This is a genomic window from Georgenia soli (assembly GCF_002563695.1).
GTDB lineage: Bacteria > Actinomycetota > Actinomycetes > Actinomycetales > Actinomycetaceae > Georgenia > Georgenia soli.
The window spans coordinates 3,751,277-3,974,700 of sequence record NZ_PDJI01000004.1 but is presented as its reverse complement, the minus strand read 5'-3'; the positions used below and the strand labels follow the sequence as shown (position 1 = coordinate 3,974,700).

Below are 223,424 nucleotides of genomic sequence, written 5' to 3'. Positions count from 1 at the left end.
CCGTTGACGAGGTTGACCTTGCGGGAGGAGACGAGCCCCTGCAGGCCCTTGTAGAGGCGGTTGACGATGCCCTCCTTGAAGGAGTTCACCGCGCTGACGTCGATGCCCTCGAGGGAGCTCTTGACGCCCACGCCCGCGCTCTCGCGGATGGTGTCGGCCACCTCGGCGGAGTGGAGCAGCGCCTTGGTCGGGATGCAGCCGCGGTGCAGGCAGGTGCCGCCGAGCTTGTCGGCCTCGATCAGGGCGACCGTCAGGTCGAGCTCGGCCGCCCGGAGCGCCGCCGCGTAGCCGCCGCTACCCGCCCCCAGGATGACGATGTCGTACTCCTGCGTATCAGCCACGTACCTCTCCTTGAGCGCACAAATGACCCTGACTGGGTCCGGTTCGCGGCCATTCTTCCACCCAAACCTCGTCCAGGCCCATTCGTCCCATGCCGCGAGCGTCACACCGCAGGGGTGCGGTGCGTCACATGCGGGCCGCGAGGACAGGAGCGAGCGGGCGGGCGCACGACGTCGAGCGCCCGCCTTCGCCCTCGGGGCACCGTCAGGCCCGGGCGGCGGCCTCGAGCACGCCGAGCAGGGTGCGCAGGCCCATGCCGGTGCCGCCCTTGGGGGTGTAGCCGTAGGGGCCGCCCTCGTTGTAGGCGGGACCGGCCACGTCGAGGTGGGCCCAGGGAGGTCGCCGACGAACTCCTTCAGGAACAGCCCGGCCACGAGCATGCCGCCGTACCGGTCGCCCATGTTGGCGATGTCGGCGACCGGCGACTTCAGCGACTCGCGCAGCTCCTCGGGCAGCGGCATCGGCCAGAACTGCTCGCCGACCCCCTGCGCGGCCGCCACGACCTCCTCACGGGTGGCGTCGGTGCCCATGACGGCCCCCACGCGGGCGCCGAGCGCCACCATCTGCGCGCCGGTGAGGGTCGCGATGTCGATGATCGCGTCGGGGTTCTCCTCGCGGGCCGCGGCGAGTGCGTCGGCCATGACGAGACGACCCTCGGCGTCGGTTGAGCACCTCGACGGTGGTGCCGTCACGCATGGTGACGACGTCGGAGGGCCGCTGCGCGCCGCCGCCGGGCATGTTCTCCGCGAGGGCGAGCCAGCCGGTCACTTTGACCGGCAGGTCCAGCGCCGCGGCCGCGAGCACGGTGTGCAGGACGGTGGCGGCGCCCGCCATGTCGTCCTTCATGTTCTCCATGCCCTTGGCGGGCTTGAGGGACAGGCCGCCGGAGTCGAAGGTGATGCCCTTGCCGACGAGGGAGTAGTGCGCACGGGCACGGGCGGGGGAGTGGACGACCTTGACCAGGCGCGGCGGGCGGGCGGAGCCCTGGCCGACACCGAGGATGCCGCCGTAGCCGCCCGCGGCGAGCTGCTTCTCGTCGAGCACCGTGACCTTCACGCGCGAACCCTTGGCCGCGGCGAGCGCCTCCTCGGCGAAGGACTGCGGGTACAGGTGCTTCGGGGAGGCGTTGACCAGGTCCCGGACGCCGCGCACGCCGTCGGCCACGGCCTGCGCGCGGGCCAGGGCGGCACGGGTCTCCTTCTGCCGGGCCGGGGTCGCGAGCTCGATGCGGGCCACGGGCGCGGGGTCGCTCGTGCGGTAGTGGTCGAAGCGGTAGGCACCCAGCAGCGCACCCTCGGCGACGGCACCCACCTGTGCGGCGTCGTCGGCGGGCAGGGCGAGGACGACGTCGGCGGAGCCGGCGAGCGAGCGCACGGCGGCGCCGGCCGCGCGGCGCAGCGCCTCCGGACCCACCTGACCGTCGGTGACCTTGCCCACGCCGGTGAGGACCACGACGGTAGCGGCCAGCTCCTCGCCGGCGGGGAGCCGGACGACCTCGTCGCCCTTGCCCGTCACGCCGAGCGCAGGCAGCAGAGCGCCAAGGGGCGCAAGGACCTTCGGCGGCAGGCCGGCCGCCAGGAGGCGGGGGCCGTCGTCGTCCTGGGCGACGGCGAGGACGATCGCGTCGGCGCTCGTGCGGGCGGGGTCCTTGGTGCTGAGCTTGAGGTCGGTCACGATCCCGAATGCTAGCCCGGCCGCCGCCGGGCGGTAATCTCCCGGGGTGCTCCCCACCGTCCTGATCACCTCGGTCCTCGCCGCCGCGCTCGGCCTGTGGGCGGCGTGGTACGCGGTGCGGGACCGCCCCGTGCTCTTCAAGCAGCTGGTCGGCGCGGGGGCCGTCGAGGCCGCCCTGCTCGCCCAGGTCGTCGTCGCCCTCGTGGCCGGGGCCGGCGGGCACGTCCCCAGCGAGCCGTGGACGTTCTGGGGCTACCTCGTCACCGCGCTGTTCCTGCTGCCGGTGGCGGCGGTGTGGGCGATGGCGGACCGTACCCGTACGAGCTCGGTGGCGCTGCTGGTCGTCTGCGTCGCCATCCTGGCGATGCAGGCGCGGGTGTGGCAGGTGTGGACGGCGTGAGCGGAGACGAGATGAGCACCAACGACGAGGCCGCCGTGCGGTCGCGGCCCGAACGCGAGGAGGTCGTCACGACCTCCGCCGTGGACACCCGGCGCCCGGCCTTCGGCCTGGGGCGCGTCCTGATCCTGGTGTACGGCATCTTCGCCGTCGCGGCCACGGCCCGGGCGGGCGTGCAGCTGATCACCAAGGCGGACGAGGCGCCGCTCGCCTACGGGCTGTCCGCCCTCGCCGGCGTCGTGTACGTGGTCGCCACCGTCGCGCTCGCCCACAACGGCCGCCGCATGCGGCGCGTCGGCTGGACCGCCGTGGTCTTCGAGCTGGTCGGGGTGCTGACGGTGGGCACGCTGAGCGTGGTCAGCCCCGAGCTGTTCCCCGACGACACGGTCTGGTCCGGCTTCGGCAGCGGCTACGGGTACGTGCCGGCGGTCCTGCCGCTGCTCGGCATCGCCTGGTTGTGGCACTCCAGCCCGGCCCGGATCGCCGCACGCGCCGACCGCGGCTGACCAGCCCTGGTCCGCGGCGCCGGGCGGTGCCGCAGGACCCGCCGGGGTCGCGGGTAGGCTCGCGCGACGTGTACCGGCTCCTCTTCCGCACCCTGGCCGTCCGTGTCGACCCTGAGCGTGCGCACCTGCTCGCGCTCGGGCTGATTCGCACCGTCTCCCGTGTCCCGGTGCTCTCCGACGCCGTCCGTGCGACCCTCGGCCGTCGCCCCGACGTCCCGGTGCCCGCGGCCGCCGACGGCGGTCCCCTCGCACGCCCCGTCCCCGGGGTCCTCGGCCTGGCGGCCGGGATGGACAAGGACGCGGACACGGTGCTGGGCATGGACATGATCGGGTTCGGCTTCGTCGAGGTCGGCACGGTCACCGCCCGGCCCCAGCCGGGCAACGAGCGGCCGCGCCTGTGGCGTCACGTCGAGCTCGGCGCCCTGCGCAACCGCATGGGGTTCAACAACCGCGGGGCCACCGCCGCCGGCGAGCAGCTGCGGCGCCTGCGCCGCTCCCGGCGGGGCCGTTCCGTCGTCGTCGGGGCGAACATCGGCAAGAGCAAGGTCACCCCGCTCGACGGCGCCGTCGCCGACTACGAGACGAGCGCCCGGGAGGTCGCCCGGTGGGCCGACTACCTCGTCGTCAACGTCTCCTCACCGAACACGCCCGGCCTGCGCGACCTGCAGGCCGTGGACTCGCTGCGCCCGATCCTCGCCGCCGTGCGCCGGGCCGCCGACGAGTCCGCCGGGCGCGCGGTCCCGCTGTTCGTCAAGATCGCGCCGGACCTCTCCGACGACGACGTCGACGCGGTCGCGGACCTGGCGCTGGAGCTCGGGCTCGCCGGCGTGGTGGCGACCAACACCACCGTGAACCACGACCTCGGGCCCGGCGGGCTGTCCGGCTCGCCGCTGCGGGAGCGCTCGCTCGCCGTCGTCTCGCGGCTGCGCGGGCGGCTGGGGGAGCGGGGCACCATCATCGGCGTCGGGGGCATCTCGACCGAGGCCGACGCCCGCGCGATGATCGCCGCCGGCGCCGACCTGCTGCAGGCCTACTCCGCGTTCGTCTACGAGGGCCCGGCGTGGCCGGGCCGGATCAACCGGGCCCTCGGGCGACGCTGAGCCGCGCGGCTCAGGCGGGGTGCTCGCCCCGCGCCCACCTGGGGCTTCGTCAGGCGGGGTACTCGCCCCGCCCCACCTGGGGCTTGGGCTGACGCATGCGGCGGAAGTAGAAGCTGCGCCCGAACGCGTAGAACCCGGTCCACGGCTGGATCTGGTCGGCGCCGAACTTCTTGCGCAGCCGGCGCTTGAGCAGCTGGACCATGATCAGGGAGTCGACGATCGCGACGAGCAGGACCCCGTACATGCCCAGCACCAGGGCGTTGGCGAGCTGCGGGAACTGCCCGGCGAACATCATCGCCACGATCATCACCAGCGCGAGCGGCATGAAGAACTCGGCGATCGACCAGCGTGCGTCGACGTAGTCGCGGGCGTACCGGCGCACCGGTCCCTTGTCGCGCAGCGGGAGGTAGCGCTCGTCGCCGGTGACCATCGCCTGGCGCTGCTTCATGTAGGCCTCGTTGCGCTGCTCGCGCGCGATCCGACGGGCCTCCTTGCGGTCGTCCGGCACGAGCGGGCGCCGGTTGCGGGCCTCGGCCTCCCTGCGCGTGGGCGTGGGGCGGCCCTTCCCGCCGGCGGTCTCGACGGGCTGCGGCTCAGGCTCGACGGGGGTCTTCTTGCGTCCGATCACCCCAGCAGGGTAGTCGAGCCGTGGAACCGGACGGGCGACTACCCTCGCTCGGGTGACCACCGTCGACGAACTCGCCCGCCGCACCCACGAGGCCTTCGGCCGCGTCCGTTCCGACCTCGAGGACCTCGTGCGCATCCCCAGCGTCTCCTCGCCGGCCTTCGACCAGGCGCACGTGCGTGCCAGCGCGGAGGCGGTCGCCGCCCTGCTGCGCGACGCCGGCATGCCGCAGGTCGACGTCCTGGAGGTGGAGCTGCCCGACGGCGGGAAGGGACGTCCCGCCGTCGTCGCCCACCGGCCGGGTCCCGACGGCGCACCCACCGTCCTCCTCTACGCGCACCACGACGTCCAGCCCCCGGGCGACCCCGCCGGCTGGACCTCGGACCCGTTCGAGCCGACGCAGCGGGGCGAGCGGCTCTACGGCCGCGGCGCGGCGGACGACAAGGCCGGGATCATGGCGCACGTCGGGGCCCTGCGGGTCCTCGGCGACGAGCTCGCCGTGGGCGTGACCGTCTTCGTCGAGGGTGAGGAGGAGATCGGCTCCCCGACCTTCACCCCGTTCCTGCAGGCCTACCGCGACCGCCTGGAGGCGGACGTCATCGTCGTCGCGGACTCCAGCAACTGGAAGGTGGGCGTGCCCGCCCTGACCACGTCGCTGCGGGGCCTCGTCGACTGTGAGGTCGAGGTGCGGGTGCTCGGGCACGCCGTCCACTCCGGGATGTTCGGCGGCCCTGTGCTCGACGCCGTCACGCTGATGTCCCGCCTGGTCGCGACGCTGCACGACGACAACGGCGACGTGGCCGTGGCCGGGCTCGCCTCCCGCGACGAGGCCGACGTCGACTACCCCGAGGACCAGTTCCGCTCCGACGCGGCGGGGTGGACGGCTACCGCCTCGCCGGCACCGGCCCGTTCGCCGCCCGCATGTGGACGAAAGCCGGCATTCTCGGTCATTCGGCCTCGACGTCGGCCTCGTCGCGGGAGGCGAGCCCCGGCCACGGCCACGTCGCCGTTGTTCGTCGTGCAGCGTCGCGACCAGGCGGGACATTCAGCGGTGACGGCGTCGAGCACAGGGCCGCCGAACATCCCGGAGTGGACGGCGTGCCCGAGCACCCGCACCTCGACCTCACAGTCGACGAGGCCCCGCAGCGACGTGGTCAGGGCGGGCACGCCCACCTTCCAGTTGCTGGAGTCCGCGACGACGATGACGTCCGCCTCCAGGCGGTCGCGGTAGGCCTGCAGGAACGGGGTGAAGGTCGGGGAGCCGATCTCCTCCTCACCCTCGACGAAGACGGTCACGCCCACGGCGAGCTCGTCGCCGAGGACCCGCAGGGCCCCGACGTGCGCCATGATCCCGGCCTTGTCGTCCGCCGCGCCGCGGCCGTAGAGCCGCTCGCCCCGCTGCGTCGGCTCGAACGGGTCCGAGGTCCAGCCGGCGGGGTCGCCCGGGGGCTGGACGTCGTGGTGCGCGTAGAGGAGGACGGTGGGTGCGCCGTCGGGACCCGGCCGGTGGGCGACGACGGCGGGACGTCCCTTCCCGCCGTCGGGCAGCTCCACCTCCAGGACGTCGACCTGCGGCATGCCGGCGTCGCGCAGCAGGGCGGCGACCGCCTCCGCGCTGGCACGCACGTGCGCCTGGTCGAAGGCCGGCGAGGAGACGCTGGGGATGCGCACGAGGTCCTCGAGGTCGGAACGGACGCGGCCGAAGGCCTCGTGGGTGCGGCGGGCGAGTTCGTCGACGGTGGTCACCCGAGCGAGGGTAGTCGCCCGTCCGGTTCCACGGCTCGACTACCCTGCTGGGGTGATCGGACGCAAGAAGACCCCCGTCGAGCCTGAGCCGCAGCCCGTCGAGACCGCCGGCGGGAAGGGCCGCCCCACGCCCACGCGCAGGGAGGCCGAGGCCCGCAACCGGCGCCCGCTCGTGCCGGACGACCGCAAGGAGGCCCGTCGGATCGCGCGCGAGCAGCGCAACGAGGCCTACATGAAGCAGCGCCAGGCGATGGTCACCGGCGACGAGCGCTACCTCCCGCTGCGCGACAAGGGACCGGTGCGCCGGTACGCCCGCGACTACGTCGACGCACGCTGGTCGATCGCCGAGTTCTTCATGCCGCTCGCGCTGGTGATGATCGTGGCGATGATGTTCGCCGGGCAGTTCCCGCAGCTCGCCAACGCCCTGGTGCTGGGCATGTACGGGGTCCTGCTCGTCGCGATCGTCGACTCCCTGATCATGGTCCAGCTGCTCAAGCGCCGGCTGCGCAAGAAGTTCGGCGCCGACCAGATCCAGCCGTGGACCGGGTTCTACGCGTTCGGGCGCAGCTTCTACTTCCGCCGCATGCGTCAGCCCAAGCCCCAGGTGGGGCGGGGCGAGTACCCCGCCTGACGAAGCCCCAGGTGGGCGCGGGGCGAGCACCCCGCCTGAGCCGCGCGGCTCAGCGTCGCCCGAGGGCCCGGTTGATCCGGCCCGGCCACGCCGGGCCCTCGTAGACGAACGCGGAGTAGGCCTGCAGCAGGTCGGCGCCGGCGGCGATCATCGCGCGGGCGTCGGCCTCGGTCGAGATGCCCCCGACGCCGATGATGGTGCCCCGCTCCCCCAGCCGCCCGCGCAGCCGCGAGACGACGGCGAGCGAGCGCTCCCGCAGCGGCGAGCCGGACAGCCCGCCGGGCCCGAGGTCGTGGTTCACGGTGGTGTTGGTCGCCACCACGCCGGCGAGCCCGAGCTCCAGCGCCAGGTCCGCGACCGCGTCGACGTCGTCGTCGGAGAGGTCCGGCGCGATCTTGACGAACAGCGGGACCGCGCGCCCGGCGGACTCGTCGGCGGCCCGGCGCACGGCGGCGAGGATCGGGCGCAGCGAGTCCACGGCCTGCAGGTCGCGCAGGCCGGGCGTGTTCGGTGAGGAGACGTTGACGACGAGGTAGTCGGCCCACCGGGCGACCTCCCGGGCGCTCGTCTCGTAGTCGGCGACGGCGCCGTCGAGCGGGGTGACCTTGCTCTTGCCGATGTTCGCCCCGACGACGACGGAACGGCCCCGCCGGGAGCGGCGCAGGCGCCGCAGCTGCTCGCCGGCGGCGGTGGCCCCGCGGTTGTTGAACCCCATGCGGTTGCGCAGGGCGCCGAGCTCGACGTGACGCCACAGGCGCGGCCGCTCGTTGCCCGGCTGGGGCCGGGCGGTGACCGTGCCGACCTCGACGAAGCCGAACCCGATCATGTCCATGCCCAGCACCGTGTCCGCGTCCTTGTCCATCCCGGCCGCCAGGCCGAGGACCCCGGGGACGGGGCGTGCGAGGGGACCGCCGTCGGCGGCCGCGGGCACCGGGACGTCGGGGCGACGGCCGAGGGTCGCACGGACGGCGTCGGAGAGCACCGGGACACGGGAGACGGTGCGAATCAGCCCGAGCGCGAGCAGGTGCGCACGCTCAGGGTCGACACGGACGGCCAGGGTGCGGAAGAGGAGCCGGTACACGTCGCGCGAGCCTACCCGCGACCCCGGCGGGTCCTGCGGCACCGCCCGGCGCCGCGGACCAGGGCTGGTCAGCCGCGGTCGGCGCGTGCGGCGATCCGGGCCGGGCTGGAGTGCCACAACCAGGCGATGCCGAGCAGCGGCAGGACCGCCGGCACGTACCCGTAGCCGCTGCCGAAGCCGGACCAGACCGTGTCGTCGGGGAACAGCTCGGGGCTGACCACGCTCAGCGTGCCCACCGTCAGCACCCCGACCAGCTCGAAGACCACGGCGGTCCAGCCGACGCGCCGCATGCGGCGGCCGTTGTGGGCGAGCGCGACGGTGGCGACCACGTACACGACGCCGGCGAGGGCGGACAGCCCGTAGGCGAGCGGCGCCTCGTCCGCCTTGGTGATCAGCTGCACGCCCGCCCGGGCCGTGGCCGCGACGGCGAAGATGCCGTACACCAGGATCAGGACGCGCCCCAGGCCGAAGGCCGGGCGCCGGGTGTCCACGGCGGAGGTCGTGACGACCTCCTCGCGTTCGGGCCGCGACCGCACGGCGGCCTCGTCGTTGGTGCTCATCTCGTCTCCGCTCACGCCGTCCACACCTGCCACACCCGCGCCTGCATCGCCAGGATGGCGACGCAGACGACCAGCAGCGCCACCGAGCTCGTACGGGTACGGTCCGCCATCGCCCACACCGCCGCCACCGGCAGCAGGAACAGCGCGGTGACGAGGTAGCCCCAGAACGTCCACGGCTCGCTGGGGACGTGCCCGCCGGCCCCGGCCACGAGGGCGACGACGACCTGGGCGAGCAGGGCGGCCTCGACGGCCCCCGCGCCGACCAGCTGCTTGAAGAGCACGGGGCGGTCCCGCACCGCGTACCACGCCGCCCACAGGCCGAGCGCGGCGGCGAGGACCGAGGTGATCAGGACGGTGGGGAGCACCCCGGGAGATTACCGCCCGGCGGCGGCCGGGCTAGCATTCGGGATCGTGACCGACCTCAAGCTCAGCACCAAGGACCCCGCCCGCACGAGCGCCGACGCGATCGTCCTCGCCGTCGCCCAGGACGACGACGGCCCCCGCCTCCTGGCGGCCGGCCTGCCGCCGAAGGTCCTTGCGCCCCTTGGCGCTCTGCTGCCTGCGCTCGGCGTGACGGGCAAGGGCGACGAGGTCGTCCGGCTCCCCGCCGGCGAGGAGCTGGCCGCTACCGTCGTGGTCCTCACCGGCGTGGGCAAGGTCACCGACGGTCAGGTGGGTCCGGAGGCGCTGCGCCGCGCGGCCGGCGCCGCCGTGCGCTCGCTCGCCGGCTCCGCCGACGTCGTCCTCGCCCTGCCCGCCGACGACGCCGCACAGGTGGGTGCCGTCGCCGAGGGTGCGCTGCTGGGTGCCTACCGCTTCGACCACTACCGCACGAGCGACCCCGCGCCCGTGGCCCGCATCGAGCTCGCGACCCCGGCGGCCCGGCAGAAGGAGACCCGTGCCGCCCTGGCCCGCGCGCAGGCCGTGGCCGACGGCGTGCGCGGCGTCCGGGACCTGGTCAACGCCTCCCCGAAGCACCTGTACCCGCAGTCCTTCGCCGAGGAGGCGCTCGCCGCGGCCAAGGGTTCGCGCGTGAAGGTCACGGTGCTCGACGAGAAGCAGCTCGCCGCGGGCGGCTACGGCGGCATCCTCGGTGTCGGCCAGGGCTCCGCCCGCCCGCCGCGCCTGGTCAAGGTCGTCCACTCCCCCGCCCGTGCCCGTGCGCACTACTCCCTCGTCGGCAAGGGCATCACCTTCGACTCCGGCGGCCTGTCCCTCAAGCCCGCCAAGGGCATGGAGAACATGAAGGACGACATGGCGGGCGCCGCCACCGTCCTGCACACCGTGCTCGCGGCCGCGGCGCTGGACCTGCCGGTCAAAGTGACCGGCTGGCTCGCCCTCGCGGAGAACATGCCCGGCGGCGGCGCGCAGCGGCCCTCCGACGTCGTCACCATGCGTGACGGCACCACCGTCGAGGTGCTCAACACCGACGCCGAGGGTCGTCTCGTCATGGCCGACGCACTCGCCGCGGCCCGCGAGGAGAACCCCGACGCGATCATCGACATCGCGACCCTCACCGGCGCGCAGATGGTGGCGCTCGGCGCCCGCGTGGGGGCCGTCATGGGCACCGACGCCACCCGTGAGGAGGTCGTGGCGGCCGCGCAGGGGGTCGGCGAGCAGTTCTGGCCGATGCCGCTGCCCGAGGAGCTGCGCGAGTCGCTGAAGTCGCCGGTCGCCGACATCGCCAACATGGGCGACCGGTACGGCGGCATGCTCGTGGCCGGGCTGTTCCTGAAGGAGTTCGTCGGCGACCTCCCCTGGGCCCACCTCGACGTGGCCGGTCCCGCCTACAACGAGGGCGGCCCCTACGGCTACACCCCCAAGGGCGGCACCGGCATGGGCCTGCGCACCCTGCTCGGCGTGCTCGAGGCCGCCGCCCGGGCCTGACGGTGCCCCGAGGGCGAAGGCGGGCGCTCGACGTCGTGCGCCCGCCCGCTCGCTCCTGTCCTCGCGGCCCGCATGTGACGCACCGCACCCCTGCGGTGTGACGCTCGCGGCATGGGACGAATGGGCCTGGACGAGGTTTGGGTGGAAGAATGGCCGCGAACCGGACCCAGTCAGGGTCATTTGTGCGCTCAAGGAGAGGTACGTGGCTGATACGCAGGAGTACGACATCGTCATCCTGGGGGCGGGTAGCGGCGGCTACGCGGCGGCGCTCCGGGCGGCCGAGCTCGACCTGACGGTCGCCCTGATCGAGGCCGACAAGCTCGGCGGCACCTGCCTGCACCGCGGCTGCATCCCGACCAAGGCGCTGCTCCACTCCGCCGAGGTGGCCGACACCATCCGCGAGAGCGCGGGCGTGGGCGTCAAGAGCTCCCTCGAGGGCATCGACGTCAGCGCGGTGAACTCCTTCAAGGAGGGCATCGTCAACCGCCTCTACAAGGGCCTGCAGGGGCTCGTCTCCTCCCGCAAGGTCAACCTCGTCAACGGGTGGGGCAAGCTCGTCTCGCAGGACACGGTCGAGGTCGACGGCACCCGGTACAAGGGCAAGCACGTCATCCTGGCCTCCGGCTCCTACTCCAAGTCGCTGCCCGGCCTCGAGATCGGCGGCCGCGTGCTGACCTCCGAGCAGGCCCTGGAGCTGGACTTCGTCCCGAAGAGCGCGATCGTCCTCGGCGGCGGCGTCATCGGCGTCGAGTTCGCCTCCGTCTGGAACTCCTTCGGCACCGACGTCACCATCATCGAGGGCCTGCCGAACCTGGTCCCGAACGAGGACGTGGCCCTGTCCAAGGGGCTGGAGCGCGCGTTCCGCAAGCGCAAGATCGCCTTCCACACCAAGACCATGTTCTCCGGCGTCGAGCAGACCGACGACGGCGTGAAGGTCACCACCCAGGACGGGAAGACCTTCGAGGCCGAGATCCTCCTCGTCGCCGTCGGCCGCGGCCCCGCCACCGCCAACCTCGGGTACGAGGAGAACGGCATCCCCATGGAGCGCGGCTTCGTGCTCACGAACGAGCGCCTGCACACGGGCGTGGGCAACGTCTACGCAGTCGGCGACATCGTCCCCGGTCTCCAGCTCGCCCACCGTGGCTTCCAGCAGGGCATCTTCGTCGCCGAGGAGATCGCGGGCCTCAACCCCGCGCCCATCGTCGAGTCCGGCATCCCCCGGGTCACGTACTGCGAGCCGAACGTCGCCTCCGTCGGCCTCACCGAGGCCGAGGCCAAGGAGGCCTACGGCGCGGACAACGTCCTCGCCCTCGAGTACAACCTCGGCGGCAACGGCAAGTCCCAGATCCTCCAGACGCAGGGCTTCGTCAAGCTCGTGCGCGAGAAGGACGGCCCGATCGTCGGGGTGCACATGCTCGGCGCCCGTGTCGGCGAGCTCATCGGCGAGGGCCAGCTGATCGTGAACTGGGAGGCCTACCCGGAGGACGTCGCCGCCCTCGTCCACGCCCACCCGACGCAGGACGAGGCGCTGGGCGAGGCCGCCCTGGCCCTCGCCGGCAAGCCGCTGCACGCGCACAACTGACCCGATCGAAGGAGATTCCAGGACATGTCTGAGTCCGTGAAGATGCCCGCGCTGGGCGAGTCCGTCACCGAGGGCACCGTCACGCGGTGGCTCAAGGCGGTCGGGGAGACGGTCGAGGTCGACGAGCCGCTGCTCGAGGTCTCCACCGACAAGGTCGACACCGAGGTGCCCTCCCCCGTCGCCGGCGTGGTCGAGAAGATCCTCGTGGAGGAGGACGAGACGGTCGAGGTCGGCACGGACCTCGCCGTGATCGGTGACGGGTCCGGCTCCTCCGACGGCGAGCAGGCTCCCGCGGAGCAGGGCACGAGCGGCGAGCCGGACACGGCGCCGGCGGCCGGCGGCCAGCCCGCCGCCGAGGCCGTCGAGGCCGCGCAGCCGGCCGCCGAGGAGGCCAGGCCGGCCGAGCAGGCGAAGGAGGAGGCGACCGCCTCCGCCCCCGCCGCCGGCGGCGAGGCCTCGGGCGAGGCCGTGAAGATGCCGGCGCTCGGCGAGTCCGTCACCGAGGGCACCGTCACCCGCTGGCTCAAGGCCGAGGGCGACACGGTCGAGGTCGACGAGCCGCTTCTGGAGGTCTCCACCGACAAGGTCGACACCGAGGTGCCCTCCCCCGTGGCCGGCACCGTGGTGAAGATCCTCGTCCAGGAGGACGAGACCGTCGAGGTCGGCACCGACCTCGCGATCGTGGGCGCGGCCGGATCCGCCGCCCCGCAGGCCGAGGCTCCGAAGGCGGAGGCCCCCAAGGCTGAGGCGGCACCCGCCGCTGAGGCCCCCAAGGAGGAGCCGGCCCCCGCGGCCGAGGCGCCCAAGGAGGAGCCGGCCCCCGCCGCCGAGGCACCCAAGCAGCAGCCGCGGAGCGGCGCCGCGCAGCCGGCCGAGCCGCAGGCGCCGAAGGCCGAGACGCGTCGTGAGGCGCCGAGGGCCGCGGCCGCCGCCGGCACCGCCTACATCACCCCGCTCGTGCGCAAGCTCGCCGCGGACCTCGACGTGGACCTGTCCACGGTGGAGGGCACCGGCGTGGGGGGCCGTATCCGCAAGCAGGACGTCGAGGCAGCGGCCGAGCAGGCCGCCGCCGAGAAGGCCGCCGCAGCGGCACCGGCCCAGGCGCCCGCGGCGTCTGCCCCTGCCAGGACGCCGGCTCCCGTCGAGGTCTCCCCGCTGCGCGGCACGACCGAGAAGATGTCGCGCCTGCGCAAGGTCATCTCCAAGCGCATGCGCGAGTCGCTGGACACCTCCGCCCAGCTGACCTCCGTGGTGGAGGTGGACGTCACCCGCATCGCGACCCTGAGGGCCCGGGCGAAGTCCGCGTTCCAGGCCGCAGAGGGCACGAAGCTGACCTTCCTGCCGTTCTTCGTCAAGGCGGCGACGGAGGCCCTCAAGGCGCACCCGAAGCTCAACGCGACGATCGACGACGAGCAGGTGATCTACCACGGCGCCGAGCACATCGGCATCGCGGTCGACACCCCGCGCGGCCTGCTGGTCCCGGTCATCAAGGACGCCGGTGACCTGACGATCGGCGGCATCGCCAAGAAGATCAACGACCTCGCCGCCCGCACCCGGGACAGCAAGGTCACCCCGGACGAGCTGTCCGGCTCGACCTTCACGATCACCAACACCGGGTCGGCCGGGCTCCTGCTGGACACGCCGATCATCAACCAGCCCGAGGTCGCCATCCTCGGTGTGGGGACGATCGTCAAGCGTCCGATGGTCGTCACGGACGCCGACGGCAACGACACCATCGGCATCCGCTCGATGATCTACCTGTCGCTGACGTACGACCACCGCCTGGTCGACGGCGCCGACGCCGGCCGCTTCCTCTCGACCGTCAAGGCCCGCCTGGAGGAGGGCGCCTTCGACGCCGAGGTCGGTCTGTGACGCGCTGACGCGTGCCCGGCACGGGGCCCCGCACCATCACGGTGCGGGGCCCCGTGGCATCTGCCCGGGGGCGCCGTTAGCGTGAGGCCATGGCCACCACCGCGGTGAACGCCGCCGGAACCGCACCGGCCGTCGCCGGCACCCGCACCGTGCTCGTCGCGGGGGCCTCCGGCTTCCTGGGCCACCACCTGGTCCGCCACCTCCGGCACCGCGGCGACGTCGTCCGGCGTCTGGTGCGCCGCGGCCCCAGGGCACCCGACGAGGTCGGCTGGGACCCGGCCTCCGGAGCGCTCGACCGCGCCGCGCTCGACGGCGTGGACGTCGTCGTGAACCTGGGCGGCGCCTCCCTGGGCCGGCTGCCGTGGACGGCCGCCTACAAGGAGGAGATCCTCCGGTCCCGGGTCGACGGCACACGGATCCTCGCCGAGGCCGTCGCCCGGGCGATCGACCACGACGGCCGGCGGGTGCGTCTCCTGCAGGCGAGCGGCACCGACGTCTACGGCGACCGCGGCGACGAGGTGCTCACCGAGACGTCCGACCCCGGCGACGGCTTCCTGGCCGACGTCTGCCGGCAGTGGGAGGCCGCCACCGCCCCGGCCGCCGACGCCGGCGCGCAGGTGGTCCTCCTGCGCACCGCCCCCGCCCTGGCGCCGTCCGGCGGGGCCATCGCCCCGCTCACCACGCTCATCCGGCTGGGGCTCGGCGGGCCGATCGCCGGCGGACGGCAGTGGTTCCCGTGGATCACGCTGGCCGACCACGTGCGTGCCCAGCTGCACCTCATCGACTCGTCGGTGACCGGACCGGTCAACCTCGCCGCCCCCGGTGCCGCCAGGCAGGGCGAGGTCGTGGCCGCCCTGGCCGCGGCCATGCACCGGCCCGCAGTCGTGCGGGCCCCCCGGGCGGCGCTGGCCCTCGCCGGGCGCGATTTCGCCGACTTCCTCGCCGCCTCCCGCCGGGTGGCGCCCCGGGTGCTCCTCGACGACGGCCTGGTCTACCTGCACCCGGACCTCGCGGCCGCCGCACCGTGGGTGGCCGACCGCGGTTCGGCGCGCTCGGAGTGAGGTGGTCGAGGGTCCGGGTGGCCCCTTTCCCGGAGCCGTTCATCCTGCCGAGCCGCCGCAGGTCGACGCCTCGCTGAGCCGCCACGGCGCGGGGCCGCTGAGCGCCATGCGCAGGCAGCGCGGCGCCCGCGCCTCCACGGGCTGCCCGCCCTCCTCGCCGGACCCGTCGGCCGGCACCAGTCGGTACCCCTCCTGACGCAGCACCGCCTCCACGACGGCGCTCGGCGAGGGGCCGCCGTCGGCCGAGACGAGCCGGACCTCGTCGACGGTGGTGCTCAGCCCCTCCGCCCGCACGCCCGCGGTGCGCAGCCGCTCCACCAGGAGCTCGTCCTCCGCCGCGGCGGGAGACCCCGGGACCGTCAGCTCCGCCAGGACCTCCGTGCGGCCGTCGCGCAGCGCCTCGTCCCGCGCTGCCACGAGGTCGCGCACCAGCGCGGACGCCTCCGCGGGCGTGACCGGCGCCGGTGGCGCGGAGGTCGCGCCGAGGACAGGAAGTACGGCGCCCGCCACCAGTGCGAGGGCCGTCACGGCGAGGGCGGCACGACGTCGACCCAGCCGGCGCGGCCGTCGGTGCCTGCCGCGCGGCCGACGGGACGGGGCGACCTCGGTGGCCGCCTGGCCGGACCGGAGCCGTGCCTGCGCGAGGTCGGCGCCGGACGGCAGCTCGATCGCCGCCGCGGCCGGCATGGTGGCCGCGAACCGGGCGAGCTCCTGCGCGGACGGCCGGAGCGCCGGGTCCGGTGAGAGCGCGGCGGTGAGCGGGCCCGCGGCGGGCGACGCTGCGACACCGGGTCCGCCGGGGGCTCCCGAGGCGCTGGGGCCTACCGGGTCGCCGGGGCCCCTCCGGTCGCCCGCCGCCCAGCTGACCACGCGGGCGAGTGCCCACACGTCGGCGGCGGTGCTGGCCGGAGAGCCGCTGCGACGCTCGGGCGCGACGAACCCCGGTGTGCCGCGCTCGTGGGAGGCCTCACCGGCGAGGTCGACGAGCACGGGGACCCCGGCCGCGGTCAGCACCACGTTCGTCGGGGCGACGTCACCGTGGACGACTCCGTGGTCGTGCAGGTGGGCCAGCGCGGAGGCGAGCGCGCCCAGCAAGGTCGCCGACGCCTCCGGTGGCAGGTCTCCGCGCGCAGCACGGACGGTCGCCAGCGTGGGCCCGTCGACGATCTCGGCGACCAGGGCGCACCTGGCCGGGTCGAGTCCCACGACGTCCAGCACCCGCGGCAGGTGCGGGTGCGCCGCCGCCCTGAGGGCACCGAGCCGGCGCAGCGCGGCGGTCCCACGCTCCCCCGGCGGCAGCGTCACGAACGAGACGGCGACGGGTCGGCCCGCCGCGTCGCGGGCGCCCCACACCGCCCCACCCGCCCCGAAGCCCACCGGCGTCTCGAGTCGGTACCCGGGCACCTCGGTGACCGGGGTGGGGCGGGACCGGCGGATGACGGACATGCACCGACCCAAGCAGGGTCGCGTGCGCCGTCGCCCGCGCCCTCCACAGGGACGGCCGGGCGGCCCCGCCTGTGGATCAGTCCTGCGGGACCCGCCGCTGCCACGGCCACCAGGCGACCCGGCCGAGATCGTGGATGGCGCCGGGCACCAGGAGCGTGCGGACCACGAAGGTGTCGACGAGCACACCGGCGGCCACGATGAACGCCAGCTGCACCAGGAACAGCAGCGGGATCACCGCGAGGGCGCTGAACGTGGCGGCGAGCACCAGCCCGGCGGAGGTGATCACGCCGCCGGTCACGGCCAGTCCCCGCCCCACCCCGTTCCGGGTGCCGTGCTGCAGGGACTCCTCCCGCACCCGGGTCATGAGGAAGATCGAGTAGTCGATGCCGAGCGCGACCAGGAAGACGAACCCGTACAGCGGGACGGTCGCGTCAGCGCCGGGGAAGCCGAGGACGTGGTTGAACACCAGGGCGCTCAGCCCCATGGTGGCGCCGAAGGAGAGCACGTTCGCAGCGAGCAGCACGAGCGGTGCCACGACGGAGCGCAGCAGCAGCACGAGCATGAGGAAGATGGCGACCAGGACCACCGGGATGATCGTGCGCAGATCCTGGGCGGCCGTCTCCTGGGTGTCGAGGCGCTGGGCCGCGGCACCGCCGACGAGAGCGTCGGGGTCGGCCTCGTGGACGGCGGCGCGCAGGTCGGCGACGGTGACGAGGGCCTGCTGCGTCTCGGCCGCGTCCGCGGTGACGACCCGGATCTGCACGTTGCCGTCGACGACCAGCGGCTCCCCGGTCGCGCTCGCGCCGGGCTGACCACCCGTAACGCCGGCCGGGGCCTCGACCTCACCGCCGCCGGGCTGACCACCCGTCGCGCCGGCCGGAGCCTCGGCGTCACCCCCGGGCTGACCACCCGCGGCACCGCCAGGGGCGCCGGCGGGGTCCGCGACGAGCTGGGCCGAGAGCACCCCGTCGACCCCCTCGGCCGCCTTGAGCACCTCGGCGGCGTTCTCCTCCGCGGTGATGACGACGGCGGGCTGGACCGTCCCCTCGTCGAAGTGCTCGGCAAGGACCTCCTCGCCCGCGACCGACTCGACCTCCTTGAGGTAGATGTCGGTGTCGCTGGTGCCGTCGGCGCGCAGGGTCGGCACGAACGCCGCGCCGGCGAGCAGGACCAGCGCGGTCACCACCCAGACGGGACGCGCGTGCGAGCCGACGAAGCCGGCCACGCGCTCCCAGATGCCCGGGCGTGCGACCGTTCCGTCGCCGCTCGCGGCCCGGACGCCGTCGTCACCGACGTAGTGCGGCATGCGGGGCCAGAAGACGAACCTCGACCGTCGGCCCGCCACGAGGAGGAGGGCCGGCAGCAGGGTGAGCGCCGCGAGCACGGCCGAGGCGATCCCGATGGCCGCCACCGGCCCGAGGCTCGCGTTGGAGCCCAGGTCGGAGAGCAGGAGGCACAGGAGCCCGACGATGACCGTGCCGGCGCTGGCGGCGATCGGCTCGAGGGACGCGCGCCAGGCGGCCCGCATGGCGTCGGCCGGGTGCTCGTGCCGCGTGAGCTCCTCGCGGTAGCGGGCCACCAGCAGGAGGGAGTAGTCCGTGGCGGCCCCGATGACCAGGATCGAGAGGATGCCCTGGCTCTGCCCGTTGAGAAGCAGCACCCCGCCGCCCGCCAGGGGCTTGATCACCAGGGCCGCGGCGCACAGCGCGAAGACGGCCGTCAGCAGCACCGTGAACGGCAGGCTGGGTGAGCGGTAGACGACGAACAGGATGACCAGGACGACGACGAGCGCGACGCCGAGCAGGATGCCGTCGATCCCGCCGAAGGCGGCGACCAGGTCCGCGACGAACCCGGCCGGCCCGGTCACCCAGGCCTCGAGCCCGGTACCGCCGAGCTGGTCGTCGACCAGGACGCGCAGCTGGTCCACCACGACGTTGACGAGTCGTTCCTCGTTCTCGCCGACGAAGGTGTTCGCGCTGTCCCCGTCCAGCGACACGGGGATGAGCAGCGCCTCGCCGTCCTCGGACGGGACCGCGACCACCGGTCCGGTCAGGTGGTCCTCGAGGGGCCCCGCGCCGGGCAGCTCGACGCGGGGCACGGCGGCCGCGAGCTCCTGCCCCGCGGCGAGGTCCTCCGGGCTGAGCTTGCCCCCGTCGGTGGGCCGCAGCACGACGAGGGCCGGCAACGACTCGGTTCCGGAGAACTCCCGGGCGAGCTGGTCCGCGCGCGTGGACTCGGCGCCCGCGGGCAGGAACGCGGCGCTGTCGTTCTCCTGGACCTCGGAGAGGGACCCCTGGGCCATGCCGCCGAACGCCCCGACGGCGAGCCAGGCGACGAGCACCGCGAGGACGACGAGGCCCCGCACCACGCCGGAGCGCGCCGAGCGGTGCCGGGCCCCGGAGGTGGTCTCGGGGAGGTCGGTACGGGTCACGGAGTCCTCCGGGTTGTGCGGACGATCGTTACTCAGCAGGCTGATCAATAGTGAGGCTAACGATCACCGCTCGGCAAGTCGGGCCGGGCACCGACCACCTGAAAGGATGAGGCGTGACCACCCCCCCGCAGGCCGCGGCCGGACCGAGAGCCGGCGCCTCGACCGCCGACGGCACGTCGGCTGCCGGGCCGGGCCCCCGCGGCCCTGGCGGCGCAGGAGCCGGCCCCGGGGTCGGCGTCGCCCCCGACCAGTGGCCCACCGGGCGGCTCCTCTCGGCGGCCGCACGCCGGGTCGAACGCACGTGGGACGCCTACCTCGAGCGGTGGTCCCTCAGCCACGCCTCCCTGCCCGTGCTGGCCGTGCTGGCGGGCGGCCCGCGCTCCCAGCGCGAGATCGCCGCCTTCCTCGGCGTGACGGAGCAGACCACGAGCCGGATGCTCACGGGCCTCGAGCGGTCCGGCTACGTCGACCGCCGCAGGCATGCCACCGACCGGCGCCGGCAGGTCGTGGCCATCACCGAGGCGGGCAGGTCCGCCCTGGCCGCGCTGGACGACCCGACCACCGTCGAGAGCCTCCTCGGCGACGCCCTCTCCCCCGTTCAGCTCGCCACCCTCCGCGACCTCCTCGTGCGGCTGGTCGAGCACGGCCGTCCTGACCCGACACCGGACTAGCTCGAACGCGTGGTCCTCGGCACCGGACTGGTCGACTGCCGATGGGCCTGGAGCCCCGACGTCTCATCCATGCGGAGGTCGTGGCCGGCGAGCGTCCGGACACCGACCTGCTCCCCGACCGTCCCGGCGCACCGGCCCTCGCCCACCTGTCCGAGCCGACGACGTCGCGCCAGGAGGCCGCAGCCCTCGAGCGGTGACCCGCCGGTCCGGACGGCCGCGGCGGGCCGGTATCGTTGGGCATCATGGCCCGCAAGAAGAAGGACGGCGAGAACGTCTCCGCCGCACCCACGGAGAAGAAGCAGCGCTGGTACCACAACATCCGTGACGCCTACCGCCTCACGCGGCAGGTCAACCCGTCGATCACCTGGATGCTCGTCGGCGTCTTCGTGCTCGTGATGGGTATTGCGCTCGGCATCGGCTTCGCCTGGGGCCACCCGGTCTACATGTCCTTCTTCGGGCTGCTGCTGGCCCTGATGGCGATGATGATCGTCCTGGCCACGCAGACCCGGAGGGCCAGCTACTCCCAGATCGACGGACGGCCCGGGGCGGCCGGTGCCGTGCTCGGGCAGATCCGCCGCGGGTGGAACATCGAGGAGCAGCCCGTCGCCGTCAACCCGCGCCACCAGGACCTGGTGTACCGGATGGTGGGACGCCCCGGCATCGTGCTCGTCTCCGAGGGGCCTTCGCACCGTGTGACCCGCATGCTCGAGGACGAGCGCCGGAAGGTCGCCCGGGTCGCGCCGAACGTTCCCGTGCACCTCGTGCAGTACGGCAACGACCAGGGCCAGGTGCCCATCGGCAAGCTCACGAAGACGGTGCAGGGCCTCAAGAAGACGCTCACGACCGCCGAGGTGGCCCAGGTGGCCAAGCGGCTCCAGGCGCTGGGCAGCACCAAGATGCCCATCCCCAAGGGCATCGACCCGATGAAGGCGCGCCCTGACCGCAAGGGCATGCGCGGCCGCTGAGCCTCGACCTCGCCCCACGACGGCACCGACCCCGCCGGCACCAAGCAGCCCGGGACCAGTGCCGTCGGCGTCTGCCGGTGACGCGCCGCCGGCGTACGCGGGGTGAGCCGCCCGTCAGCGTATGCGGGTGACGACCGTCCCGGCGGCGACGTCGTGCAGCCCCCGGCCGTCGCCGCCCCACACGACAGCGGGGATGACGAGGCAGAGCAGCACGGTGCGCACCAGCGCGCGCACCGGTCCCGCCGGACCGCGTCCGGCCGTGCGGACGGCCAGGCCCGCGGCGACGTGACCGATCGTGGCGCTGAGGGTACCGACCATGAGCCACGTCATGAGGGCGAAGATGCCCAGCGTAGCGAGGGAGTCGAATCCGAAGAACCCCGCGCTGATCACGGAGGCGATCGCCCAGTCGACGGCGAGGGCGAGAAGGCGCCGGCCCAGGCCGGCGACGGGCGGGAACACGGGATCAGGCACCGTTCGAGCCTAACGGGACGGCCCGCCCGTACCGCACCGGCCCCACGGTCCGGCTTCACGGTCCGGCCCCGTGTGACGAGCGTCATCGCGCTGCCGGTGCGCGTAACACGCCCGACACATTCGGGTGACACACGGGAAACTGCCACGGGCTACTTTTCAGACGTTCCTCAGGTCGCGCCGCCCCGCCCGGGCACGGCACGATCGCCGGGGAACCCACCCGCCCTACTCCGAGGAGCCAACGGATGTTCTCAAACGCCGACGAGGCAATCGCCTACACGAAGGAGCAGGACGTCAAGTTCGTCGACGTCCGCTTCTGCGACCTGCCGGGCGTCATGCAGCACTTCAACATCCCCGTCGAGGCGTTCAACGAGGACGCGTTCACCGACGGTCTGATGTTCGACGGGTCCTCCATCCGGGGCTTCCAGGCGATCCACGAGTCCGACATGAAGCTGGTGCCCGACGTGACGTCGGCGTTCGTGGACCCCTACCGCAAGCAGAAGACCCTCGTGGTCAACTTCTCGATCGTCGACCCGTTCACCGACGAGGCGTACTCGCGCGACCCGCGCAACATCGCGGCCAAGGCCGAGGCGTACCTGCGGAGCACCGGCATCGCCGACACGGTCTACTTCGGCGCCGAGGCGGAGTTCTACATCTTCGACGACGTGCGCTTCCAGACCACCCAGCACTCGAGCTTCTACTACCTCGACTCCAAGGAGGCGGCCTGGAACACGGGCCGTGACGAGGAGGGGGCCAACCTCGGCTACAAGACCCGCTACAAGGGCGGTTACTTCCCCGTCTCCCCGAACGACCAGATGGCCGACCTGCGCGACGAGATGGTCCGCGTCCTGCACGAGGTCGGCCTCCAGGTCGAGCGCGCGCACCACGAGGTCGGCACCGCCGGTCAGCAGGAGATCAACTACCGCTTCGACACGCTCCGGGCCGCCGCGGACGACGTGATGAAGTTCAAGTACATCATCAAGAACACGGCCTGGCAGGCCGGGAAGTCGGCCACCTTCATGCCGAAGCCGCTGTTCGGCGACAACGGCTCGGGCATGCACTCCCACCAGTCGCTGTGGAAGGACGGCAAGCCGCTGTTCTTCGACGAGCGCGGCTACGGCGGCCTCTCGGACATGGCCCGCTGGTACATCGGCGGCCTCCTGCGCCACGCCCCCTCGCTGCTGGCGTTCACGAACCCGACGGTGAACTCCTACCACCGCCTCGTCCCGGGCTTCGAGGCGCCGGTGAACCTCGTGTACTCGGCCCGCAACCGCTCCGCCTGCATCCGCATCCCCGTGACCGGCTCCTCGCCCAAGGCCAAGCGCGTCGAGTACCGCGTCCCGGACCCGTCGTCGAACCCCTACCTGGCGTTCTCGGCCATGCTCATGGCGGGCATCGACGGCATCCGGAACCGGATCGAGCCGCCGGAGCCGATCGACAAGGACCTCTACGAGCTGCCGCCCGAGGAACACGCCCAGATCGAGCAGCTGCCCGACTCCCTGCCCAAGGCCCTCGAGGCGCTCGAGGCGGACCACGACTACCTGACCGAGGGGGACGTCTTCACGCGGGACCTCATCGAGACGTGGATCGACTACAAGCGCACGAACGAGATCGACCCGCTGCGCCTGCGGCCGCACCCGCACGAGTTCGAGCTGTACTACGACCTGTGAGTTCACGCTGAGCACCGTGGGCTCTTGCTGAGCACCGCCTGAGGAGGCCGGCGCCATGCGCCGGCCTCCTCGCGTGTGTGCGAGCCCACAGCTCGCCGATGCATAGTCATGCACGGGCGTGGATATATGGTGGAGGCGTCTTGTCGTCCTCCACCGGAGCTCATCATGCGTCGCCTTCCCGTCCTCGCCCTCGCCGCCACCGCGGGGGCTCTCGTCCTCAGCTCGTGCACCAACGCGTCGGAGGCCTCCGCGCCCGCGTCCGGTGACTCCGCGGCCGCCGCGGAGCCCAGCTACGACGTGACCGGCATCGACAAGGTCGACGAGATCGCGGGGATGCTGCCCGAGGACTTCGACGGCACCCTGACGGTCGGCGACAACCTCCAGTACGCGCCCGCCGAGTTCCTCGGCGGGCCGGACGGCCAGACCCCGACCGGCTACGACGTCGACCTCGCCAAGGCGCTGGGCCGGGTGCTGGGAGTCGAGGTGGACGTCCAGCACGCCGAGTTCGCCTCGATCATCCCCGCCATCGGCACGCAGTACGACGCGGGCATCGCCTCCTTCTCGATCAACCCGGAGCGGATCGAGCAGGTCGACATGATCGCCTACATCTCGGCCGGCTCCACGTTCTCCGTCCAGCAGGGCAACCCGAAGGACCTCGACCCCGCCGACCTGTGCGGGACGACCATGGGCGTGCAGACCGGCACGATCCAGGACGAGGACGCCGACCGCCTCGCCGCGGAGTGCACCGACGCGGGAGCCGAGCCGATCGAGGTGCTGCGCTACACCTCCCAGGCCGACGTCACCACCAACCTCGTCGGCGGCAAGATCGACGTCATGTACGCCGACTCCCCCGTCGGCCAGTACGCCGCGCTGCAGACCGGGGGCCAGGTGGAGCAGCTCGGTGACGTCACCGACGCCGCGCCGCAGGGTATCGCCGTGTCCAAGGACGACCCCGAGCTCACCGCCGCCCTGCAGGCCGCGATGCAGCACCTGATGGACGAGGGCGTCTGGGAGGACATCCTCGGCACCTGGGGCGTGACCGGCGCGCTGACGACCGCCGAGCTCAACCCGGCGGTCTGACGTGGGCGCTGCTCCGGAGCTGATCCAGGCCCACCCGGTCCGCCGCCCCGGCCGGCTCGTCTCCGCCGTGGTGGTCGCCGTCCTCGCGGCGATGGTGGTCAACACCCTGATCACGAACCCCAACTTCCGCTGGGACGTGGTCTGGCTCTACCTCCGTGACGTCAACGTCGTCCGGGGCGTGGGGTGGACGCTGCTGCTCACCGCCGGCTCGATGGTCGTCGCCGTCGCGCTCGCGCTGACGCTGGCGATCATGCGCCGGTCGGACAACCCCGTCATGCGCTGGGTGTCCTGGGTGTACATCTGGTTCTTCCGGGGCACGCCGATCTACACCCAGCTGGTCTTCTGGGGCCTGCTCGGGGTGCTGTACCCGCGGCTGAGCCTGGGCATCCCGTTCGGTCCGGAGTTCGTCGTCATCGACACCAACGACGTCTTCTCCGCCGCCTGGGCCGCGCTGATCGGACTGGCCCTGAACGAGGCGGCGTACCTGTCGGAGATCTTCCGCTCGGGCCTGAACGGCGTGGACCCCGGTCAGGCCGAGGCGGCCCGCGCGCTGGGCATGAAGGAGTCGAAGATCCTGCGCCGCGTGGTCCTCCCCCAGGCGATGCGGGTGATCGTGCCCCCGACCGGCAACGAGACCATCTCGATGCTGAAGACCACCTCGCTGGTGCTCGCGGTGCCGTTCACGCTCGACCTGACGTTCGCGACCAACGCGATCGGCAACCGGCTCTTCCTCCCCATCCCCCTGCTCATGGTCGCGGCCATCTGGTACCTCGTCATCACCTCGGTGCTCATGGTGGGCCAGCACTACCTCGAGCGGTACTACGGTCGCGGCTTCGACGGCGCCACCCGCGGCGGAGCAAGCACCTCCACCCGCCGGAACAGGGCGACCGGCCGCAAGCAGCAGGCCATCCTCGCGGCCGGCACGACCAAGGACGACCCCTTCCTGGAGTACACACCGTGAACGAGCTGACGACGGCGACCACACCCATGGTCCGGGTGCGTGGGGTGCACAAGTTCTTCGGCGACCTCCACGTCCTGCGCGGCGTGGACCTGACGGTTCCGCGCGGCTCCGTCTGCGTCGTCGTGGGTCCGTCCGGGTCGGGCAAGTCGACGCTGCTGCGTTGCGTGAACGAGCTGGAGCAGATCGACGCCGGCCGGATCGAGGTCGACGGCGAGCTGATGGGCTACCGGGAGGAGGTCCGACGCGGGCGCCCGGAGCTCTTCCGGCTGCACCCGCGCGACATCGCCCGCCAGCGCTCCCGCATCGGGATGGTCTTCCAGCGCTTCAACCTCTTCCCCCACATGACGGCGGTGCAGAACGTCATGGAGGCGCCGGTCCAGGTCCGAGGGACCGGCCGGGCCCAGGCCCGCGAGCGCGCCCTCGAGCTGCTCGGTCGGGTGGGCCTGTCCGACCGGGTGGACCACTACCCCGCCCAGCTCTCCGGCGGGCAGCAGCAGCGCGTCGCAATCGCCCGGGCGCTCGCCATGGACCCGGAGCTGATGCTCTTCGACGAGCCGACCTCGGCCCTCGACCCCGAGCTGGTCGGCGAGGTCCTGGGCGTGATGAAGGACCTCGCCGCGGAGGGCATGACGATGATCGTGGTGACCCACGAGATCGGCTTCGCCCGCGAGGTCGGTGACCACCTCGTCCTCATGGACGAGGGCGTCGTCGTCGAGCAGGGCGCCCCGCGCGCCGTCCTGGACCGGCCCGCCCAGGAGCGCACCAGGAAGTTCCTCGCCCGCGTGCTCTGACCCCGGCTCACGCCCCTTCCCTCTGGCCCTTCCGGCCCGGCACCGGCACTATGGGCCCCGAGGAGACGCGCCGCCCGGGCGCGCGAACTGTCGCAACGACGCGAGGGGAAGTCCGATGAGCCTCACCACACCGCAAAGACCTCTGCTGCCGCTCGTGCCCGCGCACGCGGGCGGCAGGTCGGCGATGACCTGCCGGTACCGCTGCGGGAACGCCTGCTTCCACGACGTGCCCAACACCTCGTCCAACGAGTACTTCGGGGACGTGATGACGCACGTCGTCTCCCGCCGGGCGGTGCTGCAGGCGGGCGCCGTGCTCGGCCTCGCCGGTGCTGCCGGCGCCGTCGGGGCGGCCGGCGCGCCGTCGGCGGCCGCGGCGCCCCCGGGCGCCGCCGGCGCCCCGGGCCTGCGCTTCAGCGCCGTGGCGCCGAACACGACCGACGCGGTGGTCGTGCCTCCGGGGTACCTGCACGAGGTGGTGCTGCGCTGGGGAGACCCGCTGTTCGACGACTCCCCAGAGTTCGACCCCTACCACCAGACGGCCGAGGCGCAGGAGCGCCAGTTCGGCTACAACTGCGACTACCTGGGGCTGTTCCGCCGCCGCGGCAACGGCAACTTCCTCCTGGTGGCCAACCACGAGTACACGAACGAGGAGCTCATGTTCCCCGGCTACGACCCGGAGAACCCCACCCGTGAGCAGGTCGAGATCGCCTGGGCCGCGCACAGCCTCAGCGTCGTCGCCCTGACCGCCGAGGGCCGCGGCAGACGCTCCGGAGGGCTCGACCCCGTCGTCGGGCACCCCCTGAACCGGCGCTTCACGATGCGCTCGGAGTTCGAGCTCTCCGGACCGGTGGCCGGGGACGCGCTCGTCCGCACCCCCGACGACCCCGACGGGCGGACCGTCCTGGGCACCCTGAACAACTGCGCCGGCGGCCTCACCCCGTGGGGCACGTGGCTGACCGGCGAGGAGAACTTCAACCAGTACTTCGCGAACGCGGGGACCGTCACGGACCCGAAGGCCGCGGAGCGGCTGCGCCGCTACGGCGTCAACAAGGGTCCCAGCGGCCGGAAGTGGGAGCGTTTCGACGACCGCTTCGACATCTCGGTCCAGCCGAACGAGCCGAACCGGTTCGGCTGGGTGTGCGAGATCGACCCGTTCGACCCGGAGTCGACGCCCCGCAAGCGCACTGCGCTCGGACGCTTCAAGCACGAGGGGGCGACGATCAGCCTGACCCCGGACGGCCGCGCGGCGGCGTACATGGGCGACGACGAACGGTTCGACTACGTCTACAAGTTCGTCTCCCGGGACCGGTACCGCGAGGGCGACCACGAGCACAACGCCACCCTGCTGGACAACGGCACCCTCTACGTCGCCCGGTTCACGGGCGACTCGCCGGGCGAGATCACCGGTGACGGGAAGCTGCCGGCCGACGGTGAGTTCGACGGCTCGGGCGAGTGGCTCCCGCTCGTGACCTCCGCGGACGGCGAGGCACACTCCCACGTGCCCGGCATGAGCGGGGTCGAGGCGCTGGTCTTCGCCCGCCAGGCGGGGGACGCCGTCGGCGCGACGAAGATGGACCGGCCCGAGGACGTCGAGCCGCACCCGGACACCGGCCGCGTCTACATGGCGCTGACCAACAACACCAACCGCGGCCTGCCCGGGTACGCGGGCCCGGACGAGGCCAACCCCCGCCGCGCGAACAAGCACGGCCACGTCATCGAGCTGCGGGAGAGCGACGACGACGCCGCCTCGACCACCTTCTCCTGGCGGATCCTGCTCGTGTGCGGCGACCCGAAGGACCCGAGCACGTACTTCGCCGGGTACGACAAGGACCAGGTCTCCCCCATCTCCTGCCCGGACAACGTCACGTTCGACAAGTACGGCAACCTCTGGATCTCGACCGACGGCAACCAGCTCGGCTCGAACGACGGCCTGTTCGGCGTCGCCCTGGAGGGCCCGTACCGCGGCCAGGTCAAGCAGTTCCTCACCGTGCCCGTCGGCGCCGAGACGTGCGGGCCGTGGGTGACCGACGACCGGGTGCTCGTCCACGTCCAGCACCCGGGCGAGGCGGACGGGTCGACCTTCGAGAATCCCCTCTCCCACTGGCCCGACGGCGGTGTTCCCCGGCCGTCGTGCGTCGTGGTGTGGCGGGCGGACGGACGGAAGATCGGCACCGCGTGACCGCGTGACCGCGTCCGGGCCGGCGCGCCGCGGTGGCGGCGCCCGGCCCGGTCGCGGTCAGTCGTAGAAGAGCTCCTCCGCGACGGTCCGGGCGCGCCGGGCGGCGCGCAGCCACAGCTCCTCCAGGTCCTGCCGCTGCCCCGGCGCCATGCCGACCAGGCGGGCGACGACCTCCAGCTCCGCCGGCTCGTGCGGCAGGACGTCCGCACGGTCGGCACTGGCCCGGCCCGTGCCGAGCACGATCGCGTCCCGGATGCGCGAGGCCAGCAGCCAGGCCTCGGCCAGGCGGTCGGCCTTGCCCGCCGGGACGATGCCCGCCTCGCGCAGCGCCTGCAGGGCGTCGAGGGTGCCGGTGGTGCGCAGCCCGGGCACGTCGCCGGCGTGCTGGAGCTGCAGCAGCTGCACGGTCCACTCGACGTCGCTCAGGCCACCCCGTCCCAGCTTCAGGTGCCGGGTGGCGGGCACCCCGCGGGGCAGCCGTTCGGACTCCACGCGGGCCTTGATGCGGCGCAGCTCGCGCACGTCGTGCTCGGCGAGCCCGCCCGCGGGGTGGCGCAGCGGGTCCACGAGCGCCTCGAACTCTCGGCCCAGCCCGGGGTCGCCCGCGACGGGCCGTGCCCGCAGCAGCGCCTGCCGCTCCCAGGGCTCCACCCAGCGTTCGTAGTACTCGGCGTAGGAGGCGAGCGTGCGCGTCAGGGGCCCGTTGCGACCCTCCGGGCGCAGCGCCGCGTCGACAGGCAGGGCCGGCTCCGGCCCGGTGCGCCCCAGCAGCTCGCGCACCCCGGTGGCGACCGCGAGGGCCGTGCGGGTGGCCAGCTGAGGGTCGGCGCCCGGCAGGGGGTCGTGGACGAAGAGGACGTCGGCGTCGGAGGCGTAGCTCATCTCCCGTCCCCCGAGGCGGCCCATCGCCACCACGAGGTAGCGCGACGGCGGCCCGCCCAGCCCCGCCTCGGCCACGGCACGCTCGACGGCGACGCGCAGCGCCCCCTGCAGGGCGATGTCGGCGGCGTTGCTGATCATGGCGGCGGAGCGGGCGTGGTCCCCGAGGCCGAGGACGTCGCCGATCGCCGCGCGCAGCAGTCCGCGGCGGCGCAGGTAGCGGGCCGCCATGACACGGTCGACCGTGTCGGTGCGCCGGTCCTGCAGCGCGACGAGCTCGGCCGAGAGCGCCGCGAGCGTGCGGGGCGCGAGCTCGTCGTCGTCGTCGAGCCAGGCGACGGCCTCCGGCAGCCGGCCGATCGCGTCGGCCACGTAGCGGCTGGTGGAGAGCAGGCGGGCGAGCCGCTGGGCCGCGCCGCCGGAGTCGCGCAGGAGCTTGAGGTACCAGTGCGTGGTGCCCATGGTCTCGGAGAGCTTGCGGAAGGCGAGGAGCCCGTGGTCGGGGAGCGGCCCCTGCGCGAACCAGCCGAGCATGACGGGCAGGAGGTGGCGCTGGATCGCGGCGGCCCGGGAGATGCCCTCGGTGAGGGCCGCGATGTGCCGGATGGCGCCGTCGGGGTCGTGGTACCCGATCGCCGCCAGCCGGGCCCGCGCGGCGTCCGGAGCGAGGGAGACGTCGTCGGCGCTGAGGCGAGCGGTGGCGGGGAGCAGCGGGCGGAAGAAGATCTCCTCGTGCAGGTGGCGGACCTCGCGGCGGACCTGCCGCAGCCGCTTCTCCAGCGCCCCCGGGCCGTCGACGCCGTCCAGGCGCATCGCGCGGCCGAGCCGGCGCAGGCTCTCCTCGTCGGTGGGGACGAGCTGGGTGCGCCGGAGGCGGTGCAGCTGTAGGCGGTGCTCGAGCAGGCGGAGGAACCGGTAGTGCCGGTCCAGGAGCGCGGCGGCGTCGCGTGAGACGTACCCGCCGGCGGCGAGCTGGGCGAGGCCCTCGAGGGTCGTGCGTGACCGGATCGACTCGTCGGTGCGTCCGTGGACGAGCTGGAGGAGCTGGACGGTGAACTCGACGTCGCGCAGGCCGCCCCTGCCGAGCTTGAGCTGCCGGTCCGCCTCGGCGGCCGGCACGTTCTCCTCGACCCGCCGCCGCATCGCCTGGGAGTCCTCGACGAAGTTCTGCCGCTCCACGGCGGTCCACACCATCGGCGAGAGCGCGTCGCAGTACGCCTGGCCGAGGGCGAGGTCGCCGGCCACGGGCCGTGCCTTGAGCAGCGCCTGGAACTCCCAGGTCTTCGCCCACCGCTCGTAGTACGCGACGTGCGAGGCGAGCGTGCGCACCAGCGGGCCGTCCTTGCCCTCCGGGCGCAGGTTGGCGTCCAGCGGCCACAGGGCCGGCTCCGGGCCGACGGCGGAGACGGCCCGGGCGAGCGCCGTCGCGAGCTTCGTGCCGAGCCTGATCGCCTCGGCCTCCGTGACGCCGTCGACCGGCTCGACGACGTGGACGACGTCGACGTCGGAGATGTAGTTGAGCTCGCGGCCCCCGGTCTTGCCCATGCCCAGCACGGCCAGGCGCACCCCGGCGGCCTCCGGCAGGTCCGCGCGGGCGACGGCGACCGCCGCGTCGAGCGCGCCGGCCACGATGTCGGCGATCGAGGCGGCGACCCTCGGGAAGTCGGCCAGGGGGTCGGGACTGGTGAGGTCGGCGGCGGCGATCTCGAGGAGGCGGCGCCGGTACGTGCGCCGGAGCGTGGCGACGCCCTCCTCACCGGTCAGGGTGGCGACCGGCACGGCGGCCCCGGGGTCGGCCCCGACGGCCCGCAGCGCGTGCTCCCGCTCGTCCTCGGGCGCGAGGTCGAGCACGGACGGTTCCCCGGGGCGCTCGACGAGCAGCGAGACGGACCCCGGGTGCGCCACGAGCGCGTCGCCGAGGGCGGCGGAGGCGCCGAGCACGGCGAGGAGCCGGCGTCGGGCGGGTCCGTCGTCGGCCAGGACCTCGGCCAGCACCGGCTCGTCCCCGGTGCCGGCGGCGGCCTCGGCGAGCCGGAGCAGCGTCAGGAGGGCGTGGTCCGGGTCCGCGACCTGCCCGAGCGCCTCGGGCAGCGGCGCCCCGGCCTCCTCGGCGGCGGCGACGTAACGGCCGAGCGCGTGGTCGTCGAGGCGCGCGGCCGCGGTGGCCGGCTCGGCGAACCCGAGCCGGCGCAGCGTCGTGGTGCGGGAGACCGCACGGGTCATGCGGCCACGCTCACAGCGCGGGGATGAACCGCTGAAGCTCGTACGGGGTGACCTGGGCCCGGTACTCCTGCCACTCGGTGCGCTTGTTGCGCAGGAAGAACTCGAACGTGTCCTCCCCGAGGGTCTCGGCCACGAGCTCGGAGGACTCCATGAGCTCGACGGCCTCGCGCAGGGACGCGGGCAGGGAGCGGATGCCGAGCGCCTTGCGCTCCTCGCGCGTCATCGCGGCGACGTCCTCCGCCGCACCCTCGGGCAGCTCGTACCCCTCCTCGATGCCCTTGAGGCCGGCGTTGAGCAGCACCGCGAACGCCAGGTAGGGGTTGGCGGCCGAGTCCAGGGCCCGGTACTCCACGCGTGCCGACCCGCCCTTCTCCGGCTTGTACATGGGCACGCGCACCAGGGCGGAGCGGTTGTTGTGCCCCCACGAGACGTACGCGGGTGCCTCGTCACCGCCCCACAGACGCTTGTAGGAGTTGACGTGCTGGTTGCACACCGCGGTGATCTCCGCGGCGTGGTGGAGCAGACCGGCGATGAAGGACCGGGCGGTGGCGGAGAGCTGGTACTCCCCCGACGGGTCGTGGAAGGCGTTCTGGTCGCCCTCGAACAGCGACATGTGCGTGTGCATGCCCGAGCCGGGCGCGTCCGGCAGCGGCTTGGGCATGAAGGTGGCGAGGACGTCCTGCTGCAGCGCCACCTCCTTGATGACGGTGCGGAACGTCTGGATGTTGTCGGCCATGCTCAGCGCGTCGGCGTAGCGCAGGTCGATCTCGTTCTGGCCGGGGCCGGCCTCGTGGTGGGAGAACTCCACCGAGATGCCCATGGACTCCAGGGTGGTGATCGCGTCCCGCCGGAAGTCGTGGGCCGTGCCGCGGGCGACGTGGTCGAAGTAGCCGCCGGTGTCGATGGGGACCAGCGGGTCCTGGGGCGAGGAGACGTTCTGGAAGAGGTAGAACTCGATCTCGGGGTGGGTGTAGAAGGTGAAGCCGGCGTCCGCGGCCTTGTTCATCGCCCGCTTGAGCACGCTGCGCGGGTCCGAGCGCGCCGGCTCGCCGGTGGGGGTCAGCACGTCGCAGAACATGCGGGCGACCCCGTTCTCGTCCCCCCGCCACGGGAGCACCTGGAACGTGGAGGGGTCGGGCTTGGCCAGCATGTCCGACTCGTAGACGCGGGAGAGTCCCTCGATCGAGGAGCCGTCGAAGCCGATGCCCTCGGCGAAGGCGCCCTCGAGCTCGGCGGGCGCGATGGCCACGGACTTCAGCACGCCGAGGACGTCGGTGAACCAGAGCCGGATGAAGCGGACGTCCCGCTCCTCGATCGCCCTGAGGACGTACTCCTGCTGCTTGTCCATGTGTCGGCTCCTGGTTCGGCGTGGCGGACCGCCTGCGACGGCGGCGTGCGGCCGGTCCCCGCACCGTCCCATCATGGCGCAACTGACCGGCAGGTCCGCGACGCCTCTAGGGTGAGTGCTTGTCACGGACCACCGACGGCGCCGTCCACCGGCCGCCGCGGGCGTCCCCGCCGCCGAGCAGGAGTTCAGATGAGCAGCAGCGTCCCCCCGGAGCAGCGGGCAGCGAGCACCGCCGCCACAGGCACCCCGTCGGGGGGTGACCCGAGCGTCGCGGCCGGCCCGGCCTCCGAGCAGGCGCGAGGCCCGCGCAAGGTCCGGGTCCACCACCTCAGGCAGGCCAAGGAGCGCGGCGAGCCGCTGACGATGCTGACCGCGTACGACGCCGTCACCGCCCGGATCTTCGACGAGGCGGGGATCGACATCCTCCTGGTGGGCGACTCCATCGGCGACAACATGCACGCCCATCCGACGACCATCCCCGTCACCGTGGACGACATGATCCCGGCGGTGCGCGCGGTGGCCCGGACCGCGCAGCGCGCCCTGGTGGTGGCCGACCTGCCCTTCGGCTCCTACGAGGCCTCGCCGGCCCAGTGCCACGCCTCCGCGGTGCGGATGCTCAAGGAGGCCGGGGCGCACGCCGTGAAGTTCGAGGGCGGGGAGCACCTGGCCGAGCACGTGCGGCTGCTCACGCGCTCGGGCATCCCCGTGGTCGGGCACCTCGGGTTCACCCCCCAGGCCGAGAACCTCCTCGGCGGCAAGCGGGTCCAGGGCCGGGGCCACGAGGCCGCGGACAGGCTCGTCGCGGACGCGCTGGCGCTGGCGGACGCGGGCGCGGTCGCCGTCGTCCTCGAGATGGTCCCCGGCCCCGTGGCCGCCCGGGTCACCGAGGTGCTCCCCATCCCGACCATCGGGATCGGCGCGGGCCCGGAGGTGGACGGCCAGGTGCTCGTCTGGACCGACATGGCCGGCATGACGTCCTGGTCGCCGCGGTTCGCCCGGCGCTTCGGCGAGGTCGGGGCCGAGCTGGCCTCGGCGACCCGCGCCTACGCCCGGGCGGTGCGCGACCGCAGCTTCCCGGCGGCCGAGCACGTGTACGAGTCCTGAGCGCCGGCGGCGCCTACTGCTCGTCCTCCCAGGCCTCGTCCTCCTCGGCCCACCTCTCGTTGCGGTCCTGGGCACGGGCGAGGGCCTGGGCCGCCGCCTCGGCGCTCGGGTACGGACCCATGCGGTTGGTCGCCCCGTGCACCTTCCCCTCCTCCACCTGGCCGGTGGCGAGGTTGTAGTAGAACTCCTGCTGCTCGCTCATCGCTCCTCCAAGGCCGCCGACGACGGTCCGTAGACTGCCACCATGCTCGCCGACCGCGCCCCCCGGGGCACCTTGACCAAGGGAACCGTCTCCCCCCTCCGCACCGTCCCGGCGTCGATCCCGCGGCCCGAGTACGTCGGGCGCACCGGTCCCGAGCGGGTCACGGCCTCCGACGTGAAGAGCCCGGAGACCGTCGAGCGCATCCGGCGCGCCTCCCGCCTCGCGGCCCAGGCCCTGGAGGAGGTCGGCCGGCACGTCGCCCCCGGGGTGACCACGGACGAGCTCGACCGGGTCGGGCACGAGTTCCTCGTCGACCACGGCGCCTACCCCTCCACGCTGGAGTACATGGGTTTCCCCAAGTCGCTGTGCACCTCCGTCAACGAGGTCATCTGCCACGGCATCCCCGACTCCACCGTGCTGCAGGAGGGCGACATCCTCAACGTCGACGTCACCGCCTACCTCGACGGCGTGCACGGCGACCTCAACGCCATGTTCGAGGTGGGTGAGGTCGACGAGGAGTCGCACCTGCTCGTCGAGCGGACCCGCACCGCGATGGAGCGCGGCATCAGGGCCGTGCGCCCGGGGCGCGAGGTCAACGTCATCGGCCGGGTGATCGAGGCCTACGCGCGCCGCTTCGACTACGGCGTGGTCCGGGACTTCACCGGTCACGGCGTGGGCGAGGCGTTCCACTCCGGCCTCGTGATCCCCCACTACGACTCGGCGCCCCGCTACGACGACGTCATGGTCCCCGGCATGGTCTTCACCATCGAGCCGATGCTCACGCTGGGCGACATCGACTGGGAGCAGTGGGACGACGGCTGGACCGTCCTCACCAGGGACCGCTCCCGCACCGCGCAGTGGGAGCACACCATCGTCGTCACCGAGGACGGCGCCGAGATCCTCACACTGCCCTGACCCGGCGGCGCCGCCGGCCCCGCCGTCCGGGCCCACCGGCCCGTCTCATCCATCTCATCGAGGAGAACCATGACCCACCCCGCCGCGCCCGCCGTCGGTTTCGGCATCGACATCGGAGGCTCGGGCATCAAGGGAGCGCCCGTGGACCTGGCCACCGGCGAGCTCACCGCCGAGCGGGTGCGCATCCCCACCCCGAGCCCCTCGCTGCCGCGCGCCGTGGCCGAGACCGTCGCGGAGCTGGTGGCCCGGTTCGACCTCCCGGACCCGGCGCCGATCGGCCTCACCTTCCCCGCCCCCATCAAGCACGGGGTGGTGCCCTTCATCGCGAACCTCGACAAGTCGTGGACGGGCATCGACGTCCCCGCCCTCATGTCCGAGGCGATCGGGCGCGAGGTGGTCGCCGTCAACGACGCCGACGCGGCCGGCGTCGCCGAGGTCGCGTTCGGGGCCGCACGCGGCGTGCCCGGCGTCGTCCTCGTGACCACCCTCGGCACCGGTATCGGCTCGGCCCTGATCGTCGACGGCACGCTCGTGCCCAACACCGAGCTCGGCCACCTCGAGATCGACGGTCACGACGCCGAGGACCGCGCCGCCTCCTCCGTGAAGGAGAGCGAGGGGCTCAGCTGGGAGGACTGGGCCCAGCGGCTCCAGCGGTTCTACGAGACCGTCGAGATGCTCTTCTCCCCCGAGCTCATCGTGGTGGGCGGCGGGGTGAGCAAGAAGCACGAGAAGTTCCTGCCCCTGCTGCGCACGACCGCCCCCGTCGTGCCCGCCGCGCTGCGCAACACCGCGGGCATCGTGGGCGCCGCCCACCTCGCCGCGCACGGCCACCGGTGACCAGCCGCGCGCCGCGTGCCCTCGTGGAGGTGGCGCCCGGTGTGCTCGTCGCGACCGCCCGTCGGTACACGACGACGTCGACGGCGGTGGTCGGCGACGACGCCGGGTGCCTGCTCGTCGACCCGGCGCTGACCGAGGCGGAGCTCCGTGGCCTCGCGGCCGCGCTGCAGGGGCGCGGGCTGCGCGTCGTCGCCGCCTTCTCCACGCACCCGCACTGGGACCACCTGCTCTGGCACCCCGCCCTCGGCCAGGTCCCCCGCTGGGCCACCGCCCGCGCCGCCGCCGTCGCGCGGGCGCACGCCGCCGAGCTGCGCGAGCAGGCCGCGGACGAGGCCCCGGGTCTGGCCCTCGAGGGTCTTCTCGCCCTTCCCGACGGCGCTGGGCACGTGCCCTGGACCGGTCCGCCCACCGCCGTGGTGGCGCACGACGCGCACGCGCCGGGGCACGCCGCCGTCCTGGCCCGCGGCGTCCTCGTGGCGGGCGACATGCTCTCCGACCTGGAGGTGCCGCTGCTGGACCTGTCCGCCGCGGACCCGCTGGGCGAGTACTCGACCGGCCTGGACCGGCTCGCCGCGGCCCTCCGCCGGAACGACCTGCGGGTGGTCGTTCCGGGCCACGGGCGCCCCACGGACCGGGACGGCGCCCTCGCGCGCCTGGACGCGGACCGCCGCTACCTCGACGCGCTCGCCGCCGGCCGTCCCCTCGACGCGAACCAGGACGCGCGGCTCGCCGACCCCTGGACCCGCGGCGAGCACGAGCGTCAGGTCCGAGCGCTGCGCCCGCTCGGGTCAGGGTGAGAATCAGGGTCCGACCCCGATGCGCGGGGCCGGCCGGTGCGGCACCGTTGAGGTACCGAACCGAAAGGACCCCGTCATGACCGACATCCGCCAGTCCGTGGGCCGCACCGGGCTCGTCCGACCCCGCGACACCCGCGTCGTCGCCGGTGTGTGCGCCGGGCTCGGCCGCCGCTTCGGACTCAGTCCCTGGGTGGCCAGGCTGCTGTTCGTGCTGCTGCTGATGGTGCTGCCCGGCAGCCAGTTCCTCGTCTACTTCATCCTCTGGATCCTCATGCCGAACGAGTACTGAGGCAGGCGTCGGTGGCGCGTCGAGCACGGCGCGCCGTCGCGAGGATCACAGCGGGGAGAACCGTCCGCTCCGATATCATCGACCAGGGGCAGAGACGTGGGCGAGGAGGGGCGATGACCAGCGGAAAAGCCATGCGTTGGGGCGCGATCTCCTTGATCGCCGCAGCCGGTATCGCGGTGCTCGCGACCACCGCGATGCCACGTGCACCCGAGCGGCCGGAGTCCCTCGAGGTCGTCCTCTCGGACGCGTCGACGCGCAAGGGCGCCGAGTGCGACCCGGCGGTCTACGCGGAGACGTTCTTCGACGGCACGCAGGTCGAGATCTCCGACGGCGCCGGCACCGTCCTGACGTCGGCGACCGTGAGCGAGCCGGTCACCTCCGGCCAGCGTGGCTGCGCGTGGACGGTCACCTTCGACTCGCTGCCGCAGTCCGAGACGTACGTGCTGACGCTGCGCAACGAGAACTCGCCGAACCGCGAGCACGCCTACACCTACACGGCGGCCGAGCTCGCCGAGGACTCCTCGCTCTGGGTGGCCGTCGTCCGCTGAGCAGGCCGCCCGGCGCAGTCGGCCGGGGCGGATGAGTCGGCCGGTACGCCGGGTTCTGTCCCACGGTGCCGTTGCCGGCGCCGCGGTGGCGGCCATCCATCTAGGACGTGCGTTGCCGCACGCCTCGAGCGACCTACCCGCAGGCTCGGGCGGACAACCCTCGAACGCCTGCTGTCTGGTCTTGCTCCGGGTGGGGTTTACCGAGCCACGACGGTCACCCGCCGTGCTGGTGGTCTCTTACACCACCGTTTCACCCTTACCTCCCTGGCGGACCAGGGAGGCGGTCTGCTCTCTGTGGCACTTTCCCGCGGGTCACCCCGGGTGGGCGTTACCCACCACCCTGTCCTGCGGAGCCCGGACGTTCCTCGGCACACCGGCCGGAACCGGCGTGACGCGACCGCCTGGCCGACTCATCCGCGCGTCCATCGTAGCGGGCCTCCGCCCCCGCCGTACCACCCGGGGATCTGGTCGGTCCCACCGGGCGGGCGGTCCACCTCGGTCGGCCGGCGACCCGACTACGATCCCGGGGTGCTCGTGCTGCTCCCGCCCTCCGAGGGCAAGTCGGCGCCCACCCGCGGCGCCCCCGTCGACCTCTCTGCCCTGTCCGCCTCACAGCTCACGCAGGCCCGGGAGCGGGTCCTCGACGAGCTCGCCACCGTCTCGGCACGCCCGGACGGGCCGACCGTGCTCGGCGTCGGTGCCAAGGTGGCCGAGGAGGTGCGCCGCAACACCACCCTGCGCAGCGCGCACGCCGCGCCCGCCGCGCAGGTCTACACCGGCGTGCTCTACGCCGCGGCGAGGCTCCCCGAGCTGGCGGGCGGGGCCCGCCGGCGCGCCGGCCAGAGCGTGCGGATCTTCTCCGGACTCTGGGGCGTCCTCGCCCCGGGCGACCGGGTGCCGGCCTACCGGCTCTCGATGGGCGCTGCGCTGCCGGGTACGGGCAAGCTCGCGCCGTACTGGCGGGACCACCTCGCCGACGTGCTCGACGAGCAGGCGGCCGGCGACGTCGTCGTGGACTGCCGCTCCGCCGCGTACGCCGCCGCCTGGCGCCCGCCGCGCACCGCGGAGCACGTCGTCGTCCAGGTCGTGCGCGAGCAGGACGGGCGGCGGCAGGTCGTCTCCCACAACGCCAAGCACGCCCGCGGACTGCTCACGCACCACCTGCTCACCCGGCCGGGGAGGCCGCCGCGGACCGCCGACCAGCTCGCCGAGGACGCCGAGGAGCTGGCGACCGACGGCGTCGTCCACGCCGTGGAGCTCGGCGACGCGGCGGCCGGACGGCGCACGCTCACCCTCGTCGAGCGCGCCTGACGAGGTCCCGGGCGCCCGCGCAGAGCCGTCAGTCCTCCAGGAGGCGTTCGAGGAGCACGTGGTCCTGCCACGTGCCGGCGATGCGCAGGTACCTGCGCGCGACGCCGATCCGCTCGAACCCGTTGCGGCGCAGCACGGTCTGCGAGGCGGCGTTGTGCAGCAGGGTCCCGGCCTGCAGGCGGTGCAGGCCTTCCCGGGCGCACGCGGCCACCACGTGCGCCACCGCGGCCGTGGCCACGCCACGGCCGGTGCACGCACCGTCCACCCAGTACCCGAGGTTGCCGCTGAGGCACGGTCCACGCACGATGCCGCTGACCGTCATGGTGCCGACCACGCGGTCGCCGTCGACCAGCACCCACGGCAGGGTGACTCCCTGCCTCTGCTCCACCAGCCGGCGGGTGACGTTGTGCTCCTGGCCCTGCTCGGTGAACCAGCCCTCCGGCCGCAGCGGCTCCCAGGGCGCGAGGTGGTCGCGGTTGCGGGCGTACGCACGGGCGAGGGCCGGGCCGTCGCCCGCCCGGAGCGGACGGATCCCGACCGTGCCGACCAGCCGCGCCGGGTCGGCCGTCCGCGCCGCGCCGGCGAGCCCCGCCGGGTCGGCGAGCCCCGCCGGGTCGGCGGGGCCGGCCGGGTCGCTCACGCGCGGCCGGAGGTGGCGTCGGCCTCGAGGCGGACGAGGACGTAGCCGTGCTCCTCGGAGACGAGCACCTCGTCCGGGGCGGCGGCGTCGATGGCGGCGAGCTCGCTGAGCGAGAAGTCGATCTGGGCCCCCTCGGTGCGGTGCCCGCGCAGGGCGACGACGCCGAGCCCGCCGGTGCGCGAGCGCGCGTACTCGTACAGGTCCAGCAGCTCGGCGTCGAGCCGTGCGGCGAGCTCGTCACGCTCCGCGCGGATGCGCCCGGTCTCGGCGTCGATCTCGGCGAAGGCGGCGTCCCGCTCCGCGGTGTGCCGCTCGACGTCCGCGGCCACGGCACGCTCCTGCGCGTCCAGCTCCGCCACGCGCGCCTCGGCCGCCTCGAGCCGTTCCATGACCTCGAGCTGGATCTCCTCCAGCACCGCCTGGCGGTCGGCCAGCTGCCCCAGCTCGCTCTGCAGGGCCACGAGCTCGCGCGAGAGGCCCTTGCCGGAGTCGAGCGTGGCCTGGTGGCGGGCAGCCCGGGCCCGGACCTGCTCGACGTCGCTCTCGGCCTTGGTCAGCTCCCGGCGGGTGTCGGCGGCGAGAGTCTTGGCCTCGACCTGGGCGCGGTGCAGGTCCTCGCCGCGGCCCTCCAGCTCCGCCAGCGTGGCGAGGACGGGGAGGGTGCGACGCTGGTGCGCGAGCCTGGCCAGGGAGGTGTCCAGGGCCTGGAGGTCGAGCAGCCGTCGCTGCTCCTGCGGCGGGGCTGTGGTCACGGGCGTTCTCCTGAGGTCGTCGAGCCTGGCTCGCTCACACGCTGCGGTGCCAGGTGCAGGTCCCACGGGTCGGTCACGAGCGTGGAGACGTGCACGTCCAACCTAGCGCCGCGAGCGGCGGCGGCGCTGCGAAGCACCTCGGCCGCGCGTGGCAGCCAGGGCCACTCGCTCGCCCAGTGCGTCGTGTCGATCAGGTAGGGACGGCCGCCCGCGAGGTGCTCGGAGGCGGGGTGGTGGCGCAGGTCGGCCGTGACGTAGACGTCGGCGCCGAGGGCGCGCACCCTGCCCAGCAGCGAGTCGCCGGCCCCGCCGCACACCGCGACGGTCGACACCTCCGCGTCCAGGTCGCCGCCCACCCGCACGCCCTGCGGGGTCGCGGGCAGCGCCGCGGCGACGCGGTCCGCGAGGTCGCGCAGCGTGGTCGGCGCGGGCAGCCGGCCGATGCGGCCGGTGCCGGTGCTGGTCCCGGACGCGGCCTGGGCGACGAGCGTGAACGCGGGCTCCTCGTAGGGGTGCGCACGCCGCAGCGCCGCCAGCACGGCCGGGCGCCGGTGCCGGGGCAGCACGATCTCGATGCGGTCCTCGGCCACCTCCTCCACGTCACCGACAGACCCGATCGTGGGGCTGGCGCCCTCGAGCGGGCGGAAGGTGCCGGTGCCCGGCGAGGTGAACGCGGCCCGCTCGTAGTCCCCCAGCCGCCCCGCTCCGGCGTCGGCCAGGGCGTCGAGCAGCGCCGCCGTCGACTCTCGCGGCACGAACGTGACGAGGGTGTCGAGCGTCTCCCCCGGCAGCGGGTCCACGGGCACCGTGTCGATCAGCCCGAGCAGGTCGGCCAGCGCCTGCGCCACCCCGTCCTGGGCGGCGTCGGCGTTGGTGTGCGCGGTGTAGAGCCCGCACCCGCCGGTGACCAGCGAGTGGACCACGCGACCCTTCGGGTTCGTGGCGGCCACCGTGGAGGTCCCGCGCAGGTAGAGGGGGTGGTGGGTCACCAGGAGGTCGGCGCCGCGCTCGAGCGCCTCGGCCGCCACCTCCTCGGTCGGGTCGACGGCCAGCAGGACCGACCGGACCGGCGCAGCGGGGTCGCCGGCCACCAGCCCGACGGCGTCCCAGTCCTCCGCCGTCGCCGGCGGGTAGTGCTGCTCGAGGAGGGTCACGACGTCAACGAGAGTCAGGTCCGGCATGCTCCGGAGCCTACCGACGACGGCGCCGCCCGCCGTGCCCGGCCCGCGCTCCCTGTGCCAGGCCCCGACAGGCGCGGCGCCGGGCGGGCGAGGACGTCGGGCGTGGCCACGTTCGCGGCGCGCCGACGCCTCCGGGAAAGGACCTCGGTGCGAGGTGGTGGGCCCGGCCGGTCTCGAACCGACGACCTCCGCGGTGTAAGCGCGGCGCTCTGACCAACTGAGCTACAGGCCCGTGGCGCCCTCGGCGCCCGCCACAGCCTAGGGCAGAGCGGGCACGTCCGGGCGCAGCCGCCCGCGGGCGGCGGATCTCAGCGCGCCGCCGCCAGGGAGGCGAGGGCGCTGCGGTAGCCGTCGAGGTCGCGGGCCTGGCCGCGGGGGTTCACGACCGCCCACCGCACCACGCCGCCGGCGTCGACGAGGAAGCTGCCGCGCAGCGCGTGCCCGTTCGTCTCGTCCAGGACGCCGTAGGCCCGTGCCGCGGCGCCGTGCGGCCAGAAGTCGGAGAGCAGGTCGAAGCCGAAGCCCTCGGACTCGCCCCACGCCCGCTGGGCGAACATCGCGTCGGTGGAGACGGCCAGCAGTCGCGCACCGTGGTCGGCGAACTCGGCGATGTTGTCGCGGAGCTCGCACAGCTCCGAGGTGCAGATCCCGGAGAAGACGAACGGGAAGAAGACGACCACCACGGGGTTGCCGCGCAGCGCGCTCAGCCGCACGGGCGTGCCGTGGGTGTCGGGCAGCTCGAAGTCGGGCGCGAGGTCACCCACGCCCACCGCCGGCGTCACTCAGTGACCCCGGCGACGCGTCGCGATGCGGATGCCGGACCAGCCGGGCGCCGCGGCCGTGGCCGAGGTGGCCTGCATGCCGGCGGTGCGTGCCGCGTCCTCGATGTCGGCCGGCCGCACGTGCCCCTCGCGCCCCGGCTTGGGGGTCAGGACCCAGATGAGCCCGCCGCCGTCGTCGAGGTTGGACTGGGCGTCGACGAGCAGGTCGGTCAGCTCCTCCTGGCCGCCGTCGTCGGCGCGCCACCAGATGAGGGTGCCGTCGCAGACGTCGTCGTAGTCCTCGTCGACCAGCTCGTTCCCGGTGGCTTCCTCCACGGCCTCGCGCACCCCAGGATCGACGTCGTCGTCGTAGAGGAACTCCTGGATCACCTGCCCGGTGGTGAAGCCGAACCGGCTGCCGGCTCCCGCGCCCGCGCTGACTGCCACGTGTGTCCTTACCTTTCCCGGCCGCCGTGGCGGCCCGTGCTCCGTCATTCCCCCGCGTGCGCAGGGGCTGTGGTCAAGCCCACCGTAGTGCGACCCGCGCGCGCAAGCCCGCAGGACGGCGCGACGACCCTACGGGCTGCGTGTCAGCAGTGTCACACGTCCGCGTCGTCCCAAGGTTGGCCAGCAGCCGGGTCAAGGTAAGACAATGGTCCTACCCTGAACGAAGGTGTGGCACCGCCTGCGTCGTCACCGTCGACGCCCAACGAAAGAGGGAACGCGTGAGTTCACGAGACGAGTCCTCGCCGCTGATCAAGGGACTCCTCAGCCAGGTGAAGGACATCGACACCGAGGAGACCCAGGAGTGGCTGGAGTCGCTGGACGGACTGATCGACGAGCGCGGCGGCCCCCGTGCGCGGTACATCCTGCTCAACCTGCTCCAGCGGGCGCGCGAGCGGTCCGTCGCCGTCCCGAACCCGATCAACACCCCGTACGTCAACACCATCGGCGTCCACGAGGAGCCCTACTTCCCCGGTGACGAGGCGGTCGAGCGCAAGTACCGCGGCTGGATCCGCTGGAACGCCGCGGTCATGGTCACGCGCGCGCAGCGCCCGAGCGTGTCGGTCGGCGGGCACATCTCGTCCTACGCGTCGGTCGCGACGCTGTACGAGGTGGGCATGAACCACTTCTTCCGTGGCAAGCAGCACCCCGGCGGCGGCGACCAGGTCTTCTTCCAGGGGCACGCCTCCCCCGGCAACTACGCCCGCGCCTTCCTCGAGGGCCGGCTCTCCGAGGCGGACTTGGACGGCTTCCGCCAGGAGTACTCCCACCCCGAGGGCAGCCGCGGGCTGCCGTCCTACCCGCACCCGCGCCGCATGCCGGACTTCTGGGAGTTCCCCACGGTCTCCATGGGGCTGGGCCCCGCGCAGGCGATCTACCAGGCGTGGGTCAACCGCTACCTGCACGAGCGCGGCATCAAGGACACCTCCCAGCAGCACGTCTGGGCCTTCCTCGGCGACGGCGAGATGGACGAGCCGGAGTCGCGCGGCATGCTGCAGCTCGCCGCCCAGCAGAACCTGGACAACCTCACGTTCGTCGTCAACTGCAACCTGCAGCGCCTCGACGGCCCGGTCCGCGGCAACGGCAAGATCATCCAGGAGCTGGAGGCCCAGTTCCGCGGCGCCGGCTGGAACGTCATCAAGGTCATATGGGGTCGCGAGTGGGACGCCCTGCTCAACGCGGACAAGGACCGCGCCCTCGTCAACCTGATGAACAACACCCTCGACGGGGACTACCAGACCTACAAGGCCAACGACGGCGCCTACGTGCGTGAGCACTTCTTCGGTCGCGACCCGCGCACCAAGGAGCTCGTCAAGAACATGACGGACGACGAGATCTGGGCGCTCAAGCGCGGCGGGCACGACTACCGCAAGATCTACGCCGCCTACAAGGCCGCCACGGAGCACACCGGGCAGCCGACCGTCGTCCTGGCGCACACCGTCAAGGGCTACGGTCTCGGGCCGAGCTTCGCGGGCCGCAACTCGACCCACCAGATGAAGAAGATGAAGACCACGGACCTGAAGATGCTCCGTGACGCTCTTCGCATCCCCATCTCCGACGAGGAGCTGGAGGACCCGTACAACGCGCCGTACTACCGGCCGGACGAGTCCGACGAGACCCTGCAGTACATGCTCGAGCGCCGCAGGGCGCTCGGCGGGTTCGTGCCCGAGCGGATCACCGAGTCCAAGGCCCTGACGCTGCCGGACTCCAAGCCCTACGAGATCCTCGCGAGGGGGTCGGGCCACCAGGAGATCGCCACCACGATGGCCTTCGTCCGGCTCCTGAAGGAACTGATGAAGGACAAGGAGATCGGCCGCCGGATCGTGCCGATCATCCCGGACGAGGCCCGCACCTTCGGCCTCGACTCCATCTTCCCGACGGCGAAGATCTTCAACACCCACGGCCAGAACTACACGGCCGTGGACCAGGACCTCATGCTCAGCTACAAGGAGTCCGAGCAGGGGCAGATCCTCCACACCGGCATCAACGAGGCCGGCTCGGCCGCGGCGATGCAGGTGGTCGGGACGAGCTACGCCGTGCACGGCGAGCCGATGATCCCCGTCTACATCTTCTACTCGATGTTCGGGTTCCAGCGGACGGGCGACCAGTTCTGGGCGGCCGGCGACCAGCTGGCGCGCGGCTTCGTCATCGGCGCGACCGCCGGCAAGACGACGCTCGCCGGTGAGGGCACCCAGCACATGGACGGCCACTCCCCCGTGCTGGCCTCGACGAACCCCGCGTTCGTGCACTACGACCCGGCGTACGCGTACGAGATCCGCCACATCGTCCGGGACGGCCTGCAGCGCATGTACGGCGAGGACCCCCGCGACCCGAACGTCATGTACTACCTGACCGTGTACAACGAGCCGATGGTCCAGCCTGCCGAGCCGGAGAACGTCGACGTCGAGGGGATCATCCGGGGCATCTACCGCATCGCCGAGCCCGAGGGTGACGGGCCGCGCGCCCAGCTGCTCGCCTCCGGCGTCGGGGTGCCGTGGGCCCTGCACGCCCGCGAGCTCCTCACGAACGACTGGGGCGTCCGGGCCGGCGTGTGGTCGGTGACCAGCTGGTACGAGCTGCGCCGCGACGGCCTCGAGGCCGACAAGCACAACTTCCTGCACCCGGAGGAGGAGCGCCGCGAGGCCTACCTCACCACCAAGCTCCGCGACGCCGGCGGCCCCTACGTCGCCACCAGCGACTACGAGCACCAGGTGCAGGACTCCATCCAGCGCTGGGTCCCGGGCGACTACTACACGCTCGGCGCCGACGGGTTCGGGTACTCCGACACCCGCCCGGCGGCCCGGCGTCAGCTGTTCATCGACGCCCACTCGATGACGGTGCGTGCCCTGCAGGCCCTCGCGGACCGCGGCGAGATCGACCGTGACATCCCGCGCCAGGCCATCGAGAAGTACGACCTGTTCAACGTCCACGCCGGCGAGTCCGGCACCGCGGGCGGCGACGCCTGAGCCAGGAGCTCACGGGCGCCGAGCAACCAGGAAGGGCCCCGTCGACCACCAGGTCGACGGGGCCCTTGCCCGTTGACACCCGTCCCCCACGCGCGCGAGTCGTCAAGTGCTCGGTGACACGTCAAGTTCTCCCCGAGAGGTCAACTTCTCCCCGAGACGTCGAATCCTCCCCGAGACGTCGAATCCTCCCCGAGAGGTCAAGTCCTCCCTGCGAAGTCGTTCCCCAGACGAGGTCGAGGGCTCCGTGACGTCTTCGCGCACGAGCCCAGGCACGTGCCGAGCCGGCAAGTCCTCGGTGAGACGTCATGGAAGAGATGACGTCTCACCGAGAACTTGACCTCTCAGCGGGAGGGGGGTCAGGCGTTGGACGCGGCCTCCGCCGCGGAGACCTCCGGCTCGAGCGTGGCGATCGCGCGTGCGGCCGCCTCGGCGTCCGGCGCCTGGGCCAGCGCGTCGAGATGCCGGCGCGCCTCCGCGGGCCGGCCCGCCTCGAGGGCGGCGCGGACCACCTGCACCCCGGCGTCGACGACGTGCTCGCGCGGCGACCAGTGCCCCACGCCGAGCCCCAGCGCGTCCCCGGGCAGATCCGCCTCGCGGAGCATGCGCACCGACTCGGCCACGGCCACCCCGGTGTGCTCGCGGTCGCACGCCCCGCCGAGCCGGCGCATGGCGCCCTCGTGGTCGTCGGCCAGCGAGAGCCGTGCCAGCTCCACCAGGGCGTACCAGGCTCGCGGGTTGCCGGCGATCTCCTCGGCGAGCGCCCACACGGCGAGGTCGGCGGCGCGGTCGCGGTCGGCGGGCTGGTGGTCCGCGGTCAGCGGGTCGGCGGGTGCAGCCCCGGCGGCGCGCCCGCGCACCAGCTCGGCGAGCCCCTTGAACGCCTCGATGTCGTTCGGGTCCTCGATCAGCTTGGCCCGCAGCGTGTCCTCCCGGGGGGCGTCGGCGGAACGGGCGACGGCGGAGGGCCGGCGAGCGCCGACCCTGTTGGCCGGCGTCTTCCGCTTGAGCATTGCGCGCAGGCGTGAGATCAGCGACATGTCTCCGACCCTATCCGGTGGGCCCCGCACCCGCCGGTCGATCACCCCGGCAAGCCCTTTGTAGGCATCCGACAAGATACGACCCCTTCTGCCCTATGCTCCCCCACATGATCACCAGCGAGGGCCGATGACGACGAGCGAGCGGGCGGGGCGCGAGGTCGGCAGCTCCGACGTCGTCCGGCGGCTGCGCGGCGGGAGCGACATGCTCACCTCCGCGGCCCTGAAACGCCTCGACGCCGAGCTCGACTGGTACCGCGCCCTCGCCGCCGAGGACCGCTCCTGGATCGGCCTGGTGGCCCAGGCCGGCATCGCCGCGTTCATCACCTGGTACGAGGAGCCGCGGGCGGGCACGTACAACGCCCAGGAGATCTTCCGGGCCGCCCCGCCGGAGCTCACGCGTTCCATCTCGCTGCAGCACACGCTCCAGCTGGTGCGCATCGTCGTCGAGGTCGTCGAGGACAACGCCGTCCAGCTCGCCGAGCCGGGACAGCAGCGCGACCTGCGCGAGGCGGTGCTGGTCTACTCGCGGGAGGTGGCGTTCTCCGCCGCCGAGGTCTACGCCCGCGCCGCCGAGACCCGCGGTGCCTGGGACGCGCGCCTCGAGGCCCTGGTGGTGGACTCCCTCGTGCGCGGCGGCGACGAGTCGCTGCGCTCGCGCATCTCCGCGCTCGGCTGGTCGGGGCGCGGCAGCACGTTGGTGATGGTCGGGCAGGCGCCGGCCGAGATGGACGAACGGCGCACCGCCGACCTGCGGCGCGCGTGCCGCCGGGCGGCCCAGGACGCACTCGTGGGCATCCAGGGTGACCGCGTGGTGGTCGTGCTCGGCGGCGAGGGCGACCTCCGCGGCGCCGCACAGTCCCTCCTGCCCCGCTTCGGCCCCGGGCCGGTGGTCCTCGGGCCGGAGGTGCGGGAGGTCGGGGAGGCCGGCCGGTCGGCCCGCGCCGCTCTCGCCGGCGTGCTGGCCGTCTCCGCCTGGCCCGGCGCGCCCCGCCCGGTGCCCGCCGACGAGCTGCTCCCCGAGCGCATGCTCAACGGCGACCCCCTCGCCCGCCGCACCCTGGTGGAGGACCTCTACAAACCTCTCGTGGCCGCCGGCGGGCCGCTGGTGCAGACCCTCGAGGAGTACCTCGCCCAGGGCCGCTCCCTCGAGGGGGCCGCCCGCGCGCTGTACGTCCACCCCAACACCGTGCGGTACCGGCTGCGCCGGATCGGTCAGGTCGTGGGCTGGGACCCCACGGACGCGCGCGAGGGCTTCGTGCTGCAGGTCGCGCTCGCCGTCGGCCGCCTCGCGGGGAACGGCTCGCGCCACAGCGGTCTCTGAGCCCCCGCCCGGGCTGCCCGGCGGCGGCCCCGCGCACAAGAACGGCGCCGTGACATGGCGCACACGTTTGTAGGGAAGTGACAAGGGGTCGTGAACGAGTTGGTAGGCGTCGTAGGCGGGGCCGGGCGGGGCCCGGTTGGCATGGTGGGACGGTGCTAGCCCTCCTCTGCCCTGGTCAGGGCGCCCAGACCCCCGGCATGCTCGCTCCCTGGCTCGAGGAGCCGGAGCTGCGCGAACGCCTCGGGCGTTACGCCGAGGTCACCGAGCTCGACCTCGTCTCGCTGGGCACGACCGCCGACGCGGACACCATCCGGGACACGCGCGTGGCCCAGCCGCTCATCGTCGCGGCCTCGCTGCTCAGCCGCCACGCGCTGGGCCTGGAGGACGTCCCCGAGCCCGACGCCACCGCCGGCCACTCGGTCGGCGAGCTGGCCGCGGCGGCCGTCGCGGGTGTGCTGACGGACGAGCAGGCCCTCATGCTCGTACGCGAGCGCGGCCGGGCGATGGCCGACGCCGCGGGCGCCCGCCCCACCGGCATGACCGCCGTCGTCGGCGGGAAGCCGGACGAGGTGGCGGAGGTGCTCGCCCGGCACGGCCTCACGGCGGCCAACGTCAACGGCGGCGGCCAGGTGGTGGCCGCCGGCACGGCGGAGCAGCTCCAGGCGCTCGCCGCCGACCCGCCCGCCCGGGCGCGCGTGATCCCGCTGCAGGTGGCCGGCGCGTTCCACACCGAGCACATGGCCCCCGCCGTCGAGCGGGTCCGCACGGCCGCGTCCTCGCTCGCCCCCGCCGACCCGCACCTGACGCTGCTGTCCAACGCCGACGGCGCCGTCGTCACCACGGGCGCCGAGACGCTCGAGCGGCTGGTGACCCAGGTGGCCAACCCCGTGCGCTGGGACCTGTGCTGCGAGCAGCTGCTCGCGCTCGGGGTCACCGGTGTCGTCGAGCTCTGCCCCGGCGGCGTCCTCACCGGCCTCGCCCGACGTACGCTTCCCGGGGTGGAGACCGTGGCCGTCAAGAGCCCCGAGGACCTGCCCGCAGCCCGCGACCTGATGACCCGCCACGGAGGAACCCGATGACCCGACCGACCCTGCGCGCCCCGCAGCCCGTCCAGCACGCCCGCATCCTCGGGGTGGGCGGCGTGCGGGGCGAGAACGTCGTCGTCAACGACGACATCGTCGGTCCCATCAACTCCTCGGACGAGTGGATCCGCCAGCGCACCGGCATCGTGTCCCGGCGCCGCGCCGGCGAGGACGTCACGGTCGCCGACCTGGCCGAGCAGGCCGCACGCGAGGCGCTCGACGCCGCGGGCCTGCAGGGCTCCGACATCGACACCGTCCTGGTCTCCACCGTCACCTGGTTCGAGCAGACCCCGTCCCTGGCCGCGGTCGTCGCCGACCGCATCGGCGCCACGCCGGCGCCGGCCTACGACATCTCCGCCGCCTGCGCCGGGTACGCGTACGGCATCGCGCAGGCCGACGCCCTCGTGCGCGCCGGCACCGCCCGCCACGTGCTCGTGATCGGCGTGGAGAAGATGTCCGACTTCATCGACCCGACCGACCGCTCCATCAGCTTCCTGCTGGGGGACGGGGCCGGGGCCGCCGTCGTCGGGCCGTCGGAGGAGCCGGGCATCGGCCGCACGGTGTGGGGCTCCGACGGGTCCGCCGCCACGATGATCCGTCAGACCCACTCCTGGCTCGACTACCGCAACGCGGAGCCGGGCGACGACGTGGAGTGGCCGACCCTGCGCCAGGAGGGCCCGTCCGTCTACAAGTGGGCCGTGTTCCAGATGACCCCGGTGGCCGAGCAGGCCATCGAGGCGGCCGGGCTGCGCCCGGAGGACATCGACGTGTTCCTCCCGCACCAGGCGAACATGCGGATCATCGACCACATGGTCAAGAAGCTCGGGCTGCGCGAGGACGTCGTGGTGGCCCGGGACATCGCCGAGACCGGCAACACCTCGGCGGCGTCCATCCCGCTCGCCACGGAGCGCCTGCTCCGTGAGGGGCAGGCGAAGAGCGGGGACATCGCCCTGCAGATCGGCTTCGGGGCCGGTCTGGCGTACGCCGCGCAGGTCGTGGTGCTGCCCTGACCTGCCGCGCGCCTGCGCGTCAGGGCGGCGGCAGCCCCCAGACTGTCAACCGACAACCAGCAACACCCACGGAAACGGAGCAACCACATGGCTTTCAGCGAGCAGGAGATCCTTGCCGGCCTGGCCGAGATCGTCAACGAGGAGACCGGCCTGCCGGCCGAGTCGGTCACCCCGGAGAAGTCCTTCACGGACGACCTCGACGTCGACTCGCTGTCGATGATGACCATCGCGACCCTCGCCGAGGAGAAGTTCGACGTGCGCATCCCGGACGAGGAGGTCGGCAACCTCAAGACCGTCCAGGACGCCGTCAGCTACATCAACGGCGCCCAGCAGGCCTGACCGGCCCGCGGGGGTGCGCCCACCGGTGCGCCCCCGCGCCGCCTCCTGCCGAACCACCTGACGTCCCGCCGCCCGCCGGGCGGCCCCCGAACCCCCCTGGAGCACCGCATGGCACAGCCCACCGTCGTCATCACCGGTCTGGGCACCACGAACCCCCTGGGCGGGGACGTGGCCACCACCTGGGACATGGTCCTGGCCGGCAAGTCGGGCGTGCGCACGCTGGAGAACGACTGGGCCGAGCAGTACGAGATCCCCGTCAACTTCGCGGGCACCCTCGCCGTCCCCACCGACACCGTCCTGGCCCGCAACGAGATCCGCCGGATGGACCCCTCCGCGCAGTACGCCCTCGTGGCGGCGCGCGAGGCCTGGGAGGACGCCGGCAGCCCCGAGGTCGACGGCGAACGCCTGGGCGCCGTCGTCGGCTCCGGCATCGGCGGCGTCTGGACGATCCTGGAGGCCTGGGACACGGTGAAGGAGAAGGGCGCGCGCCGCGTCATGCCCCTGACCGTGCCCATGCTCATGGCGAACTCCCCCGCCGCCAACATCTCGGTGAAGTTCGGCGCGAAGGCCGGCGCCCACGCCCCGATCTCCGCCTGCGCCTCGGGTGCGGAGGCGATCGCCTACGGCGTGGAGATGATCCGTGACGGACGCGCCGACGTCGTCATCGCCGGCGGCACCGAGGCGGCCATCCACCCCCTCCCGCTGGCGGCCTTCGCGAAGATGCAGGCCCTGTCCACCCGCAACGACGACCCCGCCGGCGCCTCCCGCCCCTACGACGTCGACCGTGACGGCTTCGTCATGGGCGAGGGCGCGGGGATCGTGGTCCTGGAGTCGGCCGAGCACGCCGCCGCCCGCGGCGCCCGCGTGCACGCCGTCGTGGCGGGCCTGGGCATGACCGCCGACGCCTTCGACATCGCCCCGCCGGACCCGACCGGCGCCGGCCAGGAGCGCGCGATGCGCATCGCCCTCGCCGACGCCGACCTGGCGGGCGAGGACATCGTGCACGTCAACGCCCACGCGACCTCCACCCCCGCCGGCGACGGCGTCGAGGCGGCCGCGATCAGCCGCGTGGTCGGCGACGACACCGCCGTCTCCGCCACCAAGTCGATGACCGGGCACCTGCTCGGCGGCGCCGGCGCCCTGGAGACCGTGCTGACGGTGCTGGCCGTGCGCGAGCGCCAGGCCCCGCCCACGATCAACGTGGCGAACCTGCAGGAGGACATCACGATCGACCTCGTGCGCGACACCCCGCGCGCCCTGCCCTCCGGGCAGATCGCGGCCGTGAACAACGCGTTCGGCTTCGGCGGCCACAACGTGGCCCTGGTGGTCGCCTCCGCCTGACCCGGCCGGCCCCACGGCCCGCCCCACGACGACGACGGCGCCCCTCCCCTCGGAGGCGGCGCCGTCGTCGTCGTACCCGGGCACCGGGCCGGCGGCGAGGTCACGAACCTTCACACAACCTCCACGCGGCGCACCCAGGACCGACCGGGCCCCGCTCCTAGGCTCGGGTCCATGACCACCACCCCGGCCGCCACCGAGCCGGCCACGCTCCTCGTCGTCGAGGACGACGCCACGATCAACCAGGCCCTCGCGGACCGCCTGACGGCCGAGGGCTTCGCCGTCGTCCAGGCCTACGACGGGCCCGGCGCCGTCGCGGCGCACGCCCAGCACCGGCCCGACCTCGTGGTCCTCGACGTCATGCTCCCGGGTTTCGACGGGATCGAGGTGTGCCGGCGGATCCAGGCGTCCCGCCCGGTGCCGGTGCTCATGCTGACCGCCCGGGTCGAGGAGACCGACGTCCTCGTCGGCCTCGCGGTCGGCGCGGACGACTACGTCACCAAGCCGTTCCGCTCCCGCGAGGTCGTCGCCCGCATCCGTGCGCTGCTGCGCCGCGTGGAGCGGGCGCGTGAGCTCGCCGCGTCCGCCCCGCCCCGCCTCGAGGTCGGCGCGCTCGCCGTCGACCGGGCCGCCCGGCGTGTCACCGTCTCCGGCGAGGTCGTCCACCTCACGCCGCTGGAGTTCGACCTGCTCGTCGAGCTGGCGGACGCCGCGGGCACCGTGCGCACGCGCGAGGACCTGATGCGCGAGGTCTGGGGCTGGGCCGACGCCCGCGGCACCCGGACGCTCGACAGCCACGTCAAGTCGCTGCGGGCGAAGATCGGGGCGTCCCGCGTGCGCACCGTCCACGGCGTCGGCTACGCGCTGGAGGCCTGATGGACCGCGACCGCCCCCTGGACGGCGTCGGCTCCGTCAAGCTGAAGTTCGGGCTCCTCGTCGGGCTCAGCGTGGTCGCGGCCACCCTCGTCGCCGAGATCGGGGGCCGGGCCGGCGTGCCGGCGTGGCTGAGCGTGCCGGTGACCGTGGCCGCAGCGCTGGCCGTGACCCAGTGGCTGGCCCGCGGCATGACCTCCCCCCTGCGCGAGATGACCCACGCCGCCTCGCGCATGGCGCGAGGGGACTACTCGGCGCGGGTGCGGGCCACCTCGGCCGACGAGGTGGGCCGGCTCGCGCGGGCGTTCAACACCATGGCGCAGGACCTCCACGACGCCGACGACCAGCGCCGCCAGCTCCTCGCCACCGTCTCCCACGAGCTGCGCACCCCGCTGGCCGCGCAGCGGGCGCTGCTGGAGAACCTGGTCGACGGCGTGGTCCGGCCCGACGACGACGCCCTCCAGACGGCCCTGACCCAGTCCGAGCGGCTGAGCGACCTGGTGGGCGACCTCCTCGACCTCAGCCGTGTCGACGCCGGCGCGGCCCCGCTCGACGTCGGCCCCCTCGCGGTGTCCGACCTGATCGACCGGGCGGTCGCCGAGGCCGGCTCGCACGGACGCGACGTGACGATCACCGCGGAGGTCTGTCCCCCGGACCTCACGGTCCACGCGGACGCCGCGCGCCTGCACCAGGTGGTCGCCAACCTCCTCGACAACGCCACCCGGCACACGCCCGCCGGCGGCACGGTGACCGTCCGTGCAGAGACGCTGCCCGGCGGCAGCTGGGCCCTCGAGGTGACCGACACCGGCGACGGCATCCCGCCCGAGCACGCCGAGGAGGTCTTCACCCGCTTCTGGTCCGACCAGCACGCGGGCGGAGGGACCGGCCTGGGCCTGGCCATCGCGCGCTGGGTCTGCGAGCTCCACGGCGGCACGATCACCGCGCTGCCCCCGGACGACGGCGGAGGTGGTCGCGTCCGCGCCGTCCTGCCCCGTCTCGCCCGGCCCCGGGCGGCCGCACCGTCGGCCCCGCCGCCGGAGGACCACGCCCCCCTGCCCGCACCCCTGCCCACCGGGCGGCAGCACGCCGCCGGAGAAGAGGTCCACGTGTCCACCACCGCGTCCGTTCCCGACGTCCCCGCGCAGGGGGGTGCCCGGACCGCCGCCGCGCCGTCGTTCGCCGAGACTCTCTTCGGCGGCCTCTGGCCGGAGGGCGGCCCCCGGACCGCCCAGGGCGCCCTGCTCGCCTCTCTCGGCATCGGGGCCCTCGCCGCCGTCGTCCTGCCCGGACGGAGCACCGGGGTCGCGCTGCTGCTGGTGCTCCTGCTCGCCGGCGTCCTCGTGCTGCGGCTCTCCCCGCGTCGGTCCCGCGCGTGGACGCTCGCGTCGGCGGCGCTCTGCCTCGGCCTCGGCTCGCTCACGGTGCTCCGCGCCGCGGAGTGGGTCACGGTCCTGGCGCTGCTCGCCGCGGGCCTCCTCGTCACGACGGCGCTGACGGACGCACGCCGCACCCTCGCCGTGCTCGCCGGCCCCGCCGCGTGGGTCCTCTCGGCCGTGCGGGGCCTGCCGCTGCTCGGGCGGACCATCACCGCCACCAGCGACCAGCGGCTGCTGTGGCCGGTGCTGCGCACGGCGGCCGTCTCGCTCGTCGCGCTCGTGGTCTTCGGCGGGCTCTTCGCCTCCGGGGACGCCGTCTTCGGCTCCTGGGTCTCCGCCCTGGTGCCCGACCTGGCCTGGGACTCGGCGATCCAGCGCACCTTCGTCCTCGTCGCGGTCGCGGGCGTCGTCCTGGCGGCGTGCTACCTGGCCCTCAACCCGCCGCGGGTCGACCGGCTCGCCCTGCCCGCCGCCCAGCCGGTGACGCGGGCGTGGGAGTGGCTCGTCCCGGTGGGGATGGTCGTGGCCGTGCTGGCCGGGTTCGTGCTGGCCCAGGCGACCGCGATGTGGGGCGGGCACGACTACGTCCGCCGCCAGACCGGCATGAGCTACGCCGACTACGTCCACCAGGGCTTCGGCCAGCTCACCGTGGCGACGACGCTGACCCTGGTGACGGTCGCCCTCGCGGTGCACAAGGCGCCCCGCGCGACGGCGCGGGACCGGTTGGTGCTGCGGGTCGCCCTGGGCGTGCTGTGCGTGCTGACGCTGGTGGTCGTCGCCTCCGCGCTCTTCCGGATGGCGGTTTACCAGCAGGCGTTCGGGTTCACCGTGCTGCGGGTGCTGGTCGACGTCTTCGAGGCGTGGCTCGGCCTCCTCGTGCTCCTGGTGATGGTCGCGGGTGTGCGCTGGTCCGCCTGGTGGCTGCCCCGCGCCGCCCTGGCGTCGGGGGCGGCCCTGCTCCTCGCCGTCGGCCTGGCGAACCCGGAGGGGTGGGTCGCGAGGCAGAACATCGAGCGCTACCAGGAGACCGGCAAGATCGACACCTGGTACCTCGCCTCGCTGGGGCCGGACGCGGTGCCTGCCGTCGTGGACGGCCTGCCCGAGGAGCTGCAGAGGTGCGCCCTGCCCGCCGCGGAGGACGCGCGCCCGGACGACCTCCTCGAGTGGAACCTGGGCCGGTCACGGGCGGCCGAGCTCGTTCCGTCCGGCGCCCCCGCCGACCGCAGCGACTGCCCCTGAGAGCCGCTGCCCCGTGAGCATGCGCGACGGCGCCGCCTCCCATCCCCGTGGAGGCGGCGCCGTCGTCGGGCACCCCGGTCAGCCGACCCGGTGCAGCCAGCGGACCGGCGCCCCGGCGCCGGCGTAGCGGAACGGCTCGAGCTCGTCGTCCCAGGCCTGCCCGAGCGCGAGATCGAGCTCGTGGCGCAGGCGCGCCGGGTCGGCGGCGTGAACCAGGGCCGCCCGGACACGGTCCTCCGGCACGACGACGTTGCCGTGGGCGTCGGTCTGGGCGTGGAAGATCCCGAGCTCGGGCGTGTGCGACCAGCGTCCGCCGTCGCAGCCGGGGCTCGCCTCCTCCGTGATCTCGTAGCGCAGGTGCGTCCAGCCGCGCAGCGCCGACGCGAGACGCGCCCCGGTCCCGACCGGCCCGACCCAGGAGTGCTCCGACCGGAACATCCCGGGCGCAGCCGGCTGGGGCGTCCACTCGAGGGTCACACGGGTGTCGAGCACCGTGCCCGCGGCCCACTCGATGTGCGGGCACAGCGCACGGGGCGCAGAGTGCACGAAGATGACGCCGCGGGTGAAGGCACCATTCATGTCGACTCCTCCTGGTCTGTAGCTCGAGGTGCGTCTTCCCCTACGACCTCTTGCCTGACCAGGTACGACACGTTCGCGCGGCGAACTGGTCCCATGATGCCCGAAACCTGTGCGGCGCGCCAGGGTATGGGCCTGGCGCGCCGGGCAGATGTCAGAGCTGCTCGCGGACCGCCTTCATGGCCTTCTTGCGCACGCTGCGCTCGAGCCGGTCGAGGTAGAGCATCCCGTCGAGATGGTCGACCTCGTGCTGCAGGCAGCGGGCCATGAGCTCCTCCCCCTCGACGACGACCTTCTTGCCGTCGAGGTCGATGCCCTCGACGCGCGCGTACCAGGACCGCTTCGTCGGGAACCACAGTCCGGGCACCGAGAGGCAGCCCTCGTCGCCGTCCTGGTACTCGTCCTCGGAGAGCTCGACGATGCGCGGGTTGAGCACGTACCCGATCTCGTCGTCGATGTTCCAGGAGAACGCGCGCAGGCTGACGCCTATCTGGTTCGCGGCCAGGCCGGCACGCCCGTCCTCGTCGACGGTCTCGAGCAGGTCCTCCACGAGGGAACGGACTCGGGCATCGATGTCGGTGACCGGCTCGCACGGGGTGCGCAGCACGGGGTCGCCGACGATTCGGATCTCACGCATCGCCATGCCCCGTATCGTTTCACGGCCCGGGCGCGGTCCCTAACCACCGGCCGTGCCGGACCGGCCGCCCGCCGCGGGGGTCGGGGCCGCGGCGGCGAGCACCGTCTCGCGGATCGCCTCACCGAGGACTCGGGCGCCCTCCCGGGTCGGGTGCAGCCCGTCCGAGGCCATCCCCTCGGCGAACTGCTCCCCGTCGCGCAGCCCCGCGGGCGCGTCGACCCAGCGCCAGCCCTCCTGCCGCGCGAGGTTCTCGAGGGCGGCGTTAAGGTCGGTGGCGAGCTCGGGCGCCGCGTCGATCGGGGGGACGGCGGAGATCACGACCTCCGGGGCGCCGACGGTGCCGGCGATCCTGCGGAGGTTCGAGAGGGTGCTCTCGTGGGTGGCACCGGAGCCGACGTCGTTCGTGCCGGCCAGGATCACCAGCACGTCCGCGTCGACCGGCTCGACCGCGGCCGCCATCTGCGAGGTCGTCGCGCCCCACCGGGCCCAGCCACCGACGAGGAGGAGGTCCTCGCCGACGGCGTGACGGACCCAGGACTCCGCCCCGAGCTCCCCGCCGTCGAAGTCGGGGCTGTCGGCCTCGGTGATGGAGTCGCCGACGACGGCGAGGCGGGTGGCGTCCGGGTTCGGAGGTGCGGCGGTGCTCGCGGCCGGGGCGGGCTGGCCGCCGCAGCCGCCCAGCAGCACGGCGACGGAGAGGGCGAGCGCCACGGTCGGGATCCGCACGGTCTCCACCTCCCTCCCCGCCATGGTCACACGCCGGCCGCGCTCCGCCGGGCGGATCAGGGCCAGAGGACTCCGGCGAGCGCGAGCCCCAGCCAGGCCGCGGCCAGTCCGGCGGCGAGGTTGAGCGCCACGTTGAGCAGGGCGAGGAGCCGCGAGCCGCTCTCCGTCAGGCGCACGGTCTCGTAACTGAACGTGGAGTACGTGGTCAGCGCCCCGCAGAAACCCGTCCCTGCCGCCGCGAGCACGGCCTGAGGCACGCCTCCGGCGGCGGCGCCGCCCGCCAGGACGCCGAGGATGAGGGAGCCGGCGACGTTGACCGTGAGGGTGCCCCAGGGGAAGACCGAGTCGTGGCGCGCCTGCACCGCCCGGTCGGTCCAGTACCGCAGCGGCGCACCGACCATGGCTCCGAGCGCCACGAGGAGGACGGTCACGTCGGCTCCTGCGCGACGTCGCCGAAGTGGCGCACCACCTCGACCTCGTCGACGACGGCGACGCCCTCGCTGACGACCTCGTCGAGCAGGGGCAGGAAGGCGCGGATCTTCTCCTCCTCGTCGATGATGACGATGCTCAGCGGCAGCTCCTCGCTGAGGCTGAGGATCCGGCTCGTGTGGATCTTGTGGAACCGCCCGAAGCCCTCCAGGCCCCGGAACACGGACGCACCGGCGAGGCCGGCGTCGCGCGCCCGCCGGACGATCTCGGCATAGACGGGTCGGTGGCGGAACTGGTCCGACTCCCCGACCAGGACGGTCAGCCGCAGCGCCCTGCTTCCTTCTCTCATGCTCTCGGTCCTCTCCGGGGACGGCGGGCACGGCCGGCCCACCGGGTCAGGAACATGCCGACCTCCACCGCGAGCAGTGCGGCGGCGAGGGTGCCGAACAGGTACGCCAGCGCCGTGGCCGGCGCCTGCGCGGCGCCGAGCTGGTGGGCCTGGACGGCGTACGTGGAGAACGTGGTGAAGCCGCCGAGGAACCCCACCCCGACGAACGGGCGGAGCAGCCGGTGGGGACGTCCGGCCACCTCGGTGACGAGGACCATCAGCACGCCGATGAGCAGGCAGCCGGCCACGTTGGTCCAGAACGTCGACCAGGGGAACGACGCCGGGCCCGCCGGTACCCAGACCGCGAGGCCGTGGCGCGCGACGGCACCGAGCGCCCCGCCCGCCGCGATCACCATGGTCACGTCGTGCGACCGCCCGGACCGCCGCCGGCCGCGCGCCGCCGCATGGGCCGGGGGCTCCCGCGTCGTCCCGGGCTGCGGCGTCGTCCCGGGCTGCGACGTCCTCCCGGGTTCCGGCGTCGTCCCGGCACGCTCGCCTGCCGAGGAGCCCGGGTTCCCCGCCCTCGGCGCGCGCGTTCCCCTCACCCGGCTCACAACCAGCGGTGCCGCTTGAAGACGATGTACAGGACCACGCCCATCGCCACCATGGCGAGCAGCGCGAACGGGTACCCGAACCTCCAGCCGAGCTCGGGCATGTGCCGGAAGTTCATGCCGTAGATGGTGCCGACCAGCGTCGGGGCGAAGAGGATCGCCGCCCAGGAGGAGATGCGCTTGACCTGCTCGCTCTGGAGGTAGCTGGCCTCGGTGACGCGCCGCATCTCCTCGTTCTGCTCCTGGGCCACGAGCGTCGCGTTGACCGTCAGGGCGTTCTGGAGCAGCGCCCGGAAGGCGCCGACCCGCTCGACCACGCGGATGGTGTGGTCGTGGACGTCGCGCAGCCGGTGCCGCAGCTCGATGTCGACGCCGTAGCGGTCGAAACCCTGCTCGAGGTGCTCGAGCATGCTCAGCAGCGGGTGGGTGGCCCGCTGGAAGGCCATGACCTCGCGGGAGAGCTCGTAGATGCGGCGCGAGACGTTCGGGTCACTCTCGAAGAGCTGGTCCTCGATCTCGTCGATGTCGTTCTCCAGGCCAGCGACGACCGGACCGTACTGGTCCACGACCTCGTCGAGGATCGCGTAGAGCACCGCCTCCGGGCCGTGGCGGAGGGTGTCCGGCTCCCTCTCGAGGCGGCGCCGGACCCGCGCGAGGTTCGGGGACTCCGCGTGCCGGACGGTCACCACGAAGCCCGGGCCGGTGAACACGTGCAGCTCGCCGAACTCGACCTTCTCCACGTCCTCGAGGTACCGGGCCGGGCGCAGCACCGTGAACAGCGTGTTCCCGTACCGCTCCAGTTTCGGCCGCTGGTGCGCCTTGTTGGTGTCCTCCTGGGCCAGCTCGTGCAGGCCGAACTCCCGGGCGATGGTCCCGACCTCCGCCGGCGTCGGCCGGTACAGCCCCACCCACGCCATGCCGCCGTGCTCGCGCAGGAGGTCGAACGTCCGCTCGAGGCTCTCCGGCGCTGCGACCCGGGTGCCGTCCACGTAGATGACGTTGTCGACCACGCTCATCCGTGCCTCCTCGCTCCTGGCCGTCCGGCCACCGCGGCGGCGCCCACGACGACGATGGTGCCACCGCAGACGGCAAGAGGCGCACGGGGTGCCCCCGGCGGGGCTTGAACCCGCGACCGACGGATTATGAGTCCGCTGCTCTGACCGGCTGAGCTACAGGGGCGCGCGGCGGCATGGCGCCACGACGGCGTCCAGCGTACCCGGGTACGGACGGTTACCGTGTCCAACATGATCTTCGGCCGCCGCTCCCCCAAGCTGCCCCCGGACGTCGGCGCCCGCCTGGACCGCCGCGACTCCCCGCTCGCCCATGCGGAGCTCACGGACGGCCGCTGGGCGGTCGCAGCCGCGGGCGCGCTCGTCGTCGCCGACGCGGACGGCGTCGTCGGCCGCTACCCCTGGCACACCGTCGAGCACGGACGCTGGGACGGCGACGCAGGCGAGCTCACGGTCGCCTGGGTCGACGGCGCGGTCACTCCGCTCGTGCTCCGGCCCGTGGAGCACGACCCGGCGCGGTTCACCTCGACGCTGCGCGAGCGGGTCCAGTCCTCGGTGGTCCACACCGAGAGCCTCGACACCCCGGGCGGGGCCTTCGTGCGGGTGAACATCCGCCGAGACGAGAACGGCGGCCTGCTCTCGCAGGTCACCGTCCAGGGCCAGCTTCGGGGTGACGACGCCGAGCGCAAGCTCATCGACGACCTCGAGCGACGAGCCCGCTCCGCTGTGGGACTTGCCACATGAGGCCTCCAGCGGCCGACGCGGTGGTCTGAGCCCTCTCAATCTTTGCTAGAGTCACATCTCGCGATCCCGCGTAGCTCAATAGGCAGAGCATCCGACTGTTAATCGGACGGTTATTGGTTCGAGTCCAATCGCGGGAGCAAGCAGGCCCGGAACCTCAACGGTTCCGGGCCTTTGTCGTCAGTGCTCCGCCGCGATCAGGTACGACCCGGTGAGAGGCTGTCCGATCGACGGAAGGATCACCCCAGACATGAGCGACGCCGCAGCAGCGAGCACCGGCCCCCGGGCGGACGAGCAGGGCCTGGTCTCCGTGCTGACCTCACCCGCGCGGGTACGCATCGTCCTCGCCGGGCCGGTCGACGCCAGCCTGAGCGACGAGCTCGCGACCGCCGCACGAGAGGCCGCGGACGCAGGGGTTCCCGTCGACGTCGACACACGGACCGTCACGTTCATGGACTCCACGGTCATCGCGGCGATCGCCCACCTCGCCCACCGCATCTCCCACCGGGTACGGTTCATCGAGCCGCCCGATCTCGTCCGCTTCCTCCTCGAGGTCACCCATATCGGCGAGGTGGTCGACGTCGTGGACCACGACCCCGGCTTCCCGGGCGCACTGTCCCCCACCTCGGCCCGATGAACCAGCCCCTCCGGGGCAGAGGTTCGCCGGGCGGGGTGAGCGCACGCGGCCAAGGTCGACTCAGCCGGCCGCTCCGGCTCACTCCCCGCTGAGCGAGCGGCGCCGGTTCTCCAGCTCCATCAGCTGAGCGAAGATCTGCGCGTAGGTCGGGTCGCCCGGGTCGGTGCGCTGCAGCGTGCCCTTCACGTCCGCGATCTCACGGGTCAGGCCCATCCGGATCAGCGCCACCAGCACCCCGCGCGCGTACCCGGCCAGCGCGTCGGGCCGGTCCTCCGGGAGCGGCGCGACGGCGAGCTCGGTGATGACGCCGGCCACCGGGCCGACGGCGTTCTCCCGGACCTGCTCGGCCCACCGCGCGGCGGCGTGCCCGGCGACGTCGCCTCCCCCGCCCTGTGCCGAGAGCCGTTCGACCTCCTGACCGAAGGCCGTCGTCCCGCCGGCGGCACGGATGGCGTCGTGGACGCCGCGGTAGGCGGGGACCGTGAAGGTGTCCGGCGCCAGTGCGTCGAAGCCGGCGGCAAGGGCGTGCTGCGGCAGCTGGAGGACCACCTCCAGCACCTGCCGCTCCAGCTGGGCGACCGGGTCCTCGCGGAACGGCCGGGCGGCTGCGCCGCCGCCGTCGTACCCGCCCGGGACCGGTGCGGGCGGGCGGCCGTCGGACCGGCCACCGCCGTTGCGGCCGCCAGGCCCCCCGCCGTACCGAGAGGCGGGTCCTCCGCCGCCCTGCTGCTCCGGGTGCCCCGGGCCCCCTCCGACCGGCCCGGACCGTTCCGCCGCCTGCACGGCCCGTCGCACCGCCACCTGGTCCATGCCGAGCCACCCCGAGAGCGAGCGCGAGTACTCCCAGCGCAGCGCCCGGTCCCGGATCCCGGCGACCACGGGCGCGGCGGCCCGCAGCGCGGCGACCCGCCCCTCCGCCGTCGACAGGTCGAGCTGCGCCAGCACGGAGCGGATCGCGAACGCGAAGAGCGGCTGCCGGGAGGCCACCAGGTCGCGCACCGCGGCGTCCCCGCGCTCCAGGCGCAGGTCGCACGGGTCGAGACCGTCCGGGCTGACGGCGACGAAGGTCTGCGCCGCGAACCGCTGGTCCTCCTCGAAGGCGCGCAGGGCCGCCTTCTGGCCGGCCGCGTCGCCGTCGAAGGTGAAGATGACCTCGCCGCCGTGGGTGGCGCCGGAGGAGAAGATCACGCCGGTGGCGGCGTCGGCCGTGTCGCCGAGCAGGCGGCGCACGATACGGATGTGGTCGGTGCCGAACGCCGTGCCGCAGGTGGCCACCGCGGTGGTGACACCGGACAGGTGCGCCGCCATGACGTCCGTGTACCCCTCGACGACGACGACCTTGCGCTCCTTGGCGATGGTCCGCTTGGCGAGGTCGAGGCCGTAGAGCACCTGGGACTTCTTGTAGATCGGGGTCTCGGGCGTGTTGAGGTACTTCGGGCCCTGGTCCTCCTCGAGGAGCCGGCGGGCGCCGAAGCCCACGGTCTCGCCGGTGATGTCCCGGATCGGCCACACGAGGCGCCCGCGGAACCGGTCGTAGATCCCGCGGTTGCCCTGGGAGACGAGGCCGGAGGCGGTGAGCTCGGCCTCGGTGAACCCGCGCCCGCGCAGGTGGCGCAGGAGGTTGTCCCAGCCCTGCGGGGCGAAGCCCACGCCGAACGTCGCCGCCGCCTGCCGGTCGAACCCGCGGTCCGCGAGGAACTGCCGGCCGGGCGCGGCGCCCGGGGAGTCGAGCTGGGCGACGAAGTACTCCTCCGCCACGCGGTGCGCCTCGATGAGACGCTGCCGCCTGCCGACCTCCTCGCGCGGGCGGGTGGTGCCGCCGTCCTCGTAGCGCAGCTGGATGCCGGTCCTGGCGGCGAGGTGCTCGACGGCCTCGGTGAAGGGCAGGTGGTCGATCTTCTGGACGAACGAGATGACGTCGCCGCCCTCGTCGCAGCCGAAGCAGTGCCACAGGCCCAGCTGGGGGCGGACGTGGAAGGAGGGGGTGCGCTCGTCGTGGAAGGGGCACAGGCCCTTCATCGACCCCACGCCGGCCGGCTTGAGGGTGACGTAGGTGCCGACGACCTCGTCGATCCGTGCGCGTTCGCGGACTGCCGCGATGTCCTCGCGCCGGATGAGGCTTGCCATGACGACAGTCTAGGCGTGGGACGTCCGGTTCCCGGCGCGGCCGTCCCCAGCACGACGCCGGAGCGGTCGCACCGGCGGGAACCCTCAGTAGACCTCGGAGAGCATCCCGCACAGCCGGGCGTGCCACTGCTGGGCGGAGGTGTCCGTCAGTGACGCGACCTGGTCGATGACCACGCGCAGCCGGGCGCCGTCGTCCCCGGCCTCCCGCCAGTCCGCCGCGAAGGGCTCCTCGAGGTGGCGCGCACCGGACTCCGCGAGGGCGTCCACCAGGTCGAAGAGGATCGTCCGCTGGGCCAGGTACAGCGGCTCGTGCTCGCGCGGCGCCATGACGTACAGGGCCGCGACGCCCTTGAGGACGAAGATCTCGGCCAGCGTCTCGTCCGGAACGATGAGGTCGGCCTCGTACCGGGTCAGCGGACCGGTGCCGTAGGCGGCCCGGGTGGCGTCCTCCGCGGCGGCGCAGAACCGGCCGATGAGCTGGCTCGTGAGGTCCTTCAGCCGCGCGAGGTCGCGGCGCGAGCCGTCGTAGGAGGACACCCAGATGGGGTGGCTGACGAGCCGGTCGAGGGCGGCGCCGAGGGTGTCGTCGTCCACCGCCGGGTCGTACCAGTCCCGCACCTGCGCCACGACCCGCTCCTGCTCGGCGGTGACCCGCAGCCTCTCCAGGTCCACCCGCCCGCCCACGATCGCGTCCTCGACGTCGTGGACGGAGTAGGAGATGTCGTCCGCCAGGTCCATCACCTGCGCCTCGAGGCACTTGCGCCGCTCGGGCGCCCCCTGGCGCAACCATGCGAAGACGGGCTCGTCGTCCGGGTACACGCCGAACTTCCGGGTGCTCGTCCCGTCCGCCCGGCGCGGGCCGTCGCCGGCCTGCCACGGGTACTTCGTCGCGGCGTCCAGGCTCGCCCGGGTGAGGTTGAGGCCGACGCACGTGCCGTCGTCGGCGAAGACCTTCGGCTCCAGGCGGGAGAGCAGCCGGAGCGTCTGGGCGTTGCCCTCGAACCCGCCGATGCCGAGGGCCACCTCGTGCAGGGCGCGCTCGCCGTTGTGCCCGAAGGGCGGGTGCCCGAGGTCGTGGGAGAGGCACGCTGTGTCGACGACGTCCGGGTCGCAGCCGAGGACCTTGCCCAGCTCGCGGCCCACCTGCGCCACCTCGAGGGAGTGCGTCAGCCGCGTGCGGACGAAGTCGTCGCTCGAGGGGCCGAGCACCTGCGTCTTGGCGCCCAGGCGCCGCAGCGCCGAGGAGTGCAGCACGCGCGCCCGGTCCCGCTCGAAGGCGGTGCGCCGGGGGTTCTTCGGCGCCTCGCTCCACCACCGCTCGCGGTCGCGGTCGGTGTACACGTCGGCCTGGCGCACGCCCGCGTCCGGCGCGCCGGACCCCCAGGCGCGGTCGGGGACGAAGGGATCGGTGGGCACGGCGCGAGCCTACGGGACGGCGGGTGCAGGCCGCGCCGGTGAGCCACAATGGGCGGGTGACGGACACCCGAACCGACGACGAGGGCCGGACCGAGCGCACCTCCCCGGACCCGGGTGAGGGCCGCGGTCGCGTCCGATCGCGCCTCGGCGGGGTCACGACCACCACCCTGGTGCACCGCGGCCCGCGCGGCCCGCAGGCCTGGTGGCGGCAGGCGGTGGTCTACCAGGTGGTCGGGGCGGCCGACCTCGGGGCGCTCGCGGCCCTGTCGGCTGAGATCTCCCACGTCTCCCGGCTCGGCGCGAGCGCGGTCCAGGTGCGCGTGCCGGCGGTGGACCCGGACGCCCCCGACGCCCGCGAGACCGTCGACACGCTCGTCCGGCGCGCGCACCAGCGCAGCATCCGGGTCATCGTCTCGCTCGCCGGCACGGACGTCGGCCCGCGCGACGGCGCCGCGGCCCGGCACCGCGCCCGCGTGGCGGCGTGGCTGGCCCGCGACGTCGACGGGGTGGATCTCGGGGTCACGAGCTCGACGGACAGCCACGAGCACGAGGGCGTGGACCTCGGCGCGCTGCACGCGCTGGCCGCCGAGGCCGACTCGGTGCTCACGGGCGGCATCTCCGCCCGCACGCCCGACGCCCTGGCCGAGCACCTGCACGAGGACTGGCTGCACGTCACCCGGGACGACCGGCTGGCGGTGACGACCTGGGACGCCCCCCAGCTGCGGGCGACCGTCTCCGACTCCTACCTCCAGCGGGACGCGGTCGGCGCGCCCGCGGGATGGACGCTGACCGACCTGACGACCGGTTCCGCGCCGTCATGGGGGCTCGACGAGGAGGCGGCACGCCGTCGTCGCCGGGCCGCGACCCTGCTCATGACCGCTCTTCCGGGCACTGCCTACGTCAGCCAGGGAGAGCCCGTCGGCATCGCGCCGCGGCCCGACGACCCGGCCGCCACGATCACCGAGGTGGCCCGGCTCGCGGCGGAGCAGCGCGGCACCCCTGGGAGCACGTTCGAGCGCTACCGCCACGCCTTCCGCCTGCGCCAGGAGCTGAGCCTGGGCACCGGCCACGTCGCGTGGGTGGACGACCTGCCGTACGCCGGGACGCTGGGCTTCGTCAACCGGGACGTGCTCGTCCTGACGAACCTCTCCGACCGGGACGTGCGGGTGCCGGCGGAGCGGGAGATCCTGCAGGCCAGCGACGACCTGTCGAACCCGCTGGACGGGATGGTCAGCGTGCCGCCGGACACCACGGTGTGGATCGCCCTGAGCTGAGGCCCTGGCGAGGATCCCCGGCCGGTCAGCCCTTGACCGCCCCCGACGTGAGCCCGCCCACGATGTAGCGCTGCAGGAACAGGAAGAGCACCAGCACCGGCAGCGCACTGATCACGGCGCCGGCGGCGAAGAGCCCCCAGTTGGCCTCGAGCAGTGACGACACCCAGCCGTAGAGGCCCACCGCGAGCGTCCAGTTCTGCTCCGACTGGAGGATGACGCGGGCGATGACGAAGTCGGAGAACGTGGAGATGAAGGACAGCAGCCCGACGACGGCGAGGATCGGGGCGACCAGGCGCAGGATGATCGTCCAGTAGATCTGGGCGTGGGAGGCGCCGTCGATCTTCGCGGCCTCGTCCAGCTCGCGCGGCACGGTGTTGAAGAACCCGTACATGAGGAACGTGTTCACGCCGAGCGCCCCGCCCAGGTACACGCAGATCAGGCCGATCTGGCTGTTCAGACCGAGCACCGGCACCACGTTCCGCAGTCCCAGCAGCAGCAGGAAGATCGCGACGAAGGCCAGGATCTGCGGGAACATCTGGATGACCAGCAGGGCCATGAGCCCGACGCGCCGGCCGGTGAACCGGAACCGCGAGAACGCGTACGCCGCGGCCGCTCCCATCAGGACGGTGCCGACGGCGGTGACCGTGCCGATGAACAGGGTGTTGCGCACCCACGTCCAGAAGTAGGTGCCGTTCAGCTCGGTGTAGTTGGCGCCGCTGACCTCGCTGAAGAGGGAGTTGGAGCCGGTCAGCGTGCCGCCGGGGTTGAGCGAGGCGGAGATGACGTAGACGATCGGGAACGCCGCGTAGACGACGGCGACCACGCCGACGACATGCCGCCAGCCGACCTCGCTGAACCAGCGACGGCGGCTCACCCTGTTGGCCGGGGCGGCCGTGACGGTGGGTGCGGTGGCCATGTCAGTTGATCTCCTCGAGCGAGCGGGTGCGGCGGAAGCTGATCACGGAGATGGTCGCGACGATCAGGAAGATGACGATCGACAGGGCGCTGGCCAGGCCGTAGTTCTTGTCCGCCGTGCCGTCGAGACCGGAGATGGAGTACACCATCGAGATGAGGATGTCGGTGTGCCCGATGGGCACCGACGCGTCCGCCATGCGCGGTCCCCCGCCGGTGAGCATGTAGATGAGGTTGAAGTTGTTGAAGTTGAAGGCGAAGGAGGAGATCAGCAGCGGCGCGGTGGAGACCATGAGCAACGGCAGGACCACGGAGCGCCACGTGCGGAACCGGCTGGCGCCGTCGATCTTGGCCGCCTCCAGGACGTCCTTCGGGATCGACTGCAGGGCGCCGGTGCAGATGAGGAACATGTAGGGGAAGCCCAGCCACAGGTTCACGCCGAGCACCGAGAGCTTGGCCAGCCAGGGGTCGGTGAGCCAGGGGATCTCCGCGCCGCCGAGGAGGACCGAGTTGATGAAGCCGAAGCGGCGGTTGAGGAGGCCGGACCACAGCAGCGCGGCCAGGAAGCCGGGGAAGGCGTAGGGCAGGATCAGCAGCGTGCGGTAGATCTTTCGGCCGCGGACGCGCTCGTCGTTGAAGACCATCGCCAGGAAGAGACCGAGCAGGAACGTGGTGACCACGGACAGCACGGCGAACGCGAGCGTCCACAGCAGCACCTGCAGGAACGGGCCGGAGTAGCGGGCGTCGCCGAAGGCGGTGGCGAAGTTCTCCAGCCCGACGAACACCTTCCAGCCCACGGGCAGCGTGGTGCCGTCGGGGGCCTCGAACATGCCCTCGTCGTTCGGCGTGTAGACCGTCCCGGTGAGGGTGTCCGTCATCGTGTCGGCGGCCTCGTCGTACGCCAGCGTGGAGACGAACACGTACCCGTTGCGCGCGTCCTGCGTGCGGATCGACCCGTCGGCGGGGTCGTCCGAGACCGGCACGCGCAGCGCCGTGACCTCGGCCTGGCGCTCGAGCACCGCCTGCCGCGGGAGCACCTCGTAGCCGGGGACCTCGGTGATGACGCCGTCGGAGACGACGGCTTCCTCCGCCGTCTCCAGCGGGGTCTCGGCCCGGCCGACCCGGACCTCGCCGTCGTCGGCGATCGCGAAGGCGAGCTCGCCGCCGTCGTCCAGGACCACCAGCGGGTAGGCGGCCGAGCCCTCGACGCGGCGCTCGTTCTGGATGAGGAGCGCCTCGACGGCGTCCTCCTTGGTGGAGTTGTGGCCGTCCCCGTAGTTGGTCAGCGCCACGTACCCCGTGTAGGCGACGACGAAGACCTGGTAGACCAGCAGGAAGGCCAGCCCGGGGAGCAGGTACTTCAGCGGGAGCGTGCGCCGCGAGAAGTAGACGTAGTCGGCCGCGACGACGAGGGCGACCATGGCCGCCAGCACGCCGTAGGACTCGGCGGCCCAGGCGGCCAGGATCACGTACACGCCGAGGGCGTTGACCAGAGCCATCAGCACGACCTTGGCCGCGAAGCCGCGGCTGAAGGTGCGGGCGTGGGAGCTGCGGGAGACAGGCGGCGTCGGCCGGCCGGCCTCGGTCCGTCGCTCCACCTCGGTGCGGGCGCTCATGTGGGACCTCCGTCGGGCGCGTCGTCGCCCGACCGTCGTGGGGTTCGTCGTCGACCCCGAGTTCGGTCCGCCGGCGGTGCCGGCGGCCGGCGCACCGGGCGCCGGTCCGGCGGGTGCGCGGCCGTGGCCACGCACCCGCCGGGGGTGGGTCAGGCGGCGTCGAGCGCGCCCTGGATGTCCGAGACCATCTTCTCCCAGGCCGCGACGGGCTCCTGCGAGCCGCTGACGATCGCGGCCTCCGTCACGCCCCAGAAGTTCCACACCGCGCCCATCTCCGGGATGGAGGGCATCGGCACGGCGTCGGTACCGACCTCGCGGAACCCGGCGGTGACCGGGTCGGAGGAGGCGGTGTCGGCCGCGGCGACCAGGGCCGGCGGACGGTCACCCGCCTCGTACAGGGCGAGCTGCGCCTCCTCGGTGGACATGAAGTTCACGAGGAAGTCGTTGGCGAGCAGGGCGTTCTCGCTCTTGGCGTTGACGTAGAAGCCCTGGACACCCGCGAACGGCTGCGCGGGCTCGCCGCCGGCGCTCGGGATCGGGTCGACGGCGAGGTCGAGGCCCTCGAAGCTGGCGATCATCCACGGCCCGCCGATGATGAAGGGGGACTCGCCGTTGGCGAAGGCCTCCACCGCGATGTCGTAGGTGATGGCGGTGTCCAGCGTGCCCGCCTGGCCCTGCTCCGCCAGCCACTGCGCGAACGCGTTGCCGGGCTCGCCGCCGAGCGCGAGCTCGGGGCTGTAGGAGCCGTCCTCGTTCTGGACGAACACCGGGGCGCCGAACGAGGTCTGCAGCGGGTACATCGTGTAGGGGTCGCCCTCCTCGCTCACCTGGATGAGGAGGGGGTACTTCGTGCCCGCGGCCTGGCCCGCGGCGACGGCGTCGTCCCAGGTGGCCGGGGCCTCCGCGGCGAGCGCCGTGTTGCGGATGAGGCCGATGTTCTCGACCGCGTAGGGCAGGCCGTAGACCTGGCCGTCCTGGGTGAAGGCCTCGATCGCGACGGTCTCGAACTCGGAGGCCTTGTCGCCGAGCTCGATGGGGGCCACGACGCCGTTGGCCGTCATCTCGCCGAGCCAGTCGTGCGCACCGACGGTGATGTCCGGGCCCTCGCCGGTGGGGACCTGGGCGAGGAAGTCGGCGCGGATGTCCTCGAAGTTCTTCAGAACGGTCGCGACGGTGGCGCCGGTCTCCTCCTCGAACGCCGTGGCGGCCGCCTCGACGGCCTCCTGCCGGGTCTCGTCGGTCCAGATGGTCAGCGTCCCGCCGTCGCCGGCGGGCGCAGAGGTCGCCCCGGCGGCGGGCTCCGCCGTCGTGTCCGCCTCGGGGGTCTCGCCCCCGCACGCGGCGAGCGCCATCGTCATACCGACGGCGGCCGCAAGGGTGATGCTCCGTCGCATCTCGAATCTCCTGTGGGATAGGTGGGATATTCAGTCGCGGCTCGCCCCGTCGTCGCCGACGGAACCGGTCCGGATGTCTCGACAGTAACTGCGGTGCTGGCAAAGTTGCAACTACTTGCAGTAACTTTCAGGCAACGGTTTCACGTGCCGCGCGGACCGGTCGCGCGCACCTAGGAGAAAGCACAGGTCTGCCATGCAAGGGCGCACCAGACTCACCGACGTCGCGGAGCAGGCCGGCGTCAGCACGGCGACCGTCTCCCGGGTGCTGAACGACAAGCCGGGGGTCGCCGGGGAGACCCGGCGGGCGGTGCTGGCGGCCCTCGACATGCTCGGCTACGAGCGCCCGGACAAGCTGAGCTCCCGCTCGGCGGGGCTGGTCGGGCTGATCGTGCCGGAGCTCACCAACCCCGTGTTCCCCGCCTTCGCGCAGTCCGTCGAGTCCGTCCTCGCCACGATGGGCCTGACGCCGCTGCTGTGCACCCAGTCCCCCGGCGGCACCACCGAGGACCAGTACGTCGAGATGCTGCTCGAGCACGGCGTGGACGGCATCGTCTTCGTCTCCGGGCTGCACGCCGACACCAACGCCGACCCGGCGCGCTACCAGCGCCTGCGCGAGCGCGGCCTGCCGTTCGTGCTGCTCAACGGCCACAACCCCGCGATCGACGCCCCGTGCTTCTCCACGGACGACCGCGGCAGCATGGAGCTCGCCGTGCGGCACCTGGTGTCCCAGGGGCACCGCCGGATCGGCCTGGCCATCGGCCCCGAGCGCTTCGTGCCCGCGCACCGCAAGCGCGTGGGCTTCGAGGAGGCCATCGCGCAGTACGTGGAGGGCGAGGAGCCGCGGGTGGTCCGCACGCTGTTCACCGTCGAGGGCGGCGTGGCGGCGGGCACGGAGCTGCTGGAGCAGGGGTGCACGGCGGTCATCTGCGGGTCCGACCTCATGGCGCTGGGCGTGGTGCGGGCGGCGCGCACGAACGGACGGCGGGTCCCCGAGGACCTCTCCGTCATCGGGTACGACGACTCCCCGCTCATCCCCTTCACGCACCCGCCCCTGACCACGATCCGTCAGCCCGTCGCCGCGATGTGCCAGGCCGCGGTGACCACCCTGGTGGCGGAGATCGGCGGCTCGCAGGTGCCGCGCGGCGAGCTGATCTTCGTGCCCGAGCTCATCGTCCGCGGGTCCACCGACGCCGCGCCGACCGCGTACTGAACCTGCGGCGCCCGTGCCGCACCGGGCGCCGAGGGGGCACGCGGCCTCCCGGCCCCCACCGATGTGCGCCCGGCACGCCGCACGTGCCACGCTGGCTGCCGGCGTTCGCACGGAGGCCGTCCCCGGCGCACGGCCGCTCCCGCCGCGCGGGGCCCCTTCCCGCTGACGCGACCCGAAGACCGACGTAGGAGAGAAGTGACAGTTCGCACCGAGCCCCGATCCCTGACCGTCCACGCCCCGGCGCACGACCGCGACGAGGCGTGGTGGCGGCACGCGGTGATCTACCAGGTCTACCCGCGCTCGTTCGCCGACGGGAACGGTGACGGCATGGGCGACCTGCCGGGAATCACCTCGCGGCTGGACCACCTCGCCGCGCTCGGGGTCGACGCGCTGTGGCTCTCGCCGTTCTACCGCTCGCCGCAGCACGACGGCGGCTACGACGTCTCGGACTACCGCGACGTCGACCCGCGCTTCGGCACCCTCGCGGACGCGGACGCCCTGCTCGAGCGTGCCCACGCCCTCGGCCTGCGGGTGATCGTGGACCTCGTGCCCAACCACACCTCGGACGAGCACGTCTGGTTCCGCGAGGCGCTGGCCGCCGGCCCGACCAGCCCGGAGCGCGCCCGGTACCTCTTCCGCGAGGGCGGCGGGGAGGTCGGCGAGGAGCCGCCGAACAACTGGGAGTCCATCTTCGGCGGCCCTGCCTGGACCAGGGTCTGCGACCGCGACGACGCCCCCGGCAGCCCGTGGGAGAACGACGGGCAGTGGTACCTGCACCTGTTCGACTCCACCCAGCCGGACCTGAACTGGGAGAACCCCGAGGTGCGGGCGGAGATGGAGTCGGTCCTGCGCTTCTGGCTCGACCGTGGCGTCGACGGCTTCCGCGTCGACGTCGCGCACGGCCTCGTCAAGGCCGCCGGCCTGCCGGACTGGACCGGCCACGTCGAGATGGTCGCCGGCACGGAGGACGAGCCGGGCGGCACCGCGCGCCCGCACCCGCCCATGTTCGACCAGGACGGCGTCCACGAGATCTACCGCTCGTGGCGCCGGGTGGTCGACGAGTACCCCGGCGAGCGTGTCCTCGTCGCCGAGGCGTGGGTGGACCCGCTCGAGCGCCTCGCCCGGTACGTCCGGGCGGACGAGATGCACCAGGCCTTCAACTTCGCCTTCCTCGTCTCGCCCTGGTCCGCGCCGCGCCTGCGCGAGTGCGTCGAGGAGTCCTACCGGGTCAACGACGCCGTCGGCGCCCCCACGACCTGGGTGCTCTCGAACCACGACGTCGTCCGCCACGCCTCGCGCCTCGGCCTGCCCGAGACCGGCAAGGGACCGAACGGCATCGGAGCCGAGGACGTCCAGCCCGACGCCGAGCTCGGCCTGCGCCGCGCCCGGGCCGCCACCCTGCTCATGCTGGGACTGCCCGGCTCGGCGTACCTCTACCAGGGCGAGGAGCTGGGTCTGCCCGAGCACACCGCCCTGCCTGACGACGCCCGCGAGGACCCGGCCTTCTTCCGGACCGACGGCGCCGAGAAGGGGCGCGACGGCTGCCGGGTGCCGCTGCCGTGGGAGGCGGGTGCGCCGTCGTTCGGGTTCTCCGAGCAGGGGCGCTCCTGGCTGCCCCAGCCCGACGGCTGGCACGCGCACGCCGCTGACGTGCAGGACGGCGACCCGCGCTCCACGCTCGAGCTCTACCGCACGGTGCTCCGGCTGCGTCGCGAGCTCGGGCTCGGTCTCGGCTCGCTGGCCTGGGACGGCGAGCACGCCGGCTCCGGCTCGGTCGTGTCCTTCGTCAACGGGGCCCCGGGCCGCGAGGACGTGGTCGTCCTGACGAACCTGGGGGCGGAGCCCGTGCGCCTGCCCGCCGGCTGTGAGGTGCTCGTCTCCAGCGGGCCGACCACGGACGACGGCGCAGCCGTGGCGGTCCCGCAGGACACCACGGTGTGGGCGCACCGCTGAGGCCGGTCAGGCCCTGAGCGCCGCGCGGGTGCGCCCGCCCGCGCGGGCTCAGCCGCCGGAGACGGACAGCTCGGCCTGGGCGAGGATGGCGCGCAGCTCCTCGTCGACGTCCCGGCTGGTCAGCCAGCCGTCGGGCAGGTGAGGCTGCTTCGGCGTGCCGGCGCGCCCCCGCTGCCCCTCGGCGGCCTCGCCCGGGTAGGGCTGGTCGAGGTCGAGCGCGGCCAGTCGCTCGTCGAGCTCGGCGAGGCTGGAGACGAGCCCGAGGTCGTGCCGGGCCTCCCCGCCGACGACGTAGCCCTTGAGGTACCAGGACATGTGCTTGCGCATCTCGCGCAGGGCGCGCGGCTCCTCGCCGAAGTGCTCGACCATCAGCTCCGCGTGCCGTCGGACGACGGCGGCGACCTCGCGCAGCCCCGGGGTGACGCGCCGGTCGGAGCCGTGCGCGGCCGCGACCAGGTCCGTGAACAGCCACGGCCGGCCCTGGCACCCGCGCCCGACGACCACGCCGTCGCAGCCGGTCTGTCGCATCATCTCCGTGGCGTCCTCGGCCGACCAGATGTCGCCGTTGCCGAGCACGGGGATGGTCGTGACGGCCTCCTTGAGCCGGGCGATCGACTCCCACCGGGCCTGCCCCGAGTAGTGCTGGGCCACGGTCCGCGCGTGCAGGGCCACCGAGGCGACACCGGCCCGTTCGGCGATCCGGCCGGCGTCGAGGTAGGTGAGGTGCTCGTCGTCGATGCCCATCCGCATCTTGACGGTCACGGGGACCTCCCGCTCGCGCCCGGTCGAGGCCTCCCGCGCCGCCCGGACGGCGCCGGTGACGATGGCGTCGAAGAGGTCCCGCTTCCAGGGCAGCGCCCCTCCCCCGCCCTTGCGCGTGACCTTCGGCACGGGGCACCCGAAGTTGAGGTCGACGTGGTCGGCGCGGTCCTCGGCGACGAGGATGCGCACGGCGGCCGCGATGGTGGCCGGGTCCACGCCGTAGAGCTGCACCGAGCGGACGGGTTCGTCGGGGTCCGGGGTGATCATGCGCATGGTCTCCGGCGTGCGCTCGACGAGCGCGCGCGAGGTGATCATCTCGGTCACGTACAGCCCGGCAGGCGCGTGCGACCCGGGCACCGCCGCCGCGGCACCCTCCGGCAGCCCGTCGACGCCCGCCTCGCGGCACAGCTTGCGGAAAGGTGGGTTCGTCACGCCGGCCATGGGGGCCAGGACCACGGGGGTCCCCACGGTGACGGGTCCGATCTGCAGTGCGCTCACCGCGCCATTGTCGCCGGTGTCGGCGTGCCTGACAGCCGGAGAGCCTGTGACGTGGCCCGCTCAGCGCACCCCGGCGGCGACCTCGAGCGACGGTTCCGGTGCGGGGTCGTCACCGCCGCGCCGCCGGCTCGTGCGGACCAGGGCGGCCGCGATGCCCGTGGTGACGGGGATGGCGAGCACGAGCCCGATCGAGGAGACGAGCGTGCGCACGACCTCCTCGGCGATCTCGCCGGCCATGAGGGTGTCGAGCGCGGCGCGGTCCATCAGCGCGGCGGCCATGAGCATCGGCAGGGCCGTACCGACGTAGGCGAAGGCGAGCGTGTAGACCGTCGAGGCGATGTGGTCGCGGCCGATGCGCATGCCGCGCGTGAACAGCCGCCGCCTCGGCACGGACGGGTTGGCGGCGTGCAGCTCCCACACCGCCGACGCCTGGGTGATGGTGACGTCGTTGAGCGCACCGAGGCCGGCGATCACCATGCCGCAGAGCAGCAGGTCCGTCAGCGACAGGTTCGGGAAGGTCCCCAGCAGGATGAGGGACTGCTCGGAGCTGGTCCCGGTGAGGTTGGCGGACCGCGTGCCCCACGCCGCCAGCGCCACGGTGATCGCGAGGCCGACGAAGGTGCCGAGCAGCGCCGTCGTCGTCCGGATCGAGATGCCGTGGGCGAGGTAGAGGGAGAGGAACATCATCGCGGACGAGCCGACCAGCGCCACGAGCAGCGGCGGCTGCCCCAGCATGATCGCGGGGATCGCGAACACCACGATGACGGCGAGCGACCCGGCGAGGCCGACCATCGCGGCGAGCCCCCGCCAGCGCGCGACGGCCAGGACGACGACGGCGTAGAGGACGGCCAGCCAGCCCACCGGGGCGGTGCGCTCGAAGTCCCAGAACACGTACGGGCTGCCGGTCCCCATCGCCGAGGGGCTGAACATCAGGCGCACCCGGTCCCCGGCCTCCATGCCGTTCGCCATGATCTCCGGCGGCACCTGGACGGGCGCGACCTGGCCGGCGTGCTCGCCGGTGGACAGCTCGACGCGGACCTGCCCGTCCACGGGGGCGCCCGGCGCGGCCGGGTCGACCACCTCGACGACGGTGCCCGCCTCGATCGTCATCCCGGTGCCGGCCAGCGGCACCGACCCGATCGGCGTCTCCCCGCGCGGCCACATCGCGACCAGGGCGAGCACGGTGGCGGCCAGCAGGGGCACGACGAGGGCGGTGAGGATCCAGCGGGCGCGGCGCGCGTCGGCCGGGGCCAGGGCGGCGGCCTCACCGGCGGGCAGGTGCGAGTGGGAGTGCGAGTGCGATCGGGAGCGGGAACGGGAGCGGGAGCGGGGCACGCTCCATGCTCACCGGTCGGTCAGTCGCCGCCGCGGAGGACGCGCCGAGTTCCACCCGGTCCGACGGCGGAGACGGCGACGAGGTCGAGGTTCCGGTTCGTTCTCGAACCAGAACCTCGACCTCGTCCGCGTGGGTGGTGCCGGGACGTGGCGCCGGCGGCCGGCTCAGCAGCCGGGCAGGTGCTCCGCGAGGTAGCTGCGGACCTTGTCGAGCGAGATGCGCTCCTGGCTCATCGTGTCGCGCTCGCGCACCGTGACGGCCTGGTCCTCGAGGGAGTCGAAGTCCACCGTGATGCAGAAGGGCGTGCCGACCTCGTCCTGGCGCCGGTAGCGGCGGCCGACGGCGCCGGCGTCGTCGAACTCGACGTTCCAGTACTTCCGCAGCTCCGCGGCGAGGTCCCGCGCGACCGGCGAGAGCCTCTCGTTGCGGGACAGCGGGAGCACCGCGGCCTTGACCGGGGCCAGGCGCGGGTCGAGCTTGAGGACCGTCCGCTTGTCCACCCCGCCCTTGGTGTTGGGGGCCTCGTCCTCGGTGTAGGCCTCGACGAGGAAGGCCATGAGCGAGCGGGTCAGGCCCGCGGCGGGCTCGATGACGTAGGGCACCCAGCGGGTGTTCTTGCCCTGGTCGAAGTAGCTGAGGTCCTGCCCGGAGTGCTCGGTGTGGGTCGACAGGTCGAAGTCGGTGCGGTTGGCGATGCCCTCGAGCTCGCCCCACTCGCTGCCCTGGAACCCGAAGCGGTACTCGATGTCCACCGTGCGCTTGGAGTAGTGGGAGAGCTTCTCCTGCGGGTGCTCGTAGTGGCGCAGGTTGTCCCGGGCGATGCCCAGGTCCGTGTACCAGTCGGTACGGGTGTCGATCCAGTACTGGTGCCAGTCCTCGTCCGTGCCCGGCTCGACGAAGAACTCCATCTCCATCTGCTCGAACTCACGGGTGCGGAAGATGAAGTTGCCCGGTGTGATCTCGTTGCGGAAGGACTTGCCGATCTGGCCGATGCCGAACGGCGGCTTCTTCCGGGCCGAGGTCATGACGTTGTTGAAGTTGACGAAGATGCCCTGCGCGGTCTCGGGCCGCAGGTAGTGCAGGCCGGACTCGTCCTCGACCGGGCCGAGGTAGGTCTTGAGCATCATGTTGAAGTCGCGCGGCTCGGTCCACTGCCCGCGGGTGCCGCAGTTGGGGCAGGGGATGTCCGCCAGGCCGTTCTCCGGCGCGCGCCCCTTCTTCTCCTCGTACTCCTCCTCCATCTGGTCGGCGCGGAAGCGCTTGTGGCAGCTGAGGCACTCGGTGAGCGGGTCGGTGAAGACGCCGACGTGGCCGGAGGCCACCCAGACCTGACGGGGCAGGATGACGGAGGAGTCGAGCCCGACGACGTCGTCGCGGGAGGTGACCATCGCGCGCCACCACTGGCGCTTGATGTTCTCCTTCAGCTCCACGCCGAGCGGACCGTAGTCCCACGCGGATCGGGTGCCGCCGTAGATCTCCCCGGAGGGGTAGACGAAGCCGCGCCGCTTGGCGAGGTTGATGACGTTGTCCAGGCGCGAGGGTGTGGCCACGGGTGAACTCTCCTGCTGGTCGGTGACCCGCACCTGGCTGGCGCGGGCGGTTGGGGCGGGAGCAGAGTCGCTCCCGGCTGCTGCGGTGACCAACCTACCCATGCGGGCGGCCCGTGTGCGCCGCCCGACCGCTCCGGCTGTCAGGTGAGGGGGCTCACCACTCTCCTAGTTGACACTGATTCTCACCAGGATTGAGAATCATCCTCATGACGAACCTGCGCCACCGCGCCGCGGCCGCCCTGGCAGTGCTGGCCCTCCCGCTCGCCGCGTGCTCGGACCTGGGCAGCGCCGGCGCCGCCACCGACGGTCGCACCCACGTCCTCACGGCGCTCTACCCGCTCGAGTACGTGACCAAGCAGGTGGGCGGGGAGCACGTCACCGTCTCCTCCGTCACGCCTGCGGGCGTCGACCCGCACGACCTCGAGCTCGCACCCGCCACCGTCGCCAAGCTCGACGGCGCGACGGTCGTCTACCTCTCCGGTTTCCAGGCGGCCCTCGACGACGCCCTCGCGGTCACCTCCCCCGCGCACGTGCTCGACGTGGCCGGGCCCGCCGGCGTCCACACCGACGGCGACGGGCACGCGGCGGACGAGGACGGGCACGCGGACGAGCCCGCCGGCACCGACGACGGCCACGGGCACACCGACGGCGACCCCCACTTCTGGCTCGACCCGTCCCGCCTGGCCGACGTCGCGACCGCCGTCGCGGGCGAGCTCGCCGACGCCGACCCGGAGCACGCCGCCGACTACGCCGCGAACGCCGAGCGGCTCGGGACCGAGCTGGCCGCCCTCGACCAGGAGTACGCGGACCGGCTCGCGCGGTGCGAGACCCGCACGATCGTCGTCGCGCACGAGGCCTACGGGTACCTCGCCGAGGCCTACGGCCTGAAGCAGGTCGGCATCTCCGGGGTGGACCCGGAGTCCGAGCCCTCCCCCGCCCGGCTCGCCCAGATCGGCGACGTCGTGAAGGACCAGGGCGTCACGACGATCTTCACCGAGAGCCTCGTCAACCCCGCCGTCGCCGAGTCCCTCGCCTCCGACCTGGGTGTCGACGTCGCGGTCCTCGACCCGCTGGAGACCCAGGTGGACCAGGGACGGGAGTACCCGGACGTCATGCGCGCCAACCTCGACGCCCTCACCACGGCGATGAGGTGCTCGTGAGCGAGCCCGTGCTGCCGGTGCGCACCGAGGACCTCACGGTGGTCCTCGGCCGCTCGACGGTGCTGCGCGGCATCGACCTGACCGTCCGTGACGGCGAGACCGTCGCCCTGCTGGGCGCGAACGGCTCGGGGAAGTCGACGCTGGTCAGGGCCCTCGTCGGTGTCCTGCCCGTCACCCGCGGCCGGGCACGCATCTACGGGCGCGACGTCATGGCCGAGCAGCGCACCGTCCCGTGGGGGCGCGTGGGGTACGTGCCGCAGCGGGTCACCGCGTCGGCGGGCGTGCCGGCCACCGCCCTGGAGGTCGTGACCTCCGGACTCCTCGATCGTCGGCGACTCCGGCCCGGACGGGCCGGACGGGCCCGCGCGCTGGCCGCGCTGGAGCAGGTCGGCCTCGCCCACCGCGCCCGGGACAGCGTCCAGGTCTTCTCGGGCGGGCAGCAGCAGCGGGTGCTCATCGCCCGGGCCCTCGTGCGGGAGCCGGACCTGCTGGTGCTCGACGAGCCGCTCGCGGGCATCGACGCGGCGTCCAAGGAGGCGCTCGCCCGCACGATCGCCGAGCTGCACGAGCGCGGCACCACCGTGCTCGTCGTCCTGCACGAGCTGGGCGAGCTCGGCCCGCTGGTGGAGCGCGCCGTGGTGCTGCGCCACGGCCGGGTGGTCCACGACGGCGCGCCGCCCCGGCCCAGCGCCGGCCACGACGCACCGGGCCACGAGCACGAGCACGCGCACGAGGGAGCCGTGGGGCCCGTGCACCACGCCCCGGACCTGACGGTGGAGCTGTGATGGACCTTCTGACGACTCTCGGCCAGCTGATCACCACACCGCTCATGCAGCGGGCGCTCGTCGTCGCCGTGCTCGTCGGCGTGGCGGCCCCCGTCATGGGCACCTACCTCGTCCAGCGTCGCCTCGCGCTCCTGGGCGACGGGATCGGGCACGTGGCGCTCACGGGCGTGGCGATGGGCTGGCTCGCCGGCAGCGCCGCGGGACTCGCGGACAAGGACGCGCTCGCCGTCCCGGGCGCCGTCGTCGCCTCCGTCGTGGGGGCGGTCCTCATCGAGGTCGTGCGCGAACGCGGCAAGACGAGCGGCGACGTCGCTCTGGCGCTGCTGTTCTACGGCGGGATCGCCGCGGGCGTGCTGCTCATCGGGCTCGCCGGCGGCACCACCGCGAATCTCAACGGCTACCTGTTCGGGTCCATCGCGTCGGTGAGCACGCTCGACGTGTGGCTGACGGTGGTCCTCGCCGCCGTGCTGCTCGGCTTCGGGCTCGGCCTGCGGCCCGCCCTGTTCACGCTGTGCCACGACGAGGAGTTCGCCCGGGCGGCGGGCCTTCCTGTCCGCGCCCTCAACATCCTCGTGGCCGTGATGGCGGCCCTCACCGTCTCCGTCTCCATGCGGGTGGTCGGGGTGCTGCTCGTGTCGGCGCTGATGATCGTGCCCGTCGCTGTCGCCCAGCTCTTCGCCCGCTCCTTCCGCTCCACGATGACCACCGCGATGGTCATCGGCGTGGTGGTGTGCGTCGTCGGCCTGACGATCACGTTCGTGTACCCGCTCTCCCCGGGCGCGACGATCGTCGTGCTGGCCATCGGGCTCTACGCCGTGGTGTCGGTCGTGCGTCCGTTGCTCGGGCGTCCCACGCACACCGACCCGCACCTCGACGTCGCCGACGACGTCGAGGTCCGAGAGGTGGTGTGACCGATGCTGCGCATGACCAGGCAACGCTCCGCCGTCAGCGATCTCCTCGGCCGCACCGAGGACTTCCGCAGCGCCCAGCAGCTGCACGAGATGCTCCGCTCCAGCGGCAGCACGGTCGGCCTGGCCACCGTCTACCGGACGCTCCAGTCGCTCGCGGAGGCCGGTCAGGTCGACGTGCTGCGGACCGGCGACGGCGAGGCGCTCTACCGCCGCTGCGCCCGGCAGACCCACCACCACCACCTCGTGTGCCGTGAGTGCGGGCGCACGGTCGAGATCGAGGGCGAGACGGTCGAGCGGTGGGCCGCCAAGGTGGCCCAGGACAACGGCTTCGTCGACGTCGACCACACCGCCGAGCTCTTCGGCACCTGCTCCGTCTGCGCCACCGAGCGGTACGCGGAGGGCACCCGTGCCTGACTTCCTGGCGTCCTGGCCCTTCTGGCTGACCTTCGTGTTCCTCTACCTCGGGGCCACGGTGCGCGGTCAGGCCATGTACTGGGCCGGCCGGGTGGCCACCGAGCAGACCCTGCGCCGCACCCGGCCGACCGCCGGCTGGCGCCGACGGGTCCACGCGTGGCTCGAGGGCGGGGGCGCCGACAGAGGCATCGCCACCATCCGCCGGTGGGGCCTGCCGGCCGTGCCGCTGTCCTACCTCACCGTCGGCTTCCAGTCGATGATCCAGGTCGCCGCCGGGGTGCTGCGCATCACATGGCCGCGGTACACCGTCGCCCAGGTGCCCGGGGCGCTGGCGTGGGCGGCGATCTACTCCACCATCGGCTGGGCCGTGTGGGAGGCGGCGCTCGCCGCGGCGGCGGGCTCCCCGCTCGCGCTCGGGGCCCTCGTCGCCGTCGTCGTCGTCCTCGTCGCCACCTTCGCGATGCACCGCCGCAAGGAGCGGCGCGCGGCGAGCGTCGTGCTGGTCGCCGCCGGCGTGGAGGACCCCGACGACGAGGACCGCCCGACCGGCTGAGCGCCGGGCGTGACGACGGCGGCGCCCGTCAGGCGGTCACCGGGCGGTCCACCGCCCCGCCGTAGCGGCGGTCGCGGCGGGCGTAGGTCTCCACCGCTCGCCACAGGGTGCGGCGGTCGACGTCGGGCCACGCGTCGTCGATGAACACCATCTCGGCGTACGCGGACTGCCAGAGCAGGAAGTTGGACGTGCGCTGCTCGCCGCCGGTGCGCAGGAACATGTCGACGTCGGGCAGGTCCGGCTCGTCGAGGTAGCGGGCGACCGTCCGCTCCGTGATGCGGGAGGGGTCCAGCCGGCCGTCGGCGACCTCGCGGGCGATGGCCGCGGCGGCGTCGGCGATCTCGGCCCGGCCGCCGTAGTTCACGCACATCGTCAGCGTGCACACGGTGTTGCCGCGGGTCTGCTCCTCGGCGCGCTCGAGCTCGGAGATGACGGAGCGCCACAGCCGCGGCCGGCGCCCCGCCCAGCGCACCCGGACGCCCCAGGCGTCCATCTGGTCCCGGCGCCGGTGCAGGACCTCCCGGTTGAACCCCATGAGGAAGCGCACCTCCTCGGGCGAGCGCTTCCAGTTCTCGGTGGAGAACGCGTACGCCGAGACGTGCGTGATCCCGAGCTCGATGGCGCCCGCGACCACCTCGAGCAGGGCCGCCTCGCCGGCCCGGTGACCCTCCACACGGGGCAGGCCACGCGCGTTGGCCCACCGGCCGTTGCCGTCCATGACGACGGCGACGTGCCGGGGCACGAACCGCGGGTCCATCCGTGGGGCGACCTCGCCGGACGGGTGCGGCGGGGGCGGGACCGGCGTCCTCGTCGTCATGCGCGCTCCACCAGACGGAGGGAGCGGAGCTGCCGCTCGAGGTGCCACTGCAGGTAAGAAGCCACGAGGCCGGAGGCCTCCTTCCGGTGCCGGGGGTCGGACGCGTCGGCCTGGGGCCACTCCCCCGAGAGCAGCGCCCCGAGCAGGGACATGGTCTCGGGTGCCGGCGAGGCGGAGCCGGGCGGCCGGCAACGGTCGCACACCGCGCCGCCGATCGAGGCGTTGAAGGCCCGGTGCGGGCCGTCGGCGCCGCAACGCGCGCAGTCGTAGCAGCTCGGCGCCCAGCCGGCGACGGAGAGCGAGCGCAGCAGGTAGGAGTCGAGGACCAGCGAGGGCGCGTGGCGCCGCGTCGCCAGGGCGTGCAGGGCCCCCACCAGGAGCAGGTACTGCTGCGGCGCCGGCTCGCGCTCGATCTCGGTCAGCCGCCCGGCCGCCTCGGCCATCGCGGTGGCGGTCGTGTACAGGGAGTAGTCGCCGGCGAGGGAGCGCCCGTACGGTGCGATCGTCTCGACCTGGGTGATCGTGTCGAGGTTGCGGCCCAGGTGCAGCTGGACGTCGATCACGCCGAACGGCTCCAGGCGCGCACCGAACTTGCTGGAGGTGCGCCGCACCCCCTTGGCGACGGCGCGGACCTGGCCGTGCGCGCGGGTGAGCAGGGTGATGATGCGGTCGGCCTCACCGAGCTTGTGGGTGCGCAGCACCACAGCCTCGTCCCGGTAGAGCTTCACCACCCCATCATCTCAGCCGTGGGGCCCCGGCCGCCGCAGCGCGCCCGGCGGCCGTGTCGGCGGGTCACCCAGGCTGCCGGGCGTCCCACCGTGCCCGCAGGCGCAGCGCCGGGCCGCGTCCGCACTCGAGCACGAGCAGCACGGCGTGGGCGAGGACGTCCACCCAGGCCGCCAGCACGAGGTGCCACGGCGCGGCCCCGGTGCCGACGGTCGGCCCAAGGACGATCGCACCGAGCAGGAGCGCGACGGGCAGGTACTGCACGAGGTCGCGCGGCTCGTCGCTGTCCGGCAGCGGGGCGCTCCAGCCCCGTCCGTCCGTCAGCAGGCCGTGGACGACGGTCCAGGCCCGCCACGCGAGCAGGACGGGCAGCAGGACGACGGCGGCGACCACCGGGAGCAGCGCGACCTGCAGGAGCCGCCCCTCGGTGAGCATCAGGGCCCCGACGGTCACCCCGAACGCGACCCACGTGAACCGGGTCGCCCGCCGGAACGACCGCGGGCCGAAGAGTCTGCGGACCGCCCGGGTCAGCCAGGCCGCCGCATCCCCTGGGCGTCCGCCCAGCCGGGTGCCGACCCAGTCGGGCGGCGGGTACACCGCGCCGACCCGGGGCCGGGCACCGCTCCGCCGTCGCCGGGCCGAGCTCTTCGCGGGCTTCCGGGGAGTCTCGGCGACCTCCTCGGTGACGATCTGCAGCTCCTCGACGACCCGCTCCGCCAGCCGTTCCAGCTCGGCCATCCCGGCCTCGTCGTCCCAGGTGAGCGTGAGCACCACGGCGTCCCTGGACCACTTCGGGACGACGACGGCGACCACGCGGACGTCGGGCCCGGTCCCGGCGTCCCAGGGCCGGGTGGAGAGCATCGCCACCTGCCCGTGGCCGCTCGTCACGGTGCGGTGACCCGGCCGCACCGGCAGGCCGGGGGCGACCGGCGGCGCGGTCCGCAGCAGCTTGCGGACCTTGCCCGGCGTCTGGGTCAGCGCCCGCCGCTCCAGCAGCAGGGTGGGCGGACGCCGCTCCCCGGGCCGCCGGCCGTGCGGGAGGGCGGGGGCGAGCGCCTCCGGCTCGAGCACCGCGACGGAGACCTCGCCGCCCGGCGGGTCGAGGACGTCCCACGGGTCGTCGAACAGCGGAGCGCCGCCGTCGCCGAAGACGCTGGTGTCCCGCTGCGCGCGCCACCCTGGCGGCAGCCGCCAGTCGCGGACGTACCTCGGCCTGGCCATCAGCCCTGCGACACCTCGAGGCTGTGGGCCATGAGGCTGAGCTCCGCCATGAGGGCGGGCTGCAGCTCGGCGTAGCGGGAGGTGACCTCCAGCTCGAAGATGCTCTCCGTGCCGCCGGGGAAGACCGTGGCGGACAGGCGCGCCAGGCTGCGCACCCCCCACTTCTTCCGCCAGATCTCGTTGGTCAGCACCAGCTGGCCGGCGGGCACCGTGGCCAGCGAGACCTCCCGGTGCTGGTACAGGCGGCCGGGGTCGGGCCCGAGCTTCTCGACCTGGTCGAGATAGCGCCGGGCGTTGAGCACCTTGCCGTCCTCGGTGGGCCGGGGCCAGTGCGACAGCCGAAGGCTCCCGGAGACGAGGCCGGTGCGCGGGTCGGTGACCCGCACGCCCGCCTGGACCGCCGTCGACGTGCGACCCTCGAGCTCCTTCTCCAGCACGCCGACGCCCTGGGTCAGCGACAGCGCCGCCCGTCTCGAGGTGGTGGCGGCGGCGCGGAGGGCCTGGACGTCCGGGTGGCCGGGCTCCCACACGAACCAGCCCTCGGGCAGGTCCATGCGCCAGGTGACCTCCGCGCCCACGCCGCCGACCTCAGCGCCCGGCGCGGTTGACGGCCGAGACGATCGCCTTGAAGGACGCGGTCATCGTCGAGGGGTCGATGCCGACGCCCCACAGGATCTGACCGTCCACCTGGCACTCGACGTACGAGGCCGCCGTCGCGTCCCCGCCCTCCGAGAGCGCGTGCTCGGCGTAGTCGAGGACGTGGACCTCCACGCCGATCTCGCCGAGCGCGTTGACGAACGCGTCGATCGGGCCGTTGCCGGTGGCGGCGACGACCTTCTTCTCGCCGCGGTCCACCAGCGTCACGGTCAGGACGGCGTCCTCGCCCTCGCCGGCCGTCGTGACCGTGGTGCCCTCGAGGGAGAACCGGCCCCAGGGCGTGAGCCCCATCGCGGCGGTGTGCGGCAGGTACTCGTCTGCGAAGATGGACCACAGCTTCTCGGCGTCGATCTCCCCGCCGTAGGCGTCGGTGTGCCGCTGGACGATGCCCGACAGCTCGATCTGCAGCCGGCGCGGCAGGTCCAGGTGGCGGGTGGAGGAGAGCAGGTAGGCCACGCCGCCCTTGCCGGACTGCGAGTTGACCCGCACCACGGCCTCGTAGCTGCGGCCCACGTCCTTGGGGTCGATCGGCAGGTACGGCAGCTCCCAGACGACGGCGCTCTCTTCGCCGCCCGCGTCCGCGACCTTCGCCGCGCGCACCTCGAAGCCCTTCTTGATGGCGTCCTGGTGGGAGCCGGAGAAGGAGGTGTAGACGAGGTCGCCGCCGTAGGGGTGACGGGGGTGGACGTCCATCTGCGTGCAGGCCTCGACGGTGCGGCGCACGGTGTCGATGTCGGAGAAGTCGATCATCGGGTCGATGCCCTGGCTGAAGAGGTTGAGGCCCAGGGTGACGAGGTCGACGTTGCCCGTGCGCTCCCCCTGACCGAACAGGCAGCCCTCGACGCGGTCGGCACCGGCGAGCAGGCCGAGCTCGGCCGCCGCCACCCCGGTCCCGCGGTCGTTGTGCGGGTGGAGGGAGAGCGCGATGTGCTCCCGGCGGCTGAGGTTCCGGCTCATCCACTCGATCTGGTCGGCGTAGACGTTCGGGGTGGCCCGCTCGACCGTGGCCGGCAGGTTGAGGATGATCTCGCGACCGTCCTCCGGCTGCCAGACGTCCATGACGGCCTCGCAGACCTCGAGGGCGTAGTCCAGCTCGGTGTCGACGAAGATCTCCGGGGAGTACTGGAACCCGAAGACGGTGTCGTCGCCCAGCACCTTCTCTGCGTGGGCCATGATCTCGCGGGTGCCGGAGGTGGCCAGCTCCCGGGTGGCCTCCTTGTCGTTGCGGAAGACGACGTCGCGGAAGACCGGTGCGGTGGCGTTGTACAGGTGCACGTTGGCGCGGGGGAAGCCGACCAGCGAGTCGATCGTGCGGTGGATCAGCTCGGGCCGGGACTGGGTCAGCACGGAGACGGTCACGTCCTCCGGCACGGCGCCGGACTCGACCAGGGACCGGACGAAGTCGAAGTCGGTCTGCGAGGCGGCCGGGAAGCCGATCTCGATCTCCTTGTAGCCCATCCGCACCAGCAGGTCGAACATCTGGCGCTTGCGCTGGGGGTTCATCGGCTCGATGAGCGCCTGGTTGCCGTCCCGCAGGTCGGTGGAGAGCCACCGGGGGGCCCTGGTGGTGCGCCTGGTCGGCCAGGTGCGGTCGGGCAGGTCGACCGGGTTGGTCTCCACGAACGGCCGGTACTTCGAGACCGGCATGGCCGAGGGCCGCTGGGCGTCGATGTGGTGCTGCGTCTTCATCTGTCTTCCTCGTCGCTGTGCGTGATGGCCGGGGCACGACGACCGCCGCGACGAGGAGCCGGCCTTAGAGGGCCTCGTCGCGGCACGGAAGGAGCAGCAGGTGCTGCCCGCGGTGAGCCATACGCACGCAGCGAGACTAGCGCGCGGGCGGGACCGTCGTCACTTTCCGCCGGGCGGCGTCTCAGGATGCGGGGCGACGGCGCTGCCCTCAGCGGTGGTCGCGCAGCACGGTGCTCTCGACGTCCTGGCTGCTCTCACCCCCGGCGACGGCGAGGACCGTGGCACCGGCGCGGACGAGGGCGCCGGGCGGCACCTTCGTCTCCCGCCAGGCCTCGAGCCGTTGCTCGCCGCCGTCGGTGACCACGGTGGTGCCGTTCGTGGACGCCCGGTCGGTCACCCAGACGCCGGCCGGGGTCACCCGCACCGCAAGGTGGGTCTTGGACATCGTCGGGTCCTCGACGGCGAGCGCGCGGTCGACGCGCTCGCCCGGGCGTGCCGCCGGGGCACGGCCGAGAAGGGTCGTGCCCGGGTCGAGGAGGCGGCCGCCGACGCGCACCTGCGCCACCTCGGAACGGTGGGGCGTGGGCTTGGAGCGGTGGGGCGTGGGCTCGGCCGCCACGGGCGCGACCGCCCACCCGGGCGGCGCTGCGACGGGCGCCGCGCCCGAGGCCGCCCCGGGCCCGGCCACGCCGGACGAGGCCCGGTGGGCACCGTCGACCCCCCGGGGCGCCGCGCCGTGCACCTCACGCAGCGCCGCCGCCTCCTGCGACGTCCCCAGGCGTCCGGCGAGGGCGGCTCGCACACGGCGCCAGCCGCTGAAGGTCGCGGCCGCCGTCGTCCACGAGATCGCCGCACCCAGGACGGACGCGAGGAGGACACCGAGGTCGCCCGCTGTCGAGTAGGGCGCGAGGACCACGAGTCCGTCCCGCACGACGTCGACGGCCCAGACCACGCCGGCGGCGGCGACGACCACCGCGGCGAGCAGGCGCGGTGCAAGGCTCCCCGCGGGGTCGTCGGAACGTCTGACGGACGTTCCCGCCGCGGACCCGGCTGCACGCCTGGACCCGTCCCCGTGAACCAGGAGCGGCATCAGCGCCCACAGCGCCAGACCGCGGGCGAGCCGGGAACCTGCGAGGACGACGACGACTCCGAGAGCGACGCCGAGCACCACCAGCACCGTGCCGGCGACGGCGGCCGCGCTCCCGGTGAGCCCCAGGGCCACCGCGCCGCCGGCTCCTGCCCGCAACAGCGTCGCACCGACGAGGGAAGCCACCCACGCGAGCGTCCCGAGCCCGAGGCGGCCCAGGTCGGTGAAGGCGGGCAGCAACGTCCGCATGGCCACCTGGCGGCGGATCATCATCGAGCCGTAGGTGGTCCAGTCCCGCCGGTAGTCGGCCGGGTCGAGGAAGTTCCTGGCCGGCGCGGGGACGAGGAGCATGACCACAGTGTGCCGCGTTCCGGCCGGACCGTCCCCGTTGGCCCGCGGGCGCGGCGGTGCCGGCGCGGGCTGCCAGGCCGCCGCGTGGATCCGGTTGGCGCCCGAGAGGAGACTCACCGCCGCCGTCGCGGTCACGAGTGCGGCGGCCGCCAGCCCGACGACGATGCGCAGGTCCCCGGTGGACGCGGGCCCTGCATCGAACGCTGCGGCGGGAGCGAGGGAGGCGTGGGCCGCACCGGCCGCCGTCCCGTCGAGGAGCTCCCGCACGAGCAGACCGGCCAGGCCGAGCACCGCGACGGCGGCGAGGATGCCCAGCGCCGCCCGCGTGGCGATCGCGCGATGGGGCCGGGCGGCGTCGCGGGTGCGGGCGCTGCGGCTCGGCGTCGCGAGCCAGGCGGCGACCGCTCGGGACAGGACGCTGCCGGAGTGCACCACGGCGACGCCGAGCCCGGCGGCGCACAGACCCGCCAGCAGGGCCGCGCCGGCGAACCACGCACTCGTGCCGTCCGCCGTCGGCCAGCGTCCCGCAGCGGCGGCGGTGAGGGCGGAGGCGACCAGCCCGAGCGCCCACGCGAGAGCGCCGGCACCGAGGCGGGCACGGGAGCCGTAGGCCCGCCCGAGGACGTCGAGCGCCTCGCGCCGCAGCGGGGCGATGGTGTCGTTCGGGGACAGGGGGTCGGCGACCTGCGCAGTCGAGAGGTAGGTGCGCGCGGCCTGCGGGACGAAAGGCACCGGCCCTCTCCTTCTCCATGTCCTTCGCTCCGCGACCGCCTGCGGCCCGGGAACGGCTGCGGGCACGGACGGTGCGTCCGTGCCCGCGTGCGGCCGGGCGGTCCCGGCCGGTCGGTCAGATGCCGGCGGCGAGCTGGGAGTCGGTGTCGGCCAGCGCCTGGGCCGCGTTGACGAGGTACTGCGAGAGGTCCTGCAGCCCCTCGATCGTCGACTGCGCACCCGTGGTGAACTGCTGGTAGGACTCGTTGAACCGCACCGAGGCCTGGTCCGTGACGAACCCGGACTCCACCAGCCCCTGGATCTGCGCCTGCAACCGGTTCAGGTCCGCGACGATCTGGTCCTTGGCGGTGACCAGGTTGTTGGCCTCACGCTGCATCTCGTCGTAGGAGACGTTGATGTTCGACATCTGGCGTCACTCCCCCTCGTGGGATCGAGGACCCGCCGCCTGCCGGCGAGATCCGCTGGGACCATTCCTACCGGTCCGAAATGCCCCCTGTCGCCCACCGACCATGGGGACAACTCCCCTCCGGGCCGTCGTCGGCGGGGACATCTCCCCATGCCGTCGCACCTTCTCGGGGCTCGACGACTTGACGACCCTGCGGCAGCGGACGCTAGGTGAGCGCGGCGAAGGCAAGAGCACCGACGATGATCGCGGTGCTGGTCGCGCACAGGAGCAGGCCGAGCCACCCGATCCAGGAGGCCGTCCCGCCGCGGCGTACGGCGCGGACCGCCGGGACGAGACCGATCGGGCCCAGCCCGAAGATCCCGAGGAGCAGCGCGGCGATCGCGGCCCCTCCGGCTCCGACGCCGGCCATGTCGCGTTCCTGCTCCGTCAGCTCGTCGCCGCGGCCGGAGCGTGCCAGTGCCGCCACCTCGCGGTACGGACGCTGCTGCGGAACTGCTGGGTCGTCGCGGGTCATGGCCCTCCTGTCGCGTCGTGGCCGCCGGACGAGTCCTCGAGCCAGAGGTTGTCGGCGAACTCGTCCAGCTCCTCGAGCATGCCCACGGCCTGGCCCGGGTCGAGCGTGGAGAGGGTGAGCAGGACGCTGGTCCCGCCCTCGAGGTCCCAGCGGTACGTGACCGTCACGAGCAGGTCGTCGGAGCTCGGGTGCGCCAGGCCCGCGGAGAGCGTTCGCGTCACGGGACCGAGATACGCCGACTCGAGGACGTCGGCCGCCGGCGCGAGCGGCGAGGCGGGCGCCTCCAGGTCCGCGAGGCCCGCCGTCGGCCCGGTCAGCAGCCGGACCTTGGCCATGCGGCCGAGGTCGTTCGGCAGGTAGAGGTAGACGGCGCCGTCGTGACCTGTCTCGCCCTCGGCGAGATCCGCCATGAGTCGTTCGAAGACCTCACGGGAGGAGTCGTCCGGCGGCCCGTAGTCCACCGCGACGGACCGCGCCCACGCCCCGGGGTCGTCACCGCGTCGGTCGGGATAGGTGGCCGGGACGTGGACCCACACCGCCGGGTCCGGGCTCGCCACCAGCGACGGCATCACGAGGCCTCCTCCCTCACCGTCGCAGGCTCGCTCCGCTCCGCCGCCCGCGTAGGCCCGAGCCACCGGAAGGTGGTGAGCATCGCGTCGACGAGCTCCGTGATCGCGTCCGCCACGGCGGAACCTCCGCTCCCGGGGCCCTCGAGGATGCTGGCCGTCACGACGGCGTACCTGGCACCCGGCCCCTCCTCCGCGATGAAGAAGGTGAGCTGCCGGCGCGCCGGGGCACCGTCCTCCCCCACCCCGGCGGTGCCTGTGGCGTCCTGCTGGTCCAAGGTCCGCACCGCAGGTGCACCGCCGATCTCGACAACCTCGGCGCCCGGGCGGCGGGCGACCACGGCCAGGAGCACCTCACCGGGATCTTCTCCCGGGTCGAGGCGGGGCATGCTGACGACGACGGACGCGGGCACCGTGACGCCGTGCACCCGTTCGACCGGCAGGTACAGCTCCACGCCGCCGCGCGCCGCGGCAGCGCGGATCTGGCGCGTGAGCGCGGTGTGCAGCTGCCGGCGCAGACCCGCCGCCCGCGGGTCCTGCACCCCCGCGAACGTGCGGTCCAGGACCGCGGTGACAGCCTCGCGCGACCCCTTGCCGACCGGGATCCGCGCCCAGCCGGGCGGGACGACGATCGTGAAGCCGCTGCTCATGGGTTCTCGCGGCGTCGCTGCGCCGCCATGACTCGGGCGGCCCGCGTGTGCCGGACGTCGGCCGCGTCGGGTGAGGGGATGCCGCGAGCCGCACGCACGCCGGCGGTCGTGACCGCGGCCAGGGCGATGCCGGCCCAGACCCAGAACGCGCCGAACGAGACCCCGTAGTACGGGCTGTCGAGGAATCTGTGCGGCCCCGCCGTCGTGCCGGAGATCGACCTGATCATCGCCGCGATCGCGAACGAGCCCCAGAACAGCAGGACCGTCGGCACCCGTCCGGGGTCGTACCCCTCGCCGGGGCGCGGTCCGCGGAGCGAGCCGAGAGCGAGGACGACTCCCCAGACGGCGAGCAGGTACACCACGGGGACGTGCCCCCACACGAGCACCGCCACGACTGCCGCGTAGAACCGGTCACCGAACCCGCCCGCGGTGACGTCGAGGAGCACCCTCTCGATCCCGTCGGTGTAGTTGCGAGGGGCGTAGAGATAGAACCCGGTCCACGCGAACAGCGCCCCGTGGACCAGCCCGACCACCTGGAACTGCCGCACAGGGGTCATGCGGCGACGTTTCGTCCCGGTCTGCGGGGTGGTCACTTCACGACCCCGCCGACGTCGTCCTGGAGGCGGCGGTCCGGCAGGTACGGGTCGAGGAGGTTCCCGCCCCAGGTTGCCACGCCGTCCTTGAAGGGCGTCGCGGCCACCACCGCGAGGCCGCCCTCGAAGTTCGTCATGGCCCCGGTGACGTTGTCGATCGCGATGATCTCCCGAGCGGCACGGCCACCTCCCTCGCCCTGGGCGGCGACCATGCGGTAGTAGCTCATCTGGTACGCGTCGGAGCCGCCCCCGGAGCGCAGGAGGTTGCCCCACCCGTTGTCCGTGACGTTCTCCCTCGCGGCGTCGTACCAGGACCGCGGGTCGCGGAGCACTGCCGTCCGGTCCGGCGTCGTAGCACGCAGGTACTCCGCCCGCTGTGCCTCCTGACCCTGCCGGGCGCGGCGTGCACGGGCCCGGTTGCCGGCGCGGCCGCGGCGCGGCGTGCCGGCGGGCCGGCGCGGCGCGAGCACGCCGGCACGGTTCCGGGCCACCTGTGCCGCCCGGGAGGCCCGGGCCCCCTTGAGCGCCAGTACGCCGATCTTGCCGACCCCGAGCGTCGCCAGGCCGACGACATCCATGAAGAAGTCGCTCCAGTCCTTGTTCCCGTTCTCCGCCAGGGCGAAGTTGATCGCCGCGGCACCGAGGCCGATGGCGAGCCCGATGGCCAGGAGGTTCACGCCGGGGATGAAGAGTGTCACCACGGCGAGGAGGGCGGCGACGTAGCCCAGGACCGTGGCCACCCCGTCGAGGAACTCGGCGTTCTTGTTGAGGAACTGCCGCCAGGCCGAGTCGTCCAGGTCGTTGATCTTCAGCGCGTGGTCGATCAGGCCCATCGCCGTCTCGGCGGCGTCGTCGCGTTTCCCGGTGGCCTCGCGCAGCTTGGCGAACGCGGCGTCAAGGTCCCCCTGCGCGCGCGCCTGACGCGCCCAGGTGCCCTCGAGCTTCTCGTCGACCTTGGCCAGCGCCACCTCGTCGGCCGCGCCCTGGCGCTGGTAGCTGAGGTCGGAGACGTCGGCCTCGGCGGCGTTGAGCGCCGCGCGAGCCGTGCGGGCCTCGTCCAGCGCGTCGACCGAGAGCTTCTGGGCAGCCCGGAGCGGCTCGACGTACCCGGCAAGTGCCGTGCCGGTGTTCGCGTAGCGCTCCTGGGCGAGCTCGATCTCGGCCGCGACCTCGAGGGCACGCGCCCGGAACTTCTCGACGGCCTGGCTCCTCATCCCGTCGTCGGCGCCGAGCGCCCGCAGGTTCTCGGCGGCCTCGCTGATGGTGGCGGCCACGCGGGCCATGGCCTCCGCCCCGGCGGAGACCTCGTCCGGGTCCCCCGGGACCGGGTCCTCCCACTGCTGGAGGGGCGACCAGTCGGTGGGGCGGCTCATCGGTTCCCTCCTGCGTGCTCGGCGTCGACCGTGATCGCCCTGGCGAGCTCGCTGTCCCACTCCTCGAACGCGATGCCGACCCCCTCGGAGACCTCGCCGAGGCCACCGATCGTCTCGAGCATCTCCTGCCGCCGGCTCTGCCAATTGTCGGCGAAGTCCCGGACCTTGCCGGCCAGCCCGCCGTGGCCCACGTGCCCGGCCAGGGTGGCGGCGTCGTCCTTGGCCCCCTTCAGCGCGTCGACGATGTCCCTCAGCTGGGCACCGGTGCTCCTCAGCACCTCGGTGTCCACCCTGAAGTCGCTGTCACCCATCGGCTCCCCCGTGCTCGTCAAGTCGGTCCTGTCCTGATTTGTACCCCAGCCGTCCGTCGCGGCGCACGCACCCGGCATGGGGACAACTACCCTGCCCGCGCACGTGGCGCTCATCCCAGCAGCGGCACCTGGACCTTGCGGACCTTGCCCTTGGCCACGTACATCCCGCGCCCGGGCGGGAACTCCTTGCGCTGCACGCGCGGGAAGGAGGTGCGGAACAGCGAGTCGCCCTCGACGGCCTCCGGCTGCAGCGCCAGGCCGCGACGACCGTTGCGGACCTCCGCGAGCAGCGGCCAGGACGACCCCCAGGTCGACGTCTCGCCGTCGGCGATCACCAGGTGCTCGTTCCGCTTGGCCTGCTGGATCAGCTCCGTGAGGCCGCGCTCGGCCGGGCTGGAGAGGAAGTCCGCCAGGTTCTCGACGACGAGCACGACCCCGGGCTGGCCCCGGTCCGGCGGCGCGGCGAAGAGCGGCAGCACCTCCTTGGTCAGCTCGGTGACGTCCGCCGCACCGGTGGCGGTCCGCTCCCAGAGGTCCTGCCCGGCCAGCACGGAGCGCCGTGCCCCGAGGTAGACGAAGCGGGTGGCCGGCTCCGCCTCGGCGAGCGCGTGCGTGAGCCAGCGCAGCGCGTTCGTCCGCCCGGACTCTGCCGGCCCGGCGAGCAGGAACGTCCCCACGGGCTCGAACCCGATCGGGGCGAGGGTGTCGTCGGCGACGCCGAGCACGGGCAGCCCGTCGACGTGGGCGGGCATCTCCTCGGACGGCACGACCTCGGGCAGCCGCCGCACGGGGGGCGCCTCCTGGGTGCCGGTGCGCCGCAGCGTGCCCGCGAGCTTCTCGACCGCCCGGACCTGCTCGGCCAGGTTGGAGGTCCCGCCCAGCACCGCTATCTGCATCTCCAGGCCCGACGGCGTGATCGCCCGGCCGGGCACCGACGTCGCGTCGAGGACGTCCTTGGGCGCGCCGAGCTGCTGGTAGGCGGCCTCGTCCGCCATCCGCATGATGACGCGCCGCGGCAGCGAGCCGGTGACCGAGGTGGGGATCGCGCCCGGGCGGTCCGCCGTCACGGCCACGTGCACGCCGACGGAGCGGCCGTCGACGAGGAGCTGGAGGAACAGCTGGTACCAGGACGCCCGGCCGAGCAGGGTCTCCCACTCGGCGCGGAACGCCGCGAAGCCGTCGAGCAGGAGCAGGATGCGCGGCTCGTCGGCGCGGCCGGTGATGTCGCGGTACTCCGCGATGCTCCCCGCCCGTGCCTCGGCGTAGCGCACGGACCGTTCCTCGACCAGGTCGCGCAGCATGCCCAGCAGTCGCTGGATGCGCTCGGCGTCGTCGCCGTCGATGACGGCGCCCACGTGCGGGAGCCCCTCGAGCGGCGCGAGGCCGCCGGAGGAGAAGTCGAGGCCGTAGACGTGGACCGGTCCGCCCTTGGGGGTGATGCCCGCGCCGACGGCGAGGGTGCGCAGCGCCGTCGACTTCCCCGATCCGCCGGCACCGTAGAAGACGATGTTGCCGTCGGTGTCTGGCCGGTAGAACGTGGTGACCTGCCGCTGGTGCGCCGGGTCGTCGACGACGCCGAGGACCAGCGCCGAGTCGGTGCGCGGACGCAGGGCCGAGAGGTCCTGCACGTCGCCCAGGGTGGGCAGCCACGGCTTGCGGGGCGCGGGGACGCCCGCCGCGTCGGCGGCCGCGCGCACCGAGGCGACGATGCGCGCGATGTCGGTGGGCCCCTCGTCGCCGCGCTCGGCCCGGTCCTCCTCGGGCCGCTCCGGCTTCTCCCACCGCACCCCGGCACCCATGGCGAGGGTCTCGACGTCGACCTGCGCCGTCGGGGCCGCGTCGGTGGTGCGCCCGCCGGCGTAGCCGGCCTGGAACATGGTGATGCGGCCGGGCCCGGTGCGGGCGGCGCCGCGACCCGGCGTGGCCGGGTCGAAGTGGGCCGCCATGGGCAGGCCGAGCACGTCGGTGGAGTCGTTCTCGTCCGCCATCCGCAGGGCGACGCGCAGGTTCGTGTTGGCGCGCAGGTTGTCCTTGATGACGCCGGCGGGGCGCTGCGTGGCCAGCACCAGGTGCAGCCCGAGGGACCGCCCGCGCTGGGCCACGTCCACCACGCCGTCGACGAACTCGGGGACCTCGGTCGCCAGGGCAGCGAACTCGTCGACGACGATGATGAGGCTCGGGGGCGCCTCGGGGTCCCCCGTGCGCTCGAGGGTGACGAGGTCCTTGGCGCCCTTGCGGTTGAGCAGGTGCTCGCGGTGGTGGAGCTCGGCCCGCAGCGAGGTCAGCGCCCGGCGTACGAGGTGCGGCGAGAGGTCGGTGACCAGGCCGACCGTGTGCGGCAGGTGGACGCAGTCGGCGAAGGCGGAGCCGCCCTTGTAGTCCACGAACAGGAACGTCACCCGGTCGGGGCTGTGCGCCGTCGCCATGCCGAGCACCCAGGACTGCAGGAACTCGGACTTGCCGGCGCCGGTGGTGCCCCCGACGAGGGCGTGCGGACCCTGGCTGCGCAGGTCGAGCGTGAACGGCTCGGTGGCGCCCTGCCCGATCAGGGCGCGCAGGTTCGCATCGTGGCGGCGCCGCTGCGGCGGTCGCCCGTCGCGCGGGGTGAGGGAGCCGTTCTCCTGCCAGCGCTCGAGGATGCCCTGGGCGCCCTGCGCGACCTCGGGCCCGACGAGCGCCAGGTAGGACACGCGGCCGGGCAGGTCGGAGGCGTCGTCGACGGGGGCGCCGGCGTCGTTGACGGCGGCGAGGTGGGTGGCCAGGGCGGCGACCTCGGTCTCGCCGAGCGTCTCGCACGCCATGGGCGTGACCGCGGTGCCGTTCCTGACGTAGCCGGCGGCGCCGGTCTCGGTGGAGCTGGTGACCGTGACGAACGTGCGGCAGACGGCCGGCAGCCGCTCGACGGCGCCGGCGCACCAGATCACGTGGACGCCTGCCGCGGGGCCCTCCTCGGCGAGGCGGACGAGGCGCCCGCGCTCGATCGGGGCGTCGTCCTCGACCAGGAGCACGACGACGGGCAGGTGCTGTGCCTCGGCCGACCGTCGGGCGGCGAGGCGTTCGTCGACGAGCCCCTCGAGACGGGAGACCAGCTGGAGGACGCCGGCCTGGTGGGAGCCGATGTGGGGGCCGTCCAGGGGCGAGTGGACGGAGCCGACGTGCGGCAGCCACTTGGTCCAGTCCCACCGCGCGGCGCTGGCCGCCGACGTCGCCACGGTTAGCACGAGCTCGGCGGGCGAGTGCACGGCGACGAGCTGGGCGACGACGGCGCGGGCGGCGTCGTCGAGGACGTGCCAGGGGCCGGCGAGGCCGACGGCGCCGCACTCGCGCAGGTCCGCGGTGACGGGGACGCCGTCGACCATGAGCGTGTCCCGCTTGAGCGCGGTGACCTGGTCCCAGAACTCGTCGAGGGTGTTGCCCCGGTTGGGGACCTTGACCTCCGTGCGCGAGGGCATGGTGCCCACCCCCAGGCGCAGGGTGAGGAAGAGGTCGTGCTCCGGCCGGCGGGTCCACAGCAGCGGCTCGAGGTTCATCGCGGCCCGGTGGAGCTCCCCGGCGGCGGGGTGCTCGGCCAGGCGCATGGTCCGCTCGGTCTCGCGCCGCGCGTCGAGGTCCGCGCGCACCGAGGCCATGGTCCTCTCGAACTGCTCGACCTCGGCGCGGAAGTTGCGCCGGTTGGTGATGCGCTGGTCGATGTAGGTGCCGATGACCATGAGCGGCATCATCGCCATGAAGGCCAGCATCATCGGGCTGCGCCCCATCATGAGGAAGATCGGCACCATGATGAGCGGGACGAGGAGGATGACGACCGGGAACTTCGCCGGCTTCTGCGGCGCGGGCGGCTTGGGCGCCTCCACCTCCTCCCCCACGAACGCCGGCGCGAGGCGCGGGGAGCGGTTGAACTCCACGACGGCGGCGTCGGGGCGCGCGTGCCGCGACGCGGCGATGCGCTCGACCCGGATCGTGGTGTCACCGAGCGTCACCTCGTCCTGCGGGAGCAGCACGGCGCGCTGAACCTGGCCGTCGCCCATGAGCAGGCCGTTCGCGGAGCGCAGGTCGGCGATCTCGACAACGTCGGTGACGGAGAGCCGGGCGTGCTCCTTGGAGACCGTGGGGTCCGCGAGGCGCACGTCGCAGCCCTTGCCGCGGCCGATGATGGTGGTGCCCTCGGGCACGTCGACGACGCGGCCGGTCTCGGGCCCCTCCGTGACGGTGATCCGGGCGACCGGCGGGGCCTGCGGGTCGCGGCGCTCGAACCGCTGCGTCGCCTGGGCGAGGGAGACGACCGTGCCGGGGCGGACGGTCTGGGCGGCGGGGGCGTCCGGGTCGAGCAGACGCGTCTGCTCCGGGTCGCCGCCGCGGCCGTGCCGACGCAGCGTGAGGTTGGCGATCTCCGGCTCGCTCAGCGCCACCGGCACGGGGTCCGTCTCGTACAGGTTGCGGGCGACGTCGGCGACCGTGGCGGTGCCGTCCACGGTCACCGCCAGGTCGACCGGCTCGGCGCTGGTGCGCAGGAGCGTCAGCTTGATCCGCACGCTCAGTCCTTCCCGCGCGGCCCGCGGCCGGCGCTGTGGCTGCTTCGGGGACGCACGTCGCGACGCCTGCCGCGGCGCAGGGACCTGGTGGAGACCCGGGAGCGCCACCAGCGGCGCCTGCCGACGGCGGCACGCAGGCGGGCGAGGGTGGCCTCCACCTCGTCCCAGTAGGTGCCGACGTGGTGCTCGTCGGGCTCGGCCGGCCCGAACGTGCCGGCGTCGGCCCGGGCGGCGAGGTCCGCGGCGCGGGCGCCCGAGGCGTCGACGGGCGCGGGTCGGCGCCGGCGCCCGGCCGCCTCCGCCGGTGCGGCCAGGGCACCGACGATCTCCCCCGCCGCCTGGGACCGGGTGGCGGTGCGTGAGACGTCCACGCCGAGGTCCGTGGCGGCGTCGACGATCTCGGCCCATCCGCCGGCCACCCTGGTCGAGGGTGTGCCCCGGGTGCGGCGCCTCCGGCGGCGGCGCAGCTTGACGGCCAGGATCACGAGCAGCGGGGCGAGCAGGAGCAGCAGCACCCCCGCCGCGGCGGCCGCCACGAGCAGCGCCACCGGCAGCTCGGCCTCGTCCTTGTCCTTCTCGTCGTCGATCTCGACGTCCTGGCGGTCCGACGGCGGTGCGTCGGGCGGCTCCTGGGCCGGCGGCGGGGGCTGCAGCACCTGCGGCTGGGGCCGGTTCTGGGGCAGCGGCGACTCCTCCTGCCAGATCCGGTCCTCGTCCGGCGTCGGGAAGAACGGCACCCAGCCGTGGCCCTCGAACGGCACCTCGACCCAGGCGGTGACGTCGTCGCCGGTCAGCTCGACCGGTCCGTCGGCGCCGGCCGGCGCCTCGAAGCCCATGACCACGCGGGCGGGGATCGACATGGAGCGCAGGATCAGCCCCATGGCCGCGGCGTACTGCTCCTCGTCGCCGACCATGGGGTCCTCGCCGCCGAGGAGGGAGTCCAGCCGGGCCGCGCCGTGACCGGGCAGCGACGGCGTCTCGCCCTCCAGGCCGTGGGAGAAGTAGCCGGCCTGCAGCCCCTGCTCGACGGCCTGGATGCGGGCGATCGAGGTCGACGCGTCGGCGGTCAGGGCCGCCGCGACGGTGGTGACGACGTCGGGGTAGACGACCTCGGGGAGCGGGACGTCCGCGAGCGGGGCGCCCTCGAGCTCGGTGTTGGTGGGCCGTTCCGGCACCTGGGCGAGCACCTCGTAGGTGTCGCCCGCGCCGAGGCCGGCGGTGGTCAGGCCGGTCCCGGTGGAGCGGTTGAAGAAGAAGGAGCGCGAGAGCTCCTCGGCGCCGTCCCCGGTGAAGTCGACGTCGTAGGGCGTGCCGACCACGGGGACCCACACCCCGGCGTACGCGCCCACGGTGACGCGCACCTCGTGCAGGCCGTCGGCGAGCACGGGCTCGATGCGCTCCCCGATGCGCATGTACTCGCCGGAGCCCGACACCTGCGGGTCGGAGACGGCCCACGCGGTCCCGTCGTAGGCGTCCAGGGTCGCCAGGCGCACGCGCGCCTCCGCGGGGAGTCCCTCGACGGTGAGGACGGGCTCCTCGCGGTGGTCCTTGACGTACTCGCGGAAGCCGGCGAGGGGGCTGGAGTAGTCGTGGATGTCCGGCGGCGGCTCGACGTGCTCGCGCAGCACGAACCGGTTCTGCGGAGGCGCCAGCACGCCCACGCCGGTGCCGACGAGCGCGCCGACCAGCACGAGCGCGCCCACGCCCGCCCAGCGGTTCGCGTGCATCCGCCCGGTGCGCCAGCTGGCCCAGACGAGTCCGGCCGTCGCGAGCAGGAGGCCGAGCGGGACGGAGGTGGTCACGTCGGTGGTGCCGAGCAGGACGGACACGGCCAGCACCACCGCGGGCGGCACGAGCGCCCAGGCGGGGCGACGGGTGCGCAGCGCGACCGTCACCGAGACGAGGGCCGCGACGACGGCGAGCAGGAACGGGGCCGTCAGGAGGTTCCCGCCGGCGCCGAGCGGCGGCAGCACGGTGACGACGTCCTTCCAGGACGTCACCACCCCGCGGCCGACGGCGCCGAGCGTCTCCGGCGTGGGGACGACGCCGCCCAGGGCGGTCGTCGGCGCGCCGAGCGCGGAGAAGACCAGCAGGACGACGGCGAGGGCGGCGAGCACCGGCAGGACGCCCCAGCGCAGGGCGGCCCCGACGACGGCGACCGCGGCGCCCAGCACGACGCCGCCGACCGCGGCGGCCACGAGGTGCGCGGTGCCGAAGACGGGCACGAACGGCACGAGGGCGAGGAGCACGAGCGCGGAGAGGACGGCGACATCGACCCGGCGCCGTGCCAGGACCCGTCTGACCGCGGCGATCATCGCATCGCCTTCCGCAGCGTGCGGGGCAGCTCGTCCAGCTGGTTGACCGTCAGGACGGTGACCACGCCGACCGTCGACAGCCCGGCCTCCGCGTCCCGGTCCACCCGGATCGCCAGGGCCCGCACGCCGACGGGCAGCACGGCACCGGCGGCGCGCAGGTCGCGCGGGGTGACGGTGGAGCCGCAGACGAGGATGGCCATGGAGGCGTGCTCGACGTCGCGGGCGATCGTCCGGGCCATCGTCACCACGCCCACGGGGCCGGTGCCGGTCTGCAGCCGGGTGAGGTTGTCGAGGAGCTGGCGGCGGGAGAGCGCGGGCAGCACCTCGTGGCTCGTGAGGACGGTGAGGTCCTTCTCCTCCTCGAGCGCCTGCAGCCCCAGCGAGCCGGCGCTCGAGACGGCGATCTCCAGCTCGTCCTCGTCGTAGTAGTCGACCTCGTTGCGGCTCAGCGCCACGACGACGTGCGAGCGCCTGGTCTCCTCGAACTGGCGGACCATGAGCTTCCCGGTGCGGGCGGTCGAGCGCCAGTGCACGTGACGGCGGTCGTCGCCCGGGATGTACTCGCGCAGGGCGTGGAAGGCGAGGTCGGAGCTGGTGATGTCCCGGGTGGTCGCACCCTCGAGGTCGTGGAGGAAGCCGGCGGCCGTGGAGGCCAGCCGCACGGTCCGGGGGTGGACGTAGAGCTCCTCCACGTCGGTCCACGTCATCGAGCGGCGGACGAGGCCCAGCGGGTCGCCGCGCACGGACCGCACGGGGCCGACGGCGATGACGGCCCGCCGGGCGGTCGGGATGGCGAAGAGCTCCTCGTGCTCCCCGCCCCGCGGGAGGCCGGGCAGGGCGAAGGACACCTCGGCCTGGCCGACCGGCATCTCGATCCGCGCCGGCAGCACCGGGTGGGCCGCCGTGTTGCGCACGACGACGCCGGCCATGGCCCGCTCCCCCACGACCACGCGGGACTCGGACAGGCGCAGGCTCACCGCGTAGGGCTGCCGGCCGAGCGTGAACGCGAGGGCGGCGAGGAAGATGGCCACCAGCACCGCGCCGACGACGACGAGCTCGACCCACCCGAGCCGCCGTCCGACCGCCCAGGCCACCGCGCCGGCGGCGACGGTGACCCAGCCGAGGGCGCCGACCCAGCGCAGCACCCGGGCGGTGGCGAGGCGCTGGGCGCGGGTGCGCTCCAGAGCCCCCTGCACCCCGGGGATGGTGCTCAGCCGCTGGGTCAGCGAGGTGCGTGCGGTGGTGCCGACCCGGGCGGTGGTCGAGCTTCCCGCCGTCCGGGTGCTGCGCTCGGTGCTCACTGCCGGGGAGCCTGCTCCTGCGCCTGGGCGCGCACGGCCGGCGGCACGACGTCGGAGAGGACGACCGCGAGGGCGTCGGCGGCGGTGGCGCCCTCGAACTCGGCCTCCGCCTCGAGGACGAGGCGGTGGGCGAGCACCGGCTCGGCGAGCTCCTTGACGTCGTCCGGGACGACGAAGTTGCGTCCGTGCGCGGCCGCCCAGGTCTTGGCCGCCCGCACGAGGCCGAGGGCCCCGCGGACCGAGACGCCGACGACGACGCCCGGGGCGCGCCGGGTCTCCTCGACGATGCGCGAGACGTACTCCAGCACGGCCGGGTCCACGTGCACGGTGTCGGCGAGGGCCACCATGTCGGAGACGGCCTGGCCGGTGATGACGGGGGCCAGCGCACCGGCCCGGTCGCGCTGGGCGGCGCCGTGGAGGATCTGGACGGTGGCGGCGTGGTCCGGGTAGCCGACCGAGGTCTTCATCAGGAAACGGTCGAGCTGGGCCTCGGGCAGGCGGTAGGTGCCGGCCTGCTCGATCGGGTTCTGCGTGGCGAGCACGATGAACGGCCGGCCGACGTCGTAGGGGACGCCGTCCACGGTCACGCGACCCTCCTCCATGACCTCCAGCAGGGCGGACTGCGTCTTGGGCGAGGCGCGGTTGATCTCGTCGGCGAGGACGACGTTGGCGAAGATCGGGCCCTCGTGGAACTCGAAGGTCTGGGTCTTCGGGTCGAAGATCGACACGCCGGTGACGTCGGAGGGCAGCAGGTCCGGGGTGAACTGGATGCGGCTGCTCCTCGCCTGGAGGGTCTGGCCCAGCGCGCGGGCGAGCTGGGTCTTGCCCGTCCCCGGGTAGTCCTCGAGGAGCAGGTGCCCGCCGGAGAGGAGCGTGGTGACCACCAGGCGCACCACGTTCTGCTTGCCGATCACGGCCCCGGAGACGTTCTCGACGATGCGGTCGAACGTCCCGGCGAACCAGGTGGCCTGCTCCTGGGTCATGACGGGCGCGGAGGTGCTGGTGGCGGTCACGGGTGGTCCTTCGGTGTGGGTGGGGGCGTTGGGGGTGTCAGGGTGCCGGGGCGCGGGCCGGGACCGGCGGGCTACCAGGTGTACACGGGGCTCATGAGGTTGTAGCCGTTGCCCTGGACGATGACCCGGGTCCGGTAGCCCGGCCAGCCGTAGTACATGGTCGTCTGGAGGGTGCCGCTCCCGGCCTTGAAGGTGTAGGCGCGGCCGTTGGTGCTGGCCTCCATGTTGCGCCAGCCGCCGTCGTCGACCTGGAAGGTGACGTTGTAGCTGCCGCCGGGCAGGTCGGTGTAGGCCACGGACACGTACCGGCACGCAGCGCCCGAGCAGTCGGACGCGTTCACCCGGTCGCCCTTGGCGACGCGCACCGTGGGATCCGGCTTCGGCTCGTCGGCCGTGCGGGCGCTGTCGCTGGCCGACGTCGTCTGCCCGTCGGAGCGGACCACCCGGAACTCCGCCGAGTAGTCCGTCGACCACTGGCCGCCGCGGGTGGTGGAACCGGACGCCGCGACGTTCTGCCAGCCGCTCCAGCTGCCGCCCCCGTCCTTGAACCGGATCTGGGTTGCGTCGATCGGCCGGCCGTTGCCGTCCGGGCTCGACCAGCGGAAGGTGATCTCGCGGTCCGCCGTCCTGCTTGCCGAGAGCGTCGGGCTGCCGAGCGGCCCGTAGGGCACGGCCGCGTTCGACGCGCCGGACGCGTCACCGGCGTAGGTGTTCGTCGCCCGGACGCGGAACGAGTAGCTCTGGCCGTCGTTGAGCCCCCGGACGGTCCGGTCGGCGCGCAGGCTCTGCCACCCGCCGCCGTTGACGGACACCTGGTAGCCGGTGATCGGGTCGCCGTTGGGCTGGGCGTTGCTGAACTCCAGCTGCACCACGCCGTCGGAGCCGGTGGCTGTCGCGGTCGGGGTACCGGGTGCGGAGGGCCGGGCGAAGGAGCGCACCGGCTGGGACCGCGCGGACCAGCCGGACCAGCCGGCCTTGTTCTGGGCGCGCACGCTGACGGTGTAGTCGGACCCGGCTGGGGCGTCCTCCTGGAACGACGTGCCGGAGGTCGTGAAGTCCCGGAAGAGCCCGCCGTCGCGGAAGATCTGGACCTGGTACTGCGACACGGCGTCGCCGTTCGCGTACGGGGCGGTCCAGGACGCGGTGATCTGCTGGGCCACCGGGTCGTCGACGCGCTGGACGCGCGGCGCGGCGGGCGCGTCGGGCACGCCGGCCGGCACCTCGCCGGCGGACCAGCCGGACCACTCCGAGGGGTCGGGGGCCTGGTTCCGGGCGCGCACCTGGACCCGGTACTCCTGGCCGTTGGTCAGCCCGGACCAGGTGTAGCTGGTGCCGCTGACGCTGACCTGGCCGCTGCCCGCGGCCGGGGAGATCATCAGGTCGTACGACTCCACCGGCGACCCGGCGGTCGGCGGCGCGGTCCACTCGACAGCGAGCTCGCCGTCGCCGAAGGTGAGCCGCGGCGGCATGGGCCGCTCGGGCCTGACGTCGGGCCGGGCGACGGCGGACGCACCGGACGGCTCGGAGTCGCCGACCGCGTTGGTCGCCGTCACCGTGAACGTGTACTCGACGTTGTTGGTCAGCCCCGAGATGGTGCAGGTGGTGGTGCCGCACTGCGTGGTCGAGCCGGAGGACTCGACCGTGTAGCCCGTGATCGGCGAGCCGTTGCTGGCCGGCGCCGTCCAGGAGAGCACCACGGTCCGGTCGCGCACGTCCTCCACGCGCGGCGGCGCGGGGCGCTCGGGGACCCCGACGACGTTCATCGTCAGGCGTCCCTCGACGTGCCGGCGGGCGTCGCCGGTCGCGTCCTCGACGACGAACACCACGACGGCGCGCCCGACGAAGTCGCCGGCCGGGGTCACCGTGACCTGCCCGCCGCTGAAGCCGACGTCGACGGTGCCGGTCTCGGTGTAGGCGTCGACCACCCGGAGCGGCTCGCCGGGGAAGGGGTTGTAGGCGCCCGCCAGCACGTCGACGGACCGCCGCTCGCCCTGGTCGACGGTGCCGAGGTCCCGGTCCTGCACGCCGGCCTGGGGCCGGGTCGACGGCACCACGGTGGCGGTCACGGTCCCGAGGACGGGCTCGTTGACCGGGTCCGCCACGGAGATGACGATCTCGTGCTCGCTGCCCGCCGGGGTGTCGGCGGGCGCCGAGACGGACAGGAACGTCCCCTCCATGCTCGCCGAGACCCCGGGCGGGATCTCCACGAGGCGGTAGGTGAGCTGGTTGAAGTCGGCGGTGTCGGGGTCCTGGACGAGGTTGCGCAGGTTGAGCGTCACCGGCTCCTCGGCGGGCGAGACCTCCACGGAGCCGCCGGCGAAGGTCGGCGGGGTGTTGCCGCCGTCGGGCAGGACCGTGATCGGCAGCGTCAGGACGGAACGGAGCCCGTCCTCGGCGCTGGCGCCGTCGGTGACCTCGAAGGTGATCGCGGCCGGCCCGGCGTAGCCCTGCGCCGAGGTGTAGCTCAGGGTCGTCGCGTCCACGACGGGCTCGGCGCCGTTGGAGTTCGTCGCCGTCACGGACGCGCCGTCGGTCAGCCGCACGTCCTTCCCGCTCGGGGAGACGACGTAGTCCTCGATCGCGATCTCGCGGGTCTCGCCGGTGAGCACCTCGATCGGGTCGGCGTCGGTGCGCAGCACGGGGCCGGTGTCCTCGACGCCGGGGATGTCGACGAAGGCGTAGCCGACGTTCCCGTCGACGTCCTGGACCTGGTAGGTGATGACCTGCCGGTTCGGCAGCACCGGCGCCTGGACCTGGTTGTCGACGACGGAGACGCCCTCCGGCCCGTCGGTGACGGAGACCCGCAGCGCCTCGGCGGTGCCGTCGGGGTCCTCGTCGTTCTCCAGGACGGGGACGGTGACGGTGTCGTGGTCGATGATGTCCGCGGCCTGCACCAGGTCGTCGCGCGCGAGCGGGGGCAGCAGCGGGGCGTCCGGGGAGACCTTGACCTCGAGCAGCCCGGTGTCCTGCCCGCCGCGGTTGTCGGTGACGCGGTAGGCGACGGTGAAGACCGTCGGCTCCTCCGGGCTGAGGATCTTCAGCATGCCGTTCTCGACGGAGATGTCGACGCCCTCGACCGGGTCGAAGGGCTCGCCCAGCTCGCCCGTGGGCAGGTAGAGCGGGTCGCCGTCGGGGTCGGTGTCGTTCGCCAGGACGTCGACGGTGATCTCCCGGCCGGGCCGCACCTCGATCGCGTCGTCCTGGGCGTCCGGGGACCGGTTGGACTGCGGCGGCGGCACGACGCCGACGCGCACGGGGGCGGAGGCGACCATGCCGAGCCGGTCGCGCACCGTGTAGGTGAACTCGTCGGTGCCGTCGAGGTGGCCGTAGGCCTCGTAGTCGAGGTAGCCCGGGCCCACCTCGACGATGCGCCCGAGCTGCGGCGCCTCGCCGGCGCCCAGGAGCTGGACCGAGTCCCCGTCGGGGTCGATGCCGAACAGCGGCACCTGGATGCGGATCCGCTCGCCGCTGAAGGCGCGGGTCTCGATGGGGGCCGGCAGCGGGGCGGAGTTGCGGTCGGCGTCCGCCTGGACGTGCACCGTCACCTGGGCGGAGGCCTCGTTGCCGGCGGAGTCGACGACGCGGTAGACGGCGTTGACGGTCTGCGGCTGCGCGGGCGCGCGGAACCGCAGGGTCTCGCCGGAGACGAAGAAGTGGCCCTTCTCCGCGTCCGGCGCCTCGGCGAGCTCGTGGTCGAGCTCGAACTCCAGACCCGCGGGGTGGGAGTCGTTCTGCAGCACCGGGATCGTCACGAAGTCGCCGGCGCGCACCGTCGCGGTGTCGGCCTCGGCGACGGGCGGCTGGAGCGCCGAGTCGGTGGCCACCGGCATCACGACGACCTCGCCCTCGGCCGAGGAGTCGCCGTTGGACACGGTGTAGCCGAAGCGCACGGGCCCCCCGGGCACCTGCTTGGCGCTGATCTTGAGGATGCGGTGCTCGAGGACGGAGACGACCAGTCCCGACTCGGGCGGCACGGTGACCTGCTGGACGGCGAGGAGACGGCCGGAGGGGTCCTCGTCGTTGGCGAGGACGTCGACGAGCACGGAGCCGCCCGCGGGGAGCAGCGCCGTGTCCTGGACCGCCACGGGCGCGCCGTCGGCCGGCTCCGTCACCTCCACCCGCACCAGCCCGGTCGCGTCCTTGCCGGAGTCGTCGACGACGACATACGTCAGGTAGTGGGCGCCGACGGTCTCGGCGGTGAGGCGGAACGTCCCGGCGTCGTAGTCGGGGACGATCGTCGCGTCGCCCTGCGTCCGCACGTCCGCGAGGCGCAGCGGCTCGCCGTCGGGGTCGGTGTCGTTCGCGATCGGGTCGATCACCACCTCCTCCCCGGCGGTGGCGCGGAAGTAGTCGAAGACCGGCACCGGCGGGAGGTTGCCCTCCTCGCGGACGTCGACCTCGACGCTCACCTCGGTGGTCTCGCGGCCGTCGGAGACCGTCACCGGCACGGACTTCACGCCCGTCGTGACGCCGGAGTCGACGAACTCCAGGGCGCCGTCGGGGGTGAACCGCACGACGTCGTCGGCCGGGGCGGTGGCTCCCGTCAGGAGCATCTCGTCGCCGTCGGCGTCCCGCATGTGGGTGAGGACGTTGATCTTGCCGGTCGCGCCGGAGGTGACGGTGAGCCGGGCGGGTCGCAGCTGCTCGGGCGGGGTGTTCTCGGCCTCGGGGACGACGCGCAGGGCCACGGAGGCCGTCGCCTCGCCGCCGCGTCCGTCGTTGACCGTGTAGCTGAAGCTGCCGCTGCCGGTGGCGCCCTCGGGCGCCGACACCTGCAGCGCACGGCCCCCGAGGACGGGCCGGATCTCCCCGAGCCCGCCCGGGAAGCCCTCGACGCCGCCGACGGCGAGGAGGTCGCCGTCGGGGTCGGTGTCGTTGGCGAGGACCTCCAGGACGGTGGTCGTCCCGGCGCGGACGCCGAAGCTGTCGTCCTCGGCCACCGGCGGGCGGTTCTCGGCGTCGCGGTCCAGCGGGATCTCGTCGGTGATGTCCTGCTGGGACTCCTCCTCCAGCTCGTCCGTCGCGTCCGGGGGCGTGACGTCGTCCCAGTTCTCGACGATCGTCATGGACTCGTTGACGAGGTAGACGGTCCCGGAGAGGGTGTCGTTGAGCACGACGAGGCCGTGGTTGGTGCGGAACTCCAGCGTCGCGTCGGCGGCGGTGGTGGGGACGGGCGCCTCGACGGCCTCGCTCTTGCCGCACTGCTGGAGGTAGTGACTCTCGGCCCCGGCCCAGGCGGCGTGCACGCAGCCGTTGACGACCACGGGCGCGGCCGGGCGGCCGGCCGCGGGCGCGCGGAGGGTGACGGGGTCGCCGCCGCGGAGCGGGACCCGCACGAGCGCGTCGGCGCTGGCGAGGACGACGTCGGTGCCGCTGGCGCCCGGGTGCTGGAGCCGGACCTGGCTGGTGTCCAGCCCGAGGTCGGTGAGGTCGACGACGTCGGCGCCGGGCCGGGCGAGCAGCAGCCGCTCGTCGACGGTGCGCGTGAGCACCACGGGCTGGTCGCCCACGACCGTCAGCTGGGTCTCGGCGTCCGTGAAGTCGTCCGCAGCGATGCCGGTCTCGGTCTCGTCGAGCTCGACGGGGTCCGCGCTCTCCCCCGCCTCCGCGGCGGCGGCGGCCTCCGCCTGCAGCTTCTCGGTGCCCTTCGGCACGGTGACGACGGTGGAGTCGGCCGTGGACAGGCCGTAGGCGGTGCCGTCCTTGCCGACCACCATCTCCGCGTTCGCGCCGAGGGACGCCTGCGGCGGCGCCTCCTCGTCGGCGAGGAGGCCGGTCTGCTCCGCCGGTGCGGTGCGCAGGTTGCCCGAGCCGACGTCGAGGACGCCGACCACCCCGCCGCCGAGCCCGACCTGGTGGTCGGCGGGCAGCGTGACGCCGCCGGCGTCGGTGGAGACCGTCGCCGGGTCGAGGGTGCTGAGCAGGTCCACGCCGGAGTCGGCCACCAGGACGGTGGCCCCCTCCTGGAGGACGTCGATCTCGTTGCTGGCGGAGGTGACGGAGCCGTCGAGCTGCTGGACCGGGTAGTTCACCCGGCCGACGAGCAGCTCGGACCCGTTCGTGACCCACACGCCGCCGTCGTTCAGCTCGACGTCGGCGGTGGCGACGCCGTCGTGCAGGAGGCTCGCGGCGACCACCGTGCCCGCGACCAGGCTCAGGACGGTGCCGGACGCGACCCGACGCCGGTTGCGGGTCCGGCGCTCGGCGGCGCGGGTGGGGCGTCCGGTCGCCGTCGCGTCCGCCGTCGTGCCGCGGCGGCCCGAGGCCCTCTTCCCTGGCACGCGGTCCTCCCCCGGGAGCAGTCACAAAAGGTCTTTGGTCCTGAGCAACGGACCCGGATGGATGCTAACTCAGGACGGTGACGGACCGGTCCCACTATTTCGGGGAGAACTCCCCCGCCCCGACGTGGGGAGAACTCCCCGCCGCGTGGGCGGGAAGAACTCCCCCGCCGCGGCCGCGGAGGTCTCGCCTCCTGACTCAGTCGGCGTCGGCGAGCGCCTGCGCGTCGTCGAGCAGGGGCAGCTGCTCGGGCACGACGAGCCGCGAGGCGACGGCGTGCTCGACCAGCCGGGCGCGGCGGTTCACCGCGAGCTTGCCGGGTCCTCCCCGCAGGCCGCGCACCCCGTGGCGGTGCAGCTTCTCGCAGACGTTGTCAAGCTTGCGGTTGAACCGGGTCAGCGCCCAGCCCAGGCGGTTGGCGGCCTCCGCGGAGGTGGGGATGCTCGCCGTAGAGCCGCGGCCGTTGAGCACGGGCTCCGAGAGGGCGAGGACGAGCAGGTGCTGGCTCTCGGTCAGGGTCACCGGGCCGATGGTGGTCTCACCGATCTCGAGCTCCTCGGCCGGGCGGGTCGGCAGGAAGGTCGGCTCGTCGTTGACCAGGGTGAGCTCGTAGGTCGTGGGGCCCGCGGTGAAGAGCACGACCGTGCGCGCGTAGACGACCGGCAGGCGGGCGCCGGGGGCGAGCCAGGCCTGGGTGTTGCCCTCCGGGTCCGCGATCGTGGCAGACAGCCGCGAGCCGACGTTCTCCAGCCACCACAGGCCCTCGTGCTGCGTGACCTGGAGGAAGCGGCGGTGGAGGTAAGGGTTGTCGTCGATCTCGAGGGGGCCCTCGCGGCCGATCACGAAGGGGTCCTCCGGGTCCGCCGTGAACCACTCTCCGCAGAACTCCACCTGCATCGCCATGTCATCTCCTCGCTTCCGCGCCGCCTGGGTCCGTGCGTGCTCAGGGCACGCACGACCGGGCAGGCTCGCTCGACGTCGTTCCGTTGGGCAGGCGCACCTTCACCGCGAGGCACACCTGGTCGGGCGCCTCCTCGAGGACGGCCTGCGGCTCGTCGGCCGGGTGGACCTGGGGGTCGGCGCCGGGCTCGGTGCGCTGCCACGTGAAGGTGAGGCCCTCCTCGCCGGCCAGCTCCTCGGGGACGCCCCAGGTGAAGGTCACGGTGCTGCCGTCCCGGGTGCCCGCGAGGTCGACCGGTGAAGGCACGCGCTCGGGGATCGGGATGCCCGTGCCGGCGGTGGCGGTCGGCTCGACGTCCGGCTCGCCGCGCAGGGCGCCGGCGCCCAGGATGGTGCCGGCCACGGCGAGGACGAGCACGGCGGCGCCGCCGGCCGCCACGAGCCTGCGCCGTCGGGGCCGCTCAGGGCTCTCCGGCTCCGCCGGCTCGGGTTCTGCGGTGCGGGCGCCCCGCAGCTGGGTGGCGCCCTCGGTCCCCTCGTCCCAACCACCGGCCGCGACGGCGACGGGCGACGCGCCGCGCAGCGCGGTGACCGCGTCCTCCGGCTCCGCCGCGGCGTGCGGCGGCGAGCCGCCGGCGCGGTGCGGGTCGATCTCGACGACCTGGCGCACGACGGTGCGGTTGTCGCCGCCGTCGGGCGCGGGAGCGGCACCGGGTCCGCCGCCGAGCCACGAGGTGTCGGGCACCTCGATGTCCGTCATCGGCAGGCGCAGCTCCTGCTCGACCACCTGCAGCGCGCGCCCGAGGTCGAGCGCGGAGGCGTAGCGGTGCGCCGGCAGCTTCGCCATGCCCCGGGCGAGGACCTTCTCCAGCGACGCCGGGACGTCCCCGCGGCCGATGGGCGGCACGGGGTCGCGGCGGATCCGCATGGTGTAGTCGAGCCGGGTGTTCGGCCCCCCGGGCCGGGTGAAGGGCGAGCGGCCCGCCAGGAGGGTGTAGATCGTCGCCGCGAGCGAGTACACGTCACCCGTGACCCCGACAGCGGCGTGGCCCTCGACGGACTCGGGCGGGGCCCACGGCACCGAGACGCCGGCCGTCTCGTCCGCGCTCGCCGTCGTCATCCCGGCGATGCCGAAGTCGGTCAGGGCGGGGCGGCCGTACTCGGTGGTCAGGACGTTCGCGGGCTTGATGTCGCGGTGGACGATGCCGGCGCGGTGCGCCGTCTCCACGGCACCCGCGAGGCGCACGCCGATGCCGACCGCCTCGGCCACGCCCAGCGGCCGGACCTTGAGGCGCTCGGCGAGGTTGGGCAGCGGGCAGTACTGCATCACCAGGTACGGCCGTCCGTCGGCGGCCTCGCCGGCGTGGTAGATCGCCACGATCGAGGAGTGCCCGGACAGGCGGGCCATGAGGTTGGCCTCGGCGATGAACTGCTCGCGCGGCTGCCCCTCGGTGGCCTCGCGGGTGAGAACCTTGACGGCCACCTTCCGGTGGGGCATGTGCTGCGTGTACAGGTAGACGTCGGCGAAGCCGCCCGAGCCGAGCAGCTTCTCGAACGTGTACCCGGGCAGGTCCGGGTGCCTGGCGGGCGCGCGGCGGCTCACTCGGCGTCCTCGCCGGCCCGCACGACGGTGATGCTCACGCCCGTCCCGAGCTCGACCACCCCGCCCGGCGGCACGGGCACCCCCGTGCCCGGGTGCAGGCGGAAGGACGGCTGCCCCGGCAGGACGAGCACCGTGCCGTTCGTGGAGTTCATGTCCGTGACGACGACGTGGTCGCCGGCCGGCCGGATCTCGACGTGGGTGCCCGAGACGTCGCGCTGCGGGTTGGCGACGGTGACCAGCCGCGGCACCTCGCCGCCGCGGAAGCGCGAGGACTCGGGTGCGCGGCCGAGGAGGACCGGCCGGGTCACCTCGATGCGCGGGCCGGTCGAGAGCACGAGCTCCAGGACGGGAGCCTCCTCCCACGCCTGCGCGTCGTCGCCCGTCGCGGCGGGCGCGTCGTCGTGCGGGAGCGCGGGGAGCTGGGAGGGCAGGACCGTGTGGCCGTCGTGGTCGCCCTCGTCCGCCGGGCGCGCCCACGGGACCTCCGAGATGAGCCCGCCGCCGGTCGCGGGGGCCGGCGGCTCCCAGCGCACCGGGTGCACGGGGGCACCGGGGACGTGGTCCGCGACCGGTGGCGCGAACGAGGAGCTGACGTCCTCGCGGGCGTCCTCGGACGTCGGGGCGGGAAAGTCGTCCTCGTCCTCCGGGACCTGGGTGGCCTCCAGCCCGAGCGTCGGCGTGGCCGGGCGCTCGCCGTCGCCGGACGACGGCGCGTCCACGGGCTGCGAGGACGGTGCGGCCTGCGACGGCGTGGCGGGGTCGGCCGCGAGCTCGGCGCTCCGGCGCTCGGCCTCCTCGGCGTCGAGCTGCTCCGTCGACCAGAACAGGTGGTCGTACTCCGCGTCCTCGGACGGGTCGACCTCCTCAGCGACCTCGGGGTCGATCCGCTCCGCCGCCTCGGGGTCGATCCGCTCCGCCACCTCGGGGTCGATCCGCTCGGCCACCTCGGGGTCGATGCGCTCCGCCGTCTCCGGGTCGACCTTCTCGGCGACCGCCGGCTCCACCTGGTCCCCGACCTCGGGGGCGATGCGCCCGGCGACGGTCGCCGGACCGCCCGCGAGCGGCGCCGTCGGAGAGCCGGGCGGAACCTGCGCCGCCCCGGCGGGCCGCCCGATGACCGCGGCGAGCGCGGGCGCCTGCATGAGGGTGATCTCGAGGTCCTCGTCCTCGTCGGTGTCCTGCGCCAGGTGCAGGCCGGCGTGGTTGTCCCGGGCGGCGTCGAGCTGCTCGACCGGGCTCCGCACCGCGGACGCCAGCACGATGCCGCCGGCCACCGGCAGCCACTCCTGCGCCGTCGGGCCGACGTCGTGCGAGGCGGTGATGGTGAACCCCTCGGCGCCGGGCAGGACCGCCTCGCGCCACGTCGTGTAGCCGGCCCCGCTGACCTGCTGGTCGCCCACCTGGACGGTGAGCTCGCCGCGCACCAGCACGCTCAGCCCCGAGGGGTGCGCCTCGACCATGGCGAAGGACGGCAGCGTCCGGATCCCCCGGCCCGCGAGGTGCTCCACCCAGGTGCCGAGACGCGAGCCGGAACGGGTCAGACGCCACAGGTCCCGCGCCGCGGCGGCGCCGATCTCGGGGTGCAGCAGCGCGACGGCGCCCTCGCCCACGATCGCGATCCAGCGCCCGGCGCGGTACTCGTGCACGTTCATCGGCTGTTCCCCCCGGGCAGCGTGGTCCCGGCCTCGTCCTCGTCGTCGGCGGCGGCGCCCGGCGTGCGCGCGGTCGTGCCGGCGACGCTCGCCTCGTCGGGGGCGTCGACGACGACGACCGTCACGTTGTCGTTCGCCCCGCCGGCGACAGCGTGGCACACCAGGGTCTGGGCCGCCTGCGCGGCGCCCGCCACCGTGGCGAGGATGTCGGTGATGCGGGCGTCGTCGAGCTCGCCGACGAGGCCGTCCGTGCACAGCAGGATCCGCTCGCCGGGCTGGACCCGGAGCATCCAGAAGTCCACCTCGGCGTCGGCGCCGGTGCCGATCGCCCGGGTGATGACGTTGCGGCGCGGGTGCGTGCGCGCCTGGGCGGCGTCGATGGTGCCGGCGTCGACCATCTCCTGGACGAGGGAGTGGTCCACGCTCACCTGCTGCAGCCGCCCGGCGGAGAAGCGGTACACGCGGGAGTCGCCGACGTTGAGGACCAGCCAGTACGGCTCGCCGTCCTGCTCGGTCAGCACCACCCCGGCGACGGTCGTGCCGGCCACGGCGTCGCGGCCGTCTGTCTCGGCCCGGCCGGCGACGCTCTCCTCCTCCATGGTGCGGCGGATCTCCGCGGCGGCGCGGCGGACCGCCTCGTCGACGTCGTCGGCCGTGATCGGACCTGCGCCGCGGGTCGCGAGCGCGCGGAACGCGTCGACCACCGTCTGGCTCGCCATCTCACCGCGGGCGTGCCCGCCCATCCCGTCGGCGACGACGAAGACCGGCTCCTGCGCGAAAGCGGCGTCCTCGTTGACGCTCCGCCGGCCACCTGCGTCGGTGGCCATCCCCCACTGCGTCAACGTGCGCTCCCTCGTGCGTGCGGTCTGCCACCCCATAGGGTGCCACGGCCTCGCGGCGCGTCCGGACGGCATCCACGCCGGCGCCCGGTCACAGCACCGCCGGGTAGACGCCCCAGTAGGCGGCGGAGACGAGGAGCACCAGGCTCCCCGCGACGACGCACGCCACGCAGGCCTTCCCCATCGCCCCGGTGCTGCGCGCCCCGCGGGTCCGGACCTGCCGCAGCGCCGCCGCGACGGTCATGACCACCATGACGGCGGCGAGGATGCCGGCGACCTGGACGGCGAGCCAGCCGCCCTGGACGAGGAACGAGTCGTGCTGGTAGTTGAGCGCCAGGTTCGTCACGCCCATGAGGTAGGAGGCGTAGAGGGTCCAGGTGGCGAGCGTCGCCATCGCCAGCCCGGCGGTGTACCGCCCCAGCGGGGCGGCCGTGCCGCTCGCCGGCCGGCGGACCAGGCGCGGCGCCTGCCCGACGACGGCGAGGAGTCCGCCGAGCGCGAGCAGCCCGAGGCCGGCGACGAAGACGATCACGATCATGTCGCCGGTCGCGTACCAGCGGGGCCGGTCGACGTCGTCGGCCCGGAACGCCTGGACGGGCTCTGCGCCGGCGATGCGGGGCGGCGCGCCCGCGGTCTCCGGGAGGCCGAGCGTCCACCTGGCGAGGTCGCGGACGAACGCGGGCACCAGGGTGCCGTCGACCCGGATGCCGTGGTTCGCGCCGGCGTAGTAGCGGAGCGTGAGGTCGTCGTTGCCGGCCCGCTCGAGGTCCTGCATGAGGATCTGCGCGCCCTGCACGATCGGCATGGACGCGTCCCCGGTGCCGTAGACCATGAGGACCGGCTGGGTCATCCGCTCCTGGTAGGGCCGCACGTCGAAGTCGAAGTACTCGAAGCCGCCGCCCGGGAACGCTCCCCCGACCAGACGCGGGATCGCGCGGAGCAGGCGGTCGGGCACGCCGACCTCGCGCAGGTAGGAGTCGGCGGCGAAGGCTCCCTGCTGCCGGATCGGCAGCACGGGCGCCGAGACGAGGACGACGAAGCCGACACGGTCGTCGAGCGCGGCGGCGATGGGCGCCGACATCGCGCCCTCGCTCTCCCCGTACACGCCTACCCGGGCGGGGTCGACGTCGGGCCGCTCGCGCAGCACGTCGAACGAGGCGAGGTAGTCCTCCGCCATCCCGACGTAGTCCCGGGAGCGGGTGGAGTAGGTGTCGGTGCGCTTGTCCGGCACCATCGTCACGACGCCGGCGCTGGCCAGCGCGGTGGTGATGTCCGCGAAGTTCCGGTGGGTGGCGGTGCCGGCCCCGTGCATGAACAGCATGCCGGGACGGCCGCCGGGCGCGCCGACCGGGGAGGCGATCGTGGCCTGCACGGTGACGTCGTCGTCGACCCGGACGTCGACGACCTCCCGGGTCACCTCGTACGTCCCGACGGGCGCCGTGACGGCGTCGGAGCCGATGGTCGTGTCGGGGGTCTCGGGGACCAGGGTGTGCTCGAGCGGCTGGGGGTTCCACCCCGGGCCTGCCACGGAGCCGATCAGACCGAGGAGGAGCACCAGCACGATGCTGGCGGCCAGCCTGCGGTATCTCACCGGGTCAGGGTAGTTCCTCGCCTGTGCGCGGCCCGGGAGCGCCGCCGTGGCACGGCGCACACGGCGCCGGCGCGCTCAGCGCCGCGTGCGGCGCCCCGTCCCCGGACCGCCGCGTCAGAACCCGAGCCGCTGGAGGAGCTTCGGGTCTCGTTGCCAGTCCTTGGCCACGCGCACGTGCAGGTCGAGGTACACGCGGGCGCCGAGGAGCGCCTCGATGCCCTTGCGGGCCCGGGTGCCCACCTCGCGCAGCCGGGAGCCGCCCCTGCCGATGATGATGGCCTTCTGGGACGGGCGCTCGACGTACAGGTTGACGTGGACGTCGAGCATCGGGGGCCGCTGGTCGCCCTTCTCCCGGGGCCGCTCGGTGATCTCCTCGACCAGCACCGCGAGGGAGTGGGGCAGCTCGTCGCGCACGCCCTCCAGGGCGGCCTCGCGCACGAGCTCGGCGATCATGACGTTCTCCGGCTCGTCCGTGAGCTCGCCCTCGGGGTAGAGCGGGGGGCCGACCGGCATGTGCTCGAGGAGGACGTCGGTGAGGACGTCGACCTGCTCGTCCTTCACGGCCGAGACCGGCACGATCGCGGACCACTCGCCCAGCTTGTCGATGGCGAGGAGGTGCTCGGCGAGCCGCTCGCGGGAGACCTTGTCCGCCTTCGTGGCGACGGCCACCACGGGGGTGCGCTGCTGCGACAGCTCGCGCGCGATGAAGGTGTCGCCGGGGCCGATCTTCTCGTCGGCGGGCAGGCAGAAGACGATCGCGTCCACCTCGGAGAGGGTCTCGCGGACGAGGTCGTTGAGCCGCTGACCGAGCAGCGTGCGCGGGCGGTGCAGGCCGGGGGTGTCGACGAGCACCAGCTGGCCCTCGGCGCGGTGGACGATCCCCCGCACCACGTGGCGGGTGGTCTGAGGCCGGCCGGAGGTAATGGCGATCTTCTCGCCGACCAGCGCGTTGGTCAGCGTGGACTTGCCGGCGTTGGGCCTGCCGACCAGGCACGCGAAGCCCGCCCGGAAGTCCTCGGGCCACCCGCCCGCCGGGATGAGGCCCTCGAGGGCGTTCGGACCGGCGGTGAGCTCGTCGTCGGACGGAAAGGTCATGGCTGCTCCTGCGTCTCGTCGTCCTCGGGCACCCGGGAGGCCAGCAGGGTGGAGACCCGGCGACGCCGGCCCTCTGCCCGTTCGGCGACCAGGTGGATGCCGAGGACGTCCACGGCCGCCCCGGGCAGGGGGACCTTGCCCAGGGCCTTGGCGAGCAGGCCCCCGGCGGAGTCGACGTCGTCGTCGTCGATCTCCAGCCCGAAGAGGTCCCCGAGCTCGTCGATGGGGAGGCGGGCGGGCACCCGCACCGTGCCGTCGCCGAGGTGCTCGACCTCCGGCTCGGCCCGGTCGTGCTCGTCGACCATCTCGCCGACGAGCTCCTCGAGGAGGTCCTCGATGGTCACGAGCCCGGCGATGCCGCCGTACTCGTCGACCACCATCGCGATGTGCACGCTCTCGGCCTGCATCTCGCGCATGAGGTCGTCCACGAGCTTGGTCTCGGGCACGAAGGTCGGCTCGCGCATGACGTCCGCGACCGTGAGGCCCTCGGTGTCGTTGCGGCGGTGGACGCGGCGCATGACGTCCTTGAGGTAGAGGATGCCCCGCAGGTCGTCGGTGGACTCCCCCACCACCGGGACGCGGGAGTAGCCCGACCGGGTGAACAGGGTGATCGCGCGGCCGAGGGGCTCGTCGACGTCGATGGTGACCATGTCGGTGCGGGGCACCATGACCTCACGGGTCAGCGTGCGGCCGAGCTCGAAGACGGACTGGAGCAGCTCGCGCTCCTCGTCCTCGATCTGCTCGGACTCGCTGACGCGGTGGACCATGTCGCGCAGGTCCTCCTCGCGCTCCTCGCGCACCTCCAGCGCGGTCCGGGCGGGCCGCGGCGAGACGGCGCGCCAGAGGCGGGCGGCGGCGCCGCCGAGCACCGCGAGCAGGTTGAGCACGGGGGCGAGCGCCGCGAGGACGCGGGCCGGGTTGCGGCGCCCGAGCCGGCGGGGGCTGACGCCCACGACGATGGCGACGACGAACGCCGTCAGGGCGACGGCGACCAGCAGCACCTGCCACCACACGCCGAGGACGTCGGCGACGGCCAGCGTGAGGCAGACGGCCGCGGTCATGTCGGCGAGCACCCGGACGAACGCGACGGCGCCCAGGGCGTCGTGGCGCCGGTCGAGGAGACGCCCGAGGGCGTCGGCCCGGCCCCGTCCCTCGGCCGCCAGGTCGGCGACGGCGGCCCTGGTCACCCGCTGCAGGGCGGCCTCGCCCGCGCTCAGGGTGGCGCCGACGGCGAGGCTCAGCACGGCGAGGACCACCAGCCACCACTCGGGGACCGGGTCGATCATGCCCTCCACGCGGCCCCCTAGCGCCCGGCGAGGAAGGTCAGAAGAAGCCGGCGCTGCAGGTCGAACATCTCCTTCTCCTCCTCGGGCTCGGCGTGGTCGTAGCCGAGCAGGTGCAGGATGCCGTGGGTGGTGAGCAGGAGGAGCTCCTCGACCGTGGAGTGCCCGGCCGCGCGGGCCTGCTCGGCCGCGACCTCCGGGCACAGCACGATGTCGCCCAGCGTGCCCTCGACGGGCTCCTCCCCGGCGCGGCCGGGGCGCAGCTCGTCCATGGGGAAGGACAGCACGTCGGTGGGGCCGGGCTCGTCCATCCACCGCTCGTGCAGCTCGGACATGACGTCCGTGGTGACGAACATGATGGACAGCTCCGCCTGGGGGTGGACGCGCATCTCCTCGAGCACGTAGCGCGCGAGGGCGGCGAACTCCTCGCCGTCGACCTCGTAGCCGGACTCGTTGGCGACCTCGGTGCTCATCGGTTCTCTCCCCGGCTCTCCCGCCGGCCACCGGGGTGACGGGGCTTGTTCTCGTGCGGGCGCACGGCGGCGTCCCAGCGCTCGTACGCGTCGATGATCTCGCCCACCAGCTGGTGGCGCACGACGTCGGCGCTGGTCAGGCGGCAGAACGTCACGTCGTCGATGTCGGCCAGGATCTCCTGGACCACCCGCAGCCCGGACCTGGTGCCCGAGGGCAGGTCGACCTGGGTGACGTCACCCGTGACGACCACCTTGGAGTTGAAGCCGAGCCGGGTGAGGAACATCTTCATCTGCTCGGGCGAGGTGTTCTGCGCCTCGTCGAGGATGATGAAGGCGTCGTTGAGGGTGCGGCCACGCATGTACGCGAGCGGGGCGACCTCGATGGTGCCCGCGGCCATGAGCTTCGGGATCGACTCCGGGTCGAGCATGTCGTGCAGCGCGTCGTAGAGCGGGCGCAGGTAGGGGTCGATCTTGTCGTTGAGGGTGCCGGGGAGGTAGCCGAGCCGCTCCCCCGCCTCCACGGCCGGCCGGGTCAGGACGATCCGGTTGACCTGCTTGGACTGCAGGGCGTTGACCGCCTTCGCCATGGCCAGGTACGTCTTGCCGGTGCCGGCGGGGCCGATGCCGAAGACGACGGTCGACTCGTCGATGGCGTCGACGTAGCGCTTCTGGCCGATGGTCTTGGGCCGGATGGTCCGCCCCCGCGAGGAGAGGATGTTGGTGGTCATCACCTCGGCGGGCCGCTCGAGGGCCTGCCCGCGGAGCATGGTGATGGCGCGACCGACGGCGTCCGCGGTCAGCGGCTGCCCGACGCCCGCGACGGTGGCGAGCTCCTCGACGAGGCGTTCGGCCAGGTTGACGTCGCCCGTCGGGCCGGTGAGGGTCACGACGTTGCCGCGCACGTGCACGTCGAGGTCCGGGAAGCCGCCCTCCACCGCGCGGAGAACCTCGTCGCGCTGGCCGAGCAGGACGACCATCGGCACGGAGTCGGGGACGGTGACCTGGCGCTGGACCTGGCCGATCGGGAGGTCGTTGTCGTCCGGTTCAGGGATCTGCGACATGGTGGCGGGCGCTCGGCCCTGGCTCTCCTCGTTGGATCGGTCGCGGTGCGGCACTGGACGCGCCGCTCTCGGGTTGCAGGATATCGAGACCCCGCCGTGCGCGCTCAGCCCCAGCGGCCGAGCCGCTGCGACAGCACGGCCAGGGCCGCGGGACCGGCGGTCGAGGTGCGCAGCACGTGGGGCCCGACGAGGACCGGCTGGGCGCCTGCCGCCGTCAGGGCGGCGACCTCGTCGTCGGTGATGCCGCCCTCCGGCCCGACGACGACCGCGACGTCCGTGGGCCGGGCCAGCCCGGCCTCGCCGCCCGGGGCGACGTGCCCGGTCCCGGGGAGCACGGCACCCGCGAGCGGGGTCGCGGCCTGCTCGTGCAGGACGAGGACGGCCCCGCCGGCGGCGACGGCGGAGGCGACGCCCGCGACGAGGGCGCGTGTGTCGACGAGCTCGTGCACGCTCGGCACCCAGGCGCGGCGGGACTGCTTGGCGGCGGCCAGCGTGACCGCCTCCCAGCGCCGCCGGCCCTTGTCGACCTTCGGGCCGGACCACACCGAGACGGACCGGGACGCCTGCCACGGGACGACGGCGTCGACGCCGAGCTCGGTGGCCGTCTCCACCGCCTGCTCGTCGCGCCCGCCCTTGGCCAGGGCCTGGACGAGCACCAGACGGACGGCCGGCGGCGGCTCGCGGGTGACGTCCGTGACGGCGACGGTGAGCTCGTCCCGGGCGGTGGCGGTGACCGTCCCGGCCACGCGCACCCCCGCGCCGTCGACGAGCTCGATCGCCTCGCCCGCCCGCATGCGCCGCACGGTGGTGGCGTGGCGCGCCTCCTCGCCGCGCACCGTGACGACGGCGCCCGGGGTCGCCGTCGCCAGGGTCCGGGCGTCGGCGTGGAAGACGGCGGTGGTCACGAGGGCGGTCCGGTCAGCGGCCGGAGAGCCGGTCGCGCAGCTTGGAGAAGACGCCGCTGCCGGAGGTCGCCAGGCGCGGCTCGGGCTGGACCTCGCCGCGCAGCTCCGCCAGCTCGGCGAGGAGCTCGCGCTGGCGGTCGTCCAGACGCGTGGGCACGTGGACGTCGACGTGGACGTGCAGGTCCCCGCGCCCGCCGCGGTGCAGGTGGCCGACGCCGAGGTCGCGCAGCGTGTACACCTGCTCCGGCTGCGTGCCCGGCTCGATGTCGATCTCGCGCGGGCCGTCGAAGGTGTCCAGCGTGGTGACGGTCCCGAGGGCCGCGGCCGTCATGGGCAGGGGAAGCGTGCAGTGCAGGTCGTCGCCGCGACGGACGAACACGGGGTGCGGCTTCTCGCGGATCTCGACGTAGAGGTCACCGGCGGGTCCGCCCCCGGGGCCCACCTCGCCCTGGCCGGTCATGCGGATGCGGGTGCCGGAGTCCACCCCCGCGGGAACCTCGACGCGCAGCGTCTGGCGCGTGCGCACACGACCTTCGCCGGAGCAGTCCTGGCACGGGTCCGGGATGACGGTGCCGTGGCCCTGGCAGGCCGAGCAGGCGGAGGTGGCCATGACCTGGCCGAGGAAGGAACGGGTGACGCGCTGGACCGAGCCGCGCCCGTGGCAGACCTCGCAGGTCCGCGGCGACGTGCCGGGCCGGCAGCAGGAGCCGTGGCAGGTGGGGCAGATGATGGCCGTGTCCACCTGGAGCTCGCGGGTGGCGCCGAAGACGGCCTCGGAGAGCTCGATGTCGAGCCGGACCAGCGCGTCCTGCCCGCGGCGCCCGCGGGGGACGGGACCGCGCGGCGCCCCGCCGGTCGCCGCCCCGAAGAAGGTCTCGAAGATGTCCTGGAAGCCGCCGAACCCGGCGGCGCCGGCGCCGCCGCCACCGAGGGCGGACTCCCCGCCGAGGTCGTACATCTGGCGCTTCTCCGGGTTGGAGAGCACCTCGTACGCGCGCGTGACGTCCTTGAACTTGTCCGCCGCCTCCGGGCCCGCGACGTCCGGGTGGAGCTTGCGGGCGAGCTTGCGGTAGGCCTTCTTGATCTCCTCCGCGCTCGCCTGGCGGGAGACACCGAGGATCTCGTAGTAGTCGTTCACCACGTCACTCTCTGCTGGGGTGGGTCAGTCTGCTTGCGCCGGACGGTGCCGGTGGTGCTACCCGGCGAGGATCCGGGAGAGGTAGCGGGCCACGGCGCGCACGGCGCCCATGGTTCCGGGGTAGTCCATCCTGGTGGGGCCGAGCACTCCCAGCCGGGCCACGCCGTCGGAGGGAGCCTCACCACCGTAGACGCTCGCGACGATCGACGCTTCCGCCAGACCCTCGTGGTGGTTCTCGGACCCGATCCGAACGGCGACCGTCTCCTCGTCCATCTCGGAGAAGAGCTTGAGCAGGACGACCTGCTCCTCGAGCGCCTCCAGGACCGGGCCGATCGTGCGGCTGAAGTCGAGGTCGGACCGGGCCAGGTTGGCCGTGCCGGCCAGCACGATGCGCTCCTCCGCGTCCTGCCGCAGCGCGTCGAGCAGCTGCTCGCTGACCGCATTGACGAGCGGACGGTGCTCGGGCGCGAACTGCTGGGGCAGAGCCTCCAGCTCGGTGGTCATGGCCTGGAGCCGGCGGCCCGCGCCGATGACGTTGAGCCGGGCCCGCAGCTCCGCGGTGACGCCGGGATCGATCTCGGCGGCGGTCTCGATGGTGCGCTGCTCCACGCGGCCCGTGTCGGTGATGATGACGACGAGGAGCCGCTGCGGGCTGAGCGGGACCAGCTCGAGGTGGCGAAGGGTGGAGCGCCGGAGGGAGGGGTACTGCACGACGGCGACCTGGTGGGTGAGCTGGGCGAGCAGCCGGACAGTCCGCTCCACCACGTCGTCGAGGTCGACGGCGTCGTCGAGCAGCACCTGGATCGCGCGCTTCTCCGCAGCGGAGAGCGGCTTGATGGTGCCGATCTGGTCGACGAAGAGCCGGTAGCCCTTGTCGGTGGGGACCCGCCCGGCCGAGGTGTGCGGCTGGGCGATGAGCCCGTGCTCCTCCAGCGCGGCCATGTCGTTGCGGATCGTGGCCGGCGAGACACCGAGGGCGTGACGCTCGACGAGCATGCGGGACCCGACAGGTTCCCGCGTGGCGACGTAGTCCTGGACGATGGCGCGGAGCACCTCGAGGCGACGGTCCTCGCTCATTCCAACCTCCTCCCGGGTCAGCACTCTCAACCCCTGAGTGCTAATTCTACGCATCACGCGCGTCCCTGCCGCGGTGGCGGTGCCCACACTGCTTACCCTGCCCGGGTGAACGACCGCTACGGCTCCGACGTGCTCTCCGCCGACCCGCACCGAACCGGGTCCTACGCCCACCGTCCCATCACCCGCGACCTGGCGGCCGAGCCAGGCCTCGTGGTCGAGGAGGTGGCCTCGGGTTTCGTGGGCGCTGTGGTCCGCGTCGAGAAGTCGGGCGGGATGCGCGTCGTCGTTCTCGAGGACCGCCGCGGGGGCCGTCGGACGTTCCCGTTGGGACCGGGCTTCTGGGTGGACGGCAAGCCGGTCAACCTGGTCCCGGCGGCGGCGCGGCAGCGGAGCCAGGGGCCGACGACGGCCGGCGGGCGCCGGCTCACCGCCTCCGGCTCCCTCGCCGTCGAGGGACAGCGGGCCCGGGTGGCCCGGGCCTCGCGGATCTGGGTGGAGGGCCGCCACGACGCCGAGCTGGTGGAGCGTGTGTGGGGTGACGACCTGCGGGTGGAGGGCGTCGTCGTCGAGATGCTCGACGGCGTCGACAACCTCGAGGCGGTGCTCCGCGACTTCCGCCCCGGGCCGACCCGGCGGGCCGGCGTGCTCGTGGACCACCTCGTGCCGGGGTCGAAGGAGTCGCGCATCGCCGCGAAGGTGACCGCCGGCACGGCCGGCGAGCACGTGCTGGTGCTGGGTCACCCCTACGTCGACGTCTGGCAGGCCGTCCGGCCGGAGCGGGTGGGGCTCCGGGCGTGGCCCGACATCCCGCGCGGGACGGACATCAAGGTGGGCACGCTGAGGGCGCTCGGATGGCCGCACGCCGACCAGGCTGACATCGCGCAGGGCTGGAAGCGGATCCTGGGGCGCGTGCGGGACTACAAGGACCTCTCCCCCGCGCTGCTGGGGCGGATGGAGGAGCTCATCGACTTCGTCACGGCGGTGCCGGAGCACGGCTGAACCCGACCGTCACGATCGCGGCACCGTGCACGACTGAACCCGACCGTCACGATCGCGGCACCGTGCACGACTGACCCCGACCGTCACGATCGCGGCACCGTTCGCTCAGGCGCTGCCGGGAACCATCACCGGCCCGTCGGTGAGCCGCCGGTACACGAACACGGTGGCGATCCCGACCATCGGGATGGCCACGAGCAGCCCGACCCCGAGAGCGATCGCCCCGAGGATGAGCACCCCGAGCGACGCGAGGATCAGCACGAGTGCGACGCCGAGGTTGTCGACCACCAGGCGGAAGCTCGCCTTGATCGCGTCGATCGCCTGCAGCCGGCGGTCGATCGCGAACTGCAGGTAGAACATGCCGAGGACGAGCACGACCAGGCCCGGGATGATCAGCAAGATGAATCCCACCACCGTGAGGATCGCCATGATCACCGCGGCGAGGAGGGCCTGGGCGAAGTTCGGCACGCGGAAGAAGTCGCCGAAGGCCAGTCTTCGACCGTCGACCGTCTGGAGAGCGGCCGAGACCAGACCGGTGGTGATCGCGAAGTTGATCACCGTGAAGATCAGGTTGACCGCCGTCGCGGCCGGGTCGAAGGCGAAGGTCGCGGTCGGGTTGAGCCGGTTCGCGTCGAGGTTCTGGTTGCGGATCGTCTGTTCGATGCTCGAGCCGATCCCGCTCACCACGAGGAGCACCAGAGCGGCCACGATCCACGGCCCGGCGTTGGCCTTGAAGCCCTGCCAGGCGTAGCGGAACGCCTCCCCGACCGACACGGTGCGCTTGGCGTACGTCTGCTGGACCGGGGGCGCCGCCGGTGGTCCGCCGTAGCCGTAGGCGGGCGGGGGCTGCTGGCCGTAACCCTGCTGCGGCTGGCCGTAACCGGGCGGCTGCTGCTGGCCGTAACCGGGCGGCTGCTGCTGGCCGTAACCGCGCGGGGGCTGCTGGCCGTACCCCGGCTGCGACGGCTGGCCGTAGCTCGCCGTGTGCCCCTGGCTCGGCTGCTGGCCGTAGCCCTGCTGCGGCTGGCCGTAGGTGGGCGGCTGCTGGCCGTAACCCTGCTGCTGGCCGTAACCGGGCGGCTGCTGCTGGCCGTAACCGGGCGGGGGCTGCTGGCCGTACCCCGGCTGCGACGGCTGGCCGTAGGCCGCCGTGTGCCCCTGGCTCGGCTGCTGGCCGTAGCCCTGCTGCGGCTGACCGTAGGCGGGCGGCGGTTGGCCGTGGTCAGCTGAGGGCTGCCCCTGGGCGTCATGGTGCTCGTCGGACGGATTGGAACTCCGGGGGCCCTCGGGGCGCTCCGGAGGCGGGCTCTGGGTCATGGGAGCGCTCCCTCCCCGGTCGCGGGCGACGCTGCCATGGACCGGCGGTACCTACACAACCGCGGTCGCCGGGCTACGTCAACGGATTCGACGGTCGAACGTCGGGCGGGCCTGCTCCACGCAAGTCCCTCAGTCGGTCAGCGCCCGCACCACGGCGTCGGCGAGCAGACGGCCACGGAGAGTCAGCTGCACCCGTCCCTGCCGTGCCGGCCCGAACTCGACGAGCCCTTCGCGCAGCAGGTCGGCGACCGCGCCGCGGAGCCGTTCGGGCACCCGTCCCGTGCCCGGCTCGAGCTCGAGGCCGTCCGCGAGGCGGACGCCGAGCATCACCCTCTCGAGCTCGCGGGTCGGACCGTCGAGGATCTCCCTGCCGGCGGCGGGACTCAGGCCCTGCTCAAGGCGGAACGCGTAGGTGCGCGGGTGCTTGACGTTCCACCACCGAGTGTCACCCACGTGGCTGTGAGCGCCGGGGCCGATGCCCCACCAGTCCTGGTCGCGCCAGTACGAGAGGTTGTGGCGGCTCGCATGGCGGGGCGGTCGCCCCGGCTCGTCGGACGGGTCCCTCCTGGCGAAGTTGCTGACCTCGTACCAGCGGAATCCCGCACGCGAGAGCACCTCGTCGGCCAGCTCGTACTTGTTGGCAGCGTCGTCGTCGTCGGGGAGCGGAAGCTCGCCCCGGCGGACCTGGGCCCCCATCTTGGTCCCCGGCTCGACCACCAGGGCGTAGGCCGAGACGTGGTCCGCCTCGAGCGCGACGGCGGCGTCGAGGCTCGTGCGCCAGTCGTCCAGGCTCTCCCCCGGAGTGCCGTAGATGAGGTCCACGGACACCTCGAGGCCCGCCTCCCGCGCCCACCGGACCACGTCGGGGAGACGCTCGGGGTCGTGCGTGCGGTCCAGAGTGCGGAGGACCGACGGCACGGCCGACTGCATCCCGAAGGAGACCCGGGTGAAGCCGGCGGCCGCGAGCGCGTCGAGTGCGGCGGCGTCGACGGAGTCGGGGTTGGCCTCCGTCGTCACCTCGGCCCCCGGCGCGAGCCCCCAGGTGTCCCGGACGGTGCCGAGCATCGTCGCGAGGTCCGCGACGGGCAGCATGGTGGGCGTGCCGCCGCCGACGAAGACGGTCGAGACCGGACGCGAGGGCAGACCGGCGTCCGTGAGCGCCGGGTCGGCGAGCACGCGGCCGGCCAGCTCGATCTCGCGGAGGGCGGTGCTGGCGTAGCTCGAGGCGCTCGCGCCGCCGCCCAGCTCTGCGTTGGTGTAGGTGTTGAAGTCGCAGTAGCCGCAACGGACGCGGCAGAAGGGCACGTGGAGGTAGACGCCGAGGTCACGATCGACCGCACCGCGCGCGCTGGACAGAGGCAGGGCGCCGTCGTCGGGCGGCGTCTCACCGTCAGGCAGAGCAGGGGGCATGGCTTCAATGATCACCCACCGAGAGGGCAGGCGTTCGCACGCCCCATCGTCGCCGCACCCGCCCGGGACGTCCGACGGGAGGCACGGCGGCGCATCCCGCCCAGAGGCCCCGGCAGGTGTGCCGGTCAGAATGGTGGTGGCTCGTCGTCCGGCGGCACTGGTGGCGCGGGCCCGGGGTCGGGAGGAGGTCCGGGTGGTCGCACCGGCGGGCGTCTGTAGGTGTGGCCGGTCAGCGCCTTCCACGTCGTCACCCCGGTGCCGGGATCCCGGAACACCTTCCAGATGCCGTGAGACTTGCCGTCATGATGGGTGTGGCACGCGGTGTGCAGGTCCTCCAGCCGGGTCTGGACCACCACCTCGGCCAGTGCCGCGTCATAACCGGGAATGTGGTCGATCTCGCACCGCGGGGCCGGCATCCGGCAGCCCGGGAACGTGCACGTGACGTCCCGGGCCATCACCGTGCGCGTCAGCTCCGCCCCCGGCCGGTACGCCTTGGTGCCCAGCGCCACGAACTCTCCCGTGCCGGCATCGGTGAACAACGCCCGCCAGGTGCCGTCTTGCGCGATCTCCCGGGCCAGCCAGGCCGGGATCGGGCCGTACCCGCCGAGCACCGCCGGCTCCTCGTCCAGCCCCAGCAACGTTCCCGACGCCACCGTGACCTGGACGTGTGCCCGCTGACCGTGCCGACGTGGCAGCGGGCTCCCGGCCGGGCCGGTGCCGCGCTCGAGCATCGTGGTGAACACGTCCGCGAACGCGTCGGCCCGGCGCTGGTCCAGCGTGCGGGTCTCCCCCGGGGCCTTGGAGCCGTCGGCCAGGGCGTCGACGACCGCGCGCACCGCCTCGGCGTGGTCGGCCCGCAGGTACGCACTGACCCATGACATCGACTCTCCGGCTGCCTCGACCACGACGCGGCGCCCCGCATGCTCCCGCACGTGCCGGCGCCGCGCGGCCGCCACACCCGCCCGCTGCGCGGCGCGGCGCATCCGCTCGCGCAGTTGCGGCACCGTCAGCCACTCCGCCTCCGGCACGAGGTCAGCCAGTACGCCCCGCCGCTCGTCCGCCGTCAGTCCCGGCTCCTCGAAGCACAGGACGTCCGCCTTCCGTACGTCGACCCGCCCGGCCGCCAGGGCGTCCGCCACCACGGGCAACTCCTCCAGCGCGGCCGCCAGCGCCACCTTGCGCTCTGCGGCGTGCAGCGTGGTGCCCAGCCGGGCCTCGACCTCCACCACCGCTCCCCGGGACGTGAACACACCGTTACGCGGGCGTCGACGTCGGGCCGCCAGCTCGGACAGCGCCCGCGCCTGCTGTGCCGCTGCCCAGGCTGCCACCCGCTCCCAGCCGGCGACCATCTCGACGACCGCCGCGTCGTCCGCGTCCGCCACCGAGGATCCGGCGAGCTTGGCAGCCAGGGCCGGACCCGGGCGAGCCGTCTCCAGCGCGCGGGCCGCCGGTGAGGTCAGCGCCGACTCTGCCGCCACCGCCGCTGAGGCCACCCACGGGTCCTCCGGAGCCCTGGCCGAGAGCCCCGGCGCCTCGTCCCACCACGGCAACGACTGCGCCACCCGCACCATCTCGACCGCCGCCGCCAGCGCCGCGGAAGGCCCGCCCGGCATCGCAGAGCCCGCCGCGGCCTCTCGCTCCATCGCACCGAACGACACCCGGGGCAGGAGTGACACCGTGCTGCCGGCCTGCCGCACCTCCACGGACACCGGCGCCGGCCCGTGCCGCCACGCCCCCGGAGCCTCCGTCTCGCCGTCTCCCTCGAACATGCGTACAACACTAGAGGTGACCTACGACATTGGACCCGGCGCTCACATCGCCGCAGGTCAGAGCGGTGCAACCGTTCGGGCACACCGGACGAAGGCAGCATTGGAATGCTCACCGGACGAGCGGAAAGCAGTCAGCGCGCGGGAACGGGGAGCGCGGGAAGAAGGGGTCAGCGCTCGTTGAGAACGGGAAAGCCGGAAGGGCGCGTCAGGGCGCCGGCACGGCCGCCCGGGAGGCGGCCCGCAGGACGTGCTCGCGCAGGTATCGGGCGAGCACGGTCGCGCCGTCGGCCTCCGCCTCAAGCAGCGTGCGAGCGTCTCCGGCAGAGGGCCGGGCGAACCAGCCGGCCACCGTGATGCCGTGGCCAGGCCGGTGCGTCACGGTGATGGAGTCGCCGGCGCACACCTCCCCGGGAGTGAGGACGCTGAGGTAGGCGCCCGGTCTGCCGCGCCCGGTGAAGCGGCGGACCCACCCGTCCTGACCGAGCCAGCGCCCGAACGTCGCGCACGGGGTGCGCGGGCCGGTCACCTCGAGCTCGAGGCTCTCGCCGATGCGCCAGCGCTCACCGATCTCCGCGTCGTCCACGCGCAGCCCGGACACCCGCAGGTTCTCGCCGAACCGGCCGGCGGGCACGTCCTCGCCAAGCTCACCGGCCCAGTGGTCGGCCTCGGCCTGGTCGTAGGCGTACACGGCCTTCTCGAGCCCGCCGTGGTCCTTGCGGTCGGCCTGCACGTCACCACGCAGGCCGTAGCGGCCGACCCGCACCGGTCCGTCGACCGGCCTCTTGTCGATGGCCGTCACGCCGACGGTGCCGCGGTCCGGGCGCAGCTGCGCCACCCGGCACACGTGCGTGACCGTGCCGACGTCCCCCTGGCCCACTACTTCTTGCCGGTCGGCGCGTCGGAGGTCAGCGCGGCGATGAAGGCCTCCTGCGGGACCTCGACCCGGCCGATGTTCTTCATGCGCTTCTTGCCCTCCTTCTGCTTCTCGAGGAGCTTGCGCTTGCGGCTGATGTCACCGCCGTAGCACTTGGCGAGCATGTCCTTGCGCAGCGCGCGGATCGTCTCCCGGGCGATCACGCGCGAACCGATGGCCGCCTGGATCGGCACCTCGAACTGCTGGCGCGGGATGAGCTCCTTGAGCTTGCCGGCCATCGTCACGCCGTAGGCGTACGCCTTGTCCCGGTGCACGATCGCGGAGAACGCGTCGACGTGCTCGTGGTTGAGCAGGATGTCGACCTTGACGAGGTCGGCCTCCTGGTCGCCGGAGGGCTCGTAGTCGAGCGAGGCGTAGCCGCGCGTCTTCGACTTCAGCTGGTCGAAGAAGTCACCGACGATCTCCTGCAGCGGCAGCGTGTACCGCAGCTCGACCCGGGTCTCCGACAGGTAGTCCATCCCGAGGAGCGTGCCGCGCCGCCCCTGGCACAGCTCCATGATCGCGCCGACGAACTCGCTCGGGGCGAGGATCGTCGAGCGCACCACGGGCTCGCGGATGGAGGAGATCTTCCCCTCCGGGAACTCGCTCGGGTTGGTCACGTGGACCTCGGTGCCGTCCTCGGTGACCACGTCGTAGGAGACGTTGGGCGCCGTCGAGATCAGCGAGAGGTCGAACTCGCGCTCCAGACGCTCCCGGACGATCTCCAGGTGCAGCAGGCCGAGGAAGCCGCAGCGGAAACCGAAGCCGAGCGCGACCGAGGTCTCCGGCTCGTAGACGAGGGCGGCGTCGTTGAGCTTGAGCTTGTCGAGGGCGTCGCGCAGCACGGGGTAGTCGGAGCCGTCCACCGGGTACAGCCCGGAGAACACCATCGGCTTGGGCTCGCGGTAGCCGCCCAGCGCCTCTGCCGCCGGCTTCGTCTGGTTGGTGACCGTGTCACCGACCTTGGACTGGCGCACGTCCTTCACGCCGGTGATGAGGTAGCCCACCTCACCGACGCCGAGCCCCTCCGAGGGGAGCGGGTCGGGCGAGATGACGCCGATCTCCAGCAGCTCGTGGGTGGCGCGCGTGGACATCATCTGGATGCGCTCGCGGGGGCTCAGCTGGCCGTCCATGACGCGCACGTACGTCACGACGCCGCGGTAGGTGTCGTAGACAGAGTCGAAGATCATCGCCCGCGACGGGGCGTCGGCGTCGCCGACCGGCGCGGGGACCTCCTGCACGATGCGGTCGAGCAGCTCGACGACGCCGGCCCCGGTCTTGCCGGAGACGCGCAGGCAGTCCTCGGGGTCGCCGCCGATGAGGTTGGCCAGCTCCTCCGCGTACCGCTCCGGCTGGGCGGCGGGCAGGTCGATCTTGTTCAGCACCGGGATGATCGTGAGGTCGTTCTCCATGGCCATGTAGAGGTTGGCCAGGGTCTGCGCCTCGATCCCCTGGGCCGCGTCCACCAGGAGGATCGCCCCCTCGCAGGCGGCGAGCGAGCGGTTGACCTCGTAGGAGAAGTCGACGTGGCCCGGGGTGTCGATCATGTTGAGCGCGTAGGCCTGCCCGTCGACCTCCCACGGCATGCGCACCGCCTGGGACTTGATCGTGATGCCGCGCTCGCGCTCGATGTCCATCCTGTCGAGGTACTGCGCCCGCATCGCGCGGTCGTCCACCACCCCGGTCAGCTGCAGCATGCGGTCCGCCAGCGTCGACTTGCCGTGGTCGATGTGGGCGATGATGCAGAAGTTCCGCAGCAGCGCGGGCGGGGTCGCCGCCGGCCGGATCTGAGCGGCCTGCGCCGGGGTGGGGATGGGTGACACGCAAGTACCTCGGGAGACGGACGGTGCGCGTGGGCGCGCGGGACTGGACCAGACCATATGGTCCCACGGCGCCGCCCGATACGACCAAGCGGCCCGTCTCCCGACGACGCGGCCCGCCTCCCGACGACGCCTCCCGCCTCCCGACGGCGCCGCCGCCTCCGCCGGGGGCCCTCGTGTCCCGGGACCGGCGTGGGAGAACCCACGCCAGCAAAAAGGAACCCCCCGGAAAGCCCCCGGCCGACGGAAGTTCCCGATGTTCGCCCAGGGATGAGTCCTCGCCGACCCGCTCCGCCGTCGTGCGAGGCTTTTCGCATGACGGCGGCCGGCGACATGCTCAACCAGGTGGTTCCCACGCTCGTGCGCGTGGCGCGCCGTCCCGGAGGGCTCCTGCTCGCCGCCGCCGGCGGGGCGGTCGGGATCTTCGCCCTCCTCGCCTTCCTGCTCGGCACCCGCGGCACGACATGGACCTCCTGGATCCCGCTGGCGCTGGCTCTCGTCCTCGCGGTCCCCGTGGTCGTGCTGGCCGTCCGCCGCGCGCGTCTCCAGACGCAGACTCAGGATCTCCACCTGCGTCACACGGTCGTGGGGACCACCGGGAGCGAGGTGGTCGTCGTCGACTCCCACGGACAGGACCCCTCCCGCTACGCGCTGCAGGACGAGGTGGACACGCTCAACGCGGCGATGGCGGAGGGCGCCGTCCGTACCGCGCGGTTCCTCCCGCGCGTCGAGGCCGCGCAGCGGGCCGCCCTGGTCGCCGCGGGCGGCAAGGTCCGGGCGCCCTACCTCGCCGACGATCTTCGGGTGACGATCGTGGCGCTGCTGGGCACGCTGGCGGCGATCCCGCTGGGGACCCTCGGCGCGATCGTCACGGCCGTGCTCCTGGTCGTGGGCTGACGGATCACGCCGACCGACGCCCTGCACCGCACTCGTCGACCGTCGCCCCCCGGACGGTCCCCGCGGCACAGGGGAGGTGAGGCCCGCGGCCACGCGACCATCCTCCCGGCGGCGCACCGGCGGGACAGGAGGCGCTCCGGCCGTGGCTCGGTAGCCTTGGCCGCCATGACCTCGTTCTTCCGCCGCGCCCTGCGGGTCGCCGGCCGTGCGGCCGAGGGCGCCGCCCAGCAGTACCTGCGCCGCCGCACCGACGACCCCTCGAACGACCAGCCGCGGCGGCCACGGCGCGACGCCGGCCCGCGAGGGACGTCATCGCCCCGGGACACCAGAGGTGAGCAGCAGGTCGAGGCGAGCTCGCGCGAGACGGTGGAGTACGACGTCGCACGCCTGGGCCTGCCGGACCTCGACTACACCCCGCGCCACGACGACCAGCCGGACCCCGGTGAGGTGGTGTGGACGTGGGTGCCCTACGACGACGACCCGCAGCAGGGCAAGGACCGGCCCGTCCTGGTGCTCGCCCGGGAAGGCGCGGGTCTTGTGGTCGCGCAGATGACCTCGAAGGACCACGACCGCGACGCGGCGGACGAGGCCCGGTACGGGCGCCACTGGATCGACGTCGGTTCGGGCGCCTGGGACTCCCGCGGCCGCCAGAGCGAGGTCCGCCTCGACCGACTGCTGCTCGTGGAGCCGATGGCCGTGCGGCGCAACGGCGGCGCGCTCGACAAGGTCCGGTTCGACGAGGTCGCGACCGCCTTGCGCGCCCACCACCGCTGACCGCTCCGCCGCCGCCCCGCCCGCGCCGGGGCTCCACGGGGCCGCTACACCGCATCAGGCGGCGTGTCCGCGACCGCCCCGGGAGACGTCAGTCACCCGGCGTGACCTCGCCCACCGCGACACCCGGCTGGTAAGGTGTCCGCTTGGGTCGCCGCCCGGTCGGCTGCGGCCCGGCCACCGACCAACCACGAGGTACCCCACGCCCCAGTCCCGGTCGCGGCGAATCCCTCACGACCGTTGACAGATCGCTCCGGCGAAAGCAGAGAGAGTCCCACACGTGGCGAACATCAAGTCCCAGAAGAAGCGCATCCTCACCAACGAGAAGGCGCGGCTGCGCAACAAGGCCGTCAAGTCCGAGCTCAAGACGCACGTGCGCAAGGTCCGCGAGGCCCTCGCCGCCGGCGACAAGGAGGCTGCAGAGACGGCGCTCAAGACCGCCGGCCGCAAGCTCGACAAGGCCGCCAGCAAGGGCGTCATCCACGCCAACCAGGCGGCCAACCGCAAGTCGAAGCTGGCCAAGCAGATCTCCGCGCTCTGAGCTTCGCAGCTCGCTGAGCCGTCGACGAAGGCGCCGTCCCACGGGACGGCGCCTTCGTCGTCCCCGTGCAGGGTGCAGCCGCGTCGTCACCGTCGGGTGCACCGGGGCCGTTCCCGTCACGGGTGCGGCTGCCTGGCCCCGGTCAGGCGGAGCTGCCGCTCAAAGCCGGCGACCTGCCGTGCGACGCGCTCCTCCGCCCGGTCGATCACCGCGGCGTAGTGCCCGAGGAGCGCCTCGCCCAACGCCTCCCACGAGCGAGGCAGCACGCGCCGTCGTCCCGCCTCCCCCATCCGGGCCCGCATGGCCGGGTCGCCGGCGAGCGCCCGGACCGCGCCGACCAGCGCGCCGTCGTCCTCCGGGGCGTAGAGATACCCGGTCTCGCCCTGCGCGACCACGTCGAGCGGCCCTCCGGCCGCCGGGGCGACGACGGTGACGCCGCTGGCCATGGCTTCCTGGAGCGTCTGACCGAAGGTCTCGTGGGTGCCGGTGTGGACGAACACGTCCAGGGCGGCGTACGCGCGCGCGAGGTCGGCGCCGTCGAGCCGTCCCAGGAACCGGGCACCGGGCAGCTGCCGCTCGAGGACCGCCCGCGAGGGCCCGTCCCCCACGACGACGAGCCGCACCCGTGGGTCGCCGGCCAGGGCGGCGAGCCGCTCCACCCGCTTCTCCGGGGCCAGGCGCCCGACGTAGCCCACGAGCACGGCCCCCTCAGGCGCCCCGTCCAGCAGGAACTGGCGTAAGGCGCCTCCCTCTGGCGTCCCCCGGTGCCGGGGGTGATAGGTGTCCGCGTCGACGCCACGGCCCCACCAGCCGGTGCGCTCGATCCCCGCGGCCGCAAGGTCTGCGAGCGACGCGGTGGACGGGGCGAGGGTGAGGTCGGCGCAGGAGTGCACGCGACGGAGCCATCGCCAGATGCCGGGGGCGCTGGCGCTGAGCCCGTGCTTGCGGGCGAACCCGGCCACGTCCGTCTGGAAGATGGCCACGGTCGGGATGCCCCGCCGCCGTGCGAGGAGCAGGGCCTGGGCGCCGAGCCCGAACGGGGACGCCGCGTGCAGGACGTCCGGTGCGAAGGCGTCGAGCACCCGAGACAGCTGCAGCCCCGGGACGGCGGCGCGGAAGCCCCGGTAGCTGAACGAGGGGGCCTCGATCACCCGGAAGCCGGCGTACTTCCGCGGCGCGGGTCCCGGACAGACGACGACGGCGTCGTGCCCGCGGGCGGCGAGGTGGTCGAGGACCCGCAGCACCGAGGTGGTCACCCCGTTGGCGGCGGGCAGGAACGACTCGGTCACGATCGCTACGCGCACGTGCACACCGTGGCTGCCGCCGGTGTCGGACCGGCGACGGCGGGAGGAGTGTCGGGTGGCGGCCCGGTGAACGGTGGGGGCCCGGAGGCTCAGTCGTCCAGGGCGAGCCCGCGTCGCTCGGCGAGCAGGAGCGCTCCGCCGGCGGCGACGACGAACGACGCCGCGAAGGCGGTGAACACGAGCCAGAGATCGCCCGCCCGGTTCAGCAGCGGCACAGCGAGCGGAGCCAGGATGGAGGCGATGCGACCAAAGCCGGCGGCCCAGCCGGCACCGCCCGCACGAACCGCCGTCGGGTACATCTCGGGCGTGACCGCGTACAGCGCTCCCCAGGCGCCGAGGGCGAAGAAGGAGAGCAGGCACCCCGCCGTGATCACGGCCGACGGCGTCCCGGCGACGGCGAAGAGGTAGGAGGCCGCCGCCGCGCCGACGAGGAAGCTCGCCAGAGTGGGTCGGCGTCCCCACCGCTCGATCAGGTAGGCCGCCGTGGCGTAGCCCGGGAGCTGGGCAGCGGTGATGATCACCGTGTAGCCGAAGGAACGGACGAGGTCGAGGCCGGAGGCGAGAAGCAGGGTGGGGAGCCAGGTGAAGGCCCCGTAGTAGGCGAAGTTCAGGAAGAACCACACCAGCCACAGCCCCGTGGTGCGGGTGCGCAGGGCTGGCGCCCAGATCGCGAGCAGCCCGCGGCGTCCCGGCGCGGCTTCCCGGGCCGGGGCCGAGTCCGCGCGGCCACCATCCTCGGGGCCGTCCTCCTCGCGGCCGTCCTCCTCGGGGCCGTCCTCCTCGCGGCCGTCGGCGGGCGGTGCCACCGAGGTTCCACCCGCTGTCCGGGCAGTGACGAACACCGGCGCCGACTCCTCGAAGCGGCGCACCGCGGCCTCGGCCTCGGCGTGCCGGCCCTGGGACTCCAGGAACCGCACCGACTCGGGCAGCCCACGGCGCACGTAGATGGCGTACAACGCCGGGACGGCACCGAGGGCGAGGGCCCACCGCCACCCGTTCGCGGTGTCGGAGACCACGAAGTAGCCGATCAGGGCTGCGGCGAGCCACCCCACCGCCCAGAACGCCTCTAGGATGACCACCAGCCGGCCACGGATGCGCGCCGGCGCGTACTCGCTCACGAGCGTCGAGGCGACGGGCAGCTCCGACCCCAGGCCCAGGCCCACCACGAACCGGAGCGCCAGCAGCGCCCCGACAGAGGTCGCGAGCGCGGAGGCCCCCGTGGCGAGGCCGTAGACGAGAAGGGTGACGGCAAAGACGTTCCGGCGGCCGACCCGGTCCGCCAGGAGGCCGCCGAGCGAGGCGCCGAGGGCCATGCCGACGAACCCGATCGAGCCGATGAGGCTGAGCTCGGTGTCCCCCAGCTCCCACTGCACGGCCAGGGCCGCCATGACGAAGGAGATGAGGCCGACGTCCATGGCGTCCAGCGCCCACCCCACGCCCGAGCCGACCAGCAGCCGGCGGTGCTCCCGGGTGAACGGCAGCCGGTCGAGCCGCTCGTTCCGCGTCGGTCGAGTGGTCCTCACGGTGCCTCCGGGTGGTCGGGGCGCACCGTGGTGAGGGCGCCGTGCCGGTTCAGCGCCGTCCCCTCGCGGCGGCGACCTTGAGCACGGCCCGTTCGACGGCGAAGACCGGGTCGCGCCCGAGACCCTTCACCTCCGCGTCCGCCGCCGCCACGGCCGTGATGGCCGTGGCGAGCCCCTCCGGCGTCCAGTCCCCCAGCTCCCGGCGCGCCCGGTCGACCTGCCAGGGGGCGAGCCCGAGCTCACCGACGGAGACCCCGGACCGGCCCCGCGTGGCAGCCACCTTCGCGAGCGTGCGCAGCTTCATCGCCAGCGCGGCGACGATCGGCACGGGCCCGGTGCCGGTCGCGACGGCGTGGCGCAGCAGCGCGACCGCCTCCCCCGCCTGGCCGGCGACGGCGGCGTCGGCGACCCGGAACCCGCTCGCCTCGACCCGGCCCCCGTAGTAGCGCAGCACGACGTCGGTGCTCACGGTGCCGGTCGTGTCGGCGATGAGCTGGCTCGTGGCGGCGCCGAGCTCGCGCAGGTCGGCACCCGTGGCCTCGACGAGCGCCTGGACGGCGTCCGGGTCGATGCGCCGCCGGGCGCGGCGGAAGTCGGCCCGCACGAAGTCGGCCTTGTCGCTGTCGCGCTTGACGGGGTCGCACATGACGACGGGGTGGCCCCCCGAGGCCACCGTGTCGAGGAGCTTCTTCCCGCGCGTCCCGCCGTTGTGCCGCAGGATGAGCCACACGTCCTCGGGCACCGCACGGAGGTACGTGAGCGCGTCGTCGAGGAAGGCGTCCGTCATCGCCTCGGCCCCCTCCACGATGACGCACCGTCGTTCACCGAACAGGGACGGGCTGGCCACCATCTCCAGCTGGCCCGACTCGTACGCGGCGGCCTCGAGGTGCGTGACCTCGACCTGCGGGTCGGCCTCCCGCGCCTGGTCGAGGAGACGGTCGACGGCACGGTCTGCCAGCAGACCCTCGGTACCTCGGACGAGCACCACGGGGGCGATCTCGACCTGGTCCCAGGTCAGGGACGGGGTGCTTTTTCTGCGGGCTGGTGGCACGCCCCCAAGCCTGCCACGCGCCGCCGACACGACGGTCTCCGGTCCACCCGGCCGCGCGACCGCTCTCGCCGCTCGCAGGCCCGCGAGTCGGTTGTGGCTCGCCCACGCGCGGCTCGATCACGCTCACCCGCTGCCGGCCGGGCACCCCGCAAGTGTCGCGAGCCCCGCCGCCTCGTCCGTGCGGAGCACGGCCACCTGCCCGCACAGGTCGGTGCGCAGCACCGGTCCCGAGGCGGCGTAGAGGTCGACGGCGGACGTCGAGGGGTGCCCGTAGTCGTTGTCCTGCCCCACGCTCACCAGGGTCAGCCGCGGCGCGAGCAGCGCCGCCAGCCGCTCGTCCTGCCGGGCGGAGCCGTGGTGCGCCATGACCACCACGTCGTACGGCGCCACCGGGGCCGCCCGCAGACGACGGGCGAGACGGGCCTGGCCGTCGAGCTCGACGTCGCCGAGCGCCAGGGCACGCAGCCCGGGAGCCTCGAGGCTCACCACGAGCGACAGGTCGTTCACCGCCGCATCGCCCGCCGCGACGCCGACAGCGTCCGCACCCGGCCCGAGCACCTCCCACGCGACGTCCCCGGCGCGGCCCCGGACCGTGGTGTCTCCCACGACCGGGCGGTCGACCGGGACCCGGGCCGCCGCGAGCTGCCCGAGCACCGCCTCGACCGCACCCCCCGGCTCGGGCCCGGGACCGAGAAGGACTCTTCGTACCTCGACGGACGCGAGCACCTCGGGCAGGGCTCCCACGTGGTCGGCATGGCCGTGCGTGAGCACGAGCAGGTCGACGCTCGCCACGCCGGCGTCCCGCAGGCAGACGTCCGCGCCCGCCCCGGCCGGCCCGACGTCGACCATCACCGCGGCCGCCGGTCCGGAGCGGACGAGGAACGCCGCACCCTGGCCGACGTCGCACTGGATCGCCACCCACTCCCGCGGTGGCCAGCCGTCCGGCAGCATCCCGGTGACGGCCTGGCGCGGCCCGGGCAGGACGAGAAGGACGACGGCGACCGCGGCCACCGGCAGGACGTGACCGGTGCGGCGTGGCCCGGCGCGCGCGAGCAGCGCGATCCCGACCGCGGTGACGGCCGCCAGGGCGAGCGCGCCGCCGGTGCCGCCCGGCCACGCGAGCTGCGCGCCCGGTGCGCCGGCCAGGGCCCGGGCGACGAGGGCGATCCAAGCGGTGAACCACGACGCGGCGGTCGCGAGGGCCTTCGCGGCGTCCGGCCACCAGGGCGCGACCACGGTCGCGCCCACGCCGAGCACCGTGGCCGGCGGCACGGCCGGGGCCGCGAGAAGGTTCGCCGGCACGGCGTACAGCGACAGGGCGGGAGTCAGCAGGACGACCACCGGCCCGCAGGCCGCCTGGGCCGCGGCCGGCACGGCGATCGCCGTCGCGAGCCACCGCGGCAGCACGCCGGAGAGCCAGCGCGCCCACGGCCGCGCCAGCAGCACCAGGCCGGCGGTCGCCAGGACCGACAGCGCGAAGCCGTACGAGCGCGCCAGCCAGGGGTCGACGAGCAGGAGGGCCACCACGGCGGCGCACAAGGCCGGCAGGGCGCGGGCCGGGCGCCCGAGGACGAGCGCGAGCAGGACGACGGCCCCCATGACCGCGGAGCGCAGCACGCTGGGCTCGGGCCGGACCAGCGCGACGAACGCCACGAGCGCCACCGCGCCGACCGCGGTGCGCGCACGTCGCGGGAGCCAGACGGCCGCGCCGAGCACCGCCCCGAGCAGGATCGCCACGTGCGCACCGGAGACGGCGGTCAGGTGGGTGAGAGACACCGCCCGCATGTCGGTGCGCAGATCCTCGGGCAGGTCACGGTCGTCGCCGACAGCGATCCCGGGCACCAGGCCCCTGGCCTGCGGCGAGAGGTCCGCGGTGACCGCTCGGAGGGCGCCGCGCAGCAGGTTGACGGCACGCAGGTGCCACGGCGGCGGGCCGACCACCCGCGGGTCCCGGGAGGTGAGGAGCAGGCCGACCGCCTCGTCACCGGGGTCGGTCGCGACGAGGGATCCCCGGACCTCCACCTGATCGCCGAGCGTCAGCTCGCCCCAGGAGGCGGGGCCCAGGACGACGACCGGCGCGCGCGCCGCCGAGCGGGCACCGCGCCCCGTCACCTCGGCGGCGTCGACGACGACCCGGTACCGCTCCGTGGTGTCCCACTCCCGGCTCGCCATCGCGCGCGGCTCCGCCGCCACGCGGCCGGTCACCATGGCGCTCGCGCCGTGCGCGACCAGGTCGCCGAGCACACCTTCCGTACGGGCGTGGACCTGCGCCGCCGTGGAGCTCAGCACCGCCGCGACCACCATGACCGTCAGCAGTGCCGCGGCCGCCGGCGAGCGGTGCGCGACGTCGCGGTGTCGCCGGCGGGCGGCTCCGCCCGGCCGGGTACCCGCTCGGCGCACGGCCCGCCGCTCCCGCAGGAGCAGGTGGACAGGGACGACCGCGAGGGACAGCACGACCGCCGCCGCCGCGACGGACCATCCCGCCGGCTGTGCGACCGCCACGTGCACCGCCGCCCAGGCCACCAGGGCTGCCGGGACGAGGCGGGCGTCGAGCGGGGCGGGCGGCACGGGGGCCTCCTGCGCCGCACGCCGAGGGCGTCGCGAGGCACCGGACGTAGCGGTACGGTGCGAGACCGACGGCGACGGCGACGGTGACCCCGATGTCGCGCCGCCGGTCACACCGTCACCAGGGGCCGCAGCCGCTCGAGCGTCGTGGGCCCGATCCCGGAGACCTCGTCGAGGTCGTCCACCGACGCGAAGCCGCCGTTCAGCTCCCGCCACTCCAGGATGCGTTGTGCGATCGCCGGCCCGACGCCGGGCAGCTCGTCGAGCTCGGCGGCGGTGGCGGTGTTGAGGTTCACGGGGCCGGTGCCGCCTGTGCCGCCAGCACCACCTGCCTGCGCCGACGCCGCCTGGTCGGTCGCGCCCGGAGCGGGGGGCGCCGCCGCGGGTCCGGGCGGCTGCTCGCCCTTCCGGGGGACGTAGACCTGCTCGCCGTCGACCAGGACGCGGGCGAGGTTGACCGCTCCGAGGTCGGCGTCGCCCGCCGCCCCTCCGGCAGCCTCGACGGCCTGCGCCACCCGCGCGCCGCCGGTCAGCTCCACCACCCCCGGCACCTCGACCGCGCCCGCGACGTGGACGACGACCCCCGCCGGCGACGCAGCCGGTTCCGGCGTGCCAACTGCCGGCGGCGGCGCGCCGGTCGCCGCTGAAGAACCCGGGGCCGCGGCCTCCTCGCCTCCTGCAGGCTCCACCTCGCCCTCCACGGCGCCGGGCGGCGGCACCGGCACCGGCTCGCCGGGTCTGCCCAGCCACGCCGCCGCGACGATGACCAGCGCGCACAGCAGCGCCACCGCCCCGGCGACCGCCGCAGAGCGTGCCGTGGTCGACCACCGGCGGCGGGCCGGGACGACGTCGTCCTCGGGCGAGACCTCCAGATGCCCGGCCGCGGCGGTGTAGGCGGCGGCGGTGAGCGCACGCAGCCGTGCTCCTCTGTCCCGCCGACGAACCTCCACGCCGCCGACGGTAGGAGCGGTCACGCCGCCGCTGCTGCACACGTCGTCCAGGTTGTGGAAGGGGCGGCAACCCCGCCGGTGTGTGGGCGTCGACCGTCACGGCACGTTCCGTGACGCGTCAACCGCGGGGCGCCGTCGCGCCGACAATGTCGGCCTGAAACGATTCTGCGCGGATAGGAAGTTCTCGCGGATCGAAATTTGCTGCCGACGCCGCGGCTGCGTTTACGCTGCCGTTCGATTCACCGGCCGAGGAATGATCCTCGCCACGGGAACGCCCTATTCCTCCGTTTTTGCGGGAGCCCCTCGGCATGAGTCTCACCCGATTTGTCCTGTCCCACAAGCTCGCCGCCGCAGCGATCACGACCGGGATCGTCGGCGGAGTGGTCGTCGGTGCGACGTCGCTCGTCTCAGCCTCCCCGGAGACGGCGGCGACGGTCACGGCCATCGTCGACGGCGACACGCTCGACGTGGACTACGACGGGGCCACGCACCGCGTGCGTCTGCTCAACGTCGACGCCGCCGAGGCCGACCAGTGCCTGGGACAGGACGCCACGGATTTCCTCGCCGAAACCCTGCCGATCGGGTCCGACGTCATTCTCCGTTTCGACGAGGAGAAGCTGGACCGGTACGACAGGGAGCTGGCAGGAGTCTTCAGCGGAGACACGCTCGTGAATGCCGAGGTGGCCCGGGCCGGATATGGCGTAGCCGTTCTCTTCGAACCCAACGAACGCTTCTACGAAGACGTCCTGGAGGCGCAGGAGGAGGCCGAGACGGCCGGCCTCGGCGTGTTCTCCGCGGCGGAGGACTGCACGCTCCCGGGACAGCTGGCGGCCTACACACAGTCGGTCCAGGAGGTCGACGGGTACGCCGCGGCCACCGGCGCGACCGTGGAGGAGTACGACGGATACCTCGCGAAGGCGGCTGCCGCCGCCGCGGCCGGAAAGGCCGTCGCCAGCGTCCTCGACGGCGACCGCACGGTCTTCCCTCTCCTGCCGTACACCGGCGAGCGCTGGTCCGGCTTGGCGAAGCAGCACCGGGAGGCAGCCACGACCCTGGAGAACGCCACCGCGACCATCGAGAAGAACCGCGCCGCCGAGGTCGAGAGGCTCGCTGCCGAGGAGCGCGCGCGCCAGGAGGCTGAGCGCAGGGCCGAGGAGGAGCGGAAGGCCCGTGAGGAGGCGGAACGGGTCGCGCGGGAGGAGGCCGAGCGCCAGGCACGCGAGGAGGCCGACCGGCTCGCCCGCGAAGAGGCTGACCGCCAGGCACGCGAGCAGGCGGAGCGTGCGGCGGCTCAGCCCGCGGCTCCTGCGCAGGGTGGCGGGAGCGCCTACTACAAGAACTGCTCGGCGGCCCGCGCCGCCGGTGCCGCACCCGTGTTCGCCGGGGAGCCCGGCTACGGCCGTCACCTGGACCGTGACGGTGACGGGGTGGGCTGCGAGTAGCGGCTAGCCGGAGCTCAGAGCTCGCCGGCCGGGGCGACGACGACGCCGAGGACGCCCGGGCCGGCGTGCACCCCCACGACGGCGGTGACCTCGCTGCGCAGCGCGCCAGCGACCAGGGCACCGGTGCCGGCCAGCGCGTCCGCGAGCTCCTCCTCGAGCGCGACCGCCTCGTCCGCGGCGCCGAAGTGGTGCACGGCCACGCGGACCCGCTGCGCCGGCGGGTGCGGCACCCGCGCCCGCGGCCCCCCGGCGGCCTGCACCGCCCGTTCCACGACACGGCGACGGGCCCTGGCCCGACCACGGACCGTCTCCACGACGGCGATCCGTCCGTCGGCGATCGCGAGCACGGGCCGGATCCCGAGCGCCGTCCCGACGAGCGCCGCCCCCGCCGTCATGCGTCCGCCCCTCTGGAGGTAGGTCAGCTCCGGCACCACGAAGAGCACCGTGGACTTGGCGGCGGTCTCCCGGGCGACGGCGACGACCTGGGCCGGCCCGGCGCCGCGCAGCGCCGCCTCGGCGGCCGCCACCGCGGCGAGCCCGGTGCCGGCGGCCACCGTGCGCGAGTCGACGACGTGCACCCGGATCCCCTCGGCCGCGAGCAGGTCGGCGGCCCGCCGGGCACCTCCGACCGTGCCCGAGAGCTCGGCGGAGAGGTGGATCGCCACGACCTCGCGACGTCCGCCGTCGGAGGCCGCGCGGTAGGTCCGCACGAGCTCGGCCGGCGAGGGCTGGGAGGTGGTCGCGGTGGTGCCGTCAGCCATCTGCACCGCCAGCGCCGCTGAGCCGGCGGCGTCGTCCAGGCGGTCCTCCCCGTCGACGACGACGTGCAGCGGGACCACGGTGATACCGAGGTCGGCCGCGACGTCCGGCGGGAGGCTCGCGGTCGAGTCCGTGACCACCGCGACCCCCGTCATGCCCTCCACCCTAGGCCCGGGTCCCGCCGCGCGGTCACCCGTGGCGGTAGACGATGTCGCTCACGAGCTGACGCTGCTCGCCCGGTGCCAGTGCGAGAGCCTCGGCGGAGTCCGCCCGGTTGAAGGCGTCGGCGAGGAACCCGCACGGCTCGACCGCGACGGACGCGCGCGGCGCACGCCTGAGCGTGTCCCCCGTGAACACGTGCACGACCCTGGCCTGGAAGGGCTCCTGCTCGACGGTGAGGCTCTCGCCCGTGCGCGGGGACCGGAGGACGGTCGCGACCACGCCGTCGTCGTCCGGGACGAGGTCGGTGAAAGCCTGGTCGAGGATCGATCCGGCCAGCGGCGCGTACCGAACGGGCGCCGTCTCGCCGGCGAACGCGGCCTCCCCGGCGAGCGGGATCTTCGCCTCGTCGGTCACGACGCGGGAGCGGGCCGGGACGGTCAGCTCGAGGTCGTCGACGGTGTCGTGGCCGGGCAGCCGGAGGTAGGGGTGCCAGCCGAGCGCGACCGGCGCGGAACGGTCACCCGTGTTGGTGACGGTCAGCTCGAGACCGAGACGGGACTCCCCCTCGGACCCGACGCCGAGGGCGTACGAGACGGCGACGTCGATGGAGTACGGGTACCCCGCGTGCTCGTCCGCCGCCACGGAGGCGACCAGCCGCACCGCGAGGTCGGAGTCCCGCACGTTCATCTGGGCGCGGGCGAACCGTCCGTTCGTGAGGAGCCCGTGCAGCGCCTCGCGGCTGCCGTCCGCCGCCGGCCCGAGGTCGTGGGCGGCGCCGGCGAACCGGTACCGCGCGTCGCGGATCCTGTTGGACCAGGGCACGAGGACGGCGTTGCGGTACCCGTCCTCCTCGGCGAGCTCCGCCGCGGAGACGTAGCCGTCGAGCAGCTCGACCAGGCGGCCGTCGGCGCCGGGGGCCTGCCAGGACAGGACCGTGGCTCCGGTCTCGGCGACGACGAGCCGGGCGCCGTCGGGGTGCGTGAGCACCCAGGTGGTCTCGCCGTCGAACGTGCTGCGCGCGAGACCGGCGCGGGCGGTGGTCTCCATCGTCTCTCCTGATCGGTCGCTCCTGCACACAGCGTGGCGGAGCCGGCCGGTCCCGCGCAGAGGTGTCCACGTCACGACCAGGCCCGGGGCGGCGCGGCGCCGTGCCGTCCGCTCCCGGGCCCGTCCCTGCGTAACGCCCGTCAGGCTCCGGGGACGATGTTGACCAGGTTGGGTGCGCGCACGATGACCTTGCGCACGCCGCGCTCGCCCAGGGTGCGCCGCACTGCGGCCGAGGCGAGCGCCCGCTCGCTCAGCTCCTCCTCGCCGATCGACGGCGGGACCTCGAGCCGGTCGCGGACCTTGCCCGCCACCTGGACCACGCACGTCACGGTCTCGTCCACCAGGAGGGCCGGGTCCGCCGTCGGGAAGGGCTCGTGGGCGAGCGACTCGGTGTGTCCCAGCCGGGCCCACAGCTCCTCGGCGATGTGCGGGGCGACGGGCGCCACCATCAGCACCAGCGGCTCGATCGCCTCGCGCGGCACCTGCTCCAGGGAGGTGAGGTGGTTGTTGAGCACGATGAGGCGGGCGACGGCGGTGTTGACCCGCATCGCCGACATCTCCGTCTCGACCTCCTCCACGGTGCGGGCGACCAGACGGCGCGTCTCGTCGTCGGCCGGGGTGTCCACCACGGTGGTCTCACCGGTGCGCTCGTCGACGACGTTGCGCCACAGCCGCTGCAGGAAGCGCTGGGAGCCGACGACGGCGCGGGTGTCCCACGGCCGCGAGTCGGCCAGCGGCCCCATGGACATCTCGTAGACGCGGAAGGTGTCGGCGCCGTAGGTGGCGTACATGTCGTCGGGCGTGACGATGTTCTTCAGTGACTTGCCCATCTTGCCGTACTCGCGGAAGACCTCCTGGCCGTTCCACCGGTAGGTGGGCTCGGAGGTGCCGTCGGCGGCGGGGACCTCCTCGACCTCGTCGGCCGGGACGTACTGGCCGCGGTTGTCCGCGTAGGCGTAGGCCTGGATGTAGCCCTGGTTGAAGAGCTTGTGGAAGGGCTCGGAGCTGGAGACGTGCCCCAGGTCGTACAGGACCTTCTGCCAGAAGCGGGCGTACAGCAGGTGGAGCACCGCGTGCTCGACGCCGCCGACGTACAGGTCGGCGCCGCCGGAGACGTTCGCGGGCACGGCCGTGCCGTCGGGCAGCGTGGTGGCCGGGCGCGGGCCCATCCAGTACCGCTCCACCTCCGGGTCCACCAGCGCCTGCTCGTTGTGCGGGTCCAGGTAGCGCAGCACGTACCAGGACGAGCCCGCCCAGTTCGGCATGGTGTTGACGTCGCGGAAGTACGTGCGCGGCCCGTCACCCAGGTCCAGCTCGACCTCCACCCACTCCGGCACGCGGCCCAGCGGCGGCTCGGGGCTGGAGGCGGCGTCGTCGGGGTCGAAGGTGCGCGGCGAGTAGTCCGGCACCTCGGGCAGCTCCACCGGCAGCATCGACTCGGGCAGGGCGTGGGCCCGGCCCTCGGCGTCGTAGACCACCGGGAAGGGCTCGCCCCAGTAGCGCTGGCGGGAGAAGAGCCAGTCGCGCAGGCGGTAGGTGGTGGCGCCGCGGCCGACGCCGTTGGCCTCGAGCCAGTCGGTCATGGCCGTCTTCGCGGTCTCGACGTCCATCCCGTCCAGCGACAGCTCGTCGCCGGAGGAGTTCATGACGACGCCCTCGCCGGCGTAGGCGCCGCCGTCGTACCCCTCGGGCGGCTGGACGGTGTAGACCACCGGCAGCTCGTAAGCCTGGGCGAACTCGAAGTCGCGCTGGTCCCCGCCGGGGACGGCCATGATCGCGCCCGTGCCGTAGCCCATGAGGACGTAGTCGGCGGTGAAGACCGGGATCCGCGCGCCGTTGACGGGGTTGGTGGCGTAGATGCCGGTGAAGACACCGGTCTTGGTGCGCTCCGCGTCCTGTCGCTCGGCGTCGCTCTTCGCGGCGGCGGCGCGCTGGTAGCCGCGGACGGCCTCCTCGGGGGTGGCGGCACCGTCGGTCCACACCTCGCGCGTGCCCTCGGGCCAGCCGGCGGGGACGAGCCCGCGGGCGCCGTCCAGGAGCGGGTGCTCGGGCGAGACGACCATGAAGGTGGCGCCGAAGAGCGTGTCGGGCCGCGTGGTGAAGACCGTCAGCGGCTCGTCGGTGCCCGGCACGGTGAAGTCGACGTGCGCGCCGTTGGAGCGCCCGATCCAGTTGCGCTGCATCGAGCGCACCTTCTCGGGCCAGTCGATGTTGTCAAGGTCGTCGACCAGGCGGTCGGCGTAGGCGGTGATGCGCAGCATCCACTGGCGCAGGTTCCGCCGGAACACCGGGAAGTTGCCGCGCTCGGAGCGGCCGTCCGCGGTGACCTCCTCGTTGGCGAGCACGGTCCCCAGGCCGGGGCACCAGTTCACCGGTGCCTCCGAGATGTACGCCAGGCGCTGGCCGTCGACGACGCGGCGCTGCTCGTCCGCGCTCAGCTCGGCCCACGGGCGGCCGTCCGGGGTGGGACGGGTGCCGGCCGCCAGCTCTGCCTCCAGCTCGGCGATCGGGCGCGCACGCCCGGTGCCACCGTCGGGACGCGGCGCGTCGACGTCGTAGAACGAGTTGTAGATCTGCAGGAAGATCCACTGGGTCCAGCGCACGAAGTCCGGGTCCGTCGTCGCGAAGGTGCGCCGGTCGTCGTGGGCCAGGCCCAGACGGCGCAGCTGACCCCGCATGTTGGCGATGTTCTCCTCGGTGGTCACCCGAGGGTGCTGGCCCGTCTGGACCGCGTACTGCTCGGCGGGCAGGCCGAAGGCGTCGTAGCCCAGGGCGTGCAGGACGTTCTTGCCCTTCATCCGCTGGTAGCGGCCCACGACGTCGGTCGCGATGTACCCCAGCGGGTGCCCGACGTGCAGGCCGCGACCCGAGGGGTAGGGGAACATGTCGAGCAGGTAGAACTTCTCCGCCGGCACGCCGTCGCCCGCGAGGTCCCCGGTCGGGTTCGCGGCGTGGAAGGTGCCCCGCTCCTCCCAGCGGTCCTGCCAGGCCCGCTCGATCTCATTCGCCAGCTCGGCGGTGTAGCGATAGCTGGTGGTGTCCGCCTGCGCGCCGGTGTCGTGCACCGCGGTGGCGGAGTCGTCCTGCTTGCTCATGGTTCGTTCCTCGTCCCGAGAAGTGGCGGTGGCTCCTCACGCATGAAAAAACCTCCCGGACAGGGAGGTGAGCCGCGCTGGTGCGGCGCCCGCCAGGTGGGGCACCCGCTGGTGTCAGCGCGGCTGGGTAAGGAGCACCACGGCCGTCATGGGTACAGGCTAGCGCAGGGCACGCGCGGGCCGGCCGGGCGGCCGCGTCAGGGCCGGTAAGCGCGCAGCCTGGTGGTCAGGTCCGTCAGCGTGGCCAGCTCCTCCTCGGTGAGCGCCCCGCCCACGTGGCGCCGGATGCTGCGCACGTGCCGCCGGCCGATCTCGCGCTGCATCTCGCGCCCGTCCTCGGTGAGGACGACGACGGTCCCGCGGGCGTCGTCGGGCGCGGGCTCGCGCGCCACGAGGCCCCGGGCCTCGAGCCGCTCCACCATCCGGCTGAGGCTCGGCTGGCTGAGGAAGACCGCCTCGTTGAGCTCGCGCAGCCGCAGCCGTCCCTCCCGCGCGCGGCTGAGGGTGAAGAGCACGTCGTACTCGCGGGAGCGCAGCGGCGCGAAGTCGCCGCCGGACTCGAACCGGCGCATGAGGTTGGACTGCGTGCGGAAGAGCGACTCCCACGCCTCCGCCGCCGCGCGTGTGCTCACCTCGTGGTCCACGGTCTCCCCCGTTCGATGCGTGTGCATCAGGCTAGCGGCACGTGAACCCGGGCAGACGCCGAGGGCCGGCACCGCGAACGGTGCCGGCCCTCGGAGCTGTCCTGACGGTCAGGGCTGGACGAGCCCCATGGCGGTCGGGAGCCACATCGAGATCTGCGGGACGAAGACCACGACGAACAGGCCGACGACCAGAGCGACCAGGAAGGGAACAAGCCGCCTGACCACGGGCTCGATCCGCAGGCCGGCCACCCGCGACCCGACGAACAGCACGTTCCCCACCGGCGGCGTGATCGTCCCCACGCAGAGGTTGTAGACGATCATCGTGCCGAAGTGCACCGGGTGGACCCCGAACTCCATGACGATCGGCAGGAAGATCGGCGTGAAGATCAGGATCGCCGGCGTCGGGTCCATGAAGCAGCCGACGATCAGCAGGATCACCATCATGATGATGAGGATGATCGTGGAGTTGTCGGTCAGACCGAGCATCGCGTCGGAGATGATGTCCGGGATGCGTGCGAACGACATCACCCAGGACAGCGAGGACGAGACGCCCACGAGCAGCATGACGATCGCGGTGGTACGTGCCGCGTCGAGCAGGATGCCCGGCAGGTCCTTGACCTTGATGTTCCGGTAGATGAAGCCGAGGACGAGCGAGTACACGACGGCGATGGCCGAGGACTCCGTGGCCGTGAAGATGCCGGCCAGGATGCCGCCGATGACGATGACGATCATCAGCAGCGAGGGGACGGCGAGCCAGATGACCTTCAGCGCCTCGAGGAAGCTCGGGTGGCGGGTGCCCTTCAGCTCGGGGTGCTTCCGGGAGTACAGGAAGACGACGAGCATGCAGGCGAACGCCCAGACGAGCCCCGGCCCCACGCCGGCCATGAACAGCGCCGCGATGGAGGTGCTGGAGACCAGCGAGTACACGATGAACGTGTTGGACGGCGGGATGAGCATGCCGGCCGGGGCGGAGGCCACGTTGGTGGCCGCCGCGAAGGGGCGGTCGTAGCCCTCGCTCCTCATGCGCGGGGTCATGACCGTTCCGACGGCGGCGGCCGCTGCCACGGCCGCGCCGGAGACGGCGCCGAACATCGCGTTGGCGACGACGTTGGTCTGCGCCAGCGACGCCGGCATGCGCCCGACGAGGACCTTGGCCGCGTCGATGAGTCGACCGGCGATACCGCCGTTGTTCATGAGCACGCCGGCGAGGACGAAGAACGGGATCGCCAGCAGGCTGAACGAGTTGATGCCGGTGAACATGCGCTGCGAGCTGGCGAGCACCGCACCGTCGAAACCGAGCAGCGCCGTCGCGGCGAGCACGGACGAGAGCCCGATCCCGACGGCGATCGGGACGCTCAGGAGGATCGTGACGGCGATGCCGACGAGCAGGATGAGCCCTGCGAGGCTTGCGGGTTCCATCGATCCTCCTTAGATGACGTCCGGCTCGACGTCCTCGACCGCGGACTCGCTGCGCGTGAGCTGCGCGACGACGTGGTAGAGGGCGTAGATGATGATCAGGACACCGGTGATCGGCATGACCAGGTACATCTGGCCGACCGTGCCGGAGAGCGCGGTCAGGTTCTGGTTCCAGGCGCCCTGAGAGGCGCGCCAACCGCCGTAGACCAGCGTGATCGCCGCGAACGCGATGATGGCGAGCTGGACGAGCACAGCGATGACCCGCTGGACGGCCTCGGGGAACTGGCGGACCAGGAAGTCCACCGCGATGTGCCCCCGCTCGGAGAACACCAGGGCCGCGGCGAAGAAGCCGAGCCACACGAACGTGTAGCGGGCGGCCTCCTCGGTCCAGGTGGCCGGGCTCTCGATCACCTGGCGGGTGAAGACCTGCCAGACCACGATGACCACCAGCAGCGCGAACAGGACGACCGAGGCCCACTTCAGGACGGCGTCGAGTCCGTTCTTGAGCGCGTGCACGGTGTCACCTCCTTTCTATGACGGTTGGCGCGACGGGTCACTCGGCGGCGGCGCGGGCGGCGTCGTAGAGGGCCTGCTGGCTCTCGTTCGTGATGAACTCGTCCGCCAGGGCTGACAGCGGCTCGTCGAACGCCGCGCTGTCCACCTCGGTGAAGGTCGCCCCGCCGGCCTTGGCCTGCTCGATGGCTTCCTGCGTGGCCTCGTCCCAGAGCTGCGTGTGCTCCTCGTAGGTGGCCTGCCACTCCTCGTCGAAGATGGCGCGGTCCTCCTCCGACATGCCCTCGAGCAGGTCGGTGTTGATGATCAGGTAGTCCAGGCCGACCAGGTGGTTGGTGTAGGACCAGTGCGGCGCCACCTCGAAGTGCTTGGCCGTGTAGAAGGAGACCTCGTTGTTCTCGGCGGCGTCGAGCACGCCGGACTGGAGGGCGGTGTACACCTCGCCGTAGGCCATCGGGGTGGCGGCGGCGCCCATGGCCTCGGCCATGGCGATGTGCAGGTCGGACTCCTGGACGCGCAGCTTCTTGCCCGCGAGGTCCTCCGGGGTCTCCACCGGGCCGTCGGTCGTGTAGACGCTCCGGGCGCCCTGCGTGAAGCCGCCGAGCACGGTCAGGTTGTTGGAGTCCTCGAGCGAGGAGTAGAGGTCGCCCACGATCTCCTGGTCGTGGATGACCTTCATCTGGTGGTCGACGTCGTCGAAGACCTTGGGGAGGTTGAAGACGAGGAAGTCCTCGTTGAGGTTCTCGAGCTGCGTGCCGGAGACGATCGCGAGGTCGACCGTGCCGTCCGAGACGAGCTGGAGCGCCTCCTGCTGGGCACCGAGGGTCTCGTTCGGGAACACGTCGACGTCCCAGCGGCCGTCGGTGGCCTCCGAGAGGCGCTCGCCGAAGTTGTCCAGCGCGATGTACGAGGGGTGCTCCTCGGTCTGGTTGAGGGCCAGGCGCATGGTGGTGCCGCCGGCCGCGCCGCCGCCCGCGGTGCCGTCCTCCGAGGCGTTGCCGCCGCCGCACGCGGCCAGGCCGAGCGCCGTCACGCCGGTGAGGGCCACCAGGGAGAGGGTCTTCTTGCGCATCGTGTTTGTTCCATTCTGCTCGTCGACGAGCGGTCGGTCGTGCGTGCGGTGATCGCTCACCGCGTCGGGCTGACGGACGCAACTGCGCTGTCGGGTTCGCCCGAGATCTTGGGGGCCGCCGTGGACACGGTGGGGTCTGACGGGTTGATTCAGTCACACCCGGGATCCGACCGGCAAAGAGTTGCCACTCCTTGCCTCGCGACGTCACGCACGGGTCACGAGGGTGTCACCGTCGCTTCGCGTCCGGACTCCCGGATGCGCATCATCACGCCGAAATCTGTGGGCGACGCCTTCGCGGCCGCGACACGTCGCCACGCTCGCGGGCACGCCGAGGAGCACCGTGAGCGGATGCTCACGGTGCTCCTCGGACTGGCTTCTCAGGCCTTCGCGGAGCCCTCCAGCACGACGATCTCCTCGGCGCGGTCGACGACGGCGCCCACGAGGTCCTCGTCCGGAAGCATGTCCGGGGCCAGGAGCTCCAGCAGCGCCGTGGTCGCCTCGGCGACCGAACCCTGCGCGGCGGCGACGACGTCCGCCTCGCGGGCGTCCTTCACCGGCGCGCCGTGGCCCTGCAGGTGCAGGACCCAGGCGGCCAGGGCGCGGACCGGACCGTCGGGCAGCCGGCCGGCAGCACGCTCGAGCCGCAGCGCGGGCAGGATGCGCACGGGGATCTTCTGCGAGCCGTCGGCGGCGATCTGCGCCAGCAGGTGCCGCACGCGGGGGTTGTTGTAGCGGTCCAGCAGGGCTGCCCGGTAGCCCCGGACCTCCTCCGCGCCGAGCTCGAGGTGCTCTCCGGCGACGTCCCACCACTCCTCGACCCAGCCGCGCACCGTCGGGTCCGCGATCGCGTCGGCCACGGTCTCGTGCCCGAGGATCGTGGCGGCGTAGGCCATGAGCGAGTGGGAGCCGTTCAGCATCCAGAGCTTGCGCTGCTCGAAGGGGTGGACGTCCTCGACGACGGCGGCGCCGGCCTCCTCCCACGCGGGCCGCCCGGCGGGGAAGTCACCGGCGATGACCCACTCGCTGAAGGGCTCGGTGGGGACGGGCGAGACGTCGTCGTACCCCTCCGAGTCGGCGACCGCAGCACGTTCCGCGTCGGTCGTGGCCGGGGTGATGCGGTCGACCATGGACGTGGCCCAGGCGACGTTCTCCTGCATCCACTCCACCAGCGTGGGATCGACCCGCTCGGCGAGCTCGGTGACGACGGTGCGGAAGGCCGGGCCGTTGTCGGGCAGGTTGTCGCACGGCAGGACGGTGATCGCGCCGGCTCCTGCCGCCCGCCGGGCGAGGAACCCGCCGACGAGCTTGCCCGGCGTCGTCCGCGTGGCCGCCTCGGGGTCCGCCTGCAGCGCCTCGACGTCGGCGACGACCGCGGGGTCGTCGGCGGCGAGGTGCCCGTCGGGACCGCGCATGTAGCCGGCCTCCGTCACCGTCGAGGTGATCACGGCCGTCTGCTCGTCGCGCAGGTAGCACAGGAAGGCCGCCGTGTCCGAGGCCGGGTGCACCGCCGAGAGGGAGCTGATGACCTCGAAGGTGTCGCCGTCGGCGTGGCGGGTGATGAGGGTGTAGAGCCCGTCCTGGGGCGCGAGCGCCTCAGCGGTGTCGGGCCGGCGTCCGGTGAACGCCGCGATCCCCCACTCCCCCGCGTCCGGGGCGTGCTCGGTGTACCAGGCCTGGTGCGCCCGCGTGAAGTTGCCGACGCCCAGGTGCACCATGCGCACCGGTGCGGCCGGGCGTCCGTGGTTCTCGCGCGTCAGGCGGGGGACGGTCGTGGTGCTCACAGCTTGAACGCCTTCCGGGGCTGGGTGACGACCAGGTCGTGGGCGGTGTCCAGCGCCTCGTCCATGGTCAGGCGGTGGTCCGCGACGAGCTCGGCGAGGAAGCCGGAGTCGAGGCGGCGGTTCATGTCGTGACGCGCCGGGATGGACAGGAAGGCGCGGGTGTCGTCGATGAAGCCGGAGGTCCGGGTGAAGCCCGCGGACCCGGTGATCGCCCGGCGGTAGCGCTTGATGGCCTCGGCCTCGTCGATGAACCACCACGGGGCGCCGACGTACACCGACGGGTAGAAGCCGGCGAGCGGGGCGAGCTCCCGGGAGTAGACGGTCTCGTCGATGGTGAACAGCACGAGCTGGAAGTTCGGGGCCGTCCCGAAGGCGGAGAGCATCGGCTGCAGCGCGCGCGCGAACTCCACGGACATCGGGATGTCGCCGCCGACGTCGGCGCCGTAGGTGCCGAAGGTGGGCGTGTGGTGGTTGCGCACCACGGCCGGGTGCAGCGTCATGACCAGCCCGTCCTCGGACGCCATGCGCGCCTGCTGGAAGACGAAGTCTCGGCGCAGGGCGTCGCCCTCCTCCGGGGTGATCTCGCCGGCGCGGGCCCGGGCGTAGAGCCGCTCCGCCTCGGCGTCGTCGAGCTTCTCGGCCCCGGCGTCCTTGTGGGAGTGGTCGGAGGAGACGGCGCCGTTCTCCTTGAAGAAGGCGCGGCGGTTCTCCATCGCCGCCACCCAGCCGGCGTAGGTGCCGGTGTCGACGCCGGAGACCTCGCCGAGGGTGTCGATCAGGCCGTTCCAGGCGGGAGTGGCCGGCTCGAGGTACTTGTCGGGACGGAACGTCGGGGCGACCTTGCCCTCCCACGTCGGGTCCTGCGCCAGCTTCTGGTGGTGCCGCAGGTCGTCGGCCGGGTCGTCGGTGGTGGCGATGAACTCGATGCCGAACGTCCAGTACAGCGCGCGGGGGCGGAACTCCGGCGTGGCGATGGCCTCGGCGATCTGGTCGTAGATCCGGTCCGCGGTGGCGGCCGAGGGCACCAGCTCGATGCCGAAGACGTCGGCGAGCTCGGACTCGAACCAGAACTTCATCGGGGTGCCGCGGAAGATCTTCCAGTTCTCGCACAGGATCCGGAAGGCGCGCCGGGACTGCTCGGGCGTGAAGTCCTTCTGGCCCACGCCCAGGTCCGCGAGCGACGCGCCGTTGGCGTGCAGGAGCCGGTTGACGTAGTGGTCCGGGGTGATCAGCAGCGACGTCGGGTCCGCGAACGGCACGTCGTCCGCCAGCCACTGGGGCGGGACGTGGCCGTGCGGGGAGATGATCGGCAGGTCCTTGACCGCGTCGTAGAGCTCCCTGGCGATGGGACGCAGGGCGGGGTCCGCGGGGAGGAGTCGGTCGGGATGGACGTGCAGGACGTCATCGTCTGTTGAGGTCATGCGCTCATGGTGGTGTCGGCGCACCGCCGGAGCCAACGTGTTGCCGCCTGTTGCCGGACCCCTGCGGTCCGCCATCCCGCGGGACGCCTCAGCCGCGCCCGTTCCGCGTGGTGCTCTCGCGCTCGACGAGCTTGACGGGCACGACGACGGGCGGCCCGCCGCGGGGGTGCGCCCCCTTGATCTGGGCGACGAGGTTGCGCACCGCCGCCGCCCCCAGCGCGCGGCGGGGCGTGGCCACCGTGGTCAGCGCCGGCGAGACCAGGTCCGCGGCGAAGATGTTGTCGTAGCCGATGACCGAGACGTCGTCCGGGACCTTCTTGCCGCGCTGCTGGACCGTGCGGATGAAGCCGATGGCCACGAGGTCGTTGTAGGCGATCACGCCCGTCGTCGGCGCGTCCATCCAGGCCTTGGCGGCCGCGACCCCGCCGGCGACGGTCGGTGAGAGCGGCCCGATGCGGCGGACGTGGACGGACAGCTCGAGGGACGCCTCCCGCAGGCCGCGCCAGCGCATGCCGTCGGCCCAGGAGGCCTCCGGTCCCGCCAGGTAGGTGACGACGTCGTGCTCGAGCTCACCGAGGTGCTCCAGGGCCCGGCGCACCCCGCGGGCGTTGTCGGGCACGACGGACGGGATCTCCCGCACGGCGCGATTGAGCGCGACCATGGGCTTCTGCTTCGCGATCATCCGGATGGCGGCGTCGGACATCCTCGAGGTGCCCAGCACGATGCCGTCCACGATGGGCAGCGCCCGCTCCAGGGCCTCCCGCTCGCGCTTGTCGGACTCCCGCGAGTCCACCAGCAGGACCGTGTAGCCGGCCTCCGCGGCCTCGTCCTGCACGCCGTTGATGATCTCGAAGTAGACGGGGTTGGTGATGTCGGGCACCACGAGGGCGAGCAGGCTCGTGTGGGTGGTCGCGAGGGCCCGCGCCATCGGGTTGGTGCGGTAGCCCAGCTCGGCGGCGACCCTGCGGATGCGTTCCGCCGTCTCGGCGTTCACGCGTCCTGGCCGGGAGAACGCCCGCGACACGGTCGACGGCGCCACGCCGGCGGCCTGCGCGACGTCGTAGATCGTGGGTGAGCTGCGCCGTCGGGCGGGTGCGGGAAGGTCCGCGGGGTCCGACAGGTCCGCGAGGTCCGTGGCGTCGTCCGCCGCGCCGTCGGTCGCAGCCGGGATGCCGTGCTGCGGGTCCGTCTCGTTGGTGTCCACCGACGTCCTTTCCGGGTCCGGTGGGGCCACGGTACGGAAGCGGAGCAACTCATGGCAAAGAGTTGCCGCCCGCCGGACCGCAGGGATAGCGCGCGACCGGGCCACCTTGCCGCCGGAGGTGGCAACCACGGCAACTTGTGGCACGCGTGCGGCAACCCGTGGCAACTACTTAGCGCGGTGCCCAGCACGGTGCGTGAATGAATGCATCAACAGCTCCTCGTGCAGCCCCCCGGGCCCGTGCGGGAGAGTGACCAGGTGCCACGCGCACAGACCCATTCAGGGAGCTCACATGTCCAGCACGGCGATGACCGCCCGAACGGCGAGCACCGATGCCGCCGCGAGGCCGCACCTGTCGTTCAAGACCATCGCGGGCTACGGCGCCGGCGACGCGGGGTGCAACATCGCGTTCCAGATGACCGGCCTGTTCCTGCTCATCTTCTACACCGACGTGGTGGGCATCTCCCCCGTGCACGCCGGCAACATCTTCCTCTTCGTCAAGATCTGGGACGCCTTCGCCGACATCTTCGCCGGCCGGGTGGTCGACCGGACGATGACCCGGTGGGGCAAGTTCCGGCCGTTCCTCCTCTGGTACTCCGTGCCGCTGCTGGCCGCGAACCTGCTCTGCTTCTGGATCCCCGTCGACAGCTACAACATGAAGCTCGTCTGGGCCGTCTCGTCCTACGCCCTCATGGGGCTGCTGTACTCCCTGGTCAACATCCCGTTCGGCTCCCTGGCCGGCGCGATGAGCCAGAACCCGGTCGACCGGTCCCGCCTGGCCTCGGCCCGCATGGTCGGCTCCGGCGCCACCATCCTGCTGCTCTCCCTCGTGCTCGCGCCGCAGATCAAGGCCGCGGAGAACCTGGCCAGCACGTTCCTCATCACCTCGTTCGTCTTCCTGCTCATCGGCACCGCGCTGTTCATGACGACCTTCCTGACCTCGAAGGAGACCGTCTACCGCGAGGTCGAGAAGGTCTCGCTGCGCGACACCCTGCGCACCGTCCGGCAGAACAAGCCGCTGATCCGCCTGTGCAGCTCGTCGTTCTTCTACCTCACCGGCCAGAACATCGTCTCGGCCATGGGCATCTACATCGCCAACCACGCCCTGGCCCAGTACGCCGGCGCCGGCAACTGGCTCGCCTCCGTCGTCACGATCATCACCACCGGCGCTGTCCTCTACGTCGGCCCGCTCGGCCCCGGCGTCACCCGCCGCCTCGGCAAGAAGACCGGCTTCATGGGTGCCTGCGGCGTCGCCATCACCGGCGGCATCCTCTTCGGCCTGAGCTCGAACCTCCTGCTGAGCCTGTTCGCCCTGTTCCTCATCGGCTTCGGCATGGCCCTGCTCAACACCATGACCTGGGCCCTGGAGGCCGACACCGTCGAGTACGGCGAGCTCCAGACCGGCATCCGCACCGAGGGCGCCACCTACGCCGCCTTCTCCTTCACCCGCAAGGTGGGTCAGGCGGTCGGCGCGGCCGTCGCGTCCTACGCGCTCGCCTTCATCGGGTACAACGGCGCCCTGGACGTCCAGCCGCAGTCCGTCCTCGACGGGATGACCAACGCCGTGGCGATCCTGCCCGCCGCGTGCTTCCTCATCGCCCTGCTCATCATGTCCCGGTACCCGCTCACCGAGGCCCGGTTCGCCGAGATCATGCAGCAGATCCAGGCGAGGCGCGCCCAGCGGCACGCGGAACTGTCCGGCTCCGCCGGAGCCGCCCCGGCCGCCGGCACGGCCCTCCCGGGCCTCGACGACGGCCCCGGCACCGGCCGCTGACGCCGTCCGCCCCGTCCGGTCCGCCGGACGGGGCGTTCGCGCACCCGACTTCCCGCCCCCGTCCCCGCCCGACTCCCGAACCGACCAGCGTCCGTCCCCACGGACCGCCGACCGAAAGGACCCGCCCCATGCTCCGGCCCCAGGACTCCGCCACCCGTGAACGCCGTTCCCTCACCGGGCTGTGGCGGTTCAGGCCGGACGCCGACGGGGTGGGCCGCGCCGCGCGCTGGTTCGCGGGTCCGCTGGCCGAGGCGCGGGACATGCCCGTGCCGGCGAGCTACAACGACATCGTCCCGGGCCGCGAGCTGCACGACCACGTGGGCGACGTCTGGTACCAGACCACCACGCGGGTGCCCCGGGGCTGGGCCGGGGAGCGCGTCGTCCTGAGGTTCGACTCGGCCACCCACCGCGCCACCGTGTGGGTCGGTGAGACCGAGGTCATGAGCCACGAGGGTGGCTACACCCCGTTCGAGGCCGACGTCACCGCCCTGGTCACCCCGGGCGAGGAGGTGCGGGTGACCGCCGTCGTCGACAACCGGCTCAGCTGGGAGACCATCCCGCCCGGCATGGTCGTCGAGACCGACCACGGTCCGCGGCAGAAGTACATGCACGACTTCTTCAACTACGCCGGGCTCCACCGGCCCGTGTGGCTCTACACCACGCCCACCACCTACGTCTCCGACGTCACCGTCGTCCCGGGCATCGAGGGCGAGGCGACGGCGGAGCACCCCACCGGGACGGTCGACTTCGACGTGGCCGTGGAGGGCCAGGGCGACGTGCGCGTCCGCCTCCTGGACGCCGAGGGCACCCAGGTCGCCGCGGCCGACGGCGCGTCCGGCACGCTCACCGTCGCCGACGCGCACCTGTGGGCGCCGGGCGACGGCTACCTCTACGACCTCGTGATCGAGGTCCTCGGCGCGGACGGCGCGCTCGTGGACACGTACACCCAGAAGGTCGGCATCCGCACCGTCGAGGTCCGCGGCACCGAGTTCCTCATCAACGGCCGCCCCTTCTACTTCCGCGGCTTCGGCATGCACGAGGACCACCTCACCCGGGGCAAGGGCCACGACGACGCCGAGATGGTCCACGACTTCGAGCTGCTGGACTGGGTGGGCGCCAACTCCTTCCGCACCTCGCACTACCCCTACGCGGAGGAGGTCCTCGACTACGCCGACGCGCACGGGATCGTCGTCATCGACGAGACCGCTGCCGTGGGGATGAACGCCGCCGTGGGCGCCGTCCTCGGGATGACGGTGGACCAGGTGTTCTCCCCCGACACCGTCTCCGAGCGCACCCGCGAGGTCCACGCCCAGGCGATCCGCGAGCTGGTCGCCCGGGACAAGAACCGCCCGAGCGTGGTGATGTGGTCCATCTCCAACGAGCCGGAGTCGCACACGCCCGAGTCGGAGGAGTACTTCCGGCCGTTGTTCGAGCTCACCCGCGAGCTCGAGAAGCACCGCCCGATCGGCTTCGTCAACGTCATGTACTCCCCCGCCGACCAGGACCGGTTGATGCAGTACTCCGACGTGGTGATGATCAACCGCTACTACGGCTGGTACAACGACACCGGCGACCTCGCCGCCGCGGAGGACGCCCTCGAGGCCGAGCTGCGCCAGTGGGAGGCGCACGGCAAGCCGATCATCATGACCGAGTACGGCGCGGACACCGTAGCCGGCCTGCACGACCTCACCGGTGCCATGTGGTCGGAGGAGTACCAGAGCGAGTTCCTGGACATGTACCACCGCGTCTTCGACCGCGTGGACGCGATGGCCGGCGAGCACGTGTGGAACTTCGCCGACTTCCAGACCTCCCGCGGCATCGTCCGCGTGGACGGCAACAAGAAGGGCGTGTTCACCCGCGACCGCCGCCCGAAGGCCGCCGCGCACCTGCTGCGGCGGCGCTGGACCGGCCGGGCCTGAGCCCGGCCAGGGCCGGGCCGGGCGGCGGCGCGTCCGCCCGGGAGCCGTGCGTACAGTGACGGGAGCCGAGAAGAAGGAGAACAGACGTGGCGGGGATGACGACCGTGCTGGCCGGTGAGGCGCTGGCCCTGGCCGACGCCGTCGGGGAGGAGCTGCGCGGCGCCGCCCCGCTGGGCGTGGCCTACTCCGGCGGGGTCGACTCGGCCCTCCTCCTCGCCCTCGCGGTGCGCACGCTCGGGCCGGACGACGTCGTCGCCCTCCTCGGCGTCTCCCCCTCCCTGGCGCGCTCCGAGCGGGCGCGCGCCCACGATACGGCCGCCTTCATCGGCGCCCGGGTCGTCGAGGTCGCCACCCACGAGGGCGAGAACCCCGAGTACGTGCGCAACGGCGTCGACCGCTGCTTCTTCTGCAAGGACGAGCTCTTCGCGCGGATCAGCGACGAGGTCGTGGCCGCGCACGGCCTGGCGGCGGTCGCCTACGGGGAGAACGCCGACGACGCCAGGCGGCCCGACCGCCCCGGCTCCCGGGCGGCGACGAACCACCGGGTGCTGCGCCCGCTCTCCGTCGCCGGGCTGTCCAAGGCGCAGGTGCGCCTGGTGGCGCGGGCCCTGGCGCTGCCGGTGGCCGACAAGCCCGCCGCACCGTGCCTGGCCTCCCGCATCCCGCACGGGGAGGACGTCACGCCCGAGAAGCTCCGTCAGGTCGAGCGGGCCGAGGAGGTGCTGCGCGAGCTGGGCTTCTCCGACGGGCGCGTGCGCCACCACGGCGACATCGCCCGCATCGAGCTGCCGACGGCGGAGATCGCCCGCGCGGGCCAGGAGGACGTGCGCGTGGCCCTGGACGCCGGCATCCGCGACGCGGGCTTCCGGTTCGTGGTGGTGGACCTGCGCGGCATCCAGTCCGGCGCGTTCACCCTGCCGCTGCTGGCGGTGGGCGGCCGTGGCTGACGGCACCGGTCCGCTCACGCACGCCTCGAAGGCCGTCGCGCAGGGCGACCTGGCAGTCGACGGCGTCGCCGAGCTCGACCACGACCGTGCCCGGCGCCGGGGCTACCCCGAGGCGGTCTTCTGCGAGGGCAAGTCCCCGGCGCAGCTGCGCGCGATCGCCACCGCCCTGCTCGAGCGGCACCGGGGCGCCCCCGCCGAGCAGGTCCCCCGCACGCTGTTCACACGTGCCGACGCCGAGAGGGCGGCCGCGGTCCTGGAGGTCCTCCCCGACGCGTTCCACGATCCCGAGGCGCGGCTGCTGGCGTGGCCGGCGGCGCCGCCCGAGGCGACCGGCGGCCTCGTCGTCGTCGCCTGCGCCGGCACGTCCGACCTGCCGGTCGCGCGCGAGGCCGAGCTCACCGCCCGGTACCTCGGCCGGCGCACCGAGCTCGTCATCGACGTCGGGGTCGCCGGGCTGCACCGGATCCTCGCCCGGACCGGGACGCTGCGCGCCGCCGCGGCCGTGGTGGTGGTGGCCGGCATGGACGGTGCGCTGCCCGGCGTGGTGGCGGGCCTGGTGTCGGCGCCGGTGGTGGCGGTCCCCACCTCGGTCGGCTACGGGGCCGCCTTCGAGGGCCTCGCCCCGCTGCTGACGATGCTCAACGCCTGCGCGCCCGGCGTGGGCGTGGTGAACATCGACAACGGCTACGGCGGCGGCCACCTCGCCGCGCAGATCGCCGCACCCCGCCGGGACTGAGCGGCGCCCCGCCGGGACTGAGCGGCGCCCCGCCGAGGCTGAGACCCGCCCGTCGGGGCTGAGCACCGCCGCACCTGCCAGGATGGCCCCATGAGCACCGTGTTCACGCAGATCATCGACGGCCGGATCCCCGGGCGGTTCGTGTGGGCGGACGAGCGCTGCGTCGTCTTCTCCACCATCGCCCCGATCACCGACGGGCACATGCTCGTGGTCCCGCGCGAGGAGGTCGACCAGTACACCGACGCCGACGACGAGCTGCTCGCGCACCTCGCCGTGGTGGCCAAGAACGTCGGGCGTGCGCAGCAGGCGGCGTTCGGGTCGCCGCGGGCGGCGGTGCTGGTGGCCGGGTTCGAGGTGGAGCACCTGCACCTGCACGTGCTGCCCGCCTGGGACGAGCAGTCGCTGCGCTTCGACAACGCCCGCCACGACGTGCCCGGCGAGGAGCTCGACGCCGCGGCGGAGCGGGTGCGCGAGGCGCTGCGGGAGGCCGGGCACGGCGACCGCGTCCCGGTGCAGCTGAGCTCGGCCGCTCTCGGCTAGGGCGCGTTCAACCGGTAGGTCACGTTCGGCCGGCAGGTCACGTTCGGCCAGCCGGTCACGTTCGGCCAGCCGGTCACGTTCGGCCGGTAGGTCACGTTCGGCCGGTAGGTCACGTTCACGGCCTGGGCCCGCCCGGTGCTGGCGCCTCCGGGGTGCCTCAGCCCAGGAGCAGCAACCACTGGTCCCAGAAGATCACGGCCGCCGCGACGACGACGAGCACGTACCAGACGGCGACGATCACCCAGCGGTCCTGCACCAGCGTGCGGCGCAGCGTCTCGGGCAGGCGCACGTGCCCGGCCTGCGCGCTGCGCGCCAGGACGTTGACGAAGATCGGGATGGTCACCACCCACACCACGAGGCAGTACGGGCACAGCATCCGGATGCTGAAGAAGGCCTGGTACTGGAACCAGAAGATCGCCGCGATCGCGCCCGTGGCCCCGGCGGTCAGCGCCACCCAGAACCAGCGCGCCGGCCGGGCGCCGGCGAGGAGCACCACCCCCACCGTCAGGCACGCCGCGAAGGCGACCGTGCCGACGACCGCGTTGGGGATGCCGAGCGCGTGCGCCTGCCACGTGGTGATGAAGCTGCCGCACCCGATGAGCGGGTTGAAGTCGCACGCGAGCGCCGCGTTCGGGTCCCCTGCGACCTTGATCTCGCTGAGCACCAGCTCCACGGCCGCCCACAGGCCCAGCAGGCCGCCGATGACGAGGATCCAGCCCAGCTCACGCGGTGCCCCGCCGGCCCGCTGGTGCTCGCTGGGCCGGGTGCGGTCGAGGGTGGCGAGCTCGGCCTCGAGCTCGTCGTCGGTCAGGTCGTCGACGTCCTTCGACGTCCGTGCGCCGTCGACGTGGGATGAGGAGCTACCGGTGCTCACGCTCGCGTCCTCCTGAGTTCGGTGACGGGGGACAGTATGCGGCCTCCGCGGCCAGCCGTCGTCAGCCGTCCGTCGGTGCGGTGGCCGTCGGGTCGGCACCGGTCGGGTCGGTGCCGGTCGGGTCGGTGCCAGCCGGGTCGGCACCCGTCGGGTCGGTGCCGGCCGGGTCGGCGCCGCCTGCGCCGTCGGCCTCGGGCAGCGCCGCGGTGCCCTGGCGCGGGAACTCCTGCCACGGCTGCAGCCGCACCGACGCGTCGGTCCCGATCTGGATCCGCCGGAAGTCCATCGGCTCGCCGGTGGCGCGGTCGAGCCGCAGCACCGTCAGCTCCGCCTCCCCCGTCAGCGGCCCGACCGTCGCCCCGCCGCCGGCACCCCCGCCGCTCGAGGTGCTGACGTAGCGCACACCGGCACCGGCCAGCTCCGGACCGACCGTGCGGTGCCAGTGCCCGGACAGCTGCAGCCTGGCGCACCCCGCGTCCAGGGTGGGGGCGCCGGCCCGCGGGTTGTGGACGAGGAGGATGTCCACCGGGTCGCCGTCCTCCGCGGCGGCGCACGCCACCTCGGAGAGTCGGTCGGCCATCTCCGGCACCGACTCCTGGCGCTCGGGACGGGTGCCGGCCCCGACGGCGGTCAGGGTCGGGTCGGTGTCACCGAGGATGCGCACCCCGGCGACGTCGACGACCTCGCCGCCGAGCACCCGCCAGCCGGCCCGCCGCTCCTGGTCCGCCGTCGTGACGGAGTCGTGGTTGCCGGTGGACACCACCACGGGCACGTCGTCGGGGACCGCGCGGGCGAACGCGTCGACGCAGTAGGACTCGACGGACGTCCCGCTCATGACGGTGTCTCCGGCGTCGAGCAGGACCTCGGCGCCGGTCAGCTCCACGGCGGTCGCGATCACGTCCGCCATCCCGACGTTGCAGTGCAGGTCCGAGACGAGCAGCAACGTGACGGGGTCGGGATCGGGTCCCTCGGCGGTGGCCGAGGTCGCGGCCTCCGCCGCGTCCGAGGACGCCGCCTCGGGCGGGCCCGACGGCGCGTCCGCCGCGGGCCCCGAGGTACCGTCCGCCGTCGTCCCGGCCGTCTCCGCGGCACGCGCCCCGCCGTCCTCCGGTGCCTGCCTGCTGCGGTCCTGCGGCGCCTCGGCCGCCGCCTCGTGGGCGGCGACGAGGTTCTCCGAGGCGAGGGCGTAGAACGCCTCGTTCTCCTCGAAGGCGTCACGCGCGGTCTGGCCGTACACGGCGACGAGGTCGGCCAGGCGGCCGGTGATCCGCGCTCCCTCGAGCGGGGTCCCGTCCAGCACGGGCGGGCTGTAGCCGACGGGCTCGTCCTGCCGCGTCTCGGGCACCACGACGGCGGTCAGGCCGCCGAGCACGAAGGCGCCCGTGAGGACGGCGACCCCGGGTCGGGCGAGAGCGGCCCGGAGCTCGTCACGCAGGCGCCCGTGGGAGGCGAGCCGACCGGCCGCCAGCAGCACGAGCATGAGCGACCAGGCGACGGCGGTGCGGCCGAGGGCGTCGGTGACCAGCCCGCGCACCGCGTCGGCGATCGCCGCCTCCGGCTGGCCGAAGAGCTGGCCGTACGCCTCCAGGTCGGCCAGCAGCCCGGGCATCGGCGACCCGGTCATCTCCAGGTCCGTCGGTATCTCGCGGACCACGACCTCCGCGCCGAGCGGCCAGGGCAGCGGGGAGTCGATGATCACGTCCCCCAGCGGCCCCATCCGCAGCGACACCTGACGGTCGAGGGTGACGTGGTAGTCGGCCTCGTGGGGGCCGAGGGAGGAGTGCGTGGTCGCGGTGGTCACCCCGAGCACCACCGCGACGAGGCCGGTGAGCAGGAAGGCGAGCACGCCGCGGACGGTCTGCCGGGTCGCCGGCGCCTGCCGGTGCCACCACTCCCACCGTCGCCTGGTTCCACCCGCGCTGCTCATCGCGGCCATTCTCCCCTCTCACGTGCCGACGGCGCCCGCGGCTTCCGCCCGGCGCGGACACCGTGGTGGCCCAGGCCACCCCGGCGTGCGTGCGCCCGCTGCCCCCAGCATGCTGGAGGCGCCCGCGACACGCCGGGGACGACGAGCAGGATCAGGAGGCCCGATGGGCAAGGACGTCAGTGCCAAGGCCTACACCCGTGCGGACCACACCCGGTACCGGCAGGCGGTCCAGCGCTGCCTCGACGCCCTCGAGGAGATGCTCGACCGGGGGTCCTTCGAGCAGGACGAGTGGCGCACCGGCCTGGAGATCGAGCTGAACCTCGTCGACGCGGACTTCATGCCGTCCATGAAGAACGCCGAGGTGCTCGAGCACATCGACGACTGGCGCTACCAGACCGAGCTCGGGCGGTTCAACATCGAGCTGAACGTCGAACCTCGACGCATCGACGGCCAGTCGCTGCTCCAGCTCGAGTCCGCCATGCGGAGGAACCTCAACCGTGCCCGGGACCGCGCGGGCGACCTCGGTGCCGGCATCGTCATGGTGGGGATCCTGCCCACCCTCCCCCGGCCCGAGCCCGGCCGGTCCTGGTTCTCCCCCAACGACCGGTACAAGATGCTCGACGAGGCGGTCCTCGCCTCCCGGCGGGAGGACGTCGTCATCGACATCCGCGGCGCCGAGCGCCTGCAGATGACCGCGGACACGATCGCCGTGGAGGCCGCCTGCACCTCCACCCAGTTCCACCTCCAGGTACGCCCGAACTCCTTCGCCCGGTACTGGAACGCCGCCCAGGTGCTGGCCGGGCCCCAGCTCGCGCTCGGCGCGAACTCACCCTACGTCTTCGGCCACCAGCTCCACGCCGAGTCGCGGATCGAGCTGTTCCTGCAGTCCACGGACACCCGGCCGCCCGAGCTGCGCAACCAGGGGGTGCGTCCGCTCGTGCCGTTCGGGGACCGGTGGATCAACTCGATCTTCGACCTGTTCGAGGAGAACGTGCGCTACTACCCGGCCCTGCTGCCGGAGACGTCCGACGAGGACCCCTTCGAGGTGCTCGCGGCCGGGGGCACCCCGCAGCTGTCGGAGCTGCGGCTGCACAACGGGACCATCTACCGCTGGAACCGCCCCATCTACGACGTCAGCGACGGCCGCCCCCACCTTCGGGTGGAGAACCGCGTCCTGCCCTCGGGCCCCACCGTCATCGACGTGCTGGCGAACGCGGCCTTCTTCTACGGCGCCTCGGTGGACATGGTGCTCGACGAGCGACCCATCTGGTCACGCATGAGCTTCGAGGCCGCCCGGGAGAACTTCAGCACCGCCGCCCGCCACGGCGCGGAGTCCCGGCTCTACTGGCCAGGCGTCGGCGCCGTGGACTGGGACGAGCTGGTGCTGCGGGCGCTGCTGCCCGCCGCGCAGCGTGGTCTTGAGCGGCTGGGGGTGGCGTCGGAAGCGGCGGACCGGTACCTGCAGGTGATCGAGGGCCGGGCGAAGCAGCGCACGAACGGCGCGAGCTGGCAGGTCGCCGCCACCCAGGCCTTCGAGGCGCGCGGGATGGACCGCCCGGCCGCGCTCCAGGCGATGCTCAAGGAGTACGTCCTGCTCATGCACAGCAACGAACCGGTGCACACGTGGCCGATCCCCTGAGCACGTCGCCTGCCTGAGCGGACCGTCCACAGGGTCGCCGCCCTGTCCCCAGCGGAGCGGCGACGGCGGACGCCGTTCCGGAGAGTGCCGGGACGCTCGGGCCATGAGCCATCACACCCATGCACGCCCGGTCACCCCGCTCAGGACGGACGAGGAGCTCGCCGAGGGCGTCTACCAGCTTCTCGGTCCCGCGCTGCGCCGGCAGGTCTGGCTCCTGTTCCTCGACGAGGAGTCGTACCTGCAGCCGCTGCTCATGCCCTGCGACGACCTGCCCGAGCCGATGACGCCCGCGAACTCCCTGACGTTCGGCCGGTTCGCCGGCGTCGCCGTGGAGCACAGCGGGGCGAGCAGCGTGGTCCTCGTCGTGGAGCGCCCGTCCGGGCCCCTGCTCACAGAGGCTGACCGCGGGCTGATGCGGGGCATGCACGACGGCTGCCTGGCTGCCGGGACTCCGGTCCGCGCCGTGCTGCTCAGCCACCGGCGCGGCGTGCGATGGGTGGCGCGTGACGACTACGGCTTCTGACCCTCCGGTCCGCTCCCCCCGCAGCGTCACGTCCACGCGCCCCGCCTCGTCCCGCTCGGCAGGATCCGGAAGGATGACGCCATGACCGACTCCAGCGCCGCCCAGGTCCGTCCCAGCCGCGGGAGCGTCGCCGTCGTCGGCGGGCGCGTCGTCCCGGTGGACGGCGAGCCTGTCGAGAACGGGACCGTGCTCGTCGTCGACGGCGTGATCGCCGCCGTCGGCACGGACGTCGCGGTGCCCGACGGCGTGAGGGTGGTCGACGCCACCGGCCGCTGGGTGCTGCCCGGCTTCGTCGAGGCGCACGCACACCTCGGCGTCACGGAGGAGGGCGTCGGCTGGGCCGGCGACGACGTCAACGAGATGACCGGGCCGAACATGGCCGCGGTGCGCGCCCTGGACGCCATCGACATCGAGGAGCAGGGCTTCCGCGACGCGCTCGTCGGCGGGGTGACCTCCGCCGTCGTCAAGCCCGGCTCGGGCAACCCGATCGGCGGGCAGACGGTGGCGATCAAGACCTGGGGCGGGCGCACCGTCGACGAGCAGGTCATCCGCGCCGCCGTGTCCGTGAAGTCCGCGCTCGGGGAGAACCCGAAGCGGGTGTACTCGGAGAAGAAGCAGACGCCGTCGACCCGGCTCGGGGTGGCCAAGGTGATCCGCGAGGCGTTCATCGCCGCGCAGGACTACGCCGCCGCGCGCGCCCACGCCACGGCCGAACGCAAGCCGCACCAGCGCGACCTCGCCCTGGAGACGCTGGTGCGCGTGCTCGACGGCGAGCTCGTCTGGGACCAGCACACCCACCGGCACGACGACATCGCCACCGCGATCCGCCTGGCCGAGGAGTTCGGCTACCGGCTCGTCGTCAACCACGGCACCGAGGGCGCCAAGATCGCCGACGTCCTGGCGGAGAAAGACATCCCCGTCATCTTCGGCCCGATGCTGACGAACCGGTCCAAGGTCGAGCTGCGCGAGCGGGCGATCGCCAACCTGGCGCGCCTCGCGGAGGCCGGCGTACGCGTCGCGATCACCACCGACCACCCCGTCGTGCCCATCAACTTTCTCGTCCACCAGGCGTCCCTCGCCGTCAAGGAGGGGCTCGACAGGGACGTCGCCGTCCGCGCGCTGACGCTCAACCCGGCCGCGATGCTCGGTCTGGACGACCGGGTCGGCGCGCTTCGTCCCGGCCTCGACGGCGACGTCGTCGTCTGGTCCGGCGACCCGCTGGACGTCTACTCCCGCGCCGAGCGCGTCTTCATCGACGGCACCGAGGTGTACTCGACGACCGGCGGGGTGGTCGAGCGGAGCACACGCTTCGTGTGACCGGGAAGCCGTTGCCACCGGTTGCCACGGCCGGGGCGTCGCAATTGCCGAGCGGGCGCCGCGTGGAGGAAGGTCTACCCATGACCTCGACGACGGTGGTACCCCCGGAGCTGGTGGAGAAGGCGAGCACGGTCGGCGACGCCGACGGCGTGCTGACGGACGAGCAGGTGCGCGAGCAGATCGTCGGTGCGCTCGGCCGCATGGACCTCGACGGGCGCAGCGTGGCGCTCGTCGTCCCCGACGGCACCCGGTCCGTCTCCATGCCGCTGCTCATGCGCTCCGTCCACGAGGCCCTGCACGGACGTGCCACGACGGTCACCGTGCTCATCGCCCTGGGCACCCACGCGGCCATGAGCGAGGAGGCCCTCGCGGCGCACCTGGGCTACGAGCCGGGCCGCCTCGAGGACACCTACCCGGGCTGGCGCGTGCTCAACCACGAGTGGTGGAAGCCCGAGACGTTCGCCGACCTCGGCACGATCCCCGCCGAGGAGGTCGCCCGGTACTCCGGCGGACGGCTCACCGACCGGCCGATGCACGTCGTCGTCAACAAGGCCGTCGTCGAGCACGACGTCTCCCTCGTCGTCGGCCCGGTCCTGCCGCACGAGGTGGTCGGCATGTCCGGCGGCAACAAGTACTTCTTCCCCGGGCTGTCCGGCCACGACGTCATCGACATGTCCCACTGGGTCGGGGCGCTCATCTCCTCCTTCGACATCATCGGCACCCGCGGGATCACGCCGGTGCGGGCCCTTATCAACGCGGCCGCCGCCCGCATCCCGGGCGAGAAGCTGTGCGTCGCCGTCGTCACGGAGGCCGGCACGGACCGACTGCACTCGGTCAGCGTGGGGACCACGGAGTCGGCCTGGGAGGCTGCCTCCGACATCGCGGCCGCCAGCCACATCACCTACCTGGACGAGCCCGTCAGGACGGTGGTCTCCGTCCTGCCCACCATGTACGACGACATCTGGACCGGGGCCAAGGGCTTCTACAAGCTCGAGCCGGTGGTGGCCGACGGCGGCGAGGTGATCATCTACGCCCCGCACATCACCCAGGTCTCGGCCATGCACCCCGGACTCCTGAAGATCGGTTACCACAACCGCGACTACTTCGTGAAGCAGTGGGAGAAGTTCAAGGACCACCCGTGGGGCGAGCTGGCGCACTCCACGCACCTGCGCGGGCAGGGCACCTACGACGCCGAGACCGGCGAGGAGAGGAACCGGGTCACCATCACGCTCGCCACCTCGATCCCGCGCGAGCAGGTGGAGGCCGTGAACCTGCGGTGGATGGACCCGGCCGACGTCGACCTCGACGCCCTCGAGGCGGACCCGGAGGTCATGGTCGTGCAGAACGCCGGCGAGGTGCTCTTCCGGCTGCGGGAGAGGTCCTGAACGCCGGGCGACCGGTCTGGCTGGACGTCAGCGCGGGCGTCGCCGGGGACATGCTCCTCGGCGCGCTCGTCGACGCCGGCGCGGACCTGGGCGCTCTTCAGGCGGCCGTCGACGCCGTGGTGCCGGGCTCGGTGCGGCTCACGCGCGCCGAGGTCGTGCGGGCGGGGCAGCGGGCCACCAAGGTCGACGTCGAGCCGCTCGTCGACGACCCGCCGCACCGGCGCTGGACGACCATCCGCGGCATGCTCGAGCAGGCCGAGCTCGCCGAGGAGACCAGGCGCCATGCGCTGGCGACCTTTGCGCGGCTGGCCGAGGCGGAGGGGCACGTCCACGGCACCAGCGCCGAGGACGTGCACTTCCACGAGGTCGGCGCGCTCGACTCGATCGCCGACGTCGTCGGCGTGTGCGAGGGACTCCGGCTCCTGGGTGCCGGCACCGTCACGGCCACCGCGATCGCGCTCGGCGAGGGGCGGATCCGCGCGGCGCACGGCGACATCCCGGTCCCCGTCCCGGCGGTGGCGCAGCTAGCCGTGGGCTGGCCCGTGGTCTCCGGGGCGGCCTCGGCGCCCGCGCACGACCACGACCATGCCCACGACCACGACGGCGGTCACACGCACCATCACGACGACGACGGCGGCGGGCACCACCACGAGCACGGTCCCGCCGACCACCACCAACCGCAGGCGCAGGTGGGGGCCGTCCGCCCGGTCGGTGAGCTCGCCACGCCGACCGGCGTCGCCCTGGTACGGGCCCTGGCCTCCGCCGCCGGCCCGATGCCTGCGATGACCCTCGCCGCGGTCGGCGTCGGTGCGGGCACCAAGGATCTTCCGGGGCGGCCCAACGTCGTGCGGGTCCTCGTCGGCGAGGAGGCGAGCGGCCTTCTCACGGACCCGGACGCGGACGCCGCGGGCGCGGTCGTTCCCGGCACCCCGGCCGAGGTCGTGCAGCTGGAGGCCAACGTCGATGATCTCGACCCGCGGCTGTGGCCCGGCGTGCTCGCCCGGGTGCTCGAGGCCGGGGCCCTCGACGCCTGGCTCTCCCCCATCCTGATGAAGAAGGGACGGCCCGCGCACACGCTCCACGCCCTGTGCCCGCCTGGGGCCGCCGCCGAAGCCGTCAGCGCGGCGATCCTCGACCACACCACCACGCTGGGCGTGCGCCAGCACGCCCCTCTGCACCGCCGGGTCCTCGAACGCACCTGGCGGGCCGTGGACGTGGACGGCCAGCCGGTGCGCATCAAGGTCGCCCACGACGGCGTGGCCGTCCGCCAGGCCACCCCCGAGTTCGACGACGTCGCCGCGGCGGCCGACGCGCTCGGTCTGCCCGAGCGCGTCGTGCTGGACCGGGCTCGCCGGGCCGCGCTGGAGGCCCGCCTCGAGCCTGGCGCGCCGGCGCCGTGAGTGGGTGTCAGCGCATCGCTGTCTCCTCAGAGTCGGCGCTGGTCTCGACGCGTTGCCGTTCGATCGCGCGGTAGACGGTCGAACGACCGACACCGAACAGCTCGGCGATCTCGGCGGTGCGGTGGGCCACCTTCATCCCTTCGCGGGTGCGCAGCCGGATCAGGTCGGACTCGAACTCCGCAACCATGGCAAGCACGTTGAACAGCAGTCGGCCAACCGCGTGGGTGGGGTCGTAGTCCGACCCGCCCAGACTCAGGCTGATCCGACGGGTGGTGAGTTCGTCGGCGATCGCTCGGGCGTCAGGAAGTGACCTGGCAAGGCGATCGAGCTTGGTGACCACCAAGGTGTCGCCCGCCCGACAGGCGGCGAGCGCCTCGCGCAATCCAGGTCGCTCACGATTGGCGCCGGTCAGACCGTGATCGACGTAGATCCGGTCAGCACCGACGCCGAGACCGAGGAGAGCATCGCGTTGAGCTGTCAGGTCCTGTCCATCGGTGGAGCATCGGGCGTATCCGACAAGCAGCGCGCTCACGGCGCACCTCCAAAAGCTAGGCCCGCCCGGCTACGGAACGCGGCCACGACGAGCATCGGGCAGCGCCCGACTCCACCAGCAGGCCGCTTCCCGCTCTCGGCTGCAAGGGCAGCCTGCCCCGTAACGGGATCCCCAGACGGGGCAAGCGCACGGATCCCGGCAGATGCGGATGGCCGCAGCGCACGCTGTGTGCGGCAGCTCATCGGCACGACCGCGCGGCCACCGGCGGAGTCCCGCCGCTCGCTGCTAGCCTTGGTGCGTCCCTCCGGCTCTGCGGACCTTGGAATGCGGGTGAGCCGGGTGCATGAAGCACACCGCCGTTGTGTCGTTCGTCGATGAGCGAGGCGCCACTCCAACCAGTCATCTTCGTTGGAGGCGCCATGTGCACCAAGATCCCTTACGCGAACCGCTGGCTCGCGCGACGAGCCATGCTCTACCTTCGTTTGTCAGGTCGTGCAGTCAGGTCCATCCATCCGTGTTTTTCCGACCACCCCGGCGCATGGCACGTCACTAGCAAGAGAACCCACGGTTGGTAAGCCCGCTCTGCCTAACCGCCGCGCCGCCTCAATTTCGGATTAGGACCTCTCCGCGTCATTTCCGGATGTTGGCCGTAGTGCACGACCGCCTCCTCCTGGCCTTGGGCGCTCTTGGCCGCAGCCCCGCCAATCGGCCCGCACGGACCTCGCCAGCGCCTCGGGCCGGGCATGACGCAGTCTCAATGCGCCGTCCACCACGCTCTGAGTAGAAAGGACCGGGCCGACCGGTGAAGGATCTGGCCGGCCAGCTCACTCTAAGGAGCCGTCCAAGGGCGGCGCGGAAGTGGTGCTGTCGGCGACGCGTGCGTCCCGCGCTGACTCTCTCGTGGCCTTCCAGTGCTGCCAGTGATCGGAGTGGTGGGCCACGACCTCCAGGGCGTCGAAGAGTTGCGAGTTGCGGTGTCCGGCAACGCTGCGCCCGTCGCTGCGAAGGAGCTCGCCGGGCTTCGATGAGCGCCTGTTGTCATAGCCGGCCTCTCGGAGCAGGGCCAGCCGCAGCACTGCGGTGGCGGACTCCTCTGCCAGCAAGACGAACTTGGTGTCATCGCCCAGGCGTCCATCCATCGCGAAACCGTGGGCGAGGCTGTTGCGCAAGCCGGCCGTGAGGTCGGCCCACACCGGGACATCACCGAGCAGCCATGTCGCCGAGTCTGCTCCGATGGTCTCCGCGAGCTGCTCGAGCTTCTTGTTGAGAGGGAAACGGCGCATCTGCAGCGTCAACTTGACGGAGTCACGGAAGTCGCGGTTGAGGCCGAACTCCTTGAGCTGCTCGAGCAGCTCGGTGTCCTTGGTTGACGGGGCTGCGTCAGCCCACATGTGCGATGCCAGCGCCTCAAGCCCGTTGCACGCGTCGATGAGCTTGCTCTGCAGGAACTGTCGGTCATCCCGCGGAGCGGCCGCCCCGATCGCCACCGGCACCAGCTCGCACAGTGCCAACCAGCGTGGGATGAAGGCGGAGAAGTCGATGTCTGCCGTGTCGAAGAACGGGTCTGCCAAGCCGGAATTCCATCGACGGCCGATTGGGCGGCGAGCGTCCATGACGTGCACCATGCTGCCGGTCATGGTGACCAAGTCCATGTCGAAGTGGTCCATGGGGGTCCCCGTGACGATGGCATGCAGGTTGGTCAGGGCGAGGGTCACCCGCTCGATCACCTCCACGTGGACACCAGCAGGGGCTGTCAGGGAGTACTGGGCGTAGTACTTCAGAGACTTCTGTTCGCGCCCTGACCGCTGTGTATAGGTGGGTCCCAGCACCAGCTTCATACCTGACCCGATGTCGGCGGTCAGCTGCGTGCCGAGCTCGCCGGGCTGCGGTCGTGTCCAATCGGCTGCCCCGGCGTGCAGCTCGCTCGTCATGTTGCTGTTCAGCCGAGTGGGCCCGAGCCAGTGCCACAGACCGGGAAGCTGGAAGGTCGCGGATCTGTAGCCCTCTTGGCTCACGACATGCCCGCCGTGAACCAACTGCCAGCCCTCCCAGACCGTCTCCTTGACGGACGCGTCCAGCATCCCCGAAGGCCCGCCACGCAGGCTTGCCCGCATCAGCGTGAACAGTCCGGCCGGGGTCTCGCCGTGAAGCGCCACATACTGGACCAAGCCGGGTGCAGACGGCGGCCCTTCCAACTCTCCGTATAGCGTCAGCCGCCACGGCGAAACGTCAGGGGACGTCTGCACGTCTAGGTAACCGGGGATGCGCTGCTCGGGCGTGCCGGCCACCCACCACATTCCGATGGTCGGTTCGAATGCGCGTACCACAGGCCTCCGTTCCGCCATCTCCTGGGTTTGGTCCCGACCGCCATCCAAACATGGCGCCCGTCGACTCGCTGCTACCTCTGGCTGTCGTCCCGGATGCCGTGGCCAGATGGGCATCCGGTCACCGGCCCTGTCACCTAGAAGCGGGATGGCGGAAGCAGCCCCTCGGCAAGGCGTTCCAGGACGCCGCGCTCTGCGGCAGATCCGGACGTCCCGCAAGACGAACCCCTTGCGAAGATTGTGCAGGTCGTCCCACGCCTCCCACGTTGGAGTGACCGCAAGACCCGTCCGCGAGAGTGCCCGGTGATGGCGGGTCTTGCGGACACACCTGTGGTCAGGGGCCGCGAGTTCCGGTGCGCCACAGCCATACGCTGCTCGAGGAGGCAGCAGTTCGGGCGGCCATTTCGCCAGCTGCGCTCTTGGGCTCGCCACCTGACGGCCACCCGAGTGCGACAGTGCCTGCGGACGTAGGGTCGGAAGCATGGACGAGCAGCAGACCACCGCCACGGAGGAGCACCCCGAGCACAGCGAGGGCGGGCGCTACACCACGAAGGGCAAGGAGTACACCCGGGACACCCGGTACATCGAGACCCGCATCACCGCCGACGGACGGGACGGCTACCCCGTCGAGGCCGGCCGCTACCGGCTGGTCGCGGCACGCGCGTGCCCGTGGGCGAATCGCACGATCATCGTGCGCCGCCTCCTCGGCCTCGAGGACGCCCTCTCCCTCGGCCTGCCGGGGCCCACGCACGACGCCCGCTCGTGGACCTTCGACCTCGACCCGGACGGCAGGGACCCCGTCCTCGGCATCCACCGGCTGCAGGAGGCGTATTTCGCCCGCGTGCCGGACTACCCGCGCGGCATCACGGTCCCGGCGATCGTCGACGTGCCGACCGGTGCCGTGGTCACCAACGACTTCGCCCAGATCACCCTCGACCTCGAGACCGAGTGGACGGCGTACCACCGCGAGGGTGCGCCCGACCTGTACCCGGAGCACCTGCGCGACGAGATCGACCGGGTGAACCGCAAGGTCTTCACCGAGGTCAACAACGGCGTCTACCGGTGCGGCTTCGCCGGGTCCCAGGAGGCCTACGAGAAGGCGTACGACAGGCTCTTCGCCGCCCTGGACTGGCTCGAGGAGCGCCTGACGGACCAGCGCTACCTCGTCGGCGACACCATCACCGAGGCGGACGTGCGTCTGTTCACCACGCTCGTGCGCTTCGACGCCGTCTACCACGGCCACTTCAAGTGCAACCGCAACAAGCTCAGCGAGATGCCGGCCCTGTGGGCCTACGCCCGTGACCTGTTCCAGACGCCGGGGTTCGGCGACACGGTGGACTTCCAGCAGATCAAGGACCACTACTACATCGTCCACACGGACATCAACCCCACCCAGATCGTGCCGAAGGGCCCGGACCTCTCCGGCTGGCTGTCGCCGCACGGGCGTGAGTCGCTCGGTGGGCGTCCGTTCGGGGACGGCACTCCCCCGGGCCCGGTCCGCCCCGGCGAGGAGGTCGACCCCGCCCACACCGCGGCGGCCATGCGCGGCTGACGGCGGTCCCGGCGACCGGCGGTCCCGGCGACCGGCGGTCCCGGCCACCGGCGGTCCCGGCAACCGGCGGTCCCGGCTGCCGGCGGTCCCGGCTGCCGGCGGCTCTCAGCCGCCGAGCGCGGACCGCACCGCGAGCAGCACGACGACGGACCCGCCCACCAGCGCCGTCCACCGTCGTCCGCGGGGCCCGGTCAGCGCGCGCCCGAGCCGTGCCCCGGCGCCCGCGAGGAGCAGCTGCCAGCTGGCCGACGCGGCGAACGCGCCGACAACGAAGGCCGCGCGTTGCGCCGGGGTCTCCAGGACCCCGACGCCCCGGCCGGCGACGAGCGCCGTGAAGTAGACGACGGTGGCGGGGTTGACCAGCGTGAGCCCGAAGACGGTGAGGAAGGCGCGCGCGGGACGTCGTCCCGCGCGCCCGTCGGCGGTCCCCGCCTCGCTCGCGTCCGCCGTCCCGGCGGGCCCGGTCGGCACCGTCGGCTCCGCCGTCGTCGTCGACGACGGACGCAGCGCCGGACGCAGCAAGAAGATCCCGAGCACCAGGAGGACCGTCGCAGCCGCCCACCGCAGCGGCTCCTGTGCGGCCCCGAGCACCGGGGCGAGCACCGTTCCGGCCGCCACCGCCACGGCCGCGTACAGCCCGTCGACGGCGGCGGCACCGAGCCCCCCGGCCGCGGCGGTCCGCCACCCCTCGCGCGCGCCCAGCGTGACCAGGTAGGCGGCGATCGCCCCGACCGGGACGGCGATGCCGTAGCCGGCCACAACCCCCGCCAGGAGCGCGTCGGTCACTACTGGTAGCTGACGAAGGCGGGTCGGGGCTCGACCTGCATGGTCTGCACCGGGGTGAGCATGGGGACGTCCTCGTCGTAGAAGTTCTTCCAGCCCCAGTGCGCCACGTCCGGCGCGTTGGCGCGCAGCGTGCGCCAGGTGGTCCGCTTGTCGCCCTGGGCGCCCTGCCCGTCCGCGTGGATGAGGACGGCCAGCTCGGAGCGGGACTGGTCCACCTCGTTGACGCCGGGGATCATCCTGACCTGGAACTGGTGGAGCACCAGCATCTTCTGCGGGAGGTTGTTGGCCCGGGTCAGGTCCGCGAGCCAGGTGACCACCTCGTTGACCTCCGCGACGTCCACCTGGCCGATCTGGCGCAGGTGGACCTGGTCGGGCCGCAGCCGCCACTCCGGGTCCAGCGCGAGGCCGACGTTCGGCAGCTTCAGCAGCTCCTCGTACCGCTTCGCCTGGGTGAGGAAGTCCGTGCGCCCCGGCTGGAGGTCGAGCACCACGTACTGGCCGTGCTCGTGCGCGGCCTCGACGAGGGGTCGTAGCTGGTCGACGGTCCGCTCCGCCGAGTAGTCGCCGTCCTCCCCCGGGCCGGCCGACGCCACGGTCGCGATGATCTCGAGCGCAGGGACGACCTCGTCGTCGGTCAGCGCGCGGTACGGCTCGGCGTGCTCCGCGGCCCGTGCGACGGTCGCCGGGACGTCCTGCTCCCCCAGCACCCCCAGCGCGCCTGAGCCCGGCGTGCCGTACAGCGCCACGTACGTCTTGCCGGGCAGCACCAGCTGGCCGCCGCCGGGCAGCTCGGTACCGGTCGCGGCCGTCGCGGTGCGCCAGGCAAGGGTGCCGGCGTCGCCGAAGGCGGGCCCGAGCCCGACGACCACCTCCGGCGAGTTCGCCGCGGTATCGCTCACCGTCTGCGAGGTGGCCCGCGGGTCGCCGGCGGGGACCACCTGGACGGCGGCGCCCGCGGTGCGGGCGTTGGCCACGGCCGCCGCCTGTGCCGGTTCGCCGGTGGTCATGACGACGACGCCCTCGGCGACGGCGTCCGGACGGTCGGTCGCCGGCAGGTCGGTGCCGGCTGGGCCGGAGTCCGCCCCGGTGTCGGTGCCGGCCTCGGTAGCGGTGCCGGCCTCGGTGGCGGCGTCGGTGCCCGTCCCCGTACCGCCGGCCGACGGTTCCGCAGTCCCGCGGTCCGGTGCCGCCTCCGGCGTCAGCAGAGCCGGGACGTCGGGGTCCATGGCCGCGAGGACGGCCACCTCCTCCCCCGCCGGCACCGGCTGTGCGACCAGGTCGGCCCCGACCAGCTCGGAGAGCGCGGCCTCGTCGGCCGGAGCGGGGACGACGTCGACCTCCTCCGTGCCGTCGAGGTCGACGGCGCCGACCGTGAGCGCCGTCTGCGCACCCAGCCGCGCCAGCTCCTCGGCGGTCGGGTCGACGGCCCCGCCGTCACCGGCCGGAGCGTCCGCGCCCGAGGCGCCACCCGTCGGCGCGTCGCCCGACGGCGCGTCGCCCTCGGCCGCCGGCCCGGGCTCGTCGATCAGGACCGGCGCACCGAGCGTGAGCCCGAGCGAGGCTGCCTGCAGCGCCGTCTCGGGCGTGCCGACCACAGCGAGCGGTGCGGCCGAGAAGAACGTGCGCGACGCCTCGACGGACAGAGCGGCCTCCCCCTCGGCCGTCAGCACCGCCGTCTCCGCGGGTGCCACCGGCTCGCTGACCACGGGCCCGGCGGAGGTCGCCTCCGCCGTCGTCGCCGGTGCTGCGCCGTCGGCGGTGTCGTTCGAGCAGGCGGTAAGGGTGAGGGCTACGGCCAACGGCACGGCGAGCAGCGGGATGCGACGCGTCACGCGGTCTCCAGGGTCTGGGGGCACAGGCAAACAGTCAGGCTACGTCCGATCTGACATTCGGTGCAGAACCTACGTCTGATCCGACGGTCGGTGCAGAACGGCTCGCAAGGTCCGCAGCACACCGGGGTCCGGCGGCGTGCCGCGCAGCGCGGCGGCTCCGAGGGACCGCGCCGCCCACGTTGCGCCGCCGACCCCGTCGGCGGGACCGGTCGCCGCCGCGCAGTGGGCGAGGACCGTCAGCCCCAACCAGGCCGTCTCCTCGCGCGGCGTCATCCAGGGCTCCGCGCGTCCCGGGTCGTCGGCCAGAGCCCGTGCGGAGACGGCGGCGAGGTCCTGCATGTCCAGGGAGAGCTCACGCCGGGCCGCCCGGCCCTCCGGGCGAGCCACTGTGCCCGCCCCCACGTGGTCGAGGGCGTCCGCGCAGCTCGAGAGCACCCGGGCGACGTACGAACGCAGCATCGGCGCCGCGCTCCGGCGGCCGACAGCGAGCAGCACGCCGACGGCCACCGCTACCCCGACGGTGGTGTCGAGCAGGCGCTCGGCGACCACCGGCCAGACCGTGCCTGTGCTCCCGGCAGTGGCGATGGTCAGCGCGAGCGGGGTGATGAAGGTGACAGCGACGGCGTAGTTGCGCGGGATCGCCAGCTCGACCGTCCCCTGCAGCAGGACGACGAGGAGCACGGTCGCCCACGGTCCGAGATCGAGCCAGGAGACGAACGCGAAGAGCCCCAGACCCACGACGGTGCCGACGAGCCGGTGCCGGGCCCGGATCAGCGATCGCCGCCGGTCCAGCCCCTGGTGCAGGACGAGCGCGGCGACCATCATCGCCCAGTACATGTGGTCGGTGGACATCGTCAGGGCGATCAGCCCGGCGACGAGGACGCCCACCGCCACCCGCCCGGCCGCGCTGAGCGCCACGGTCGGGCTGCGGAGGTCACGGCGCAGCATGTGCCAGGGGCTCGGCACGCCGAGCGGGACCTCCGCGAGATCCGCCTCGAGGTCGGGGTCGGGCGACGTGCCCGGGAGGAGATGGGTGGTGTACGCGCGGTGCACCGACCGGAGCTCGGCCACCCGCGAACGGGCCGACGGCCGGACGGAGACGGAGTCGCCGCCGGCCCAGAGCACCTGCCACGCGTGGTGCAGCGCCGCCGCGGCACGATGCGAGAGCTCGGGGGCGGCGGGATCTCCCGGGCTGGCGCCGACGAACCGTTCGACGGCGGACCGTGCGGCCGCGACCGCCCGCTCCTGCGGCCCGGCCGGGGCACGGAGGAGGTCGGCGAGGGCGACGGGGACGGCGCAGGCGGCACCGACCGCCGTCGCCAGCACCATCTGCGCCGGCTCGGCCTGCCCGTGGGACGGGATGAACCCGGCCACCCCGGCCACCATGATGAAGAAGAACGCTCCAGGGATCCCCACCCGCAGCGCGTGGCAGACGAACGTGGCCACGGCACCGACGGCGGTGAGCAGGGCGACCGCCGCCCACCCGACCCCGGCGGTGAACGCCCCGAGCGCCGAGACGACGACGAAGCCCAGCGCCACCGCCACCAGCAGCCGGACCCGGTTCCGTGCGGGCCGCCCGGCACCGTAGAGCACCGTGAAGGCCCCGGTGGAGGTCATCAGGCCGAAGTCGTGGTGCCCGAGGAGCGTGGCGGTGGTGAGGGGGATGCCGATCGCGGCGGCGGCACGCAGTGCGGTCGGCCAGGCCAGCGAGCGGAGGTCCTCCCGGGTGGGTACCCGCCAGGTCCGCTCGCGCACGCGTCAACTCCTCGGGCTCTCTGGTGTGGTTCTGTCGTCGAGGCTATCCGTGGCCGCGGACATCGTGCCCGAGGAGAGGTCGTGGCGCTCACCACCCGCGCACCGGCCGACGGCGGGAAGCACGAGCGGCCTCGCGCGGTTGTCCCCGACGAGAACCGTCTGCCCGCTCGGTCGGGACCTACCGTGGGCGGCAGCGGTCCCACGGGCAGCCGGGAGCGTGCCAGTCTGTCGATCGGAGGACCATGAGCGTCGAGGAGCCACCCAGCCGGCTGGGGCCGCGTGAGCTGGGGCTCCCGCCGTCGGGACTCGGGGCACGGGCCACGGTGGTGCAGGTCTCCAGCGCGTTCTGCGCCCCCTGCCGCGCCGCTCGCACGGTCGCGGCACGGGTGGCGGCCACGGCGGAGGGGGTGCGGCACGTCGAGGTCGACGTCGCGGGCCACGAGACCCTGGCGGCCGACCTGCGCGTCGTCAGCACGCCCACGGTCCTCGTGCTCGACGCCGACGGCGTGGTGCGCGAGCGTCTCGAGGGCGTGCCGCGGCTGGCGTGGCTCCGGGACGCGGTCCACCGGGTCGGCGGGAGTGGCCCGACGTCCGGCTGAGCGCTGCCCCCGCTACGCCCGGGTGCCGACGAGCGAGGCCACGATCCGCTCGACGAGGTCCGCCGTCTCGCGCCAGTCGGCGACCGCGCGGGTCGGGATCCCGAGCCGCTTGACCGGGTAGTCGTTCCCGCCCTCGTCGAGCCGGTCGCCGATGAAGAGCATGTCCGCCAGGTCGATCCCGGTCTGCTCGCTCAGGCGCACCATGCCGTAGGCCTTGTCGACGCCTGCGCGCGTGATGTCCACGGAGGTCGAGCCGCCCGAGCGGACCTCGAGGGTGGGCAGGAGCCTGGCGACGGCGTCGCGCAGCATCTCCTTCTTCTCCCCCGTGGGGTCCCACGCCTTCTTCGCCTCGAGCGGCGCCTCCTGGCCGAGGGCGGAGAAGGTGATCTGCGAGCCCCGGTCCTCGAGGATGTCGCCCCAGGTCTGCTCCTCCCACAGCCCGAGGCGACGCGCCTCCCCCTCCAGCGCCGTGAGCGCGTCCGTGCGCTCCTCCTGCGTGAGGCCGTGAGCGTAGACCTGCTTCCACTCCCCGCCCGTGTGGCGCAGGTAGCGGGTGCCGCAGGTGGGCATGAGGTGCAGGCGGGAGAGCTGCTCGTCGGTGGCGCTGAGGTGAGCGAGCACCTGGTCGCGGAACTGGCCGAAGTGACCGCCCGAGATGATGCACACCGGCACCGCGTCCAGGAGCGACGTCAGCGCCCTGCCCATCCGCTCCGGCATGGGCGACTTCGAGGGGGCGAGCGTGTCGTCCAGGTCGAACGCGATGAGACGCACGTGATCCGTCACAGCAGTCCTCTCGGGAATGTGCGGCGGGCCCGGCTCACCGGGCCCCGCGGCAGGTCCGCGCGCGGCGCGGAAGGTCGTCGCCGATTATGCCCTGCCCGGACGGCGCCGGGCACAATGCCCCTCATGAGCGCACTCGGCAGCATCACCCTGAACGACGGACACCTCCTGCCGGCCATCGGGTTCGGCACGTGGCGGGTGACGGGGGACGAGGCGACCGATGAGGTCCGCTCCGCGCTCGAGGCGGGCTACCGCCTCATCGACACCGCCGCCAGCTACGGCAACGAGGAGGAGGTGGGCCGCGCTGTCACCGGCTCCGGCGTGCCGCGCGAGGAGATCGTTGTCACCAGCAAGCTCCGGGGCGCCGACCAGGGCTACGACGCGGCCCTGCGCGGGTTCGAGCGGACGCTCGGCGCGCTCGGGCTCGACCGCCTCGACCTCTACCTCATCCACTGGCCGCTGCCCGCGCGCGACCTCTACGTCGAGTCCTGGAAGGCCCTGGTCCGCCTGCGCGAGGAGGGCGCCGTCCGCTCCGTCGGGGTGTCGAACTTCACCGCCGCCCACCTGGACCGGCTCATCGACGAGACGGGGGTGACGCCGGCGGTCAACCAGATCGAGCTGCACCCGGGCCTCGTCCAGGAGGAGATGCGGGCGGCGAACGCGGCCCGCGGCATCGTGACCGAGTCCTGGGGCCCGCTCGGGCGCGGGAAGGGCCTGCTGGACACCCCGGCGGTGCGCGAGGTGGCCGCGGCACACGGGGTCTCCCCGGCCCGCGCGGTCCTGCGCTGGCACCACCAGCTCGGGGTCGTGCCGCTGCCGAAGTCAGCGGACCCGCTGCGGCAGCGCGAGAATCTCGACATCGCCGGCTTCACCCTCTCCGACGAGGAGATGGCCCGCCTGGGCTCGCTGCCCCAGCGCCGGCTCGGCGGCGACCCGGACACCCACGAGGAGTAGCCACCGCCCCTCCCGTCCCCGTTCTCAGCGAGTGGTCATCTCCTCGCTGAGTCGTCATCTCCTCGCCGAGTGGTCATCTCCTCGCCGAGTCGTCATCTCCTCGCCGAGTCGTCATCTCCTCGCCGAGTCGTCATCTCCTCGCCGAGTGGTCATCTTCTCCGTGCTCGTGGGATCGCACGGGGAAGAGGACCACTCACGGAAGAAGTGACCACTCACGGAACAAGTGACCACTCACGGAAGAAGTGACGAGTCACGGAGAAGATGACGAGTCACGGAGAACGTGACAGTCACGCCACTTCGTGGGCGCGGTAGTGCGTGGCGAGGCGGGCGAAGCCCTCGTCGAGGCTGACGGCGGGCTCCCAGCGGAGCGCCTCGCGCGTGCGGCGCAGGTCGAACCAGTGCGCGGTCGAGAGCTGCTCGGCGAGGAACCGGGTCATCGGAGGCTCGTCCACGCCCGGGCGCACCGCCCAGAGCCGCTCGACGACAGCGCCCGCGGCGCGGGCCAGCGCACCCGGCACCGACCACGCGGGCGGAGCAACCCCGGCGGCCCGGCACATCCCGGCGATCAGCTCCGCCACCGGCCGCGGCTCGCCGTTGGTCACGACGAACGCCTCGCCGCGGACCTCCTCGGCCCGGTCGAGCGCGGCGACGATCGCGCTGACGGCGTTGTCGACGTACGTGGTGTCGATCAGGGCGGCGCCCGAGTCGAGGATCGGCAGCCGCCCCGCGGCCGCGCGGTCGACGACGCGCTGGACCAGCTGCGTGTCCCCCGGCCCCCACACGATGTGGGGCCGCACCGCGACGACCGCGAAGCCCGGGGCGTCCGCCGCCAGCGCGGCCAGCTCCGCGGCGGCCTTGGTGCGGGCGTAGCTGCCCCGGGCCAGCTCGGGCGTCGCGGTCCGCGCGCCGTCGCCGACGATCGAGGTGCCGGTGTGGGCGACGGACGGCGAGGAGACGAGGACGAACCGGCTCGCGCCGGCGGAGCGGGCCGCGTCGAGGAGCAGCCGCGTCCCCTCGACGTTGACGCGCTCGAAGTCGGCGGGGTCGCCGGCGAAGGAGACTTTCGCGGCGAGGTGGACGACGGCGTCCTGGTCCGCGGTCGCCGCGGCGACGGCGGCCGGGTCGTCGACCGAGCCGAGCACCTGCCGGGCACAGGGGACGCCGGCCGGGCGCCGCTGGAAGGTGGTGACGTCGTCGCCGCGGGCGCTCAGGGCGGTGGCGACCCCGCGGCCGAGCATCCCGGACGCGCCGGTGACGAGGACCCTCACGGCCGGCCCGCCCGCGCCCCGGCCAGCATCCGCGCGGCCCAGTCGGCGATCCGGGCGCGCTCCACCTTGGAGTTGTGCCGCACGTCGGTCGGCACCTCGGGCACGCGCAGCACGGCGGCCACCGGCACGGCGACGGCGGACCGGACGGCGCGGGCCAGCCCCTCCGGGGCGAGGGACGGGGCACGCCGGGCCCCGGCGTGGAGGGCCGGGTCGGTCTCGACGACGACGGCGACCTGCTGGGTCCCGACCGGACCGACGCCCACGGCGGCGGCACGGACGACGCCGCGCACCGACATCGCGTCGTTCTCGACCTGCACGGGCGTGACCACGCCGTCGGCCGTGACGATCACGTGCGCGAGGCGGCCCTCGATCCACAGGCGGCCGCTCGCGTCGAGGTGGCCGACGTCGCCGGTGCGGTGCCAGCCGGGCCACGTCGCGGAGCGGTCCTGGGTGGCCCAGAGCTGGTCGTAGCGGTCCTTGAGGTTCGGGGCGGTCACCAGCACCTCGCCCGTGACGCCGGGGGTGGCGGTCGGCTCGCCGGTGGCGGCGCCCGTCGCGTCCAGCGGGACGATGCGGATCTGGGCGTCGGGGACGGGCGTGCCGACGCAGCTGCCGTTGCCCGCGCCGGCCACGGCGCCCGTGGCGGCGTCCGCCTCGGCGGCGCGGATCTGGTCCAGGGAGACGTCGGTCAGCGGCAGCACCTCCGTCATCCCGTACGGGGTGTGCGGCTCGGCGTTCGGCATGACCTCCAGCACCTGCGCCAGGCGCGTCGAGGAGATGGGGGCACCGGCCGAGAGGAAGAGCTGCACGCCGGCGAGGGCGTCCCGCTGCTCCGGGGTCAGGTCCCGGGCGGTGCGCACGACGTTCGCCAGCGCCGACGGCGAGGCGAAGACGGCGTAGGCGTCGATCGCGGCGACCGCGTCCGCGAGGGCCCCCGCGCGCAGGGTGCCGGGTGCGGTGACGTCCATGTCCGGCGTCGCGCTGGTCGCGCCCACCGCGGTGCCGATGAGGGCGAACGGCGCGAAGCCGGCCACGAAGGGCCGCTCGGGCGAGATCCCGAGGGTGGCCGCGACGACGGAGCACATCCCCGCCAGGCCCCGGTGGGTGTAGACGACGCCCTTCGCCGGCCCGGTGGAGCCGGAGGTGAAGAGGATGGCGGCGTCGTCCTCGGGCGCGGGCTCGGCGGGCAGCGCGGTGCCGGCGGCGGCGAGCGTCGCGCCGCGGGCCAGCAGCTCGCGCAGGGAGCCCGCGATGCCGATCGTGCGGCGCCGGCTGTGGGCCGTGCGCGGCGGGGTGTACCCGGCCTCGTGGCCCCGCGGGACGACGACGAACTTCTGCCCCGGCCAGCCGAGCGCCCGGGCCGCGACCATCGCCCGCTCGATGCCGAGGATGTGGTCGGGGTAGGCGCCGCGGACCGCGCGCGTGAGCCCGCGGACGCCGAGACCGGCGTCGGCGAGGACGACGACCGCGCCGATGCGCAGGCACGCGAACAGGGCCGTCGTCAGGTCCACGCCGGGCGGGATCAGCAGGCTCACCCGGTGCCCCGGGCGCACGCCGGAGTCGACGAGGCCGAGGGCCAGGTGCTCGACCCGGCGGGCGAGATCCGCCCAGGTCAGCTCGCTCGTCCCGCCCGGGGAGAGCGCGACGACGGCGGGGGTCTCGGAGCCGGAGAGCTCGTCGAGCGCGGCGTACAGCGGGCGGTACTGCCCCGCCACGGGCGCCGGCAGCTCGGCGGCGACCTGGTCGGGCGCCGCGGGCCGGCCCTCGAGCCGGCGCCGCAACCAGGTGACCACGGTCCCGGCGACGTCGGCGTCCTCGACCACAAGGTGCCCGGCGCCCTCGAACCGGTGGATATCGGCGTGCGGCAGCCGATCCCTCAGGTCGCGCAGGTAACGCTCGTAGAAGACCGGGTCCTTCGGGCCCCACATCAGCAGGGCCGGGACGTCCAGGGCGGCGACGCCGCCGGCGATGCGGGCCAGCTCGGCGTGGCTGGGGTGGCCGGCGTCGACGGGGATGTCCTCGACGAACGTGCCGATGCCTCGGCGGTCGTCGGCCGTGCGGTACGGGGAGCGGTACGCCTCTCGCACCTCCGGCGCCAGCGCGGGGCTCGCGAGGGAGAGGGTGACGTCGAGGAACGCCGGGGTCACCGTCGTCGCCCCGGCGTGGACGGAGCGGTGCCGGGCCAGGCGCAGCAGCGCGGGGACCCGCTTCTCGCCGGGCTGGTGGACGGCCGTGTTCGTGAGGATCAGGCCCGCCAGCTCGCGGGGGTGGTCCACCGCCCAGCCCATGGAGACGACGCCGCCCCAGTCATGGCCGAGGGTGACCACGGCCAGGCCGTCCCAGCCGGGGCCGGACAGGCCGAGGTGGTCCGTGAGCGCGCCGAGCTGGGCCACCCGGTCGGCGAGCCGATGGTGCGCGCCGGTGTGCTCGGAGAAGCCCATCTCCAGCTGGTCGACGGCGACGACGCGCCAGCCGGCCTCCGCACCGGCGGCCAGCACGGACCGCCACAGGTAGGACCACGTGGGGTTGCCGTGCACGCACAGGACCGTGCCGTGCGGCGCGCGGCCGGCCGGGAGGGAGGACGTGTTGTCGAGGTAGTGCCAGGCGTGCCCGGCGACGACCGCCCGGCGGGACCAGGACGGATCGACTCCGGGCCAACTCACCAGGCCAGCTCCAACATCGCGGTGTTCAGGCCCGAGCCGACGCCGAGGCACATGACCCGGTCGCCGGGGCTGAGGGTGTCGGCCTGCTCGGACAGCGTCATGGCGATCGCCGCCGGCCCGACGTTCCCCCACCGGTCGAACGTGATGGGCACCGCGGCAGGGTCGAGGTCCACCGCGTCGATGATCGCCTGCGTGTAGGGCGTGGAGATCTGGTGGGTGACGTAACGGTCCATCCGGGACCAGTCCCAGCCGTCACCCTCGGCCTCGCGCCACGCGTCGACGACGAGCTTCAGGCCCTTGGCGAGCAGGTTCTTGGTGTCGGTGGTCATCTTGCCGAAGGAGCCGACGCACAGCTCGTGGTGCTCCGTGCCGGCGCGGGCGACCCCGCCGAGGATCCGGTGGCCGTCGGGGCGGTCGGAGGCGCGACCGATCACCGCGGCGGCGGCGCCGTCGCCGAGGGTGAGGGAGGCGAACTGGTTCTGGTAGTCCTCGCGGGTGACGTCGTCGGCGGTGAGGCGGGCGATCGTGTCCTCCTGCGTGCGGCGCACGTCCTCGGCGTTGACGATCACGGCGTAGTCGATCTGCCCGGCGTCGATCATCGCCGACGCCATCTGGACGCCGTTGACGAAGCCGACGCAGGCGTTGGTGATGTCGAAGTTGAGCGCCCGGCTCGACAGGCCCATGCGGTCGTGGACACGCACGGCCACGGAGGGCTCGAGCTGGTTGCGCGAGACGGAGGTGTTGATGAGCAGCCCGACGTCGCCGGGGTCGACCCCGGCCTCCGCGAGAGCCTTCGACCCGGCCTCGGCGGCCATGTCCTCGAACGCCGTGCCCTCCTCCCACCAGCGCCGTTCACGCACCCCGGAGACGCGTTCGAGCAGGTTCCTGGGCAGCCGCAGGGCCTTGCGGGCGACGGCGAGCCGGTCCTCGAACTCGGCGGAGGTCACCACCCGGGGCGCCTCGATGTGGGACAGACCCACTATCGCGCTGTCGCGGTACCGGAACGTCGCGTTTCCCAGTTGGCTCACCGTCCAAGGTTACGAAGGGGCGACGCGGGCACGCACGCCGGTGACGGCGGCCTGGGACAACAGTCACAGACGAACGACGGCGGGAAGGTCCCGGCCGCCGGCGTCGGGGTGTGGCACCCGGTCGTCGATGCGTCCATCATGCCAGCCGGTTCACGGGCGCCGCCCCGCAACGACCGCGGACCCCGGGCGCCGCACGGACTGCGAGCCCGGGCCCCGACGCTACTCTCGGCCCATGGCGTCCAGCGCGAAGGTGATGGAGGTTCCCGGGCCCGACGGTCCCCGGCAGGTGCGGGTCTCGAGCCCCGACCGGCTCATGTGGCCCGACGACGGCGTCACCAAGTGGGAGCTGGCCGAGTACCTGGTGGCCGTCGGCGAGGGGTTCCTGCGCGCCGTTGGTGACCGCCCCGTCACGCTCCAGCGCTTCCCGGAGGGCGTGCAGGGCGAGGAGTTCTTCTCGAAGAACCCGCCGCGCGGGGTGCCGGAGTGGGCCAGGACGGTGATGTGCACGTACCCCTCCGGCCGCCGTCACCCGCAGCTGGTGGTCGACGAGCTCGCGACCGCCGTGTGGGCGGTGCAGATGAACACCGTGACGTTCCACCCGTGGCCGGTGCGTGCGGCGGACAACGACCGCCCGGACGAGCTGCGCATCGACCTCGACCCTCAGCCCGGTCTCGGCTTCCCCGAGGCGGTCGAGGCCGCCTTCGGCCTCCGGGCCCTGATGGAGGAGCTCGGCCTGACGCCGTGGGTCAAGACGTCCGGGAACCGGGGCGTCCACGTCTACGCGCGGGTCGAGCCGACGCACGAGTTCCTCGACGTGCGGCACGGCGTGATCGGCATCGCCCGCGAGCTGGAGCGGCGGATGCCGGACCTGGTGACGACGGCGTGGTGGAAGGAGGAGCGCGGGGAGAAGGTGTTCGTGGACTTCAACCAGGCCAACCGCGACCGCACGATCGCCTCCGCCTACAGCCCGCGCCCGCTCCCCGGGGCGCCGGTGTCCATGCCGGTGCCGTGGGACCGGCTGCGGGACGTCTCCCCGCGCGACTTCACCGTGCGGACGGTGCCGGGGATCGTCGCGGCCGACGGCGACGCCTGGGCCGGCATGGGGAGCACCCTCGGCCGCGTGGGCCCCGCGCTCGAGCTGTGGGAGCGTGACCTCGCCGACGGTCTCGGCGAGCTGCCGTTCCCGCCGGAGTACCCGAAGATGCCGGGCGAGCCGCCCCGCGTGCAGCCGAGCCGCAAGCGCATGGAGGGGTAGCGCGGCTCAGCGCTGGAGCACGTCGTCGAGGTCGTACGCCAGCGGCCGCTCGATCTGCTCGAGGGTGCACGAACGGGGGTCGCGGTCCGGGCGCCAGCGCAGGAACTGGGCCGAGTGGCGGAACCGGGCGCCCTCCAGCTGGTCGAACTTCACCTCGACCACCCGCTCGGGCCGCAGCCGCACGAAGCTGACGTCCTTGTTGGCGCTGAAACGGGAGCGGTCGGTCTCGCCGCGCACGGCCTCGCCGCTCTCGTCGCGCACCACCAGATCGTCGAGCTCGTCCACGAGCTCCCTGCGGCGCCGGTCCGTGAACGCGGAGATGCCGCCGACGTTGAAGAGGTTCCCCGCGCCGTCGTACATGCCCAGCAGCAGGGAGCCGACCCCCGAGCCGGACTTGTGGACCCGGTAGCCCACCAGCACCGCCTCGGCGGTGCGGGAGTGCTTGATCTTCAGCATCGTGCGCTTCCCCGGCTGATAGGTGGACCTCAGCGCCTTGGCGACGACGCCGTCGAGCCCGGCCCCCTCGAACGTGGTGAACCACTCCTGCGCCACCGCGGCGTCCCGGGTCACGCGCGTGAGATGCACGGGTGCCCCGACGGCGAGCGCCGACATGGCGTCCTCCAGCCGCTCGCGGCGCCGCGCGAAGGGGGCGTCCATGAGGTTCTCGCCGTCCAGGCACAGCAGGTCGAACGCCACGAGCTCGGCGGGCGTCTCCACCGCGAGGCGGCGCACCCGGGACTCCGCCGGGTGGATCCGCTGGGAGAGCGACTCCCAGTCCAGGCGCTGGCTGCCCGGCTCGCCCCGCCGGACGACGATCTCGCCGTCGACGGCGCACCGCTCCGGCAGGTGCTCGCGGGCCGCCTCCACCATCTCGGGGAAGTACCGGGTGAGCGGCTTGCTGCCGCGGCTGGCCAGCTCGACGTCGTCGCCGTCACGCAGCACGATGCAGCGGAAGCCGTCCCACTTCGGTTCGTAGGAGTAGCCGCCGGCGACGGCGTCCGGCTCGGGCACGGCCGGGACGGACTTCGCGAGCATGGGCGAGACGGGCAGGGCGATGGGCAGGTCCACGGGCCCATCGTGGCCGGGACCGGCCCCGGCCGCTACAGGTGGTGCGACTCGGGCTCGTCGAGGAAGTCGCCCTCCGCGTCCTCCTGGAGGGGGTTGCGAAGGAGGTAGACGACGGCGAGCCCCAGCCCTCCCCACACCACGAGGATGGCGACGATCATCATGACGATCGCGGTGGTGGTCATCGTGAGGCCTCCGTCGGTCCGCCCAGCCGCGCGGCACTGGCCGCGAAGCCGGGGATCGGGTCAGGGGTGAAGTCGTCGACCGGCCTTCGCCAGCGCACCGCGGTGTAGGCGAACGAGGCGATGACCATGAGGGCGACGGCGCCCCAGCCGACGATGTTGACGAACGTCCACGGGTAGCCGCTGTACGGCTCGGTGACCAGCTCCATGACGGTGCGGACGAGCATGTAGGCCAGCGCGACGGGGACGACGATCCCCACGAGCACCCGCCACCACGCGCCCACCCGGGCGGTGGAGACCAGGTTCAGGTGCGCCTGCAGCTCGGGAAGCTTCCGCAGGCCGAGGCCGGTGATGAGGCACATGAGGATCGCCGAGGTGACCACGCCGATCTCGTTGGTGTACTTGTCCACCGTGTCGAGCATGGCCAGCGACGAGGTGGTCGAGTACAGCGCCAGCGAGATCACCGCGCAGAGCCCGCCGATGAGGACGGAGACCTGCACCCGGCTGAGCCCGAACTTCTCCTGGAAGGCGGCGGAGACCACCTGGAGGATCGAGATCAGCGACGTGAACCCGGCCAGGGTCAGCGAGGTGAAGAAGAGCACCCCGAAGACGGCCCCGCCCGGCATGAGGGAGATGATCTGCGGGAACGTGATGAACGAGAGCACCACGCCGGTGATGCCCTCCAGCTCGTCGACGGCGACCCCCTGCTGGAAGGCCATGTAGCCCAGGGTGGCGAAGACGCCGATGCCCGCGAGGACCTCGAAGGAGGAGTTCGCGAAGGCGGCCACGTACGAGACCGGCACGAGGTTCGACCGGCGGCGCAGGTAGCTCGAGTACGTGAGCATGATCCCGAAGGCGATCGAGAGCGAGAAGAAGATCTGGCTGTAGGCCGCGATCCACACGCCCGGGTCGCTCAGGGCGGCCCAGTTCGGGGTGAAGAAGGCGTTGAGGCCGTCCATCGCGCCGTCGAGGAAGAGCGCCCTCACCACCAGGACGAGGAAGAGGACGACGAGCAGCGGCAGGAAGATCTTGTTGGCGCGCTCGATGCCGCGGGCGACGCCCAGCGCGATGACCACCAGGGTGACCGCCCACAGCGCGACCATGGGCCAGAAGATGCCCCCGACGACGTCCCCCGTGATGGTGGGGCCGGCGTCCTGGAGGAAGTCGCCGATGAAGAAGCCGGCGGGGTCGTCGCCCCAGGCGAGCGATACGGAGAAGAAGGCGTAGCGGATCGCCCAGACGATGATGACCGTGTAGTAGGTCGCGATCATGAAGGCGATCGCCACCTGGAACCAGCCCAGCGGCTCGAACCGCCTGCCGAGCCGCCGGAAGACCGTCGGCGCGGACCCGCGGAAGCGGTGGCCGAGCGAGTAGTCGAGCAGCAGGATCGGCACGCCGGCCGTCAGCAGCGCCACGAGGTACGGGATGAGGAACGCGCCGCCGCCGTTGTCGTACGCCACGCCGGGGAAGCGCCAGATGTTCCCCAGCCCGATCGCCGAGCCGATCGCCGAGAGCAGGAACCCGAGCTGGCCGGACCACTGCTCCCTCCCGACGTCGGTCGCTGCCTGTCCCGCCATGGTGTTCCCTCCGTCGGGTTCTTCGTCCGCCACCGCCCGGCCGCGGCCGGGCTGGTGCCGATCGTGCGTCAAGGCCCAGGTCGCGGGCGATCGTAGGCGTCGGCCGCGACGGACGCCCAGAGTAGCCACAGAACGGACCGACGTCTCTCCCTCGTCCCGGAAGCCCGGTCCGAGCCGCCGCCGTCGACCCTTCTCCGGCACCATGGCCTCGCCGGCCCCGCCGGTCAGGACCACCCCCGAAGGACACGAGGAACCCATGCTGCGCAGCACCGACCGGATCCAGACCACGCACGCGGGCTCGCTCCCGCGCACGCCCGAGCTCATCGCCGCCAACGCGGCGCGCGAGGCGGGTGGCGAGGCCGAGGGCTTCGCCGACCTGCTCCGCACCGCCGTGACCGATCTCGTGCGGCGCCAGCTGGACCTCGGCATCACCGTGGTCGGCGACGGCGAGTTCGGCAAGTCCATGAGCTCGCCCGTGGACTACGGCGCCTGGTGGTCCTACTCCTTCCAGCGCACCGGCGGCCTGGAGATCGACGGCGACGACTCCTGGATCACCGAGCAGGTGCTCTCCTCCCCCGGGAACGTCCGGCTGACCGGCTTCGGTCACCGTCGCGACCGGCAGCGCTTCGCCGACGCCTACGCCGACCCCGAGTCCGGCATCTTCACCGGCGGGCCGAAGCCCTTCCCGAGCGTGACGGGACTGCTCACCTACACCGGCCACGCCGCCATCGCCCAGGACACCGCGAACCTGCGCGCGGCGCTCGAGGCCACCGGCGCCCAGGAGGGGTTCATCACCGCCCTCTCCCCCGGCAGCGCCTCGCGCATCACGAACAAGTACTACGGCTCCGACGAGGAGCTGCTCTACGCCTGGGCCGACGTGCTGCGCGAGGAGTACCAGGCCGTCATCGACGCCGGCCTGGTGCTGCAGATCGACGACCCCTCGATCGCGGAGAACTTCGACCAGATCGAGCCGGAGCCCTCCGTCGAGGACTACGTCGCCTTCACGGAGCTCCGCGTGGAGGCGCTGAACCACGCCCTGCGCGACCTCCCCCAGGACCGCATCCGTTTCCACCTGTGCTGGGGCTCCTGGCACGGTCCGCACACCACGGACCTGCCGATGAAGGACATCGTGCGCACGATGCTCAAGATCGACGCCGGCGCCTACTCCTTCGAGGCGGGCAACGTCCGGCACGAGCACGAGTACAAGGTCTGGGACGACGTCGCGCTGCCCGAGGGCAAGCTCATCCTCCCGGGCGTCGTCTCCCACGCGACGAACGTCGTCGAGCACCCCGAGCTGGTGGCCGACCGCATCGAGCGGTTCGCGCTGCGGGTGGGCCGTGAGAACGTCGTCGCCTCGACCGACTGCGGGCTGGGTGGGCGGATCCATCCCCAGATCGCCGTCGCCAAGCTGGAGGCGCTCGCGCAGGGCGCGGAGCTCGCCACGCAGCGCCTCTGGGGCTGACGCGCCGCGGACGCCGCGCGGCCCGCACCGGACGCCGCGCGGCACGGCCCGGACGCCGCGCGGCACGGCCCGGCACGACGGCGCCCGCGACGTGGGAGCATGGACGCCGCAGCCGGACGCCCGAGGAGAGAAACCATGCCCACGCCGCACATCGCCGCCGAGAAGGGCGACTTCGCGCCCGCCGTCCTCATGCCCGGGGACCCCCGGCGGGCGGAGCGCATCGCCGCCCAGCTGATGCCGGACGCGCGGAAGGTCTCCGACGTGCGCGGCATCGGGGCGTACACGGGCACCGTCAACCGCAGGCCGCTGTCGGTCATGGCGTCCGGGATGGGGATGCCGTCGCTGGGCATCTACGCCAACGAGCTCTTCCGCGAGTACGACGTGCAGCGGATCATCCGCGTCGGGACCGCCGGCGGCCTCTCCTCCCGGGTGAAGGTGGGTGACGTCGTCGTCGCGCTCGGCGCCCACACCGACTCGGCGATGAACACCACCCGGATCCCCGGGATCCACTTCTCCGCCGTCGCCTCCTACCGGCTCGTCGCCGCCGCGGTGGCCGCCGCGGAGGGGGCCGACGACGTCCACGTGGCGCCGGTGGTCTCCCGCGACCACTTCTACGGCAACCCGGCGGAGCAGATCCGGGCGCTGGCCGACTACGGCACGCTCGGCGTGGAGATGGAGGCCGCCGGGCTGTACGGCATCGCCGCCCAGTACGGCCGCGAGGCCCTCGCCGTGCTCACCATCTCGGACCACCTTCTCGACGGCTCGCGCGACATGAGCGCCGAGGAGCGCGAGAGCAACTTCCAGCGGGCGCTGACCCTGGCGGTGGCCGCGGCACACTGCTGAGCCGACCGCCCGGCACACCACCTGGAGCACGTCAAGCCCCCACGCCGGGGCGACGGGATACCCCGTTGCGCGCCCGCGAGGGGTGGCGCATGCTTGAGTGACGACGATCACTCCAGAGTGGGAGCACGGTCATGGACAACGATCACGACATGCTGCCGATGCTCGGGCGGGGCAAGCACCGCAACCCGCGCAAGGGTGCGTGCTTCATGGAGCTGGCCTCCTACCTCGCCGGCGAGCGGTGGAGCGACCGGCCGGCGTGCACGCACCGCCTGCTGGCCCACCTCGCGCGGCTCGTCAACGACTGCACGTCCGACGCCGCGCGGCCGCACCTGGCCCCGCTGATCCCGTCGGTCATCGGGCTCACCAGCACGGACCTGCGCTGGGACCACGAGATCGCGCTGCTGACCGCGACCACCGCTCTGCCCGTCGTCGCCGAGGAGACCCAGCGGTCCCTCGCGGTAGGGGCGCTGAGCGTGGACCGGATGCTCGCCGCCAGCGACGGCCGCGACCCGGACACCCTGCGCACCTCCACGGCGTGGGCGCTGGCGGACGCGCCACTGGCGGCCGAGTGGGCCCGCCGGTTCATCCGGCAGGGGGTGGTGGGCCCGGTGCGGTTCCACCCCGGCCCGGTCATCCTCGACTTCGCCGTCCCGGGCATCGCCACGGCGTGCATCCCGGACGCGGACGAGCGGCTGCGCCGGCTGCTCACCGAGGCGATCGCCATCTGCCGGGAGCTGGCCGGCAAGGGGTCGCGGTGGGAGACCGTCACGGCCTCACCCGAGCGGCTCGAGCCGGAGCAGTGGCGAGGGGTCGTCGCCCCGGCGAAGATCGGCTGATCGAGGCCGCGGGTCTCACCCTCCGATCCTGCCCGGGTGGTCCGGTTTTCACCCCGACGTCGCCCTCGAATGCGGCCGTGTGCCGAATCTCCGCAGGTAGTGTCCAGATCCTGACGGAGGGAGGCGAGGCACCATGACAAAGCAGTCGACGCCCGTCGAGCCGCACGCGACGGCCAACGCGGAGGAGCCGGCACCGGCCCCCGTGCGGCGCGGCCCGGGACGGCCCCGCCACGCGGACACCGAGGAGCGGGCCTACCGCGCCGTGCTCGAGCTGTTCGGGCACCGCGGCTGGGCGGGCCTGAGCCTCGACGGCGTCGCGACGCACGCCGGCATCGGCAAGTCCTCGATCTACCTCCGCTGGAAGGACAAGCGAGACCTGCTGCTGGACGCGCTTCGCGACCTGGAGCGCCGGTACGTCACCCCCGAGGAGACGGAGGGGATGACGCTGCGCGACTACCTGGTCGCCCACGCCACCGCCCGCGCCAACCTCTATCTCGGCGAGCACGGCCCCGCGATCTCCCACCTGTACTCGGCCGCCCTCGCGAACCCCGACGAGTTCCAGGAGATCCGGCAGGAACGGATCAGCAAGGGCGTGCTGTCCCTGGAGGACCGGGTGCAGCGCGCGGTGAACGACGGCGAGCTGCCGCCGGACACGCCCACCCGCGAGTTCCTCGACGCGATCGAGGGCGCGATCCTCGTCCACGTGCTGGTCAGCTCGCCCGACACCATCGAGGACATGCGGGCGAAGATCGACGACTACGTCGCGACGCTCGTGGACATCCAGCTGCGCGGGGTGGGCGCCGCCGTCTGACGCCTCCGGGGCGGACCGTACAGGGCGGGGTCAGGGACCGCCGGAGATGCCGGACCGTCCGGCCGACCCCTCTGTCACACCCGCGAGCCGTCCGGCTTCCACAGTCCCGAGACGCCGCGCCGGTGCGAGCCGAGGAGGTGGGTGTCCACGATGCCGATCGCCTCCATGAGGGCGTGCATGGTCGTGGGGCCCACGAACCGGAAGCCCCTGCCGCGCAGGTCCTTGGACAGCGCGACGGACTGGGGCGTCGTGCTCGGGACCTCCTCCATGGTGCGGGGCACCGGGGTGCGCTCCGGCCGGTAGGACCAGACGAGCGCCTCGAGACCGCCGTCCGCCCGCAGCTCGACGGTCGCGCGCGCGTTCGTGCGGGTGGCGAGGATCTTCGCGCGGTTGCGGATGATCCGTGGCTCCCCCATCAACCGCTCGACGTCCTCGTCGCTCATCCCGGCGACCGCGTCGGGGTCGAAGTCGTGGAAGGCCTCCCGGAAGGCGGGGCGCTTGCGCAGGACGGTCGCCCACGACAGCCCCGCCTGGAACGCCTCGAGGCTCAGCCGTTCGAACACCGCCCGCTCGCCGCGCACGGGCACGCCCCACTCGGTGTCGTAGTAGTCCCGCAGCAACGGGTCGGTGGCGGCCCAGGCCGGGCGGGCCAGACCGTCGGCACCGACGACGACGCTCGGCGCGCTCACGCGGCACTCTCCAGGGCGAGCAGGGTGCGCTTGACGTCGAGCCCAGCGAGGTAGCCGCCGAGGGAGCCGTCCGACCGCAGCACCCGGTGGCACGGCACCACGAGCGGCACCGGGTTGGTCGCGCACGCCGACGCCGCTGCGCGCACGGCCCGGGGGCGGCCGGAGGCGGTGGCGAGCTCGGTGTAGCTGACGGTGCGGCCGTAGGGCACGTCGGTGAGGTGGGCCAGCACCTCCCGCCGGAAGCCGGCGGCCAGCCGCAGGTCCACCGGGACGTCGAACGTGCGCCGCCTCCCGGCGAAGTACTCGTCGAGCTGGTGGGCGAGCGCGTCGAGCCGCCGGGGCGCGTGGAGGATGCGCGGGCTCACGGTGCGGGCGAGGCGCGCGAGGGCGGCGTCGTGGCCCTCCAGCTCGAAGGCGACGCGCACGAGCCCGGCGGGCGTGGCGGCCAGCAGGAGCCCGCCGACGGGCGAGTCGACGGTGCGGTAGGCGACGTCGAGCAGCTCCTCCTCCTCCGCCCGTGCGGCGAGGCGCTCGTGCAGGTGGTGCAGGTCCTCCGGCGCGACGTCGTGCAGGGCCGAGAGCACGCCGGTGCCAGCCGGGTCGGTGGTGGCCGGGTCGGTGGTGGCCGGGTCTGTGATGGCCGGGTCTGTGGTGGTCATGGTCATGCCTCCAGGGTCTTGCGCAGGTGACGGATGCCGTCCGCGGCGGCGCGGCGCACGGCCGGTGCGGAGCCCCCGACGACGGCGGCCACCTCGGTGTACGGCAGGCCGAGCAGGTGGTGGAACGCGATCGCCTCGCGCTGACGCTCCGTCAGTGCCCGCATGGCGCGCCACAGGTCCTCGTGCGTCTCGGGCGGGTGCGTCGTCGTCTCGGGAACCTCCGCGACGGGACGGGCCCGACGCGCCCGGGCCCGGTGGTGGTCGACCGCCTTGCGCCGCGCGATGGTGACGAGCCAGGCCTCGACGTTCGCGCCGTCGTCGAGGCCGGGGTAGGCCCGCAGGGCGGCGAGGAAGGTCTCCGACCACACGTCGTCTGCCTCCACCGGGCCGACGAGGGCGCGGCAGAGCCGCAGCACGGCGGGACCGTGGTCGCGGACCACGTGGTCGAAGGGCTTCACGACAGGTAGACGCTCCGGCTCGCAGGTTCGTGAGGTGTGTCCCGAATGATCACACGCCTCGCCCACGCGGCGGGACGCTCCTCCACAGGTGCGGCCGGGGCCCCGCCGGTCGGGAGAAGTCGGCGAGAACGGTGGGGGCGAGCGCTCCCCGGCCGGCGCTCAGGAGCCGTCGGTGAGGAGGGCGGGGGCGAGCTCGGGCCGGCGGGCGCCGAAGTGTGCGGGGTCGAGCGCGTCGGCGATGCGGCGCACCGTGTCGCGCATCTGGTCGGAGCCGACCTCCAGGCTGTCGACGACGGCGTCGAAGAGCCTGACGTGGAGCGCCTCGGCCTGCTCGAGCGCGACCCTCCCGGTCTCCGTGACGTGGATCAGCCGGGGTCGGCCGCCGCGGGAGAGCGGGTGGTGGTGGCGGGCGAGCAGCCCGCGGCCGACGAGCCCGTCGCAGGTGGCCCGGGCCGCCGCGTCCGCCTGGCCGGTACGGCGGGCGACGGCCCGCGGGTGGTCGGCGCCCTCGGCCACCGCCCGCAGCGCCTGCATCTCACCGAGCCGCAGCCCGGTGAGCCGTTCGATCGCCCGCGAGATCTGCTCCTGCGACCGTGTCATCGCGGTCATCTGGTCGACGAGGTCGAGCGTCTCGGCGAGATCGTTGCCGGGCTGGGCACGCCTGACGGCGGAACGTGCGCGGCGGGCGGCCACGTCGACGTCGACGGTGGGGCCAGGGTCCGGTGCTGCGTTCGTCACGTCCTGTCCAACGAGGGGTCACGGCCCTGTGTTCCGACGTCTTTCACGGAGGGGCTTCGGCCGTCGCGCGTCACGCGGGTCAGACAGCAGACCCCGGCCGGTCAGAACAGGACCGCCTGGTACTTCAGCAGGATCGCCGCGGCGAGGAGGACGAACCAGACCACCTCGACGGCGTAGTCGACGCCCATGCGCAGCCACCCGCACAACCGCTCGTGCAGGGCCGGGCGCAGGCCGAAGGTGTTGTCCATGATGTTCACCCGCAGCAGGGAGGTGAAGACGGTGGTCGTGGACACCGTGACCAGGAGGCACCACGGGCAGAGCGAGCCGATCACGAAGAACGACTGCGCGAAGAGCCAGTACGCGAAGCCGAACCCGATGAGGTAGACCACCTGGGCGGCGTTCATGAACCAGCGCGGGAACCGCACGCCGCCCAGGGAGGCGACGGCGAGGGTGATGACCACGGGCTCGGCGATCAGACCGAGGAAGGCGTTCGGGAAGCCGAGGACGCTCGCCTGCCACGCCTGGGCGACGGCGCCGCAGGAGATCGCCGAGTTGATGTTGCAGGACAGTACGACGTCGGGGTCGGCGGCCAGGCGCACCGCGTCGATCGAGAGCACGAGGGAGGCGACCAGGCTGAGCAGCGAGGAGGCCAGCATGACGACGAAGGCGTTGCGGCGGGACCTCCCGACCCGCTCCGGGCGGTCGTCGAGCAGGTCGGGCGCGAAGGCGGGGGCCGTGGGGTTCATGCGGTGTCCCGGGGTCGGAGGTGGTGGTGACCGGGACGCCCCGGCCGGCGGACCCGGGAAGTACCGCGTCCGCCTTGTACGAATCGTCCCGTGCCGGCCCGCGGCGACGGCGGGACGTAGGTCCTCGCACCTCCCGCCGCCGTCAAGGCTTCTCAGCCGTCCTCGCGCCGGTGCAGCTCGGCCACGGCGCGGAGCTTCTCGACGTCCAGGCGTTCGGCGTCTGCGACGGCGATCCGCACCGGGGTGACGGCCGTCAACGTCGAGGTGCGGGCGCCGCCCTCGAGGACGGCCCGCTCCCCCAGGACCGCGCCGGGTCCCACCTGGGCCACCTGCCGGCCGTCGACCTCGACGTCCAGGACGCCGTCGAGCAGGAGGAAGAGCTCCTCGCCCGGCTCGCCCTGGGTGGTGATGGTGGCGCCGGCGGGGGCCCGGCGGATCTCCGGCCGTCCGTTCCCGCGCATGATGCCCTCCGAGAGCTGACGTTCCACGGCCGTCTCGGCCTCCACGACGAGCGCCTCGGAGTCCTGCTCGCCCCAGGGCGTGCGGGGCCCGAACGAGTGCGCCATCCAGCCGTCGAGGTCGGTCAGCCCGCTCTTGAGGCTGAGGGTGCCGTCCGGGCCGTAGACCCAGTGGCGCGGGAAGACGCTCGCGCCCGGCATGGCGATCTCGGTGCTGCCGTCGGCGCGCAGCGTCAGCGCCAGCGTCGTCCACACGATGGGGGCCTGCCACAGGACGAACGGCGCGTGCGGGACCGGCCGCGGCAGCGGCACACCGGTGCGCCCGCCCACGGTCTGGGTGAAGTGGACGCTGCCGTCCTCGACCACGGGCTCCTGCTGCAGGACCGGCAGGGCGTAGCCGCCGAAGGTGGCGCCGACGCTGGCGACGCGCACGGTGGTCGAGCCCATGACGATGCCGGACTCCGGGGCGAAACCCCACTCCAGCGGCGTGCCGAGCTCGTCGAACTCGGCCCAGGCGCTGAGGTGGTTGACGAACCGGAAGCGGTCGTCCGCCCGGAGGCGGTGGACCTGCTCGAGGGTCGTGAGCGAGTCCACCGGCGGATTGTCGTAGTGGGCGAGGCCCACGTCGAACCCCGCCCGGAGCCACCCGCTCACCGAGTCCGACGGGATCCACGACAGCGACAGCATGCTCGACTCGACCCGCATGGGGACCTCCGTGGTCAGCGCCAGTGCCAGTCCTGGCCATTCAACACGACGGGTCCCACGGGGTGAAGGGCCTTTCGGCGACACCCGTCCGTTGGGGCCGGCACGCACGGCGGCGGCTCCGTGCGGTGGCTCCGAGCCGTGGCACCCGCGCGCGCCGCGGGGCCCACGCTCAGCTGTGCGTGACGAGGCCCCGGTGCCAGGCGGTGACCTCGGCGTCGAGCTCGGCCCTGCGGGCGTCGTCGACGAACGCGGACTCCACCCCGTTGCGCGCCAGCGTCAGCAGCTCCTCGGGACCCAGCGCGAGCGCGTCCGCGACCTGCCGGAGGTTCTCGTCGACGTACCCGCCGAAGTAGGCGGGGTCGTCGGAGTTGACGGTCACCACCAGGCCCGCCTCGAGCATCGTGCGCAGCGGGTGGTCCGCGATGGTGTCGACCACGCGCAGGCGGACGTTGGAGAGGGGGCAGACCGTGAGGGGCACCCGCTCGTCGGCGAGGCGGCGGACGAGGACCGGGTCCTCCATGGCGCGCACGCCGTGGTCCACGCGCTCGACGCGCAGGATGTCGAGCACGTCCCAGACGTTCTGCGGCGGCCCCTCCTCGCCGGCGTGGGCGACGGCGTGCAGGCCGTGGGCGCGGGCGAGGTCGAACGCGGGCGCGAACTCGGAGGCGTGGCTGGTCAGCTCGGTCGAGCACAGGCCGACCCCGAGCAGCGGCGCGTCGAGGGTGAGCAGCTCCTGCAGGGTGGCGAGCGCCTCGGCCCCGGGCAGGTGGCGCAGGAACGTGACGATGAGGCCGGTGGTGATCCCGTGGTCACCGCCGGTGGCGAGCGCGGACGTGACGCCGTCGATCACCTCCGCCGCGCGGATGCCGCGACCGGTGTGGGCCTGGACGTCGAGGAAGACCTCGGCGTGACGGACGCCCGCCTCTCGGGCCCGGGCCAGGTACGCCGTCGTCAGGTCGTGGAAGTCCTCCGCGGTGCGCAGCACCGCCATGTTCGCGTAGTAGAGGTCCAGGAAGCTCTGCAGGTCGGTGAAGGAGTAGCGCGAGCGGAGGTCGTCCAGGTCGGCGTACGGCAGCTCGACGCGGTTGCGCTCGGCCAGGGCCATGATCAGCTCCGGCTCCAGGGTCCCCTCGAGGTGGACGTGGAGCTCGACGGCGGGCATCTGCATCCGCACAGTATGGCCACGGTCACGTGCGGGCGACCACGATTTCGCCCTCGGCGCGTTTCGGCGGGGCCGCTCCGGAGCCCGTTGGCGACAACTGGCGACCGAAAGTGGCTGCCGCGTGGACGCCCGACCCCTGAGCCGGTACGTTGACGCCCGACTCACACCGATGTGATCCCAGCCACACGATCAGGGGGCCTGATGACAGACCACGATCCCGAGTCGCACCTGCCGCCGCACCACAACCCGCTGCCCGAGCTCGACGAGCGGGCGCCGGGCTACCGCACCGTGACGGCGGAGGAGTTCGTGGCGGCGCAGAACTCGGCCGAGTTCGCTGAGCTGCGGCGCCGCTTCCGGACGTTCGCCTTCCCGTGGACCGTCGCGTTCCTCGCCTGGTACTTCTCCTACGTGCTCCTCTCCACCTACGCGGAGGGGTTCATGTCCACGCCCGTCCTGGGCCACATCAACATCGGCCTCCTCCTCGGGCTCGCCCAGTTTGCGACGACCTTCCTCCTGACGTGGCTGTACGTCCGCCACGCCAACCGCAACCTTGACCCGCTCGCGTCCAAGATGCGGGCCGAGCTGGAGGGAGACGCCTGATGGACGTCGGAAACCCGTTCCTCAACATCGCGATCTTCCTCGCGTTCGTCGTCGTCACCCTCGTCATCGTCGTCCGCGTCTCGAAGCAGAACACCACGGTCGGCGACTTCTACCACGGCGGCCGGTCCTTCTCCGGCCGCCAGAACGGCATCGCGATCGCCGGCGACTACCTCTCCGCGGCCTCGTTCCTCGGCATCGTCGGCGCGGTCGCGCTGTACGGCTACGACGGCCTGCTGTACTCGATCGGCTTCCTGGTCGCCTGGCTGGTGGCGCTGCTGCTCGTGGCCGAGCCGCTGCGCAACACCGGCAAGTACACGATGGCGGACGTGCTGAGCTTCCGGATGCAGCAGCGGCCCGTCCGGACCGCCGCCGCCACCTCCACGCTCGCCGTCACCTTCTTCTACCTGCTCGCCCAGATGGCCGGCGCGGGCGGGCTCGTCGCGCTGCTGCTCGGCATCGACAGCGCGACCGGCCAGGGGCTGGTCATCGCCGTCGTCGGCGCCCTCATGATCATCTACGTCCTCATCGGCGGGATGAAGGGCACCACGTGGGTGCAGATCATCAAGGCCGTCCTGCTCATCATCGGCACCGCCCTGATGACGGTGTGGGTCCTCGTCCTGAACGGCCTGAGCCTCTCGGACGTCGTCGGCGCGGCCATCGACGTGCACCCGGAGGGCGCGCGCATCGCCGAGCCGATGCTGCAGTACGGAGCCTCGGAGACCTCCAAGCTGGGCTTCGTCTCCCTGGCGATCGCCCTCGTCTTCGGCGCCGCCGGCCTGCCGCACGTGCTCATGCGCTTCTACACGGTCCCCACCGCCAAGGAGGCACGGCGCTCGGTCAGCTGGGCGATCGGCCTGATCGGCGCGTTCTACCTCTTCACCATGGTGCTGGGCTTCGGGGCCGCCTACCTCGTCGGCGCGGACGCGATCAAGGCCGCCCCGGGCGGCGCGAACTCCGCCGCCCCCGCCCTGGCGTACGAGCTCGGCGGCACCCTGCTGCTCGGCATCATCGCCGCCGTCGCCTTCGCGACGATCCTCGCGGTCGTGGCCGGGCTGACGATCACCGCCTCGGCGTCCTTCGCGCACGACATCTACAACGGGGTGCTGAAGGAGGGCAAGGCCGACCCCGCGCAGGAGGTGAAGGTCGCCCGCCGCACGGCCGTGACGATCGGGGTGATCTCCATCGTCGGCGGCGTGCTGGCGAACGGGCAGAACGTCGCGTTCCTCGTCTCGCTGGCCTTCGCGATCGCCGCGAGCGCCAACCTGCCCTCGATCCTGTACTCGCTGTACTGGAAGCGGTTCAACACCCGCGGGTCGGTGTGGAGCATCTACGGCGGGCTGATCTCCGCGCTCGTGCTCATCGTCTTCTCCCCCGTGGTGACCGGGTCGGAGACCGCGATGATCTCCAGCATCGACATCGCGTGGTTCCCGCTGTCGAACCCCGCGATCGTCTCCGTGCCGCTCGGGTTCTTCCTCGGCTGGCTCGGATCCGTGACCTCGAAGGAGCACGACGCCGTGAAGCAGGCGGAGATGGAGGTCCGCTCGATGACCGGCGCCGGCGCCGAGAAGGCCGTCGTGCACTGACGAAGCACCTGATCGACGGAAGCACCGCCGGAAGGGGCGGACGGGCCCGCAGGCCGTCCGCCCCTTCCGGCCGTGTGACCCCGTCCATCCCGGCTGCGGGAATCGGACGCGCCTCTGACCGGTTGCACCGGTGACCCACCCTCGTCGGCGTGGGTCCGTGCAGGGAGACCGGTCGCACCGGCCGGACGGGAGGGGCAGCGGGTGAGCAGGGTTCGCACCATCGGCGTGCTGGGGGCCGGACGGGTCGGCACCGCCGTCGCCAGGCAGTCGCTCCGGGCCGGCTACGACGTGCTGGTCGCGACCGCGGCGGACCCGTCCGAGATCTCGCTGATCGTCGAGGTCATGGCCCCCGGTGCCCGCGCCGTGACCGCCGCCGAGGCGGTCCGGGGCAGCGACGTCGTCGTCCTGTCCGTGCCGCTGCGGCGCTACCGCACGCTCGACCCGGAGCTGTTCGCCGGCCGCGTCGTCGTCGACGCGATGAACTACTGGCCGGAGACCGACGGCCACCTGCCCGTCATGGAGGGCGAGGTGTCCACCTCCGAGGTGGTCCAGACCCACCTCGCCGGCGCGCGGCTGGTCAAGACCCTCAACCACATCGGCTACCACGACCTGGAGTCCGACCACTCCCCCGCCGGCTCGCCGGGGCGCCGCGCGCTCGCCGTCGCCGGGGACGACGAGGAGGCCCGCGCGCTGGTGGGCGAGGTTGTCGACCGCCTGGGCTACGACGCCGTCGACGCCGGTCCGCTCGCCGCCGGGAGGGCGCTGGAGCCGGGGACGGCCGTCTTCTCCGGCCGGCACGACGCCGGAACCCTGCGGGCGCTGCTGACCCTCGCGGCCGCGCCCGCCAGGTACTAGGGCGACGCCGCCGCCCAGACCCGCGTCAGCCCCTCGGGCGGCGGGGCCGGCGCGTCACCCGGCCGGGGGCGCCGTCTCCTGCCTTCTTCCTCCCGCGGAGGTCTTCTGGACGAGTGGCCGCGGACCTACGGTGTTGGGCGTCCTGCAGGGCCTCCGGCCCCGTGCCGGAGGCGGAACATCGGAGCTCGCCATGGACCGGTCCCACCTGTTCCTGCCCGCTCTGGCGGTCGCCCTCTCGCTCGGGGCCGCGGTGCCTGCCACGGCCCACGACCACGAGGCCCCGGAGTCGCACGGCCACGGCCATCACCGGTCGCTGCCGGACCGGATCGAGCTGCCCGTGGGGTTCCAGCCGGAGGGCATCGCGGCGGCGCGTCACGGAGCGACGGCGTGGGTCGGCTCGCTCGCCGACGGCGACATCCTCCAGCTCGACCTGCGCACCGGCGACCGCGAGCTGCTCTCGGAGGGGCCGGGTACGCCGTCGGTAGGGATGACGCTCGACCGGCGCGGCCGTCTCTTCGTCGCCGGCGGGCCCAGCGGCCAGGGACGGGTGGTGAGCACGCGGACGGGCGAGGTGCTGGCCACCTACAGGCTCGCCACGGGCAGCACGTTCATCAACGACGTCACGATCCTCGACGGCGTGGCCTGGTTCACCGACTCCTCCGCGGCCGTCCTGCACGGGGTGCCGTTAGGTCACCACGGCCGCCTGCCCGGCCAGCACGAGGTCGTGCACCTGAAGCTGCGAGGCGCGTGGCGGCAGGTGGCGGGCTTCAACGCCAACGGCATCGCCTCGACTCCCGACGGCGAGGCGCTGCTCGTGGCGAACAGCGCGCTGGGCACGGTGTTCCGTGTCGACCCGCAGACCGGCGAGGCGCGAGAGGTCGACCTTCCCGACGTCCCGACGTCGGTGCGGGGCGCGAAGGGACCGGTCGCGTTCGCCGACGGGCTGCTGCGCCAGGACCGCACGCTCTACGTCGTGCAGAACACCGCCAACCAGGTGGCGGTGCTGCGCCTCGACGAGGAGGGGGAACGGGCGCGGCTGCGGAAGGTGCTCAAGGACGAGAACTTCGACGCGCCCACGACCGCCGCGATCTACCGCGACTCGCTGTACCTCCCGAGTGCCCGGTTCGGCACGCCGCAGCCGACGCGGGCCACGTACTGGGTCACCCGCGTCGACCGCTGAAGCGGCCGTAGAGCGCCGACGGTTCAGAACTGCGCCGAGGGGTCAGAACAGCGCGACCTTCGGCGTGCGCGGGAAGATCTCGTCCAGCTCCGCCTCGTCCTGCGCGGTCGGCACCCACGCCGCGGCGGCGGCGTTCTGGCGCACCTGCTCCGGCGTCGTCGCCCCCGCGATGACACTGGCGACGGCCGGGCGCGAGGCGAGCCAGGAGAACGCGACCTCGACCTCGGTCAGCCCGCGCTCGCGGGCGAAGTCGCCGAACGCGCGGAGCTGGTCGTGGTCGACGCGCTCGAGCAGCTCCTGCCGCGACCGGGTGAGCCTGCTACCGGCCGGGGCGGTCCCGCCGCTGTACTTGCCCGTCAGCAGACCGTTGGCGAGCGGGAAGTACGGCAGCACCCCGAGACCGAACCGTTCCGCGGCGGGGACCACCTCGAGCTCCGCACGGCGGTCGAGGAGGTTGTAGTGGTTCTGCGCCGACACGAACGGTGTCCACCTGCCCGCGCGCGCCAGGTGGGCGGCGTCGGCGATCTGCCAGCCGGCCATGTTCGAGTGGCCGACGTAGCGCACCTTCCCCGAGGTGACCAGGCTGTCGAGGGCCGCGAGCGTCTCGTCCACCGGCGTGAGCGGGTCCGGGGTGTGGTACTGGTACAGGTCGATCCAGTCCGTCCCGAGGCGGCGCAGCGAGGCCTCGACCGCGGTGACGATGTAGCGGCGGGAGCCCCGCGCGCCGAAGTCCGGGCCGTTGGCCCCGCGCATGTCCATGCCGAACTTGGTGGCCAGGACCACCTCGTCGCGCCGGCCGGCGAGAGCCCGGCCCAGCAGCCGCTCGCTCAGCCCCGGCTCGCGGCCGTAGGTGTCGGCGGTGTCGAAGAGGGTGATGCCGGCGTCGAGGGCAGCATGGACGACGGCGGTGGCGCCGTCGGCGGACTCCGTCGCCGCACCGGCCCGGCCGAGGTTGTTGCAGCCGAGGCCGACGACGGAGACGGTGAGGCCGGAGCGGCCGAGTCGTGTGTGGTCCATGCCCCCGACCTTAGGGAGCGCCGCCCGCTCTCGCCGAACGTCTCGCCCCGCCGGACGGGGCGGCCGGGTCAGCGCGGCGCGAAGAGCCGGCTCAGGCGGGGGTCCGCGAGCTGCTCGACCAGCCAGGGGCTGAACGCCCACGGCGCCGCGCGGACCGCGGCGAGGAGATCCTCCGGCCGGACCCAGCGGTGCTCGGCCACCTCCGTCGGGTCGGGGCTCGGGACGGACAGCGCGCGGGCGGTGTGCACCGGGCAGATCTCGTTCTCCACCACTCCCGAGGCGTCCACGGCGCGGTAACGGAAGTCCGGGAGCACGGGCTCGGGCTCGCTGACCTCGACGCCCAGCTCGAAGCGGCCCCGGCGGCGCACCGCGTCGGCCATCGCCTCGCCGGGCGCGGGGTGCCCGCAGAAGGCGTTGGTCCACACCCCCGGCCACGTGAGCTTCGTCAGGGCGCGCCGCGTGACCAGGACGCGTCCGTCGTCGTCGAAGAGGTGGCAGGAGAAGGCGAGGTGCAGCGGGGTGGAGTCGGTGTGCACGCGGGCCTTGTCGGCCGCCCCGACGGGGGTCCCGTCGTCCGCGAGCAGCACCACCTCCTCCACCTCGGACTGCTGGGCGGTCGAGAGGTCGGTCATGCCGGCTCACCCTCCAGGACGATGCCGAGGTGGTCAAGCTGCGCCCGCACGCTGAGAGCGGCGGCACGGCGGCGGTCCGCGCCCAGGTGCGGTCCGTACACGGCCGTGACGACCTCGTCGACGTCGTCGGCACCGCCCTGCACGGCGGCCCGGACCTCCTGCAGCCGCTCCACCCGGTGCTGCCGCAGGGCCGTGAGGACGCCGGCCGGGTCCTCGACGGGCGGGCCGTGCCCGGGCGCGAGCCGGGTGACCCGTCCGTCCCGGACGGCGGCCAGAAGCGTGTCCACGGTCCGCAGGTAGTCGCCCACCGTCCCGTCCGGCCACGCCAGCACGGTGGTGCCGCGCCCGAGCACCGTGTCACCCGTGAGCAGCAGCCCCTCCGACGGGAGCAGGAAGGAGACCGAGTCGGCCGTGTGGCCCGGGGTGGCGAGGACCTGGACGGCGAGGCCGCCGACCTCCAGCGTCTCGCCGTCGGCAAGTGGGCGGTGCCCGGCCCCGTGCACGGGCGCGCCGGTCCTCGCGGCCAGCGCGCCCGCCGCGCCGGTGTGGTCCCGGTGGTGGTGCGTGAGCAGCACGACGGCGACCCGTCCGCCGTCGGCCCCGGCGGCGGTGAGCACCCGCTCGAGGTGCCCGGCGTCGTCGGGCCCGGGATCGACGACGGCGACCTCGGTGCTGCCCGGCTCGCGCAGGAGCCACGTGTTCGTGCCCTCGAGCGTCATGACGCCCGGGTTGGGGGCGAGGACGCACGACCCGCGGGCGCTCAGCCGCCCTCCCGTCCACGTGGTGGCTGTCATGGCGACAGGGTAGCCGGGCGCCGAAAAGTGCTGGGCAGCCCGCTGCCCCGCGCGTACCGTCGTCGTGTGACGCACGCCATCCAGGCCACCGGTCTGGCCAAGCGCTACGGGGAGGTCGTCGCCCTCGACGACGTCGACCTGGCGGTGCCCACCGGCACCGTGCTGGGGCTGCTCGGCCCGAACGGGGCCGGCAAGACCACCTGCATCCGCATCCTCACCACCCTGCTGCGCCCGGACGCGGGCCAGGCACGGGTGGCCGGCGCCGACGTGCTGCGGGAGCCCGGCCTGGTGCGCGAGCGCATCGGGGTCTCGGGCCAGTACGCCGCGGTCGACGAGTACCTGACGGGGTTCGAGAACCTCGACATGATCGGCCAGCTCTACCACCTGGGCCGGCGGCGCTCGCGCGAGCGGGCCCGCGAGCTGCTCGCCCGGTTCCGTCTCGACGACGCCGCGGACCGGCCGACCAGGACGTACTCCGGCGGCATGCGCCGCCGTCTGGACCTGGCCGGGGCGCTCGTCGCGGACCCGCCGGTGCTCTTCCTCGACGAACCCACCACCGGCCTGGACCCCCGTTCGCGGCTGGACATGTGGGAGGTGATCCAGACGCTGGTGGGCGGCGGGACCACCGTGCTGCTGACCACGCAGTACCTGGAGGAGGCGGACCAGCTGGCCGACGACATCGTCGTCATCGACCGCGGCCGCGCGATCGCCCGCGGCACGGCCGACGAGCTCAAGCGACAGGTGGGCGGCGAGCGCCTGGAGATCGTCATCACCGAGCCCGGAGAGCTGCCCCGCGCGCGGGCGCTGCTGGAGCCGCTGGCCAACGGCCCGGTGACCCAGGACGAACGCACCCGGCTGCTCGTGCTGCCCACCGCCGGCGGCACAGGGCCCCTCGTGGACGCGCTGCGTCTGCTCGACGACGCCCGCCTCTCCGTGGACGACATCGGCGTGCGCCGCCCGACGCTGGACGACGTCTTCCTCACGCTGACCGGGCACACCGCCGAGGAGGACGGCAGGCCCGACGGCGGGGCCGGCCCAGCGGCCAGGCGGGGCAGCCGCACCCGCGAGAGCGTCAGGGAGGCACCGTGAGCCTGCGCAGCGCCGTGAACGACGGCCGTGTGGTCGCCCGGCGCAACCTCATCAAGATCAAGCGGGTCCCGGACCTGCTCGTCTTCACCACGCTGCAGCCCATCATGTTCGTGCTGCTCTTCGCCTACGTCTTCGGCGGGGCGATCGACTCCGCGGGCGGCGGCGCGGCGTACCGCGAGTTCCTCATCGCGGGGATCTTCGCGCAGACGGTGGTCTTCGGGGCCACGATCACCGGCGCCGCGCTGGCGGAGGACATCAAGAAGGGCATCATCGACCGCTTCCGCTCGCTCCCCATGTCGGGGTCCGCGGTGCTCGTGGGGCGCACGCTCTCCGACGTCGTGAACAACATCCTCGTGCTCGTCGTCATGGGCCTGACCGGCCTGGTGGTGGGGTGGCGGATCCGCACGTCCGTCCCCGAGGCGCTGCTGGGATTCTTCCTGCTGCTGCTGTTCGCCTACGCCGTCTCCTGGATCATGGCGTGGATCGGGATGCTGGTGCCGACGCCGGAAGTGGTCAACAACGCGGCCTTCATCGTGATCTTCCCGCTCACGTTCGTGGCCAACACCTTCGTGCCGCTCGAGTCCCTGCCTGGCCCGCTGCAGACGTTCGCGGAGTGGAACCCCGTCTCGGCGGTGACGCAGGCCGCCCGGACCAACTTCGGCAACCCGGACCCGAACCCGCTCGCGCCGGAGCCGACGTCCTGGGCGCTGCAGAACCCGGAGCTGTACACCGTGCTGTGGGCGGGGGTCTTCCTGCTGATCTTCATCCCGCTGGCGACCTGGCAGTACCGGCGCTCCACGAGCCGGTGACCCCGTGAGCCACCCCGGCGGGCTGCTGCGCTGGGTCGGTCTGTGCGCCGCTGCCGAGGCCGTCGGGATGACCGCGGCCGCCACGGCCGCCCGCGTGGGTGCCTCCCTGGCGCACGGCCCGACCGGCGCCGCGGGCGCCTGGGGCGTCGTCGTCCTGGGTGGCCTGGTCGAGGGCACGGCGATCGGACTGGCCCAGGCCGCGGCCCTGCGTCCGCTGGTGCGCGGCCTGCGGGTGGGCCGGTTCGTCGCGGTGACCGTGGCCGTCGCCGGTCTCGGCTGGGCCGCCGCCAGCGCCCCGTCCGTCCTCGCCACGGACGACGGCGCAGCCGGCCCACCCCTGGCCGTGGTGCTCGGCGGGGCGGCCGGGCTGGGCCTGGTCATGGGCGCGGTGCTGGGCACGGCCCAGGCCGCGGTCCTGCGCCCGACGACGGCACCCGTCGATCAGCGGGGCGCGGCGACGGCAGTTCGGCCAGGCGCGGCGACCGCCTCCGGACCGCTCACCGCGCAGGCGCGCGACGTCGCCCGCCCGTGGCGCTGGGTCGGCGTCAGCGCCGCTGCGTGGACCCCCGCGATGGTGGTGGTCTTTGCCGGCGCCCAGGCCGCCCCGGCCAGCTGGCCGACCGGCTCCGTCGCCCTGCTGGGCACGGCGACGGGCGCCCTGGCGGGGGCCGTGCTCGGCGCGGTGTGCGGGGCGCTGGCTCCCCTGCTCCACGCGGGCACCTGAGCAGCGGCGCCGGTACCTGAGCACTGCGCCACCGTCCCGCCCTATGCCGCCACCCGCACCTCGACCCGGTGCAGCCCGGTCGCGCCGTCCGGCGCCGGCGGCCGGTGCTGGCTGGTCTGGACGACGCCGTCGAGGCCGGTGGCCCGCACCTCGAGCGCGTGGTCGCCGGCAGGGGCGTCCCAGCGGTAGAGCCACTGCCGCCAGGTGTCCACGCTCACCTGGTCCGCGAGCTCGGCGGCGTGCCAGTCGCCGCCGTCGACCCGCACCTCGACCTTCCCGATGCCGGTGTGCTGTGCCCAGGCCACACCGGCCACCACCACCTCGCCCGCGCGCAGCGGGCGGCCACCACGCGGGACGTCGATGCGCGAGGCGATCTTCACCGGCGCCCTGGCCGACCAGCCGCGGGTGGTCCAGTACGCGACGTCGTCGGCGAAGCGCGTCACCTTCAGCTCGCTCACCCACTTGGTGGCGGAGACGAAGCCGTACAGCCCGGGCACCACGAGCCGCACCGGGTAGCCGTGCTCCGGGGGCAGCTCGGTGCCGTTCATCGCGACCGCCAGCAGCGCGTCGCGGGAGTCGGTCAGCACCTCGAGCGGGGTGGAGGCCGTGAACCCGTCGACGCTGCGGGAGAGCACCATGTCGGCCTCCGGCGACGGGCCCGCCCGGGCGAGGACCTCCCGGACCGGCAGGCCCAGCCAGAGCGCGTTGCCGACCAGGTCCCCGCCCACGTCGTTCGACACGCAGCACAGGGTCACCCACGCCTCGACGAGGTCCTCGGCGAGCAGGTCGTCGAGGGTCAGGACCACCTCGCGCTCCACCAGCCCGTGCACCCGCAGACGCCACGCGGCCGGGTCCACGCGCGGCACGACGAAGGCGGTGTCGATGCGGTAGAACGTCTCGTCCGGGGTGCGGAACGGCGTGAGGCCGTGGACGCGCAGGTCGGCGCCGGCGGGGAGCGGCGGCGCCGGGCTCGCCGGCGCGGGCAGGGCCAGGCGCGGCGACGGCGCCCGGACGCCGGCCACCCGGGCCACCGTCGCCCCGGCCAGGGCGACGCCCGCGACCGCTCCGGCACCGATCAGCAGGCGGCGCCGGTCGAGCGGCCGGCCCGGCGTCGGCGACCCCGGTCGATCGGCCGACCTTGGTCGCGCCGCCGGCTCCGGTCGCACCGCCGGCTCCGGTCGCGCCGCCGGCCCCGGTCGCACCGCCACCTCGGCGGGCCTCGGCACCAGCGCGGGAAGTGCGAGCGCACCGGCCGCCGTGGAGGCCGCCACGGGCCAGACGGCGCCCCATCCGCCGTCGGGCCGGCTCAGGGTGGCTGCCGCGGCCAGGAGGCCCAGGAGGCCCAGCACGCCGGAGCCGCGCCATCGCTCGGTCCGCTCGGCGAGCCCGGCGACCACCGCGAGGACGGTCAGGACGAGGACGATGCCGACCCCGAGCGCCGCCTTGTCGCCGGTGCCGAACCAGGCGATGGCCTGGTCCTTGAGCCAGGGCGGGGTGCGGTCGATGAACGCCTCGGCGACGGCCTCGACCGGGCCGGGACCGCTGCCGGCGACCCGCACGAGGATCTCGGCCAGCGCGACGGAGGCGCCCGTGACGACGACGCCCACGAGCCCCGCGGCAGCGCGGCCGGCCATGCCGCCAAGCGTAGACGCCGTACGTCCCGCCTCGGCGGGCCTGACAGGCCGGGCGCGAGCCGCGAGCGGCGGCCCGTCGCGGTGACGGGCCGCCGTCGGCGGGGCGAACCGGGCGCGGGGTCGTCAGAACCAGCACAGGGTCGTCAGAACCAGCGCAGGGTCGTCAGAACCAGCGCAGGGTCGTCAGAACCAGCGCGGGATCTCCGGCAGCTCGCCGGTGCTGCTGCTGAGGCGGCGCGCGCCCCGGCCGGTGAGCCAGCGGACGAGGTCCGCCGTGGTGCCGCTGACGGTCGGGCCGGCGCCCGCACCGAGCGTGACCGTCTCGCGGTCGGTGGCGGCAAGGACGAGGTCGACCTTCTCCTCGCGCCGCGCCCACGCCCGCAGGACGTCGGCGAGGAGCTCGTCGAGCAGCTCCGGCGGAAAGTCCCGGAAGGAGCCGCCGTTGTCCAGGTCCACGGCGTGGACCCAGACCTCGCGGGCGCGCATCCAGGCAGTCTCCCGGGCCGGCACGGTCCGCCCCTGCGCGGTGCGGACCTCGTGGTCCCACTGCTCGTCGGTGAGGTCGCGCCACTCGACGTTCAGGTGCACCTCGGCGTGGGCGAACAGGTTGCGCAGCGCCCGGGCGGGCAGGGTCGCCCCCCGGTCGATCTCGGCGTTGCGCTGCGCGGTGGAGGAGTACATGGGCGTCTCCACGCCGGTGCGCGCCCACTCGCACAGCCGGGTCAGCGCCCGTGCGTTGTACCCCACGTGCGCCACCAGCGCCGCCCGGGTCCACCCGGGCAGCAGGCTGGGGCCGTCGAGCTCCTCGTCGGTCAGCTCGTTCAGCTTGCGCGCGAAGTACGCCGTCCCGGTCCGCGCCCAGGCCAGCTCGCGGGCGGGCGCGTTCGCGGAGTCGTACCGCGCCCCGGCGCCCTGGCGTCGCCGGAGCTCCTCACGGGCCTCCTCGAGCGAGGTGCTCATGCGCCCACCGTGGCCGGGGACTTCTCGGCGGCCCCGGCGACGTTCTCCGCCACCGCGACGTTCACCACCTCACCGATGCCGTCGATGGAGACGGACACGGTCTGGCCGGGGCTGATGTACCGGCCAGGCTTGCGCGCGTGCCCCACGCCGCCCGGCGTGCCGGTGGCGATGACGTCGCCGGGGTTGAGGGTGAAGATGGTCGAGATGTACCGCACGAGCGCGACGGCGTCGAAGACGAGGTCGTCGATGCGGGTGCGCTGCATCTCCTCCCCGTCCAGGCGGGTGACGAGCTCGGCGTCGGCGGGCAGCTCGTCCGGGGTGACGAGCACCGGGCCCAGCGGGGTGGAGCTCTCCCACGCCTTGCCCTGGAACCACTGCGGGCTGCGGTACTGGTAGTCGCGCATGGTGATGTCGTTCATGATCGTGTAGCCGGCGATCGCAGCCTCCGCCTGGGCGGCGTCGGCCCGGCGCACGCTCTTCCCGACGACGACGGCGAGCTCGCCCTCCCAGTCGATCTTGTCCGACTCCGGCGGCACCTGGATCGGCTCGCGCGGGCCGATGAGGGACTCGGGGAACTTGGTGAACAGCGTCGGGTACTCGGGCAGCTCCCGCCCCATCTCGAGGATGTGGTTGCGGTAGTTCAGGCCGACGCACACGATCTTGCCGGGCGTGGTCACCACGGGGGCGAGGTCCGCCGTCGCCAGGTCGTGCTCGGGGCCCGTGGCCCCCGCGACGGCGGTCAGGTCGCCGCGGCGCAGGAGGTCGGCGACGTCGGTGAAGCCCGTCAGCTCGACGGCCTTCACACCGTCGACTCGGGCGGCAACGGTCCCGGAGGCGGTGCGCAGGGTGGTCAGCTTCATCGGTCGGCTCCCTCGATGTACGTGCGGTTGAAGTGCAGACGCTCCATGATCGGCGCGTCGGAGAAACGGAACAGGTCGAACTGGGTGTCGGCCTGCAGCGACCAGGAGACCCAGGACGGGATCACGAACATGTCGCCGATCTCGAGCTGGTGCTCGGTGCCGTCCATGGCGACGGAGCCGGAGCCCTCGAAGACCTGGAAGACGGTCGAGCCGACCTCGCGCCGCGTCGCCGTGGCGGTGCCCGCGCGCAGGCGGTGGAACTCCGCCCGGATGGTCGGCATGACGTCACCGCCGGTGGTGGGGTTGACGTAGCGCACGGCCGCGTGGCCCTGCTCGACGGTCGCCGGCTGCCCCTCCTCCTCCAGCAGCAGCTGCTCGGTCAGCGCGCGGTCGGTGTGCTCCCACCGGTAAGCGCCGATGGGCGAGGACACGGTGTTCTGCAGGCCGGAGAGCGGACGCAGGCCGGGGTGGCACCACAGGCGCTCGCCGCGGGAGAAGTTCGGCGTCGCGTAGTCCGTCACGCGCTCGGAGCCGAACTCGAAGAAGCCGACGTCGTTCGTGTAGGAGAACGGGATGTCCAGGCCGTCGATCCAGGCCATCGGCCGGTCCGTCTCGTTGTGGTGACCGTGGAAGTTCCAGCCCGGGGTCAGCAGCAGGTCACCGCGTGACATGCGCACCGGGTCGCCGTTCACGACGGTCCACACCCCCTCGCCCTCCACGACGAAGCGGAAGGCGTTCTGGGAGTGACGGTGCTCCGGAGCCGTCTCCTTGGGACCGAGGTACTGGATGGCCGCCCACAGCGTCGGGGAGATGTACGTCGGTCCCCCGAGACCGGGGTTGGCCAGCCCGATGGCGCGCCGCTCACCCCCGCGGCCGACCGGCACCAGGTCGCCGGACTTCTGCGCGAGCGGGTAGAGCGTCGACCACTTCCACACGTGCGGCACGGCCCGCGGCGCCGGGTGGGTCGGCATGAGGTCGCCCAGCTGGGTCCACAGCGGGACCATGTGGTTGGCCTCGAACGCGGCGTAGAGCTCGCGCAGCTCGGGGGTGTCCTCGGGCTGCATCGCGTTCTCGACGTCGCCGTGCTCGAGCGGCTGGTCTGTCGTGGTCATCTTCTCGACTCCTTCGTCTCTCAGGCGTGGGCGGGGGCGGCGGAGGTGGGCTCGGCGGGGACGTGGTCGCCCGCGGGGCCAGCCGGCGGTGCGTCGTCCGCACCGTCGCGGACCGGGCCGTAGAGCCAGTCCACGAGGTGGTAGTCGTAGACGTCGCGACGGCGGAAGGCCTCGTCGCGCAGGATCATCGGCACGTGCGAGTCCACGTGCCAGATGTCGCCCCACACTCGCGCGGTGGACTGGACGTGGCCGGCCGCGGCCACGCGCTCGGACTCGTACGCGGCCAGCGCACGGTCGACGTCGTCGGAGACCCACTCGCCCTCGCCGAGACCGGACAGGGCCGTGGAGATCGCCGAGCCGTCGAGCAGCGACTGCCCGGCGCCCTGGGCGAGGTACTGCAGCATGGCGTGGGCGGCGTCGCCGAGCAGGGTGACGCGCCCCTTCGTCCAGGTGTCCAGCGGCTCGCGGTCGGCCATCGGCCAGCGCTTGATGCGTCCGAGCGACGGGATCGCCACCCGGACGGCCTCGCACATGCCGGAGTAGGTGCGGTCGAGCTCCTCCGGGGTCCCCCAGTCCTCCTTGCCCTCCAGGAACTCCTGGCTGCGGAAGACGGCGACCTGGTTGTAGAGCTTGCCGGCGCGGACGGGGTACTGGACCAGGTGCAGGCCCGGGCCCATCCAGACGACGACGTCGTCCATGTCCATCCGGCGGTCGACGTCCTCGACCGGGACGGCCCCGCGGTAGGCCACGTAGCCGGAGGGGACCGGCTCGTCCTCGACGATCTCCCTGCGGACCACCGAGTGCAGCCCGTCCGCCCCGACCAGCAGCTGGCCGGTCAGCTCGGAACCGTTGGCGCAGCGGACGACGACGTGCTCGCCGGCGTCCTCGACCTCGGTGACCTCGTGGTTGGTGCGCAGCACGACGTTCGGCTCGGCCTCGGCCGCGTCGCGGAGGGCGTCGAGGAGGTCGCTGCGGTGCAGCACGATGTACGGGGCGCCGTACCGCTCCCGGGCGTCGAGCAGGTCGAGGTGGGTGAGCTTCTCCCCCGTCACCGCATTCATGAACACCAGGCGCTTCGGCTGGACGGACAGCGGCAGGATCTTCTCCAGGACACCGACCTCGTCGAGCATCCGCGTGATGTTGGGGGCCAGCTGCAGGCCCGCCCCGACCTCCGCGAACTCCGGTGCACGTTCCAGCACCGTCACCCGCACCCCCTTGCGGGCAAGCATGAGCGCCGCCCCCAGCCCGCCGATGCCGCCGCCGGCGATGATGACCTGATCCGTGGACACGGTCCGCCTCCTTGCTCACTGTCCTCGGGTGACCCCGTGGTGGGTGTCACATGATGGGCCGACGCTAGCCCGCCGCTTCCACTGTGTGCAAGATCGCGCTACGCTCATTCCGTGGTGCAGAAAAGCGACCCGTACCGCATCGAGGCGGTCGACCGTGCCCTCCAGCTGCTGAGCCTGCTGCGCGACAGGGGGCGGCTGAGCGTGACCGAGGCGGCGCACGAGCTGGGGGTGGCGCCCTCGTCCGCGCACCGGCTGCTGTCCACGCTCGGGCACCGCGGCTGGGCGGTGCAGGGGGACAAGCGTCTCTACGAAGCGGGTCCGGAGCTCGTCGTGCCGCCCCCGCGGGCGGCCGGGATCCCGGAGATCATCCGGCGGCTGCGGCCGTACCTGGCCACCCTCTACGAGGAGCTGGACGAGACCGTGCACCTCATGGTGCTCAGCGGGGCGGACGTGCGCTTCGTCGACGGCATCGAGAGCGAGCAGACCCTGCGGGTCGGGTTGCGGGTGGGGACGCGGATGCCGGCGTACACGACCTCCGGCGGCAAGGCGATGCTCGCCGAGCTCTCGCCCGACGCCCTCGCCACGCTCCATGCCGGCGGCCTGCGGCCGTGGCCGGGCGGGCACGTGAAGACGCTGGCGGAGCTCTCCGCCGAGCTGGAGCGGGTTCGCTCCCAGCGGTTCGGCTTCAACCAGGAGGAGAGCGAGCCCGGTGTGGCGGCGCTGGGCGCGTCGCTGGGCACGGCCGCGGGCGAGCCCCGCGCAGCGCTGACGGTCGCGGTCCCGACCACCCGCTTCACCGGTGCGGACGCCTCGAAGATCACCTCGGTGCTGGTGGAGACCTGCGCGCAGGCGCGCGCGGAGCTGTGGCTCGCGGAGGCGTCGCGACGTCCCTCAGGCGCCGACCCGGGTGAGGGCGTCGACCAGCCGCGCCATGGATGACCCGAGGTTCCAGCGCTCGGCGAGCGCGACGACGGCGTCGGGGTCCGCGGGTGTGTCCGGCAGCGTGTCGTCCACCTCGGCGACCGGTGCGTCACGGGCCACCTGGACGACGGTCGGGGCGACGGCGAGGTAGTCCCAGGCCGACCGGAACTTCGCCTGCTGCGAGGCGCTGACCTCGCCCGCCTCGACCGCGGCCAGCACACCGGCGAGGGTGCCGTGCTTGCGCAGCAGCGACGCGGCGGTCTTCTCCCCCACGCCGGGCACCCCCGGGAGACCGTCGCTCGGGTCCCCGCGCAGGGTGGCCATGTCGGCGTAGGCGGTGCCGGTGGGCACGCCGTAGCGCTCCTGGAGCGCCGCCTGGTCCACCACCTGCAGGTTCTTGACGCCCTTGACGGGGTACAGCACGCTGACCCCGGCCTCGTCGTCGACGAGCTGGAAGAGGTCCCGGTCCCCCGTCACGACCTCGACCTGGGCACGCCGGCCGTCCTCCGCCGCCACCTCACGGGCGACGAGCGTTCCGATGACGTCGTCCGCCTCGTACCCCGGCGCCCCCAGCCGTGCGATGCCGAGCGCCTCCAGCGCCTCGACGATGACCGGCACCTGCGCCGTCAGCGCGGCGGGCACCTCCTCGCCGCCGTCGGCCGCGAGCCGGTGCTCCTTGTAGGACGGGATGGCAGCGACCCGGAAAGCGGGCCGCCAGTCGTCGTCCCAGCAGGCGACCAGGCGGGAGGGCCGCCGGTCCCCCACGAGCTGCGCGATCATGTCCAGGAACCCGCGCACGGCGTTGACGGGGGTCCCGTCGGGCGCCTTGATGCTGTCCGGCACGCCGAAGTAGGCGCGGAAGTACAGCGAGGCGGAGTCGAGGAGGAGCAGCTTCTGCGTCGTCGGCATGGCGGCAGTCTCGCAGCCGGCGCCCGGCTCGCCCAAGGACCGCCGCGGCCCCCGAACGTCAGCCGGCGCGACACCGGGCCCGGCACCGGCCCCGACACCGGCCCCGTGCGCGCCCCGGCGACGCCTCGCCGGCGGCTACATCGCGCGCGACAGGCTGCGGCGCAACGCCCAGGACCCGATCCCGAGCAGCGCCACCGCCATGGCCAGCAGGACCGCGAGCTGGGGCGCGACATCGGCCAGCGTGCCGTCGTGGCGCTGGATCTCGGCGAAGGCCTCGTACGCCCACGCGTGAGGCGTGGCCAGGGAGACGCCCCGCAGCGAGTCGGGGAAGAGCTCGAGCGGCAGCATCCCGCCGCCCAGGGCGGCGAGCACGAGGCCCAGACCGATCCCGGCCCCCACGGCGGCGTTCTCGTTGTCCAGGAGAGAGCCCAGGAGCATCGCGGCGCCGGCCGCGGCCGCCGCGAACGCCGCCAGCACCACCGCGGACAGCCACAGGTTCCCCCAGTCCACGCCGAAGAGCAGCGCCGTCGCGGCCATGATGTAGGCGCCCTGGAACAGGGCGATGACGAACCTTCCCAGGGCCTGCCCGGCCAGCAGCTGCGTCGTCGAGACCGGTGCTGTCAGCGTGCGCCCGACCACACCGTACCGGCGCGCCTGGATGAGGGTGGTCGAGCCCGCCAGCGAGATCAGGAAGACGAAGAGCAGCACCTGGGACGCGGCGCCGACGTCGAACTGACCGAGGCCGGACAGCTCCTGCGCCACCTCGTCGACGTCCACGACCTCGAGACGGGGCTCGTCGAGCGCGCCCGCCACGCGTCCGAGGGCGCTCTGCGCCGCCGCCTCGTCGGCTCCGGCGGCGGTCAGCGCGGCGAGCTGGCCCTGCTGCACGGTGACCGCCTGCACCGCCGTCCGGACCCGTTCGACGGTGGCGGGCGCCCCTGCCTGCGAGCTCGCGACGACGTCGAGGGTGACGTCACCGCCGGCGGCGAAGGCGTCGGCGTCCGCCCGCTCGAGCTGGACGACGACGTCCGCCCGCCCCCGTGCCACCTGCTCGAGCGCGTCGTCGGCGGCCGCGAGGGCGACCGCCACGCCGTCGTCCTCGAGCGCGGTGACGACGGCCGTGCGCAGGTCGCTGCCCTCCCCCACCAGGACGACCCGCCCGGGAGACCCGCCCCCGCCGAACTGGGAGCCGATCACCAGCACGAGGACCAGCGGGAAGATGAAGACGAAGAAGATGTTGGAGCGGTCGCGCAGGAAGCGCCGCAGCTCGACGGCGGTGATCGCCAGGACGGGTCTCACAGCTCCCTCCCCCGGTCCGGCAGGAGCCGGGAGAGGGCGACGACCACGACGGCGAAGCCGAGCATGTAGGCGACCGGGACGCCGATGTCGCCGAGACCTCCGCCGCCCGAGGTGATCCCCAGCCCGCGGATGAAGGCGGCGACCGGGTTGAGGTCGAGGAGCTGGCCGACGACACCGGTCGCGGTCAGCGGGAAGAAGGCCCCGGCCGCCGTGCCCAGCGCGATGGCCAGGATGGACTGGACGATGTTGGCCTGCTCGGCCGTGCGCGCCAGGCGGGCGACGACCAGCATGAGGGACGTCGCGGCGGTCACCGCGCAGACGACGAGCACGCCGACGGCGAGCGGTGCCCCGAAGTTGACGCCGAACATCAGTGAGCCGGCCACGAGCAGCACCGTGGTGGCGACGACGCCGAGCACGAACCCCACCAGCGCCTTCGCGGCCACCACCAGCCCGGGGCGCATCGGCATGGACCGGAGCCGGGCGAGCGTCCCCTGCTCGCGCTCGGCCACGAGACTCAGGACCCCGAAACCCACGGTGAACAGCAGGAACAGTCCCGCCTGCCCCGCGACGAGCGTGGCGCCGCCGCTGAGCTGCTCGTCGGACGCCTCGCCCTCGGCGAGCGTGACCGCCGGTCCGGCGGTCGCGGCCTGCCGGGCGACCGTGGCGACCTGCTCGTGGGTCAGGCCGAGCTCGCCCGCCGCGGCGGCCGCGGCGGTGCCGGCGGCGAGCTGGTCGAGCACGCCCTGGACGACGGCGACGAGGATGTCGGTCTCGATGCCGGCGTCGTCTCCCTCGACGAGCTGCAGCACCGGCCCCTCGCCCCGTGCGAGCGCCTCGGAGAAGCCCTCGGGGACCACGATGCCGAGCTGCACGGTGCCCGCCTCGGCGAGCCCGCGCACCTCGGCCGCGTCGACGTCCTGCACGGTGACCTCGGGGGCACCGACCTCGCCGAGGGCCGCCACGACCACCCTGCCGAGCTCGTCGTCGTCCGGGACGGCGGCGGCCACGGTGACAGGTTCGAGCTCGAGCTCCTCGGTGCCGCCGAAGACGAGGTTGAAGACGACCATCAGGGCGAGCGGCACCACGACGGCGAAGATGATGACCGACCTGTCCCGGACCCGCTGACGCAGGTCGGAGACCGTCATGGTCCACAGCTGCTCCATGGTCAGTCCCGCAGCCCTTTGCCGGTCAGGTGGAGGAAGACCGACTCGAGGTTCGGCCGGGTGATCTCGACGTCGCTGAGCGACATGCCGGCGTCCGTGGCGCTCGTGACGACGGCCGCGACGGCGGTGGGCGCGTCGTGGACCGTCAGGAGCAGCTGGCGGCGGTCGACGTCGACGCGCTCGACGGCGGGCAGGGAGCGCAGCGTCACGGCGGCCGCGGCGGTGTCGCCGCTGCCGCTCAGCCGGATGCGGTCGACGCCGCCGACGAGGCGGATCAGCTCGTCCCTGGTGCCCTCGGCCTGGATCCTCCCGGAGTCGACGATGGCGATCCGGTCGCAGAGGCGCTCCGCCTCCTCCATGTAGTGCGTGGTGTACAGGACCGCCATGCCCTCCACGGAAAGGGCCTCGACCGACTCGAGGATGGCGTTGCGCGACTGCGGGTCCACGCCGACGGTGGGCTCGTCGAGGATGAGCAACGTCGGCCGGTGGAGCAGGCCGATGCCGATGTTGAGCCGGCGTTTCATGCCGCCGGAGTACTCCTTGGTGGCGTCCTTGGCGCGGTCCGCCAGCCCGACGAGGTCGAGCACCGTCTCGATGCGGGAGGCCAGCTCCTTGCCGCGCAGGCCCTGCAGCCGGCCGAAGAAGGTGAGGTTCTCCCGGCCGGTGAGCTCGGGGTAGATGGCCAGGTCCTGCGGCACGAGGCCGATGTGCCGTTTGACGTCGGTGCGGTTCTGCCCCATCGGCTGACCGGCCACGGTGACGGTGCCCGCGTCGGCGGAGATGAGCCCGGAGATCATCGAGATCGTGGTCGTCTTCCCGGCCCCGTTGGGGCCGAGCAGCCCGTAGGTCTCGCCGGGCGCGATGCGGAAGGAGACGCCGTCGACGGCGGTGAGGTCCCCGAAGCGGCGGACGAGCTCCGACACCACCAGCACGTCCCCGTACGGCACGGCGGGCGACGGCGAGGGGTCGGTCGAGGTTGCTGTCACGTCGCTGCGCCCGCCTTGTCAGGATCCGTGGTCGGGGGCCTCCCCGCCCGCTTCCGGTCGCATCGTGCCACACCGCCCGGACCGGTCCTGGGCGTTCTGAGCGTTCGCCGACCGTTTTCCCGTCGGGCCGGTCCGGTCGGCGCGCCGCGCGGGACCTTGGACCTGCGCGTCGTCAGCGTTCGGGCGCCAGAGCCTCGAGCACCTCGTGCGCCCGGCGCACGGCGGCTGCCGGGTCTGCCCGGGGGCTGCCGATCGCCGGGTCGAAGTTGAGGTCGGCGAACAGCTCGGTGACACCCTGGGCCGCCAGCGCCGGGAGGTCCGACCTGACGTCCTCGAGACTCCCGGTCAGCGGCCCGTCGCGCGGGACGCCGCGGACCACCCCGCGGCACACGAACCGCAGCGCGTGCGGGTCGCGCCCGTGCGTGCGGGCGCTGTCCCTGACGAGGCCGATGGAGGTCGCCAGGTCCGTCAGGTCCGCGCGGCTGGCGCTGATCCACCCGTCGGCGAGGCGGCCGACCCGCTCGAGCGCGCGGGGCGCCGCCCCGCCGAGGAGGACGGGCGGGGCCGGCTGCTGGACCGGCTTGGGGAGGACGACGGCGGAGGGCACCTGGTAGAGGCGGCCGCTGAAGGTCACCGGGTCGGGGCCCCAGAGGGCCCGCAGGCAGGCAAGGTACTCCTCCGCGCGGGCGCCCCGGCGCTCGTAAGGGGTCCCGGCGGCGGTGAACTCCTCCGGCTGCCAGCCCAGCCCGAGCCCGACGTCGAGGCGTCCGCCGGAGAGGACGTCAAGCGTCGCGAGCTGCTTGGCCAGGAGCACCGGTGGCTGGAACGGCATGTTCACGATCGCGGTGCCCAGCCGGACCCGGTCGGTGACCGCGGCAGCGTGGGCCAGCGTGACGACGGGGTCGAGGACGCTGGTGTAGACGGGCGGCAGCCGGGACCCGGCGGGGACGAGGAGACGCTGGAACGTCCACAGCGAGCGGTAGCCGAGCGCCTCGGCACGTCTGGCCAGCTCGCTGACGTTGCCGGGCGTCGCCCACGCGCCGGACACCGGCAGCGCGAAGCCGATCTCCATCGGACGCTCCCTCCTCCGGGGCGAGGCCATGGTGCCGCGCGACCCGGTCCGTGTCCACAGCCCCAGGCCCCGCGGCGGCCGGCCCTGTGGAGGTCGCCGGCACGGTACGGGCGCCCGGGGCTTGGCTGGGGCCAAGGAGGCGAGACCCATGACCCTGGAGACACTGCAGTCCCTGAACACGCAGACCTTGATCGGCAACACCGCCCAGCGGGGCACGGCCTGGCACTACCGGGCCGAGCTGCAGGGCGAGGAGCCGAACCACTACCCCGGCCCGGTGCCGGTGGAGGACGTCGCCCGGCGGCTCTTCGGCTGGCGGGCCGAGTCGCGGCCGGTCGCCGTCGAACGTCCCGCGGACGCCGCGACGATGACCCACCTCGACGCCACGGGCCGGCCGGTCCGATGGGTGGCGGTCGAGACGCGTCAGGCGATCGTCCGGTCGGACCGCGACGACGGCGCGGTGCTCGGCGTCTTCACCCAGGCTTACGAGCCGCACCAGTACACCGAGTACCTGCTGCGCACCGTCGCGGACATCCTCGACGACACGCTCACCATCAGCTCCGCCGGCCTGCTCCGCGACGGCGCCGTCGCGTGGGTGGAGGTCAGCGTCCCGGAGTCGGTCGTCACCCCCGAGGGCGTGGAGTTCCGGCCCAACCTGCTGGCGACGACCACCCATGACGGCTCTCTGGCCACCACCTACAAGCGCACGGTCACCGACGTCGTCTGCGACAACACGCGGGCGGCCGCGCTGGCGGAGCAGGGCCCCCAGGCGAGGATCCGGCACTCGCGCGGGTCACGCGTCAAGCTGGGTGCCGCCCGGCAGGCGCTGGCCATCGTGCACTCCACCGCCGACACCTTCGCCGAGGAGGTCCGGCGGCTGTGCGAGGTCGAGGTCGATCACCGGACCTGGTCCCGGTTCCTCGACTCCTGGGTGCCGCTGCGGGGGCCCCACGGCGAGGACCTGCCGCGGCGGGCGCTGAAGATCGCCGAGCAGAAGCGCGAAGCGATCGACGACCTGTACGGGCACGACGGTCGCGCGGAGCCGTGGGCCGGGACGGCGCACGCGGTGCTCCAGGCGGTCAACACCTACGAGCACCACTCCAGCCCCATGCGCGGGCCCTCCCGGGCCCAGCGGAACATGCTCCGCACCGTCGACGGCACGTACGCGTCGCTGGACCGTGCCGTCTGGGACACCCTGCAGCGGGTGCTGCCCGAGGAGACCGCGGCGACGGAGGCGCTCACACGGTCGACCGTGTCAGCGAAACCGAGCCCTCGTGGGCGGCTTAGGGGCCGGGCCCTCGTGGGCGGCTGAGAGATCGCCCCGTCGTGGGCGGCTGAGGGACCGCGCCCTCGCGCCGACAGGCCGACCGCCTCGGTCCACCGGCCGGGTCCCTGACAGCGGTGCTGCGTCGGGTCAGCCGGCCCAGCTCAGCGCCCGAAGGTCTCGTAGTACTCCCACGACGGCGGCACCTTGGCGAACGCACGAGCACCGGCGCGGGCGCCGACCCGGGCGGGGACAGGTCGGGTCGGCGTGAGGGCGCCGGCCGAGGTCGACGGTGTGCCGGCGGAGAGGATCGGCGCGAGTCCGAGCACCAGACCGATCCCCATCGTCACCGCGAGCAGGGCGGCCAGCACGGAGCTGTTGACGCCTGCGGAGGCGAGGAAGGCCGTGGCCAGAAGGCCTCCACCCAGCAGCAGCCAGCCCTTGCGGGCGGGTGAGAGCTGGGCGAACCAGCCGGGGCGGCGGGGGGTGCTGGGCTCGCGCATGGTACCTCCTGGGGTGGAAGGGCGTTGACTCGGGACCTTAGTCCCACCCGATTCCGGACGCCACGCGTTGTCCGAATGATCCCCGTTCCCTCGGCGGTTCTTCTCGCCATCTGGGACAGCCCGCCCGGAACGCCCGGATCAGCTCGCGTCGCGGCTGTCTCCCGTGCGTGAGCTGGGCGCCGCGGGCGTGCCACCGGCTGCACGGTGGACGGCGGTGGCCACGACCAGGTCCTCCCAGGGCATCCCGGTCCCCTTGAACACCCGCGGCCCCGGCCCCACCGGGACTGCGCGCCCGGTGACGACGCCGTGAAGGGTCAGCAGCTCTTCCTCCCGAAGCACCCCCGAGGCGATCGGGAGCACCACGTCGCCCGCCTCACGCAGCGTGCTCGCGCGGGACTCGACGACCACCGTGGAGCGAGAGATGAGGACGTCGTCGACCTCACGGGTGTCGGGGAAGTGCGACCCCATCGCGACGACGACGGCGCCGTCCTTGACGAGGGCGCCGTCGAAGAGCGGCGTGGGCGAGGAGGTGCAGCAGCAGATGATGTCGGCGTCGGTGACTGCCCCGGCCGCCTCCTCGGAGAGGTAGGTCCGCACGGGCGTCCCGGTGCGCGCGATCTCCTCGGCGAGCCGTTCCAGCGACTGAGGGGTGCGGCCGACGAGGGAGACGTCGGCGATGTCGCGCACCTGGAGCATCGCGAGCGCGTGGGCGCGCGCCTGTGGGCCGGTGCCGAACACCGTCAGCCTCTCGGGCCGACCGTCCTCCGCGGCCAGGTGACGCACCGCGAGGGCGGAGACCGCCGGGGTGCGCAGGTTGGTCAGGGCGATGCCGTCGACGACGGCGGCCGGGCGTTGTCCCGGCCCCTCGAAGAGGAGAAACGCGCCCTGGATGAGCGGCAGGTCCCGGTTGCCGGGCGTGCTGGAGAGCACCTTGATCCCGGAGTGGGTACCGAGCGTCGACGGCATGATGAGGAGCTCGCCGGTCCCGGTGCTCAGCCTGGAGCGGGGCGCATCGCGCTCGGGGTCGAGCCCGCCGCGCAGCGCCGCCTCCAGGGCGTCGACGGCGGCGGCGACGGACGTCGTGCGTGCGACGTCGTCGGCCGAGATCAGAGCCATGCCCGCGAAGGTGGTGGGGGCGACGCGGGCCGCGTCGGAGGCAACGTGGGTCATGACGCCTTTCCGGTAGCTGTTCAGAGGTGGGCTCAGCGTGCCGCGAGTGCGGGACGGGCGGGGGGTCAGCGTGCCGGGCGGGTGCCGTTGCCCTCGCGGGTGCCGTTGCCCTCGCGGGTGCCGCTGCCGTCGCGGGTGCCGCTGCCGTCGCGCGTGCCGTTACCCCCGTCGGTGCGGTCCCCCTCCGCGACCGGGCTCGCCCAGTCACCGCGGATGTGCTCGAGGTGCGTGCTCATGATCCGCGCGGCCCGCTCGCCGTCCCCGGCGGTGAGCGCGTCCAGCAGTTCCGCGTGCTCCGCCGCCGACGCCTCCAGCTGCCCCTCCTCGGCGAGGTGGTGCAGACCGTAGAGCCGGGTCTGGTCGCGCAGGTTCGCCACGAACTTCACCAGCCGGCCGTTGCCGACCAGCTCGAGCAGCGAGAGGTGGAACTCCCGGTCCGCCGTGAGGAACCGGCCGACGTCCCTGGCTGCAGCGGCGGCCGCGCTCTCCTCGGCGTGCGCGCGCACCTCGGCGTCGCGGCCACCGATGCCGGTCTCCCCCAGCACCCGCATCGCCGGGACCTCGAGCATGAGCCGGAGCTGCTGGATCTCGTCGAGGTCCTCCTCGGTCAGGCGCGTGACCTGGAAGCCGACGTTGGGCACGACCTGCATGATCCCCTGCTCGACGAGGGTGAGCATGGCCTCACGGACGGGACCGTTGGAGGTGCCGAGCCGCGCGGCCATGCCGGCCGCCGAATGGATCTCCCCGGGGCGGATCTCCCCGGAGACCATGCCCTGGCGGATGACGGCGAGAGCCTGATCCTTGAGGCTCGGCCGCGTCAGCTTCATCTGGGTCCTCCCCGCCACACTCTGCGTCCTTCCCGCCACGCTCAGTGACCCGCCGGCAGGTGGCCGAAGCGGTGGAGGGTGTGAGAGATGGCCTGCTCACGCAGGACGGTGAGCAGCTCGCGGCGCCCGGTGGCGAGCACGGGCCCCGTGAGCACGGTGACCGCCGGCGAGGAGAGCTCGTCGACGATGCGGTGCGCCTCCGGGCCGGTGCCGACGACGCGGA

Annotated in this window: 194 protein-coding genes, 3 tRNA genes, 1 other RNA gene and 3 pseudogenes (1 of these 201 cut by a window edge); 75 read left to right on the top strand and 126 right to left on the bottom strand. The window is 73.5% G+C overall.

Annotated elements, in window-relative coordinates; genetic code table 11:
- Both ATJ97_RS19300 and ATJ97_RS19295 read right to left on the bottom strand, forming a co-directional pair.
- A partial coding sequence (locus tag ATJ97_RS19300; RefSeq protein ID WP_143427086.1) for an FAD-dependent oxidoreductase occupies nt 1-341 on the bottom strand: 341 nt, incomplete at its 3' end.
- 202 nt (nt 342-543) lie between these two features.
- Nucleotides 544-2,013: pseudogene (locus ATJ97_RS19295) on the bottom strand (leucyl aminopeptidase).
- Between the two features lie 46 nt (nt 2,014-2,059).
- Here ATJ97_RS19295 and ATJ97_RS19290 point away from each other — a divergent pair.
- The 3 genes from ATJ97_RS19290 to ATJ97_RS19280 all read left to right on the top strand — a co-directional run bounded on the left by ATJ97_RS19290 (nt 2,060) and on the right by ATJ97_RS19280 (nt 4,016).
- Nucleotides 2,060-2,413 carry a hypothetical protein gene (locus ATJ97_RS19290; RefSeq protein ID WP_098482236.1) on the top strand — a complete coding sequence of 118 codons (354 nt, stop codon included), beginning with the start codon at nt 2,060-2,062 and terminating at the stop codon, nt 2,411-2,413.
- Nucleotides 2,414-2,424: 11 nt separating this feature from the next.
- Nucleotides 2,425-2,916 (top strand): hypothetical protein, encoded by a 492-nt coding sequence (locus tag ATJ97_RS19285; RefSeq protein ID WP_245861972.1) that lies wholly within the window; start codon nt 2,425-2,427, stop codon nt 2,914-2,916.
- A gap of 68 nt (nt 2,917-2,984) precedes the next feature.
- Nucleotides 2,985-4,016, top strand: a complete 1,032-nt coding sequence (locus tag ATJ97_RS19280) for a quinone-dependent dihydroorotate dehydrogenase (RefSeq protein WP_098482237.1) — start codon at nt 2,985-2,987, stop codon at nt 4,014-4,016.
- A 49-nt stretch (nt 4,017-4,065) separates the two neighbouring features.
- Here the strand turns inward: ATJ97_RS19280 and ATJ97_RS19275 are convergent, their stop codons facing one another.
- On the bottom strand, nt 4,066-4,644 hold the full coding sequence (locus tag ATJ97_RS19275; RefSeq protein ID WP_170037045.1) for a DUF3043 domain-containing protein: 579 nt from the start codon (nt 4,642-4,644) through the stop codon (nt 4,066-4,068).
- 52 nt (nt 4,645-4,696) lie between these two features.
- Here ATJ97_RS19275 and ATJ97_RS19270 point away from each other — a divergent pair.
- Nucleotides 4,697-5,583 (top strand): annotated as a pseudogene (locus ATJ97_RS19270) (M20/M25/M40 family metallo-hydrolase); the annotation flags it as partial.
- A 39-nt stretch (nt 5,584-5,622) separates the two neighbouring features.
- On the opposite strand, the pseudogene ATJ97_RS19265 reads toward ATJ97_RS19270, so the two are convergent.
- Nucleotides 5,623-6,387: pseudogene (locus tag ATJ97_RS19265) on the bottom strand (M20/M25/M40 family metallo-hydrolase); the annotation flags it as partial.
- A gap of 52 nt (nt 6,388-6,439) precedes the next feature.
- On the opposite strand from ATJ97_RS19265, the gene ATJ97_RS19260 reads away from it, so the two are divergent.
- Nucleotides 6,440-7,018, top strand: a complete 579-nt coding sequence (locus ATJ97_RS19260) for a DUF3043 domain-containing protein (RefSeq protein ID WP_170037045.1) — start codon at nt 6,440-6,442, stop codon at nt 7,016-7,018.
- 49 nt (nt 7,019-7,067) lie between these two features.
- Here the strand turns inward: ATJ97_RS19260 and ATJ97_RS19255 are convergent, their stop codons facing one another.
- The 3 genes from ATJ97_RS19255 to ATJ97_RS19245 all read right to left on the bottom strand — a co-directional run bounded on the left by ATJ97_RS19255 (nt 7,068) and on the right by ATJ97_RS19245 (nt 9,024).
- Nucleotides 7,068-8,099, bottom strand: coding sequence for a quinone-dependent dihydroorotate dehydrogenase (locus ATJ97_RS19255; RefSeq protein ID WP_098482237.1), 1,032 nt, complete (start codon nt 8,097-8,099; stop codon nt 7,068-7,070).
- Between the two features lie 68 nt (nt 8,100-8,167).
- A complete protein-coding gene (locus ATJ97_RS19250) occupies nt 8,168-8,659 on the bottom strand; it encodes a hypothetical protein (RefSeq protein ID WP_245861972.1) in 492 nt (163 codons plus the stop codon).
- An 11-nt stretch (nt 8,660-8,670) separates the two neighbouring features.
- The gene (locus ATJ97_RS19245) at nt 8,671-9,024 is read right to left on the bottom strand and encodes a hypothetical protein (RefSeq protein WP_098482236.1); all 354 of its coding nucleotides are present in this window, start codon (nt 9,022-9,024) and stop codon (nt 8,671-8,673) included.
- A 46-nt stretch (nt 9,025-9,070) separates the two neighbouring features.
- On the opposite strand from ATJ97_RS19245, the gene ATJ97_RS19240 reads away from it, so the two are divergent.
- The 4 genes from ATJ97_RS19240 (at nt 9,071) to ATJ97_RS19225 (ending at nt 15,061) form a co-directional block, all read left to right on the top strand.
- Nucleotides 9,071-10,546: a leucyl aminopeptidase gene (locus ATJ97_RS19240; RefSeq protein WP_098482235.1), complete on the top strand. Its 1,476-nt coding sequence runs from the start codon at nt 9,071-9,073 to the stop codon at nt 10,544-10,546.
- Between the two features lie 202 nt (nt 10,547-10,748).
- Nucleotides 10,749-12,128 (top strand): dihydrolipoyl dehydrogenase, encoded by a 1,380-nt coding sequence (gene lpdA, locus ATJ97_RS19235; RefSeq protein ID WP_098482234.1) that lies wholly within the window; start codon nt 10,749-10,751, stop codon nt 12,126-12,128.
- A gap of 24 nt (nt 12,129-12,152) precedes the next feature.
- Nucleotides 12,153-14,000 (top strand): 2-oxoglutarate dehydrogenase, E2 component, dihydrolipoamide succinyltransferase, encoded by a 1,848-nt coding sequence (gene sucB / locus ATJ97_RS19230; RefSeq protein WP_098485127.1) that lies wholly within the window; start codon nt 12,153-12,155, stop codon nt 13,998-14,000.
- A gap of 89 nt (nt 14,001-14,089) precedes the next feature.
- The gene (locus tag ATJ97_RS19225; RefSeq protein WP_098485126.1) at nt 14,090-15,061 is read left to right on the top strand and encodes a TIGR01777 family oxidoreductase; all 972 of its coding nucleotides are present in this window, start codon (nt 14,090-14,092) and stop codon (nt 15,059-15,061) included.
- Nucleotides 15,062-15,100: 39 nt separating this feature from the next.
- On the opposite strand, the gene ATJ97_RS19220 is transcribed toward ATJ97_RS19225, so the two are convergent.
- Nucleotides 15,101-16,507: a protein kinase domain-containing protein gene (locus ATJ97_RS19220; RefSeq protein ID WP_098485125.1), complete on the bottom strand. Its 1,407-nt coding sequence runs from the start codon at nt 16,505-16,507 to the stop codon at nt 15,101-15,103.
- 76 nt (nt 16,508-16,583) lie between these two features.
- On the bottom strand, nt 16,584-18,938 hold the full coding sequence (locus ATJ97_RS19215) for an MMPL family transporter (RefSeq protein WP_245862761.1): 2,355 nt from the start codon (nt 18,936-18,938) through the stop codon (nt 16,584-16,586).
- A gap of 113 nt (nt 18,939-19,051) precedes the next feature.
- On the opposite strand from ATJ97_RS19215, the gene ATJ97_RS19210 reads away from it, so the two are divergent.
- The 3 genes from ATJ97_RS19210 to ATJ97_RS19205 are packed head-to-tail and all read left to right on the top strand — an operon-like array spanning nt 19,052 to nt 20,574.
- The gene (locus ATJ97_RS19210; protein ID WP_098485124.1) at nt 19,052-19,609 is read left to right on the top strand and encodes a MarR family winged helix-turn-helix transcriptional regulator; all 558 of its coding nucleotides are present in this window, start codon (nt 19,052-19,054) and stop codon (nt 19,607-19,609) included.
- Nucleotides 19,610-19,650: 41 nt separating this feature from the next.
- The gene (locus ATJ97_RS19935) at nt 19,651-19,806 is read left to right on the top strand and encodes a hypothetical protein (protein ID WP_170037590.1); all 156 of its coding nucleotides are present in this window, start codon (nt 19,651-19,653) and stop codon (nt 19,804-19,806) included.
- A 45-nt stretch (nt 19,807-19,851) separates the two neighbouring features.
- Complete coding sequence (locus tag ATJ97_RS19205; protein ID WP_098485123.1) at nt 19,852-20,574, top strand: DUF4191 domain-containing protein; 723 nt, start codon at nt 19,852-19,854, stop codon at nt 20,572-20,574.
- A gap of 114 nt (nt 20,575-20,688) precedes the next feature.
- On the opposite strand, the gene ATJ97_RS19200 is transcribed toward ATJ97_RS19205, so the two are convergent.
- Nucleotides 20,689-21,045, bottom strand: coding sequence for an RDD family protein (locus tag ATJ97_RS19200; protein ID WP_143427085.1), 357 nt, complete (start codon nt 21,043-21,045; stop codon nt 20,689-20,691).
- 242 nt (nt 21,046-21,287) lie between these two features.
- Between ATJ97_RS19200 and glnA the strand changes: the two genes are divergently transcribed.
- From glnA to ATJ97_RS19175, 5 genes are all read left to right on the top strand, one after another.
- Nucleotides 21,288-22,712 (top strand): type I glutamate--ammonia ligase, encoded by a 1,425-nt coding sequence (gene glnA / locus ATJ97_RS19195; RefSeq protein WP_098485121.1) that lies wholly within the window; start codon nt 21,288-21,290, stop codon nt 22,710-22,712.
- 165 nt (nt 22,713-22,877) lie between these two features.
- A complete protein-coding gene (locus ATJ97_RS19190; RefSeq protein ID WP_098485120.1) occupies nt 22,878-23,792 on the top strand; it encodes an ABC transporter substrate-binding protein in 915 nt (304 codons plus the stop codon).
- A 1-nt stretch (nt 23,793) separates the two neighbouring features.
- The gene (locus ATJ97_RS19185; protein WP_245862759.1) at nt 23,794-24,753 is read left to right on the top strand and encodes an amino acid ABC transporter permease; all 960 of its coding nucleotides are present in this window, start codon (nt 23,794-23,796) and stop codon (nt 24,751-24,753) included.
- Nucleotides 24,754-24,779: 26 nt separating this feature from the next.
- A complete protein-coding gene (locus ATJ97_RS19180; protein WP_098485618.1) occupies nt 24,780-25,544 on the top strand; it encodes an amino acid ABC transporter ATP-binding protein in 765 nt (254 codons plus the stop codon).
- 115 nt (nt 25,545-25,659) lie between these two features.
- Nucleotides 25,660-27,723: a PhoX family protein gene (locus ATJ97_RS19175; RefSeq protein WP_098485119.1), complete on the top strand. Its 2,064-nt coding sequence runs from the start codon at nt 25,660-25,662 to the stop codon at nt 27,721-27,723.
- Between the two features lie 57 nt (nt 27,724-27,780).
- Here the strand turns inward: ATJ97_RS19175 and ATJ97_RS19170 are convergent, their stop codons facing one another.
- Nucleotides 27,781-30,825 carry a bifunctional [glutamine synthetase] adenylyltransferase/[glutamine synthetase]-adenylyl-L-tyrosine phosphorylase gene (locus ATJ97_RS19170; RefSeq protein WP_098485118.1) on the bottom strand — a complete coding sequence of 1,015 codons (3,045 nt, stop codon included), beginning with the start codon at nt 30,823-30,825 and terminating at the stop codon, nt 27,781-27,783.
- 10 nt (nt 30,826-30,835) lie between these two features.
- A complete protein-coding gene (locus ATJ97_RS19165; RefSeq protein ID WP_098485117.1) occupies nt 30,836-32,173 on the bottom strand; it encodes a glutamine synthetase family protein in 1,338 nt (445 codons plus the stop codon).
- A gap of 189 nt (nt 32,174-32,362) precedes the next feature.
- Here ATJ97_RS19165 and panB point away from each other — a divergent pair, with 189 nt between their 5' ends.
- Complete coding sequence (gene panB, locus ATJ97_RS19160) at nt 32,363-33,277, top strand: 3-methyl-2-oxobutanoate hydroxymethyltransferase (protein WP_098485116.1); 915 nt, start codon at nt 32,363-32,365, stop codon at nt 33,275-33,277.
- A gap of 13 nt (nt 33,278-33,290) precedes the next feature.
- On the opposite strand, the gene ATJ97_RS19155 is transcribed toward panB, so the two are convergent.
- The gene (locus ATJ97_RS19155; RefSeq protein ID WP_098485115.1) at nt 33,291-33,479 is read right to left on the bottom strand and encodes a hypothetical protein; all 189 of its coding nucleotides are present in this window, start codon (nt 33,477-33,479) and stop codon (nt 33,291-33,293) included.
- Nucleotides 33,480-33,521: 42 nt separating this feature from the next.
- Here ATJ97_RS19155 and map point away from each other — a divergent pair, with 42 nt between their 5' ends.
- The 5 genes from map (at nt 33,522) to ATJ97_RS19130 (ending at nt 36,865) form a co-directional block, all read left to right on the top strand.
- Nucleotides 33,522-34,394 (top strand): type I methionyl aminopeptidase, encoded by an 873-nt coding sequence (gene map, locus ATJ97_RS19150; protein WP_098485114.1) that lies wholly within the window; start codon nt 33,522-33,524, stop codon nt 34,392-34,394.
- A 69-nt stretch (nt 34,395-34,463) separates the two neighbouring features.
- Entirely contained in the window at nt 34,464-35,231 is a 768-nt protein-coding gene (gene ppgK / locus ATJ97_RS19145) for a polyphosphate--glucose phosphotransferase (protein ID WP_098485113.1), read from the top strand.
- Complete coding sequence (locus ATJ97_RS19140; protein WP_098485112.1) at nt 35,228-36,028, top strand: MBL fold metallo-hydrolase; 801 nt, start codon at nt 35,228-35,230, stop codon at nt 36,026-36,028. The genes ppgK and ATJ97_RS19140 overlap by 4 nt, the downstream gene beginning before the upstream one ends.
- Before the next feature lie 76 nt (nt 36,029-36,104).
- Entirely contained in the window at nt 36,105-36,317 is a 213-nt protein-coding gene (locus ATJ97_RS19135; protein WP_098485111.1) for a PspC domain-containing protein, read from the top strand.
- 113 nt (nt 36,318-36,430) lie between these two features.
- Nucleotides 36,431-36,865 carry a hypothetical protein gene (locus tag ATJ97_RS19130; RefSeq protein WP_143427084.1) on the top strand — a complete coding sequence of 145 codons (435 nt, stop codon included), beginning with the start codon at nt 36,431-36,433 and terminating at the stop codon, nt 36,863-36,865.
- A 28-nt stretch (nt 36,866-36,893) separates the two neighbouring features.
- Here ATJ97_RS19130 and rnpB read toward each other — a convergent pair.
- Nucleotides 36,894-37,278, bottom strand: an RNA gene (gene rnpB, locus ATJ97_RS19125) — RNase P RNA component class A.
- Nucleotides 37,279-37,393: 115 nt separating this feature from the next.
- Here rnpB and ATJ97_RS19120 point away from each other — a divergent pair.
- On the top strand, nt 37,394-38,176 hold the full coding sequence (locus ATJ97_RS19120; protein WP_170037587.1) for a YaaA family protein: 783 nt from the start codon (nt 37,394-37,396) through the stop codon (nt 38,174-38,176).
- A gap of 28 nt (nt 38,177-38,204) precedes the next feature.
- Here ATJ97_RS19120 and ATJ97_RS19115 read toward each other — a convergent pair whose 3' ends face one another.
- The 6 genes from ATJ97_RS19115 to ATJ97_RS19090 all read right to left on the bottom strand — a co-directional run bounded on the left by ATJ97_RS19115 (nt 38,205) and on the right by ATJ97_RS19090 (nt 41,957).
- Nucleotides 38,205-38,726 (bottom strand): GNAT family N-acetyltransferase, encoded by a 522-nt coding sequence (locus ATJ97_RS19115; RefSeq protein ID WP_098485616.1) that lies wholly within the window; start codon nt 38,724-38,726, stop codon nt 38,205-38,207.
- Nucleotides 38,727-38,812: 86 nt separating this feature from the next.
- The gene (locus ATJ97_RS19110) at nt 38,813-39,568 is read right to left on the bottom strand and encodes a zinc ribbon domain-containing protein (protein WP_098485109.1); all 756 of its coding nucleotides are present in this window, start codon (nt 39,566-39,568) and stop codon (nt 38,813-38,815) included.
- The gene (locus ATJ97_RS19105) at nt 39,565-40,749 is read right to left on the bottom strand and encodes a Nif3-like dinuclear metal center hexameric protein (protein ID WP_098485108.1); all 1,185 of its coding nucleotides are present in this window, start codon (nt 40,747-40,749) and stop codon (nt 39,565-39,567) included. The genes ATJ97_RS19110 and ATJ97_RS19105 overlap by 4 nt, the downstream gene beginning before the upstream one ends.
- A 155-nt stretch (nt 40,750-40,904) precedes the next feature.
- Nucleotides 40,905-40,981 (bottom strand) — tRNA-Val (locus ATJ97_RS19100).
- A 76-nt stretch (nt 40,982-41,057) separates the two neighbouring features.
- Entirely contained in the window at nt 41,058-41,513 is a 456-nt protein-coding gene (locus ATJ97_RS19095) for a redoxin domain-containing protein (protein WP_342746924.1), read from the bottom strand.
- 18 nt (nt 41,514-41,531) lie between these two features.
- Entirely contained in the window at nt 41,532-41,957 is a 426-nt protein-coding gene (locus tag ATJ97_RS19090; protein WP_245862756.1) for a DUF3052 domain-containing protein, read from the bottom strand.
- A 278-nt stretch (nt 41,958-42,235) separates the two neighbouring features.
- Between ATJ97_RS19090 and aceE the strand changes: the two genes are divergently transcribed.
- Nucleotides 42,236-44,980 (top strand): pyruvate dehydrogenase (acetyl-transferring), homodimeric type, encoded by a 2,745-nt coding sequence (gene aceE, locus ATJ97_RS19085; protein WP_098485105.1) that lies wholly within the window; start codon nt 42,236-42,238, stop codon nt 44,978-44,980.
- Nucleotides 44,981-45,336: 356 nt separating this feature from the next.
- Here the strand turns inward: aceE and ATJ97_RS19080 are convergent, their stop codons facing one another.
- The gene (locus ATJ97_RS19080; protein ID WP_098485104.1) at nt 45,337-46,017 is read right to left on the bottom strand and encodes a hypothetical protein; all 681 of its coding nucleotides are present in this window, start codon (nt 46,015-46,017) and stop codon (nt 45,337-45,339) included.
- Nucleotides 46,018-46,144: 127 nt separating this feature from the next.
- Here ATJ97_RS19080 and ATJ97_RS19075 point away from each other — a divergent pair, with 127 nt between their 5' ends.
- From ATJ97_RS19075 to ATJ97_RS19045, 7 genes are all read left to right on the top strand, one after another.
- Nucleotides 46,145-47,338, top strand: coding sequence for a PucR family transcriptional regulator (locus ATJ97_RS19075; protein ID WP_098485103.1), 1,194 nt, complete (start codon nt 46,145-46,147; stop codon nt 47,336-47,338).
- Between the two features lie 152 nt (nt 47,339-47,490).
- Nucleotides 47,491-48,417 carry an ACP S-malonyltransferase gene (locus ATJ97_RS19070; RefSeq protein ID WP_098485102.1) on the top strand — a complete coding sequence of 309 codons (927 nt, stop codon included), beginning with the start codon at nt 47,491-47,493 and terminating at the stop codon, nt 48,415-48,417.
- The gene (locus ATJ97_RS19065; RefSeq protein WP_098485101.1) at nt 48,414-49,430 is read left to right on the top strand and encodes a beta-ketoacyl-ACP synthase III; all 1,017 of its coding nucleotides are present in this window, start codon (nt 48,414-48,416) and stop codon (nt 49,428-49,430) included. Before ATJ97_RS19070 ends, ATJ97_RS19065 begins: the two co-directional genes overlap by 4 nt.
- 87 nt (nt 49,431-49,517) lie before the next feature.
- Nucleotides 49,518-49,769: an acyl carrier protein gene (locus ATJ97_RS19060; protein ID WP_098485100.1), complete on the top strand. Its 252-nt coding sequence runs from the start codon at nt 49,518-49,520 to the stop codon at nt 49,767-49,769.
- 108 nt (nt 49,770-49,877) lie between these two features.
- Entirely contained in the window at nt 49,878-51,110 is a 1,233-nt protein-coding gene (locus ATJ97_RS19055; protein ID WP_098485099.1) for a beta-ketoacyl-[acyl-carrier-protein] synthase family protein, read from the top strand.
- Between the two features lie 171 nt (nt 51,111-51,281).
- Entirely contained in the window at nt 51,282-51,983 is a 702-nt protein-coding gene (locus ATJ97_RS19050) for a response regulator transcription factor (RefSeq protein ID WP_098485098.1), read from the top strand.
- Nucleotides 51,983-54,595 carry a DUF4153 domain-containing protein gene (locus ATJ97_RS19045; RefSeq protein WP_098485097.1) on the top strand — a complete coding sequence of 871 codons (2,613 nt, stop codon included), beginning with the start codon at nt 51,983-51,985 and terminating at the stop codon, nt 54,593-54,595. Before ATJ97_RS19050 ends, ATJ97_RS19045 begins: the two co-directional genes overlap by 1 nt.
- 78 nt (nt 54,596-54,673) lie before the next feature.
- On the opposite strand, the gene ATJ97_RS19040 is transcribed toward ATJ97_RS19045, so the two are convergent.
- The 8 genes from ATJ97_RS19040 to ATJ97_RS19000 all read right to left on the bottom strand — a co-directional run bounded on the left by ATJ97_RS19040 (nt 54,674) and on the right by ATJ97_RS19000 (nt 59,081).
- Nucleotides 54,674-55,174, bottom strand: a complete 501-nt coding sequence (locus tag ATJ97_RS19040; RefSeq protein WP_098485096.1) for a DUF3145 domain-containing protein — start codon at nt 55,172-55,174, stop codon at nt 54,674-54,676.
- A 151-nt stretch (nt 55,175-55,325) separates the two neighbouring features.
- On the bottom strand, nt 55,326-55,814 hold the full coding sequence (gene def / locus ATJ97_RS19035) for a peptide deformylase (protein ID WP_098485095.1): 489 nt from the start codon (nt 55,812-55,814) through the stop codon (nt 55,326-55,328).
- 33 nt (nt 55,815-55,847) lie between these two features.
- A complete protein-coding gene (locus ATJ97_RS19030) occupies nt 55,848-56,534 on the bottom strand; it encodes an SGNH/GDSL hydrolase family protein (RefSeq protein WP_170037584.1) in 687 nt (228 codons plus the stop codon).
- Between the two features lie 56 nt (nt 56,535-56,590).
- Nucleotides 56,591-56,965, bottom strand: a complete 375-nt coding sequence (gene crcB / locus ATJ97_RS19025) for a fluoride efflux transporter CrcB (protein ID WP_098485093.1) — start codon at nt 56,963-56,965, stop codon at nt 56,591-56,593.
- The gene (locus tag ATJ97_RS19020) at nt 56,962-57,312 is read right to left on the bottom strand and encodes a DUF190 domain-containing protein (RefSeq protein ID WP_098485092.1); all 351 of its coding nucleotides are present in this window, start codon (nt 57,310-57,312) and stop codon (nt 56,962-56,964) included. Before ATJ97_RS19020 ends, crcB begins: the two co-directional genes overlap by 4 nt.
- On the bottom strand, nt 57,309-57,707 hold the full coding sequence (locus ATJ97_RS19015) for a fluoride efflux transporter FluC (RefSeq protein ID WP_098485091.1): 399 nt from the start codon (nt 57,705-57,707) through the stop codon (nt 57,309-57,311). Before ATJ97_RS19015 ends, ATJ97_RS19020 begins: the two co-directional genes overlap by 4 nt.
- A gap of 194 nt (nt 57,708-57,901) precedes the next feature.
- Complete coding sequence (locus ATJ97_RS19005) at nt 57,902-58,918, bottom strand: magnesium and cobalt transport protein CorA (protein WP_098485089.1); 1,017 nt, start codon at nt 58,916-58,918, stop codon at nt 57,902-57,904.
- A gap of 89 nt (nt 58,919-59,007) precedes the next feature.
- Nucleotides 59,008-59,081: transfer RNA gene (locus ATJ97_RS19000), tRNA-Ile, on the bottom strand.
- Between the two features lie 65 nt (nt 59,082-59,146).
- Between ATJ97_RS19000 and ATJ97_RS18995 the strand changes: the two genes are divergently transcribed.
- From ATJ97_RS18995 to ATJ97_RS18985, 3 genes are all read left to right on the top strand, one after another.
- A complete protein-coding gene (locus ATJ97_RS18995; protein ID WP_143427082.1) occupies nt 59,147-59,656 on the top strand; it encodes a hypothetical protein in 510 nt (169 codons plus the stop codon).
- Nucleotides 59,657-59,720: 64 nt separating this feature from the next.
- Nucleotides 59,721-59,793 (top strand) — tRNA-Asn (locus ATJ97_RS18990).
- Between the two features lie 110 nt (nt 59,794-59,903).
- Nucleotides 59,904-60,290: an STAS domain-containing protein gene (locus tag ATJ97_RS18985; protein WP_098485087.1), complete on the top strand. Its 387-nt coding sequence runs from the start codon at nt 59,904-59,906 to the stop codon at nt 60,288-60,290.
- Nucleotides 60,291-60,368: 78 nt separating this feature from the next.
- Here ATJ97_RS18985 and dnaG read toward each other — a convergent pair whose 3' ends face one another.
- Nucleotides 60,369-62,417 carry a DNA primase gene (gene dnaG / locus ATJ97_RS18980; RefSeq protein ID WP_098485086.1) on the bottom strand — a complete coding sequence of 683 codons (2,049 nt, stop codon included), beginning with the start codon at nt 62,415-62,417 and terminating at the stop codon, nt 60,369-60,371.
- An 84-nt stretch (nt 62,418-62,501) separates the two neighbouring features.
- Nucleotides 62,502-63,773, bottom strand: coding sequence for a deoxyguanosinetriphosphate triphosphohydrolase (locus ATJ97_RS18975; RefSeq protein WP_098485615.1), 1,272 nt, complete (start codon nt 63,771-63,773; stop codon nt 62,502-62,504).
- A gap of 116 nt (nt 63,774-63,889) precedes the next feature.
- Here ATJ97_RS18975 and ATJ97_RS18970 point away from each other — a divergent pair, with 116 nt between their 5' ends.
- Nucleotides 63,890-65,107, top strand: coding sequence for an alpha-amylase family protein (locus ATJ97_RS18970; protein WP_098485085.1), 1,218 nt, complete (start codon nt 63,890-63,892; stop codon nt 65,105-65,107).
- A gap of 25 nt (nt 65,108-65,132) precedes the next feature.
- Here the strand turns inward: ATJ97_RS18970 and ATJ97_RS18965 are convergent, their stop codons facing one another.
- The 3 genes from ATJ97_RS18965 to ATJ97_RS18955 all read right to left on the bottom strand — a co-directional run bounded on the left by ATJ97_RS18965 (nt 65,133) and on the right by ATJ97_RS18955 (nt 69,029).
- Nucleotides 65,133-66,023 carry a sugar ABC transporter permease gene (locus ATJ97_RS18965; RefSeq protein WP_098485084.1) on the bottom strand — a complete coding sequence of 297 codons (891 nt, stop codon included), beginning with the start codon at nt 66,021-66,023 and terminating at the stop codon, nt 65,133-65,135.
- A gap of 1 nt (nt 66,024) precedes the next feature.
- A complete protein-coding gene (locus ATJ97_RS18960) occupies nt 66,025-67,635 on the bottom strand; it encodes an ABC transporter permease subunit (protein ID WP_098485083.1) in 1,611 nt (536 codons plus the stop codon).
- Between the two features lie 149 nt (nt 67,636-67,784).
- Nucleotides 67,785-69,029, bottom strand: a complete 1,245-nt coding sequence (locus ATJ97_RS18955) for a sugar ABC transporter substrate-binding protein (RefSeq protein WP_098485082.1) — start codon at nt 69,027-69,029, stop codon at nt 67,785-67,787.
- A 193-nt stretch (nt 69,030-69,222) separates the two neighbouring features.
- Here ATJ97_RS18955 and ATJ97_RS18950 point away from each other — a divergent pair, with 193 nt between their 5' ends.
- Nucleotides 69,223-70,239, top strand: a complete 1,017-nt coding sequence (locus ATJ97_RS18950) for a LacI family DNA-binding transcriptional regulator (protein ID WP_098485081.1) — start codon at nt 69,223-69,225, stop codon at nt 70,237-70,239.
- A gap of 195 nt (nt 70,240-70,434) precedes the next feature.
- Entirely contained in the window at nt 70,435-72,192 is a 1,758-nt protein-coding gene (locus ATJ97_RS18945) for a glycoside hydrolase family 13 protein (RefSeq protein ID WP_425432780.1), read from the top strand.
- Nucleotides 72,193-72,240: 48 nt separating this feature from the next.
- Here ATJ97_RS18945 and dusB read toward each other — a convergent pair whose 3' ends face one another.
- The 3 genes from dusB to ATJ97_RS18930 form a co-directional block, all read right to left on the bottom strand.
- A complete protein-coding gene (dusB, locus tag ATJ97_RS18940; protein WP_098485080.1) occupies nt 72,241-73,452 on the bottom strand; it encodes a tRNA dihydrouridine synthase DusB in 1,212 nt (403 codons plus the stop codon).
- A 60-nt stretch (nt 73,453-73,512) separates the two neighbouring features.
- Nucleotides 73,513-74,787, bottom strand: coding sequence for a YibE/F family protein (locus tag ATJ97_RS18935; protein ID WP_245862752.1), 1,275 nt, complete (start codon nt 74,785-74,787; stop codon nt 73,513-73,515).
- A 165-nt stretch (nt 74,788-74,952) separates the two neighbouring features.
- Nucleotides 74,953-76,338, bottom strand: coding sequence for a glycine--tRNA ligase (locus tag ATJ97_RS18930; RefSeq protein ID WP_098485079.1), 1,386 nt, complete (start codon nt 76,336-76,338; stop codon nt 74,953-74,955).
- Nucleotides 76,339-76,544: 206 nt separating this feature from the next.
- On the opposite strand from ATJ97_RS18930, the gene ATJ97_RS18925 reads away from it, so the two are divergent.
- Genes ATJ97_RS18925 through ATJ97_RS18905 form a run of 5 tightly spaced genes read left to right on the top strand, consistent with a single transcriptional unit; the run spans nt 76,545 to nt 80,161 of the window.
- Nucleotides 76,545-77,498, top strand: coding sequence for a metal ABC transporter substrate-binding protein (locus tag ATJ97_RS18925; protein WP_098485078.1), 954 nt, complete (start codon nt 76,545-76,547; stop codon nt 77,496-77,498).
- Nucleotides 77,495-78,283, top strand: coding sequence for a metal ABC transporter ATP-binding protein (locus ATJ97_RS18920; RefSeq protein WP_211287289.1), 789 nt, complete (start codon nt 77,495-77,497; stop codon nt 78,281-78,283). The genes ATJ97_RS18925 and ATJ97_RS18920 overlap by 4 nt, the downstream gene beginning before the upstream one ends.
- Nucleotides 78,283-79,194 carry a metal ABC transporter permease gene (locus ATJ97_RS18915; protein ID WP_098485076.1) on the top strand — a complete coding sequence of 304 codons (912 nt, stop codon included), beginning with the start codon at nt 78,283-78,285 and terminating at the stop codon, nt 79,192-79,194. The genes ATJ97_RS18920 and ATJ97_RS18915 overlap by 1 nt, the downstream gene beginning before the upstream one ends.
- A gap of 3 nt (nt 79,195-79,197) precedes the next feature.
- On the top strand, nt 79,198-79,608 hold the full coding sequence (locus tag ATJ97_RS18910) for a Fur family transcriptional regulator (protein ID WP_098485075.1): 411 nt from the start codon (nt 79,198-79,200) through the stop codon (nt 79,606-79,608).
- On the top strand, nt 79,601-80,161 hold the full coding sequence (locus ATJ97_RS18905; protein ID WP_098485074.1) for a DedA family protein: 561 nt from the start codon (nt 79,601-79,603) through the stop codon (nt 80,159-80,161). The genes ATJ97_RS18910 and ATJ97_RS18905 overlap by 8 nt, the downstream gene beginning before the upstream one ends.
- Before the next feature lie 28 nt (nt 80,162-80,189).
- On the opposite strand, the gene ATJ97_RS18900 is transcribed toward ATJ97_RS18905, so the two are convergent.
- The 30 genes from ATJ97_RS18900 to hrcA form a co-directional block, all read right to left on the bottom strand.
- On the bottom strand, nt 80,190-80,978 hold the full coding sequence (locus ATJ97_RS18900; RefSeq protein ID WP_098485073.1) for an isoprenyl transferase: 789 nt from the start codon (nt 80,976-80,978) through the stop codon (nt 80,190-80,192).
- Nucleotides 80,975-81,706 (bottom strand): DNA repair protein RecO, encoded by a 732-nt coding sequence (gene recO / locus ATJ97_RS18895; protein ID WP_098485072.1) that lies wholly within the window; start codon nt 81,704-81,706, stop codon nt 80,975-80,977. Before recO ends, ATJ97_RS18900 begins: the two co-directional genes overlap by 4 nt.
- 64 nt (nt 81,707-81,770) lie before the next feature.
- On the bottom strand, nt 81,771-82,925 hold the full coding sequence (locus tag ATJ97_RS18890; protein ID WP_098485071.1) for a hypothetical protein: 1,155 nt from the start codon (nt 82,923-82,925) through the stop codon (nt 81,771-81,773).
- Nucleotides 82,925-83,503, bottom strand: coding sequence for a hypothetical protein (locus ATJ97_RS18885; RefSeq protein WP_098485070.1), 579 nt, complete (start codon nt 83,501-83,503; stop codon nt 82,925-82,927). Before ATJ97_RS18885 ends, ATJ97_RS18890 begins: the two co-directional genes overlap by 1 nt.
- A 10-nt stretch (nt 83,504-83,513) precedes the next feature.
- Nucleotides 83,514-85,271: a 2-isopropylmalate synthase gene (gene leuA, locus ATJ97_RS18880; protein WP_245862749.1), complete on the bottom strand. Its 1,758-nt coding sequence runs from the start codon at nt 85,269-85,271 to the stop codon at nt 83,514-83,516.
- A gap of 208 nt (nt 85,272-85,479) precedes the next feature.
- Entirely contained in the window at nt 85,480-87,441 is a 1,962-nt protein-coding gene (locus ATJ97_RS18875) for an FHA domain-containing protein (RefSeq protein WP_098485069.1), read from the bottom strand.
- 115 nt (nt 87,442-87,556) lie between these two features.
- On the bottom strand, nt 87,557-87,847 hold the full coding sequence (locus tag ATJ97_RS18870) for a WXG100 family type VII secretion target (protein ID WP_098483518.1): 291 nt from the start codon (nt 87,845-87,847) through the stop codon (nt 87,557-87,559).
- Nucleotides 87,848-88,052: 205 nt separating this feature from the next.
- The gene (locus tag ATJ97_RS18865) at nt 88,053-88,361 is read right to left on the bottom strand and encodes a hypothetical protein (RefSeq protein ID WP_098485068.1); all 309 of its coding nucleotides are present in this window, start codon (nt 88,359-88,361) and stop codon (nt 88,053-88,055) included.
- Nucleotides 88,358-88,933 (bottom strand): hypothetical protein, encoded by a 576-nt coding sequence (locus ATJ97_RS18860; RefSeq protein ID WP_098485067.1) that lies wholly within the window; start codon nt 88,931-88,933, stop codon nt 88,358-88,360. The genes ATJ97_RS18865 and ATJ97_RS18860 overlap by 4 nt, the downstream gene beginning before the upstream one ends.
- Nucleotides 88,930-89,577 carry a hypothetical protein gene (locus tag ATJ97_RS18855; protein WP_098485066.1) on the bottom strand — a complete coding sequence of 216 codons (648 nt, stop codon included), beginning with the start codon at nt 89,575-89,577 and terminating at the stop codon, nt 88,930-88,932. Before ATJ97_RS18855 ends, ATJ97_RS18860 begins: the two co-directional genes overlap by 4 nt.
- Nucleotides 89,574-90,134 (bottom strand): hypothetical protein, encoded by a 561-nt coding sequence (locus ATJ97_RS18850; RefSeq protein ID WP_098485065.1) that lies wholly within the window; start codon nt 90,132-90,134, stop codon nt 89,574-89,576. Before ATJ97_RS18850 ends, ATJ97_RS18855 begins: the two co-directional genes overlap by 4 nt.
- 32 nt (nt 90,135-90,166) lie before the next feature.
- Nucleotides 90,167-91,543, bottom strand: coding sequence for a hypothetical protein (locus ATJ97_RS18845; protein WP_098485064.1), 1,377 nt, complete (start codon nt 91,541-91,543; stop codon nt 90,167-90,169).
- Nucleotides 91,540-91,854, bottom strand: a complete 315-nt coding sequence (locus ATJ97_RS18840; protein ID WP_098485063.1) for a hypothetical protein — start codon at nt 91,852-91,854, stop codon at nt 91,540-91,542. Before ATJ97_RS18840 ends, ATJ97_RS18845 begins: the two co-directional genes overlap by 4 nt.
- A gap of 110 nt (nt 91,855-91,964) precedes the next feature.
- Complete coding sequence (locus ATJ97_RS18835) at nt 91,965-96,386, bottom strand: type VII secretion EssC family protein (RefSeq protein ID WP_098485062.1); 4,422 nt, start codon at nt 96,384-96,386, stop codon at nt 91,965-91,967.
- A gap of 2 nt (nt 96,387-96,388) precedes the next feature.
- The gene (locus ATJ97_RS18830) at nt 96,389-98,701 is read right to left on the bottom strand and encodes a transglutaminase TgpA family protein (protein ID WP_098485061.1); all 2,313 of its coding nucleotides are present in this window, start codon (nt 98,699-98,701) and stop codon (nt 96,389-96,391) included.
- Nucleotides 98,698-100,002 carry a DUF58 domain-containing protein gene (locus tag ATJ97_RS18825; RefSeq protein ID WP_098485060.1) on the bottom strand — a complete coding sequence of 435 codons (1,305 nt, stop codon included), beginning with the start codon at nt 100,000-100,002 and terminating at the stop codon, nt 98,698-98,700. Before ATJ97_RS18825 ends, ATJ97_RS18830 begins: the two co-directional genes overlap by 4 nt.
- Nucleotides 99,999-100,985: an AAA family ATPase gene (locus ATJ97_RS18820; RefSeq protein ID WP_098485611.1), complete on the bottom strand. Its 987-nt coding sequence runs from the start codon at nt 100,983-100,985 to the stop codon at nt 99,999-100,001. The genes ATJ97_RS18825 and ATJ97_RS18820 overlap by 4 nt, the downstream gene beginning before the upstream one ends.
- 101 nt (nt 100,986-101,086) lie before the next feature.
- Nucleotides 101,087-107,296, bottom strand: a complete 6,210-nt coding sequence (locus ATJ97_RS18815) for a fibronectin type III domain-containing protein (RefSeq protein WP_098485059.1) — start codon at nt 107,294-107,296, stop codon at nt 101,087-101,089.
- Between the two features lie 196 nt (nt 107,297-107,492).
- Nucleotides 107,493-108,191, bottom strand: a complete 699-nt coding sequence (locus ATJ97_RS18810; RefSeq protein WP_425432794.1) for a hypothetical protein — start codon at nt 108,189-108,191, stop codon at nt 107,493-107,495.
- A gap of 46 nt (nt 108,192-108,237) precedes the next feature.
- On the bottom strand, nt 108,238-109,797 hold the full coding sequence (locus tag ATJ97_RS19580; protein WP_143427081.1) for a serine/threonine-protein kinase: 1,560 nt from the start codon (nt 109,795-109,797) through the stop codon (nt 108,238-108,240).
- Nucleotides 109,794-111,449, bottom strand: coding sequence for an FHA domain-containing protein (locus ATJ97_RS19575; protein WP_143427080.1), 1,656 nt, complete (start codon nt 111,447-111,449; stop codon nt 109,794-109,796). Before ATJ97_RS19575 ends, ATJ97_RS19580 begins: the two co-directional genes overlap by 4 nt.
- Nucleotides 111,446-112,291, bottom strand: a complete 846-nt coding sequence (locus tag ATJ97_RS18795; protein WP_170037581.1) for a PP2C family protein-serine/threonine phosphatase — start codon at nt 112,289-112,291, stop codon at nt 111,446-111,448. Before ATJ97_RS18795 ends, ATJ97_RS19575 begins: the two co-directional genes overlap by 4 nt.
- 88 nt (nt 112,292-112,379) lie before the next feature.
- Nucleotides 112,380-113,879 carry an alpha/beta hydrolase family protein gene (locus ATJ97_RS18790; protein WP_098485055.1) on the bottom strand — a complete coding sequence of 500 codons (1,500 nt, stop codon included), beginning with the start codon at nt 113,877-113,879 and terminating at the stop codon, nt 112,380-112,382.
- Between the two features lie 114 nt (nt 113,880-113,993).
- A complete protein-coding gene (gene era / locus ATJ97_RS18785) occupies nt 113,994-114,974 on the bottom strand; it encodes a GTPase Era (RefSeq protein WP_098485054.1) in 981 nt (326 codons plus the stop codon).
- The gene (locus ATJ97_RS18780; protein ID WP_483866860.1) at nt 114,971-116,257 is read right to left on the bottom strand and encodes a hemolysin family protein; all 1,287 of its coding nucleotides are present in this window, start codon (nt 116,255-116,257) and stop codon (nt 114,971-114,973) included. The genes era and ATJ97_RS18780 overlap by 4 nt, the downstream gene beginning before the upstream one ends.
- 20 nt (nt 116,258-116,277) lie before the next feature.
- Complete coding sequence (gene ybeY / locus ATJ97_RS18775; RefSeq protein WP_098485052.1) at nt 116,278-116,730, bottom strand: rRNA maturation RNase YbeY; 453 nt, start codon at nt 116,728-116,730, stop codon at nt 116,278-116,280.
- A complete protein-coding gene (locus ATJ97_RS18770) occupies nt 116,727-117,791 on the bottom strand; it encodes a PhoH family protein (RefSeq protein ID WP_098485051.1) in 1,065 nt (354 codons plus the stop codon). Before ATJ97_RS18770 ends, ybeY begins: the two co-directional genes overlap by 4 nt.
- Before the next feature lie 104 nt (nt 117,792-117,895).
- Nucleotides 117,896-118,696 (bottom strand): 16S rRNA (uracil(1498)-N(3))-methyltransferase, encoded by an 801-nt coding sequence (locus ATJ97_RS18765; RefSeq protein WP_098485050.1) that lies wholly within the window; start codon nt 118,694-118,696, stop codon nt 117,896-117,898.
- A 13-nt stretch (nt 118,697-118,709) separates the two neighbouring features.
- Entirely contained in the window at nt 118,710-119,834 is a 1,125-nt protein-coding gene (gene dnaJ / locus ATJ97_RS18760) for a molecular chaperone DnaJ (RefSeq protein WP_098485610.1), read from the bottom strand.
- A gap of 57 nt (nt 119,835-119,891) precedes the next feature.
- Entirely contained in the window at nt 119,892-120,911 is a 1,020-nt protein-coding gene (hrcA, locus tag ATJ97_RS18755; RefSeq protein WP_098485049.1) for a heat-inducible transcriptional repressor HrcA, read from the bottom strand.
- A gap of 105 nt (nt 120,912-121,016) precedes the next feature.
- On the opposite strand from hrcA, the gene ATJ97_RS18750 reads away from it, so the two are divergent.
- On the top strand, nt 121,017-121,910 hold the full coding sequence (locus ATJ97_RS18750) for a DUF3097 domain-containing protein (RefSeq protein ID WP_098485048.1): 894 nt from the start codon (nt 121,017-121,019) through the stop codon (nt 121,908-121,910).
- Between the two features lie 105 nt (nt 121,911-122,015).
- Here the strand turns inward: ATJ97_RS18750 and ATJ97_RS20145 are convergent, their stop codons facing one another.
- From ATJ97_RS20145 to lepA, 5 genes are all read right to left on the bottom strand, one after another.
- Complete coding sequence (locus tag ATJ97_RS20145; RefSeq protein WP_211287419.1) at nt 122,016-123,224, bottom strand: DUF2189 domain-containing protein; 1,209 nt, start codon at nt 123,222-123,224, stop codon at nt 122,016-122,018.
- Nucleotides 123,225-123,353: 129 nt separating this feature from the next.
- Entirely contained in the window at nt 123,354-124,634 is a 1,281-nt protein-coding gene (hemW, locus tag ATJ97_RS18740) for a radical SAM family heme chaperone HemW (protein WP_098485047.1), read from the bottom strand.
- 125 nt (nt 124,635-124,759) lie between these two features.
- Entirely contained in the window at nt 124,760-126,403 is a 1,644-nt protein-coding gene (locus tag ATJ97_RS18735; RefSeq protein ID WP_098485046.1) for an HNH endonuclease signature motif containing protein, read from the bottom strand.
- A 205-nt stretch (nt 126,404-126,608) separates the two neighbouring features.
- Nucleotides 126,609-127,280, bottom strand: a complete 672-nt coding sequence (locus tag ATJ97_RS18730) for an MOSC domain-containing protein (RefSeq protein ID WP_211287288.1) — start codon at nt 127,278-127,280, stop codon at nt 126,609-126,611.
- A complete protein-coding gene (gene lepA, locus ATJ97_RS18725; protein ID WP_245862742.1) occupies nt 127,280-129,139 on the bottom strand; it encodes a translation elongation factor 4 in 1,860 nt (619 codons plus the stop codon). The genes ATJ97_RS18730 and lepA overlap by 1 nt, the downstream gene beginning before the upstream one ends.
- Nucleotides 129,140-129,451: 312 nt before the next feature.
- On the opposite strand from lepA, the gene ATJ97_RS18720 reads away from it, so the two are divergent.
- The 3 genes from ATJ97_RS18720 to rpsT all read left to right on the top strand — a co-directional run bounded on the left by ATJ97_RS18720 (nt 129,452) and on the right by rpsT (nt 131,345).
- Nucleotides 129,452-130,033 (top strand): hypothetical protein, encoded by a 582-nt coding sequence (locus tag ATJ97_RS18720; protein ID WP_098485044.1) that lies wholly within the window; start codon nt 129,452-129,454, stop codon nt 130,031-130,033.
- Nucleotides 130,034-130,198: 165 nt separating this feature from the next.
- Nucleotides 130,199-130,807, top strand: a complete 609-nt coding sequence (locus ATJ97_RS18715) for a type II toxin-antitoxin system PemK/MazF family toxin (protein ID WP_098485043.1) — start codon at nt 130,199-130,201, stop codon at nt 130,805-130,807.
- 277 nt (nt 130,808-131,084) lie between these two features.
- Complete coding sequence (rpsT, locus tag ATJ97_RS18710) at nt 131,085-131,345, top strand: 30S ribosomal protein S20 (RefSeq protein WP_098485042.1); 261 nt, start codon at nt 131,085-131,087, stop codon at nt 131,343-131,345.
- Nucleotides 131,346-131,461: 116 nt separating this feature from the next.
- On the opposite strand, the gene ATJ97_RS18705 is transcribed toward rpsT, so the two are convergent.
- The 5 genes from ATJ97_RS18705 to ATJ97_RS18685 all read right to left on the bottom strand — a co-directional run bounded on the left by ATJ97_RS18705 (nt 131,462) and on the right by ATJ97_RS18685 (nt 138,762).
- Nucleotides 131,462-132,649, bottom strand: coding sequence for a glycosyltransferase family 4 protein (locus tag ATJ97_RS18705; protein WP_098485041.1), 1,188 nt, complete (start codon nt 132,647-132,649; stop codon nt 131,462-131,464).
- 89 nt (nt 132,650-132,738) lie between these two features.
- Nucleotides 132,739-134,172 (bottom strand): MFS transporter, encoded by a 1,434-nt coding sequence (locus ATJ97_RS18700; RefSeq protein ID WP_211287287.1) that lies wholly within the window; start codon nt 134,170-134,172, stop codon nt 132,739-132,741.
- A gap of 49 nt (nt 134,173-134,221) precedes the next feature.
- Entirely contained in the window at nt 134,222-135,223 is a 1,002-nt protein-coding gene (gene holA, locus ATJ97_RS18695) for a DNA polymerase III subunit delta (protein WP_098485040.1), read from the bottom strand.
- Between the two features lie 123 nt (nt 135,224-135,346).
- A complete protein-coding gene (locus ATJ97_RS18690) occupies nt 135,347-137,791 on the bottom strand; it encodes a ComEC/Rec2 family competence protein (RefSeq protein WP_098485039.1) in 2,445 nt (814 codons plus the stop codon).
- 107 nt (nt 137,792-137,898) lie between these two features.
- Nucleotides 137,899-138,762, bottom strand: a complete 864-nt coding sequence (locus ATJ97_RS18685) for a ComEA family DNA-binding protein (protein WP_245862740.1) — start codon at nt 138,760-138,762, stop codon at nt 137,899-137,901.
- A 284-nt stretch (nt 138,763-139,046) separates the two neighbouring features.
- On the opposite strand from ATJ97_RS18685, the gene ATJ97_RS18680 reads away from it, so the two are divergent.
- Nucleotides 139,047-140,180 carry an excalibur calcium-binding domain-containing protein gene (locus ATJ97_RS18680; RefSeq protein WP_143427079.1) on the top strand — a complete coding sequence of 378 codons (1,134 nt, stop codon included), beginning with the start codon at nt 139,047-139,049 and terminating at the stop codon, nt 140,178-140,180.
- A 14-nt stretch (nt 140,181-140,194) separates the two neighbouring features.
- Here ATJ97_RS18680 and ATJ97_RS18675 read toward each other — a convergent pair whose 3' ends face one another.
- The 10 genes from ATJ97_RS18675 to ATJ97_RS18630 all read right to left on the bottom strand — a co-directional run bounded on the left by ATJ97_RS18675 (nt 140,195) and on the right by ATJ97_RS18630 (nt 153,294).
- The gene (locus tag ATJ97_RS18675) at nt 140,195-141,094 is read right to left on the bottom strand and encodes a DegV family protein (RefSeq protein WP_098485037.1); all 900 of its coding nucleotides are present in this window, start codon (nt 141,092-141,094) and stop codon (nt 140,195-140,197) included.
- Between the two features lie 34 nt (nt 141,095-141,128).
- Nucleotides 141,129-142,148 carry an aldose 1-epimerase gene (locus tag ATJ97_RS18670; RefSeq protein ID WP_098485036.1) on the bottom strand — a complete coding sequence of 340 codons (1,020 nt, stop codon included), beginning with the start codon at nt 142,146-142,148 and terminating at the stop codon, nt 141,129-141,131.
- Between the two features lie 140 nt (nt 142,149-142,288).
- Complete coding sequence (gene leuS, locus ATJ97_RS18665) at nt 142,289-145,243, bottom strand: leucine--tRNA ligase (protein WP_098485035.1); 2,955 nt, start codon at nt 145,241-145,243, stop codon at nt 142,289-142,291.
- 197 nt (nt 145,244-145,440) lie between these two features.
- Nucleotides 145,441-145,914 carry a MarR family winged helix-turn-helix transcriptional regulator gene (locus ATJ97_RS18660; protein WP_098485034.1) on the bottom strand — a complete coding sequence of 158 codons (474 nt, stop codon included), beginning with the start codon at nt 145,912-145,914 and terminating at the stop codon, nt 145,441-145,443.
- Between the two features lie 81 nt (nt 145,915-145,995).
- Entirely contained in the window at nt 145,996-147,306 is a 1,311-nt protein-coding gene (locus tag ATJ97_RS18655; RefSeq protein WP_098485033.1) for a TRAP transporter large permease, read from the bottom strand.
- A gap of 9 nt (nt 147,307-147,315) precedes the next feature.
- On the bottom strand, nt 147,316-147,819 hold the full coding sequence (locus tag ATJ97_RS18650; RefSeq protein ID WP_098485032.1) for a TRAP transporter small permease: 504 nt from the start codon (nt 147,817-147,819) through the stop codon (nt 147,316-147,318).
- Nucleotides 147,820-147,856: 37 nt separating this feature from the next.
- Nucleotides 147,857-148,888 (bottom strand): TRAP transporter substrate-binding protein, encoded by a 1,032-nt coding sequence (locus ATJ97_RS18645; protein ID WP_098485031.1) that lies wholly within the window; start codon nt 148,886-148,888, stop codon nt 147,857-147,859.
- Between the two features lie 377 nt (nt 148,889-149,265).
- Nucleotides 149,266-150,669, bottom strand: coding sequence for a mannitol dehydrogenase family protein (locus ATJ97_RS18640; protein WP_245862738.1), 1,404 nt, complete (start codon nt 150,667-150,669; stop codon nt 149,266-149,268).
- Nucleotides 150,666-152,090, bottom strand: coding sequence for a glucuronate isomerase (gene uxaC, locus ATJ97_RS18635; RefSeq protein ID WP_098485030.1), 1,425 nt, complete (start codon nt 152,088-152,090; stop codon nt 150,666-150,668). The genes ATJ97_RS18640 and uxaC overlap by 4 nt, the downstream gene beginning before the upstream one ends.
- 88 nt (nt 152,091-152,178) lie before the next feature.
- Nucleotides 152,179-153,294: a LacI family DNA-binding transcriptional regulator gene (locus tag ATJ97_RS18630; RefSeq protein ID WP_245862736.1), complete on the bottom strand. Its 1,116-nt coding sequence runs from the start codon at nt 153,292-153,294 to the stop codon at nt 152,179-152,181.
- Between the two features lie 289 nt (nt 153,295-153,583).
- On the opposite strand from ATJ97_RS18630, the gene ATJ97_RS18625 reads away from it, so the two are divergent.
- The 5 genes from ATJ97_RS18625 to ATJ97_RS18605 all read left to right on the top strand — a co-directional run bounded on the left by ATJ97_RS18625 (nt 153,584) and on the right by ATJ97_RS18605 (nt 159,207).
- Nucleotides 153,584-155,065, top strand: coding sequence for a glycoside-pentoside-hexuronide (GPH):cation symporter (locus ATJ97_RS18625; protein ID WP_170037579.1), 1,482 nt, complete (start codon nt 153,584-153,586; stop codon nt 155,063-155,065).
- 128 nt (nt 155,066-155,193) lie between these two features.
- On the top strand, nt 155,194-156,984 hold the full coding sequence (gene uidA, locus ATJ97_RS18620; RefSeq protein WP_098485028.1) for a beta-glucuronidase: 1,791 nt from the start codon (nt 155,194-155,196) through the stop codon (nt 156,982-156,984).
- Between the two features lie 95 nt (nt 156,985-157,079).
- Nucleotides 157,080-157,931, top strand: coding sequence for an ATP-dependent sacrificial sulfur transferase LarE (gene larE, locus ATJ97_RS18615; RefSeq protein ID WP_098485027.1), 852 nt, complete (start codon nt 157,080-157,082; stop codon nt 157,929-157,931).
- 49 nt (nt 157,932-157,980) lie between these two features.
- Nucleotides 157,981-158,667 carry a nickel pincer cofactor biosynthesis protein LarB gene (larB, locus tag ATJ97_RS18610; protein ID WP_098485604.1) on the top strand — a complete coding sequence of 229 codons (687 nt, stop codon included), beginning with the start codon at nt 157,981-157,983 and terminating at the stop codon, nt 158,665-158,667.
- Between the two features lie 90 nt (nt 158,668-158,757).
- Complete coding sequence (locus ATJ97_RS18605) at nt 158,758-159,207, top strand: HIT family protein (RefSeq protein ID WP_098485026.1); 450 nt, start codon at nt 158,758-158,760, stop codon at nt 159,205-159,207.
- Here the strand turns inward: ATJ97_RS18605 and ATJ97_RS20620 are convergent.
- The 3 genes from ATJ97_RS20620 to ATJ97_RS18595 form a co-directional block, all read right to left on the bottom strand.
- The gene (locus tag ATJ97_RS20620) at nt 159,204-159,326 is read right to left on the bottom strand and encodes a hypothetical protein (RefSeq protein ID WP_281254981.1); all 123 of its coding nucleotides are present in this window, start codon (nt 159,324-159,326) and stop codon (nt 159,204-159,206) included. The genes ATJ97_RS18605 and ATJ97_RS20620 overlap by 4 nt on opposite strands.
- Nucleotides 159,327-159,364: 38 nt before the next feature.
- Nucleotides 159,365-160,081: a vitamin K epoxide reductase family protein gene (locus ATJ97_RS18600; RefSeq protein ID WP_170037576.1), complete on the bottom strand. Its 717-nt coding sequence runs from the start codon at nt 160,079-160,081 to the stop codon at nt 159,365-159,367.
- 61 nt (nt 160,082-160,142) lie between these two features.
- Nucleotides 160,143-162,008 carry a metallophosphoesterase family protein gene (locus ATJ97_RS18595; RefSeq protein ID WP_143427077.1) on the bottom strand — a complete coding sequence of 622 codons (1,866 nt, stop codon included), beginning with the start codon at nt 162,006-162,008 and terminating at the stop codon, nt 160,143-160,145.
- Nucleotides 162,009-162,171: 163 nt separating this feature from the next.
- On the opposite strand from ATJ97_RS18595, the gene ATJ97_RS18590 reads away from it, so the two are divergent.
- The 5 genes from ATJ97_RS18590 to larC all read left to right on the top strand — a co-directional run bounded on the left by ATJ97_RS18590 (nt 162,172) and on the right by larC (nt 168,272).
- Entirely contained in the window at nt 162,172-163,647 is a 1,476-nt protein-coding gene (locus tag ATJ97_RS18590; RefSeq protein ID WP_098485023.1) for a glutamate-cysteine ligase family protein, read from the top strand.
- Nucleotides 163,648-163,750: 103 nt separating this feature from the next.
- The gene (locus ATJ97_RS18585; RefSeq protein ID WP_098485022.1) at nt 163,751-164,170 is read left to right on the top strand and encodes a hypothetical protein; all 420 of its coding nucleotides are present in this window, start codon (nt 163,751-163,753) and stop codon (nt 164,168-164,170) included.
- Nucleotides 164,171-164,251: 81 nt separating this feature from the next.
- Entirely contained in the window at nt 164,252-165,487 is a 1,236-nt protein-coding gene (locus ATJ97_RS18580) for an amidohydrolase (RefSeq protein WP_098485021.1), read from the top strand.
- 80 nt (nt 165,488-165,567) lie between these two features.
- Entirely contained in the window at nt 165,568-166,872 is a 1,305-nt protein-coding gene (locus tag ATJ97_RS18575; RefSeq protein WP_098485020.1) for a lactate racemase domain-containing protein, read from the top strand.
- A gap of 50 nt (nt 166,873-166,922) precedes the next feature.
- Nucleotides 166,923-168,272 carry a nickel pincer cofactor biosynthesis protein LarC gene (larC, locus tag ATJ97_RS18570; RefSeq protein WP_098485019.1) on the top strand — a complete coding sequence of 450 codons (1,350 nt, stop codon included), beginning with the start codon at nt 166,923-166,925 and terminating at the stop codon, nt 168,270-168,272.
- Nucleotides 168,273-168,279: 7 nt separating this feature from the next.
- Here the strand turns inward: larC and ATJ97_RS18565 are convergent, their stop codons facing one another.
- On the bottom strand, nt 168,280-168,804 hold the full coding sequence (locus tag ATJ97_RS18565) for a recombinase family protein (protein ID WP_211287286.1): 525 nt from the start codon (nt 168,802-168,804) through the stop codon (nt 168,280-168,282).
- 785 nt (nt 168,805-169,589) lie between these two features.
- On the bottom strand, nt 169,590-171,092 hold the full coding sequence (locus ATJ97_RS18560) for an ApeA N-terminal domain 1-containing protein (protein ID WP_143427076.1): 1,503 nt from the start codon (nt 171,090-171,092) through the stop codon (nt 169,590-169,592).
- Nucleotides 171,093-171,570: 478 nt separating this feature from the next.
- Between ATJ97_RS18560 and ATJ97_RS18555 the strand changes: the two genes are divergently transcribed.
- The gene (locus ATJ97_RS18555; RefSeq protein ID WP_098485017.1) at nt 171,571-172,641 is read left to right on the top strand and encodes a glutathione S-transferase family protein; all 1,071 of its coding nucleotides are present in this window, start codon (nt 171,571-171,573) and stop codon (nt 172,639-172,641) included.
- A 105-nt stretch (nt 172,642-172,746) separates the two neighbouring features.
- On the opposite strand, the gene ATJ97_RS18550 is transcribed toward ATJ97_RS18555, so the two are convergent.
- The 3 genes from ATJ97_RS18550 to ATJ97_RS18540 all read right to left on the bottom strand — a co-directional run bounded on the left by ATJ97_RS18550 (nt 172,747) and on the right by ATJ97_RS18540 (nt 177,014).
- On the bottom strand, nt 172,747-173,427 hold the full coding sequence (locus ATJ97_RS18550; protein ID WP_098485016.1) for a LysE family transporter: 681 nt from the start codon (nt 173,425-173,427) through the stop codon (nt 172,747-172,749).
- Nucleotides 173,427-175,259 (bottom strand): hypothetical protein, encoded by a 1,833-nt coding sequence (locus ATJ97_RS18545; protein WP_170037573.1) that lies wholly within the window; start codon nt 175,257-175,259, stop codon nt 173,427-173,429. Before ATJ97_RS18545 ends, ATJ97_RS18550 begins: the two co-directional genes overlap by 1 nt.
- Before the next feature lie 69 nt (nt 175,260-175,328).
- Nucleotides 175,329-177,014 (bottom strand): FUSC family protein, encoded by a 1,686-nt coding sequence (locus ATJ97_RS18540; RefSeq protein ID WP_098485015.1) that lies wholly within the window; start codon nt 177,012-177,014, stop codon nt 175,329-175,331.
- Nucleotides 177,015-177,256: 242 nt separating this feature from the next.
- Between ATJ97_RS18540 and ATJ97_RS18535 the strand changes: the two genes are divergently transcribed.
- On the top strand, nt 177,257-177,613 hold the full coding sequence (locus tag ATJ97_RS18535; protein WP_098485014.1) for a thioredoxin family protein: 357 nt from the start codon (nt 177,257-177,259) through the stop codon (nt 177,611-177,613).
- 12 nt (nt 177,614-177,625) lie between these two features.
- Here the strand turns inward: ATJ97_RS18535 and ATJ97_RS18530 are convergent, their stop codons facing one another.
- A complete protein-coding gene (locus ATJ97_RS18530) occupies nt 177,626-178,396 on the bottom strand; it encodes an HAD-IIB family hydrolase (RefSeq protein WP_098485013.1) in 771 nt (256 codons plus the stop codon).
- A gap of 123 nt (nt 178,397-178,519) precedes the next feature.
- On the opposite strand from ATJ97_RS18530, the gene ATJ97_RS18525 reads away from it, so the two are divergent.
- A complete protein-coding gene (locus tag ATJ97_RS18525; protein WP_098485601.1) occupies nt 178,520-179,347 on the top strand; it encodes an aldo/keto reductase in 828 nt (275 codons plus the stop codon).
- 287 nt (nt 179,348-179,634) lie between these two features.
- Here the strand turns inward: ATJ97_RS18525 and ATJ97_RS18520 are convergent, their stop codons facing one another.
- From ATJ97_RS18520 to ATJ97_RS18510, 3 genes are read right to left on the bottom strand one after another with little or no spacing between them, the layout of a single operon-like run.
- Entirely contained in the window at nt 179,635-180,615 is a 981-nt protein-coding gene (locus ATJ97_RS18520) for an NAD-dependent epimerase/dehydratase family protein (RefSeq protein ID WP_098485012.1), read from the bottom strand.
- Nucleotides 180,612-183,278 carry an alpha/beta fold hydrolase gene (locus ATJ97_RS18515; RefSeq protein WP_245862734.1) on the bottom strand — a complete coding sequence of 889 codons (2,667 nt, stop codon included), beginning with the start codon at nt 183,276-183,278 and terminating at the stop codon, nt 180,612-180,614. The genes ATJ97_RS18520 and ATJ97_RS18515 overlap by 4 nt, the downstream gene beginning before the upstream one ends.
- Nucleotides 183,275-184,306: a 3-oxoacyl-ACP synthase III gene (locus tag ATJ97_RS18510; protein ID WP_098485011.1), complete on the bottom strand. Its 1,032-nt coding sequence runs from the start codon at nt 184,304-184,306 to the stop codon at nt 183,275-183,277. The genes ATJ97_RS18515 and ATJ97_RS18510 overlap by 4 nt, the downstream gene beginning before the upstream one ends.
- Before the next feature lie 232 nt (nt 184,307-184,538).
- Here ATJ97_RS18510 and ligD point away from each other — a divergent pair, with 232 nt between their 5' ends.
- Nucleotides 184,539-185,561 (top strand): non-homologous end-joining DNA ligase, encoded by a 1,023-nt coding sequence (gene ligD, locus ATJ97_RS18505; protein WP_098485010.1) that lies wholly within the window; start codon nt 184,539-184,541, stop codon nt 185,559-185,561.
- Nucleotides 185,562-185,567: 6 nt separating this feature from the next.
- Here the strand turns inward: ligD and ATJ97_RS18500 are convergent, their stop codons facing one another.
- Genes ATJ97_RS18500 through ATJ97_RS18490 form a run of 3 tightly spaced genes read right to left on the bottom strand, consistent with a single transcriptional unit; the run spans nt 185,568 to nt 188,385 of the window.
- Complete coding sequence (locus ATJ97_RS18500) at nt 185,568-186,629, bottom strand: ATP-dependent DNA ligase (RefSeq protein WP_098485009.1); 1,062 nt, start codon at nt 186,627-186,629, stop codon at nt 185,568-185,570.
- A 32-nt stretch (nt 186,630-186,661) separates the two neighbouring features.
- Nucleotides 186,662-186,811: a methionine/alanine import family NSS transporter small subunit gene (locus ATJ97_RS18495; RefSeq protein WP_098485008.1), complete on the bottom strand. Its 150-nt coding sequence runs from the start codon at nt 186,809-186,811 to the stop codon at nt 186,662-186,664.
- Nucleotides 186,808-188,385: a sodium-dependent transporter gene (locus ATJ97_RS18490; protein WP_098485007.1), complete on the bottom strand. Its 1,578-nt coding sequence runs from the start codon at nt 188,383-188,385 to the stop codon at nt 186,808-186,810. The genes ATJ97_RS18495 and ATJ97_RS18490 overlap by 4 nt, the downstream gene beginning before the upstream one ends.
- Before the next feature lie 256 nt (nt 188,386-188,641).
- Between ATJ97_RS18490 and ATJ97_RS18485 the strand changes: the two genes are divergently transcribed.
- The 4 genes from ATJ97_RS18485 to ATJ97_RS18470 all read left to right on the top strand — a co-directional run bounded on the left by ATJ97_RS18485 (nt 188,642) and on the right by ATJ97_RS18470 (nt 192,337).
- On the top strand, nt 188,642-189,847 hold the full coding sequence (locus ATJ97_RS18485) for a cobalamin-independent methionine synthase II family protein (RefSeq protein WP_098485006.1): 1,206 nt from the start codon (nt 188,642-188,644) through the stop codon (nt 189,845-189,847).
- 135 nt (nt 189,848-189,982) lie between these two features.
- Complete coding sequence (gene deoD, locus ATJ97_RS18480; RefSeq protein ID WP_098485005.1) at nt 189,983-190,690, top strand: purine-nucleoside phosphorylase; 708 nt, start codon at nt 189,983-189,985, stop codon at nt 190,688-190,690.
- A gap of 131 nt (nt 190,691-190,821) precedes the next feature.
- Complete coding sequence (locus ATJ97_RS18475; protein WP_245862732.1) at nt 190,822-191,526, top strand: hypothetical protein; 705 nt, start codon at nt 190,822-190,824, stop codon at nt 191,524-191,526.
- Between the two features lie 133 nt (nt 191,527-191,659).
- The gene (locus ATJ97_RS18470; RefSeq protein WP_098485004.1) at nt 191,660-192,337 is read left to right on the top strand and encodes a TetR/AcrR family transcriptional regulator; all 678 of its coding nucleotides are present in this window, start codon (nt 191,660-191,662) and stop codon (nt 192,335-192,337) included.
- 74 nt (nt 192,338-192,411) lie between these two features.
- Here ATJ97_RS18470 and ATJ97_RS18465 read toward each other — a convergent pair whose 3' ends face one another.
- The 7 genes from ATJ97_RS18465 to ATJ97_RS18435 all read right to left on the bottom strand — a co-directional run bounded on the left by ATJ97_RS18465 (nt 192,412) and on the right by ATJ97_RS18435 (nt 197,958).
- Nucleotides 192,412-193,026 carry a DNA-3-methyladenine glycosylase I gene (locus ATJ97_RS18465; protein WP_098485003.1) on the bottom strand — a complete coding sequence of 205 codons (615 nt, stop codon included), beginning with the start codon at nt 193,024-193,026 and terminating at the stop codon, nt 192,412-192,414.
- Nucleotides 193,023-193,685, bottom strand: coding sequence for a methylated-DNA--[protein]-cysteine S-methyltransferase (locus tag ATJ97_RS18460; protein ID WP_098485002.1), 663 nt, complete (start codon nt 193,683-193,685; stop codon nt 193,023-193,025). The genes ATJ97_RS18465 and ATJ97_RS18460 overlap by 4 nt, the downstream gene beginning before the upstream one ends.
- Before the next feature lie 2 nt (nt 193,686-193,687).
- Nucleotides 193,688-194,143 (bottom strand): RNA polymerase sigma factor, encoded by a 456-nt coding sequence (locus tag ATJ97_RS18455; protein WP_098485001.1) that lies wholly within the window; start codon nt 194,141-194,143, stop codon nt 193,688-193,690.
- Nucleotides 194,144-194,302: 159 nt separating this feature from the next.
- A complete protein-coding gene (locus ATJ97_RS18450; RefSeq protein WP_098485000.1) occupies nt 194,303-194,881 on the bottom strand; it encodes a MarR family winged helix-turn-helix transcriptional regulator in 579 nt (192 codons plus the stop codon).
- 101 nt (nt 194,882-194,982) lie between these two features.
- Nucleotides 194,983-195,627: a vitamin K epoxide reductase family protein gene (locus tag ATJ97_RS18445; RefSeq protein WP_098484999.1), complete on the bottom strand. Its 645-nt coding sequence runs from the start codon at nt 195,625-195,627 to the stop codon at nt 194,983-194,985.
- Nucleotides 195,628-195,779: 152 nt separating this feature from the next.
- Nucleotides 195,780-196,790, bottom strand: a complete 1,011-nt coding sequence (locus ATJ97_RS18440) for a cyclic nucleotide-binding domain-containing protein (RefSeq protein WP_098484998.1) — start codon at nt 196,788-196,790, stop codon at nt 195,780-195,782.
- A gap of 169 nt (nt 196,791-196,959) precedes the next feature.
- A complete protein-coding gene (locus tag ATJ97_RS18435) occupies nt 196,960-197,958 on the bottom strand; it encodes an adenosine deaminase (RefSeq protein WP_098484997.1) in 999 nt (332 codons plus the stop codon).
- A 195-nt stretch (nt 197,959-198,153) separates the two neighbouring features.
- Here ATJ97_RS18435 and ATJ97_RS18430 point away from each other — a divergent pair, with 195 nt between their 5' ends.
- The 4 genes from ATJ97_RS18430 (at nt 198,154) to ATJ97_RS18415 (ending at nt 202,170) form a co-directional block, all read left to right on the top strand.
- Entirely contained in the window at nt 198,154-198,552 is a 399-nt protein-coding gene (locus ATJ97_RS18430; protein WP_098484996.1) for a DUF485 domain-containing protein, read from the top strand.
- Nucleotides 198,552-200,135 carry a solute symporter family protein gene (locus ATJ97_RS18425; RefSeq protein WP_098484995.1) on the top strand — a complete coding sequence of 528 codons (1,584 nt, stop codon included), beginning with the start codon at nt 198,552-198,554 and terminating at the stop codon, nt 200,133-200,135. The genes ATJ97_RS18430 and ATJ97_RS18425 overlap by 1 nt, the downstream gene beginning before the upstream one ends.
- 93 nt (nt 200,136-200,228) lie before the next feature.
- Complete coding sequence (locus ATJ97_RS18420) at nt 200,229-200,990, top strand: NADPH-dependent F420 reductase (protein ID WP_342746928.1); 762 nt, start codon at nt 200,229-200,231, stop codon at nt 200,988-200,990.
- Nucleotides 200,991-201,180: 190 nt separating this feature from the next.
- Nucleotides 201,181-202,170 carry an SMP-30/gluconolactonase/LRE family protein gene (locus tag ATJ97_RS18415; RefSeq protein WP_098484993.1) on the top strand — a complete coding sequence of 330 codons (990 nt, stop codon included), beginning with the start codon at nt 201,181-201,183 and terminating at the stop codon, nt 202,168-202,170.
- A gap of 42 nt (nt 202,171-202,212) precedes the next feature.
- Here ATJ97_RS18415 and ATJ97_RS18410 read toward each other — a convergent pair whose 3' ends face one another.
- From ATJ97_RS18410 to ATJ97_RS18400, 3 genes are all read right to left on the bottom strand, one after another.
- Complete coding sequence (locus ATJ97_RS18410) at nt 202,213-203,187, bottom strand: aldo/keto reductase (RefSeq protein WP_098484992.1); 975 nt, start codon at nt 203,185-203,187, stop codon at nt 202,213-202,215.
- 68 nt (nt 203,188-203,255) lie between these two features.
- Complete coding sequence (gene idi / locus ATJ97_RS18405) at nt 203,256-203,819, bottom strand: isopentenyl-diphosphate Delta-isomerase (RefSeq protein ID WP_098484991.1); 564 nt, start codon at nt 203,817-203,819, stop codon at nt 203,256-203,258.
- Nucleotides 203,816-204,613, bottom strand: coding sequence for an MBL fold metallo-hydrolase (locus ATJ97_RS18400; protein ID WP_098484990.1), 798 nt, complete (start codon nt 204,611-204,613; stop codon nt 203,816-203,818). The genes idi and ATJ97_RS18400 overlap by 4 nt, the downstream gene beginning before the upstream one ends.
- 66 nt (nt 204,614-204,679) lie before the next feature.
- On the opposite strand from ATJ97_RS18400, the gene ATJ97_RS18395 reads away from it, so the two are divergent.
- From ATJ97_RS18395 to ATJ97_RS18385, 3 genes are read left to right on the top strand one after another with little or no spacing between them, the layout of a single operon-like run.
- Entirely contained in the window at nt 204,680-205,702 is a 1,023-nt protein-coding gene (locus tag ATJ97_RS18395; protein ID WP_098484989.1) for an ATP-binding cassette domain-containing protein, read from the top strand.
- The gene (locus ATJ97_RS18390; RefSeq protein WP_098484988.1) at nt 205,699-206,511 is read left to right on the top strand and encodes an ABC transporter permease; all 813 of its coding nucleotides are present in this window, start codon (nt 205,699-205,701) and stop codon (nt 206,509-206,511) included. The genes ATJ97_RS18395 and ATJ97_RS18390 overlap by 4 nt, the downstream gene beginning before the upstream one ends.
- Before the next feature lie 4 nt (nt 206,512-206,515).
- Nucleotides 206,516-207,235 (top strand): hypothetical protein, encoded by a 720-nt coding sequence (locus ATJ97_RS18385; protein ID WP_098484987.1) that lies wholly within the window; start codon nt 206,516-206,518, stop codon nt 207,233-207,235.
- A 41-nt stretch (nt 207,236-207,276) separates the two neighbouring features.
- Here the strand turns inward: ATJ97_RS18385 and ATJ97_RS18380 are convergent, their stop codons facing one another.
- From ATJ97_RS18380 to ATJ97_RS18360, 5 genes are all read right to left on the bottom strand, one after another.
- Nucleotides 207,277-208,869: a molybdopterin-dependent oxidoreductase gene (locus ATJ97_RS18380; protein WP_098484986.1), complete on the bottom strand. Its 1,593-nt coding sequence runs from the start codon at nt 208,867-208,869 to the stop codon at nt 207,277-207,279.
- Between the two features lie 183 nt (nt 208,870-209,052).
- Nucleotides 209,053-209,829, bottom strand: a complete 777-nt coding sequence (locus ATJ97_RS18375) for a maleylpyruvate isomerase family mycothiol-dependent enzyme (protein ID WP_098484985.1) — start codon at nt 209,827-209,829, stop codon at nt 209,053-209,055.
- Nucleotides 209,826-210,689 (bottom strand): fumarylacetoacetate hydrolase family protein, encoded by an 864-nt coding sequence (locus ATJ97_RS18370; protein WP_098484984.1) that lies wholly within the window; start codon nt 210,687-210,689, stop codon nt 209,826-209,828. Before ATJ97_RS18370 ends, ATJ97_RS18375 begins: the two co-directional genes overlap by 4 nt.
- Nucleotides 210,686-211,801: a cupin domain-containing protein gene (locus tag ATJ97_RS18365; RefSeq protein ID WP_211287285.1), complete on the bottom strand. Its 1,116-nt coding sequence runs from the start codon at nt 211,799-211,801 to the stop codon at nt 210,686-210,688. Before ATJ97_RS18365 ends, ATJ97_RS18370 begins: the two co-directional genes overlap by 4 nt.
- A gap of 20 nt (nt 211,802-211,821) precedes the next feature.
- On the bottom strand, nt 211,822-213,090 hold the full coding sequence (locus ATJ97_RS18360; RefSeq protein WP_098484983.1) for an FAD-dependent monooxygenase: 1,269 nt from the start codon (nt 213,088-213,090) through the stop codon (nt 211,822-211,824).
- A gap of 111 nt (nt 213,091-213,201) precedes the next feature.
- Here ATJ97_RS18360 and ATJ97_RS18355 point away from each other — a divergent pair, with 111 nt between their 5' ends.
- Nucleotides 213,202-214,029, top strand: a complete 828-nt coding sequence (locus ATJ97_RS18355) for an IclR family transcriptional regulator (protein ID WP_211287284.1) — start codon at nt 213,202-213,204, stop codon at nt 214,027-214,029.
- Here ATJ97_RS18355 and ATJ97_RS18350 read toward each other — a convergent pair.
- The 5 genes from ATJ97_RS18350 to ATJ97_RS18330 all read right to left on the bottom strand — a co-directional run bounded on the left by ATJ97_RS18350 (nt 213,982) and on the right by ATJ97_RS18330 (nt 219,440).
- Nucleotides 213,982-214,920 (bottom strand): 5'-3' exonuclease, encoded by a 939-nt coding sequence (locus ATJ97_RS18350; protein ID WP_098485597.1) that lies wholly within the window; start codon nt 214,918-214,920, stop codon nt 213,982-213,984. The genes ATJ97_RS18355 and ATJ97_RS18350 overlap by 48 nt on opposite strands.
- Nucleotides 214,921-215,055: 135 nt before the next feature.
- A complete protein-coding gene (locus tag ATJ97_RS18345; RefSeq protein WP_245862726.1) occupies nt 215,056-216,219 on the bottom strand; it encodes an ABC transporter permease in 1,164 nt (387 codons plus the stop codon).
- The gene (locus ATJ97_RS18340; RefSeq protein ID WP_245862723.1) at nt 216,216-217,382 is read right to left on the bottom strand and encodes an ABC transporter permease; all 1,167 of its coding nucleotides are present in this window, start codon (nt 217,380-217,382) and stop codon (nt 216,216-216,218) included. The genes ATJ97_RS18345 and ATJ97_RS18340 overlap by 4 nt, the downstream gene beginning before the upstream one ends.
- 2 nt (nt 217,383-217,384) lie before the next feature.
- Nucleotides 217,385-218,368 (bottom strand): ABC transporter ATP-binding protein, encoded by a 984-nt coding sequence (locus ATJ97_RS18335; RefSeq protein ID WP_245862721.1) that lies wholly within the window; start codon nt 218,366-218,368, stop codon nt 217,385-217,387.
- Nucleotides 218,369-218,540: 172 nt separating this feature from the next.
- The gene (locus tag ATJ97_RS18330) at nt 218,541-219,440 is read right to left on the bottom strand and encodes a TIGR03619 family F420-dependent LLM class oxidoreductase (protein ID WP_098484981.1); all 900 of its coding nucleotides are present in this window, start codon (nt 219,438-219,440) and stop codon (nt 218,541-218,543) included.
- Nucleotides 219,441-219,588: 148 nt separating this feature from the next.
- Between ATJ97_RS18330 and ATJ97_RS18325 the strand changes: the two genes are divergently transcribed.
- Nucleotides 219,589-220,749, top strand: coding sequence for a DUF932 domain-containing protein (locus ATJ97_RS18325; protein ID WP_098484980.1), 1,161 nt, complete (start codon nt 219,589-219,591; stop codon nt 220,747-220,749).
- 116 nt (nt 220,750-220,865) lie between these two features.
- Here ATJ97_RS18325 and ATJ97_RS18320 read toward each other — a convergent pair whose 3' ends face one another.
- The 4 genes from ATJ97_RS18320 to ATJ97_RS18305 all read right to left on the bottom strand — a co-directional run.
- On the bottom strand, nt 220,866-221,204 hold the full coding sequence (locus tag ATJ97_RS18320) for a hypothetical protein (RefSeq protein ID WP_098484979.1): 339 nt from the start codon (nt 221,202-221,204) through the stop codon (nt 220,866-220,868).
- 138 nt (nt 221,205-221,342) lie between these two features.
- The gene (locus ATJ97_RS18315) at nt 221,343-222,374 is read right to left on the bottom strand and encodes an ornithine cyclodeaminase family protein (protein ID WP_211287283.1); all 1,032 of its coding nucleotides are present in this window, start codon (nt 222,372-222,374) and stop codon (nt 221,343-221,345) included.
- 65 nt (nt 222,375-222,439) lie between these two features.
- The gene (locus ATJ97_RS18310; RefSeq protein ID WP_098484978.1) at nt 222,440-223,201 is read right to left on the bottom strand and encodes a GntR family transcriptional regulator; all 762 of its coding nucleotides are present in this window, start codon (nt 223,199-223,201) and stop codon (nt 222,440-222,442) included.
- Between the two features lie 41 nt (nt 223,202-223,242).
- Nucleotides 223,243-223,424: the 3' end of a proline dehydrogenase family protein gene (locus ATJ97_RS18305; RefSeq protein ID WP_098484977.1), read on the bottom strand. The gene runs 3,307 nt beyond the window's last position; the window shows 182 of its 3,489 coding nt (coding positions 3,308-3,489); its start codon lies off the right edge, out of view; its stop codon occupies nt 223,243-223,245.

Bases quoted from the DNA above. Each gene is read 5' to 3' on its own strand.
- ATJ97_RS19285 (WP_245861972.1), top strand. From the start codon at position 2,425: ATGAGCACCAACGACGAGGCCGCCGTGCGGTCGCGGCCCGAACGCGAG.
- ATJ97_RS19250 (WP_245861972.1), bottom strand. From the start codon at position 8,659: ATGAGCACCAACGACGAGGCCGCCGTGCGGTCGCGGCCCGAACGCGAG.
- sucB (WP_098485127.1), top strand. From the start codon at position 12,153: ATGTCTGAGTCCGTGAAGATGCCCGCGCTGGGCGAGTCCGTCACCGAG.
- ATJ97_RS19225 (WP_098485126.1), top strand. From the start codon at position 14,090: ATGGCCACCACCGCGGTGAACGCCGCCGGAACCGCACCGGCCGTCGCC.
- ATJ97_RS19220 (WP_098485125.1), bottom strand. From the start codon at position 16,507: ATGTCCGTCATCCGCCGGTCCCGCCCCACCCCGGTCACCGAGGTGCCC.
- ATJ97_RS19935 (WP_170037590.1), top strand. From the start codon at position 19,651: ATGGGCCTGGAGCCCCGACGTCTCATCCATGCGGAGGTCGTGGCCGGC.
- ATJ97_RS19205 (WP_098485123.1), top strand. From the start codon at position 19,852: ATGGCCCGCAAGAAGAAGGACGGCGAGAACGTCTCCGCCGCACCCACG.
- glnA (WP_098485121.1), top strand. From the start codon at position 21,288: ATGTTCTCAAACGCCGACGAGGCAATCGCCTACACGAAGGAGCAGGAC.
- ATJ97_RS19190 (WP_098485120.1), top strand. From the start codon at position 22,878: ATGCGTCGCCTTCCCGTCCTCGCCCTCGCCGCCACCGCGGGGGCTCTC.
- ATJ97_RS19180 (WP_098485618.1), top strand. From the start codon at position 24,780: ATGGTCCGGGTGCGTGGGGTGCACAAGTTCTTCGGCGACCTCCACGTC.
- ATJ97_RS19175 (WP_098485119.1), top strand. From the start codon at position 25,660: ATGAGCCTCACCACACCGCAAAGACCTCTGCTGCCGCTCGTGCCCGCG.
- ATJ97_RS19170 (WP_098485118.1), bottom strand. From the start codon at position 30,825: ATGACCCGTGCGGTCTCCCGCACCACGACGCTGCGCCGGCTCGGGTTC.
- ATJ97_RS19165 (WP_098485117.1), bottom strand. From the start codon at position 32,173: ATGGACAAGCAGCAGGAGTACGTCCTCAGGGCGATCGAGGAGCGGGAC.
- panB (WP_098485116.1), top strand. From the start codon at position 32,363: ATGAGCAGCAGCGTCCCCCCGGAGCAGCGGGCAGCGAGCACCGCCGCC.
- ATJ97_RS19155 (WP_098485115.1), bottom strand. From the start codon at position 33,479: ATGAGCGAGCAGCAGGAGTTCTACTACAACCTCGCCACCGGCCAGGTG.
- map (WP_098485114.1), top strand. From the start codon at position 33,522: ATGCTCGCCGACCGCGCCCCCCGGGGCACCTTGACCAAGGGAACCGTC.
- ppgK (WP_098485113.1), top strand. From the start codon at position 34,464: ATGACCCACCCCGCCGCGCCCGCCGTCGGTTTCGGCATCGACATCGGA.
- ATJ97_RS19135 (WP_098485111.1), top strand. From the start codon at position 36,105: ATGACCGACATCCGCCAGTCCGTGGGCCGCACCGGGCTCGTCCGACCC.
- ATJ97_RS19130 (WP_143427084.1), top strand. From the start codon at position 36,431: ATGACCAGCGGAAAAGCCATGCGTTGGGGCGCGATCTCCTTGATCGCC.
- ATJ97_RS19105 (WP_098485108.1), bottom strand. From the start codon at position 40,749: ATGCCGGACCTGACTCTCGTTGACGTCGTGACCCTCCTCGAGCAGCAC.
- ATJ97_RS19080 (WP_098485104.1), bottom strand. From the start codon at position 46,017: ATGTCGCTGATCTCACGCCTGCGCGCAATGCTCAAGCGGAAGACGCCG.
- ATJ97_RS19075 (WP_098485103.1), top strand. From the start codon at position 46,145: ATGACGACGAGCGAGCGGGCGGGGCGCGAGGTCGGCAGCTCCGACGTC.
- ATJ97_RS19065 (WP_098485101.1), top strand. From the start codon at position 48,414: ATGACCCGACCGACCCTGCGCGCCCCGCAGCCCGTCCAGCACGCCCGC.
- ATJ97_RS19060 (WP_098485100.1), top strand. From the start codon at position 49,518: ATGGCTTTCAGCGAGCAGGAGATCCTTGCCGGCCTGGCCGAGATCGTC.
- ATJ97_RS19055 (WP_098485099.1), top strand. From the start codon at position 49,878: ATGGCACAGCCCACCGTCGTCATCACCGGTCTGGGCACCACGAACCCC.
- ATJ97_RS19050 (WP_098485098.1), top strand. From the start codon at position 51,282: ATGACCACCACCCCGGCCGCCACCGAGCCGGCCACGCTCCTCGTCGTC.
- ATJ97_RS19045 (WP_098485097.1), top strand. From the start codon at position 51,983: ATGGACCGCGACCGCCCCCTGGACGGCGTCGGCTCCGTCAAGCTGAAG.
- ATJ97_RS19040 (WP_098485096.1), bottom strand. From the start codon at position 55,174: ATGAATGGTGCCTTCACCCGCGGCGTCATCTTCGTGCACTCTGCGCCC.
- def (WP_098485095.1), bottom strand. From the start codon at position 55,814: ATGGCGATGCGTGAGATCCGAATCGTCGGCGACCCCGTGCTGCGCACC.
- ATJ97_RS19020 (WP_098485092.1), bottom strand. From the start codon at position 57,312: ATGAGAGAAGGAAGCAGGGCGCTGCGGCTGACCGTCCTGGTCGGGGAG.
- ATJ97_RS19015 (WP_098485091.1), bottom strand. From the start codon at position 57,707: ATGGTGATCGCGGCGGGCGGGGCGCTCGGTGCCGTCGCGCGCCACGGC.
- ATJ97_RS19005 (WP_098485089.1), bottom strand. From the start codon at position 58,918: ATGAGCGTGGTCGACAACGTCATCTACGTGGACGGCACCCGGGTCGCA.
- ATJ97_RS18995 (WP_143427082.1), top strand. From the start codon at position 59,147: ATGATCTTCGGCCGCCGCTCCCCCAAGCTGCCCCCGGACGTCGGCGCC.
- ATJ97_RS18985 (WP_098485087.1), top strand. From the start codon at position 59,904: ATGAGCGACGCCGCAGCAGCGAGCACCGGCCCCCGGGCGGACGAGCAG.
- dnaG (WP_098485086.1), bottom strand. From the start codon at position 62,417: ATGGCAAGCCTCATCCGGCGCGAGGACATCGCGGCAGTCCGCGAACGC.
- ATJ97_RS18965 (WP_098485084.1), bottom strand. From the start codon at position 66,023: ATGGCCACCGCACCCACCGTCACGGCCGCCCCGGCCAACAGGGTGAGC.
- ATJ97_RS18960 (WP_098485083.1), bottom strand. From the start codon at position 67,635: ATGAGCGCCCGCACCGAGGTGGAGCGACGGACCGAGGCCGGCCGGCCG.
- ATJ97_RS18955 (WP_098485082.1), bottom strand. From the start codon at position 69,029: ATGCGACGGAGCATCACCCTTGCGGCCGCCGTCGGTATGACGATGGCG.
- ATJ97_RS18950 (WP_098485081.1), top strand. From the start codon at position 69,223: ATGCAAGGGCGCACCAGACTCACCGACGTCGCGGAGCAGGCCGGCGTC.
- ATJ97_RS18925 (WP_098485078.1), top strand. From the start codon at position 76,545: ATGACGAACCTGCGCCACCGCGCCGCGGCCGCCCTGGCAGTGCTGGCC.
- ATJ97_RS18915 (WP_098485076.1), top strand. From the start codon at position 78,283: ATGGACCTTCTGACGACTCTCGGCCAGCTGATCACCACACCGCTCATG.
- ATJ97_RS18910 (WP_098485075.1), top strand. From the start codon at position 79,198: ATGCTGCGCATGACCAGGCAACGCTCCGCCGTCAGCGATCTCCTCGGC.
- ATJ97_RS18900 (WP_098485073.1), bottom strand. From the start codon at position 80,978: ATGACGACGAGGACGCCGGTCCCGCCCCCGCCGCACCCGTCCGGCGAG.
- ATJ97_RS18890 (WP_098485071.1), bottom strand. From the start codon at position 82,925: ATGGCCAGGCCGAGGTACGTCCGCGACTGGCGGCTGCCGCCAGGGTGG.
- leuA (WP_245862749.1), bottom strand. From the start codon at position 85,271: ATGAAGACGCAGCACCACATCGACGCCCAGCGGCCCTCGGCCATGCCG.
- ATJ97_RS18870 (WP_098483518.1), bottom strand. From the start codon at position 87,847: ATGTCGAACATCAACGTCTCCTACGACGAGATGCAGCGTGAGGCCAAC.
- ATJ97_RS18865 (WP_098485068.1), bottom strand. From the start codon at position 88,361: ATGACCCGCGACGACCCAGCAGTTCCGCAGCAGCGTCCGTACCGCGAG.
- ATJ97_RS18855 (WP_098485066.1), bottom strand. From the start codon at position 89,577: ATGAGCAGCGGCTTCACGATCGTCGTCCCGCCCGGCTGGGCGCGGATC.
- ATJ97_RS18850 (WP_098485065.1), bottom strand. From the start codon at position 90,134: ATGACCCCTGTGCGGCAGTTCCAGGTGGTCGGGCTGGTCCACGGGGCG.
- ATJ97_RS18845 (WP_098485064.1), bottom strand. From the start codon at position 91,543: ATGAGCCGCCCCACCGACTGGTCGCCCCTCCAGCAGTGGGAGGACCCG.
- ATJ97_RS18840 (WP_098485063.1), bottom strand. From the start codon at position 91,854: ATGGGTGACAGCGACTTCAGGGTGGACACCGAGGTGCTGAGGAGCACC.
- ATJ97_RS18830 (WP_098485061.1), bottom strand. From the start codon at position 98,701: ATGATCGCCGCGGTCAGACGGGTCCTGGCACGGCGCCGGGTCGATGTC.
- ATJ97_RS18820 (WP_098485611.1), bottom strand. From the start codon at position 100,985: ATGACCCAGGAGCAGGCCACCTGGTTCGCCGGGACGTTCGACCGCATC.
- ATJ97_RS18810 (WP_425432794.1), bottom strand. From the start codon at position 108,191: ATGCAGGTGGAGTTCTGCGGAGAGTGGTTCACGGCGGACCCGGAGGAC.
- ATJ97_RS19575 (WP_143427080.1), bottom strand. From the start codon at position 111,449: ATGAACGTGCACGAGTACCGCGCCGGGCGCTGGATCGCGATCGTGGGC.
- era (WP_098485054.1), bottom strand. From the start codon at position 114,974: ATGACCTTTCCGTCCGACGACGAGCTCACCGCCGGTCCGAACGCCCTC.
- ybeY (WP_098485052.1), bottom strand. From the start codon at position 116,730: ATGAGCACCGAGGTCGCCAACGAGTCCGGCTACGAGGTCGACGGCGAG.
- ATJ97_RS18770 (WP_098485051.1), bottom strand. From the start codon at position 117,791: ATGTCGCAGATCCCTGAACCGGACGACAACGACCTCCCGATCGGCCAG.
- hrcA (WP_098485049.1), bottom strand. From the start codon at position 120,911: ATGAGCGAGGACCGTCGCCTCGAGGTGCTCCGCGCCATCGTCCAGGAC.
- ATJ97_RS20145 (WP_211287419.1), bottom strand. From the start codon at position 123,224: ATGACCCAGAGCCCGCCTCCGGAGCGCCCCGAGGGCCCCCGGAGTTCC.
- hemW (WP_098485047.1), bottom strand. From the start codon at position 124,634: ATGCCCCCTGCTCTGCCTGACGGTGAGACGCCGCCCGACGACGGCGCC.
- ATJ97_RS18735 (WP_098485046.1), bottom strand. From the start codon at position 126,403: ATGTTCGAGGGAGACGGCGAGACGGAGGCTCCGGGGGCGTGGCGGCAC.
- ATJ97_RS18720 (WP_098485044.1), top strand. From the start codon at position 129,452: ATGACGGCGGCCGGCGACATGCTCAACCAGGTGGTTCCCACGCTCGTG.
- ATJ97_RS18715 (WP_098485043.1), top strand. From the start codon at position 130,199: ATGACCTCGTTCTTCCGCCGCGCCCTGCGGGTCGCCGGCCGTGCGGCC.
- ATJ97_RS18680 (WP_143427079.1), top strand. From the start codon at position 139,047: ATGAGTCTCACCCGATTTGTCCTGTCCCACAAGCTCGCCGCCGCAGCG.
- ATJ97_RS18675 (WP_098485037.1), bottom strand. From the start codon at position 141,094: ATGACGGGGGTCGCGGTGGTCACGGACTCGACCGCGAGCCTCCCGCCG.
- ATJ97_RS18670 (WP_098485036.1), bottom strand. From the start codon at position 142,148: ATGGAGACCACCGCCCGCGCCGGTCTCGCGCGCAGCACGTTCGACGGC.
- leuS (WP_098485035.1), bottom strand. From the start codon at position 145,243: ATGAGCAAGCAGGACGACTCCGCCACCGCGGTGCACGACACCGGCGCG.
- ATJ97_RS18660 (WP_098485034.1), bottom strand. From the start codon at position 145,914: ATGCACACGCATCGAACGGGGGAGACCGTGGACCACGAGGTGAGCACA.
- ATJ97_RS18655 (WP_098485033.1), bottom strand. From the start codon at position 147,306: ATGGAACCCGCAAGCCTCGCAGGGCTCATCCTGCTCGTCGGCATCGCC.
- ATJ97_RS18645 (WP_098485031.1), bottom strand. From the start codon at position 148,888: ATGCGCAAGAAGACCCTCTCCCTGGTGGCCCTCACCGGCGTGACGGCG.
- uxaC (WP_098485030.1), bottom strand. From the start codon at position 152,090: ATGACCTCAACAGACGATGACGTCCTGCACGTCCATCCCGACCGACTC.
- ATJ97_RS18625 (WP_170037579.1), top strand. From the start codon at position 153,584: ATGTCCAGCACGGCGATGACCGCCCGAACGGCGAGCACCGATGCCGCC.
- uidA (WP_098485028.1), top strand. From the start codon at position 155,194: ATGCTCCGGCCCCAGGACTCCGCCACCCGTGAACGCCGTTCCCTCACC.
- larE (WP_098485027.1), top strand. From the start codon at position 157,080: ATGACGACCGTGCTGGCCGGTGAGGCGCTGGCCCTGGCCGACGCCGTC.
- ATJ97_RS18605 (WP_098485026.1), top strand. From the start codon at position 158,758: ATGAGCACCGTGTTCACGCAGATCATCGACGGCCGGATCCCCGGGCGG.
- ATJ97_RS18595 (WP_143427077.1), bottom strand. From the start codon at position 162,008: ATGAGCAGCGCGGGTGGAACCAGGCGACGGTGGGAGTGGTGGCACCGG.
- ATJ97_RS18590 (WP_098485023.1), top strand. From the start codon at position 162,172: ATGGGCAAGGACGTCAGTGCCAAGGCCTACACCCGTGCGGACCACACC.
- ATJ97_RS18585 (WP_098485022.1), top strand. From the start codon at position 163,751: ATGAGCCATCACACCCATGCACGCCCGGTCACCCCGCTCAGGACGGAC.
- ATJ97_RS18580 (WP_098485021.1), top strand. From the start codon at position 164,252: ATGACCGACTCCAGCGCCGCCCAGGTCCGTCCCAGCCGCGGGAGCGTC.
- ATJ97_RS18575 (WP_098485020.1), top strand. From the start codon at position 165,568: ATGACCTCGACGACGGTGGTACCCCCGGAGCTGGTGGAGAAGGCGAGC.
- larC (WP_098485019.1), top strand. From the start codon at position 166,923: ATGCTCCTCGGCGCGCTCGTCGACGCCGGCGCGGACCTGGGCGCTCTT.
- ATJ97_RS18555 (WP_098485017.1), top strand. From the start codon at position 171,571: ATGGACGAGCAGCAGACCACCGCCACGGAGGAGCACCCCGAGCACAGC.
- ATJ97_RS18535 (WP_098485014.1), top strand. From the start codon at position 177,257: ATGAGCGTCGAGGAGCCACCCAGCCGGCTGGGGCCGCGTGAGCTGGGG.
- ATJ97_RS18525 (WP_098485601.1), top strand. From the start codon at position 178,520: ATGAGCGCACTCGGCAGCATCACCCTGAACGACGGACACCTCCTGCCG.
- ligD (WP_098485010.1), top strand. From the start codon at position 184,539: ATGGCGTCCAGCGCGAAGGTGATGGAGGTTCCCGGGCCCGACGGTCCC.
- ATJ97_RS18495 (WP_098485008.1), bottom strand. From the start codon at position 186,811: ATGACCACCACCGCGATCGTCATGATGATCGTCGCCATCCTCGTGGTG.
- ATJ97_RS18490 (WP_098485007.1), bottom strand. From the start codon at position 188,385: ATGGCGGGACAGGCAGCGACCGACGTCGGGAGGGAGCAGTGGTCCGGC.
- ATJ97_RS18485 (WP_098485006.1), top strand. From the start codon at position 188,642: ATGCTGCGCAGCACCGACCGGATCCAGACCACGCACGCGGGCTCGCTC.
- deoD (WP_098485005.1), top strand. From the start codon at position 189,983: ATGCCCACGCCGCACATCGCCGCCGAGAAGGGCGACTTCGCGCCCGCC.
- ATJ97_RS18475 (WP_245862732.1), top strand. From the start codon at position 190,822: ATGGACAACGATCACGACATGCTGCCGATGCTCGGGCGGGGCAAGCAC.
- ATJ97_RS18470 (WP_098485004.1), top strand. From the start codon at position 191,660: ATGACAAAGCAGTCGACGCCCGTCGAGCCGCACGCGACGGCCAACGCG.
- ATJ97_RS18460 (WP_098485002.1), bottom strand. From the start codon at position 193,685: ATGACCACCACAGACCCGGCCATCACAGACCCGGCCACCACCGACCCG.
- ATJ97_RS18445 (WP_098484999.1), bottom strand. From the start codon at position 195,627: ATGAACCCCACGGCCCCCGCCTTCGCGCCCGACCTGCTCGACGACCGC.
- ATJ97_RS18440 (WP_098484998.1), bottom strand. From the start codon at position 196,790: ATGCGGGTCGAGTCGAGCATGCTGTCGCTGTCGTGGATCCCGTCGGAC.
- ATJ97_RS18435 (WP_098484997.1), bottom strand. From the start codon at position 197,958: ATGCAGATGCCCGCCGTCGAGCTCCACGTCCACCTCGAGGGGACCCTG.
- ATJ97_RS18430 (WP_098484996.1), top strand. From the start codon at position 198,154: ATGACAGACCACGATCCCGAGTCGCACCTGCCGCCGCACCACAACCCG.
- ATJ97_RS18425 (WP_098484995.1), top strand. From the start codon at position 198,552: ATGGACGTCGGAAACCCGTTCCTCAACATCGCGATCTTCCTCGCGTTC.
- ATJ97_RS18415 (WP_098484993.1), top strand. From the start codon at position 201,181: ATGGACCGGTCCCACCTGTTCCTGCCCGCTCTGGCGGTCGCCCTCTCG.
- ATJ97_RS18410 (WP_098484992.1), bottom strand. From the start codon at position 203,187: ATGGACCACACACGACTCGGCCGCTCCGGCCTCACCGTCTCCGTCGTC.
- idi (WP_098484991.1), bottom strand. From the start codon at position 203,819: ATGACCGACCTCTCGACCGCCCAGCAGTCCGAGGTGGAGGAGGTGGTG.
- ATJ97_RS18400 (WP_098484990.1), bottom strand. From the start codon at position 204,613: ATGACAGCCACCACGTGGACGGGAGGGCGGCTGAGCGCCCGCGGGTCG.
- ATJ97_RS18380 (WP_098484986.1), bottom strand. From the start codon at position 208,869: ATGGCCGGCCGCGCTGCCGCGGGGCTCGTGGGCGTCGTCGTCACGGGC.
- ATJ97_RS18375 (WP_098484985.1), bottom strand. From the start codon at position 209,829: ATGAGCACCTCGCTCGAGGAGGCCCGTGAGGAGCTCCGGCGACGCCAG.
- ATJ97_RS18370 (WP_098484984.1), bottom strand. From the start codon at position 210,689: ATGAAGCTGACCACCCTGCGCACCGCCTCCGGGACCGTTGCCGCCCGA.
- ATJ97_RS18365 (WP_211287285.1), bottom strand. From the start codon at position 211,801: ATGACCACGACAGACCAGCCGCTCGAGCACGGCGACGTCGAGAACGCG.
- ATJ97_RS18350 (WP_098485597.1), bottom strand. From the start codon at position 214,920: ATGCCGACGACGCAGAAGCTGCTCCTCCTCGACTCCGCCTCGCTGTAC.
- ATJ97_RS18340 (WP_245862723.1), bottom strand. From the start codon at position 217,382: ATGGAGCAGCTGTGGACCATGACGGTCTCCGACCTGCGTCAGCGGGTC.
- ATJ97_RS18330 (WP_098484981.1), bottom strand. From the start codon at position 219,440: ATGGAGATCGGCTTCGCGCTGCCGGTGTCCGGCGCGTGGGCGACGCCC.
- ATJ97_RS18325 (WP_098484980.1), top strand. From the start codon at position 219,589: ATGACCCTGGAGACACTGCAGTCCCTGAACACGCAGACCTTGATCGGC.
- ATJ97_RS18320 (WP_098484979.1), bottom strand. From the start codon at position 221,204: ATGCGCGAGCCCAGCACCCCCCGCCGCCCCGGCTGGTTCGCCCAGCTC.
- ATJ97_RS18315 (WP_211287283.1), bottom strand. From the start codon at position 222,374: ATGACCCACGTTGCCTCCGACGCGGCCCGCGTCGCCCCCACCACCTTC.
- ATJ97_RS18310 (WP_098484978.1), bottom strand. From the start codon at position 223,201: ATGAAGCTGACGCGGCCGAGCCTCAAGGATCAGGCTCTCGCCGTCATC.